Genomic DNA, 225,694 nt, shown 5'->3' with positions numbered 1-225,694 from the left:
GACCGCGTCCATCACGTCGATGGATTCTGTCTTGGTCAGCTCCCACGGCCGCGCCTGGAAAGCGAAGGGCTTGGAGGTCAGAGCCCCGACCGGGCAGAGATCGATGACATTGCCCTGCAGCTCTGAAGTCATCGCGCTTTCGAGATAGGTGGTGATCTCGGCATCCTCGCCACGCCCGATCAGGCCAAGCTCCGAAATGCCGGCGACTTCGGTGGTGAAGCGGACGCAGCGCGTGCAGTGGATGCAGCGGTTCATCACCGTCTTGACCAGCGGGCCAATATATTTGTCTTCGACGGCGCGCTTGTTCTCGTGATAGCGCGAGGAATCGACGCCGAAGGCCATCGCCTGGTCCTGCAGGTCGCATTCGCCGCCCTGGTCGCAGATCGGGCAATCCAGCGGATGGTTGATCAGCAGGAACTCCATCACGCCTTCCCGGGCCTTCTTGACCATCGGCGTGTTGGTGAAAATTTCCGGCGGCTCGCCATTGGGACCGGGGCGCAGGTCGCGCACGCCCATGGCGCAGGAGGCCTGCGGCTTGGGCGGCCCGCCCTTCACCTCAATCAGGCACATGCGGCAATTGCCGGCGATCGACAGCCGCTCATGGAAGCAGAAACGCGGCACTTCCGCGCCCGCGTCTTCCGCCGCCTGCAGCAGCGTGTAGTGGTCGGGTACAGTGATCTCTTTCCCGTCGACCTTGAGCTTTGCCATTCGCTTCAAACCCCTGCGGATTTCCCGCAATCTCATTTCCCGGGCGCGACAAAGGCAGCACCCGGCATTTCATTCACTTCTTCGCTGCCAGCACCGCCGCCTGGGCAGTCCAGTCGTCCCGGCCGATACGGCCTTTGAACGACAGATAGTCGTCGACCCAGGCGATCTCCTCCGGCGACCAGGCGGCGATCTGGGCGTATGTCCAGATACCGAGCCCGTTCAGCACCTTTTCCAGCTTCGGGCCGATGCCCGAGATCGCCTTGAGGTCGGAAGGTTTCGCCGGTCTGTCCATGGCCTTGGGCTGCCTGAAATCCTCGGGCAGCAGCACATCGGCGGCCTCGCTCGTTGTCGGAGCGACCTCCACCGCCGGCGCCGTGATGGCGGCTTCCTTGGCGGCGATGTCGGTGACTTCCTGCGCGAAGGACTGCGCCTCGGCAATCATGGTCTTCGCCGTCGCCCGCGCCTTGGTGGACGACGAGTTCGCGTCCTCGAACTGCTCGACGCGTGCCTCGAAATCCTCGATCAGCGGCTGCATCAGGCGCTGCGACGCCTCGGCGGCTCCCGAAAGCGCACCCAGCCAGACGCCGAACGCATGGTTGGCGAGCCCGATGCCAAGCGCCGACATCGCCGCCGCACCCGCGACAGGGTGCACGAAAAGGTTGACGGCGCTGGCCATCTCCTTCGGTATCATCCTGGTCAGGTTCTGGTTCATCTTCTCGATCTGGTCCAAATTGGGCATCATTGGGTAGGGTGTCGAATACGGCGCCATAGAGTTCTCCTGGTCGTTCTTCGTTCGCCCCGCCCCGCTAGTCTCGCTTCGGACTTTCGCCCGCAGTCACAAATTCATCTACTCCGCCGCCACCATCACCGGCTCGGCCCGGTGCGCGTTGCGCGAAAACTCGTCGATGCGGCGCTCCACCTCGCCGCGGAAATGCCGCATCAGGCCCTGGATCGGCCACGCCGCCGCGTCGCCCAGCGCGCAGATCGTGTGGCCTTCGACCTGCTTGGTGACGTCGAGCAGCATGTCGATCTCGCGCTTCTGCGCCTCGCCGCGCACCAGCCGCTCCATCACCCGCCACATCCAGCCGGTGCCCTCGCGGCACGGCGTGCACTGGCCGCAGCTCTCATGCTTGTAGAAGTAGGACAACCGGGCAATCGCCTTCACGACATCGGTCGACTTGTCCATGACGATGACGGCCGCGGTGCCGAGGCCGGACTTCAAGTCGCGCAAAGCGTCGAAATCCATCGGCGTGTCGATGATCTGCTCGGCGGGCACCAGCGGCACCGAGGCGCCGCCGGGAATGACTGCGAGCAGATTGTCCCAGCCGCCGCGAATGCCACCGCAATGCGTTTCGATCAGCTCGCGGAACGGGATCGACATCGCCTCTTCGACGGTGCACGGATTGTTGACGTGGCCGGAGATGCAGAACAGCTTGGTACCGACATTGTTGGGCCGGCCGAAGGACGAGAACCAGGCGGCACCGCGACGCAGGATAGTCGGCGCCACCGCGATCGACTCGACATTGTTGACCGTTGTCGGACAACCGTACAAGCCGACATTGGCCGGGAATGGCGGCTTCAGCCTGGGCTGGCCCTTCTTGCCTTCGAGGCTTTCAAGCAGCGCGGTTTCTTCGCCGCAGATATAGGCACCGGCACCGTGATGCATGTAGACGTCGAAGTCGTAGCCGGACGTGTTGTTCTTGCCGATCAGCTTGGCCTCATAGGCCTCTTCGATGGCCCGCTGCAGCGCCTCGCGCTCGCGGATGAACTCGCCGCGCACATAAATATAGGCCGCAATCGCGCCCATGGCGAAGCCGGCGAGCAGCGCGCCCTCGACCAGCGTGTGCGGATCGTTGCGCAGGATGTCGCGGTCCTTGCAGGTGCCGGGTTCGGATTCGTCGGCATTGATGACCAGGTAGCTCGGCCGGCCATCGCTCTGCTTGGGCATGAACGACCATTTGAGGCCCGTCGGGAAGCCGGCGCCGCCGCGGCCGCGCAGGCCCGATGCCTTCATCTCGTTGACGATCCAGTCGCGCCCCTTGGCGACGAGGCCGGGCGTGTTGTCCCAGGCGCCGCGCGCCATCGCGCCGGCCAGCGACTTGTCGAAGAGGCCGTAGATGTTGGTGAAGATGCGGTCTTTGTCCTGAAGCATTTTTCGTCTCTCAGACCGGCTTCTTGCCGAAAACGCGGATGTATTCGGCGACGCCGCCCTTGGCGAGCGCCTTGGCCTGCTTGACCCAGTCGTCGCGGTCGATGCGGCCGTGGAAGGAGAGATAGCCGTCCACCCAATCGCGCTCGGCCTTCTTCCAGGAAGCAACCTGCGCGAAGGTGAAAATACCAAGCGTATGCAGGACGCTTTCGATCTTCGGTCCGACGCCGGAGATCAGCTTGAGATCGTCGACCGCGGCCGGTCTGTCGATACCGGCCGGACGGTTCTTGTCCTCCAGCGACGGCTTTGCCGGCTTGGCCGCCGGCGCCTTGGCTTCCGGCGCCTTGAAGGCAGCGGCCGGTTCGGCCTTGGCCGTCGGCCCATTGCGCTGCTTGGCGACCTTCTCGACTTCCGGCGCTGCCGTGTTGGCGTTGGCGGCCGAATGCAGCGGCGCCGAAACGCTCGCCGCCTTCTCCGCCGCCGGTGCCACCTTGGTCGCCGAAGGCGTCTTCAAGGCCGGGCTGGTTTCGGGCGCGTCGGTCTTCGGCTTGCCGGCATTGGACGGCGCCACTGGGGCGGCAGCGGGCGCTTGCGCTGCAGGAGCAGCCGGTGCGGCTGCGGCCGGAGTGGCTGCAGCGGCCGGCGCCGCATTCTGGGCGGCCTTGGTCGCCGCCTTGGCTTCCTTGTCGCGGGTCGACTTGAGGATCGCCTTTTCGCTCTTCAGCGTCGTCAGGCCGGAGGCTGGTTCCGAGCCGGTGCGGCCATTCTGTGGCCCCGGCGCCACCGAGGCGCCCTTGCCCGCGTCATAGAGATCGATGATTTCGGCCAGCCGTTCCGGCGTCAGATCCTCGAACGTATCCTTGAACACCATGACCATCGGTGCGTTGACGCAGGCGCCGAGACACTCGACCTCTTCCCACGACAAGGTGCCCTTGTCGTTGGTGTGGAACTGGTCGTGGTGGATTTTCGAACGGCAGACATCCATCAGCGCTTCCGAGCCGCGCAGCATGCAGGGCGTGGTGCCGCAGACCTGGATGTGCGCGCGGGTACCAACCGGGTTCAGCTGATACTGTGTGTAGAAGGTCGCGACCTCGAGCCCACGGATACGCGGCATGCCAAGCATGTCCGAAATCGCCTCGATCGCCGCCTTGGTGACCCAGCCTTCCTGCTCCTGCGCGATCATCAGCAACGGAATGATCGCCGACTGCTCACGGCCCTTCGGGTATTTCTTGATCCATTGCTTCGCCGCCGCCGCGTTCGCCCGGTTGAAGGCAAAGGAGGCTGGCTGGACGCTTGCTTCTGCGAGACGGCGGACTGACATTTAGCGATCGACCTCACCAAACACGATGTCGAGGGAGCCGAGAACGGCGGTGACGTCGGCCAGCATGTGGCCGCGGCAGAGGAAATCCATGGCTTGCAGATGCGCGAAGCCGGGCGCGCGCAGCTTGCAGCGGTACGGCTTGTTGGAGCCGTCGGAGACCAGATAGACACCGAATTCGCCCTTCGGCGCCTCGACGGCCGCATAGACCTCGCCGGCCGGCACGCGATAGCCCTCGGTGTAGAGCTTGAAGTGGTGGATCAGCGCTTCCATCGAGCGCTTCATCGCCTGGCGCTTGGGCGGCACCACCTTGCCATCGAGATTCGACACCGGGCCGGTGCTTTCCTTGCCGAGCAGAAGATCGACACACTGGCGCATGATCCGAGCCGACTGGCGCATCTCTTCCATGCGCACGAGATAACGGTCGTAGCAGTCGCCGTTCTTGCCGATCGGAATGTCGAAATCCATTTCCGAATAGCATTCATAGGGCTGCGACTTGCGCAGATCCCAGGGCGCGCCCGAACCGCGCACCATGACGCCGGAAAAGCCCCAGGCCCAGGCATCGGCCAGAGAAACAATGCCGATATCGACATTGCGCTGCTTGAAGATACGGTTGCCGGTCAGAAGACGATCGAGATCATCGATCGACTTCAGGAACGGGTCGATCCACTTGCCGATGTCCTCGACCAGCTGGCGCGGCAGGTCCTGGTGCACACCGCCGGGACGGAAATAGGCGGCATGCATGCGCGAACCGGAAGCCCGCTCATAGAACACCATCAGCTTTTCGCGTTCGACGAAACCCCATAGCGGCGGCGTCAGCGCGCCGACGTCCATCGCCTGCGTCGTCACATTGAGGATGTGCGACATGATGCGGCCGATTTCGCAATAGAGCACGCGGATCAACTGGCCGCGCCTCGGCACCTCGATGCCGAGCAGGCGCTCGGCGGCGAGCGCGAAGGCGTGCTCCTGGTTCATCGGCGCGCAATAGTCGAGCCGGTCGAGATAAGGCACAGCCTGAAGATAGGTTTTTGCCTCGATCAGCTTCTCGGTGCCGCGGTGCAAAAGTCCGATATGCGGATCGACGCGATCGACGACTTCGCCGTCCAGCTCCAGCACAAGGCGCAAAACGCCATGCGCCGCAGGGTGCTGCGGCCCGAAATTGATGTTGAAATTGCGGACGGAGGTTTCAGCCATTCTGGCGCCTCAATTCGTCTTGGCTTTTTCGTCCCCGGGCAGCACGTAATCCGTGCCTTCCCAAGGGGAAAGAAAATCAAAATTGCGGAATTCCTGCTTGAGCTCGACCGGCTCGTAGATGACGCGCTTAGCTTCGTCGTCGTAGCGCACTTCGACGAAGCCGGTCAGTGGGAAATCCTTGCGCAGCGGATGGCCTTCGAAGCCGTAATCGGTCAGCAGGCGGCGCAGATCGGGATGGCCCGAAAACAGCACGCCATAAAGATCATAGGTCTCGCGCTCGAACCAGTCGGCACCGGGGAAAACACCGGTGATCGACGGCACCATTGTCTCCTCATCGGCCAGAACCTTGACACGGATGCGGACATTCTGTTTCGGCGAAAGCAGGTGGTAGACGACGTCGAAGCGCTTGGCGCGCGACGGATAGTCGGCGCCGCAGACATCGATGATCGAGATGAACTGGCAACGCGCATCGTCGCGCAGGAAAGTCACCACTTCGATGAGATCGCCCGGCTCGACATGGATGGTCAGCTCGCCATAGGCGATCGCCGCGTCATTGACGCGGCCGATCAGCTTTTCGCCGAGATAGGTCGACAGTTCGCTAAGGGATGCGGCCATGGATTTACCGTTCGATCGTGCCGGTGCGGCGGATTTTCTTCTGCAAGAGAAGAATGCCGTAGAGCAGGGCTTCGGCGCTCGGCGGGCAGCCGGGCACATAGATGTCGACCGGCACGATGCGGTCGCAGCCGCGCACCACCGAATAGGAATAGTGGTAGTAGCCGCCGCCATTGGCGCAGGAGCCCATCGAGATGACGTAGCGCGGCTCCGGCATCTGGTCGTAGACCTTGCGCAGTGCCGGCGCCATCTTGTTGGTCAGCGTGCCGGCGACGATCATGATGTCGGACTGGCGCGGCGACGCGCGCGGCGCAACACCGAACCGCTCCGAATCGTAGCGCGGCATCGAGGTGTGGATCATCTCGACCGCGCAGCAGGCCAGACCGAAGGTCATGAACATCAAGGAGCCGCTGCGTGCCCAGGTGATCAGTGCCTCGGTCGAGGTGACCAGAAACCCCTTGTCGGCAAGCTCATTGTTGATTTCGAGGAAGAAGGGATCGTCCTCCCCCACCGGCCGGCCGGTGTTGGGATCGATGATGCCCTTCGGCTTCGGCGCGACGAGGGTGCCTGAACTGTCGTTCAATCCCATTCCAGCGCTCCTTTTTTCCATTCATAGGCAAAGCCGATGGTCAGCACTGCCAAAAACACCATCATCGACCAGAAGCCGAGCATGCCGATCTTCGAGAAGGATACGGCCCAGGGAAACAGGAAGGCCACTTCCAGGTCGAAGATGATGAACAGGATCGACACCAGGTAGAAACGGATGTCGAATTTCATGCGGGCGTCGTCGAACGAGTTGAAACCGCACTCGTAGGCGGAAAGCTTTTCGGGATCGGGATTGCGGTAGGCCACCAGGAACGGTGCGGCCAGCAGCGCCAGGCCGACGACCAGTGCCACGCCGATGAACAGGACGATGGGCAGGTACGAACTGAGGAGTGCGTTCATGCTCGGCTTTCCGTTGGAGCCAATCCACTTTGATTACAGCACCGGACCTTAATGCGGAAGCGTGACAGTTTAACCGCTGAACCGTTTTAAGGAGCCTATGCTGCAACGCGGCGAGGGTTAGCGCAGCACTTCCAGCGAAGCAAGTCAAACCTTGTTCAAAACACCGGCCTGGACGGCATGTCGCGCTAAACTGGTCCGATCAGCTCCTGTTTGATTTCCTTCATTTTGTACTCCACTTTTGTCTCCTGACAGGGTTACCGCCAAAACCCTGCTAGCATGGGCTGGAATCACCCGTCTGTATGACGGCAAACGAGCCATAAGAGTCGCATCCGAATGAAGGAAAAGATCTCGCTTGCCATGGCCCGGCGCATCGCGCTCGCCGCTCAGGGATTTCTCGCTCCCCGCCCAAATGGTACGCCCGATCGCCGCCACTTCGCCCGTGTCCTCTCCCGCACCGGCCTGCTGCAGATCGATTCCGTCAGCGCGGTGGTGCGCGCGCATTATATGCCGCTCTATTCGCGCCTCGGCCCCTACCCTCTCGCCCTGCTCGACAATGCCGCCGTGACACGCAAGCGCACGGTGTTCGAATACTGGGCGCACGAGGCCTCCTTCCTGCCGGTCGAGACCTACCCGCTGATGCGCTGGCGCATGCAGCGCGCCGAGCAAGGCGACGAGATGTATCTGGGGCTGGCCAAATGGGGCCGCGAGCACGCCGCCTATATAGAAGAGATCTACCGCGAGGTCGTCGCGCGCGGCCCGATCGCTGCTTCGGCGCTCGAGGGCCAGAAGGGTTCGGGTGGTTGGTGGGGCTGGAGCCATGCCAAGCACGCCTTCGAATGGCTGTTCTGGGCCGGGCGCATCACCACGGCGCACCGCCGCGGCTTCGAGCGCTTCTACGACCTGCCGGAGCGCGTGCTGCCGCAAGCGATCCTCGACCTGCCGGTACCGGCCCCCGAGGACGCGCATCGCGAATTGCTGCGCATTTCGGCCCGCGCCCACGGCGTCGCGACATCAGGCGATTTGCGCGACTATTTCCGCCTGTCGCCGGCCGACATGAAGGGCCGGCTGGAGGAACTGGTCGAGACCGGCGAACTGGTGCCGGTGCGCGTCGAAGGCTGGGACAAGCCGGCTTACCTTCACAGGGACGCCCGTTTGCCCCGAAAAATCGAGGCCCGCGCCTTGCTGGCGCCGTTCGATCCGGTCGTCTTCGAACGATCGCGCTCGGAGCGGCTGTTCGATTTCCACTACCGCATCGAGATCTACACACCGGCCGAAAAGCGGCAATACGGCTATTACGTCCTGCCCTTCCTGCTCGGCGACAGGATCGTCGCACGCGTCGACCTCAAGGCCGACCGCCCGGCGAGCGTCCTGCGCGTGCACGCGGCCTACCCCGAGCCCGGCGCGCCGCCTGAAACCGCGGCGCAACTCTTCGAGGAATTGAAGCAGATGCAGGGCTGGCTCGGCCTTGAACGGATGGAAGTGACCCCCGCCGGCGATCTGGGCCCGGCGCTGGCCGACATGGCGGTGTCGTAGCCGCGCGTTGACACCGCCGCCTGCAAAAGCCTAAATCCGCTCCAGACGGTCCCTTGCCCGCAACGGCAAGGGCTAAGAGGGAATGCGGTGCGGGACAAAACCCCAAATCCGCGGCTGTCCCCGCAACTGTAAGCGAAGAGCCAAGGCCGAAAGCCACTGGGAGGTTCCCGGGAAGGCGGCACCCAAGGCGATGACTCGCGAGCCAGGAGACCTGCCGTCTGCGACAAGATAATCCGATCGCCCGGCGGGTTTCCGGGCAAGGAGCCCGGTTTTTGGACCACTACAGCAGTTTTTCGGCTGGCACAGCGGATATTCCGTCCGCCGATGGCGATGCTTTGGCCGGCGTCACCGTCATTGTCTGCGCCTCCTGCCGCGATGAAACCGGCTCGGATGCCCATCCGCGTGCCGGCGAACTTTTGGCCGAAGATACGCGCCAAGCCGCAGCGGCCGACACGATCCGCGTTCGCACGGTCGAATGCCTCGGCAATTGCAAGCGCCGTCTCAGTGCGGCCATCCTGCGCGATGGCTGCTGGAGCTATGTGTTTGGCGACCTGACCCTGACCAGTGGCGCCGACCTCGTCACTGGCGCAAAGCTCTTCGCCACTTCGACGGACGGCCTCATCCCATGGCGCGGCCGGCCTGATTCCCTCAAGCGCGGCCTCGTGGCGCGTATTCCACCTCTCGACATGCTGAAGGACCAACCATGAGCGCTTCCGTCTCCCGTGTACCCTGCACCGTCGTCACCGGCTTTCTCGGCGCCGGCAAGACGACGCTGGTTCGCCACCTCCTGGAAAACGCCGGCGGCAAGCGCATTGCCATTATCGTCAACGAGTTCGGCGACATCGGCATCGACGGGGAGATTTTGAAAGGCTGCGGCATCGACACCTGCCCCGAGGAAAACATCGTCGAACTGGCCAATGGCTGCATCTGCTGTACCGTCGCCGACGATTTCGTGCCGGCGCTCGACAAGATCCTGTCGCTGACGCCGAAGGTCGACCATATCCTGATCGAAACCTCGGGCCTGGCCCTGCCCAAGCCGCTGGTCCAGGCTTTTCAGTGGCCGACGGTGAAGAGCCGCGTGACCGTCGACGGCGTGATCGCCGTGGTCGACGGCCCGGCGCTGGCCGAAGGCCGCGTCGCCAACGACATCGACGCCTTGCAGGCGCAGAGGACTGCCGACGACTCACTCGACCATGACGACCCGGTCGAGGAGGTGTTCGAGGACCAGATCGCCTGTGCCGACCTGATCATCCTGTCGAAGAGCGACCTGATGGATGCCGCCGGTTCGGCCCGCGCCAACGCCATCATCAATGAACATTCCGCCCGCGCGGTAAAAATCGTGCCGACGTCGCATGGCAAGGTCGATTCCTCGGTGCTGCTCGGCCTCGGGCTCGCCGTCGAGGACGATATCGAAAACCGCAAGTCCCATCATGACGGCGCCTTCGACCACGAGCATGACGACTTCGACACCTTCATCGTCGACATTGCCTCGGTCGCCAATCCCGACGAGCTGGCAAAGCGTGTCGCCACCGCCGCCGAACAGGAAAACGTGCTGCGCGTGAAAGGCTTCGTCGAGGTCGGCGGCAAGCCGATGCGGCTTTTGCTGCAGGCCGTCGGCCCGCGCGTCAATCATTACTACGACCGCGCCTGGACGGCTGAGGACGACCGCCGCTCACGCCTCGTCGTCATCGGCCTCAAGGGGCTGAACCGCCCGGCAATCGAGCGTATACTCGCCGGCTGATTTCAGACACGGGCCGCGATGCACATCCTAACCACGACCTCCGCCTCGCTCGACGATCTCGCCGAGCCGGTCGATCTGCGGCAGACGCCGGCGGATATCGTGGCCCTGTCCTTCACCGACAGCGACCTCGCCGGCCTTGCAGCCGCGTGGAAGGCGGATGCCGGCCGCCTGCCCTCGATGCGGCTGGCGGCGCTACGCGACCTGCGCCACCCCATGTCCGTCGACCTTTGGGTCGACAGCGTCGCCCGCCACGCCAAAATCATCCTGGTGCGCATCCTCGGCGGCTACGACTGGTGGCGCTACGGCTGCGACCAGCTTGCCGCGACGGCCCGCGAACGCGGCATCAAACTGGCGCTGCTTCCGGGTGAAAGCCACGACGAGGATCTGCGCTTGATCGAAGCCTCGACACTGCCGCGTGAGGAATTGGATAGCCTGCTCGGCTATTTCCGTGAGGGCGGCCCGGCCAATATGAGCGCGCTGGTGCGCAGGCTGGGAAGGTTGGCGGGGGCGGAGGCAGCTGTCACCGAGCCGGTCAGCGTGCCGAAAGCGGGCTACTACGAGCCGAACCGCGGCGGCGTCCACCTCCCCCTAGTGGGGAGGGCCCGGCCGCAGGCCGGGGGTGGGGTCCTCTCCGAAACGCGCCGACTCAAAGAAACGTCGCGCCCGGTCGCACCACCCGGCCCTGCGGGCCACCCTCCCCTCGAGGTGGAGGGAAAGGTCGTGCCGATCCTGTTCTACCGCTCGATGCTGCTCGCCGCAGATGTCGCGCCCATCGACGCCCTTTTTGAAGCGCTGCGCCAACGCGGCATGCTCCCGGTCCCCATCTTCGTCTCCAGCCTGAAAGACCAGACATCCCTGGCCTTCGTGGAAACAGCCCTCGCCTCCCTGAACCCCGCTGCCATCATCACCGCGACCGCCTTCGCCTCCGGTGCCGAACCCGGTGTCGAAACCCTGTTCGACCGCGCCGGCGTGCCCGTCTTCCAGGTCATCGTCGCCACCACCCGCCTCGACGTCTGGAAAAACAACCAGCGCGGCCTGGCGCCCGCCGACCTTGCCATGCATGTCGTGCTGCCCGAACTCGACGGCCGCATCCTCGCCGGCGCGATTTCCTTCAAGGGCGAGAGCGAAGTTGATCCGGCGCTCGGCCATCGCGCCTTCGCCAACCGGCCGGAACCGGATCGCGTGGCGCAGGTGGCGGACCGTGTGGCGGCCTTCATCAAACTGCAGGGGACGCCCCGCGCCGAGCGCAAGCTGGCCATCCTGATCCCGGATTACCCAAGCGCGCCGGGCAGGACTGGCTATGCGGTCGGCCTCGACGTGCCGTCGAGTGTGCTGGCCATGCTGTATGGCCTCAGCGAACAGGGCTATGTCGTTGAAGGGATTCCGCAAACGCCGCGTGAATTGCTGGATTTGCTGGAGCGGGGCGATGGTGGGCTGGGGCTGGACGACTATCTCGGGCTCTCGAAAGGGTTGCCGGCCGAGGCAATTGCCGCAGTAGAAGCGGCATGGGGCAAGGCAGAAGAGACAGGTTTGCGAGAGGCCCCCCTCTCTGTCCTGCGGGACATCTCCCCCTCAAGGGGGGAGATCACGCCGTCATTACCGCCCTCGCCAATAGCGACCGTTGCAAAGGGAGATCCGGCGCCCGACCTGCCAATCTCCCCCCTTGAGGGGGAGATGTCCCGCAGGACAGAGGGGGGTGCTCAAGCGCCAATCTCCGCAAGCTTCCCCTTCCGCGCCGCCACCTTCGGCAACATCACCGTGGCGCTCGCCCCCGATCGCGGCCGCTCAGCCGACCGCCGCGCCGATTACCACGACCCGACCCTACCGCCGCGCCACGCGTTGCTCGCCTTCGGCCTGTGGCTGCGCAAATCGCTCGGTGTCCACGCGCTGATCCATGTCGGCGCCCACGGCACGCTGGAATGGCTGCCCGGCAAGACGGTCGCGCTGTCGCAAACCTGCTTTCCCGAGATCGTCACCGGCGCATTACCCGTGATCTATCCCTTTATCGTCTCGAATCCCGGCGAGGCGGCGCAGGCCAAGCGGCGCATTGCCGCCGTCACCCTCGGACATCTGCCACCGCCGCTGACCGGCGCCGGTTTGGACGAAAACCAGCACAAACTCGAGCGCCTGGTCGACGAATACGCCCAGGCCGACGGGCTCGACCGCCGCCGCCGCGACCGCCTGGCCAAGCTGATCGTCGACACAGCGCAAATGACCGGCCTCGCCTCCGAAGCCGGCGTCGCCGGGACCGATGCCCCCGACGAGGCGTTGCGCCGGATCGATGCCTGGCTCTGCGACCTCAAGGATTTCGCCATCAAGGACGGGCTGCATATCTATGGCCGCGCGCCCGACGATGAGCCTGACGCCATGCGCCGACAGAGTGCCGAGGCTGAAAAGGCGGCGCTGGTCGCCGCGCTCGATGGCCGTCACGTCAAGGCCGGCCCGGCCGGCGCGCCCGCGCGTGGACGTTCCGACGTGCTGCCGACCGGCCGCAATTTGTTCACGTCAGACCCGCGCACCATGCCGACGCCCACCGCCTATGATCTCGGCAGGGCGGCTGCGGAAGAAGTCGTGCGCGGCTATATGCAGTCGCATGGCGACTGGCCGCGCTCGCTGGTCATCGATCTCTGGGGCTCGGCCTCGCTGCGCACAGGCGGCGAGGAGATCGCGCAAGGCTTGGCGCTGATGGGCTGCCGGCCGCAATGGGATCACGCCACCGGCCGCATCACCGGCATCGAAGTGCTGCCGCCGGCCACGCTCGGTCGCCCACGCGTCGACGTCACCTGGCGCATCTCAGGCCTGTTCCGCGACATGTTCCCGACCCAGATCGCACTGATCGACGCCGCCGCCAACGCCGTTGCCGCGCGCGACGAGGACGATTCGGAAAACCCGCTCGCGGCCAGGACCCGCGCCGACGGCAAGATCAGCCCGCGCATCTTCGGCACCTCGCCCGGCACTTACGGTGCCGGCGTCGAGGATATTTTGTCCCGAGGCGACTGGGCAGCGCGCGAAGAGATTGGCCGCGCCTATCTCGATGCCACCTCGCATGCCTATGGCGGCGAAGGCGGCGAAGGCATCTCGACACCCGGCGCCTTCGAGGGCCGCATCGCCGAAGCCGATCTTCTCGTCCACACCGGCGACGACCCCGGTCGCGACATTCTCGAAGGCTCCGCCGATGTCGCCTTTATCGGCGGTTTTTCGGCAGCGCTGGCAGCTCTCGGCAGGAATGCCGACGTCATCGTGCTGGACACGACGGACCCGCAAAAGCCGAAGCCGCGCTCGGTCAGCGAGGCCGTGTCACGCGTCGTGCGTGCCCGCGCCGTCAATCCGCGCTTCATATCGGGCCAGATGCGCCACGGCCCGCGCGGCGCATCGGAATTCGCAGAGACGGTCGACCGGCTGGTCGGTTTCGCCGAAACCACCCATGCCATATCGGGTGCGCTGATCGAGGCCGTGCACGACGCCTATGTCGGCGATCCCCTGGTCCGCGCGTTCATCCTGCGTGAAAACCCGGCCGCCGCGAAAGTCATTGCCGAGCGTTTTCTCTCGGCGCGCCGGCGTGGCCTCTGGCATCCCTTGCGCAATTCCATCGACGATGATCTCGCCGCGCTGATTGCCGAGGCCGAGGCGCTCGGGGTGGCGGCATGAACGCCTTCTCGCGTCGCGGTGCCTGCCCGGCTTTGTCGGCGCCGATGCAGACCGGCGATGGGCTGTTGGTGCGGCTCAATCCTGTTGCCGGAGGCCCCTCTTCTGGAGGCTTATCGCCGAAACTGTTGATTGGGCTGGCCGAATCCGCCTTGCGGCATGGCAACGGCATCATGGAAGTCACCGCGCGCGGTAGTTTGCAGATACGCGGTCTGACAACGGAAAGTGCTGCGCTGCTGGCGGCGGAGGTGGATGCACTTGGCATTGCGGTGCGCACCGGCGTGCCGGTCGAGACCGGACCGCTGGCGGGCATCGATCCGCAAGAGATCGCCGATCCCCGGCTGCTGGCGGAGCGGATCAGGGTGGCGATCGAGGACGCAGGGCTGACGCCAAGGCTTGGACCGAAGGTTTCGGTTGTCGTGGATGGTGGCGGGCAACTGACGATGGATGCGGTGACGGCCGATGTGCGGCTGACGGCGGTGCAGAGCAACGAAGGCGTTCTATGGACTGTATCTGTCGCTGTGGACGGCCAAAGCGCGAAACTGCTTGCGACGGTTGATGACAATGCAGCGCGCGACATCACTGTCGCTGCTCTCCGAATGGTTGCCGAGAAGGGCCGCGACGCCCATGCGCGTGATTTGTCGGAACGGCAATTGGCGTCTCTCGCCGGTTGGCTATACCTGACAAGTTTGCGCGAGGCGCCCTCCTCCGGCAGGACAGAGGGGGGCGCCCCGCGCAAACCTATCGGCCTTTTCCCCTTAGCCGGCGACACTTTCGCCCTCGGCATCGGTCTCCCCTACGGCAGCATGCCAGCCGACAAAATTATCGCCCTCGCCCAAAGCGCCCTCGCCTTCGGCACCACCGAAATCCGCCTCGCCCCAGGCCGCGCTCTGCTCTTCCTTGGCCAACCGGCAACCGCCAACGAGCCCCTCCAACAAACCGCCGCCACCCTCGGCTTCGTCACCTCTCCCACCGACCCGCGCACGCGCATCGCCGCGTGCCCCGGCACGCCGGCCTGCGCTTCCGGCCGCATCGCCACGCGCGACATCGCCGAAACGATTGCCGCTGAAAATGCCGACATCCTCGACTTCACCTTGCACATTTCCGGCTGTGCTAAGGGCTGCGCCCATCCCGGCCCGGCGGCACTCACAATCGTCGGCGGCGAAAATGGAGCCGGACTTGTCGTGAACGCGACGGCAAAGGCCCTTCCTGCCGGCTACAGGCCGGGCTATGACGCCGCGCGCGGCTTCAGTCGCGTTGCTGCCGTGATCCGCAGCGCACGATTTGAAGGCGAAACCGCCGCCGCTTGCCTGACAAGGCTCGGGCCGGCAGCAATCGCCGAGGCTTACCGACAGGCCCAAAGTGAAAAACGGAAATGAGCATGGCCGCCTACGACTACATTCACAACGGCACGGCGATCTACGAGCGCTCCTTCGCCATCATCCGCGCCGAGGCCGACCTCTCGCGTTTTTCCGAAGCCGAGGCTGATGTCGCCATCCGCATGATCCATGCCTGCGGCCAGGTCGAAGCGTCGAGCCATTTTGTTTTTTCACCTGATTTCGTTGCTGCCGCCCGCGCCGCTCTGGCGGCCGGCGCGCCGATCTTCTGTGACGCGGAGATGGTCTCGCATGGCGTCACCCGCGCCAGGCTGCCCGCCGGCAACGAGGTGATCTGCACGCTGCGCGACCCGCGCACGCATGACATCGCCAAGGCGATCGGCAACACCCGCTCGGCCGCCGCGATCGACCTGTGGGGCGAGCGCATGGCCGGTTCGGTGGTCGCCATCGGCAATGCACCGACCGCACTGTTCTATCTCCTGGAAAAGCTGCGCGATGGTGCGCCGAAGCCGGCGGCCATCATCGGCATGCCGGTCGGCTTCGTCGGTGCCGCCGAATCGAAGGACCAGCTGGCCGAGAATTCCTATGGCGTTCCCTATGCCATCGTACGCGGCCGGCTTGGCGGCAGCGCCATGACCGCCGCCGCGCTCAATTCCCTGGCGAGGCCCGGCCTGTGAACGCGCTTCCCAAAGGAAGGCTTGTCGGCGTCGGCACCGGTCCCGGCGACCCCGAACTGTTGACGCTCAAGGCCGCGCGGGCCTTGGCCGAAGCCGATGTCGTCGCCTATTTCGCCAAGCGCGGCAACAACAGCAATGCCCGCGCCATCGTCGAAGCGCGCTTCCGGCCGGACATGCTGGAACTGCCACTGCTCTATCCTGTGACCACCGAAATCGACAAGGGCCACGACGACTACCGCTCGCAGATCACAGGCTTCTATGAAGAGTCGGCCGAGAAGGTCGCCGAACATCTCGAAGCCGGCAGGATGGTAGCGGTTCTGTCCGAAGGCGACCCGCTTTTCTACGGCTCCTACATGCATCTGCATGTGCGCCTCGCTCATCGTTTCCCCACGGAAGTCATTCCCGGTGTCACCGCAATGTCCGGCTGCTGGTCGCAGACCGGTTTACCGATCGTCCAGGGTGACGACGTGCTGACGGTTTTGCCCGGCACGATGAGCGAGTTCGAACTGACGCGTCGCCTCGCCGACACCGATGCCGCCGTCATCATGAAGGTCGGCCGCAACCTGCCGAAGATCAGGCGGGCGCTGGAAGCGACCGGCAAGCTGACGCGCGCCATCTATGTTGAGCGCGGCACCATGGCCGGCAGCGTGTCGATGAAGCTTGCCGACAAACAGGACGACAAGGCGCCCTACTTCGCCATTGTGCTGGTCGCCGGCTGGTCCGGCCGGCCCGGCGTGCTGGGGGCGCAGGCATGAGCGGCCGTATCACCGTCATCGGCCTCGGGCCTGGCAATGCCGATCAGGTCACGCCGGAGGCCAGCCGCGCCGTCGCGGAAGCGAAATTCTTCTATGGCTACAAACCCTATCTCGACCGGCTGGAGCTGCGCCCGGACCAGACCCGCGTCGCCTCAGACAATCGCGAGGAGCTCGCCCGCTCCAAGGATGCCTTGATCAAGGCGGCCGAGGGCCATGACGTCGCCGTGGTTTCGGGTGGCGATCCCGGCGTCTTCGCCATGGCCGCCGCCGTCTGCGAGGCGATCGAGGCTGGTCCCGCCGAATGGCGTGCGGTCGATATCGCCGTTGTGCCGGGCATCACCGCCATGCTCGCGGTTGCCGCCCGCATCGGCGCGCCGCTCGGCCACGATTTCTGCGCCATCTCCCTGTCCGACAATCTGAAGCCATGGGACCTGATCGAACTGCGCCTCTTGGCTGCGGCCGGCGCCGGCTTCGTCATCGCGCTCTACAACCCGATCAGCAAGGCCCGCCCCTGGCAGCTAGGCCGCGCCTTCGAGTGCCTGACCGCAATCCTGCCCGGCACCACGCCGGTCATCTTCGGCCGCGCCGCCGGCCGGCCGGACGAACGCATCGAGGTGTTCCTGCTGGCCGACGTCGACGCGCAAAAGGCCGACATGGCGACCTGCATCATCATCGGCTCGCCGGAAACCCGGATCATCAAGCGTGGCGATAGACCGGCGCTGGTCTACACGCCGCGTTCGGCAGCGGGCTCGACAAAATGATCGACCCCAAGTTGATCAATAAGCGCGGCCAGCGCTTCGACGGTTTCAGCCGAAGGCACGTCCGGCAAGGCCGGCCTGCGCACCATGACCACCTCGATGCCCAGCGCCCGCGCCGCGGCAATCTTGCCATAGGTAGCGGCGCCGCCGCTGTTCTTCGACACGACGACATCGATGCGATGGTTTTCGAGCAAGACGCGTTCGTCCGTCTCAAGGAACGGCCCGCGCGCCAGCAGATAGTCAGCGTCGGCAACGGCCAGCTTCGGCTCGACCGCATCGACGCTGCGGATGAGATAGTGGTGCTGGGGTGCGGCCTCGAACGCGGCGACCTCTTGCCTACCGAACGCCAGGAAAACGCGGCGCGGCTTGGCGCCAAGCGCTTGCACGGCCTCGCCGACCGCATCAACCTGAGTCCAGCGGTCGCCTTCGACAGGCTCCCAGCCGGGACGCCGCAATGCGAAAATCGGCGCGCCGGCCATGCGTGCCGCTTGCGCTGCATTGGCCGAGATCCGCGCCGCATAGGGATGCGTGGCATCGATCAGCAGGTCGATCCGCATGTCATTGAGATAGGCCGCCAGCCCGCCAGCACCACCAAAACCGCCGACCCTTGTCGGCACGTTCTGGGCGATCGGGTTTTCGGTGCGGCCGGCCAGCGACAGACTAACCGAGCAATCGGTACGCGCGGCCAACCTTCCGGCCAGTTGCCGGGCTTCCGTGGTGCCGCCGAGGATCAGAATGCGGTGGGTCATCATGCCTGCTGAGGGTCCGCGCGGTGCCGAGCTCAACTCACGATGGCTCACAATCGTCGGCATCGGCGAGGACGGTTTAGCGGGTCTCGGTGACGAGGCCAAGCAGCGGATCGCCGAAGCAGAGTTCATCTTTGGCGGCAAGCGGCATCTGGCGCTGGTCGCATCCTTCGCCAACGGCAAGCCCTGCCCCTGGCCGGTCCCTTTCGATGCGGGAATGAGCGACGTGTTGGCGCTTGCCGGCAGCAAAGTCTGCGTGCTCGCCTCCGGCGATCCCTTCTTCCACGGGGTCGGCGCGACCCTCGCCCGCAAAGTGAAGCCACAGGCGATGCATGTCATCCCTGCGCCGTCAGCCATTTCGCTGGCGGCCGCCCGCCTGGGCTGGGCGCTGCAGGACATCGAGACGATCTCGCTGCATGGCCGTCCGCTCGACCTGATCCGTCCGCTGCTGCAGCCGAATGCGCGCATCCTGGCATTGACGTCGGATGCCGAAGCGCCAGCGGCAATTGCCCGTCTGCTCACCGAACTCGATTTCGGCGCCTCACGGCTGACGGTCCTGGAGGCTCTTGGCGGGCCAAAGGAAGCGCAGCGCACCGTCCGCGCTGATGCCTTCGATCTGGAAAACATCAATCCGCTCAACGTGCTGGCGATCGAGATTGATTCGAACCCTCAGGCGCGCGTGCTGCCGCTCACGGTAGGCCTTGCCGATCATCTGTTCGATCATGATGGCCAGATCACCAAGCGCGAAATCCGCGCCATCACCCTGTCGGCGCTGGCGCCGAGGCGCGGCGAATTGCTGTGGGATATCGGCGCCGGCTCCGGCTCCATCGGCATCGAATGGATGCTGGCCCACCCCCTGATGCGCACTATTGCCATCGAAGCCGACCCGATCCGCGCCGCCCGCATTGGTCGCAACGCCGCTGCCTGTGGCGTTCCCGGCCTTGTCGTGGTGGAAGGCAGCGCGCCCAAGGCACTTGCCGGGCTGGACACGCCGGACGCGATCTTCATCGGCGGCGGCGGCAGCGACACCGGCGTGTTGAAGGCCGCCATCAAGGCGCTGCGCTCAGGCGGCCGCCTGGTTGCCAATGCGGTGACGCTGGAGATGGAGGCCCTGCTTCTCGCGCAGCACACGAAACTCGGTGGCGATCTCACCCGGATCAACATCTCCCGCGCGTCTCCGGTCGGCTCGATGCAGGCATGGCGGCCGGCCATGCCGGTCACGCAGTGGAGCTGGGTGAAGCCATGATGGTCGCGGGCATCGGCAGCCGAAAAGGCGTGAGCGTTGAAGAGGTGCTTGCAGCGATTGAATCCGCTCTCGCAGCACACGGGCTGGCGATGACGGCTCTTTCGGCCCTGGCAACCGCCGCGCTCAAGAAGGATGAAGATGCGATCGCTGCCGCTGGCCGCACGCTCAACCTTCCGGTCATCATCGTCGATGACGCAGCACTTCAAGCCGCCTCGCCGGGCACGCTCAGCAGTTCCAGCCTCTCGCAAGAACTCGCCGGCACGCCCTCGGTTTCCGAGGCATCCGCCCTTGCGGTCGCCAGCAAAGGCGCCAGGCTGCTCGGTCCCCGCATTGTGCTCGGCCCGGTCACCTGTGCCATCGCCATCAGCGGAGATGCTGAATGACCGTCCATTTCATCGGCGCCGGTCCGGGCGCCGCCGACCTCATCACGCTGCGCGGTGCCAGGCTTCTGGCAAGCTGTCCGGTCTGCCTCCACGCCGGCTCGATCGTCGCGCCTGAATTGCTGCAGCATTGCGCGCCAGGGACGAAACTGATCGACACCGCACCGATGTCGCTCGACGAGATCGAGGCCGCCTACCTCGACGCCCACAAATCAGGCCATGACGTCGCCCGCCTGCATTCCGGCGACCTGTCGGTGTGGAGCGCCGTTGCCGAGCAGATCCGCCGGCTGGAAAAGCACGGCATCCCTTACACTCTGACGCCGGGCGTGCCCTCCTTCGCTGCTGCCGCTGCCGCACTGCGCCGCGAACTGACCATTCCCGAAGTCGCGCAAAGCCTGGTGCTGACCCGCGTCTCCGGACGTGCGTCAAAGATGCCGCCCGGCGAAACGCTGGCCGGCTTCGGCCGCACCGGCGCCACGCTGGCCATTCATCTGGCCATCCACGCCATCGACCGCGTCGTCGCTGAACTGACACCGCACTATGGCGGCGATTGCCCGGTGGCGATCGTCTTCCGCGCTTCCTGGCCGGACGAGCGCGTGCTGACCGGCACGCTGGCGACCATCGAGGCACAGCTCGCCGCCGATCCGATGGAGCGCACGGCGATCATCTTCGTCGGCCGCTCGCTGGCGGCGGAAGGCTTTGGCGAGAGTTCATTGTACGACGCCCACTACCAGCGGCGTTTTCGCGGACGGGACGGATTGTGAGCGGCAGCACCAAAACCAACGGCGAGAACGCCACGCTCGAACAGGCTCTGTCGCGGCTGAACTTCAAGCCGCGCCGGCTTGAGCCGGGCCATGTCTGGCTGGCTGGGGCCGGCCCCGGCGACCCCGGCTGCCTGACGCTGGAAGTGCTGGCGGCGTTGGCCGAGGCAGATGCGCTGGTCTACGACGCGCTGGTTTCGCCCGATGTCGTCGCGGTTGCGGAAAATGCCGAGCTGTTCTTCGCCGGCAAACGCGGCGGAAAACCGTCGATGAAGCAGGACGACATCACCGCATTGCTGGTCAGATTGGCGCGTGAAGGCCGCCGCGTCGTCAGGCTGAAGGGCGGCGACCCCTATATTTTCGGCCGAGGCGGCGAAGAGGCGCTGGCGCTCGCGCGGGAAGATATCCCCTTCCTGGTCTTGCCCGGCCTGACCTCGGGCCTCAGCGCGCTGGCCGCGACCGGCATTCCGGCCACCATGCGCGGCATCAACAAGGCGGTGATCCTGGCGACCGGCCATGCCGCCGGCACCGATGACGACCTCGACTGGGCGGCGATCGCCCGCACCGGCCAGCCAGTCGTCGTCTATATGGGCATGGCCAATCTGCCGCTGATCGCAGCCGCATTGCTCGACGGCGGGCTGGCGCCATCGACGCCGGCGGCGGTGATCGTCGCCGCGACGACGCCGCAGGAGCGAACCGTCGTTGCGACGCTCGCCACCATTGCCGAGGAAGCAGCCGCCGCAGGCCTTGCCTCGCCGGCGCTGATCGTGGTCGGCGGCATCGTCGCCATGCGCGCGGCACTGGCGGCGCAGGCATGACCGCCCGCGCCATCATCATCGGCGCGCCGCGCTCCGGCTCGGGCAAGACCAGCGTCACCATCGGCATTTTGCGCGCGCTCACCCGGCGCGGGCTTAAAGTGCGTGGCGCCAAATCCGGCCCCGACTATATCGATCCCGGTTTTCATACTGCCGCCACCGGGCTTTCCGGCGTCAATCTCGACAGCTGGGCGATGCCTCCGTCGCTGCTCAATGCGCTGGCCGCGCAACAGGCCGACGACACCGATTTCGTCATCCTTGAGAGCGCGATGGGCCTGTTCGACGGCATTCCGGCCGCGCCGGGCCGCACCGGCTCTGCCGCCGACCTCGCCCGGCTCTACGGCCTGCCGGTGCTGCTGGTGCTCGACGTGTCCGGACAATCGACCACGGCTGCGGCCGTCGCCAAGGGGTTTGCCACCTACGATCCGGATGTCCGTATGGCCGGCGTCGTGCTCAACCGGCTGGGCAGCGAGCGCCACCGCCGGCTGTCCGGCGACGCCATCGAGGCGATCGGCCTGCCCGTCGTGGGCGCCATTTTACGCGATCCCACGCTCAATCTGCCCGAACGCCATCTCGGCCTCGTCCAGGCCGGCGAGTATGATGATCTGATGGCGCATCTCGACCGGCTGGCTGATATGGCGGAGAAGTCGCTCGATCTCGACGCGATCATGGCGCTGGCAACGCCCCTCGCCCCGGCGCCCGGCGGTTTCGCCGGCGCGCTGCAGCCGCCAGGCCAACGCATCGCGCTGGCCGAAGATGCCGCCTTCACCTTCCTCTACCCGCATGTCGCCGCCTACTGGCGCAAGGCCGGCGCGGAAATCGTTCCGTTCTCGCCGCTTGCCGATGAAGCGCCTGACGACAGCTGCGATGTCTGCTGGCTGCCCGGCGGCTATCCCGAGCTTCATACCGGCAAGCTCGCAGCGGCGGAGACGTTCAAAACCGGCATGGCAAGATTTGCCGCGACGAAGCCCATTCACGGCGAGTGCGGCGGCTTCATGGTGCTCGGCGAAGCGCTGGAGGATGCATCGGGTGAGACGCATCGCATGCTCGGCCTGCTCGGCCATTCCACCAGCTTCGCCAAGCGCAAGATGAACCTCGGCTACCGCGAGGCACGGCTGCGCGCCGACTGCCCGCTGGGGGCGCAAGGCGCGCTGATCCGCGGCCACGAATTTCACTATGCGCAGATGACCGCCACCGGCAATGATGAGCCTTTGGCCGACCTCGCCGATGGCCAGGGCAATCCGATCGGCGCCTCCGGCTACCGGCGCGGCCATGTCAGCGGCACCTTCTTCCACGCCATTGCGAGGGGCTGAACAAGATGCCGAAAAATGGCGACCGGTTTTCGGAAAAGATCAGGCTCATGGTCCGGAACATCATCGTTTCGCCACGACAGATTCTCGACGACATCGCGCTCTGCCTGGTGTTCTTCACCAGACTGCCGCTCCCCGTCTTCGATTTTCGCGGCCGCAGCCTTGCCGCCGCGATCTGGGCCGCCCCCATCGCCGGCCTTGTCGTTGGCCTGATCGGCGCGATCGTCTTTGCCACGGCGGAACGGTTTGGCCTTGCCATGGGTCCGGCGGCAGCCCTTGCCCTTGTCGCAACGGTGGTCACCACTGGCTGCCTGCATGAGGACGGGCTTTCCGATGTCGCCGACGGCTTTGGCGGCGGCAAATCGCGCGGCCGCAAACTGGAGATCATGCGCGACAGCCGCATCGGCGCTTATGGCGCCATGGCGCTGGCCCTGTCGCTGCTCATCCGCTGGAGCGCGCTGTCGCAATTGGTCGACCCGACGCAGGCTCTCTTTGCCCTTGTTGCCGCCCATGCGGCCTCGCGTGGTCTGCTGGGCGCCTTCATGCATCTCTTGCCGCCAGCGCGCGATGACGGCCTCTCGGCCGGCGCCGGCACCGTCTCGCTCGAAATAGCCATCGTCGGCGCCGTGCTCGGCGCGATTCCGCTCCTCCTGCTTGGGATCGGCGGCGCCATCGCCGCGCTCATCCTGCTTGGCCTGCTGTTTGCCGCCTTTCACGCCCTTTGCCTCAACCAGATCGGTGGCCAGACCGGCGACACGATCGGCGCCTTGCAGCAGGTGAGCGAAATCGCGGTGCTGCTCGTCGCTTCCGTCGCCCTCTCTTGATTCCCTTTGGCCTGATTCCCTTTCGGAGACTTTGCCCCCATGCCCTTCAAATCCCTCGATGAACTGCGCGCCGCCTGCCTTGATCTGCCAGCCGGCAGCGATACAGCCGCAAAGGCGGTTGCCAACCGCCAGGACACGCTGACCAAGCCGCAAGGCAGCCTCGGTCGGCTGGAGAGCATCGCCGCATGGCTGGCGCGCTGGCAGGGCCGCGACATGCCGAGACTCGACCGGGTGAAAATCTTCGTCTTCGCGGGCAACCACGGCGTCACCGCGCAAGGCGTGTCGGCCTTCCCCTCTGAAGTCACCGTGCAGATGGTGGCGAATTTCGCCGGTGGCGGTGCTGCCATCAACCAGCTCGCCCGCATCGCCGGCGCCGAACTCGACGTCATCCCGCTCGACCTCGACCACCCCACCGGTGACTTCACGCAAGTACCGGCGATGGATAAAACGGCGTTTCTCGCGGCTGTCTCAGCCGGCTATGACGCGGTAACGAAAGACCTCGACCTCGTCTGCTTCGGCGAGATGGGCATCGGCAACACCACGCCGGCCGCCGCCATCTCGGCGGCGCTGTTCGGCGGCGGCGCGGAAAAATGGACCGGTCGCGGCACCGGCGTCGATGATGCCGGCCTGAAGCGCAAGGTGGTCGCCATCGAAGCCGGCCTCAAGCGCCACGCCGCAGCCCTCGCCGATCCGCTGGGCATTGCCGCAGCACTCGGCGGCCGCGAACTCGCCGCCATCTTCGGTGCCACGCTCGCCGCTCGGCACCTCGGCATACCCGTGCTGCTCGACGGCTTCGTCTGCACCGCCGCCGCAGCGCCGCTGGCCAAGCTGCATCCAACCGGCCTCGCCCACACCATCGCGGCCCATGTCTCGGCCGAATCGGGTCATCGCGGTCTGCTCGAAGCGCTCAGCCTGCCGCCGCTGCTCGATCTCGGCATGCGGCTCGGCGAAGGCTCCGGCGCTTGCCTCGCCGTCAACATCGTCCGCTCGGCGCTGGAGTGCCACGCAAGGATGGCGAGCTTTGCCGAGGCGGGTGTGTCGGAGAAGTAGGGCTACCGAACATTGGACCTTGGACCTAACGGCTGAAGTCCAATTACCGTCAATTCCTCGACAAATGCGGCAATATGAGAAAGTTCCACCCCGCCTATTCCGCAGCCTATCTCATCATAGGAGCCGGCGTCGCTATATTACATGGCGGATACGCCAGCTTCGGCCTGATCGAGGCCGCGGTTCTGGTCCCGTTCCTGATCGCCGCCTGGTGGGTCATAAGCGACTTTTCAGGCTGCAGACATGGCATCGATTCCGGTAGCCGCCGACGTGGCGGCATTGGTTCCCGCTTCGGCGCGTTTCTAAGCCGGCTTTTTCGCGACAGACGCGGCCCCTGAAGGATGACACGGTACGACCGAGTTCAGTCCCGCAAGGATGACGCAAGAGCGAGACACGGCAAACGCGTCTCGCTTTCAGGATCTTTCCACCAAGTCTTTTGAAGAATTTGGTGGGTGCGCACAGGATTGAACTGTGGACCCGCTGATTAAGAGTCAGCTGCTCTACCAACTGAGCTACGCACCCACTCGGCCGGCAAAAACCGGCGTTGGCGGGCATATAGCCGCCACCATCGGTCATGTCTAGCCCTGCCGGAATCATTTCCCGACAAATCGCTGAAGTGCCGCAGGTCTCAGACGAACAGCTTGCCTTCCGCAACCTTCACCGCATGGCCGCCAATGCGCGCCGAGGCCAGTTTTCCGCCCTGCACGGTCAGTTCCAGGCGGATGCGCGACGGCCGGCCCATCTCCAGCCCCTGCTCGATCCACAGCTGTGAAATGCCGTCGGTCGGGCCATCGAAATGCATGATGGCGCCGGCAAAGGCCGCCGCCGCCGAACCGGTTGCCGGATCTTCATAGGAAGGCGTGCCGGGCACGATCATGCGCACATGGAAGGCGCTTTCGTGGTTCACCGTCTCGCGGCAATAGACATAGGGGCTGGCGAAGGCCCACTCGCTCTTGCGCGGCGCCAGTTCCGACCACGCCTGGTTGTCGAGCCGGATGCGGCCCGCCGCTTCGAGATTGGCCACCGGAATGGTGACATAGGGCACGCCCGCCGACCAGAAGGCGACGCGGTGATTCTCGAAGCCGATCTCATGCGGCGCCAGGCCAAGGGCGGCACCGATCGCCTGCGGATCGGCCTCAAGCTCCAGCGGCTCCGGCAGTTTCGCCAGGTCGAACTCGGCGAAGGTGGCGCCGTCGTGCGTGCTGACGGCGCAGCGCACCGGGCCGATATTCTCTTCCAGCACGAAGATGCCGGCCCCACCCTCGCCGGAGAGTTCCGCCAGCGCGATTGCAGAACCCACCGTCGGATGGCCGGCGAACGGCATTTCATAGTCGGGCGTAAAGATGCGGATGCGGTTCTTGTGCTTGGGATTGTCCGGCGGCAGCACAAAGACCGATTCGGACAGATTGAATTCGCGCGCAATGGCCTGCATCGCGGCCGTGTCCAGACCTTTGCAATCCAACACCACCGCCAGCGGGTTGCCGGCCAGTCGCTCGGTCGTAAACACATCGTAAAGCAAGTAATTCCGGGTTTGCATTCCTGCCTCATTCCCAACATGGGCGAAATTTAATTTGATATTTGAACCAGTAAGCCTGATCTGTGCACAGATAGGGACATTACGCATCATAGGGGTCCGACGTGGACCAGATTGTCAATCTGCCAAAGACGGAATCGGATTCCGCCATCGAGACGGCGCTTGGGCTCGATAAAAACGGGCGCAGCAAGTCGCGCCGGCGTGGCTGGGTCTATGCGTTGCTGACCCTGCTCGTGCTTGCCGCCGGTCTTGGCCTCTACCAATGGTATGCGGGCACGCCGGCCAAGATCGATTACACCACCGTGCCGGCCGCCAAGGCCGACCTCACCGTCCAGGTGTCGGCGACGGGCACGCTGCAGCCGCTCACCCAGGTCGATATTTCCAGCGAACTGTCCGGCATCATCCGCTCGGTCTCCGCCGAGGAGAACCAGCAGGTCAAGAAGGGCGACGTGCTGGCGACGCTCGATACGGTGAAACTCGAGGTCCAGATCGAACGCGCCGAGGCATCCGCCAAGGGCGCCGCTGCCAATGTCGAAGACGCCACGGTGACGCTCGCCGAGAACGAAAGCGCGCTGGTGCGCGCGGCGGCCTTGACCAAGCGCGGCATGGCGACCGACCAGTCGCTCGAGGCGGCAACCGCGACGCGCGACCGCGCCAAGGCGGCGCTCGACAGTGCGCGAGCCAATCTCGCCATCGCCCAGGCCGACCTCAAGGCGCAGCAGACCGACCTTGCCAAGAGCACGATCTACGCGCCCATCGATGGCATCGTGCTGACGCGTTCGGTCGACCCTGGTCAGACGGTCGCCTCCTCGCTGCAGGCGCCGGTGCTGTTCATCATCGCCGCTGATCTCAGGAACATGGAGCTGGTGGCGGCGGTCGACGAAGCCGACATCGGCGCCGTCAAGACTGGCCAGCATGCCCGCTTCACCGTCGATGCCTTCCCGGAGCGGCCGTTCGATGCCGAGATCCGCGACATCTCCTACGCCTCGGTCACGACCGACGGCGTCGTCACCTACAATGCTCGGCTCGAGGTCGACAACAACGAGCTGTTGCTGCGCCCCGGCATGACCGCCACCGTTTCTGTCGTCACGAGGGAAGCCAAGGGCGTGCTCACCGTGCCCGCCACCGCCTTCCGCTACCGCCCGGTGCAACAGGCGGCCCGTGCGTGGAGCTTCAGCGACCTGTTCACCGGCCGCATGGGTCGTCCCGGCGGCAATCGCCAGCGCCAGGCCGCGACTGCCCCCACCGATGGCTCGCGCACGCTCTATGTGCTGGAGAATGGCCGGCCGCATGCGGTCAACGTCAAGATCGGCTCGACCGATGGCGAACTGACCGAGATCATATCCGGCCTCGAGGAAGGCGCCCAGGTCATCACCGCCTCGCAGCAGCGGAGTTGATTCCGTGGCCGTGGGTGCGCCCCTCATCACCTTCGACAAGGTCTGGAAGAGCTATGGTCAGGGCGAGGCCCGGATCCACGCGCTGGCCGGCGTCGACCTTGCCATAAGGCGTGGCGAATTCGTCGCCATCATGGGTCCGTCCGGTTCCGGCAAGTCGACAGCCATGAACATCATCGGCTGCCTCGACACGCCGACCGCCGGAACGTATTCCTTCATGGGCATCGATGCCGGCCGGCTCGACCGCAACCGCCGCGCAATGCTGCGCAACCTCTATGTCGGCTTCGTCTTCCAGGGTTATAATCTCCTGGCGCGCACCACCGCCGCCGAAAATGTCGAACTGCCGCTGATCTATCGCGGCGTCGCCGCCCGCGAGCGCCGCGACCTTGCGATGCAGGCGCTGGCCCAGGTCGGCCTTGTCGGCCGCGAGCACCACACGCCGGCCGAGTTGTCCGGCGGCCAGCAGCAACGCGTGGCGATCGCGCGCGCCATCGTCACAAGGCCGACGTTGCTCGTCGCCGACGAGCCGACCGGCAATCTCGACACCGCCCGCACGCATGAAATCATGGAACTGCTGACGAAGCTGAACGAGGAGCTTGGCCTGACCATCACCATGGTCACCCACGAGGCCGATGTCGCCGAATATGCCAGGCGCACCATCCGCTTCGTCGACGGCCGCGTTGCCTCGGATACCGCGACGCTGGAAGTGGCTCAGCCATGATCCCGAAAGGTGGAATCCGGTTTTCGGAGAAGATCACGGCCAAACACAGAGATAGAGCCCCATCCTGGTTCTATCGGGATGGAAGGCTCTGACCATGATCTGGGAAACCGTCCGCCTCTCGCTGCGCTCGATCCGCCGCAACGTGCTGCGCTCGTTCCTGACGCTGCTCGGCATCGTCATCGGCGTTGCCGCCGTCATTGCCATGCTCACTATCGGCTCCGGTACGACAGAAAAGGTCAAGGCCGACATTTCCAAGCTCGGCAGCAACCTGCTGGTCGTCCGTTCCGGCCGCCCGGCCGGCCCCGGCGGTCCTGGCGGGCTCGACCAGGTGGTGCGGCCGCTGGCCGAAAAGGACCTCGAAGCACTGGTCGCGCATCTGACCGGCGCGCGCGCCATTTCGCCGGCTTCGCAGAAGCAAGTGCGCGTCATCTTCGGCACCGAGAGCCTGACCTCGGGTGTCACCGGCACCGACAGCGCCTATCTCGACGCACGCGACTGGAAGCTGCTGTCCGGCCGGCCATTCAGCGATTCCGAAACCCGCTCGGGCACCGGCGTCTGCCTGATCGGCGAGACGGTGCGCCAGCAATTCTTCGGCGCCGGCGATCCCGAAGGCGAGATCATCCGCGTCAACCGCACCTCCTGCAAGATCATAGGCCTGCTCGAGCCCAAGGGCTATACCGGCTTCGGCCAGGACCAGGACAATGTCGTCTTGATGCCGCTGCATGCCTATCAGCGCCGCATCGCCGGCAACCGCGACATCGACAACATCTACATCGCCGCCGACGACCGCACGCCGACCAGCGAATTGCAGCCACGCGTCGAGGATATATTGCGCGATGCACGCCGCATCACGCCGGACCGCGAGAGCGATTTCGGCATCCGCGACATGACCCAGATCGCCGACGCCATGGCCAGCGCCACCACCACCATGACCGGCATGCTGGGTGCCGTCGCCGGCGTCAGCCTGCTGGTCGGCGGCATCGGCATCATGAACATCATGCTGGTCTCGGTCACCGAACGCACCCGAGAGATCGGCATCAGGCTCGCCATCGGCGCCCATGAAAAGCACATCCTCATCCAGTTCCTGGTCGAGGCGACGGTGCTGTCGCTGCTCGGCGGCATCATCGGCATCCTGATCGGGCTGGCGCTGGCCGGCCTCGCTTCGGTGACGCTGACGATACCCTTTGCGCCCAGTCCGGCCGTCATTCTGCTCGCGGTCGGCTTTTCCGCCTTGATCGGCATGGTGTTCGGCTTCTTCCCCGCCCTGCGCGGCGCCAGGCTCGACCCGATCGACGCGCTGCGGCACGAGTAGCAAGCGGTCAGGATTCTTGCGGCGGCGCGATCTTGCGCGGCGAAATGAGGAAGAACGGCCAGCCCAGATTCACGGCAAGGCCCGCGAGCAGGATCAGCACCAGCCCGGCGCCTTGCATGGCTGTCAGTGAGCGACCGAAGACGAGGAAATCGGACAACAGGGCAGCAACCGGATTGAGGAAAGATCCCGCCGCGATGACTGTGATCGGCAGCTTGGGATAGGACGAATAGAGCAGGATATAGACGATGCCGGTATGGATGACGCCAAGGCCGACAAGCCAGCCCCACATGCCATTGTCGCCGCCCTGAAGTGCGGCCAGATCGACGAACGGCGCGAAAACGATGACGCCGATCAGGCAATGAAGTGCGCTCAGAACGCTCGGCTTCACCGATTTGACGGCTCGCGTGGTCAAGGTGGTGGCGGCATAAAATAGCGACGCGACAAGCGCCAGGCCGACGCCGATAAGCCAGTCATGATCCGCCCGCATGACGCCGAGTTTCGGTATGATCGTCAGAACGAGGCCGAGAAAGGCGACGCAGATCCACCCCAGTTTGTGCCGCGACAACCCTTCTTTGAGCAAAACCGCGCCTGCCAGCACGATCCAGAACGGTTGCAGATGATAGATGATCGTCGCAAACCCGATCGACGTCAGTTTGAAGGCTTGGAACAAGGCCACCCAGTTCAGCACGAGGCAAATGCCGCTCACGAGCACGAGTGGCCACAGTGCCCTGTCGGTGATGAAGAGGCTCTTCCATCCCTCTCGCAGGGCGCTCCATCCAACAAGGGCTGTCGCGCCGAAGACACAGCGAAAAAAGATGACGTTGAGTGTCGGTTGACCGGACTCGATGGAAAACAGACCCGCCGTGCCTGAAATGGCCATCCCGGCGGAAAGCATGATCGTGGCTCGCGCCAGCGCCGGTTTGACTTGGTGGGTTCAACCGGTCATCGCAACACCTTCTGTAGCCTATCGGCCGGCGTTTCGAAGTCCAGGGTTTTTCGGGGTCGCTGATTGAGCCGCAGGGCGACGGCGTTGAGTTGGGCCTGCGAGACATGGGAGAGGTTGGTTTCTCTCGGGAAGTACTGCCTGAGCAGGCCGTTGGTATTTTCGTTGCTGCCGCGCTGCCAGGGACTTCGCGGATCGCAGAAGTAGACCTGTAGATCGGTTGCAACGGTGAAGCTCTTGTGCCGAGCCATCTCCTTGCCCTGGTCCCACGTTAGCGAGCGCCGCAACTCTTCGGGCAATGTGCCGATCGTCTGGGCGAGGGCCGCCACGACGGTGGCCGAGTCCCTCCTCGCCACCTTTACAAGCATCGTGAACCGGCTGTGTCGCTCGACGAGGGTGGCGATGTGCGTGTCGTTCGCCCCGGTGAGCAGATCACCCTCCCAATGGCCTGGGATGGCGCGATCCTCAGCCTCGGCGGGGCGCTCGCGGATGGAGATCATATCGAGTATTTGTCCTTGCCCCGTCCGGCTCTGTGCGCCTTTGGCGAGCCGCATCTGTCGTTTGGTACGCAGGTGCGCTGTTAGTTCCTTCTTGAGCACACCTCGCGACTGGATGAATAGACTGCGATAGATCGCTTCATGAGATATCCGCATGCTTGGATCGCCTGGGTACTCTCGCCTCAGCCAGCCCGCTATCTGCTCCGGGGACCATTGCAGCGCTAGCTTTTGCGCCACCCGCCACCGTAGCCGCCCAGAGCATGCCAGGCGACACCGCTTCGGGCGCAGCGCTCGCTCCCAAGCATACTTGTCGGCCCGGGTTGCACGATACGCTTGTGCACCGCCATTGCGCGAGATCTCGCGACATATTGTCGATGGGGATCGCCCGAGACTTCGTGCAATAGCGCGGATCGCAAGACCCGCCGCGATCCCGCGAGAGATCTCTTCGCGCTCCGCCAGCCCGAGCGCCAAGGCCGCTCTACGCCTAGCTGACGGAGCAATGCCGCCGTGTAAGGATACGATCCGTTGAACGCCGGTCTTGTTCCGGCGGTCCAGTGCCCGCGAGATCGACGAAATGCTCTGACCTTGCTTCCATCGCTCCCAAAGCTCGACCTTCTGCGCTGACGTAAACCAGATCCGTGACGTCACCATGCAACACCTCTTCATCCTCTCAGATTAAAGCGTGTTGCGACGACCGGTTGAACCCACCCTTCCATTTTGTACATTCGCTTTTGCGGGCTCCATCCGGACCAATCCCGCTCATGCACATCAATTTCCGGGACTGCCAGATTCAGGAAGAGCCACTTGCAAAATGCCACTCGACCAGCGACCTGATACGCGCGATGAGGGCCGGATCAGTTCCGGCATGACCGAAGCAAGGACAATGAGATGAGCCGTAAAGCCCGTGTATTGATCCTGATGGTGATCATCGAAGCCTTCCTGGCGGGCATCTGGTGGTATCTCGCCCGTTACGGCGTGGCCAATCCCGACCACGTCACACCAGATTTCCAGGCCGTTGTCGGTCAGACGATGGGGATGGCCATGGGTGGGTTGCTGGGCATCGGCTTTATCTTGTTCTTCGTCGCCGCCCGCAATGATCGCAAGGCGCCGCAGGACGGGACGCGTCGCTAACCCTTGCCCGCGAAATGCCATTCGACCAGTGGCTTCATGTGCGGCGACAGCCCCTCAGGCAGGTCGGCGGCATGACGGATGATCACCGGCCCTTCGATCTCCGGATCGGTCTCAGTGGCGACGAAGGCTGAGATCCGGCGCGCGACCTCATCGGCCGGCCCATCGACATGATAGCGACGGAAGATGACCGTGCCGCTTGCGGTCGACAAAGCGTGCCAGCGCACGCCGCGCCTGGCCGCCGACAGGTCGAGCCCGGTTTCCTCGCGCACCTCGCGGATCATGTTGAAATCGACATCGACCAGACCATCGCGGAAATCGATCGGCTCGAAGGAGCCGGCGGCGAAGTAGACGCTGCCGGCTCCCACCGTGTGCGGCCCCATGCGGATCGCCACCAGCGCATTGTCGCCGGCGACCAGCATGGCGTGGCCATAGGCATGCTCGGCGCCGGAGTTCTCGCGCCGCTTCCGCCAGAGCATGAAGGTGGAATAGTTGACCGCATGGCAGCGGCCGACAAGGCGATTGTCGCGCCAGGCGAGCTGCGAGAGCAGCACCACGGTGCCATCGAACAGCGCCGGATTGGCGGCTATCTCACGCTGCCAGTTCTCGGTGATCGCCTGCTCGTTGTCGCGAGCGAAGGGATGCGGGCCGGGATCGAGCCGGACGTCGATGGCATCGACCGGCAGAATGACATTGCGCGGCAGGTTGAAGCTCATGCGGTTCAAGCCATATCGAGCGTGATCGCCACCGGGCAATGGTCCGACGCTTTCGGCCGATCCCAGCCGGCGCGCGGAAAGCGCTCGACTTCCTGGCCGGCCGGAAAGATCGTGCGCCAGGGCTGGCCGTTGCGGATGATGTCGGGAACGGCGGTGGCGTTCTTTGCCGCCAGCCCCTTGGAGAGCAGGATATAGTCGAGCTGGCAGAGATGCCGCTCGTCCGGCCCGCGCGTGTGATAGAAGGTCCAGCGGTTCATTTCCGGCCGTCGCTCGACAACGTTCTCGCAGAAGCCGCCGGCCGTCAGCACATTGATGCAGGACTGGTTCTCGTCGACCATCTCGAAACGGTAGCCGTCGACATCGTCGCCGGCGATCTTCACGCGCTGGCGGTAGTCGTTCATGTCGCCGCAGATCGCCCAGCGCTTGTCGGCGGCATGATCCCCGCCGAAGCGCTCCTCGATGATGCGGCGCACCGCTAGCGCCTCGGCGACGCGCACCGGCATCGTCGCCTCGCGTCCATCGAGCCCGTTGCGCGGCGAGCCCATCGACTTGAAATGCACGAGATAAAGCGTCAGCGGCACGCCGCCGACGGTGATGTCGACCTCCAGGCAATCGCGGCGGAAGATGCGTTCATTGGCCTGGTTGCCAAGTGCCAAGAGTTCCGGCGTGTGCAGCCCGAACTGTTCGTAGGTGACGTAGGCGTGGCTGGTCATGCGCACGAATTCGATCGGCTGGCCCTGCGCGGTCTCGTTGCGCATCATCACGGCGACATCGATGCCGCGCGAATCATTGCCCGACGTGGTGTATTTCTGCCGGTAGCCCTGCCCCACCATCTTGAACAGATAGCCATATTCGAAGGCCTTCAACGCCTCGATATTGTCGACCTCCTGCATGCAGATGATGTCGGCACGGGTGGCGGCGATCGCCAGCGCCGTCAGTTGGCGCGTGTCGTCGGACTGGGCGATGGCGCGGGCCTGCTCCAGCATCTTGTACTCGGCCTCGCTCTGGATATCGAACAGCGCCAGCGTCCGATCTTCGTTGAGCTGGTTGCGATAGCCGGAAAAATCGAACCTGTTCATCAGGTTCTCGACATTGAAGGTGGCAAGGCGCAGCGACATGTCCTGACCTTTGCCTGCAAGTGCTGGAGAAGACAAGATCGCAGAACCACAAGCAGGGATCGATTGGTCCTGGCGGCATTCGCGCCATGGTTGACGGAACCTTTCCGTTCATCCGCCGTTCAGATGCAAAGATCCACAGTGACCCCATTCCAGGGTAGGCGTGGGGCCTGTATCTCTTGGAGAGTGCAATGATTTCGCTCTTTTCTTCCACCGTAAAATCCGGGCTGATTGCGCTCGGCATTGTCTCCGGCATTGCGGCACCGTCGGCCGCCGGACCGATCCTGCAGCCGGATCTGTCGATTCCCGCCAGCACCGCGGCACCTACGGTCACGCCGGTTCGTGATGGCTGGGCGGGCGGCAACGACGACTGGAGATGGCGCCGCCATGACTGGCGTCGCAACTGGAGCCGCGGCAATTGGAACGGCGGCAATTGGAACGGCGGAGGTGACGATTGGCGCTGGCGCCAAGGTCGCCGTCACTATCACGGTGGCTATGACGATGGCGCTGCCGCGGTTTTGGGCCTTGGTCTGGGGCTCGGGCTTGGCAGCATGTACAACAACTACGATTACTATGCGCCACCGCCGCGCCGCTACTATCGCGCCGGGCGACTTTCCAACGCCCATGTCCGGTGGTGCTACAACAGGTACCGGTCGTATCGCGCTTACGACAACACGTTCCAGCCCTATAACGGCCCGCGCCAGCAGTGCTGGTCGCCTTATAGCTGAGTTGACCCACGAATAGCCAACGGCGCCGCGCATCGCGGCGCCGTTTCGTGCGCTGGCACCGAGCCTCCACGGCTCAACGGAACCGCGAGCACAGTGACGCGCAGCGCTCCGGCGCGATCGGTCGGCTACTGGCCTGGATCTTTGGCTTAATCCTCCTGCGCCCTCGCGGACAGCTGCTTCAACACGCCAAGGAAGTCGTTGAACCGCTGCTCACCGATCTCCTGCGCCCATTCCGCATGCAACCGCCGCAGGCAGGTGAAAATCGTCTCGACAAGCTGCCACCCGCGCGCGCTCAGGTAGATGAGGCGCCGGTCGCTGCCCTCGGGAGAGCGCCTCTCGATATAGCCGAGCTCCTCGAGCTGGATGAGCAGGTAGTTGACCGCCTGCCTCGACATTCGCTTCTGGCGAGCCAGTTCCGACGGCCTTACGCCATCTGGAAGGGGATACGAGAACACGGCGAAGTGAGCGTCCTGGAAGTCGGTGAAGCCGGCGTCATGAATGGCCCTGTGCATCTGGTTGCGAACGTGTTGCCAGGTGATGCGCAGGAGAGCCCCGAAGAACGGCGGGCCAAGCTCTCTTTCGGGCTCCGGCGGTTCTGTCGTCTGACCGGCCGTTGACATTGTTGTAAAGTCCTTTTACAAATTTCGTAAAGCCACTTTACAACAAGGAACATGTCGATGGAAGCGAGTACACAGAGCGTCCTGAGGATCGGTGAGCTGGAGTTGCGCTTCCTGGTCTCAGACAAGGGTGCAACCGTGTTTGAATTCGTTGTCCCATCCCGCGCCCGCGTACCCGCGCCACACTACCATCAGGAGGCGGACGAAACGCTGTATGGGCTGGAAGGCATTTTGACGATCACCGTTAATGACCGAAAGCAGGAACTCGGCGTGGGAGATGCCGTCTTCATTCCGCGCGGAAGTGTCCACCACCACGAGAATCTGCACGACGGCGTCTCGCGGACTTTGGCCGTTCTGACGCCGGGGTCCATCGGGCGCCGCTACTTCGATGAGATTGCCGAGGTCATCAATGTCCCCGGCAAGCCCGACCTGGCCAAGGCGAACGAGGTCATGCTGCGCCACGGGCTCGTGCCCGCGTAGGTCCCCAGCCGAGGGGCGGCACCCAGCAGTGCGGGTGTATCGTTACGACTGGCTCACTGCGACCATTCGCAGTGAGCCTGATTGAGGTACGACTGAGTATGAACCCTTAGTTCTTGGCCTTGTCGACCAGCTTGTTCTTCGAAATCCACGGCATCATCGCGCGCAGCTTGGCGCCGACTTCCTCGATCTGGTGGCTGTCGTTCATGCGGCGGATGCCCTTGAAGCGCGACAGGCCGGAGCGGTATTCCTGCATCCATTCCGAGGTGAATTTTCCGGTCTGGATGTCCTTCAGCACGCGCTTCATCTCGGCCTTGGTCTCGGCGGTGATGATGCGCGGGCCCGAGACATACTCGCCCCATTCGGCGGTGTTCGAGATCGAGTAGTTCATGTTGGCGATGCCGCCTTCATAGATCAGGTCGACGATCAGCTTGACCTCGTGCAGGCACTCGAAATAGGCCATCTCGGGCGCGTAGCCGGCTTCCACCAGCGTCTCGAAGCCAGCGCGGATCAGTTCGACCAGGCCGCCGCAGAGCACGACTTGCTCGCCGAACAGATCGGTCTCGCATTCCTCGCGGAAATTGGTCTCGATGATGCCCGAACGGCCGCCGCCGACGCCGCAGGCGTAGGACAGCGCGAGATCAAGCGCATTGCCCGAAGCGTCCTGGTTGACGGCGACCAGGCACGGCACGCCGCCGCCCTTCTGGTATTCGCCGCGCACGGTGTGACCCGGGCCCTTCGGCGCGATCATGACGACATCGACGGTCGACTTCGGCTCGATCAGGCCGAAATGCACGTTGAGGCCGTGCGCGAAGGCGATCGCCGCACCGTCGCGGATGTTCGGCGCGATTTCGTTCTTGTAGATGTCGGCCTGCAGTTCGTCGGGCGTCGCCATCATCACCAGGTCGGCCCATTTGGCGGCGTCGGCCACGCTCATCACCTTGAGCCCGTCGGCCTCGACCTTCTTGGCGGTCGCCGAGCCGGCCTTGAGGCCGATGGCGATCTCCTTGGCGCCGGAATCCTTGAGGTTGAGCGCATGCGCCCTGCCCTGGCTGCCATAGCCGATGATGGCGACCTTCTTGCCCTTGATCAGGTTAAGATCGGCATCACGATCGTAATAGACGCGCATTTTGTCTTCCTTCCCGTTTCTTGAGATCAGAGGCCTTGCGGCCTGGTTTTTGCTCCGAAAAGAGCGAGAAACTGCTGCGTCGCGCGGACGGCATCGCCGCCGATCGTCGCCTCAGTCAATTCCAGCCGGTCGCCGAGCAGCAGACGGATCTGCACGTCGCGGGCGACCAACCCGAAAAAGCTACGGAACGCCGTCTCGGCATCCGCGAAATCCAAAAGCCCTGCCTGCCGGCCTGCCTCCAGCACCGGCTTCAGCCGCTTGGCCAACGCGAAGCGACCATTTTCCAACACGACGGCGCCAAGGTTATCCTTACCCGAGCCGGCATGGCTGACCGCCACCCGGTTGAGCGCGATCGAAGTATCGCTGGAAATCACCTTCAGCCAGTCAGAAGCGAAGCGCTCGAGGCTTGCCGCCAGCGAGGCAAGGTCAAGGCCCTTGCCGTCGACGGGCGCCACCCGCACCTTGGAAGCCTGCCACTGCACGGTTGCCGTCAACAGCCCGTCGCGGTCGCCGAACCATTTGTAGAGCGTTTCCTTGGAGCAACTGGCCCGTCTGGCCACGGCGGTCATGGTCAGTTGATCGCCCTCCTCGACCAGCAGCCGCAATGCTGCATCCAGAACGGCCTTCTGCCGCTCCGTCAGCGCTTGGCTGCTATCGATGTCGGCGTTTGCCAGCAACACGCTCTGTTCCCGTTCGATGGCCAACACCGTGGATCATCCCACAGCCGTACCGTACGTTACGGTTCGGCATATTGCGCAATCCGGTGATCGGCGCAAGAGGGAAAAGTAGAAATATTCGCCTGCAAATCGCGACGGTGCGCAATAGCAGCTCAGGCCAGCCTCAATCTCCGGCAGGCGGATGGCGCAGCCGGCCAAGCAGTGCCGACATCGTGTTCAGCTCGTCCGGCGTAAGCCTGGCGCCAACCAGTTCGGCGATCGACCTGCCATAGACGGCCCACATCCGCCGGCGCGTCTCTCGCCCCTTGGCCGTGATGCGGATGGTCTGGCCGCGGCCGTCGTCGACCACCGTCAGCTTCTCCACCAGCCCGTCGACCTCGAGCCGGGCCAGAAGCCGCGAGATGTTGTATTGCGCAAACAGAGTGCGCTCGATCAATTGAAACGGCCGCAAGCCACCCTCACCCGCCTCGGCGAGCTCGTGCAGCACATCGTACCAGGCAAGCGGCGGCAGGCCGCCCTGCTTCAACGCGTCTTCAGCACTCTCCACCAGCTGGCGCGAAACGCGCATCAGGCGAGCCCAGGCCTGGATGGCTTCCGGCGAAGGCGTGGCTTTCTCGGTCATGACCGTACCATAAGAGATAGATGCAATTGCATCAAGCTTGACGATCAATGCATCTGCATCTACATAGATGCAATTGCATTAATACCGAAAGGCAAATCATGTCCGACAAACTCGTTCTCGTCAGCCATCCTCTCTGCCCCTATGTCCAGCGCGCGGCGATCTCGCTGACCGAAAAGGGCGTGCCGTTCGAACGCGTCGACATCGACCTCGCCGACAAGCCGGACTGGTTCAAGGCGATCTCGCCGCTCGGCAAGGTGCCGCTGCTGCGCGTGCAGCGAAATGGCGAGGAAACGACAATCTTCGAATCCGCGGTCATCCTCGAATTCCTCGAGGAGACCCAGGCCAATCCTCTGCACCCCGCCGACCCCTATGCCCGCGCCCGCCAGCGCGCCTGGATCGAGTTCGGCTCGGCCAGCCTGAACGCCATCGGCCGGCTCTATTCGGCACCGACCGAGGCCGGCTTCCTCGCCGAGTCCCGCGCCCTGTCGGGAATGTTTGATCGCCTTGAGGCCGAACTGGCTGATGGCACCGGCCCATGGTTCGCCGGCGACCGCTTCTCGCTCGTCGATGCGGTCTACGGCCCAGTTTTCCGATATCTCGACGCTTTCGACCGGATCGGCGATTTCGGCATCCTGGATGGCAAGCCGCACGTCCAGGCCTGGCGGCAGGCGCTGCGTGATCGGCCGTCGATCAGGCACGCCGTGGCGCCGGACTATCCGCAGCGCCTGCACGCCTTCCTGCAGGCAAAGGGGTCTTTTCTGTCGAGCCTCATCCGCCCAAACGATCAAGCCGGGCCATTTGCGTTGGCGCGATCGGCTTGAAAGCTCAGCTCACACGCAAGCAGTCGCTTTGACCGGTCTCAGTTCTCGAACATGACAAAGGCAGCCCAGACCCGCGGGTCCTGGGCGCCCAATATCTTGCCGTCACGAGCATCGCGGCGGGTCTGGCGCAGCGCTTCCGGATAGGTCTGTCCAGCGGCAAGATGGTTGTAGAACCCGACCATGAAGGCGGCGGTCCCGGCGTCGTCCACCGGCCACAGCGTCAGCAGCGCGCGTTTGGCGCCGGCAATGTCGATGGCCGTCGGCAGGCCACGTAAGCCGCCGACGAACGTCTCCTGGCCACGTGCCGTCTCGCAGGCGGACAGGACAAGCAGGTCCAGGCCCGACAGATTCCAATTCATCAATTCCATGCCATAGAGCCGGCCGTCATCATCGTCACGTTTCATCGACTGCCGGTCTCCCGATTGCGACAGCACGACCTGGCTCTGCCAAAGCGCATTCACGGCGCCCACACCGCCCTCTTTCTCATCGCGGTAGGCGCCATGGGTGGCCAGATGCGCAATCGTCGCCTGCTCCATATCCTCGCGCAACGTCCGTTCGCTGGCCGCCGGTCCGGTAAGCATTTCGACCGAATAGTCATCGTCACGCAGAATCGAGGCGATCGTATCGACCTCCTTGCGGGTCCCTGGCAGCGGCTCCGCTCCCTTCTCCGACCCTCGCGCATAGTCCAACCCGCCGGCCAGCAAAGCTTTACCGGTCTTGGGAAAACCCTGATCGACGCCGGCATTCAACAGCGCTTCCGGCCTCGTCAGCATGCGCACGACGAAGCGGTCGTCGAGCCACGCGCCCTCACCGTCCTGCAGCAAGGGGAACGGCACTGAAAACAGCTTTCCGTCCGGCACCACGAAAAGCGTGTCGGCGCCGCCAAGCGATTGCTCCAACGGTGCGATCAGACCGGCATAAAGGCCGGTGAATGTGGCGTTCAGATCGATCAATGTCACGGCGCCGCGCTCCTGCGCGGAACGCGTCGACCGCAGATTTGCCATGCGTGTTTCGCGAGCGGCCGGGATGATCCGGCGCGGATCGCCGAGATCGTAGAGGCTAGGCTGCTGGTCCTTGCGCGTGACGATGGCATAGAGGCGCTCATCTTCCAGCGGATAAGCACTCTCCCGATCCGCCCGCCACTTGCGGGTGATGAAGTAGTCGATCAACACCTCGTTTGGCTTCAGCAGTGTATCGGCCGACGGCAGCGGCTTGTCCACCACGCTCTGGCTGAAACTGTATTTGGCCATGACTCTGGCGGTGGCCTTTTGGTATGCAGCCTCGACCTGTTCCGGCTGCACCGCACCTGGATCGTCGGAACTGTCACCGCTGGACGCCGCCTCCTGATAGGCCAGCGACAGCCGGATCCCGGTCTGGATCAAATACCGTGTCTCCGCATCGTTCGGATCGATCAAGCGAGACAGTCTTCGCAACAGATCGCGTTTTTCATTTTCAAGCGTCGGCCAGCGGCGCACGGCTTCGGCAAATGCCGGCACCACCGATGCATTGTCTTTTGCCAGGCGCGCATAGTCGTACAGCATGTCGTCAGCCAGGGCTCGGCTGGCCTCGGCGACGACTGGGTTGCCAGCGGTGCTTACCTGAAACCAATTCCAACGCAGCATGTCATCGTCGAGTGCCGCGAAATCGGCGGCCGCCGCCTCCGGATTCGTCTTCGCCTTGAGATTGGCCAAACCCTGCCGCGCGGCAAAGGTCAGCGGGTGCACCACCCCGTATGTCGCTTCGGCGATGCTTTGGGCTCGCTCAAGTTGGCTCATACTGTTTTCCGGGTCGCCCACTGCGATGAAATGCGCGGCGAGCAGGTGAGCGATGTTGATTGCCAGTATTTCGGGATAGTTCGGGTCGGTGGTCAGTTGTTGCAGCCGTGCCAGCGTCGGCTGGTCGAACGGCTGCGCACCAGAGAGCACCCTGGTGTAGAGCAGCCATGCGTCGGCCTGTTCGACCAGATTGCCTTCCTGCTTGAGAACGACGGCAATGTCCCGGTCCTGCTGGAAGTGACGCAACGCCTCGTCGTACTTGCCAAGGTTCAGATAGTCCTGCGCCGTGTTGTTGGCGCTGACCAAAACGTTGAAATGATTTGGACCGTAGTAGCCGATCCGCTTCTCCAGCACGGCCAGATCGTACTGCAAGGCACGTGTCGGAGCCCCCATCTGACGCAGCATGTCGGCCAGATTGTTCTGCAGCTTCCAGATGAAACGATCATCGGTACCGGTCACCTGCTCGGCCAGCTTCAGATTGCGTTGTTCGATATTGATGGCTGAAGCGATTTGACCGAATGCGGCAACCCCGGTCGCCAACACATCATTGGCATAAAGGAGTTCCTGGGATTCCTTGCCATGGTAATGGGCGTATAGATTGGTCGCTGTCGCGCACATGGAAACAAGGCCCTTATAGTCCTTCTCGGCCTGCTTCAGCATCGCGTAATTGAGATAAAAGTCGCCGCGCTTCTCGACATCCTGCTGCATCGCCCGGGTTTTCAGCCCTTCGGCAAAAATCTCCTCGGCATGGTCGAGGATCTGGTTGTTCAGGAACGTCGCGCCTGCGTTCGAATAGCTCTCCACGGTGAATTCGTAGAGGTCGCTTCTGGCGGCATCGAGTAGCGTTGCGCGCAATTGCGCGTAGCCTTCATCGAAGCGTCCCGCGTCCATCATCAGCTTGTAGGCCGCGTCGATGCGGGCTTTCAGCGCCTCCTGACTGTCAGCCGCCCCCTGCTGGCTGGCCTGGGCTGGCGTCTGGGCTTGGGCCTGAGGGAGAGGCAATGCCACGACCAGCATCAACAGGAACGATGCAACGATGCGCATCAGATGTTGCGATTTTCGCGCTCTGAACATGGCGTGCATGCGGATCGGCCCAGACGAACACTCTATGACGCGGTCGTATCATGAACCCGATTTTGTCCGAAATCCCACCGCGCTTCCCTAAGCCCTGCCCGCCTGAACGGATCGATCACCGTGCCGGCGACCATCGAGGCCAGAAGCTGCGGCGCCGGTGGGATCTTTGCGATGGTCGCCACCAGCCTGTCGCGGATGAAGGGCAGCGCCGTGGAATCCGACTGGTAGAACGGCGTGAACGCCAGCGACAGCGCCTGAAAGACACGCACATGCCAGCGCCGCGCCTTGGCGTAGGTTTCAAGCGCTGCCTCGACGCTCTGCGTGCGCGCCAGCGCATGGCTGAGCGCCGCCGCGTCGAGCAGCGCCATATTGGCCCCTTGCCCAAGCTGTGGGCTGGTCGAATGCGCGGCATCGCCGATGACGGCCAAGCTGCGACCGACGGGAAGCTTCATCGTGTGATGGCCGTAGCGGGCCAGCGAGAGCTGATCGAAACCGTCGATCTGGCTGGTATACGCCTCGCTCTGCGGCCACAGCCGCACCACCCGTTCCTTCCAGGCATCGATGCCGACAGCGCGCACCGCATCGGCATCGGCCGGCTTCAGGCTCCAGAAGAAGGCCGCCATCCTCTCGGCGCCCGGTTCCGGCCGGCCGATCGGCAGCACGCCGATCATCACGCAGGCCTTGTCGTAGCGCTGTAGAAGCGCGTGTTCGTCAAAGCCCTCGCCGCGCCAGTCGAGCGAGGCCCAGAACGCGCCATAGGTGAGTGGCCGTGGTGCACCTGCATTGCCCACGCTCTGCCGCAGTTTCGAGCGCGAACCACTGGCGTCGACAATCAAGTCGAATGGCCCTGCCCGTCGCCCATTGCCACAGATCAGCGTCGCCCGTTCGCCGGCCTCCATGGTCTCGATCTCGACGCCCGTCTCGATGGCGATGGCCTCACGTCGGGCGGCGCGAAACAGCACGCCGAACAGGGCCGCGCGGTGCACCGCCAGGCCGAAACGGTGGCCGCGCTGGGCGTCGTAGCGGACGTCGAGCACGGTGCGGCCGGTCGAGGCGTCGGCGCCATGCAGCCGGTCGATGCGGGCGCCGAGCGCCAGTATGTCATCGAGCAGGCCGAGATCGGCCAGAACCGTCAAGCCGGTCGGCTGCAGGATCAGCCCGGAGCCGACCGGCTTCGGCTCCTCGAAGCGCTCGACGAGGGTGACCCTATGCCCGGCACGCTTGAGATAGAGCGCCATGGCCAGCCCCGCCGGGCCAGCGCCTGCAATTGCGATGTCGTAGGAAATGCCGATGCCCCCAAGCCGAACTGGCCGGGACAATCCTTCAGGCGCCTGATGAAATCAAGTCGCGGCGCGAACGCTGCCCGGCTGTTCAAACCTGTGTTGCGTCGAAGCCGGCACGCGCCGCGCGCACCGCATCGTGGTTGAGCTCGGCCCACTGGATCAGCTGGTGCAAGGCGCCGAACATCGAGCGCCCGAGATCGGTCAGGCTGTATTCGACACTCGGCGGCTTGGTCGGGAACACTTCGCGACGCACATAACCGTCGCGTTGCAGTTCGTGCAGCGTCTGGGTGAGCATGCGCTGCGAGATATCAGGAACGAGCCGCCGCAGTTCGCCAAAGCGATAGGGCTTCTCCGCGAGCGCCATCACCAGCAGCGGACTCCATTTGCCGTTGACGCCCTGCATGACGTCGCGAACCGGACAGTCGGCGAAGTTGGCGCCGGCCGTCATGGCTTTATAGATCTCGATCTTCGATTTCAGATTGACGATCTTGCCGTCCATGGCTGGTTCCCTGTGTGTGCCTACCTCCCGAAAAACTGCCTTCTTTACGGCACCGGGTCAATTCCTATTTTAGTGCTGGTCTCTTTTTGAGACCATTATGAGCACCCGCCACGCTGGCGCAAATCAGGACCTCCCCATGACCGAAACCCTCCTTGTCACCGGCGCTTCCGGCCAGCTTGGCCGCGCCGTCATCCGCCATCTGCTGGACGCTCAGAAAGTCGCGCCGGCAAGCATCATCGCCACCACGCGCGGCCCCGAAAACCTCGCCGACCTGGCGGCACTTGGCGTCACCGTCAGGGCGGCCGACTTCAACGATCCGGCTTCGCTGGAGAAGGCATTTGCCGGCGCCGACCGCGTGCTGATCGTCTCGACCGGCGATCTCGACCTCAAGAGCGACCGTCGCCTGAAGCAGCATCAGACCGCGGTGGCGGCGGCCAAGGCAGCCGGCGTTTCGCATCTGCTTTATACGTCGATGCCCAATCCTGAACCTGTTTCGCCGGTGCTGTTCGCCGGCGACCATTACGGCACCGAGCAGGCGATCAAGGCGAGCGGCATCCCCTACACCATCTTCCGCAATGGGTGGTATCAGGAGAACCTGTTCCTGGCGCTGCCGCACGCCATTGCATCCGGCAAGTGGTACTCCTCGGCCGGCAATGGCCGCATCGCCCACGGCGCCCGTGACGACATGGCCGCTGCGATCGCGGCAGGCCTCGCATCCGGCACAAAGGAGAGCAATATTTACACGCTGACCGGCCCGCACGCCTATACGACGAGCGAGATTGCCGCTCTGGTGACGGAAGTCACCGGCAAGCCGCTGGAAGTCATCCAGCTGCCGGATGAGGCGCTGACCGAAGGCGTCAAGGCAGCGGGCCTTCCTGAGGACTTCGCCCGTATCATTGTTTCCTTCGACGCCAACACGCGGTCCGGCCGCATCGCCATGGTGACGGACGCGGTCGAAACGCTTTCCGGCAGGAAGCCCCAGACGCTGAAGCAGTTTCTTGAGGCCAACAAAGCCGCTCTGGCCGGCTGAAAACTTCGCGGCGGCTGGTCTTCCTGCCGCCGCGCTACTTCTTGAGCAGGCCGAGCCGGATCAGGCTCTCGCCGGTAGCGGCCAGCGCATCCTCGCGCGAGCGCGGCGCCCAGCCGAGCAGGCGCACCGCCTTGGCGTTGGTGGCATTCTTGACCTTGCCCAATTCCGTCACCAGCTGCGCGGCTTCCGCGTTGAACAGCCCGACGATCCGCACCAGCCAATCGGGAAGCTCCCGCGTCTTGACGCGTGCCGCCGCATCGCCGAGCCGCGCCTTCAAGGTCTGCGCGATCTCCCGCACGGTCATGAAATCACCTGATACAGCCAGGAAGCGCTCGCCCTTCGCCGCCGGATTGGTCATGGCGCGCACATGCAGGTCAGCCACGTCGCGCGCATCGACAACGCCGAAGGACAGGCGCGGCAGGCCCGGCATGGCACCGTTCATCATGCGCTGGACGAATTCGGTGGAGGTCGAATGGTCCGACCCGAGCACCGGCCCGAAAATGCCGACCGGATTGACGACCGCAAGCTCTAGCTTGCCGCCCTCAGTGGCGATGAAATCCCAGGCCGCGCGCTCGGCAAGCGTCTTCGACTTCACATAGGCGCTGACCTTGGCCATCGGATCGGTCCAGCTCTCTTCGGTGAATGGCCCGGGCGGCATCTTGCCGTAGCCGATCGCTGCGAAGGACGAGGTCAGCACGACACGTTTCACACCGGCGTCCCGCGCCGCCCGCAGCACCCGCAATGCGCCTTCACGAGCCGGAATGATCAGGTCATCCTCGTGCTTCGGCACGCCGGGCGGAAATGGCGAGGCGACATGGAGCACATAGTCACAGCCGGCGACCGCTTGCGGCCAGCCTGCGTCGCTCATGAGGTCGGCGATGGCAAAGGAGAGCCTGTCACCCGGCTCAACGCCGCCGGCCTTCAGCATAGCGAGCACATCGGCTTGCCGCTTGGCGGAGCGCACGGTCGTGCGCACGCGGTAGCCCGCCTTCAAGAGTGCGATAATGCAGTGGGCGCCGAGGAAGCCCGATCCGCCGGTGACAAGCACCAATTCGCCGCTCATGTCCGCCTCCTGTCAGGCCGAGGCGATCAAGCCGATCAGATCGCCACCTGAGTGCCGATTTCTACCACACGCCCGGTCGGGATCTGGAAATATTCGGTTGCATCGGCGGCCGTGCGTGCCAGGCCGATGAACAGCTTGTCCTGCCACACCGGCATGCCGGAATTGGGCGATGCCTTGAGCGAGCGCCGCGACAGGAAGAACGACGTCGTCATGATGTCGAACTTCCAGCCCTGCTTGCGGCAGATCGCCAAAGCGCGCGGAATGTTGGGCTGTTCCATGTAGCCGAAGGTCAAAGTCACCCGCATGAACAGCTCGTTGACCGTCTCCATCTTGACCCGCTCGCTGTCCGGCACCACCGGCTGCGGCGCGGTCACCACCGAAAGGATTACGTTCTGCTCATGCAGCACCTTGTAGTGCTTGAGGCTGTGCATCAGAGCGGTTGGCGCGCTGAGCGGATCGCTGGTCAGGAACACCGCGGTGCCGGACACCAGCTGCGGCTTCTTCTTCAAGAGATTGGCGGCGAGGAAATCGAGCGGGATCTCGTTGCGGCGGGTCTTGTCGAACAGATAGCGGCTGCCGCGCACCCAGGTCCACATGCCCAGAACGATGGTGAAGGCCACCGCAAGCGAAGCCCAGCCACCTTCGAACACTTTGACGATGTTGGAGGCAAAGAAGCCGACGTCGATGAAGGCAAACAGTGCGGTCAGTGGGATCGCCACCCCCAGCTTCCATTTCCAGATGCGGGTCATCACGACATAGAGCAGCACCGTCGTCACCAACATGTTGCCGGTCACCGAGATGCCGTAAGCGGAGGCGAGCTTGCTGGACTCGCCGAAGCCGACCACCAGCATCATCACCACCAGCGCCAGCAACAGGTTGACACGCGGCATGTAGATCTGTCCGGACTGTCTTTCCGACGTGTGCAGGATTTCCAACCGCGGCAGCATGTTGAGCTGCACCGCCTGCCTGGTCAGCGAGAAGGCACCCGAAATCACCGCCTGGCTGGCAATGACCGTCGCGGCGGTAGCCAGCACGACCATGGGAATCAGAGCCCAACCCTCGTTCATTTCGAAGAACGGATGGCCGACGATGCCGTTCTTGGCCAGCACGAAGGCGCCCTGCCCGGCATAGTTGAGCAGCAGACAGGGAAATACGATCGCCAGCCAGGCCAGCACGATCGGCTTGCGGCCGAAATGGCCGAGATCGGCATAGAGCGCTTCCGCACCGGTCACGGCGAGAAAGACTGCGCCGACCGTGACGAAGGCTACGTCCGGCGAATGGATCAGGAAGGCGACGATATAGTGCGGGCTGATCGCGAGCAGGATTTCCGGATCGTTGATGATATGTTTCAGGCCGGAAAGACCGATCGCCAGGAACCAGACCGCGGTTACCGGGCCGAACACCAGCCCCACCCCGCCCGTGCCGAAACGTTGCACCGCGAAAACCATGGCGAGGATGACCAGGGTCAGCGGCACCACGTAAGGCTGGAAAGCAGGCGTAACGACATTCATGCCCTCGACCGCCGAAAGCACTGAAATCGCCGGTGTAATGACCGCATCGCCGAAAAACAGCGAGGCGCCGACGATACCGATGCCCAAAATCACCGCTGAACGCTTCGGGAAACTGCCGCGTGCCAGCGCCATCAGCGACAGCACGCCGCCCTCGCCGCGGTTGTCGGCGCGAAGCACGAACATGATGTATTTTATCGTAACGGTGATCGTCAGCGACCAGATGATCAACGACAGCACGCCGAGGATATCGCCGCGATCCGCGACGGTGCCGTGGGACGACGCCACCAGCGCCTCGCGAAAGGCATAGATCGGGCTAGTGCCGATATCTCCATAGACAACGCCGAGCGCGCCCAGCATCAGCACCTTGGTGCTATGCTGTTCAATCTCCGGATGGCTCGACAGTTCGACGGGTTCTGCCTCACTACCAGCATTGGCAAGGGCCATGGACGACACTCCGATAAGCGCGCGGTGCTCTACGCTTGCTGCAATGCAATATCAAGTGCCGTCGCGTGATGGCTCCCATGCCGGCAACGCTAGGCTCCTTGGGAAATGGCCTGTAAATCCAATGGTTGCGGGCTGAATTCGCGGCTGCAGGGGCATGGCGGGCGCTCAATAATACCTGCCTTATCTGCTTTAAATAGCGACTTGTGTACCGATTTCCACAACACGTCCGGTCGGGATCTGGAAATATTCGGTCGCATCGGCCGCGGTGCGCGCCAGGCCGATGAACAGCCGATCCTGCCACACCGGCATGCCGGAATTCGGCGAGGCCTTGAGCGAGCGCCGCGACAGGAAGAACGACGTCGTCATGATGTCGAACTTCCAGCCCTGCTTGCGGCAGATCGCCAAAGCGCGCGGAATGTTGGGCTGTTCCATGTAGCCGAAGGTCAGTGTCACCCGCATGAACAGCTCGTTGACCGTCTCCATCTTGACCCGCTCGCTGTCGGGCACCACCGGCTGCGGCGCCGTCACCACCGAAAGGATGACGTTCTGCTCATGCAGCACCTTGTAGTGCTTCAGGCTGTGCATCAGCGCTGTCGGCGCGCTGAGTGGATCGCTGGTCAGGAACACCGCTGTGCCAGATACCAGGTGCGGCTTCTTCTTCAGGAGATTGGCGGCGAGGAAATCGAGCGGAATCTCGTTGCGGCGGGTCTTGTCGAAGAGATAGCGGGTGCCGCGTATCCAGGTCCCCATGATCAGCCCCATCAGGCAGGCAACCGTGATCGACACCCAGCCGCCTTCGAAGATCTTCACGATGTTTGCCAGGAAGAAGCCGCTGTCGATGATACCGAACAGCAAGGTCAGCGGCAGGGCGACCGCCAGTGTCCATTTCCAGAGCTTGCGCATGACAACGAACAGCAGGATCGTCGTCATCAGCATTTCGCCGGTCACCGAGATGCCGTAGGCGGAAGCCAGCGAACTCGAGCTGCCGAAACCGACGACCAGCAGCATCACCCCCAGGGCGACGAGCAGGTTGACGCGGGGCATGTAGATCTGGCCGTGTTGCATTTCGGACGTATGCTGCACCTCGATGCGTGGCAGAAGGTTGAGCTGCACCGCCTGGCGGGTCAACGAAAAAGCACCTGATATGACTGCCTGGCTGGCGATGACGGTCGCGGCCGTCGCCAGTCCCACCATCGGCATCAGCGCCCAGTCAGGCAGCATCTGGAAGAATGGATTGGTCGGCCGCCCGCCATTGGCCAGCACAAAGGCACCTTGCCCGAAATAGTTGAGCAGCAGGCAAGGGAAAACCATGGAAAACCACGCCAGCACGATGGGCTTGCGTCCAAAATGGCCGAGATCGACATAGAGCGCCTCGGCCCCGGTTACCGCCAGGAACACCGCACCGACAGTGACAAAGGCGGCCGTGGGCGTGCTGACGAGATAGGCGACCGCGTAATACGGATTGATGGCCAGCAGGATCGATGGATCGTCCATCAGGTGATAGAGCCCCGCGACGCCGATAGCCAGGAACCACAGCGCGGTCACCGGGCCGAACACCGCCGCCACCTTCCCCGTGCCGAAGCGTTGCACCGAGAACAGGATGGCCAGGATGACCAGCGTAATCGGCACGACGTAAGCGTCCAGTGTCGGGGTCACCACCCTGAGGCCCTCGACCGCCGACAGCACGGAGATGGCCGGGGTTATGATCGAATCGCCGAAAAACAGTGCCGCGCCGCAAAGGCCGATCGCCAGGATGAGTCGCGCGCCTTTGGGATAGGCGCTGCGCGCCAGCGACATCAGGGACAACGTACCGCCTTCGCCCTTGTTGTCGGCCCGAAGCACGAAGGCGACATATTTTATGGTCACGATGATCGTCAGCGCCCAGACGATCAGCGACAGCACGCCAAGCACATGAACGCGCGCATCGATACCGGGCGAAGCGTGAAGCGCCTCACGGAAGGCATAGATCGGGCTGGTGCCGATATCGCCATAGACAACGCCGAGCGCACCCAGCATCAGCACCTTGGTGCTGTGCTGCTCCGCCCCGGAATGGCTTGATTGCTCGACGGTTTCGGCCTCGCTACCACGACTGGCAAGGTCCATGGACCACCCCCCGACAAGCGCGCGGTGCTTCACGCATGCTGCGATGCGATCTCAATTGCACGCTATGGCTGCCATACCTGCAAGGCGAAGCTCTGCCCCTACCAGCCGCAGGCTCTGAGAAACCGTCCCACCGTTCCGGCCATGCCATACTCCAACGCGTCGGCTGTCAACCCATGTCCGATCGACACTTCGGCCAATGCCGCGATGCGCTTCGCCAAGGCAGGCAGATTGTCCACCGTCAGATCGTGCCCGGCATTGACCTGGAGGCCGGCCGCGAACGCCGCGTCGGCTGTTTTCCCCAGTCTTTCCAGCTCCTTGGCCGCCTTTTCGGAATCGGAATGATAGCTGCCATAGGGACCGGTATAGAGTTCAATCCGGTCGGCGCCGGTATCGCGCGCGGCGGCCATGCCGGCAGGATCGGCGTCTGAAAACAGCGAGACCCTGAAACCACCTTTCTTCAAGCGCCTGACGATCGGCGTCAGGAACGCCGCATCGGTGACGAAGTTCCAGCCATGGTCGGAGGTTGCCTGTGCCGGATCATCGGGAACCAGCGTCACCTGTTCGGGCTGGTGCTTTTCCACAAGCGCCAGGAAATCCTCGCTCGGGTAGCCCTCGATGTTGAATTCAGCCTTCGGGAACTCGTCGTCGATCAGCGCCCTGATCTCGGGTACGTCGGAATGCCGTGTGTGACGTTCGTCGGGACGCGGGTGGACGGTCAGCCCATGCGCTCCGGCGGCAAGGGCAAGCCGGCCGACACCGATCACGCTCGGCCATGGCAGGTCACGGCGGTTGCGCAGCATGGCGATGGCGTTGAGGTTGACGGAAAGCTTTGCAGGCATGGGCTGGCGTCCGTGAAATCAGGCGGTTAGGGCACGCCACTGTTCGGCCGCGGCGCGCTTGAGACCGGGCATCTATAGCGCCTTTGGCGGGAACAGATAGGGGTTTCGGGTGTTCCAGAAGACCAACACTGTTCCGCAAAAGGAGGCACCAACCGTGAATTTCCTGCAATCCGTGCCGGCGATCCGTCGCATAGACACCGGTCGCGACGACCTGTTCGCCATCGATGTGGTCGGTCATGTCTCGGCGGCCGATGCAGAAAACCTGTTCGGCCTGCTGGAAGCGGCCTACGCGCTCCATCAGCGAATCGACGTGGCCGTGCGCATGGTCGATCACGATGGCGTCGACTGGACCGACATCTCCGACGAAACCCTCAAAGAGGGCGCCGTCCACGCATTGGAACATATAGGCCGTTGCGCGGCGATCGGGACGCCGGACTGGACGCCGGACGCACGGCACGCTTTGCCCAAGTCCTCGCCCATCGAATTCCGCCATTTCAAGGCCGAGGACGAAGCCGAGGCTTGGGAATGGTTCGGCGTCCAGCCGCTCAGCGCGCCATGACGACTCTGGCCGCCATGCCTTATCTGACGATCGTCAACCGCTCGGCGGCCCGCGTGATCGCGGTATAGAGCCAGCGCTGGCGGGTTTCCTTGAAGGCCCAGCTTTCGTCGAACAGCACGATTTCGTTCCACTGCGAACCCTGCGCCTTGTGCACGGTCAGCGCATAGCCATAGTCGAAATCATCAAAACGCTTCTTCTGCTGCCAGGGGATGTCGGCGTCCGGATCCTCGAACGCCGCCTTGAGTAGCTTGATCTTGGCGACGCCGCGATCCGGATCGTCCTCTTCCGGCGACACCAGCAGGTTGATGCCCGGCTTTACCGTCTCTCGCGACGAGGTCATCACCCTCCACAGCGAGCCGTTGAGCAGTCCCTTGGCTGGATCGTTGCGCAGGCAGACAAGCTTATCGCCGGCTTGCGGATAGTCGGCGTTGAAGCCTTTGAGCTCGCGCAGGCGCTGGTTGTAGCGGCGGCGCGTGCGGTTGGTGCCGACCAGCACCTGGTCCGCCTTGAGCACCAGTTCCTGGGTGACATCTTCCTTGCCGATCACCTGCGCCGTGCCATAGTCGCCGCGCATGAATTCGCGGCCTTCGCGCACATCGAGCGCCAGCCGCAGGATCGGATTGTCACGTGCCTGCCGGTGGATTTCGGTGAGCAGGAAATCCGGTTCGTGATCGGTAAAGAAGCCGCCGCCTGAAATCGGCGGCAATTGGCCGGGGTCGCCGAGCACCAGGATCGGCGTGCCGAAACTCATCAGGTCGCTGCCAAGCTGCTCGTCGACCATCGAGCATTCGTCGATGACCACCAGCTTGGCGCGCGAAATCGGACTCTGCCGGTTGAGCGAAAAGGTCGGCGACATCGAAGTCTTGCCGGTCACCTCGTTCTCCACCGATTCCTCGCCCTTCGGCCTATAGATCAGCGAATGGATGGTGCGCGCGTTAACCGCCCCCTTGGAGCGCAGCACTTGTGCTGCCTTGCCGGTGAAGGCGGCGAACTGCACCTGGCCGTCGACATGGTCGGCGAAATAGCGCGCCAACGTCGTCTTGCCGGTGCCGGCATAGCCGAACAACCGGAAAAGCTGCGGCTGGCCGGCCTGCAGCCAGCGGGCGACCGCTTGCAGCGCCTCGTCCTGTTGGGGAGAGAATTCCATCAGTGCGACAGACCGGATTCGCAAGCGAAAGACAAGACAGTCGCCTGTCGACTGCCGTCAGTGACGCACCGAGCGCCGCCGACGGTTCAGGCTATCAGGCGCATACAAGAACGTAAAGAGAACAAACGCAGGCACCTGGTTGATCGCTCCTGTCAGCCGAGCGCGATCAGGGCTGTGCCGGCGAAGGCGAGCACCGCCCCGGCCCAGGCCGGCGCCGGCGGCCTGTAGCCGCTGCGCAGCCACACCATCGGCAACACCAGCACTGGCGAGAGCGACGACAATGTCGAGACGATGCCGACCTTTCCGCCGGCCAGCGCGGCCATGATGAGCGACATGCCCATGCCGGTGCCGATCAGTGCGCCGCAAATGCCGATGCCGAGCGTTCGCGCCGACGGCCGGGGTCGCTTGGCAACGCTGCGCAGGGGGACCAGCACCAGCAGCAGGAACAACACGGCCGACACCCCCGTCCGGATCGCCATCGCCGTGAACGGATTGACGCCCGATGCCATGACCGGGCGCGCCACCAGGGCGCCAGCCGCCTGCCCTAGCGCCGCGACCAGTCCAAAGGCAAGACCGACAGGCAAGGTCATCTGCTTTGCCGGCAGCACCGCCGTCTCGATCGGTGGTGTCGGGAAAATGCCTTCCGGCTGAACCTTGGCTGGGCGCCCGAACAGGATGGCCAGCACAATGCCGGCGATAACCAGCGCCACGCCAGCCAGTTTGACGGGACCGACCGTCTCGCCCAGGAAAAAATAGCCCATGACCAGGGCAAAGGGCGAGGTCAGCGAGAACACCAGCAACGCCAGGCGCGGCCCGAGTGCGAATATCGACGAGATGTAGGCCGATGAGGCAATGAAGATCCCGAACACGCCGGAAGCGGCAAGGTAGCCCATCTGCCATGCCTGCAGCCCGGCCCAGCCGCCCAGCACTGTTGCCGCGATTGTAGTGGCGACAGTCACCGCAAGCGTCTGCAAGCGGGTCAGGGTCAAGGCGTCGATGCGGCCGACCAGTTCACCAGCCAGCATGCCGCTCGTTGCGATGCAGAGCGCCGCGCCGATCGAGAGAATTTCCGACAGGTACATTCAGTCTCTCTTGGGTGGAGGGGCGGCTTTTCGGGCGAGATGGTTGCCATCGTTCAGGCGGGCGTGAGGATTTGAACGGTCCGAAAAATGTCAGCCTGATCAGGCGGATTGGAACTCAGGATCGTTTTCCAGCAGGATTGGCTTGCCATGCGGCGTGGCATGCGCGGCGCGTTCCCAGGCTTCAGTCATCGCATCGACATCGGGCCTGGCGGCCAACCCCTTTGAGGCAAGCAGCCCTTCCAGCGCCGCCAGCCAATGCTCGTAATAGTCATGGCCGTCGGCTGCCGCACCCGGCTTCTTCACCTCTGCCGACAAGGCCTCCGCCCATTCGCCCCACGAGAACAGGCCCTTGTCGTGCAGCGCCACGGTCATGGCGAATGCTTCGGCCTGCCAAGGCTCGGCGAAGACAGGCGCATCCGGGCCCGCGGGCAAATCGGCGGCGGTCGCTTTCGCTTCAGGCCGGCTCAAGATAGCTCTCCCAGGCATCGATCGAAACGGTCAGCGTCGGATCGGCGCCCTCGCCCCAGATCTTCGTACCGTCGAAAACCACCGTATAGACCCATTGCGGGTTTTCGCCTTGGCCATGCGCATTGGTGTCGGGAAAGACGAAACCGTCGCGCACCGCCTCGATCGTGCCCCGCTTGTCGCGCGCGTAGCGCGGCAGCCTGGTGTGGCCGGTCGGATTGAAGTTTTTGGTTCGCACGGAATCGCCGGCCTTGAACCGCGCCGGCTCCGCCATCGGCCGGTCGCAAGGGCCGCCCTTGGCCAGCACGGCAGGCACATTTTCCGCATTGAGCACCCGTTTCGGGGTCGCCGCAGCATCGATCGCCTCGCCCGCCTCGAGATCGCGTTCGCTGACGAAACCATGGCGCTTGAGCAGAGTCTCCAGCGCCTTGATCCATATCTGGTAGTAGCTGGAGCCATAGTAATCGGCAGGGTGCAGCGATTCCCGCGCATGCCGGCTCTCATCGATGGTCCAGGCGCCCATCGCGCTGGCGCAGAGCGTCACACCGAGCGCCCGCCGCTCCCATGGGGCGTGGAAATAGGGCTCGTCCTTTTCGGGCGCGACCAGGCCGAATCCCATCTGTCCGCCAAGATCCTGCGGCCCGTTCATGCCGGCTCCCCCTTCATTCCGGTGCCTGGGCCAGCGCGGTGCCGATCATGGCATCTCTGCTCACCAGTTCGGCCAGCCGCTCCTCGCTCCAGCCTTCGGTGCTGTCCGGCCGCATCGGCACCACGAGATAACGCAGTTCCGCCGTCGAATCCCAGACGCGTATCTTGGTGGCGGCCGGCAGCGTCAGCCCGAATTCTTCGAGCACGCCGCGCGGATCGATCACCGCGCGCGACCGATAGGGCGGCGCCTTGTACCAGACCGGCGGCAGGCCGAGCACCGACCACGGATAGCAGGAGCACAGCGTGCAGACGACGAGGTTGTGCGTATCCCCCGTATTGAACACCGCCTGCATGTGCTCGCCCTGCCGGCCGGTGTAGGAGAGCGATTCGATCGCTGCCGTAGCGTCGCGCTTGAGCCAGTCCGCATAGGCAGGATCGCTCCAGGCCTTGGCCACCACCATGGCGCCGTTGCGCGGGCCGATCTTGGTCTCGTAGGTGTCGACGATGACGTCGATCGCCGCCGGATCGATCAGCCCCTTGCGGGTCAGGATGGTCTCCAGCGCGCGCACGCGCGCCGCAAAAGGATCGAGCTCGTTGTCGTGGTCATGATCATGGGACATGGCCACAAATTACGGCTCTGCTCTGCCGGCCGCAAGCACGACAGCTTGGGCCAGCTTCTATCCTCGCCGTGTCAGCCTGTCATTCAGCTGCGGTCTTTTGCGCGTCTGCCGGGATGTCGTCATTGGTGCCGAACAGCGAAGGCTGGTCGCCACTCTCCTTGACCACCTGCGGTTTGGCCTTGCCCCTCGACCACAGTCCGACCAGCCAGCCCGAGAAATTCTCCATGTAGACGTAGATCACCGGTGTCACGAACAGCGTCAGCGCCTGCGAAGCCAGCAGGCCGCCGACGACGGCAACGCCCAGCGGCTGGCGCAGTTCGGCGCTGGCGCCGGTGCCGAGCGCGATCGGGAATGTACCCATCAGCGCGGCCAGCGTCGTCATCATGATCGGCCTGAAGCGCATCAGGCAGGCCTTGTGGATGGAGTCCTTGGCGGACATGCCTTCTCGTCGCAATTCGAGCGCGACGTCGACCATCATGATGCCGTTCTTCTTGACGATGCCGATCAGCATCAGAATGCCGATCACTGCGATGACGGACAGGTCCATGCCGGCGAAGCGCAAGGCAACGACCGCGCCCAGCACCGCCGACGGCAGCCCGGTGAGAATGGTGAGCGGGTGGATGAAGCTCTCGTACAGAATGCCGAGCACGATATAGATGGTCAGGATCGCGCCACCGACCAGCAAGCCCTGGTTCGCCAGCGAATCCTGGAAGGTCTTGGCCGTGCCGGCAAAGCTGGTCGAGATCGCCGTCGGCATGCCGATCTGCTCTTTGAGCGCGTTGATGCGCGTGACGCTGTCGCCGAGCGCGACGCCCTGCGGCAGATTGTAGGAGATGGTCACGGCCGGAAGCTGGCCGAGCTGGTTAACCGTCAAGGCGCCGGCCGTGCGATCGACCCGGGCGAAGGCACCGAGCGGAACCAGAGAGCCGCTCGCCGTCCTCATCTGGATGGCGAGCATCCGCTCGGGCGACCACTCGATCTTGGGATCGAGCTCGGTGATGACTTCGTAGCTGTCGGCCGAACCGAAGATCGTCGAGACCTGGTCGGTGCCGAACCCGCCATAGAGGGCTGAGCGCAGCGTGCCGGTATCGATGCCGATCTGGGCGGCCTTGTCACGATCAATGATCAGCGATGCCTGCAGGGCATTGTTCTGCAGGTCGCTGGTGACGTCGGTGAAGGTCGTATGGTCGGCCGCCATCGCGTCATTCAGTTTCTGCGCCCATTGGTCGGTCAGGCCGGTATCGAGGCCCTGCACCACGAGCTGGTAGGCGCTGGCCGACGATCGCGAGCCGAGCCGCAGATTCTGCACCGGCTGCATGTAGGTCTCGATGCCCGCCACGCCAGCCAATTGCTTGCGCAGATCCGCCTGCACCTTCTCGATGTCGGGTCGCTGGCTCTTGTCCTTCAACTGCACATAGAGCTGGCCCTGGTTCAATGCATTGTTGCCGCTGCCTGCCGACCAGGCCACATGCGCAACATAGGGCGAATGGGAAAAGACGCTTGCGACCTGCCCCTGCAGCTTGGCCATGGCGTCAAAGGAAATGTCCTGGCGCGCGATGGTCGTCACCGAGATCTGGCTGAGATCCTCCTGCGGAAAGAAGCCCTTCGGCGAGATTTCGATCAGCCACACCGATGCTGCCGCGGTGCCGACAAAGACGAGGAACACCAGGAAGGTATGCCGCAGGCAGAATGTCAGAACCCGGTCGTAGCTGCGTGTAACGAAATCCTGTTTGTGACCAGGGCCATGCTTGTCGCGATCGGCCTTGGTCACCGACAGCAGCCGCGAACACAGCATCGGCGTCAGCGTCAGCGAGACGAACATCGAGGCGAGGATGGCGACCGTCACCACGACGGCGAACTCGTTGAAGATGCGCCCGATGACACCACCCATCAAAAGCACGGGGATGAACACGGCCACCAGCGAAATCGAGATCGAGATGATGGTGAAGCCGATTTCGCGCGCGCCCTTCAGCGATGCATCGAAGGCCGACAACCCATCTTCCTCCATGTGGCGGAAGATGTTTTCCAGCATGACGATGGCATCGTCGACGACGAGGCCCACGGCGAGCGTCAGGCCCATCAGCGATATGTTGTCGATGGAAAAGCCGAACAGGAACATCGCACCGAGCGTGGCAATCAGCGAGATTGGCACCGCCACGGCCGGGATGATGGTCGCCGTCACCCGGCGCAGGAACACGAAGATCACCATCACCACCAGCGCGATGGTCAACAGCAGTGTGAACTGCACATCGTTGACGGCCTGGCGGATGGAGGTCGAACGGTCGTTGAGCAGCTTGATCTGGGCGTCTCCCGGCATCTGGTCCTGGAAGGACGGCAGCATCGCCTTGACCTTGTCGACGACGTCGACGGTGTTGGCGTCGGGCTGGCGCTGCACCGCCATGATGATCGCGCGCGTGCCGTCATACCAGCTCGCCGTTGTCGTGGTCTGCACCGAATCGACAACGCGGGTCACCTCGCCCAACCGCACCGGATGGCCGTTCTTGGTGGCGATGATGAGGTTTGAGAAGCCGGCGGCGTTGGTCAGCTGGGTGTTGGCGGTGATGGTCAGCTGCTGCTTGTTGTTTTGAAGAACACCGAGTGGCGTATTGCTGTTGGCCGATGAGACCGCCGCCTGCAACTGATCGATCGAGATGCCGCGCGCGGCAAGCGCCGTCGGATCGATCTGGATGCGCACGGCATATTTCTGCTGACCGAAGATCGAGACCTGCGCCACGCCATCGATGGTCGACAACGACGGCGAGATGACGTTTTCGGCGAAAGCATCGAGATCGGTAAGCGGAACTGTATCGCTGACCAGCGACATCAACAGGATCGGCGCGTCGGCGGGATTGACCTTGCGGTAGCTCGGCGGTGACGTCATCTGCGGCGGCAGCGATTTCTGCGTGCGCGCGATCGCCGCCTGCACATCCGCGGCCGCGGCGTCGATGTCGCGGTTGAGCACAAACTGGATGGCGATGGAGGTCTGGCCGAGAGAATTGGTGGTCGAGATCGAATCGATGCCGGCGATGGTCGCGAACTGCTTGATCAGCGGCGTCGCCACCGATGTCGCCATGGTTTCCGGCGAGGCGCCCGGCAGCGAAGCCGACACGTTGACCACCGGGAATTCGGCGCTGGGCAGTGCCGCCACGGGCAGGAATTTGTAGGCGAACAACCCACCCAGCACGAGGGCGAACGACATCAGAAGGGTCGCGACGGGCCTGCGGATGCAGAATTCGGAGATCATTGGGCCGCCTCGCCCGTGTTGGTCGCCTGAGCCACCTTGGGTGTAGCCGCGGCGCCCTCATGTACGGCGGCGCCGTTCTTCAGCCTCGTCTGGCCTTCCGTGACCACTTTCTCACCCGCCTTCACACCCTGGCTGATGGCACTGTTTTGGCCTTCGGTCAGCGCCACCTGCACGGGCCGTAGCTCGACCGTGTTGTCCGACTTCACCACATAGACGAAAGGCCCTTTCTGGCTGGGCTGCACCGCGACGGTGGGGACGGAAGTCATCTGCGGCATGACGCCGGCGTCGAGCACGACATTCACATACTGGCCGGGCCACAACGAAAGATCGGCATTCGGAATGCTTGCCCGCGTCGCGATCGTACCGGACGCGGTGTCGACACTGGAATCGACGAAATCGAGCGCGCCCTTGCCGATCGCCGTCGGGTCGCCATCCTTGGTCAGGGTCACGGCCCCCTGCTGCGGGTTTGCGAGCGCCTTATGCAACAGCGCCAGATTGCTTTCCGGCAGATTGAAGTTGACCTGCAACGGATCCATCTGGGTGATCGTCACCAGCGGGGTTGCCGTGCTGCTGTTGCCATTGCTGACGGTGACGAGATCGCCGACAGCGACATTGACGGCGCCCAGCCTGCCGGCGATCGGCGCCGTTATGGTGGCAAAACTGAGCTGGACATTGTCGGCGTCGATCGTCGCCTTGTCGGCATCGACGGTCGCGGCTGCCGCCTTCTGCGCGGCTACGGCCTGGTCGTAGGTCTGCTGGGTGCCGGCCTGCTTGGCGACAAGGTCCTTGGCGCGCTGGAGATCGGAATTCGAACTGGCAAGCATCGCCTGGTCCTTGGCGAGCGTCGCCTGGTCCTTGGCGAGTTGCGCCTTCTGCGAGCGGTCGTCGAGCGAGAACAGCACATCACCGGCCTTCACCATCTGGCCGTCCTTGACGTCGATCGACACGATCTGGCTTGAGGCCCGCGCGTTGATGTTTACCACTGCCGGAGAGGATACGAAGCCGATGGCGTAGCGCCGGATCGGGAAGTCGGCCGTCGTTGCCGTCGCGGAGACGATTGAGGCCGAACGGGCGCCATTGCCACCCCCTTGCTTGCCCCCCGTTGCCGGCTTGTCGGTTGCCGGCTTGTCCGTTGCCGCGACCTGCTTCGCGCCGATCATCTGCTGAACCTTGCCCAGCGTATCAGGAGACAGATAAAGCCAGGCCGCGCCCGCGCAGGCGACCGCTAGCAATGAAAGAATGGCTTTTCCACGTATCGTCAAGGTGCCTCTCCGTCCGACACGCCGTTGCCAGGTGGTCGTATTCTAGCGCAACTCACAGCTCATTGCCGCGATTTCGCCGAATAGATAGGACACGCGTTTGTCGGAAAAGGGCCAAAACACGGCATTACGAAGATTTAATGTGCACTGCACAATGGATAGGCAGCCGGCTATGGTCGTGGGCCGAAGCCTGTCGCGGGTCCCAAAAACTGGGCTTTAAGCCTTGCCCAGATGCTTCGGCCAGAATTCCTGATGGACTTCGGCGGCTTCGTCTTCAAGATTCGGGCCAATTACAGTGACGATGCGCGCGCCGGTTTGCAGCACCGCCCGGCTCGGCACGTTCAACCCGATCCCAGCGATCTCGCCAAGCCGCGCTTCGGAGCACGCAAACACCATACGCCCGATGCCCGACCAGTAAATCGCCCCGGAGCACATCGCGCATGGCTCCGTGCTGGTATAGAGCGTGCAGTCAGCGAGAAAAGCATTGTCGTAGTGTTGTGCCGCCAGTTTAACCAGGTTCATTTCGGCGTGGTTGGTCATATCGTGACCGGTGAAGACGCTGTTTTCGGCGCGCAGGATGACTTCGCCGTCCTTCACCAGCACCGATCCAAATGGTTCGTCGCCGCGTTCCATCGCGGATTTCGAGAGCGCAATCGCCTCACGTAAAAACGGCTCGTGGCTTTCCATAAGAGACTCCTCCCAAAGAAGCTAAGCGGGATGATCTTGTCTTGAAGCAGACGGATTTCCAAGGGGCTGCAAATCAGATTCAAGTCTGTGATCTGCTTCTGGCTCTAATCAATGAGACCTGAGCCTAGCGCAGCATCGGCCACAGCGTTGCGGCCAGCAGCACGCCCATGGCGATGGTGAACCATTTCAGCCGTACCGGATCCGAGAGGAATCCACGCAGCGCCGTGCCGAATCCCGCCCATATCGAGACACTCGGCAGGTTGACGACGGCGAAGGCGACCGAGATCAGCGCCACAGAGATGAAGGGGTGATCGGGGTTCGTGTAGACAGCCATGGCGGTAATCGCCATCACCCAGGCCTTGGGATTGACCCACTGAAACGCCGCCGCGTCGATGAAGCGCATCGGCCGCGCTTCCGCCTCACCCTTGCCGCTCAATGAGCGCGACATGGCGATCTTCCAGGCGAGATAGAGCAGATAGGCGGCGCCGGCGATCTTGAGGGCGTTGTGCAGCGCCGGAAACGCCGTCAGCACGGCGCCAAGCCCGAAGCCGACGGCGAGCAACAGGACGAGAAAGCCGATGCTGATGCCCAGCATGTGCGGTATCGTCCTGGCGATGCCGAAATTGACGCCGGAGGCCAGCAGCATGAGGTTGTTCGGCCCCGGCGTGATCGAGGTCACGAAGGCATAGACGAGCAGTGCGAGGAATGCGTCGAGTGACATCGGGTCCACAAGGTCAGTAATGCTGACTTAAATCGACCGGGCGCCGGACGCAAATTCAATCCTTTGGTCCAGCGGCCGCCTCGCGACTTCAGCCGCGATGCCGTCATCTGCCGTGAGACGGCGCCGGCAACCGGTTGTGGGCGGCGGGCATGGTCTGCTCCTTGCCGCGCAGGCGGCGCAACCCCTTCCGCTTGGGGGTGTTCTCCGGAAGTTTTACGCCGTGGGCGAGACCGAGGCCGGCAAGAACCCGGATGAAGATCCAGCCAAGGTCGATCTGTCCCTGTTCGAGGCCGAGCCGCGCGGATTCGGGAAATGCGTGATGATTGCCGTGAAAGCTCTCGCCGAAGGTCACCAATCCGAAACGCGGCAGATTGTAACCCTGCACCGCCACGCCATCGACGCACCATCCCTGGTCGCCGCCCCGATGCGCGAAATGCCCGACCAGCCAATGTCCGGTGAGGGACATGGAAACGCGCACGGCAATGCCCCAGACCACCCAGCTCCAGCCACCAACCAGCAGGAATAAGATGGCCCATGGCAGCTGCTGCAGCATCCATGTGCGCTCGAGGAATTTGTAGAACCGGTCATTCCTGATCGACCGCTCGATGACGAAATCAGGCGGATTGCGCAAGGCAACCGCGCAATGCATCTGCCAGAAGGCATCGGTGAAGAAAGGCCGGCGGTGGGCATGCAGGTCGTGGCAGTCCGTCTGTCGCTGCGCCCAATCGCGGATATCGTGCGCATAGATCATGCCGAACGGGCCGGCCATGCCGACCAGCACGCCGAGATAGACCAGCGCATGTTCGATCCAGATATGAACCTTGAACGAGCGATGGATGAGCAGGCGATGCATGCCGACGGAATGCCCGGCGCAGATCGTCACCGCTGTCATCACCACGAACAGCGCAAAGGCGCTCCAGTTGAAGGTGAGTCGTCCGAACACGATGGCGATAACCGTCATTGCGCCGACCCAGAACGACTTGGCCGGCATCCAGACGACCCTGCCATCGCGCGCGTCGCTGTCTTCTCGTGAAATCATTCTGCCCGTGGATATGGTCTTCATCGGGAACCCCTCCTCGCATGAACATTTTCCGAACCACAGCCTTGCCTTTTGACGCCTCGCGCCGTATTTAGGCAATAAGCTAATCATCTATTATGCCAGATTAGGTATTTAGGCAATAGTCTAAATAATGGCCGGAAAATGCCGACGGGCGTCTCGATGACGCCTGCGATTACGAGGTACGAAGTGGTCGAGAAAACAGAGCAGGCATCGGAGGCTGAAGCCGGCATCGGCGCCAGCGGCGCGATCCAGCGCGTCTTCGAGGCGCTGTCCTCCGCCCCCCGGCGCAGGATCCTGGCCTATCTTGCGCACTCGTCGCTAACGGCAGGCGAGATCGCAGCGCGCTTCGACATGTCGAAGCCGTCGATCTCGCAGCATCTGAACATTCTGGAGACGGCCGGCCTCATCGCCAGGGAGCGGCAGGGACAGTTCATCCACTACTCGCTGGTCGAGAACAATCTGGTGAACACGCTGAACGGCTTCGTTCAGGATGTCTGCCCCGTATCGCGTCCGCTAAAAAGGGAAAGCAAGGAGCTGGCCACCGGCAAGCTCGACGCCAAGCCGACAAACTCCGGCAACTGATATTCGCAGGCGTTTGACCGGATAAATTCGGGCGATCAGTCTCGGCGACGGCGATACTTCAGCGCCCAAAGAAACCAACCCAAGAGGGGAATGGATAGGGCGTAGATCAAGACCCACTTCCTGAATGTGTCTGGATCATCTGCATAGGCGACCCATTCAACGGTTCGTCCGACCAGGACTGTTATCGTCGCCCAGGCATGGGCAAGCACCCAAATCGAGAATGCGATCATGGCGTACATCATCACATGTATCGCCAGTTCTTGTCGCGGGGTCATGCGCCACCAAGTCTCAAATCGCCTTTCGAATCTCCTAGCCCGACCGTGATTGCGGAACTTTAAATTCGCATAAATTCCTACATCGCCTGCGGGCCGCGGTTCAAAGCCGCCACGCCGGTGCGGCAGATTTCGACCAGGCCGAGCGGCTTCATGATGGCGATGAACTGGTCGATCTTGGTGCCCTTGCCGGTGATCTCGAAGATGAAATGCTTGGTGTTGGCGTCGATGACGCTGGCGCGGAACGCGTCCGCCAGCCGCAACGCCTCGACGCGGGCTTCGCCGGTGCCGGCAACCTTGACCAGCGCCAGTTCCCGCTCCAGCGGCCGCTCCTGGCCGGATTCATGCGAGCGCACGGTCAAGTCGACCACGCGGTGCACCGGCACGATGCGCTCGAGCTGATGCTTTATCTGCTCCAGCACATGCGGCGTGCCGCGCGTCACGATGGTGATGCGCGACAGATGCTTTTCATGCTCGGTCTCGGAAACGGTAAGGCTCTCGATGTTGTAGCCGCGCCCTGAAAACAGGCCGATGACCCGGGCGAGCACGCCCGGCTCGTTGTCGACCAGCACGGAGAGCGTGTGGTTCTCCGGCTTCTCGGTTTCCTTGGCGATGAAATAGGCCGAACCGGTCGGTTGTAGCTGTGCGTTCATGACATGAATCTCGATTTCAAACTCTTGATCTAACTCTCTGTTCCCGCACGGCTTCTCGCGACAGCCCTGCCTCGGCTTGCCGGCTACACCAGTTCCCTGCCCTTGGCGTCGATGGCATTCGCCACCGCCTCGTCAGTTGCCTCGTCCGGCAACAGCATCTCGTTATGCGCCTTGCCCGACGGGATCATCGGGAAGCAATTGGCGAGGTTCGCCACGCGGCAATCGAACAGCACCGGCTTCTTGACCGAGATCATCTCCTTGATGGCGTCGTCCAGCTCGTCCGGCTTCTCGCAGCGTATGCCATGGCCACCATAGGCCTCGGCCAGCTTGACGAAGTCCGGCATCGCTTCGGTGTAGGAATGCGACAACCGGTTGCCGTGCAGCAGTTGCTGCCACTGCCGCACCATGCCCATATACTGGTTGTTGAGGATGAAGATCTTGATCGGCGCATTGTGCTGCACCGCGGCACTCATCTCCTGCATCGTCATCTGCACCGAGGCATCGCCGGCGATGTCGATGACCAGCGCGTCGGGATGCGCGATCTGCACGCCGAGTGCCGCCGGCAGGCCGTAGCCCATCGTGCCCAGCCCGCCCGATGTCATCCACCGGTTCGGCTTCTCGAAATGATAGTGCTGCGCCGCCCACATCTGGTGCTGGCCGACCTCGGTGGTGATGTAGGTGTCCATGCCCTTGGTCAGTTCGTAGAGCCGCTGGATGGCGTATTGCGGCATGATCACGTCGTGGTTCATCTTGTAGGCGAGTGAATCGCGACCGCGCCACTTGGCGATCTGCTCCCACCAGGGGTAGAGCGCCTTCTTGTCGGCCTTGGCGCTTGCCCGCCACAGCCGCACCATATCCTCCAGCACCCGGCCGACATCGCCGATGATCGGCACTTCGGTGTGCACGTTCTTGTTGATCGACGACGGATCGATATCGATGTGGATCTTGCGCGAGTTAGGCGAGAACGCCGTCAGTCGGCCAGTGATGCGGTCGTCGAAGCGTGCGCCGATGCAGATCATCACGTCGCAATCATGCATGGCCATGTTGGCTTCGTAGGTGCCGTGCATGCCCAGCATGCCCATCCAATTCTTGCCCGATGCCGGATAGGCGCCGAGGCCCATCAGCGTCGAGGTGATCGGGAAACCGGTGAGATCGACCAGTTCGCGCAGCAGATGGCTCGCTTCCGGACCTGAATTGATGACGCCGCCGCCCGAATAGATGATCGGCTTCTTGGCGCCGGCCATCAGCTCGACCGCTACCTTGATCTTCTCCAGGTCGCCCTGGACCTTGGGCTGATAGCTGGTGCGCGGCGCGATCTGCGGCGGGACATAAAATCCCTTGGCGAACTGCACATCCTTCGGAATGTCGACCACCACCGGACCGGGACGGCCGGTCGTGGCGACATGGAAGGCTTCGTGGATGGTCGCGGCGAGCTCGTTGACGTCCTTCACCAGCCAGTTGTGCTTGGTGCAGGGCCGCGTAATACCGACCGTGTCGCATTCCTGGAAGGCGTCGGAGCCAATCAGAGAGGTCGGCACCTGCCCGGTCAGGCAGACCAGCGGGATCGAATCCATCAGCGCGTCCTGCAGCGGCGTCACAGCATTGGTGGCGCCGGGGCCGGAGGTCACCAGCATGACGCCGGCCTTGCCGGTCGAGCGCGCATAGCCCTCGGCCGCGTGGCCCGCGCCCTGCTCGTGGCGCACCAGAATGTGCTCGACCTCGTCCTGCTGGAATATCTCGTCATAGATCGGAAGGACGGCGCCGCCCGGATAGCCGAAGACATGCTTGACGCCATTGTCCTTCAGCGCCTGCACCACCATTTCGGCGCCCGTCATTTCGCGCCGCTCACTCTGTCCGTTGCTCATCGGTCTGGTCCCGTACTGTCGCCATCTGGGCGTTGCCATTTGGGTGTTGTTGGTCGTTTAGTCGTGTTTCAGGCAATAAAAAAGGCCCCCGAGGGAGCCTGTGTGTTGCGCATGGGAGGTTTTCGCCCGGCGGTTACACCGCCTTGCCCACGCGCCTTCCTACGAGAATGAGTGCCTTTTTCATGGTCGCGGACACTAAGGGCGGGCAAGGCAGCCTGTCAACGGCAAAAATCGCGGCGGCGATGAAGGTGTTTCCCAATTCGACAGATGGCCGTCACGATTTCGCGACCGACGCCACATCCTGCCGACATCACGCAAACCGCAACGTCCCATCCATCGCCCTCAACACGGCGCTCCCAGGTCAGTACGGCAGCAGCGTTTTCCGGATAAGTCCTTGAAGCCACGCGAAACTATGGTGGGGCGTGACGAAGGCCGTGCTCTCTGCCGATACTTGATCGTCCGGCTCGGGAGGAGCCACCATGACGGCCTGGATTTCACGGAGGAAGACTTATGCTCGACAAGGCCCCAAACAAGAAACTGTCCGACCTGCTCGACCAATTCGGCGCCGCGCTCGCCGCCAATGACATCGAGAAGGCCGTCGGTTGTTTTCAAGACGACTGCTACTGGCGCGACCTTGTCACCTTCACCTGGAACATCAAGACCATGGAGGGCAAGGACCAGGTCCGCGACATGCTGAAAAGCCAGTTGTCGAAGACAAAGCCGTCGCATTGGACGCTCGCCAAGGGCGAGGACGCGACCGAGAGCGGCGGGCTGATCGAGGGCTGGATCAGTTTCGAGACCGAATTGGCGCGCGGCTTTGGCCATGTCAGGCTGAAGGACGGCAAGATATGGACGCTGCTGACCACCATGGCCGAATTGAAAGGCCACGAAGAGAAGGCCGGCTTCGCGCGGCCCATGGGCGCCAAGCATGGCTCGGGCAAGAACCGCCCGACATGGAAGGAAGAACGCGAGAAGGAGGCCGCCGAACTCGGCTTCAAGACGCAGCCCGACACGCTCATCATCGGCGGCGGCCAGGGTGGGATCGCGCTCGGCGCAAGGCTGCGGCAGCTCGGTGTGCCGACCATCATCGTCGAGAAGAACGAGCGGGCCGGCGACAGCTGGCGCAAACGCTACAAGTCGCTCTGCCTGCACGATCCGGTCTGGTACGACCATCTGCCCTATATCGATTTCCCGAAGAACTGGCCGGTCTTCTCGCCCAAGGACAAGATCGGCGACTGGCTGGAAATGTACACCAAGGTGATGGAGCTGAACTACTGGTCCTCGACCGAGGCCAAGAGCGCTTCCTATGACGACAAGAAGAAGGAGTGGACGGTCGTCGTCCGCCGCGACGGCAAGGACATCACCCTGAAGCCCAAGCAATTGGTGCTGGCGACCGGACAGTCCGGCAAGGCCAATCTGCCGAAATTCAAGGGCATGGAAAACTTCAAGGGTGACCAGCATCACTCATCGAAGCACCCCGGCCCCGACGCCTATGCCGGCAAAAAGGCCGTCGTCATCGGCTCCAACAATTCCGCCCACGACATCGCCGCCGCACTTTGGGAAGCCGGTGCCGACGTCACCATGGTGCAGCGCTCGAGCACCCATATTTCCAGATCCGACACGTTGATGGAGATCGGGCTGGGCTCGCTCTACTCGGAGCAGGCAGTGCAGAACGGCATAACCACGGCCAAGGCCGATCTGATTTTTGCTTCGCTGCCCTACAAGATCCTGCACGAGTTCCAGATCCCGGCCTATGCCGAGATGAAGAAACGCGACTCGGCATTCTACAAGGGACTGGAGAAGGCCGGTTTCATGCTCGACTGGGGCGACGACGAGTCCGGCCTGTTCATGAAGTACCTCAGGCGCGGCTCCGGCTACTATATCGATGTCGGCGCCTCTCAGCTGATCATCGATGGTTCGATCAAGCTGAAGAGCGGCGTCGACGTCGAAGAGATCAAGCAGCATTCGGTTCTGCTCAGCGACGGATCGGAACTGCCCGCGGACCTCATCGTCTACGCCACCGGCTATGGCTCGATGAACGGCTGGGCCGCAGATCTGATCTCTCGCGAAACCGCCGACAAGGTCGGTAAATGCTGGGGCCTCGGCTCTAACACCACCAAGGATCCCGGCCCCTGGGAAGGCGAGCTGCGCAACATGTGGAAGCCGACGCAGCAGGAAGCGCTGTGGTTCCATGGCGGCAATCTGCACCAGTCACGCCACTATTCGCAGTTCCTGGCGCTGCAATTGAAGGCAAGGCAGGCAGGCCTGCCGACGCCGGTCTACGCGCTGCAGAAGGTGCACCACAAGGGATAGCCAACCCGAACAAGGAACCACTGTGGTGCGGCGAATGCCGCACCACAGCTACACCGTCGTCAATTGCTCAAGCACGAGGCTCGACCGGTTCGGACTTACCGGCGGCCACGTCGAAACGCCCCGTATCGCCAAGAGGAGCGCGCGGCGGCCTCTCAGGAGCGTCTGCCGCACGTTCCCGACAATTGTTTGGCCTGCGCGACCTCACAGTACCTTCACCATCGAAACAGAAACACATGGCTGTCCCCTCCCGGTGATGAACCCGTTGTCAGATACGGTTGGCGAAATCGCGCACGACCCGCTGCAGCAACGGCACGTAGTCGCGAAACGTCCGCGTCTTCATGTTGGCGATCTTGCCGGCCTCGTCCCATCTGCGGACCCGCACCGCCTCCTCGTGGAACGGGTTCTTGCGGAACTCGGCCACCTCCTCGGCGTTCATCGGCCCGCCCTGCAGCGACAGCGTGTGGACAGAGGCCTGCGACAGCCTGCCGAAATAGGTCGGGTCGGTGGCGCAGAGGTAGCGTTTTGCCGAAACATGCAACCGGACGCATTCGACAATGACAGGCGGGAAGAACGGCGCCAGCACCTCGCCGCCGGCCTCGTCATGATGCTTGTCCTCGACATCCTCGGGCGAATAAGTGCCGAACTCGCTGGTGTAGTGGCCGATGTCATGCAGCAGGGCCGCCGCCACCAGCGCCTCCGGCGCGCCGTCCTGCTCGGCAAACCAGGCGCCCTGCAGCATGTGCTCCGACATGGTGACAGGTTCGCCGAGATAGGATTCGGCACCCCGGCGTTCAAAGATGTCGGCGATGAATTCGACGATGGTGTCCGCGTTCAGATCCTGGCTGTTCATTCCGCGGCCTCCTTGAACTGATGTTCGATCGCGGAAAGCGTCGACAACAAGCCGTCCTTGTCGGCGTAGCAGCCTTGCAGCCACCGCTTGCCGGAACCGGAAAACGCCTTGCGGGCATGCATGACGCGGGTGTTGTCGACGATGAACGCCTGGCCGGCTTCGAGCTTGAAGGTCACCTCGAAGGACGGATCCTCGATCAGTTCGGCGAACCGGCGATAGGCGGCGTAGTAGGCGGCCATCTCGGCGAAGGGCACATCGACCGTCGGCGCCAGCGAGCGGTTGTTGAAGCGAATGTAGATGAGTTCGCCATCGGGCCCAAGCTCGATCATCGGCCGCTTGGCCTGCAGCCGCACCCCCGACGAGCCGGCATATTCGAAACGAGCCGGGTATGAACTCAACAGCCGGAAACCTTCCGGGTTTTCGGCCTGCAAGGCTGCCGCGACGGCAAACCCGTCAACGACGCTGGATTCGCCACCTTCCACCGTGTTCTCGATGCAGGACAGGATCTGGAGCGTCGGCACCGGATCGCGATAGGGATTGTCGGTGTGCGCCTGAAGACCAAGATTGGTGTAGGCGAGATTGGTCGGATTGACCTCGGCGCGGACTTCGAACCAGCGGCCGTAATTGGTTTCCCTGATGTAGCCGAACAGGTCGGACACTTTGCAAAGCGCCCCGGATTCTGTCGGCAGGTCGTCCATCACGGCGAAGCCATAGGTTTTCACCGCCGACAGCCATTGCCGCAAGACGGTGCGGTCACGGTTGGCCGCGACATAGCCGGCGCGTGGCACCGAATCCTGCATGGTGGCCTTGGTCCATCGAACGGTGTCCTTGGAGGTCCATCCAGCCTGGCGAGCGGTGTCGCGGTCATAGGCGTTGGTGCTCAGCCATGGCGAGGGAAAGCTGACCGTCTTTCCTTCCGGTACAAAGGTCAGCTCAAGCGCATCGCCCTTGATCGAAACGGTGCTGATCCTCGTATCGGCCGGAATGTCGAGGATGGTGATGAGCCGCTGGCCGTTGCCGGCGCTGCGTGTCTTGTCGTCCAGCGCGTTGTCGCGCAGCCACATGGCATGAAAGCGGGTGCGCGACCCGTCCTGCCAGCCAAGTTCGATTGTTCTGCCTTCGTCTCCAACCAGCGCGTGGGTAAGCATGTAAATCCGTCCTGTCCGTTTTATCCCCACAGCTCCGTCTGCGGGCTCCGATTGCATGTTGGGCCGACTACAGGCATAACTCAAATTATCATTTTGTGGCCAATGACCATAGATACCTAATGGCTCGAAGAACCATCCCTGCTCTGCCTCCGCTCGACTGGCTGCGCAGTTTCGAGGCGGCGGCGCGACTGTCGAATTTCACCGCGGCGGCAGCCGAACTCGGCCTGACACAGGCCGCCGTCAGCCAGCATATCCGGCTGCTCGAGGACCGGCTGAAGACGCGCCTGTTCTCGCGATTGGCGCGTGGCGTCGCGCTGTCGCCGGAGGGTGCCGCCTACCTGCCCCACATCCAGTCGGCCTTCGCCACCATCGGCAGCAGCACGACGGAGTTGTTCGAGCCGCGCGCGGTCCAGACCGTCTCGATCCGCGTGCCGATCTCCTTCGCCCTGCTGGTCCTGGTCCCGGCGCTGCCTGATCTCGCCGAGGCACTGCCGCGCATCCAGCTCGATCTGGTGACGATCCATCGCCCGGCCGATTACGACCTGCCGGGCTCGGCGCTCGACATCCGTTTCGGCAACGGATCCTTCCCCGGACGCGAGGCCGACAGGCTGACCGCCGAGCGGCTTGTGCCGGTGGCAAGCCCGGCCCTGGCCGCGGCCACCGATTGGACAGCCCTGCCGCTGCTTCTGGTCGCCGGTGCGCGCGAGATGTGGGCGGAATGGTTCGCGGCGGCCGGATTGGCCGGCCACCCCCAGCGGTCGCATCGCTTCGACAGTTTCGTCGCGGCGATGGAAGCCGCGAGCGCCGGGGCCGGCGTGCTCCTGGGGTCGCGCCCGCTTGTCGACACGGCGCTCAAGAGCAAGATCCTGGTGCCGCTTTCCGATTTCGAGCTCTCGAGCACATCAGGCCATTTCCTGACCAGGGCGTCGACCGCGCGCCTGACCAATGCCGAGCAGAATTTCCGCCAGTGGCTGCTGAGGCGCCTCTCCAGTGAGGCCTCGACCTGACCGGCACGGGCTATCGCGACGTGGCGCCGATACGCTTCCAGTAGATCAGCGTGCCGGTCAGTCCGCCATGCGGCTTCAGCGCATAGTCCGGAATTTCGCCGGCCAGGGTAAAACCGAGTTTTTCGTAGAGGCCTGAAGCGCCCTCTTCCGTCGCCGTATCCAGGACTAGCAGCGTGCGCCGCTTCTCGACGGCGAGACGCTCGGCGCCCCGCATCAGGCGCGTTCCGACGCCCCTGCCCCGATGTTCGACTGATGTCATCAGCTTGGCGATCTCGGCCCGGTGCGGCTGGTTGGGTGGGAAGTCGAGCAGCAGCGTGACGGTGCCGATCAAAACCTTGCCGTCCCAGGCGCCGAGCACCACGCGTTCCCCTCTGGCCGCCGCGTCCAGCGACCTCTCCCAGAATGCGCCTGCCGCTTCCGTCGCCAGCGGATGCATGAAACTGACCGCCCCCCCGGCGGCAACCGTTTCGACCAGCAGATCAGCCAGCATTGCCAGCGTTTCCGCACTGGCGCTCAGGGCTCGGATTTCGATGGAATTCATGCCTGTCCCTCTGGAGACGATCAATGGGCGTCAGTAGAGATTGCGCACGCGCCGCCGCTTGCGCGCTGCCTTGATGGCGCTGATGCGCTCGGTGTCTTCTTCCCTGAGGTGCCGCCCGCGCTCCAGAATCTCGAGCGTGTATTCCTCATAGGTCAGGCCCAGCCGCTCGGCCTTGTCCATGCGCATCAACATGACCTCCCGGCTCGGCGCCTTCCATGCCTTGGCGTGCGCGGCCTGCCAGGCCAGGAAGATGTAAGGGTCGCCCTTGCCCCAGGGTGGTCCCTTGTACTCGTCAAGAGGCGGACCCCCATTGTGGGAGCGCTTTGGCCGTCTCGCCACGATCTCAGCCCCTGACCAGCGCGACGAGATAGTCGGCGCCCGCCTCCGGAGCGTAAAATGTGCAGTCCGACGGCGCGCCGAGCGCCAGGCAGTCGCCAGGCCCCAAACTGTGCACCGCATCGCCCTCGGTGAAGTCGAGCCGTCCGGAAATCAGCCAGATCTGCTGCTTGATGAAGGCGTAGGAGGCCGCCGGCAGGCTGACCCTGGCGCCCGCCGGCAGGTGCACCTTGATCAGCTCGAGCGGCATGTCGCTGGCCGGAGACAAATGCCGCCTGACATAGCCTGTATCGGGATCGCGCCACACCGGCTGGTCGGCCTCGCGCAGCAGCCCGCCGCCTTGCAATTCCGCCCGAGCGATGAGGGTCGACAGCGTCATGCCGAAGGCCGCCGCGATGCGGACAAGAAGAGCGGCCGTTGGGCTGGTCATGCCGCGCTCGATCGTGCTCAGCATCGCCTTGGAAACGCCGGACCGCTCGGCGAGTTCGGCCAGCGACCAATCCCGAATGCCCCTTTCGGCGTGGATCCGCCTACCGATGGTCGAGGAAATATCGTTCGCTATATCATCCATTCGTCCATTATAGCGAAAGACGGGCGTTGGAGAAGAGCCCTTTTGCTACAATTTTCGCCAGGAACTTAATCTTCTCTGCACCATCCGACCTCATCCGACCTTAACCCCATTCCGGTAGGGTTCGATCTCCAGGGAAATGGGGATTGGCCTGTCCATGTATGTCGAACGCGAAGCTTCCGTCGGAGAACCGACATCGCAGGAGCGCCGCGACGCGGAGCAAAACGACCGGCGCATCCTGGGCAATGTCGTGCAATGCGACGGCGCGCGCGCCACAATCAGCGCCTATGCCGACGATGTCGACGGCGCGGTCACCGGCCTGTGGACGGTCGGCAAGATGATCTCGATCAATCTGGGCACGACGCGAACCGTCGGACTGGTCTATGCCATCGGCAAGTCGGATCGCGCTTGGAGCAATGAGGGCCAGAACGCCATCGAGGTCAGCATCGAACTGATCGGTGAAGTGCGCGACGCTGCCGAGCCGGGCGCCAGGCCGATCTTCGACCGCGGCATCACCACCTATCCTCATATCGGCGCTATCGCGCACCGTATCCGCACCCGCGATCTGCAGGCGGTCTATGATCTCGCCGGCCGCCATTCCATTACCATCGGCTCGCTGGCGCAGGACGAGACGATCGCCGCCAACATCGCCATCGACGACACGCTGGCGCGCCATTTCGCCGTTGTCGGCACCACCGGCGTCGGCAAATCCACCGCCGTTTCGCTGCTGCTGCGCAAATCGATTGAGGCACGCCCCGATTTGCGCATCCTGATCCTCGACCCACACAATGAATTTGCCAACTCGTTGCCTGAATATTGCGTCAAGGTCGATTCCAAGACGCTCGACCTGCCGTTCTGGATGTTCAAGCTTGAGGAATTCGCCGAGGTGCTGTTTCGCGGTCGTGAGACCGACGCGGAAGAGATCGACGCTCTGCGCGATCTCATTCCGCTTGCCAAGAACCTCTACCGCAACCCGAATTCAGGTGCTTATCTCAGGCGCGGCAATGATGCGCTGACCGCCGATACGCCTGTACCTTACCGCATCGCCGACCTGCTCAAGCAGATCGACGAGCGCATGGGCATGCTCGAAAGCAAGAACGAGCGTCCGACGCTCAAATCGCTGAAGACGCGCATCGAATCGGCGGCCGCCGATCCGCGCTATCGTTTCATGTTCAGTTCGCGCCTAATCGAGGACACCATCCACGAAACGATCGGCAACATCTTTCGCGTGCCGCATCATGGCCGGCCGGTGACCTGCTTCGAGATGGCCGGCATGCCCTCCGAAGTGGTCAATTCCGTCTGTTCGGTGCTCGCGCGCCTGGCCTTCGACCTCGCTCTGTGGAGCGAGGGCAAGCTGCAACTCCTGCTGCTGTGCGAGGAAGCGCATCGCTACATGCCGGCCGATCCGCGCCTCGGCTTCGCACCGACAAGGCATGCGCTGTCGCGCATCGCCAAGGAAGGCCGCAAATATGGCTGCTATCTCGGCGTCGTCACCCAGCGTCCAGGCGAGCTTGACCCGACCATCCTGTCGCAATGCTCGACCTTCTTTGCCATGCGCCTCGCCAACGAGCAGGATCAGGCGATCATCCGTTCGGCCATCGCCGACTCGTCCGCCTCGACGCTTGCCTTCCTGTCATCGATGGGCCAACGCGAAGCCATTGCCTTCGGCGAAGGTGTCGCGACCACCATGCGGCTGAAGTTTGAAAAACTGCCCAGCCATCTGCTTCCCGGCACGTCCAAGCGCGAAGAGACCGCGGCACCAAAGGCCGGCGACGATGTCGATCTGGTAGCGATCGTCGAGCGGCTGCGCAACGTGCCGAAACCGACGCCGCAGGCGATGGCCTTCGCCGAAGTGGTCGACTCCAGCCGGCAGGCCGGCGACCCCGACTACCGAAAGCCGGCAACCGGCCGCGTGCAGTCGGACGACGACTTCGACATGCGCTACGGCCTGAAGCCCGCCACCTTTGGCCTGCGCCCCCAGAACGACTGAGCCTCCAAACGCTCTGATTACCGACTGGGAAGCCGAACCAGGCTTCCGAGGGCTGCACATCGTCGAACCGGCTTGGGTAAATCCCGAAAGGGAATTCGTCAGGCTGAGTAGGCTGGTGCCGTTTTCGAGAACCGGAGCGGAGCGGACATTCAGTCCGTGAGCACCGGAATCGCAGAAAACGGCGGCAGACGGCCAGCCTCACGAATTCAATGATGGGATTCTAGGCGCAGACGCGGTTGCGGCCTTGCCTCTTCGCCTCATAGAGCTGGCGGTCGGCGCGGCGATAGAATTCCTCGGCCGTTTCCTTGCGGTCCCAGACGGCAAGGCCGACGCTGGTGGTGATCTTGAGCCGCACATTGCCCGAAAGGATCGACATGTTGGCGATCGCCTTGCGGATGCGTTCGGCGAACTTGGCCAGCAGTTCCGCCTCCATATTGGGCGTGACGACGGCAAACTCCTCGCCGCCCAGCCGCGCCACCACGTCGTGGAAGCGTGTCATGTCCTTGAGGCAGTTGGCGACGGCCTTGAGCACCTCGTCGCCGACATCATGCCCATGGGTGTCGTTGACCTGCTTGAAATGATCGAGATCGAGGATCATCAACCCGACAGGCTTTTCGATGCGCCGGAACTCCTCAAGATATTCCTTGAGCGCATCGTCGAAATAGCGCCGGTTCTGCATGCCGGTCAGACCGTCGGTCAGCGCGGCGTGCTCAAGCGTTTCGGAGCGGGCGCTGAGCGAAACCGTCATGGCGCGCAGCTTGCCTTCTTCCGTCGCCTGTCTGCGGATCAGCGGGTAGATGAAGAAGATGCCGAAAAACAGCGCGGTCGCAAGCAACACGCCCGTCGCGAACAACAGCTTGTTGAGGTAGATGACCTTGTCCAGGCCCGACTGCGTATGGAGCTCCATGGCGAAGGATCGCAACAGTCCATAGGCGTGCAGCGTCACCAGGCCCGCGGCGAGGATCACGAAAATAAAGACGAAAAATGCGGATTCCGCCTTATGGAAACGCATCTGCTCCCCAATAAAAAGTGCCCATCGACCTTATGGCACGGACCGCCTTACGGAGCGTTAATCCCGACAACTTCGACGGGAACCCTTCCCTCAAGGTCAACTTTTTAAGTTGCATTAGCAACAAGTGTTTGGATCGTGGTTTCGAGATCGTCACCAGGGCGCAATCTCCGCCATTCCGGCCCCAGCTGATGGCGAAACCAGGTCGCCTGCCGCTTGGCATATTGCCGGGTTGCGATCTTGGCGCGCTCGATCGCCTCCGGAAAACTCAACTCGCCGGCCATCGCCGCCTGCAGGTCGCGAACGCCGATCGCCTTCATCGCCGGCAGGTCCGTATCGAGGCCAAGAGCTGTGAGTTGCCTGACTTCCTCCAGCGCGCCCTTGTCGATCATCTGGTCGAAGCGCCTTTCGATGCGGTCAACCAGCGCTGCCCTGTCCGGCTCGATGACCAGGAAACGCGCCGTCTGCCTGTCGATGAGCGGCCGGCCGCGCTCTGCCTGCCAATCCAGGATCGATCGGCCGGAGGCGTCGAGCACCTCCAGCGCCCGCACGACGCGCTGGCTGTCGGTTGGCTTGAGCTGCATGGCGGCTCTCGAATCCTCGCGCAGCAGCAGGCTGTGCAGCTTGACCGCGCCTTGCTCCTTCAACTCGTAGCGCCAGCGGTCGCGGATCCGCGACGGAATGTCGGGCATTTCCGAAATACCCTCCGCCAGCGCGCGAAAGTAGAGCCCGGTGCCGCCGACGAAGACTGGCCGCCGCGACAGCATTCCATCGTCGATGAGTTTCATCACATCCCGCAGCCACCCACCCGTCGAATAGGCGGTACCGGGCTGGACGTGGCCGTAGAGAAAATGCGGCACGCGGACGAGGTCAGCCGCCTCCGGCCTGGCTGTCAGCACGTCGAGCACCGAATAGCCTTGCATGGAATCAGTGTTGACGATGACGCCGCCCGTGCGCTCGGCCAGGTCGAGCGCCAATGCCGACTTGCCGCTGGCGGTCGGCCCGGCTATCAGGATCGCGTTCTTCACGCGGCCTTCGCCCGCATCCGCGCCGGAATTCTCGATGCCGCTCATTGCCACGCTTGTTTCCCGTCCCGCCGACCGCGCTCTGTCGCTGTCGCTTGCGAATATGGCCTCACGGTCGGTGGGCGCAAGCGCTGTCGTCTGGCTGGCCGAAGGCATTGCCTGCGATCTTGCCTTGCCGCAAGAGGCTGACGCGGCCGATATCACCGATGCGCTACGCGCCGCATTGGCTCGGGAACCGGTCGATGTGATCGTCCAGCAGGCCGAAACGCGGCGCAAGAAAATCCTCATCGCCGACATGGATTCAACCATGATCGACCAGGAATGCATCGATGAACTGGCCGACGAGATCGGCGTCAAGGATCGCGTCGCCACTATTACCGCGCGGTCGATGAATGGTGAGATCGCCTTCGAGCCGGCCCTGCGTGAGCGCGTCGCGCTGCTGAAGGGCCTCGATGCCGCCGTCGTCGACCGCATCGTCGCCAATCGGCTGACACTGGCCTCCGGCGGCCGCGCGCTGATCCAGACCATGCGCGCCAACGGCGCCTGGACGGCGCTGGTCTCGGGCGGCTTCGAAGTGTTCACGACCCGCATCGCGGCCATGCTCGGCTTTCAGGAAAACCGCGCCAACCGCTTGCTCGAACAGGACGGACACTTCACCGGACTGGTCGGCGAACCGATCCTCGGCCGAGCCGCCAAGGCCGAAGCGCTGCTTGAAATTTCGGCGCGCCTTGGATTGACGCCGGCGGACGCCATCGCCGTCGGCGATGGCGCCAACGATCTCGACATGATCCGCCTCGCCGGCACCGGCGTCGCCGTTCACGCCAAACCGACGGTCGCGGCCCAAGCGAAAGTTCGCATCGACCATGGCGACCTCACCGCACTGCTCTACCTGCAGGGCTATCGCCAGGAAGAATTCGCCGAATGATACCCATGCGTACCGAGCGCCTGATCCTGCGCAACTGGGAGGATCGCGACCGCGAACTCTTCCATCGCATCAATTCCGATGAACGGGTTATGGAGTTCTTCCCGTTTCGCCGCGACCGCGCCCAGGCGGACGCCAAGATGGACGAATTTCGGGTCGACATCGAACGAGATGGCTACGGTTTCGCCGCGGCCGAGATCATTGCATCAGGCCAATGCGTCGGCTTTGTCGGCATCACCGCAACCGATGATCTGCCGTTCCTGCCGGCTGGCGCCATCGAGATCGGCTGGCGGCTGGCCCCTGAATTCTGGGGCAAGGGATATGTCACTGAGGCCGCCGAGGCATGGCTGGCCTACGGCTTCGACACGCTTGGGCTTGGCGAGATCGTCTGCCTGGCGGTCGCGAGCAACCGCCGCTCCACCGCCGTCATGGAACGCCTCGGCATGACCACCGATCCGTCGGCCAATTTCGATCATCCAGACATTCCCGATAGCCACCCCGCCCTCAAGCGGCATGTGTTCTACAGGCTCGCGGCAACGGATTGGCGCGCAAGAAAAAGGGCGGCTCGCTAGCCACCCTTCATTTGATATCAGTAGGTTGCCGGACCTCAATCCATCCGGATCGTCACGAAACGCAACTCACCGGTCTTCGACGCCAGCATCAAGAGCGCATTCTTGCGGCCCTGTTCCTTCAGTGCGCCGATCCGGTCCATGACGTCCTTGGGCGTGGCGACCGATTCCTGCGCGATCTCGGTGATCACTTCGCCGGGCTGGATGCCGCGCTCGGCGGCGGCCGAATCCTTTGCCACATCGGTGATGACAACGCCGGAGACATCGGCGGCGATACTGAACTTCTTGCGCGTCTCGTCATTGAGCTCGCCGACGGTCATGCCAAGCACCGAGGCGGTCGAAACGGCCGGCGCCTTGTCGCCCTTTTGCTGATCGGTATTGCCATTCTCACCACTGGCAAGCTTCTCGCCATCCTCGAGCCGGCCGAGCGTCACCTTCACAGTCTGCTCGACACCCTTGCGCACGATCAGCACATCGACAGCCTTGCCCACCGGGCTTTCGGCGACGACGCGCGGCAGGTCGCGCATTTCATGGATGTCCTTGCCGTCGAACTTGATGATGACGTCGCCGGCCTGGATGGTGCCGTTGTCGACAGGTCCGCCCTTGATGACGCCGGCGACCAGCGCCCCCTTGGCGGTCGCCATGCCGAGGCTCTCGGCGATGTCGTCCGTCACCGGCTGGATGCGCACGCCGAGCCAGCCGCGCCGTGTCTCGCCATATTGGCGCAACTGGTCGACGACGCCCGAGGCGAGCTGCGAGGGGATGGAGAAACCGATGCCGATCGAACCGCCGGACGGCGAAATGATAGCCGTGTTCATGCCGATGACCTCGCCGGCGCTGTTGAACAGCGGGCCGCCCGAATTGCCGCGATTTATCGCCGCGTCGGTCTGGATGAAATCGTCATAGGGGCCGGAATTGATGTCGCGGTTGCGGGCCGAAACGATGCCGACCGTGACCGTGCCGCCGAGGCCGAACGGATTGCCGACCGCCATCACCCAGTCACCGACGCGCATCTTGGTGGAATCGCCGAACTTCACCGCGGTCAGCTTGTGGCCCTTGGGATCGACCTTGAGCACCGCGACATCGGTCTTGGTGTCGGTGCCGACCAGCGTCGCCTTCAAGGTGATGCCATCTGAGAAATTGACCTCGATGTCGTCGGCGTCCGCAATCACGTGGTTGTTGGTGACGACGATGCCTTGCTCGGCGTCGATGACGAAGCCGGAGCCCAGCGACTGTACCTTCTGCGAGCCGGCGTCCTTGTCGCCACCTTTGTTTTTGAAGAAATCGTCGAAGAAGTCCTGGAACGGCGAGCCTTCGGGAAGCTGCGGCATCGGCACCGCGCCCGGCCCTTCCGTGCCCTTCACCGTCTGCGAGGTCGAGATGTTGACCACCGCGCCGAGCACGCCTTGCGCCAGGTCGGCCACCGAAGCAGGTCCGTCTGCGGCGAAGGTCGGCGTCACGAAGGACGGGACGGCGACGGTGCCGACAAGAAGAGCTGCCGTGCCGGCGATGAACGTCCGCCGTGCCGCGCGCAAAAGGAGTGTGGATGTCATCGAGAAGCCTCCCGGTCTTTCTGAAAGAGAAAGCGCAACGGCGAAAACACCGTGTTGCGCCATGTTGGCAAAAAATACGGCACGTTTGCGGCTACGACTACCGGCAGAGGATAAATCCTCGATTATGCCGAAGACGAAAACCTGACATTCTCATCCGCCCCGGACCAGCCAGACGATGCCGACACCGATGGCGATCGCGGCAGCCCGGCGATCCGCAATATATTCTCCGGCATTGACAGCACCTCGCCCGCGAGCTTCCTCGCGAAACCGGGAAAGCCGCCATAGACCAGGCCCTCTATCACGAGGACCAGGCCTATCGCCGCGAAGAAGTCCCGCACCGGCTATTGCTGGCCGGTGCTGGGTTGTGTCGTCGGCGCGGCGGGAGCCGTCGGCGCCGGTGTGGCGGGAGCCGTCGGCTTCGCCGGCCCTTCCTTGCCGTCCGGATCACGGAAGAAGCGGAAGAACTCCGAATTCGGCGACAGCACCATGGTCGTCCCGGTGTTGTCCAGCGCCGTGCCATAGGCGTTCATCGACCGGTAGAAATCGAAGAAGGCCGGGTCACGCTTGTAGGCGTCCGCGAAGGTCGCGCTGCGCTGGGCTTCGCCCTCGCCGCGCAGGATTTCGGACTCCTTCTGCGCTTCGGCAACGATCTCGACCACTTCGCGATCGGCGCGTGCCGTGATGCGCTGTGCCGCTTCGTTGCCGCGTGCCCGTAGTCGAGCGGCCTCGGCCAGGCGTTCCGCCTTCATGCGGTCGTAGGTTTGCTGTGAAACCTCGGCCGTGAGGTCGGTGCGACGGATGCGGACATCCTCGATCTGCAGGCCAAGCGAGGTGGCGTCGGGCCTAAGCTGATCGCGCACTTCGCGCATCATCACCGCGCGCTCTTCCGAGAGCGCCGCCTCGAAGTCGCGCAGACCGTAGACGCGACGCAAGGCTGCGTCGAGACGGGTCCGCAGGCGCGCTTCGGCCAGTTCGATCTGACCGGACACGGCGGCACGGAATACGCGTGGATCCGAGATGCGATAGGCGATGAAGGCATCGACCTCATAGAACTTGCCGCCCGACACCTGGACGCGGATGTTGTCGAGGTCGAAGCGCAGCACCCTGTTTTCGATCAGCTGCACCGTATCGGCGTCGAAGAACGAGAACGGCGCCTTGAAATAGATGCCGGGCTCGCTCTTGACGTCGACGATCTCGCCAAACCTCAGCACCAGCGCCTGCTGGCGGGCATTGACCACGAAGACAGAGGAATAGATCAGGAACAATACGACCGCGGCGATGACGACGAAGATGGGAAGACGGTTGGCCATCACTGGGTACCTCCCGTGTTCGCGGCAGGCGCGGCCGGAGCCGGCGGTTTCGGCTGCAATGCCGGCAACGGCAGATAGGGTACGACACCTTGTCCGTTGCCTTGCTCGACGATGACCTTGCTCGAGTCCTTCAGAACCTTCTCCATGGTTTCCAGATAAAGGCGTTTGCGGGTGACGTCCGGCGCCTTGGCATACTCGTCATAGACCGAGATGAAGCGCTGCGCCTCACCTTCGGCTTCCTGCACCACACGGTTCTTGTAGGCGGCCGCGTCTTCGCGGATCTGTGCCGCCTCGCCGCGCGCCTGGCCGAGCTTCTGGTTGGAATACTGGTTGGCCTGCTCGACGAATTTGTCCTCGTCCTGCTCGGCACGCTGCACCTCGTCGAACGCATCGGCCACTTCGCGTGGCGGCGCTGCATCCTCAATGGAGACGGCGTTGACGTTGAGGCCGGCCTTGTAGCCGTCCAGCGTCGTCTGGATGATTTCGCGCACCGAGGCCGCTATGCCCTGGCGGTCATCACGGAAAATATCCTGCGCCGGCCGGCGGCCGACGGCTTCGCGCATGGCGCTTTCGGCAACCTGCCGCAGCATGCCGTCCGGGTCGGAGACGTCGAACAGATAGGCGCGGGGATCGGAGACCTGATAGGCCACCGAAAACTGCACGTTGACGATGTTCTGGTCGCCCGACAGCATCAGGCCGTTGCCGCTGGTGTTGCCGCCGCCAATGTCGACGAGCTGCTCGGAAATCTTGGCCGTTTCGACGGTTTCAAGCGGCCACCAATGGAAATGCAGGCCGGGCTGGGAAAGCTCGGGCTTCGGCTTGCCGAAGCGCAGTTCGACCGCGACCTCGTCAGGCTGCACCGTATAGACCGCCTGGAACGCCCACAGGACGACCAGCACCGCGGCGATCAGCCCGAACACCGCCGGACTGGCGCCGCCGCCGCCAGGCAGCGCGCGCCGCAGCCGGTCCTGGCCGCGGCGGATGATGTCCTCGAGATCGGGAGGCGAGCCCTGTGGTCCGCTCGGCCCCTTTGGTCCCTGCCCCCAGGGCCCCTGATTGTTGCCGCCGCCGCCGCCCCATGGGCCGCCGCCACCGCCGCTCTTGTCGTTCCAGGGCATGAATGTCCTTTCGCTTGGAATTCCCTCAAGCGCCGATGTTACGGCGCAAAATCCAGTGTTGTTCTTCTATAGGGATGTGGCAGCACGCTTTCAACGCGATGCCCCACCGACATCATCCGTTTTGGGTCGGTCGCGACCCTTTGTCGTCTTTCAATACCTTTTTTGTCTTTCAATGTATCTCGCGGCGGCGCTCGTAAACCGAATAGCGCGTTGCGTGGCTGTCCTTTTCCCCAGCCGGCACCTCCTGCGAACTGACGATACGCCATGTCTGAGGGTCGATCGGCGGGAAATGCGCATCGCCATCGACGGCGGCAAGCACATGGGTAACGTGCAGCCGGTCGGCCAGCGGCAGCGCCTGCGCATAGATTTCGCCACCGCCGATGACGCAGACCTCGTCCACGCCAGCCATGCAGCGTCCGCGCACCGTTGCCAGTTGGATCGCGGCCTCCAGCGTATGCGCCACCTCGACGCCCTCGGCGCGCCAGGCCTTGTCGCGGGTGACGACGAGATTCAGCCGGCCCGGCAGTGGGCGGCCAATCCCTTCATAGGTCTTGCGGCCCATGATGATGGGCTTGCCCATCGTGTCGGCCTTGAAACGCTTGAGGTCAGTGGAGAGCCGCCAGGGCAACCCGCCATCCCGCCCGATCACACCGTTATCGGCGATGGCGACATAGATAGCGACATGCATCAGTTCGCATCCCCGCCATTGCTGTCTGACGGTTCGAGCAGCAGGATGTCGATATCATGCTCGGGATAGAAATCTTTCGCGGTCATCTCGAAACTCGTCGGCCCGACCTTTTTGACATTGTCGCCGCAGAACGAGACCATGGCTTTGGGATTGCCCTTGTCGATGGTCAGCTTGAACTTGCCGATGGTTCCCGCGGCCCAGTTGCCGCCGGTGGTCAGTATATAGGCGATGCGGTTTTCGTAGAATTTCGGATAGCCGTCGGGATTGTCCTTCGCCGCCTTGCGCACCGCGTTCTCGAATGTGTCGTCCATGCAGTAGCGGGTCTTGTATGTGGCATACTGCCCCTGGAACTGGCCGTCATAGAAGAAGCTGACCGAGGACGTGCCGCCGACACTCGGCTTGTAGCGGTGCGAAACATGGACGTCCTTGTTGGCCGGAAAGGTCGAGCGCCACCAATAGGTCGAGCGCAATTGCCACCATGGCGCGTAGGTGGATTTCATGCCGCTGCCGTCATCGGCGGTGTCTTCGATGATGATGCCGCGGTTGACCCAGTCGTCGGCCACCGCCTTTGGCAGCTTCGCCAGCGCCGCCTTGGCCGCGTCGCCGAACGGGTTGAACGGCACATTCTGCGCCTTGAGGTCGGCGCTGATGTCGATGCCGAGCGCGAACACCTTCTGCTCAAGCTGCGGCTTTGCCGGCACACCGTCGATCGTCACCTCGAAACCCAAAAAATTGTCGCTCTGGTTTTCAGGGATCGCCGGCATTTCTTCCGGATCGCCCGAAATGTCGGGCATCGGGAAGGCGACGATCGCGCTGACATCCTTGTCGGTGTTGTTGTGGAAGACGTAGTCGACCGTAACTTTTTCGGGCGAAATGAAGAGATCCTCACTCTGCATCGCCACGGCATCGTTACGCGACAGAATGAGGCCGCCCGTGCCGAGTTCGGCAGTCGAGTCATTGGCCAGTGCCGGCGCGGCCGAAAGCGCCAACGCCACAGTCAGAACATATCGCAACATCGAAGCCCCCTCGGCTGGAATGCCTGGACGACCCTAGCCGTTTCAATGTGGCGTTTCAAAGCCCTTCCGTTTGCACTGGCGTGCCACAGGGTCTGGACACGCCAGCGGTCTGGACACGCAAGCGGTCTGGACACGCCAGCGGTCTGGACTAACAGGTTCCGATCGGGCAGGAGTTCGCCCCATGCGCAAGCTTCTCGTCATCGGCATCGGCGCCGGCAATCCCGACCACTTGACGGTTCAGGCCATATCAGGCCTGAACCGTGCCGACGTGTTGTTCATCCCCGACAAGGGCGCCAAGAAGAACGACCTTGCCGAATTGCGGCGTGAAATCTGCGACCGCTTCGTCACCAACCCGAAATCACGCCGCGTCGAATTCGACGTGCCGGTGCGCGCCGAGCCGGCGCCGTCCTACCGTTCGACCGTCGACGACTGGCACGAAACCATCGCCGCCATCTACGAGAGCCTGATCCGCGACGAGATTGCCGACAATGGCTGCGGCGCCTTCCTGATCTGGGGTGACCCCTCGCTCTACGACAGCGCGCTGCGTATTCTCGAGCGGGTGCGCGTGCGAGACAATGTCGCCTTCGAGCTGGAGGTCATCCCCGGCATATCAGCCATCCAGGCGCTTGCCGCCAGCCACAAAACGGCACTGAACCGCATCGGCGATTCCATCCTGGTCACCACTGGCCGCAGGCTGACCGAAGAGGGCCTGGCCAACAATGTCGGCAGCACAGTCGTCATGCTGGACGGCAAATGCGCCTTCAACACGCTGGCCGACCAGGATGTCACCATCCATTGGGGCGCCTATCTCGGCACACCGGACGAAATTCTTATCTCGGGCCGCCTCGGCGATGTTGGCGCGGAGATTGAGAGAACCCGTGAAGAAGCCCGCCGAAAGAAGGGCTGGATCATGGACACCTATCTGCTGCGCAAGCCCGGCGAGCCTGAGGATATCTAGCCAGTGCCCTGCAGCCACCGGGGCCGGCAGGTGGCAAGCCAGTTGTCGACCTCGCATGGGTAACAAGTGCGACGAGACGGATTGACTGCTCGCAAGCGCTAGAAAAAACAGCGTTTTATGTTAATTTGATGATCAAGTTCCGCCTCGTGGAACCCCATTCACCTGGCGTATATCACAGATATTGACGTTAAATTCACAGAATTGTATGATCACTTGACCGGTTCGAATCCCGCCGCTGTTTTCACCGGCGACCGCAATCGGCAACGGCGAATCCCGGCGAGGATGATTTCCATGATGTTCAGCGCCACCCTTTTTCGGGACCAATTCGCAACGCGTACCGGCTCACGCTGAACGGGATCATCATGTCCAGCCTGCTTGGGATCGACAACGGCCTGACGGTGACGAAGGCAGTGATCTTCGATGCCGATGGCTCGCAATTAGCGGTGGCCAGGCGCCGCGTGCCGCAATCGATGCCGCATCCCCGCTGGGTCGAACGCGACATGCTGCGCCTCTGGCAGGCGACCGCCGAGGCGATCAGGGATGCCATCGCGCTGAGCGGCCGGCCGGCTCTCGACATTAAGGCCGTTGCGGCAACCGCGCATGGTGACGGGCTGTATCTGGTCGACAGGGACCGCCGGCCGCTCGGCCCCGGCATCTTGTCGCTCGACAGCCGCGCGGGCGAGATCGTCGACGAATGGGCAAAAGGTTCGGTTTTTGCCGAGGCTCTCGCCCAGACCGGACAGGTTCCGCACGCATCGGCGCCATCGGCGATCCTGGCCTGGCTGAAAAGGCACGACCCAGAACGTTTCGGCCAGATCGGCCACATCGTCGGCTGCAAGGACTGGCTGCGCTTTTGCCTGACGGGCACTGTTGGCACCGACCTGACCGAGGCGAGCACCTCATTCACCGATGTACACACGCAAGCCTACGCGCCGGAGGCGATGCGCATCTTTGGCTTGGACGGGCTGTTTGCGGCTTTGCCCCCGGTTGCGCATTCGGCCGACATTGTCGGCTACACCACCGCCGAAGCGGCAGCACTGACCGGGCTTGCGGAAGGCACCCCGGTTGCCTGCGGCCTGCATGACGTCACCGCCTCGGCGCTTGGCATCGGCGGCCACGAGGACGGCGTGGTCAGCATCGTCGCCGGCACCTACTCGATCAACGAAGTGGTCTCCACCGAGCCGCGTACCGACCCGCGCTGGTTCTGCCGCAACGCCATCGACCCGGGGCGCTGGAACAACATGTCGATCTCGCCGGCCTCGACGGCGAATTATGACTGGTTCCTCGACACGCTCTGCCGCGCCGAGCAGGATGAGATGAAAAGAACGGGCGGCTCGATCCACGAGATGCTGGCGGCCGAAATCGACGCGGCGCTGAAGAAGCCTTCGACGCTGCTCTTCCATCCCTATCTGTTCGGCTCGCCCTACGGCAATGCCGCCAGCGCCAGCTTCGTCGGCTTGCGCGGCTGGCATGGCCGCGGCGACATGCTGAAAGCGGTGCTGGAAGGCATCGCCTTCAACCACCGCACCCATGTCGAAGCCCTGCGCGACGGCTTTGCCGTCCGCGAGGTGCGGCTGACCGGAGGCGGCTCGCGCAATCCGGCCTTCGCGCAGATGTTTGCCGACGTGCTCAACGTGCCGGTCATTGTCACGTCGACCGACGAGGCGGCCGCCTATGGCGCCGCCCTGTGCGCTGGTGCGGCAGTCGGCCTGTTTGCCTCGCCGCAACAAGGGGCGCGCGCCACCTGCACGGTGAACCGCGAATACCGCCCGGACCCGGAAGGCAGCGCCGTCTTTGACGAGCGCTATGCCATCTTTAGCCGCGTTGCCGAGCAGCTCAGGCCGAAATGGGTGGAAATCGAAAGCCTTGCAGGGCAAGAAATGGGGGGCACAGCATGATCAAGGCCGACGAACGGCGCGAAGAAATCGCCGAATACGTGATAAAGCTTGGCCAGGTGCGCATCGACGATCTGGTCGAGCATTTCGGCGTGTCGCGCATGACGATCCATCGCCACATCGATCAGCTGGCGCATCAAGGCGTGCTGCGCAAGCTGCATGGCGCCGTCACCGTGCAGCCATCCGGCCTCTACGAAAGCGCTTTCCGCTACCGGGTAACGGTTGGGCGAGCGGAAAAAGACGCGCTGGCTCGCGCCGCCATGGATTATGTGGAGCCGGGCCAGGCGATCATCCTGGATGATTCGACCACGGCCAATGCCGTTGCGCCGCTGCTGCTCGAGGTCACGCCACTGACCGTCATCACCAACAGTGTGTCGACGGCATCCTTACTGACCAATGTCGACGACATCGACTTCATCTGCCTCGGCGGCCAGTACCATCGCACCTACAACGCCTATATCGGCATCGTCTGTGAGAACGCGATCTCGCGGCTGCGCGCCAATCTCTTGATTTGCTCGGCATCCGCGATCAGCGGCACCACGGCCTTCATCCAGGATCAGCATGTGGTGCGGGTCAAGCAGGCGATGATGGCGGCGGCGATCAAGCGCATCCTTCTGGTCGACCATTCCAAGTTCGACAAAGTGGCCCTGCACGTGCTCGACGACCTGATCAGCTTCGAGGCGGTCCTGGTCACCGACGGCATCAGCGACAAGCATGCGCAAACGCTGGAGCAGGCCGGGGTTCAGCTGCGCGTCGTCAACACGGCGAGGCCATGACACCGACAGCCGAAAGCCATCACGGCTCCGAGCAAATGACCGCCCTCCCCGGCGATGTCGACGTCGTCATCTTCGGCGCCGGCATCAACGGAGCCGGCCTGTTTCGCGACCTCTGCGCGCAGGGCGTCAGCTGCTGCATCGTCGACAAGGCGGATTTCGGCTCCGGCACCAGTGCGGCACCGTCCCGCCTGATCCATGGCGGGCTGAAATATCTGGAGACCGGCGAATTCGGGCTGGTGGCGCAGTCGACGCTGGAGCGCAACCTGCTGCTGAAAAACGCACCGCACTATGTCTCACCGCTGCCCACAGTTATCCCGATCTTCTCCTGGGGCAAGGGCATGTGGGCGGCGCTGCGCACACTGCTGGGCTCGACCAGCGCACCGCGCAGCCGTGGCGCGATCCTCATCAAGATCGGCCTGATGATCTATGATTTCTACGGCTCGCGGCACCGGGTGATGCCGCGCCACCGGCTCGTCGGGCGCCGTCAGGCGCTCCGCGACATGCCGGCGCTGACCGGTTCGATCGTCGCCACCGGCACCTATTACGACGCCAAGATCACACATCCCGAACGGCTGGTGCTCGAGTTGATCGCCGATGGGCTGGAGGCCAATCCCAACTCCAGCGCGGCCAACTACACCGCGCTGGTGTCTTCCGCGAACGGCGTGCTGGCCTTCCGGCGGGAGAATGGCGGCGGCGCGTTCTCGCTGCGGCCGAAGCTGGTCGTCAACGCCGCCGGCCCATGGATCGACCAAGTCAACGCAGCACTCGGCGCCCCGTCGAAGATGATCGGCGGCACCAAGGGTTCGCACATCCTGCTGAAGCACGACGCGCTGGTGCAAAGCTTGGCCGGGCGCATGCTGTATTTCGAAGCCGATGATGGCCGCATCTGCCTTGTCTACGACTATCTCGGCAAGGCGCTCGTCGGCTCGACGGATCTTGCGGCCGACAATCCGGATACGGTCCGCTGCGAGCCGGCGGAAATCGACTATCTGCTGGAGAGCGTGCGCACGCTGTTGCCGGGCATGCGTTTCGAACGCGAGCAGATCGTCTATGCCTATAGCGGCATCAGGCCCCTGCCCGCATCCGACGCCGCAATTCCCGGCCTGATCAGCCGCGACCATTCGGCGCCGGTGGCGGAGCCCGAGCCATCGCGCCCATTCCCGATCATCTCGCTGATCGGCGGCAAATGGACGACCTTTCGCGGTTTTGCCGAGGAAGTCGCCGAGACCGTGCTTGATCGTCTCGGCCGCGCCCGCAAGGTGACGACACGCTCGATGCCGATCGGCGGCGGCAGGGATTTTCCGACCGACACAGCGGCGCGGTCAAGCTGGCTGGTCAACACCGCATCGGCTTCAGGCATCGACGAGACCCGCCTCGACCTGCTGCTGTCGCGCTATGGCACCAAGGCGTCGCGGATAGCCCGCCATCAGAGCGCATCGAGCAATGAGGACCGCCTGCCGGACTCGAGCGACTACAGCGTGTCGGAGATCGACTACATCGCTCGCAACGAATTCGTCGAACATCTGGCCGATATCGTCATGCGGCGCACCACCCTGGCCATCAGCGGTTCCCTGACGACAGGCGACTTGCAGCAGGTCGCCATCGTTGCCGGCCGGGCGCTCGGCTGGAACCCGCAAAGAACCGGCGAGGAAATCGATGCGGTTGTCACACAGCTCAACGGCACCAATTTGATGGGGCTGCAAGCGGAATTCCACCCGCCAATCGCAAGCGATCGCGCCAAACTGGCTTGAGCGCGGCACAGCTTCCTTGCCGGCTTGAAAGCGAGCGTATCACAGCGCTTGTGAGATATTGTTGATTTGGAAAAATTCAACAAAATCAGTCGCATTACTCAACGAATGCCAGCCGCACGGTCATATGAATGTTACATTATCGGCAAAGTATCACAGTTATTGACGGTAATTTCACATCGATGTATGGTCGATTGCGCTGGAGGAGCATGCTGCGGGAGGGGTTGATGCAGGCGGACCGACCGCACAGCGGCTTATGCGGTGCTTCGCGCCGACGAAACGAAATGCCAACCCTGATCGCCGCCACTACACAGGTCGTCACAGCATGAGTTCGCAGCCAGCAACCACCACGATGAACCGGCGAGGATCGCCAGGCGTCCGCTGGGTGATCGTCGCCGTCGCGATCCTGTTGCTGCTGGGCGCGATGATCCTCGACACCAAGATCGTCACGATCGGCTCGGCCGAAGACACCCGCAAGGCGGTGTTTTCGCCGGAAGCGTTCGGCAAGGCTGAATTTCCGAACGTGCAATCGGCCGTGGAACAGCGGGCCGTCGATGCTCCCACGCTGGCGGCGGCGATCGCCAAGGACAAGGCGGCCGCGGAAAAGCAATATGGCGTGCCGGCCAATGTCGGCACCGAATTCTCGGTCAAGTTCACCGGCGTCGTTGGAGAGGGAAAGTCGGGCATCTTCACCGTCAAGGTCGCTGACGTCCCCGACAATCTGGTCGTTCGGGTCCAGACCGGCCCGGCTATCAACGGCACCGATCTGCGCGACGCCACCGGCGCGATCACCTTCGGCCAGTTCACCAACCAGATCGAATATCAGAACGCTGGCTCCGCCCTGAACAACGAGATGAAAAAGCAGGTGCTATCGGCGATCGACAACACCCAGATCACCGGAAAGACCATCTCGGTCGTCGGCGTATTCAAGCTGATCAATCCCAAAGGCTGGCTGGTCGCGCCGGTGAAGCTGAGCGTCCAATGAATGCAGCGCCCGAATTCGAGCCCGCGCCGGGCGACACCGTGCTCGCGGCCCGCCACATCGTAAAGACCTATGGCGGCACGCATGCCCTGAAAGGGGTCAATTTCGACATCCACCGCGGCAAGGTCACGACGCTGTTTGGCGAGAACGGTGCTGGCAAGTCGACATTGATGAAGATCCTGTCCGGCGTGACGACGCCGACATCGGGAAGCATCGAGCTCGACGGCCAGTCCGTCACCTTCTCCTCGGCCTCCGACGCCCGCGACCGCGGCATCTCGATCATCCATCAGGAACTCAGCCTCGCGCCCAATCTGAGCGTGCGCGACAACATCTTCATGGGCCGGGAAATACGCGGTGCGACCGGCGTCGATTTCGCCGAGGAGGCCCGCCAGACCAGGCTGCTGATGGCCGAACTCGAGGAAGACATCGATCCGCTGACGCAGGTCCAGGATCTGCGCCTGGGGCAGCAGCAGATCGTCGAGATCGCGCGCGCACTTTCGGTCGATTCGCGTATCTTGATCATGGATGAGCCCACTTCGGCGCTGAGCGCCACCGAGGTGGAGGTGCTGTTCAGGGTGATCCGCGACCTGACGGCCCGCGGCGTCTCGATCGTCTACATCTCGCACCACCTCGAGGAGGCGTTGCAGATCACCGACTACGCCGTGGTGCTGAGGGACGGCGCGATCACCGCGACGGCCAACGCCAGGCACATCAACCTCGAATGGATCGTCCGCAACATGGTGGGCGAGAACTTCGACCTCGGCTCGCGGCCCACCGGATACGCCTTCGGCGCGGTCGCCTTGTCTGTCGAGGACGTCAGCGTCGCCGATACCTCGAGTTCGGAACGTTCTGTGGTCGACAGGCTGTCGCTCGATGTGCGCAGTGGCGAGATCGTTTGCATCTACGGGCTGATGGGCGCCGGACGCACCGAACTGCTGGAATGCATCGCCGGGCGCCTGCAGCCATCGGGCGGACGCATCTTGCTCGAAGGCAACGACATCTCTCGCCTCGGCATCGCCGAGCGCATCGCGCGGGGGCTCGTCCTGGTTCCCGAGGACCGCCAGCGAGACGGCCTGGTGCAGACGATGTCTGTCGGCGCCAACCTGTCGCTCGCCAGCATCGGCTCTTTCGTCAGGGGAATGCTGCTGTCGCGATCGCAGGAGCGGTCGCTGGTCGAAGCCTCCATCCGCGACGTACACGTCAAGACCGCGGGCGGCAGCGCGCCCATCGGCTCGCTATCCGGCGGCAACCAGCAAAAGGTCGTCATCGGCAAAATGCTGACTACCAATCCCAAAGTCATGCTGCTGGACGAGCCGAGCCGCGGCATCGACATCGGCGCCAAGGCGGAAGTGTTCCGGCTGCTCAGCGAACGGGCGGCCCGGGGGCTCGCCGTCGTCTTCTCGACCTCGGAAGTCGCCGAATGCCTGAGCATCGCACACCGGATCATCGTCATGCATCGCGGCAGGATCTCGGCCGAGTTCGGTGCCGATGCCACGAAGGAGGAGATCATGGCCGCCTCAGGCGAAGCCGTGGTCTCCGACCATGAGGAACACAGGAGCCACCACCGTGACCGACGCTAGCCCCGATCGCAGCCGCTCCCGTCCAAGGGTTTCGCCAAGGGTTTCGACCGACGGCTTCAGCCTAGCCAAGCTTTTGCTGGAGGGTCGCGCGTTCTTAGCGCTGATCGCGATCATCATCGTCTTCTCGCTTCTGTCTCCCTATTACTTCTCGGTCGGCAATTTCCTGACCATGGCCTCGCATGTCGCCATCTTCGGCATCCTGGCGGTCGGCATGCTGCTGGTCATCCTCAATGGCGGCATCGACCTGTCGGTCGGCTCGACGCTGGGCTTCTCCGGCGTGATCGCCGGCTTCCTGATGCAGGGCGTGCAGCTGACCTCATTCGGCGTCATCCTCTACCCGCCGGTCTGGGTCGTCGCCGTGCTGGTATGCGTGCTCGGCGCGCTGGTCGGCCTGGTCAACGGCGTCCTCATCGCCTGGCTGAAGGTGCCTGCCTTCGTCGCCACGCTTGGCATGCTCTACGTCGTACGCGGCGCCGCCCTGCTGATGACCAACGGCCTGACCTACAACGATCTGGGCGGCAAGCCGGAGCTCGGCAACACCGGCTTCGAATGGCTGGGCTTCAACCGCCTGCTCGATATCCCGATCGGCGTGCTGGTCATGGCGGTGATCGCCATCATCGGCAGCATCATCCTCAACCGCACCGCCTTCGGCCGCTGGCTCTATGCTTCCGGCGGCAACGAGCGCGCCGCCGAACTCTCCGGCGTGCCGGTCAAGCAGGTGCAGGTCTCGGTCTATATGCTCTCGGGCATCTGTGCCGCGGTGGCCGGTCTCATCCTCTCATCCGAGCTGACCTCGGCGGGTCCGACCGCCGGCACCTCATACGAGCTGACCGCAATTGCCGCAGTCGTCATCGGCGGCGCGGCGCTCACCGGTGGCCGGGGCAACATCCGCGGCACGCTGGTCGGTGCCTTCGTCATCGGCTTCCTGTCCGATGGTCTGGTGATCATCGGTGTCTCCGCATATTGGCAAACAGTGTTCACCGGCGCGGTCATCGTGTTGGCGGTGCTGCTCAACGCCATCCAGTATCGCCGCCGCGTCAAGCTTCCGAGCCCGGCCGGCGGCCCCCCGACTTCTCCACAAAAGGACAGGGCCACAACGGCCGATCCCGCCCTCGAGAAGACTGCCGGTTGACCGGCGCGATTGCTAACCAAAGGAGGAACTCTATGTATCGCAGTGCCAGAATTCTGATGCTTTCGGCCTTCGCCCTGGCCGCACCGATCGTCGCGACAAGCACGGCGTCGGCCGGCGGCCTGATCTCGATCATCGTCATCGATCCCGCCAACCCCTACTGGCTCACCGAAGGCAATGTCGCCAAGGCCGAAGCCGAGAAGCTCGGCTACACAGCGACCGTCGGGGCCTCCAAGGCCGACACAAACACCGAGAGCAAGCTGATCGACACGGCGATCACCAACAAGTCCGTGGCCATCATCCTTGACCCGGCCGATGCCAGTGGCTCGATCGGCGCGGTGAAGAAGGCAATCGCCGCCAACATCCCTGTCTTCCTCGTCAATGCCGAGATCAACCAGGAGGGCCTCGCCAAGGCGCAGCTTGTCTCGAACAACGCGCAGGGCGCAGCACTTGGCGGCCAGCAATGGGTGACGGCCATCGGCGAGAAGGGCAATTATGTCGAACTGCTCGGCGCCCCCTCCGACAACAACGCCGCGACACGGTCGAACGGCTACGAGACAGTGATCAGCCAGTATCCTGACCTCAAGAAGGTCGGCTCGGAAGTCGCCAACTGGGACCGCACACAAGGCCATGACAAGATGCAGAGCCTGCTCCAGGCTCATCCCGACATCATCGGCGTGACCAGCGGCAATGACGAAATGGCACTCGGCGCGATTGCGGCGCTGAAAGAAGCCGGAAAACTGTCGAGCATCAAGGTCGGCGGCTTTGACGGTTCTCCAGATGCCGTCGCCGCCATCAAGGCCGGCGACCTGCAATACACGGTGCTTCAGCCGGTGGCCGTCTACTCGGCGAAAGCCGTGCAGCAGGCGGACTCCTTCATCAAGACCGGCAACACCGGCGCCGCGACCGAGAAGCAGCTGTTCGACTGCCTCCTGATCACCAAGGACAATGTCGGAAAGTACACGGCTCCGTTCACGCTCTCGGAATGATGCCGAACGAGGGGTGACCTTCTGGTCGCCCCTCTCCCATTCCCGCAAATCACTCAGCCCGCGTCGATCTCTGCCTGCAGCGCATCCATATGCGCCGCCGCAGCAGCTGCCGCCGCCCGCTCGATGGCGCGGAAACGGCTGACCACCGCCAGGCCGATGGCCGTCAATTGCGCGCCGCCGCCCTTGCGGCCTCCGGTCTGCGCCGCGACCAGCGGCTTGCCGAACACCCGGTTCATGTCTTCGACCAGGTCCCAGGCATGCTTGTAGGACATCTCCATGCCGCGCGCGGCGGCTGAGATGGAACCGAAGGTGGCGATGTGCTCCAGAAGCTCGATCTTGCCCGGACCGATCCGCCCGTCTGGATCGAGATTTATCCGCAAGCTCAGAGACGGCATTTTTGCTTCTCCGCAGTCATGTCCGCCTCCATGTTAAAGCTTCTTGCGCGATATTCCAAAACGATATAGCGACCTTCATCCATCCGCCTCAATGGGCAAACCGGCGCCGGTGTTCGCCCGGTCGAAGCTCACTGTCTTGACCACCGCGAAAACCTTGCCGCCGAGCCGCAGCTTCAGCCCCTGTCGCGACTGTTCGGTGATGCGGGCCAACACGGTTGCGCCATTGCAGTCGATGCCGACCTCGACCGCCGGCCCCTGGCCCGGGCTGATCGCGACGATCGTGCCTGGCAGGATGTTGAGCGCGCTGAGGCCTGTCGGTTTCTCCGTGGCGATCATCACATCGCGCGCCCGGATGCGGACACGCACGCGAGCACCGGTCTCTATTGCAAGGCGCGGTACGCGGATCTCGCCGGCGGCCGAGCCGAGCACGGTCATGCCGAACTCCTCGTCATGACGCAGCACCTTGGTGTCGAGCACCGCCCCGCCCTCGCCGCGCTCTTCGGCCGGCAACAGGTCGAGCCTTTGCATGACGGCCTCGGTCGGACCGCCGGCGACGACCTTACCTTGCGCCAGCATCACCACGTCGCTGGCCAGCCGCGCCACCTCGGCGACCGAATGGCTGACATAGACGATCGGGATCTTCGTCTCGTCGCGCAGCCGCTCGATATAGGGCAGGATCTCGGCCTTGCGCGCCTCGTCCAGCGACGCCAATGGCTCGTCCATCAGCAGCAGTTTCGGGCTGGCCAGCAGCGCCCGGCCGATTGCCACGCGCTGCTTTTCGCCGCCAGACAGCTTTGCCGGCCGCCGCCCGAGCAGCGGGCCGATGCCGAGCAGCTCGACAACCGAATCCATCTCTGCGTAGCGCTCCGCCGCTGGCGTGAACCAGCGGCCATAGCGCAGATTGCTGGCCACGCTCATATGCGGAAACAGGCGCGCATCCTGGAACACCATGCCGATACGGCGTTTGTGCTTGGGCACGAAAATGCCGGCGCTTGTGTCGACCAGCACGCGGCCGTCGACCTCGATGCGGCCCTTGTCGGGCCGGATCAGACCGGCAATCATGTTGATGAGCGTCGTCTTGCCCGAACCAGACGACCCGAACAGCGCCGTCAGCCTTCCGGCGCTCTCGAAGCGCGCCTCGATGGCGAAATCGCCGAGCCGATGGCTGATGTCGACGAGGACGCTCATTCAATGTCCATCCGCCGGCCGACCCGCCGCGCCAGCACTTCCGAGGCAACCAGTGCGGCCATCGAGACAACGATCGAGATCAGCGTCAGCCGCAACGCGCCCTCATCGCCGCCCGGCACCTGCGTAAAAGTGTAGATCGCCGACGGCAGTGTCTGCGTCTCGTTGGGGATGTTGGAGACGAAGGTTATCGTCGCGCCGAATTCGCCCATCGCCTTGGCGAAGGCCAGGATGGCGCCGGCGATCAGCCCCGGCAGGATCAGCGGCAGCGTGATGGTGCCAAACACCCACAGAGGATTGGCGCCGAGCGTGCCCGCCGCCGCCTCCATTTTGCGGTCGACCGCTTCGATCGACAGCCGGATCGCCCGCACCATCAGCGGAAAACCCATGATGCCGCAGGCAAGTGCTGCACCGGTCCAGCGGAACGAGAAGACAATGCCGAAATGCTCGGCCAGGAAGGCGCCGGCCGGGCCGCGTTTGCCGAAGGTCAGCAGCAGCAAATAACCGGTCACCACAGGCGGCAGGATCAGCGGCAGGTGCACCACGCCGTTGAGCAGCGTCTTGCCCCAGAATTTTCCGCGCGCAAGCAGCAGCGCGATCAGGATGCCGGGTGGCAGGCTGAAAAGCATCGCCACCGTCGCCACCTTGATCGACAGCTGGACCGCATTCCATTCGTCGGGAGTGAGGTCCAGCAGCCAGGTCATATTGCGATATCAGGCCCTTTTCAGTTGCTCGGCGTGAGCACGGTGAAACCCTGGTCCTTGAAGAGCGCGCCGGCCTTGGCGGACTGCAGGCATTTCAGGAAGGCAGTCGTATCCTTGTCCTTTGAATCGGCGGTCTGGGCAACCGGATAGATGATCGGCGGGTGCGAATCTTCCGGGAAGGTGCCGACCACCTTGACGCCCTTTTCGGCGTGCGCGTCGGTGGCATAGACGATGCCGACAGCGGCCTCACCTGTTGAAACCAGCTTGAGCGCCGCGCGCACGTTTTCGGCCTGCGCCACCTTGCCCTCGACCGAGGACCAGACGCCGAGCGATTCCAGTGCCGCCTTGCCGTACTTGCCGGCCGGCACCGCCTTGAAGTCACCCATGGCGAGCTTGCCATCGCCGACCAGCTTGGCGAGGTCAAAACCCTTTTCGATCTTGGTTTCAACCGTCGAATCCTTCGGCGCCACCAGCACGATCTCGTTGCCGAGCAGTTTCACCTCGGTGTCGGGCTTGGTCAGCTTCTTGTCGGAGAGATATTTCATCCAGTCGAGGTCGGCCGAGATGAAGACGTCGGCCGGCGCCCCGCCCTCGATCTGCTTGGCCAGTGCGGAACTCGCGGCATAGGAGACGGTCGCGGCCTCGCCGACATCGGCCTCGCAGGCCTTGTTCACCGCATCGAGCGCGCCCTTGAGGCTGGCCGCTGCAAACACCACGACCTTGTCTTCCGCATGTGCTGCCGGCACCGCCGCCATCAACGCCGCCGCAAAACCGCCAAGGGCGATCGCCCTCAATCCAAAACCTTTGCGCGTCACGAAAATTCTCCCTGGGTTTGAAATCCGACCGGCTCGAAGCCTGCCGACCGATATATCCGTATGAACATAACAAGGAAAGACTTTTTGCCCGACGCGAGCGTTGTGTCTGGATGTCATCGCGGCCTACGATGAACCAGGCTGGCTACAGCGAAAGATAAAGGGAGACGTCCAATGAAGATCAGCGCCCGCAACATCCTGAAAGGCACGATCGTCGAAATCGTCAAGGGAGCCACCACCTCGCATGTCAGGATCGACATTGGTGGCGTCGTCGTCACCGCCTCGATCACCAACGAGGCCGTCGCTGATCTCAAGCTTGAAAAGGGCAAGCAAGCCTATGCCGTGATCAAGGCTTCGGACGTGATGGTCGGCATCGACTGAAGTTTGCTGCTCAGACCGCGATCGGCGCCTTGATGCTCGCATCGGCGACGTAGTTTTCCAGCCGGAAGTCCTCGAAGCGGAAGGCAAACAGGTTCTTCACCTCCGGATTGATCCACATCGTCGGCAGTGCCCTTGGGGTGCGACGCAATTGTTCGCGCGCCTGTTCAAAATGGTTTGAGTAGAGATGCGCGTCGCCAAGCGTGTGGATGAAATCGCCCGGCTTCAGCCCGGTCACCTGCGCCACCATCAGCGTCAGCAGCGCATAGGACGCGATGTTGAACGGCACGCCGAGGAAGATGTCGGCCGAACGCTGGTAGAGCTGGCAGGACAGCCGGCCCTCGGAGACGTAGAACTGGAACAGGCAGTGGCAAGGCGGCAGCGCCATGGCTTCCACCTCGGCCGGATTCCAGGCTGAAACGATCAGCCGCCTCGATTGAGGATTGCGGCGTATCTCTTTGAGAAGATTCGCGATCTGGTCGATCGAGCCGCCATGCCCATCCGGCCAGGAACGCCATTGCTTGCCATAGACTGGGCCGAGGTCGCCATTCTCGTCGGCCCACTCGTCCCAGATCGTAACGCCATGGTCGGTGAGGTACTTAATGTTGGTGTCGCCGGCGAGGAACCACAGGAGTTCATGGATGATCGACTTCAGATGCAGCTTCTTGGTGGTGGTGACCGGAAAGCCGCGCGCCAGATCGAAACGCATCTGGTAGCCGAAGACGGAGCGCGTGCCGGTGCCGGTGCGGTCGCCGCGATCGGCGCCGTTGTCCAGCACATGCTGCAAGAGGTCGAGATACTGGCGCATCGGTTCCGGCTCGATTCGAGATTTCACCAATCATAGCGCATGTGCGCGCTGACGCCACACCTGTCGGAAGTCTTCCCCACCGACATGGAGAGTGGGGGCCTTTTCAGAATTCGCTCTGGCGAGTCGAATAGGGTGATTTTCGAGAACCGGAGCGGAGCGTACTTAAAGTACGTGAGCACCGGAAGCGCAGAAACCCGCCTTAGTCGGCCGTCAGAGTAGAATTATCAAAAGGTCTCAGAGGGAACCGAGCTTGCCCAGATCCTTGGCCACCAGATAATAGAAGGTCACGCGGCCCTTGCTGTGATCCGCGTGCATCGCCTTGCAGGTCTTTTCGATCGCCGCGTCGGCTTTCGCCCCGTCGCCGACGCCGAGCTTCTTGGCCACCCAGCTCTCCTTGACGCGCTCAAGCTCCTTCGGGTCGGTGCAGGACACCAGCGAGGAATCGCGGTTCCTGAGCGCAATGCCCAGATGCTTGACGATCTTTTCGACCACGTCGGCGCTGGCGCCCGCGTCGTATTTCTTCACGTCTGCAAGATAGTCGGCCATCAAAATTCCCCTCGTCGGCGCCACGGATCCGATCGATGAGGGCTGTGGCGCGCTTCGCAATCTATGCGATAGGTCGGTAACTCCTCACCGCTGGCAAAGCTTGAGTTGAGACCGCGCCCAAGTCAACCCTCGGCGTCGCATTTGACACAGGGACAAAGCACCATTGCGGCCTTTCATTTCTCACGCCGGCCCCCTATATTCGTTTCGTCGGCTCGACCGACTATGGCGATAAATGGGCGATGTAATAAGCCGTTCGGACCCGGGGGCGGTACCCGGCGCCTCCACCAAAAGCCGCTGTTGACGACAGAGCGGTTTTTGCTGGGGGCGAAATAGGATCGACGAAGGTGTAAAGATCGTACTTTTGCCCGGCATGGTACCACCGTCATCGGGCTAAACCTGTAGTTGCAAACGACAACTATGCGGAAGCACGTCTCGCTGCTTAATGCAGTGCGAAAGCTTCAAATCAAGTCCTAGGGGTTCGCACTTCTAGGCGGGGTTCGGAGGTACCTGGCAACAGAAACCTCCACTTCTCCCCCCTTCAATCTGCATCATGCGCAACAGCAGGTTGCCGCTGACCAGACTACGCATGGTCTCCTTGGCTCATCGAGGCGCGGCTGCGCTTCGTGCTGGCCGAGGCAGGATTGAGATGACAAAGGCCGGGACGAACCCGGCCTACTTCTGTGTGTTTCGTCGTGCCTATTCGGCCGGCGCCTCGACCGATTCGCGCGAGCGGCCCAGCGTGACCTTGGCCAGCGTAAAGGAAATCACCGCGCAGAGCGTGATGCCGGCAACCATCGGCAACGGCGTGCCATCGAAGAACACGCCGGCAACGCCCATAGCGAGCGCGCCGATGGCGAAGTGCAGCGTGCCCATCAGCGCCGACGCCGTCCCGGCGATCTCGCCATGCTCTTCCATGGCCAGCACCGAGGTGGTCGGGATGACCAGGCCGAGGAAGCCATAGCCGACGAACAGCAACGCCGCCATCACGTCAAGCCGGTCGACGCCCGTCGCCATGATCGCCAACAGCACGACCATCGTCGAGGCATAGCCGGTCACCGCGACGCGCACCACGCGGCGCAGCCCGAAGCGCTCGGCCAGCAGCCCGGTCATCTGCGACATGCCGATGAAGGCCACCGCGTTGATCGAGAAGAACACGCTGTAGACCGAAGGCGACAGCCCGTAATGATCGATCAGGATGAAGGACGAGCTCGACAGGTAGACGAAGAAGCTCGCAATGCCGAAGCCGGCGATCGCCACCAGGCCGAGGAAATTGCGGTCACCCATCAACAAGCGGTAGCCGGCAAGCGCGGTGCCGAAGGAGGAACCGACGCGTTCTTCCGCCGGCCGCGTCTCCTTGAGCGAGGTCGCAAGCAGGATGGTGGCAAGGGCTGCCGCACCGGTCACCGTCCAGAACACGGCGCGCCAGCCGAAATTCTCGATGATCTGGCTGCCGGTCAGCGGCGCCAGGATCGGCGACACCGAAAACACCAGCATCAGGAGCGACATCAGCTTGGCCGCCTCATTGCCGGTGTGCAGGTCGCGCACGATGGCGCGCGGCACAGCCATGCCAGCACTGGCGCCAAGGCCCTGCACGAAGCGGAAGGCGATCAGCCACTCGATGGTCGGCGCCATTGCCGAACCGATGCCGCCGACCATGAACAGCGCAAGGCCGCCATAGAGCGGCAGCTTGCGGCCGACCATGTCGGAGATCGGCCCGACGACGATCTGGCCGAAACCCATCGACAGGAAGAAGATCAGCAGGCTCATCTGCACGGCGGCCGTGCCTGCGTGCAGGTCCGCGCCGATCGACGGCAGAGCGGGAAGGTACATGTCGATCGCGAACGGGCCGATGGCGGACAACAGACCGAGCACGACCGCGATGCGGAGGAATTTTGGACTCATGATAGTGGCTTCTTTCGAAATCTGGTTGCCGCCGCCAGGCGACGTCTAACCCTAGGACGTTCCATCCCGCGAGCTTCCGACACTCCAGGAGCAAATCCGTCTCCCGGGTGCGAAACCCCTTTATCGTATGTCCACAAATTTAGACACTCTTGTCCAAATCGTCAATCACCTCTATATAGATTTCATGAGAACGGGCTTTTCTCCTGACATTTTCCCGCCACGCGGCCATGAGGCCAAGCGCCTGTCGATCGTCGACGCCGCGGCCGGCGTTTTCTGCCGGGAGGGTTTCGCCGGCGCCAATATCGACCTGATCGCGGCGGAGGCCGGTGTTTCGCGCCAGACCGTCTACAACCACCATGGCGACAAGGAAAAGCTCTTCATGGCCGTGGTGCGCGACCTCACCGAGCGCTGCAACACCGGCATTTTCGCCACCATTGCCACCTTCCCCGACCAGCCAAGCGATCTCGAAGCCGATCTGATCGGCTTTGCCGTGCGCCTGAACCAGAACTGCATCTGCAACCGCGACGGAAAATTCCTGCGCAAGTTGATCCAGACGGAGGGCGAGCGCTATCCCGAATTGTTCGCCGAATGGCGCGAACAAGGTCCCGGCAGGACATGGCCGGCAATCGCCGCCCGCTTCGCCCGGCTCGCCTATGGCGGCCACCTCACCATCGACGACCCCGACGTCGCGGCGCGTCAGTTTCTCGGCCTGGTCAATGCCGAACTGCAGACCACCTTCATGCTCGGCGGCACGCCGCGCGAGGACGAGGTGATGCAATCGGCAACGAACGGCGTGCGCACTTTCCTGCGCGCCTTCGGCAAGCGCCCTTCCCCCAGCGTCAAAAAACACACTGCGCTGGCTAACGCATAACATTTGCGCTTGCCGCCAAGCCGCCTTGCCGATCAAATCGGTGGCAATAGTCCTCGCTTCGACGCGGCGGTGGGCTATATCAGGTTTACGCCGCGCTCAAGCTTGATTACAGCTATGCGGACGATTCAACGGAACCCGACCACCACATGGCCGACGACCACATCCGCTACGACATTCTGGCCCAGGAGGCGTTGCGCGGCGTCATGCGCAAGGTCCTGGCCGAGGTCGCACGCACCGGCCTCCCCGGCAACCATCACTTCTTCATCACCTTCCTGACCGGCGCGCCGGGCGTGCGCGTGTCGTCGCGGCTGCGCGAACGCTATCCCGAGCAGATGACCATCGTCATCCAGTTCCAGTATTGGGACCTCAAGGTGACCGACACCGGCTTCGAGGTTGGCCTTTCCTTCTCCGACGTGCCGGAGAAACTGGAAATCCCGTTCTCGGCCGTGCGCGGCTTCTATGATCCTTCGGTCAATTTCGAGCTTGAGTTCGACGTCAAGACCGACGCTCAGCCCGAGGAGGAACCGGCCCAGCCGGCGCCCGAGCCGCTGACCATCGTCTCCGAGAAGAAGCCGAAGGCCGAGAAGAAGGCCGCCGCCGAAGCGGAGAAAAAGCCCGCCGCGGCCGAAGCCGGCACCAAGGGCGCCGAAGTGGTTTCGCTCGACGCCTTCCGCAAGAAATAGGTTCGGCGGTCCGCGCCGTGGCCGACATCGTCAACCTCCGCCAGGCCCGCAAGCAGAAGGCGCGGGACGAGAAGCTGCGCGTCGCTGAGCAGAACCGGGCCCTGCACGGCCGCTCCAAGGCGGAAAAGCATCGCGACCGCCTGATCGCCGACAAAGCTGAGACATTTGTCGCCGGCCATCGCCTCGACCCGTCCGGCAAGGACGAGCAGTGAGTCTCCGGCCGTGAGCGCCGTCGAAAAGCGCTCGGTGACCATTCGCGGCCATCGCACCAGCTATTCCCTCGAAAAGCCCTTCTACGACGACCTCATCGCAATCGCGGCGGCGAGAAAGCTGACGCTCGCCGCCCTCGTGGCCGAAGTCGACGAGACGCGGCCCCGCGACACCAACCTGTCCTCGGCGCTGCGGCTGCATGTGCTGGAGTGGGCGAAGCGGGCCGAACGCCTAGATTAGACGCCCTCGACCGCATCCGTCTTTTTCCCACGCCTGGCGCCGAAGCCAAGCAAGGTCGAGCGGTCGCGCTCCTCGGCTTGCTTCCGCGACCGCACGCGCATCAGATCCTTCCAGCCGACATAGCCGACCAGTTGCAGGTTTTCGCGGGTGACGACCGGCAGATGCGAGACATTGGCCGTCAGCAATTTGTCGGAGAGGCCTTCGAGATATTCGTCGGGAAAGGCGAGCGTCACCTTGCTTCCGGCAAGCAGTTCGCCGAGCGTCGTCGTCCTGTGCTTGCCGGCGCGGCGCCAGCGCAGGATCGCCGGCGGATCGATGAGGCCGAGCACCTGCCTGTTCTCGTCGAGCACCGGAAAGCTCGGGTGCCGGGTTTCCGGCGCGGTCAGGAAGGCCGCCGCGCCGTGCAGCGTCATCGTCGCCGGCACGCTCTCGACCTGCGACGTCATCACCTCGCGCACCCTCGTCAGCGCGAACGGATCGACGCGATATTCGCGCACCAGGTGATGCCCTCGCCTGGCAACCTTTTCTGTCAAGATCGAGCGCTTCATCAAAAGCACGGTCACCGCATGCGCCGTGGCGCAAGCTGCGATCAGCGGCACGAGCACATGCGTGCTTCCGGTCAGTTCCACGGCGAAGAACGTCGCCGTCAGCGGCGCCCGCATCGTGCCGCCCATGGTCGCCGACATGGCCAGCAGTGCCCAGAAACCGGGATCCGCTGTCGGCAGGAATCCGCCGAGCAACGCGCCCATCGCTCCACCCATGATCAGCAGCGGCGCCAACACGCCGCCGGAAGTCCCCGAACCGAGCGCCACCGACCAGATGATGGCCTTGACCACCAGTAGCATCAGCGCCGCAGTGGCAAGCGTGCGACCGTCCAGCATGTCGGCGATGTTGTCATAGCCGACGCCGAGCGCCCGCGGCTCGATCAGTCCACCGATGCCGACCACCAGGCCGCCGATCATCGGCCACCACATCCAGTGGATGGGCAATTTCTGGAAGGCGTCCTCGCAGGCATAGACCATCTGGGTGAGCAGCCCCGACAGCAGGCCGGCGCAGATACCGACCAGAACCCAGCCGCCAAGCCCGACGAACGACACCGCCATGCCGCCCTGAAACGGGAAGATCGGCCCGGGCAGATGCAGTACGGTGCGCTCGACCTCGGCAATGATCGCGGCAACCGCCACGGGAATGAAGGAGCGCGGCGTCCATTCGAACAGAAGTAGCTCCACCGCCAGCATGATGGCGGCGATCGGCGTGCCAAAGACGGTGGTCATGCCGGCCGCAGCACCCGCCACCAGCAGCGTCTTGCGTTCGTTGTCGCTGACCGGCAGCATCTGTGCGATCAGCGAGCCTATCGCGCCGCCGGTCATGATGATCGGCCCTTCGGCGCCGAACGGCCCGCCGGAGCCGATCGAGATCGCCGACGACAGCGGCTTCAGGATCGCCACCTTGGCGCCGAGTTTTGAACGCCCGAGCAGGATTGCCTCGATCGCTTCGGGAATGCCGTGGCCGCGGATCTTCTCGCTGCCATACCTAGCCATCAGCCCGATGATCAGTGCGCCGATCACCGGCACCACCACCGCGGCATAACCGAGTGGCGTATCCTGCAGCTTCAGATCGGCGAGCGAGAACTGGCCGAAATACGCGATGTTGGTGGCAAGCCGGATCAGTTTCAAAAGCACGATGCCGGCGAACAGCGCCGCTGTGGCGACCACCACGGCTATCGTGGCAATGGTCAGCACGCGCGCATCGGTGGTGAAATCCCTGAGATGGCCGTTTTCTGAATGATGGGGCTTCATGGCTGGCTTTCTGGCGGCGGCCGGATCTCGGATTTGCGGCACGGCAAAGACGCCGGCGGCTTTGACGGCTCGCTATGTATCGTAACACGATACAAATTCAAGCTGGTTTTGCATCAAAACCGTTTGAGCCTTTTGCCGGAATGGAACAAATGTCTGGAATGACGCAGCCGCCGAAATCACGCCCCGCCATCAAACAGGCCGATTACGAGCGGCTGTCCGAGTTCCGCTACCTGATCCGCCGCTTTCTCGAATTCAGCCAGATCCAGGCGGAAGACGCCGGCCTCACACCGCGCCAGCATCAGGCGCTGCTCGCGATCAAGGGTTTCCCGGGCGGCGGACCAGTGGCGATCGGCGACCTGGCGGAGCGCCTGCGCATCCGCCACCACAGCGCGGTCGAACTGGTCAACCGGCTCGGCGAGGCGGGACTGGTCGTGCGGGATCAGGACAAGGACGACCATCGCCGCGTGCTACTGCGGCTGACCGAGCGCGCCGACGATTGTCTGGCCGAGCTGTCGGCAACGCATCTCGACGAGCTCTCGCGCATAGAACCGATGCTGAGGCGCTTGCTCGATCAGGGCCGCGAGTGACGCCCAGGCATCTGCGCTTGTTTTTTCGGCGCCCGAATCCTTTGGCCTCTCCGCAACGTCCAAACGATCAGAAGCCAGCAAAGCGAGGCAATCAACGCGGAAGGCAACAGCCCTCGGGTGAGTGCCCTACTGCAACGACTTCATCAGATTGTCGATCGTGAACGGATTGGCCTTCGGCTTGGCCGGCGGATTGTCGCTGGCTTCCGGGAGCGGCACGCGCTCGACCTTCGACTTGGCGGCCTTGCGTTCAGCCTCTAGTCGCGCTTTTTCCTGCGAAGCGATACGCTTCGCCTCCTCGGCGCTCTTCCGCTGTTCTTCATCGGCCTGCGCCTTGGCTGCCTCGTCGGCCGCCTGCTGCTCTGCCCCGGCCTTTGCATCAGCATCAGCCTTGGCCTTCGCGTCGGCATCCGCCTTGGCTTTGGCCTCCGCGTCAGCCTGAGCCTTGGCGTCGGCTTCAGCCTTTGCCTGGGCGTCAGCCTCCGCTTTCGCCTTGGCGTCCGCCTCCGCCTTCAGCCGCGCCGCCTCTTCCTGTTGACGCAGTTCCTCGGCGGCCTTGTCGCGTGCATCCTGCAGCGCTGCGTAATAGTGCACCTCACGCCGCAGCCGCTGCTTCTCCAGCAATGCCGCCTGCATCGCCTCGACGCGCTGCTGTTCCTTTTCCAGCGCGCGCTGGGTCAGGAACTGCGCCAAAGGCTCGCTATCGAACTGACGCTTCACGGCACCAAATGGCCCTTCGGCGGTGAAATTGACGGTCGGCTCGGAGCCGACAAGCGCCTCGTCGCCGGGCCGATAGGTGATCGCGCCCTTCGCGGAAACCGTGCTGGCGTTGAGATCAGCCGTGATATCGGCGGACAAGGTCGCCGCCGGGTTTTCGAGGCTGATCGGCGGCGCCCTGAGCGTGCCGCCGGCAATGGTGAAAGCGATGTCGGCATTCCCGGCGGCAAAGCTGCCATCGGCGGCAATGTCAGGCGCAAAGCCGGCGGTCTTGGCCGCGTCGATGTCGCGCCCGATCGCATCCGCCTTGGCCAGCAAAGTGCTGAACGCATCGGGGTTGACACCGGCGACCTGCAGCCCTTTCAGCGTCGCGGTGCCCGAGCCGGACAGTGCCGCGATCATCCCATCGACCGACTTGCCGCTGGTCGACAGCGTCGTCGAAAAATCGCCGATGCCGCCAATGCCGGCATCCGGCAACACGTTTGCCAGATCGGCACCCGCCAGTTTCATCTGGCCGGTGAAAAGCCCGGTGCCGTCATTGTTCTTCAACTCGAATAGGCCGGTCAGTGCGCCACCAAGGAATTTTGCCTTGATATCCGAAACGCGGATACCCTCCTGGTCGAGCTTCAGCGCAAAGGACGCATCATAGGCGGTGGCGAACCGGCCGGCGGCCAGTGCCGCCGTCGTCAGGTCGAGGTCAGCGGTGAACGGCAGGCTGGATTTCTGGCTGAAGGGAGCGGCCGGCCAAGCGCCGCCCTTGTCGCTCGCGCCCTTGTCGGCCGCATTTTTGTCAGCCGCATCTTTGTCAGCCCCATTTTTGTCGGCCCCATTTTTGTCGGCCCCATTTTTGTCGGCCCCATTTTTGTCGGCAAGAAAAGCGGAATCGCCGAACAGCGCCACCGCCATTGGATCGAGGTCGAGTTCGTCGAGAGCCAGCGCACCGGCCAGATGCGGCACGCCGTCCTTGATATCGACGTTGACGTCACCGGACACGGCCGCCTCGTTGATGGCGCCGCTGACATTGTCCAGCACCAGCAGCCCGTTGCCATAGTCGCCTTGCGCCGAGAGCGAGGTCGACATGCCCGCCCCCATGCCCGGCAGGCCGATGCCTGACGTCATCAGCCATGGCTCGATATCGGCGGCATCGATGTTGATCTTGCCCTTGGCGGTAGGGCCTTGCGGCGTATCGGCGATCGTGCCTTCGAAGCCGGCCTTGAAGTCATTGCCGGCGAGGCTGAAACTTGTCGTCAGGCCACCGCCAAATGTGCCCTTGGCCGAAATATCAGTCGTTGCCTCGCCCAGCATGCCAAGCGGCAGCGCCGGCAGGCCGTAAAGCGCGAGTAGCGCCGTGGCATCGGGGTTTTTGGCGTTGAAGGTCAGTGTGACCGGCGCGTCGAGAAGCTTGTCCGGCGCTCCCTTCCCCGACAGCGAGGCGGAAAAGGCTGAGCCGCCGGCCTTGCCTTGCCCGCTCACCGCCAGGCCTGTTGTACCGTCACCATTGTCGGCGGCGCTCACCACAATGTCGACGCGTGCGTCCTGGAACAGGTCGGGATAGGCCGCTGCTCGGCTCGCCAGCCCTTTCAGCACGCCATTGTCTGGATAATGCTGTGCGGCAACGTCGATCAGCGGCTTCAGGTCGACGGCGACAATTGATGCATCGAGCTTGCCGGTGGGGCTCGCCGGAAAATCCTTGATCCGGCCCGTGGCGCTGATCGAGGCGCCGGCCAGCCCGCCAACCGAGAGCCGGTCGACTTCAAGCAAGCCGTCGCGCAGCCTCAGCGCCGTGTCGACCGTATCGGCTGTGAGCCCGCCGGCACTGACCGGCCCGGCCTTGATCTGGAAATCGAGGTCGCTGTTGGCAAAACGGTTGGCGCCCTTGTCGCTGACGAAGATCGACGCGAAGGCCGCCAGCCCGTCGACATCGAGTTCGCCGCCCTCGAGCCGCATCAGCACCGAGGGCTTTGCATCGCCAGGTTGGCTGGAATCGATACGGCCGGAAAACTTCGCCTTGCCCAGGATCAATTCGAGATCACTGAAGGCCTGGTGGTTTTCCGAAAGGTCGACCTTGGCTTTGAAGCCGGCAGCGGGCAGACGGCGGATCGCTTCGTCGACATCCTTCGACAGCCACGCTGCAAAACCCGAAGGTTGCGCCACGGCCAACAGCAACGAGCCGGTAAAGCCGAAATGGCTCTGCACGTTGAGCACCAGCATGCCGCTTGCTTCCAGCGTGGTGCGGCCTGGCAGTGTCGCGGCGAGCGATTTCACCGACCAGCCACCGTCGACCGGCTCGGCCGAGAGATGCACGTCACGCACCGTGGTATCGCCGGCCACCACTGCCGGCAGCTTGACCTCGACAGTGCCGGGAATGGTCGGCTTCGGCAGATCGAGCAACGCCTGCTCCAGCCCCGCAATACGCTGATCCAGTGTCAGGCCGGCGCCGGCCGGCGCACCCACCGCCTCGTCCAACTGCACCTGCGCGCCATTGGCTTCGATGGCGAAGTTCGGCTTCAGCCCGAGATCGACAGAGGCCTTGCCGTCGGCGGTGTAGGGATTGTCCAGCGGCCCGGTCTCGAAACGGAATTCATCGACACCAAGCTTCTGGTGGTCGAGCGAGAACTTGCCGTTCAACCGGAAGCCCGGATCGGGCTTGCCGGTGCTGACCTTCACCGTCTCGCCATCGGTGCCGCGCAGCTCGGCGCTGTTCTTGTCGGCGCCGGAGATCTTGAACTGGCCGGAATAGATGGCGGCACCGTTGACGATGCCGGCATTGCCGTCGGTCTCGATGACCAGCGGATAGGCATCGGGATCTGCCTTCAGCCGGAGCCGCATCTGGCCGTTGCCTTCGGCCTTGCCGGTCGACGCCGCGACCGTGGTGCGCAACCCATCCAGCCGCAACGTGCCGTCCATGCGCCAAGGGCCGGCCAGGGATTTGGCCGAAATGGTCGAGTTGATCTCGGAAAAGATATGGCTGCGCCCGCCGGCGGCATGGCGCAGTTCGATCTGCCCTTCCGTCACCGTCAGCTTCTCGATGGAGATCTGGTTGAGGTCGAAGGGCGAGGATGGCCGCATCGCCCAGTCGACGGTTCCGTCATTGGCAATGTCGATCGTCGCCTTCGGCCGCACCAGCCGCATGTCGAAGATCAGCACTTCGCCGCGCAGGAAGGGCGCTAGTTCGGCATCCATCGAAAACGTCTCGACGGTCATCGCTGGCTGGCCGTTGGGACCACCAGCGACGGCGACATTGGAGAACGTCACCGAAGGGAACGGCAGCAGCCTTGCCGTGGCATCGCCCTGCACGGTCACCTTGCGACCGAGGATGGCGCTCGCCTCGCGCTCGAATTCGGCGCGGTAGCCGGTCCAGTCGACAAAATACGGCACCACCAGCGCCGCGCACAGCACCAGCACAAACAGGCCACCAAAGATCACGAACAGGCGTGCGAGCATAAGCTCCGAACAGGTTGATTGAAATCTGCCGCACTCTACCCGCATCCGCGTGTCGATAAAGAGGCAATTCATCGCGTATTGCGTCATCCCGGGCGATCTGAAACAAATTCGGGAAAAGCGGAGATTTTCGGATGTCGGGCAAGAACTGGGACCGCGTGCCGATCGACGCGCAGAGCGTGGATGCGCCGCTTTCGCAGTCGGCGATTTTCCTTGTAGTCTCCGTCGGCGGCGACCAAACGGCTCTGGCCAAGGTCTGCTCCGTGCTCGGCGAACTTGACGATCTGGTCAAGAATGTCGGCTTCCGTGACCTTGGCGGCCGCCTGTCCTGCATTGCCGGCATCGGCCGCGATCTCTGGGACCGGCTCAGCCCCGGCCGGCGGCCGCTGGAGTTGAAAGCGTTCGCACCGATCAAGGGAGCGGTCCATTCGGCGCCGTCGACAGCGGGCGACCTTCTCTTCCACATCCGCGCCGAACGGCCCGACTTGTGTTTCGAGTTCGAGCGTATCCTGCTTGACCGGCTCGGTCCTGATGTGACCGTCGTCGACGAAGTGACCGGCTTTCGCTATTTCGACGCCCGCGACCTGCTCGGTTTTGTCGACGGCACCGCCAACCCGACCGGCCTCGACCTGCCCGCCTCGGCGCTGGTCGGCGACGAGGATGCCGACTTTGCCGGCGGCTCCTATGTGGTCGTCCAGAAATATCTGCACGACATGCAGGCCTGGGCGCGCATTCCGACGCCCGAGCAGGAGGCGATCATCGGCCGCACCAAGATCGACAACATCGAGATCGACGATGACGACGCGCCGCGCAAATCGCACAAATCGCTGGCCACGATCGAGGATGCCGACGGCAACGAATACGACATTTTGCGCGACAACATGCCGTTCGGCAGGCCTGGGCAGAACGAGTTCGGAACCTACTTCATCGGCTATTCAAGGTATCTCTGGGTCACCGAAAAGATGCTGCAGCGCATGTATATCGGGGACCCGCCAGGCGCCTACGACCGGCTGCTCGATGTCTCGACGCCGCAGACCGGCACGACATTCTTCGCGCCGACCCGCCCTATGCTGCAGGCCCTTGTCGAGGGCGCGCAGGAGAAGCCAGCCACACGGTAGCCGCCGCGTTGTACCCCACAACGGCATGCTGAGGTTTCAGCACGCCGTTGCTCCGCGTGAGTTCAGCGTGCGTCGCGCTTGGCTTGCGCCACCTTGCCCGCCTTGCGCTGCCGGCCGAGTTCCGCCGGCCGGACCAGCTTCGGCGCCCGCTCGTTGGCCTCGGCCCGCATGCCCTTGTGAGCCGTCCGCGAATTGTGCGCGGGACCGTCCGCCGGCGCATTTTGCTTCATGGCCAGTGCCTTGCGCGCATTCCCGACCAGCGAAATGCGAGCCGCCAGCTGGCGCCGCCGCTCGGCCTCGCCATTCAGCCGTCGCATCGCCATGGCCAGTGTCGCGAGCTTGACCTGCGAACCGCCATCGGCCTTCGAGGGCGCGGCGCCCTTGGGCGCGCTCTTGCCGCGTATTTCACGCCGGCGCCGGTGCGCTTCACTCTGCGCCTTGTCGCGCCGCTCGCGCAGCAGCTTGAGCAGACCGGAAAGGTCGGCGTCGGAAAGGTCCTGCACCGCGGGATGGTGCGATTTCTCCACCAATTCCTTCTCATCGGCGCTCAGCGCGCGGGCTTCTTCCTTGCGTGAAATGGCCATGACAGTCCTCCTCAGCCGGCACGCCTGTCTTTTCAGGCTTGCCGTCGCAGGAGCCTCGACCCGAATGGTGGCGCGGTCAAGACGCGCCTTTTCTTGCTCCCGATGCCTTCGAAGGCTGACACCATGCCGATCAGCACGCGGATCGGCCGCGCAGATACGCACAGACCAGTTCGATGAGTTCGGCCCGCAATGCCGGTGAATCGAGTTCGCCATGTCGTGCCGCGCTGTGCACGACCCCTTCGACGGCGCCCGAAAGCACACGTCCGGCAATGTCATCACGCCCGGGGTCGGTCTTGCCCGCGGCCGATACAATCACACTCCGGTAGCGGCGCAGATATTCCGCCTCGAACTGATCCTGCGTCGAGCGGGCGGCAAGCGGCACCTCGTCGAGCAGGACCCGATGCAGATCCTGATCGACATTATGGGCGGCGACGACACCATCGATCAGCCTTGCTGCCCGGTGTTCGAGCGTGATTGCCGCGTCGCTCTTATCGGGCCCGGAAATCGCCGCCAGCACCGCGTCGAGATGGCGTTTGCGGATCTCTTCCGCCAGCGCCAGCTTGTTGGGAAAATACTGGTAGATCGAGCCGACGCTGACACCACCCACCGACGCCGTTTCATTGGTGGTGAAATCCGCCCAGCCGCGCCGCGCCAGAACGCGAGCCGCCGCCTCCACAATCGTGTCCACGGTCGCACGCGAACGCTGCTGCCGTGGCGCTTTGCGCACGTTTGCCTGCTCTGAGGGAACGCGAGTAGCCATATCAGGGCTTCCCAATCAAAATGTGACTGTCAGCTCACATTTACCCAAGCCCGCAACCCAAGCCAATGAGAGACCCATTATGAGCAGCAAGACACTGCTTCTGTCCCTGTTCCGCTACAAAAGCTGGGCCGATGGTGAATTGCTCGCTTTGCTGGCCGAGATCGAGGATGAGCTACCCAACGAGCAGCTTGGCGCGATCCTCGAAACCATCAATCACGCCCATGTCGTCGACCGGATCTTTGCCTCGAACGTCGAGAAGAAGAAGCATGCCTATCGGGACACCGGCACGAGCAGCACGCCGACACTCGTCGAACTGTCCAAGGCAATCGCCGAAACGGATCGGTGGTACCTGCGCTATGTCGAAGAGTTGAAGCCCGAAGAGCTGGCCGCGACGATCCCCTTCACCTTTACGAGTGGCAGTCCCGGGCAAATGTCGCGCGAGGAGATGTTGGCTCACGTCATCACCCATGGCGGCTATCATCGCGGCGAGATCGGCCGCATCGTCACCCAATTGTCGAAGCCCACGTCTCCCGACACGTTCACCGGCTATCTCCACCAGGCCGAGCCGGCGCGTCGCGCGTGACGGGCCTTCTGGACTTTCTCATCATCTGCCCTGCCCGCTTCGAAAGTTCAGGCGCGCTGTTCGACAGTCTTCATGAGCACCGTCAAGACAGCCCCTTCGCCAAGGCTGGTGGAGAAACTCTCGGCAATGAACTCCAGCGTCGAATCATGAAACGTCAGGATGAAATGCCGATAGTCTGAAAACAGTTCAGGCATATGGGACGAATGAACCCGATTTGCCTTTTCAAAGGACGCGATCCACGACGAGTTGCGGACTTCGAATGCCCCGTAAGGCCGCAAGCCGAGTGCATAGAGACGATGGCCACTGATGGCTTCATCATTCGGCGGGCCGAATTGAAATGCCAGATAAGGGTCTGCCGTCAGGATGGCGATGGGCTGGTTGCCTGTTGTCGGTGAAACCGAGCGCGGATTCGTACCATCGAAGGACGGATCCGAAGCATTGGCGATGTAGGCGACCAGCAACTTGCCTTCATCCGCAAACACATGAGGCAGTGCCGCGCCAGCGGACGACGGCGGCACCTCGATCGATACCAGTGCCTCGGCAACCGACATCTAATGGCCCACGGCCGGCAATATCTTGCCGGGATTCATGATGTTTTGCGGGTCGAGCGCCTGCTTGATGGTGCGCATGATGTCGACGCCGTGGCCGAGTTCGCGGCGCAGGAAGCCGATCTTGCCTTGGCCGATGCCGTGCTCGCCGGTGCAGGTGCCGTCCATGGCGATCGCCCGCAAGTTGAGCCGTGCGACGAATTTCTCCGATAGCGCGATCTCGTTCGGATCATTCACATCCATCAGCACCAGCACATGGAAATTGCCGTCGCCGGCATGGCCGACTATCGGCGCGATCAAGCCCATCTCGGCGATGTCGGCTTCGGTTTCCATGACGCATTCGGCAAACCGCGAGATCGGCACGCAGACATCGGTCGACAGGCCCTTGGCGCCCGGCCGCAGAGTCAGCGACGACCAATAGGCGTCGTGCCTAGCCTTCCAAAGTTTGGTGCGCTCCTCGGCGACGCTGGTCCACAGGAACGGCCCGCCGCCGTTTTCCTCGGCGATCATGCCAAAAGTCTCGGCCTGCTCGGCCACGCCGGCATCGCTGCCGTGGAACTCGACGAACAGGCACGGGCTCTCGGGATAGTCGAGCTTGGAATAAGTCTTCATCGCCCGCATCTGCAGCGCATTGACCAGTTCGATGCGCGCAACCGGGATGCCCATCTGGATCGTCGCGATGACAGCGTTACACGCCGCCTCGACACTCGGGAACGGACAGACGCCGCCGGAAATCGCCTGCGGGATGCCTTGCAGCCTCAATGTCAGCGAGGTGATGATGCCGAGCGTGCCTTCCGAGCCGACCAGCAGCCGCGTCAGATCATAGCCCGCCGAACTCTTTTTCGCCCGCTTACCGGTCGTCACCGTCTCGCCATCGGCCATCACGGCGGTCAGCGACAGCACGTTCTCGCGCATCGTGCCGTAGCGCACGGCGTTCGTGCCGGAGGCTCGCGTCGCCGCCATGCCGCCGAGCGAGGCATTGGCGCCTGGATCGATCGGGAAGAACAGGCCGGTGTCGCGCAGATGCCGGTTCAGATCCTCGCGCGTCACGCCTGGCTCGACCGTGCAGTCGAGATCCTGCGGATTGACCGCAAGAATGCGGTTCATGCGCGAGGTGTCGACCGAGATGCCGCCGCCCGGTGCGTTGGTGTGGCCCTCCAGCGACGAGCCGACACCAAACGCGATCACCGGCACGCGATGCGCCGCACAGGCGCGCACGATCTCTTGCACCTCGGCCGTCGTCTCCGGGAAAGCCACGCCATCGGGCGCCTGTGCCGGAATGTAGGTGGTGGTATGCGCGTGCTGCGCGCGGATGGCCTGGCCGGTCTGAAAACGCTCGCCGAGCTGTTGCTTGAGGATGCCGAGCACCGCGGCGATGCCTTCCTCGTTGCGTTCGACCGGATTGAGGTCGCTCAGAGCCATGAATTCCTCCGCGAATGGACCAGCGCCCACACTTGTTATGGGGTTATGGATGCCTAAAGCAATTCCAGGAAAAGTGCGAAGCGGTTTTCCGTCCGGAATTGCGTCAGACCAAAAAGCCTTACCCACCACGCTCTGTCCAGCGCCAGAACAAGGAAGTTTCGATGCCCATCCCCGCCCCCTTCGTCTCCAAGCTCATGGACATCGAGAAGGACTGGATCGACTACAACGGCCATCTCAATATGGCCTATTACAACGTGCTGTTCGACCGCTGTTCGGACGAGGCCTTCGAGGCGATGGGCATGGGGCTGGACTATGTGAAAGAGCGGCGCCTCACCATCTACACCGCCGAAGTCCACGTCTGCTACGTGCAGGAGCTGCATCTGGACCACAAGGTCACGGTCTCCTTCCAGCTCATCGACCATGACGCGAAGCGGCTCAGGGCCTACCAGGAAATCCGCCATGTCGATGGCTGGCTCGCCGCCACCTCCGAGACGCTGTCGCTGCATGTCGACATGTCGGGGCCGAAAGTCGCGCCCTTCCCAGCCGATGTTCTGGCCAAGGTCGAAGCCATGCGCGCCGCGCATTCGGCGCTGCCGATGCCCGAGCGTGCCGGCCGCTCGATCGGCATCAAACGCAAATAGGGCGGACCTCAAAGCCACACCGGCAATCCAAAATCGCATAACCCTCAAATCGGCTGGCACCGGTGCTTGAAGCGCCCTCGCAGCCGCGTTAACCTTACCGAGGTTTTAACGGGAACAAGCCAATTGAGCCGTTGAACGACTCAGCAGAGCGGCCGAAAAGGTCCGCACTGGGTTGTTTTACGGGCGGCGGGGCGAAGCCGGTTCGAGGGACGTGCATGAAAACCGACATCAAGGTCGAGGTGGACAGGCTGGCCGCTGATCCGCGCATCACTGACTATGATTTCTGGCGTTCGCTCAAGAACGTCGACAACGAGATCTTTCACATCGCCAACAACAACGAGCCGATCCCGTTCGACATGATCCGCTGGCGCAGCATCTTGAAGCGCGCCCGCCTGAAGCGCGGGCACGCCTGACTCCGTCGAGTCGGCTTGGAAATACATCCGGCAACCAATCTGATCAAAGCGTTCGCTTGATCGCGCCAGCGGCTGGAGCGCCGCCACTGGCGCCGACTGGATGACGGCAGTTTTGGCCATCGCATAGGGATGATGCGGTCGATCACCCGCTCCAGTTTCGCGCTGATGCTGTCGCTGCTGCCAACGCTGATCGGCGTCATCGTGCTGCACCAGATTCCAAGTCTCGGCGATTGCCTGGGGATAGCATTGGTGGTCGCCGGCGTTGCCTTCCACAAGCCTGCATCGACAAGTTAGACGCCAGGAAAACCTTTATTATCAATTGGTTGCAGAAGTGCCGAGTCGGTTCCCGATCCCGCCAAACTGCGACAACACGTCCAGGATTGAACCAATTCCGCACTTGAGCCGTTGTCTCCCACGAAAACGGCTTGGAGTGACACAATGGACTGGAAACGGACCAGGGAGCCTGCCGACGCCTGGCACATGACGGACGACCTTCATGTCGAGCATGGCAAGGGCGACCCGTTCGCGGCGGCCATCCGCGCCACCCGCATGTCGATGATCATCACCGATCCCCGGCGGCCTGATAATCCGATCGTCTTTGCCAATGACGCGTTCCTGCGGCTGTCCGGCTACGGCCGCGACGAGGTCATTGGCAAGAACTGCCGCTTCCTGCAGGGGCCGAAGACCGACAAGGCCGCCATTGCGGAGATACGTACGGCGATCGAGGACAAAACCGACATCAGCGTCGACATCCTGAACTATCGCAAGGACGGTTCGACCTTCTGGAATGCGCTCTACATCAGCCCCGTCTCCAACGACAAAGGCGAAGTGCAGTTCTTTTTCGCGTCGCAGCTCGATGTCTCCGACCGCAAGCACTCGGAGCATCGCATCACCGCCGACAAGGACCGTTTCGAGAAAGCGGTGAAGGAGCGCACGGCGGAACTAGAAGCAGCCCTTGAGGCGCAGACCACCTTGCTGCATGAGGTCGATCATCGGGTGAAGAACAATCTGCAGATGATCTCCTCGCTGATCATCATGCAGAGCCGCACCATAAAGGACGAGGCAACCAAACGGTCTCTGAAGACCATGCTGGAGCGCATCGAGGCGCTGAGCACCGTGCATCGCCGGCTCTACCAGTCGAAGGACGTCAGCCGGTTCGACGTCGCGGACTTCGCCAAGGACCTGGTGACCGATCTGCTGACGGCGTCGGGGCGCACCGGGATCAAGTCGAAACTCGAGCTCGAACCCGTTGTGATTTCAGCCGAAAAGGCGACGCCTGTCGCGCTGATGGTCAATGAACTGGTCACCAATGCCTTGAAACACGCTTTCAAGGAAGGACCGGACGGGACCACGGCCGGCCGCATCGGCATCAAGATGAGCCAGCCCGACGGCCACTTCAACATCGAGGTGTCGGACGACGGTGTCGGCATGGCCGATTCAAGTGGCGATGCGTCTTTCGGCATGCGGCTGATCAAGTCGCTCGCCCGCCAGTTGCAAGCCGATATCGAATGGCGCGACGCCGGCCCCGGAACCAAGGTCGTGATCTCGATGCCGAACGAACCGCAGCAAAAAGGGAATGTGTCATGATTGAACCGCTCAAGGTCCTGATCGTCGAGGACGAAGCGCTGCTGGCCATGGAACTGGAAAGCCTTGTCGAAGAGGCCGGCCATAAGGTCGTCGGCTGGGCGACATCCTCGTCGGAGGCAAAGAGCATGGTTGAGTCCACGGATGCCGACATCGCCTTTGTCGACATCCACCTCACCGACGGCCCGACTGGTGTCGAGGTGGCCGAATATATCGGCCAGAAGAAGAACTCGATGGTGGTGTTCATGACCGCCAACCCGAAGCGCATTCCCGATCATTTCGCCGGTGCGATCGGTGTCATCGCCAAACCCTATACGATGAACGGGCTGACGTCGGCTTTGCGGTACCTGCAGGAGGGCGTGCGCCGCCCGCCGCCCGTTTCCACACGGCCGGCCGGCTTCACCCTGTCGCCGGCCTTCGAAGCGGTCTGGGCGCCGTCAGTCGCCTGACCGGCTATTTCAGCTTCTCCTTCAGGAAAGCGATCGTCCTGCCCCAGGCGAGATCGGCCGCCTTCTTGTCGTAGCGCGCCGCCGACGTGTCGTTGTTGAAGGCATGATTGGCGCCTTCATAGACATAGACCGTGTATTCGACATGCGCGGCATCGAGTTCTTTCTTGAAGGCGTCAATGCCGGCATTGGTGCGATCGTCGAGCCCGGCATAGTGCAGCAGCAGCGCGGCCTTGATCTTCGACGCGTCGGCGGCCTTTGGCTGCATGCCGTAATAGGCGACGCTGGCAGTGAGATCAGGCGCGTTGACGGCCAGCATGTTGGCCGTGCCGCCGCCCCAGCAGAAGCCGATGGCGCCGACCTTGCCGTTGCCGTCCTTGTCGGCCTTCAGGAAGGCGACGGTGGCAACGGCGTTGGCAACGGTCTGCGCCGGGTCGAGTTTGGTGAACATGTCGCGCGCCTTGTCCTCGTCTTCGGGCGTGCCATCGAGCGGCGACAGGAAATCCGGCGCCAGCGCCACGAACCCCTCCAGCGCCACGCGCCGGGCGACGTCACGGATATGCGGGTTGAGCCCTCTGTTTTCATGGATGACGATGACGGTACCGAACTTGCCGGCCTGGTTTGCCGGTTTCACCAGATAGCCCTTCATCTCGCCGCCGCTGCCCGGATAGGTGATGTCCTCGCCTTTCACGCGGGAATCGTTTTCGGCGACGATCGCCGCCTGGGCGGAATTCGCCGCCAGCATTGGTGCAATCACCGCCGCTGCCGCACCCGATCCGGCAAGCCTGGTCAATTGCTCCATGAAGCGGCGGCGGTCGAGCGTCAGATGCGTGTACTCATCATAGGCATCGATCATCGCCTGGGTGATTGCAGGCTTGGTGGATTTGGTCACGGGCGCGCTCCTCGACTTTGGTGTCCTTGCCGTTTGCAAGATAGGGGCGAGCCTCGCATCGTCCAGTCACGGGACGGTGACGCTCCCTAGCGAGGGGCGGCAGTCATCGCCACAATTTGGCCTCATCACATTCCTGTCATCGGCGACAAATCTTGATGGCGCTGCCACAATAGTAGGGGAAACTGACTATCCGGCCGCCCATGGTGCGGCCACGGTCCTGAAAAGCCGACCTGAAAGGAAAACGCCGATGACCATGCCCCCGCCGATCCTGGCAACCGCCTTCATGCTTGCCGCAGCCGCCCTTCTGGCGATGCGCGCGACTGTTGTCGCCGCGACCGGCAAGTCCATGGTCAAGGTCCGCGGCCGCCAGCGCCATGCGGCAAACACGAAAACCCAAGGTTGAGGTGAGATCATGGACGTACAGGATATTGTGAACACTGTCTCGCAGAAGGCCGGCCTTGATCAGGCAACGACCGAAAAAGTCGTCGGCACCATTTTCTCGGTGCTCGAGCACGAGGCGGAAGGCACCACCGCCTCATCCTTCTTCGCCAAGATCCCGGGCGCCGATGCTTTGGCGCAGAAATATGACGTCATGGCCGCCACTCCTGCCGGCAGCGGTGGCGGCTTCCTGTCCTCGCTGCAAGGCGCGCTTGGCGGCGTTCTCGGCGAAAAGGCCGGCGCCCTGGTCAACGGCCTCGCCGCGCTCAAGGCATCCGGGCTCGACATTGCGCAGATCCAGAAGGCCGGCGAGGCGCTGGTCCAGCAGGCTGAAGCCGCCGCCGGTCCCGATTTGACCAATCAGGTACTGGGCTCTGTGCCCAGCCTGAAGAGCCATCTGGGCCTCGGCTGACGCCAAGACCACTTTCTGCGGGCGCGCGCCCTACTTCGGCAACGCGTAGGCCATCACATAATCGCCCGGCTTGGTGCCGACCGAGCCGTGCCCCCCGGCGACGATGACCACGAACTGGCGTCCGTCGGCGACCGTATAGGTCATCGGCGTCGATTGTCCGCCGGCCGGCAAACGGGCCTGCCAGAGCTGCTTGCCTGACGTCAGGTCATAGGCACGCAGATAATCGTCGACCGCGGCACCCAGGAAGGCGACGCCGCCGGCGGTGATCATCGGCCCACCGATACCGGGCACCCCGACCTTCAGCGGCAGCGGCAAGGGCGTCATGTCGTAGATCGTGCCGTTGCGGTGCTTGTAGGCGATCGCGCCGGTCCTGAGATCGACCCCGGCCACATAACCCCAGGGCGGCGCCTGGCAAGGAATCCCGAGCGGCGACAGGAACGGTCCCATCACCACCGCATAGGGCGCGCCCTCATTGCGGTTCAGCCCCTGCTCGCTGCCGCGCCCTCCATCCGGTGGCGGCACCTGGTCGCGCGGGATGAGTTGCGACTTGAACGCCAGATAGGTCGGCATGCCGAACATCACCTGCCGAACCGGATCGACCGCGACGCCGCCCCAGTTGAAGGTGCCGAAATTGCCGGGATAGATCAGCGAGCCTTGTAACGAAGGCGGCGTATAGCGGCCTTCGTAACGCAGGCCCTGAAATTCGATACGGCAGGCCAGTTGGTCGAACATGGTGATGCCCCACATATCGGCGCCGGTGAGCGGCTTCGGATTGAAGGACAGTTCCGAAGACGGCTGCGTCGGCGAGCCCTTGTCTCCCTCGATGGCGCCGCCGGGCGCCGGCACTTCCTTGACCGCAATCACCGGCTCGCCGGTGCGCCGGTCAAGCACATAGAGGTCGCCCTGCTTGGTCGGCCCGACCAGCGCCGGCACGATCGAGCCGTCGGCCTTGGTGATGTCGACCAGGCTCGGTTGCGCCGGCACGTCCATGTCCCAGAGGTCATGGTGCACAGTCTGCCGCACCCATTTCAACTGCCCGGTGTTGAGGTCGAGCGCGGTGATCGAGGAGGAAAACTTCTCGACATTGGCGCTGCGTCCGGCGCCGAGCTGGTCCGGCGTCTGGTTGCCGAGCGGCACGTAGAGCAGGCCGAGCTTCTCGTCGGCACTCGGCGTCGACCACATGTTGGGCGAGTTGGCGGTGTAGGTCTGGCCAGCCGGCAGCGGCGTCGTCTGGTCCGGATTGCCGGAATCCCAGTTCCAGATCAGCTTGCCGGTGCTCGCATCATAGGCGCGGATGACGCCGGACGGCTCCTGCGTCGAATAATTGTCGTTGACCGCGCCGCCGACGATGATCTTGCCTCCTGATATCAGCGGCGCCGAGGTCGAGTAATAATAGCCCGACTTCGGGTAAGGCATGCCGGTCAACAAATTGAGCGTGCCGGCCTCGGCGAAGGCGGGACAGACCTGCCCGCTGGCGGCATCGAGCGCGATCAGCCGCGCGTCAGAGGTCGGCAGGTAGACACGGCTTCCGCAGGGTTGGCCGGCAGCGATCGCGGCATCGGCATAATAGGCCACGCCACGGCAGGTCTGGTGCTGGCGGTCCTTGTCGAGCTTGATCTTGGGGTCGTAGCGCCACTTTTCCTTGCCGGTCGCGGCGTCGACCGCGATGGCGAAATTGTGGGGTGTGCAGATGTACAGCGTGTCGCCAACTTTAAGCGGCGTCACCTGATAGGTGGTCTCGGTGATGTCATCCGGCCCCTTCACGTCGCCGGTACGGTAGGTCCAGGCCGGCTGCAGATTGGCGACATTGTCCGGCGTGATCTGGTCGAGCGGCGAATAGCGCTGGCCGAACTGCGTGCGGCCATAGAAGTGCCATTCGCCCGCCGGCACATCATTGCCGAGATTGGCGTTGGGGATCACCTTGTCGGTGTCGAGCGCGCCGCCAATGTCCTTCGGGTCCGTGGTCATCGAATAGCCGGCCACCGCCAGCGACGCCAGCACCGCCAGGATCAGCGGTGCGCGCCCGTCAGGACCGGCGAGACCGCGCCTTGCCCACGGCGTCAAAAGCCACAGCGCCACCAGCACGATGATGCCACCCCGCGGGCCGAGTTCCCACCAGTCGAAGCCGGTTTCCCAGACCGCCCAGGCCAGTGTGCCGAGCACGATCGCCGCGTAGAGCCATAGCGCCGTGGTGCGGCGCCGATAGAGCAACCAGGCGGCGATCAGGAACGCCAGGCCGACGACGATGTAATACCAGCTGCCACCCAACGAGGCCAACCGGAGACCGCCCGCGCCAAGCGCCAGGCCGATGAGCAAAAGGATGAGGGAGGTGATGGTGACAGCCAAGATGATACTCCTTCGACTGTTGCGCGCTCGCGCGGCCATGGGCAACCCGGCGCACCGTTCCTGCCCTCGCCACAGCTTTCTCTCAGCCGCCTCTCCTGTCAAGTTGGCGCACACGCTGAGGTGGCAGTTCATCTTGCCTACGGTCGGGTTTTCCAGCAGTCTCTGTTGATCGTCCCTCCCGTGGAGCAAGCAAAAAATGCCGTCATTCTTTCCGCCACTGACGCGCATGGCGCTTGTGCTCTGCTGCCTCGTCGCGCTTATCGCCGGGACCGTGGCCGCGCCGGCGCAGACAATCAGCGACATCAACAAGGCGAACGGCTTTCACGAGATGCTGATGGGCATTGGCCCGGGTTTCACCGCCGCCGTGAAATCAGCGCCGGGAACGCCAGTGCAAAAAGTCCAGGACGCCCTTGCCGCCGCCATGGCAGGTGCCTTTGACCCCAACAAGATGGAGACTTCTATCGAAGCGCGAATGGATGGCAAGCTGTCCGCCAAGGACCTGTCCGACCTCGCTGCTTTCTATGCTTCGCCCTTGGGCAAACAGGTCACCGCGCTGGAGATCCAGGCTTCCGCACCGGAAGCAAAGGAGGCCAAGAAGATCGATGGCGCCAAGATCCTCGGCGAGCTTCCATCCAGGGATCCGGCCCGGCTCGCATTGTACAGGAAGATGATGGACGATATCAGCGCCGTCGACACTGGCGAAGCCGTCGCCTTGAATATGGGCTATGCGATGCTCACCGAAATGCTGGGCGCGGCCGGAAAGCCCCTCCCCGACGACCAGGTCATGGCCCTGCTGCGCAAGCAAACCGAAGGGCTTCGCCGTGACATCGACAACGATGCCATGGAATCTTCAGCCTATGTCTACCGGGATATGTCCATGGCCGACCTGAAGCTTTATGAGGCCTTCCTGGCCTCACCCGCCGGCGCCCGCTATTACGACCAGATGCAGGTCGCCCTCGGCGCAGTGATGACGGACGAGGCGCGCTCGTTCGGCCATCGGTTCTTCGTCGCCCTAGGTTACCGTAAGGCCTGAACCGCTGTATCGGGCACTTTACCGGGAACAAAACGTAGACAGTTCTGGTCTTTCCCCACCGAATCACTACATTCGGGGGAGATGTCCGGCTTTTCGGAAGACATGCCCTTTTTCGATGAACCCAATGCGCGGCCCACGGCCCCCTCGGGCATTGCCGCGCGCGCCATGGCTGCCCGCAGCGGCCAGAACAATGCGCCCGACTATCTCAAGGGGTTGAACCCGGAGCAGCGGCTGGCGGTGGAAACCACCGAAGGCCCGGTTCTGGTGCTGGCCGGCGCCGGCACCGGCAAGACCCGCGTCTTGACCACCCGCATCGCCCACATCCTTGCCACCGGCAAGGCCTTCCCGTCGCAGATCCTCGCCGTCACCTTCACCAACAAGGCGGCGCGCGAGATGAAGCAGCGCATCGGCATCCTGATCGGTGAAGGCAATGTCGAAGGCATGCCCTGGCTCGGCACCTTCCACTCGATCGGCGTGAAGCTTTTGCGCCGCCATGCCGAACTCGCCGGCCTGCGCTCCGACTTCACCATTCTCGACACCGACGATGTCGTCAGGTTGATCAAGCAGTTGATCCAGGCCGAAGGCCTGGACGACAAGCGCTGGCCGGCCAAGCAGTTCGCCCAGATGATCGACGGCTGGAAGAACAAGGGCCAAGGTCCGGCGGATATCGCCGAGGGCGACGCGCGCGCCTTCGCCAACGGCAGGGGCCGCGAACTCTACAAGGCCTATCAGGAGCGGTTGAAGACACTCAACGCCTGCGATTTCGGTGACCTGCTCTGCCACCCGATCCGCATCTTCCGTGCCAATCCGGATGTGCTGAAGGACTACCACAGGCGCTTCAAATACATCCTCGTCGACGAATACCAGGACACCAACACCGCCCAGTACATGTGGCTACGCCTTTTGGCGCAACGGCCGGGCGGGCCGCAACCACCACGAAGTGGCTCTCCGGGTGGTCGCGTTCCAAGTTTTTCCGGAGTTACGGATAGAACGGAGGCGGGTAATTATAGCCCGGCAACTCCGAAGGATGAATCGGCAGTTCCGGCCGAAGGCCGCAAGCCCGACCGGGCGTCCGAGCCGTTGCGAGGCCCGCGCGGAGGGCCCGCGCCGGCAGGCGCGGAACAGCCCGTGAGCGATAACAAAGTTAATATCTGCTGCGTCGGCGACGACGACCAATCCATCTATGGCTGGCGCGGTGCCGAGGTCGACAACATCCTGCGCTTCGACAAGGATTTTCCCGGCGCCACCATCATAAGGCTGGAGCGCAACTACCGCTCCACCGCCCACATCCTTGGCGCCGCTTCCCACCTCATCGCCCACAATGAGGGTCGTTTCGGCAAGACGCTGTTCACTGACCGCAACGAGCCGGAGGACGGCAAGGTCAACGTCCACGCCTCCTGGGATTCGGAGGAGGAAGCCCGCGCCATCGGCGAGACCATCGAGGCCTATCAGCGCGAGAAGCATAACCTCAACGATATGGCGATCCTTGTCCGCGCGTCCTTCCAGATGCGCGCCTTCGAGGACCGCTTCATCACGCTCGGCCTCAACTACCGCGTCATCGGCGGCCCGCGCTTCTACGAGCGCATGGAAATCCGCGACGCGCTGGCCTTCTTCCGCGTCGTCGCCAACAGCGGCGACGACCTCGCCTTCGAGCGCATCGTCAACGTGCCCAAGCGTGGACTGGGCGAAGCCACCATCCGCCAGATCCACGACACGGCGCGCGCGCTGCGCATCCCGATGCTGGAGGCGGCCGCCAACCTCGCCGAAAGCGACGAGTTGAAACCGAAACCGCGCGCTGCGCTGCGCGAAGTGGCCGCCAATTTCGAACGCTGGCAGAAGGCGCTGGAAACCAAGCCGCACACCGAGCTCGCCGAGACCATTCTCGAGGAGAGTGGCTACACCGACATGTGGAAGAACGACCGCTCGGCCGAAGCGCCGGGGCGGCTGGAAAACCTCAAGGAACTGATCCGCTCGATGGAGGAGTACGAGTCGCTGCGCTCCTTCCTCGAACATGTGGCGCTGGTCATGGATGCCGAGCAGAATGCCGGGCAAGATGCCGTATCGATCATGACGCTGCATTCGGCCAAAGGCCTCGAATTCGAGACGGTTTTTCTCCCGGGCTGGGAGGAAGGCCTGTTTCCGCACCAGCGCGCGCTCGACGAAGGCGGCCGCTCCGGGCTGGAGGAAGAGCGCCGGCTCGCCTATGTCGGCCTGACGCGGGCCAAGAAGAACCTGCATATCTGGTTCGTCTCCAACCGCCTCATCCATGGGCTGTGGCAATCGACCATCCCGTCGCGTTTTCTCGAGGAACTGCCGGACTCCCATGTCGAGATCGCCGAAAGCGGCAATTCCTATGGCGGCTACGGCAATTCATATGGCGGCGGCTCGTTCGCGTCCGGTCGTGGCGGCGGACGGCAGAACCCGTACGGCGCCTCGCGCTTCGACAATGTCGGTGCCAACAGCGAAAGATCCGGCGCCTTCTCCAACACCTATTCGACGCCGGGCTGGCAGCGCGCGCAGGCCAACCGCACCGAAGCGACCGACCGCAACTGGGGCACGCGCTCCGGCCACCAGGTCGAGCGCATCGGCTATGGCGAGACCGACAGCGGCTATGGCGCCGGCCGCACCTCGGTCAAGGGCCGCACCATCGACGGCGAACTGGTCGCCAAATCCGTCTCCGACACGCCGTCCGCCTTCAGCGTCGGCGACCGCGTCTTCCACCAGAAATTCGGCAACGGCAACATCTCGGCCATCGAAGGCAACAAGCTGACCATCGACTTCGACAAGGCCGGCCAGAAGCGCGTGCTGGACGGGTTTGTCGCGGCGGTGTGAGCCGCGCTCGACCCGCACTTCACCCCCTCACCGATACCTTGCCTGGTTCCATTTATGCCCCAGCAGCGACAGGATGATGATCAGGCCGTTGAAGAACTGCACGTAGAAGCCGCTCAGGCCCGCCGCGACGACGCCGGTCTGGATGAAGGACACGGTGACGGCGCCGATCGCGCCGCCGGCGACCGTGCCGATGCCGCCCCAGGTCGGGGTGCCGCCGACGAACACCGAGGCCAGCACCGGCAGGAGATAGCCGTCGCCCGCCGTCGGCCACCAGGTGAAGTTGATCATCACCGAAAACGTTCCGGCGATCGCGGCCCCGATGCCGACGAAGACGAACACTTTCACCCGCACGCGCTTGACGTCGATGCCCATCTGCTGGGCGCTGTCGGGATTGTCACCGACCACCTTCACCTGCGCGCCGAAGCGGTGCCTGTTGTAGAGCATCGCCGACAGCACGACGAAGGCGATGGCCCAGAAGATCTGCACCGGGATCCCAAAAACCTGGCTGGAGAAGATCTTGTAGGCTGGCGTGTCGGCGAGGCCTGTCAGGGCCATCGACTTGCCTTCGTTGATGATCTGGATCAGGCCGCGCAGCAAAAAGTTCATGCCGAGCGTGGCGATCAGCGACGACAGGCCGCCATAGACGACCAGCGATCCGACGAGGAAGCCGAGCAGCATGCCGGTGACAAGTGCCGCCGCAATGCCGAGGAACGGATCGTAGCCGGCCTGCACCACCAGGGCGAAGACCCAGGAGGCAAACCCCATCGTCGCTGGAAAAGACAGGTCGATCTCGCCGCAGGTGACGACGAAGACCAGCGGCACGACGACGAACAGCGCTACGGGAAGCGTCGTCAGCACGGAACTGTAGAGATACCAGGTGGTGAACACGGTCGGATTGGCGATCATGAACACCGCCATCATGACGATGAACACGGCGAGCGTGCCGAGCGAGGCGCGGTTGTCGAGAACGAAGCCGCGCAGCCAGTGATCGGATGGGTGTTGCCACTCTTTGCGGGCCGACCCGCCATGCGCGCCGAGAGGCGTTTCGAGATCGGGTTCCATGGTCTTGCTCATCGCGCTAGCTGCTCCGTTTCGCCGGCCTCGTGCAGTCCAGGCAATCCGCCGGGATGCGCGACGTCTTCCATGAAATTGATCAGCTCTTCCGCCGACTTGACCTGGCTGCGGTCGGCGGTCAGCGCCACCTTTCCGCGGTCGAGCACCACAAAGCGGTCTGCAATGTCGAAGACATGATGGATGTTGTGGCCGATGAACAGGATCGAGCGGCCGCCGGCCCGCACCTGGCGCACGAAATGGAAGACCTTGGCGGTCTCGGTCAGCGATAGCGCCGTCGTCGGCTCGTCGAGGATGATCAGCTCGGCCTGCTTGTAGATGGCGCGCGCAATCGCCACGCCCTGGCGTTCGCCGCCGGAGAGCTGGCCGACGATCGAATGCGGCGTGAACACTTTCGAGGTGAAGCCGATCTCGCGCATCAGCCGGCTTGCCTCTTCGATCTCCTTGTTGACCTTCAGCCAGCCCATGAAGCCGGTCAGCTCGCGGCCCATGAAGATGTTGCGCACGATGGTCTGCTGCACGGCCAACGCGCGGTCCTGGAACACCGTCTCGATGCCGGCGTCGCGCGAGCGCGCCGCGCTCCAGCCGCTCACCGGCTTGTCACGCACGAGGATCTCGCCGCTGGTCGGCCTGACGACGCCGGACAGGATCTTGATCAGCGTCGACTTGCCGGCGCCATTGTCGCCGATCAGGCCGACAACCTCGCCGCGGTCGACGCTGAGATTGACGCCGCCCAGCGCATAGACCTGACCATAGGACTTTTTGATATCGCGCAGTTCGATGATGCGTTCGGCCATCGGATCCTCGCTTTTCATTGTCGCTTGCCGCCTTCTTAACCGGCGGTCCTGCCGGCCGGGTCAACCCGGCCGGCAGCCTTGGGAGGTCAGCGCAGCGCCTGCTTGGCGAGCTCTGAGACGATCTCATAGTTCTGCGGCGTGACGAAGCCCGCACCCGTGTCGACATTCATCGGCGCCAGCCCCAGCACCACTTGCTGGCAGAGGCTGAGGATCGGCAGATAGCCCTGCAGGAATGGCTGCTGGTCGGCGGTCAGCTGCACCCAGCCGCCCTTGAAGCCCTCGACGATCTGCGGGCTGGTGTCGAAGCCGAAATTGAAGATGTCGCCGGGCTTCCTGCCCGCGGCCTGCATGTAGGTCGGCACGTTGCCGAGCATCTGCCCGCCGGGATAACCGACCGCCTTGACGTTGGGATTGTTGAGCAGTGCTGCGGTGATCACCGGGATAGCCAGATTCGGATCGGCTGCCCACTCGGGTACAGAATTGATTTGAACGACATCGACGCCGGCCTCTTTCAATGCGGCGACCGTCCCGCGCTCGCGCGCGCCCCGGCTCTCATTATCGAACGGGCCGATCATGATCGCCTTGTCGCCGGATTTCAGCCCGGCCAGCTTGAACGCCTCGGCGCCGAGCGCGCGGCCCTGCTGCTCCTGCTGCGCGCCGACATAGCCGCCGCCGAACGCTGCCGTCACCTTCGGCACCGGCACGTTCTGGTACATCATCTTGATGCCGTCCTTATGCGCCTGCTCGGCCAGCGGCATGATCGCGTCGTCGCCGGGATGGCCCATCATGGCGATGCCGCCGGGCTTGACCGCGACCGCCTCACGCAATTGCTGCACCATCTTTTCGACGTCCCAGCCGGAGAAGATGTAGTCGACCTTCGGCCCGAGATCGGCCGCCGCCTGCTTGGCGCCATTGTAGACGATGGTGCCGAAAGCGTCGCCCTCGGCGCCGCCAACGAAGAACCTGATATGGACATCCTTGCACCACTGCGCGTCGAGCGCCTGTGCCGGCAAGGTCGAGATGGCGGCGCACAGCGCCGTGGCGGCGGCCACGACGGTCGTGCGCAGAAGTGTCGTTCTGATCGCGATGCTCATGCACTTGTCCTCCCATTGTTCCCTCGTCAGCCGAGGGGCTTTTGACGATTGCTACGGCAGTACGACTTATCGGCCGGCTCCTCCCGCCGCCCAATTCTCACATCAAATTTGTTCTTACGTCGGGTTTGGCAGGTAGCTCGCACCTCCCCGGCATTGCTTGAGGTAGTCCAGCGCCCGCGCCTGGCCTGTGATTTCGAGATCGCCGCGATAGACCGGGTCGTGCCAGCCCTCGATGTCGATGGCACCCTTGTAGCCGGCGAGCCGCAATTCACTGATCACCCGCGTCCAGTCGCTGTCGCCGAAGCCCGGCGTGCGCATCTGCACGAAGGGCAGCCGGCCGAACACGCCGTGTTCGCGGATGACATCCCAGCGCACCGTGGCGTCCTTGCCGTGGACATGGAAGATGCGCGGCGCCCATTTGCGGATCTGCGGCATCGGGTCGATCAGATAGACGAGCTGGTGACAGGGCTCCCATTCGAGTCCCAGATTGTCGTCGGGCAATTCGTTGAACATCAGCTCCCAGGCGTCCGGATTGTGGGCGATGTTCCAGTCGCCGGTGGCCCAGTTGCCGTCCATGGCACAATTTTCGAAGGCGATGCGCACCCCCTTGTCGGCGGCGCGTTTGGCCAGCGGACCCCACACTTCGCGGAAGCGCGGCAGGCTGTCGGGCAACTTCTTGCCGCGCAGGCGCCCGGTGAAGCCGCTGACCATCGAAGTGCCGAACAGATGCGCGTTGTCGATGACCGTTTCCCAAGCCGCAAGCACACCTCGATCGACCTCGCCACCTTCCAGCGGATTGCCGAACACGCCTAGGGAAGACACGATGACATCGGCATCACCGATCGCCTCGCGGATCTGGCCGGCCAGCCGTGGCAAATCCTTGCCACCCAGCGTCTGCCAGAAGAAGGGCTGAATGCTCTCGAAGCCGAGCGGCAAGATCTGTTTGATGTAGGCGGCCGGGTCGTCGAGATTGGCCCGCACCATGGTGCCGATCCTGATGTCGAGGAGCGGGTTTGGCATCATTTTTCTTCCTGTGCAGTGATCGCCACGCGGCGTCCGGTCTCGGCGCTCTCGATGGCGCCGAAAACCATGGCCAGGCTCTTGATGTTGTCGGCGCCGTGCGTCTCCGGCTTGGTGCCGGTCTCGATGGCGTGCATGAAATCCCGGATGATGCCGAGATGGCCACCGATGCGGTCGACCGGATCGAGGGGTGGCACGTCGATCGGCTGGGTCTTGTCGATCAGGCCATCGCGGCCCGACGCCATCACTTCCGCCTTTAGGCCGTCATGGCCGTCCCAGATGAGGCTGCCGCGCTCGGCGACAATGCGCCAGCTGCCTTCCCAGCTCGTGCGAAAACCGTCGGCGCACCAGGAGCCGGCATAGGTGAAGGTCTTGCCGCCGCCGAGATCGAAGATGGCGCTCGCTGACGATCCCTGCCGGTACCAGGAATTGGGCGGCTCCCATTCCTGACAACAGACGCTCGTCGGCTCGCCGCCGACCATGTAGCGGGCGGCGTCGAAGGTATGGATCGCCATGTCGAGCAGCAGCACATGCGCCATCTCCTCGCGAAAGCCGCCGAAATGCGGCGCGATGAAGAAGTCGGCATGGATGCTGGTCGCAGCCCCAATGCCGCCGGAGTCGAGAAAGCGGCGGATGCGCCTGACATTGGCAACGTAGCGGCGGTTCTGCACGACGGCATGGACACGCCCTGCCCGGCGCGCTGCCTCGACAATGGCGCGGGCATTCTCAGGACTGTCGGCCAGCGGCTTCTCCGTCAAGAGATGGCAATTGTGGGCAAAGGCCGAAAGCGCGACCTCGCGGCGGGCGGCGGGGACAACGACATCGAACACCGCATCGGGCCTGGTCTGGTCGAGCACCGCGTCGAGGCTGGTGCCGATGACGGCGCCGGTGAGGTTGTACTCGTCCGCCCTCGCCTTCGCCCGCTCGGCGTCGAGGTCGACGAGGCCGACAATGGCGAGGCCGTCGATCTGCCTTACGGCATCGAGCCACTGCCTGCTCATCGCTCCGCAGCCGACGAGGACGACATTCATCATCCGGCATTCCTCCCGTCCGGTCCCTCCAGACCGAATGTCACGGCATTCACGGCATCACCGTAAACGTTTTTCCGTAAACGTTTACGAGAACACACCCGATGGCGTAGAATGTCAATCGGCTGCCTGCGAAAATCATACCGAAGCCTTGGCCTGAGCGGCAGCCGGTGCTAGCCAAGGCTCGGGGGAGAACTGTCCTTGGCGTCCAGCATCCACGACCTTGCGCGTCACCTGAACATTTCGATCGGCACCGTGTCGCGGGCGCTGAACGGCCGCGCTGACGTCAATGCCGATACCCGCCAGCGCGTGCTCGACGCCGCCAAGAAGCTGAACTATTCACCCAACCAGTCCGGCCGGAGTCTCAGGCAAGGCGCCACCCATTCGATCGCCTTCATGCTGCAGCCGCATCCGGGCGACCAGCAATATGGCGAGCCCTTCTTCATCCCTTTCCTGATCGGGCTGCAGGGCCGGCTCGCCGAAAGCGGCTTCGACCTGTCCGTGGTGATGGGCGCGCCGGGCGACTATCAGCAGGAGCGCCTGCGCCGCGTGGTCGAAACCCGCAGGGCCGACGCGGTGGTGCTGGCCTGGACGCGGCGCGAGGACGAACGCATCGACTACCTGCTCGAGGCCGGCTTCCCCTTCGCCACGCTCGGCCGCAGCCGATCCGGCGGCAAGGCGTACTCCTCGCTCGACCTCGATTTTGAAAAGGCCGGGAGCGACGCGGTCGACCGGCTGGTGGCGCGCGGCCATCGTCGCATCGCTGCCATCCGCCCTTCCCTCAATCTCAATTTCGGCTATCTGTTCCTGGACGGCTATCGCAAAGCCCTGAAGCGGCACGGCATCGAGGTCGATCCGGCGCTGATCGCCGACGGCTTCATCAACGAGGCCGGCGGCTACCAGGTGACGCCGCGCGTGATGCTGGCCAAGAACCGGCCGACGGCAATCATCTTCAACAATGACGCCATGGCGCTCGGCGGCTGCAAGGCGCTGGCCGAGATGGGCATCCGGCCCGGCCACGATATCGCTGTGACCGTCATCGTCGACACGCCGCTCTGCCGCTATTTTTCGCCGGCGCTGACCGCTTTCCGCCCGGCGCTGGAGCCGATGGGCAGACGGCTCGCCGAAATGCTGCTGGCCTCGCTACCGGCCTTTGCCGGCCCCGAAGGCCCGCGCATAATCCGCGAAGTCTGGCCGCTGGAGCTGATCGCGCGCGACAGCGATTGATGGAGCCGGTTAGGGCTATCAATCCACCTTCTTCTCGCCCCGCTCGCCGGCCTTGACGATGTCGCCCGTCGTGAACAGGATTTCCTTCAGTTCCGCGCGCCAGTCCTTCTTCTGGCGCAGCAGGAATTCCAGGTCCATGCCGAAATGCTTGAACTCCTCGCCCTGCGCGTTCTTCATGATGGCGCGCGCTTGCGGGTCCTTCTCCACCGAGACGCGCTGTTCGTACCAGCCGATCGCTTCCGCCTCCTCGATCAGCGAGGTGATCATGCGGGCAAAGGTCCGCACCTTCTGCGACAGTTCTTCAGGCGGTTCGTGATACTGGTCGAAACCCATGTCGTCCTCCGGTGGTTCATTCCCATGAATGCCTGGGGCTGCCGCCGGTTCCGCCTCATCTTTGCAATTCCGCCAACGCCCTTTCCAGCGGCGCCGGCGAAATCTGGATCGGGCCGGAGAACGGCACATCCATATCGAGGATCAGATAGAGCGCCCCGGCGATCAGCGCGGCGGAAATCACCAAGGTCGCGAGCGTGATCGCATTCTTCGGCGCCCTGAATCCGAAACTGGCAAAGATCAGTGCCAGCCAGGTAACCAGCATCGCGATCAGCGGCCAGGGGATGGCGCCCTCCGACTGCTCGACCAGGATCCAGCGCAGTTCCAGCACTTTCTGCAGCCGCTGGCGTCCGTCCTGCAGGAGGGAACCACGTACAGCGTCGGGCGGCGTCAGCGCATTCAGCCGTGAGCCGATCTCCGTCAGCAGATGTTCGGACAGCTGGTTGGCGGCGATGGTCGTTTCGCTGTTCTGTGACGAGGTGGTCACCACCCTCTGGACATAGGCGACCAGCGGCTGCCGCACCGTGTCGGTTTCCGGGCCGTATTGGCGCAATGTCCTGTCGAGAAGGATCAGCTCCGTTGCATAGGCGTGCACATTGTGATCGATCGATTCGAAGGTGTTCTTGGCCGAATTGATCATCAGGCCGAGCATCAGCGAGGTCATGACTCCGAACAGATTGGCCGCGAGCCGAACCACGGTGTTCGTGTCGTCATCACGATGTCTGGCCGGCAATCTCGGCCAGATCGCCATGCTGGCGAACGCCGACGCCGCCAGGCACAGGAAGATCACCATTGCGATGAAAGCTTCGAGCATCGCTCATCTCTGCACGGGACGCGCCAATTGCCAATGGCAGGGCGACCTGTCTAAGGCGAAAGTTCGAGCATACTCGCGGCTGTAGCGATATGGCAGCGCCTTGCCGGGCTGAAAGACGGCGCGGTAATGTCCTTTTGTCCGTCGTGGCAGTTTGATCCGTAGGAGGCCGGCATTTCTGGAAGATCATCCTTGCCGCGCCTTGGGCCGCTCCTCGGGCGCCGGCCGCTGCTGCCGACCTTGCTCGTCCTGCTGGCGGCGGCGATCTTCCTTGCCGACACGATCACCAATCTCGAGATCGCGGTCGCGGTCTTCTATGTCGCCATCGTGCTGATCGCGGTCCGCTATCTCGATCGCCGCGGCGTGGCGATGGTGGCGGCGGCCTGCATGGCGCTCACCGTGCTGAGTTTTTTCCTCACGCGGGCAGGTTCTATCCCGGCGGGCGTGGTCAACTCTGCCATCAGCCTGGTGGCAATCGCCGTGACGGCTTATCTGGCGCTGCGCACCGCCGCTGCCGAGGCCGCCGCCCGCGAGGCGCAGGCGCAGCTCGCCCACATCACGCGGGTGACGATGCTAGGCGAATTGACGGCCTCGATCGCCCACGAGCTCAACCAGCCGCTGGCGGCAATCGTGCTGAACGGCAATGCCGCCCAGCGCTGGCTGGCGGGCGGCAATCCGGATGAGGCCGGCAAGGCGGCCGGGCGCATCGTCAGGGACGCCGAACGCGCCAGCGAGCTGATCAAGCGCCTTCGCGGCCTCACCCGCAAGGCGGCCGGCAAGGCGGTCTGGCTCGACGTCAACCAGACCATCGCGGAGACGTTGCCCCTGGTCCAGAACGAGGCCGGCCGAATCCGTGTCTCCTTGCGGACCGAACTGGCCAGCGGCCTTCCCCGGATCCAGGTCGACCCGGTGCAGATCCAGCAGGTCATTCTCAACCTGATCCTCAATGCCCTGGAAGCGGTGAAGGATGAGAGCGTGCGTGACGTGACGGTGCAGACCAGCCTTGGCAAACCGGGTGAAGTCGTGATTGCCGTCCGCGATTCCGGCCGTGGCCTGGACGGCGTGCAACTGGATCAGCTTTTCGATGCCTTCTACACCACCAAGCCGGACGGCATGGGCATGGGGCTTGCCATCAGCCGCTCGATCGTCGAGAGCCATGGTGGACGCATCTGGGCGGAAGCGTCAGTGCCGCGCGGCGCCGCTTTCCGCTTCTCGCTGCCAGCGGGCAGGACAGGGCCGCGCGGACCAGACCGGTGAAACCAATGAACGAACCAAGACAGATCGTTTTCGTCATCGACGACGACCCCGCCATGCGCGAAGCGCTCGACAGCCTGTTGCGCTCGGTGGGGCTGGAGGTGCGCTGTTTCGGTTCGGTCGCCGAATTCCTTGGCACACCGAGGCCCGATATCCCCTCTTGCCTGGTGCTGGACGTGCGCCTGCCCGGCAAGAGCGGCATTGATTTCCAGAAGGAACTCGCTCATTCCGAGACACCGCTGCCGGTCATCATCATGACCGGCCATGGCGACATTGCCATGTCGGTGCAGGCGATGAAGACCGGCGCCGTCGACTTCCTGCCGAAGCCGTTCCGCGAACAGGACCTGCTCGATGCCATCGCCGCCGCCCTGGACAAGGACCGGCTGCGGCGGACGCACTCGGCCGAAATCGATACCTTGCGCGAACGCCTCGCAACGCTGAGTGACGGCGAACGCAGCGTCGTGGCACTGGTGGTACAGGGACGCCTCAACAAGCAGATCGCCGGCGACCTCGGCATCAGCGAGATAACCGTCAAGGTCCGCCGGGCGCGGGCCATGCGCAAGATGCAAGCGGGATCACTGGCCGAGTTGATAAAGATGTTCGGTCGGCTGGAATCTTAGCCGGCGAAGGCCAGCAATGCCTGCTCCCAAAGGTGTTGCTCGTGCACCTCTCTCCGGATGATCCAGGGAGCCATACCTCAGCGGTATGCCTGGGTATCAGGCCATATACTTAAGATTCCGGCGCCTGCGTTGACACCGTCTAAGTCGCGGGCGTAAGGCGGCGTGGCTTCGGATGACCGAAGCATCAACTCGAGATCGAACAGGTTATGGACAGCTATCCCCGTCGCTGTCCGGATCAAGCCCCAGGCACGGTCCGGACACTGGCCCCGTCAACAACTATCGTCTCCGGCATGTGGCGCCGGTCGGGCCTCGGCAGGGCATAACCCGCCTTCGGCTCGCCTTGCCGTCCGCACCGGACCGCAAGAGGTGAGCCATGAACACCAACGTCATCCCCTTCCGCATGCGTGCTCTCACGCGCTCCGCTTCAGCTGCACGGCCGTCCGTTGCCAACACGCGCGGCCTGGCGGGCAAAGCCGGTTTCACCATGCCGCCGACCCGGCTCGTCTGCGTCTGGCGACACGGGTCGGTGAACGGCCGCCTGGAGTGCCGCTGGACGCGGGAGCCCGTTTCCGAAGAGGGCGTCAGTCGTCGAACGGCCCTCCTCCAAAGCGCTGCCTGAGCCCCTCTTCGACGCAGCCCAAACTTCCGCACTGACGGCCGGGCATTGGCGCCCGGCGCGACCGCCTCCCGGTCGTGCCCTTTCGCATGCCCGCAATCACCCTCTCCCAAGCCACACCGCAATCGGCCCATCAGTCGGAGGCCCGCAATGATCTTCCTGCCCCACAACCGCAATTCCCTCGGCGAGGCCGCGGCGCTCGCCCGCGGACGCATCGCCCCCAACATCTACGACACCATCGCCTTTGCCATGCTGGTGGCCTTGCTGGTGCTTCTGGCGCATGGCGCCGCCGGCATGCGCGCGCCGACGACACTGCTCATCACCTCGCCAGTCACGCTCGATCTCGCCAATCTGCCGGACTATGCGCTGCGCACCACGCTGCGCATGTTCGCGGCCATCATCGCATCGCTGATCTTCACCTTCACGGTGGCGACGCTGGCCGCCAAAAGCCGCCGTGCCGAGATGATCATCATCCCGGCACTCGACATTCTGCAGTCGGTGCCAGTGCTGGGCTTCCTGACCTTCACGGTCACTTTCTTCATGGGCCTGTTTCCCGGCAGCCAGCTCGGCGCCGAGTGTGCTGCGATCTTCGCCATCTTCACCAGCCAGGCCTGGAACATGGCGTTCTCGTTCTACCAGTCGCTGCGCACCGTGCCGCACGACCTCGACGAAGTCAGCCGCGGCTTCGGCCTGTCAACCTGGCAAAGGTTCTGGCGGCTGGACGCGCCGTTCGCGGCCCCCGGCCTGGTCTGGAACACCATGATGTCGATGTCCGGCGGCTGGTTCTTCGTCGTCGCCTCCGAGGCCATCACCGTCGGCAACACCACCGTGCAACTGCCCGGCATCGGCTCCTGGCTGGCGCTGGCCATCGACAAGCAGGATTTCAAGGCCGTCGCCTGGGCCGTGCTGGCGATGGGCGTGCTCATCCTGCTCTATGACCAGCTGCTGTTCCGGCCTGTTGTCGCCTGGGCCGACAAGTTCCGTTTCGAACAGACCGCCGGTCAGGAACAGCCTCGCTCCTGGGTCTACGACGTCCTGCGCCGCGCCCGGTTACTTCAAACCGTGGGGCTGCCGCTTGCCTGGCTGTGGCAGCGCGCCATGCTGCTTCGCCTGGGCAAGCGGGCCATGCCGCCGGCATCCACCGTCGCTTCGCGCCGGATGTCGCGGGCGCTTGACGTCGCCTGGCTGGGCCTGGTGCTGCTTGTCGCCCTGCGGGGTGTCGTCGAGACGCTGCTCTATCTCAGGCAGACGCTTGGCTGGAACGATGTCGTCGAAGCATTCAGCGGCGGCCTTCTCACTTTGCTGCGCGTGATCGTGTTGATCGCGGTCGCCAGCGTGATCTGGGTACCGATCGGCGTCTGGATCGGCTTGCGGCCCGCGGTCGCCGAGCGGGTTCAACCGCTGGCGCAGTTCCTCGCCGCCTTCCCCGCCAACGTGCTGTTTCCGTTCGCGGCAATCGCCATCGTCGCCACCGGCGCCAGCCCGAGCCTCTGGCTGTCACCGCTGATGGTGCTGGGCACGCAATGGTACATCCTGTTCAACGTCATCGCCGGCGCCAGCGCCTTCCCGTCCGATCTCAAGGAGGCAGCCAAGGTCTTTAAGATGCGGTCCTGGTCGTGGTGGAAGAACGTCATGCTGCCGGGGATCTTCCCCTATTACATCACCGGCGCGCTGACTGCTTCCGGTGGTTCGTGGAACGCCTCGATCGTCGCCGAACTGGCAAGCTGGGGCAACACCAAGCTGGAGGCCTTCGGGCTCGGCTCCTACATCGCCAAGGCGACGGAAGCCGGCGATTTCCCGCGCGTCATCCTCGGCATCGCCGTGATGTCGCTCTTCGTCACCCTCTTCAACCGCACCCTTTGGCGCCCGCTCTATGTCTTCGCCGAACGCCGCATGCGGCTCGACTGACCCCCGTCCTTTCAGGAAACTAATCATGAACCAAGCTGTCATCACCAAGAACCGCCCTCTCGTCGAAGTCCATGGCGTCTGCCAGACCTATGACAAGGGAAGCGCGGGCAAGCTCATCGTCCTCGACCAGGTCGGGCTGACGCTGGGCTCCGGCGAGATCGTCGGCCTGCTAGGCCGCTCCGGCTCCGGCAAATCCACGCTCCTGCGCTCGATCGCCGGTCTGATCCGGCCGAGCGAGGGCGCCATCACCTTCGAGGGCAAGGCCGTATCCGGTACGCCGGACGGCATTGCCATGGTCTTCCAGAGTTTCGCGCTGTTTCCCTGGCTGACCGTGCTGCAGAATGTCGAGCTCGGGCTCGAGGCGCAGGGCGTCTCCCCCGCCGAGCGCCGCAAGCGCGCGCTGTCGGCCATCGACCTCATCGGTCTCGACGGGTTCGAGAACGCCTATCCGAAGGAACTCTCGGGCGGCATGCGCCAGCGCGTCGGGCTCGCCCGCGCCCTGGTGGTGCACCCGAAAGTGCTGTTGATGGATGAGCCGTTCTCGGCGCTCGACGTGCTGACGGCCGAGACGCTGCGCACCGACCTGCTCGACCTCTGGTTGGAAGGCCGCATGCCGATCGAGTCGATCCTGATGGTGACGCACAACATCGAGGAAGCGGTGCTGATGTGCGACCGCGTGCTGATCTTCTCGTCGAACCCCGGCCGCGTCGTCGCCGAACTCAAGATCGAGCTACCGCAGCCGCGCAACCGACTGGACCCGGCCTTCCGTGCCCTGGTCGAGGACATCTATGCCCGCATGACCGCCAGGAAGGAGCCGGGCACCCCTGCCCGCGACGGCGTTTTCCCGGGTTCGGGCATCGCTATGGTGCTGCCGCGCGTCTCGACCAACCTGCTCGCCGGCCTGATCGAGGCCGTCGCCGCACCGCCTTACAACGGACATGCCGACCTGCCGCCGCTGGCCGCCAGCCTTCAGCTCGAGATCGACGATCTGTTCCCGATCGCCGAAACGCTGCAATTGCTGCGCTTTGCCGAATTGGCCGAGGGCGATATCCAGCTGACCCCGGCGGGAAAGCGCTTCGCCGAGAGCGAGGTCGACGCGCGCAAGCAATTGTTCGCGCAGCAGCTCGCGACCTATGTGCCGCTGGCCGGCCATATCCGCCGCGTGCTCGACGAACGCGCCAATCACAAGGCGCCTGCCCGCCGCTTCCGTGACGAGCTGGAGGATCACATGTCCGAGGGCTACGCCGACCAGACGGTGCGGGCCGTCATCAGCTGGGCCCGCTACGCCGAATATTTTGCCTATGACGAGGAGAGCGACCTCTTCACGCTCGACAACCCGACATAGTCCCTTTGCCCGTCACGACACCGGCGCCGCTCCGCCCTCCTCAGTACGCCGGGCGATGAATTCGTCGAGCACGCCGGCGGTCGCGGCAGCGCTCGCTGGCGGCTCGAAATCGGCAACGGCGCGCCGCCAGACGCCAGTGGCGCGCTCGCTCGCCGTCTTCGATCCGCTTTGCGTCCAGTTGCCGAAGTTCGACCAGTCGGCCACCAGCGGTTCGTAGAAGGCGGTGCGGTAGCGTGCCATGGTGTGGCCGGCCGAGAAGAAATGGCCGCCCGGCTGCACTTCGGCGATCGCCTCGAAGCCGATTGAATCATCGTCGCCGGGCGTCGCGGCGCAGAGTTCCGCCACCGTCTGCAGCGCCTCGATATCAGTGATCATCTTCTCGAAGGAGACGCTCAAGCCGCCCTCCAGCCAGCCGGCGGCGTGGATGCACATCGTCGCCCCGGCCAGCACCGAGCCCCACAGCGCGAACTGCGTTTCGTGCGCCGCCTGCGCGTCCGAGATGTTGGCGGCGCTGCCGCCGCCGGACCGCCAGGGCAGTCCGGTGAAGCGCGCCAGTTGGCCGGCGCCCAGCGTCGCCTTCACATGCTCCGGCGTGCCGAAGGCCGGCGCGCCGGATTTCATGTCGACATTGGAGGAGAAGGAGCCGTAGACGACTGGTGCGCCGGGCCGCACGAGCTGCGCCAGCGTCAGGCCCGCCAGCGCCTCGGCATGCTGCAGCGCCAACGCGCCGGCCACCGTGATCGGCGCCATCGCCCCCGCCAGACAGAACGGCGTGATGACCGAAACTTGGCCGGCCCGCGCGAAATCGATGATGCCTTGCGCCATCGGAATGTCGAGCTGGCGCGGCGAGTTGGTGTTGATGACGGTGTAGCAATGCGCGTTCGCCAGGAATTCGTCCTGCGACAGGCCGCGCGCCAGCCTGATCATCTCGAACCCGTCCTCGACCTGCGGCGTGCCGCGCGCGAAGACGAAGGGAAACTTGTCGGACAGCGTCAGCTGCGCGCGGTTGACGGCATAGTGGCGAAAGCGGTTGTCGACATCCTGCGGCTCGATGCAAGGGCCAAGCATATGCAGCACGTCGAAATGCTGCACCAGCCGTAGCAGATCCTCGAAATCGGCCAGCGTGCCCGGCCGCCGGCCGCGTTCGAGATCGGTGACGTTCGGCGCGCCGCAACCGGCGAGGAAGGTCATCGACCCGAGTTCCAGCATCAGGTCGCGGGAGCGGTCGCCGGCTTGGGCATGGATCGACTTCGGCGCCGAGGCCAACGCCGCCACCACCATGTCGCGGCCGATGCGCACCATGTCGGTGTCCGGGTCGACCAGCGCGCCGGCGCTGGCGAAAATCTCTCGCGCCTGCGGCAGCAGCACCTTGATGCCGAGTTCCTCCAGCACGCGCAGCGCCGTGTCGTGGATCGCGGCGACCTGATCGTCAGAAAAGATCGGCTGCGGCAGGAACGGGTTCTTCAGCGACCGGTAATTGGGCCGGCGGCTGCTTTCGCTGCCGGCCTCGCCCGTACGTCCACGCCGGCGTTCACGCCGGCTGTCCCGTGCCGCGTCATCGACCATCGAAAATCCTCCTCATTGCCGCATCGCCTTACCCGAGGGATCGTAGGGCGAGGCTGCGATGATCCGTGCCGGCCGCTCGACGCCGACAATGTGGACCGAAAGTGCCGTCCCCTCCTCGGCAAAATCGTCGTCCACCAACGCCAGCGCGACGCTCTTGCCGATCGTGTAGCCAAAGCCGCCCGAAGTGACGAAGCCGACACGCCGGCCGTCGCGCCAGACCGGCTCGAAGCCGCTGGCGTCGGCATCGACAGCATCTATCTCCAGCGTCACGATCCGTTGCGAGGTACCCGCCTTGCGTTCCCTCAGCGCCGCCCTGCGGCCGATGAAATCGCCCTTGTCGAAGGCAATGAAGCGGTCGAGGCCGGCCTGGCCTGGCGTGTAGCCCTGCGTGAATTCGCGTGACCAGATGCCGAAGCTTTTCTCCAACCTGAGCGCATTGAGCGCGTAGTAGCCGATCTCGGCGAGGCCAAGATCCTCGCCGGCGGCAAGCAGCGTGTCGCGCAGCGTGGCATGCATGGCCACCGGGCAACTGATCTCGAACCCGAGCTCGCCAGCGATCGACAGCCGCGTGACCCGCGCCTGCACCATGCCGATGTCAAACACGCCGCAAGCCATGAACGGCAGTGCCGTGGCGGAGACGTCCTGATGTGTCGTGCGCTCCAGGATTTTCCGCGCATTCGGCCCGGTCAGCAGGAAGCCGCTCATTGCATCGGAGAGATCGGCGACTGAAACACCTTCCGCCGCGTGGCTCTCGAACCAGCGCATGTGGAACTCCCTGAGATAATAGGAGCCCATCAGCCAAGTGTCACTGCTGCCCCAGTTGATCACGGTGAGGTCGCCCTTCAGCCGCCCATCTGGCCCGAGCATCGGCGCCAGCCGCGCCTGCCCGGCTTTCGGCAGCTTGCAGGCAAGCAGCCGATCGAGCCATGCCTGGGCGTTTGGCCCCGACACTGCATAGCGCGAATACGCCGAGATATCGATGAGACCGGCGGCCCGCCGGACCTGCAACGCCTCGTCGCCGACGATGTCGAAGGCGTTGGAGCGCTTGAGCGTCGTGTTCTCGCGAAAACCCATCGGCGCAAAATAGGCCGGGATTTCCAGCCCCCACGACGCTGTCCATTCGCAACCCGCGGCACTCATGCCGTCATAGGCGCCCGGGCGTTTCAAAGGCCTGCCGGCGGACAGCCGCTCATTGGGAAAGGTCATGACGAAGCGGCGCGAGTAGAATTGCCGCGTCGTCTGCTTGAGGTATTCGCGGTTGGCGGCGAAGGCGCCGTAACGCGCAATGTCCATGCCGAAAATGTCGGCCTGCGGTTCGCCGTAAATCATCCATTCGGCCAGCGATTTTCCAACGCCGCCGCCCTGGCTGAAGCCGACCATGACGCCACAGGCGACCCAGTAGTTTTTCAGGCCGCGCACCGGTCCGACGATCGGGTTGCCGTCGGGGGTAAAGGTGAAGGCGCCGTTGACCCATTTGCGGATGCCGGCCGTCGCCAGGCACGGAAAGCGCTCATGCGCCTTGGCAAGTTCCGGGCTAATGCGGTCGATGTCTTCCGGGATCAGCTCGATGCCGTAGTCCCATGGCGCGCCATCCATGTTCCAGTGCTTCGGATTCTGCTCGTAGACGCCGAGCAGCACACCCTTGCGCTCTTGGCGCAAGTAGGAGAAGCCGTCGAGGTCGACGGCGAGGCCGATCTCGCGGTCCAGGGCCGCGATCTCCGGAATGTCCTCGGTGATGAAATAATGGTGCTCCATCGGCGTCACCGGCAGGTCGACGCCGGCCATGCGGCCGAGCTGCTTTGCCCATAGCCCGCCGGCGTTGATGACATGCTCGGCAACGATGGCGCCCTGCTCGGTGACGACGTCCCAATGGCCGTCTGCGCGTGCCTTGAGCTCGACCACCCGGTTGCGCAGGATGATCTCGGCACCGCGCTTCTTCGCGGCGCCGGCATAGGCGTGCGTGGTGCCGTAGGGGTCGAGATGGCCTTCGTTCGAATCATGCAGGCCGCCCAGCACACCCGTGACATCGACGATCGGGCAGATCGCCTTGATCTCGTCCGGTGTCACCAGCCGGGCGGTTTCGATGCCGACCGACTGGAACACCGCCCAGGCCGATTTCAGCCACTCCCAGCGCTGCGGATCGCTGGCGATGTTGACGCCGCCGGTCATGTGCAGGCCGATGTCCTGGCCGGACTCGGACTCGATCTCACGGTAGAGCTTGATGGTGTAATCCTGCAGCGCCGCGACGTTGGGATCGGCATTGAGGGCATGGAATCCGGCCGCCGCGTGCCAGGTCGAACCGGCGGTCAATTCGGCGCGCTCGATCAGCGCCACGTCAGACCAGCCGAACCGCGTCAGATGGTAGAGCACCGAGGCGCCGACCACCCCACCCCCGATGACGACTGCGCGGTAGTGCGACTTCACGGCTTCCCTCCCGGTCTGTCAGAAGCAAGTATCCTATACGCACTGTACATATGTGTCTAGTGCCGCGCTTGCACACCCGAACGGATGCGCGGGGATGATCAAATATTGGCCTGAGCACGTGTCTTTCTCGCCCGGTGAACAGGCCGGCTGACCTGCATGCCGCACTGTCACGCAAGCATCATGTTCGCGCCTTAGACCCCTTTTCAGGAAGCGGCGCGCGGCGTCATCGATGTGCCGCCTCTTTCAGCTTTTCGTCCTTAAGCCGCTCCGGCACATCCGTCACAAGAGGATATCCATGAAACAGCTTTACCGAACCGCCTCGCTCGGCATCGCGCTGGTCCTGTTCACCGCCTTGACGCCGGCGCTCGCCGACAGCACCGCGACCGTCCTCGTCAACAAGGGTCTGGTCGGCGTCGGCCGCATCCCGGCTGCTCAGCGCGACAAGTTTGGCGAAACTTTCGGCTCGGGTTCCGGCATGGCGATCGATACATCAAGCTGGACCCATGATGCCGGTACCTACAAGGGATCGCTCTGGCTGCTGCCGGATCGCGGCTACAATGTCGCCGGCACCACCGACTACCGGGCGCGCGTCAACACCATCGGCATCGAGTTTACCCCGGCGGCGCCAGGCGCCGCTGGCCAGGAACAGACTGAGGTCAAGGCGACGCTTGCCGACACCTTGCTGCTCACGGACGACAAGGGCGCCGACACCACCGGCCTCGATCCGCTGTCGGATGTGCGCGCAGCAAGCGGCGACATGCCGATGCTGCCGGTCGCCACCAACGGCAAGCTCGCCCTCGACAATGAAGCGATCGTGCGGCTGCCGGACGCCTCGATGTTCATCTCCGACGAATATGGCCCCAACATCTACCACTTCTCCGCCGAGGGCCGCCTGCTGTCGGCGACGCAGCCGCCGGCGGCCCTGGTGCCGATGCGCAAGGGGAAACCGAATTTCTCATCGGACAACCCCGGTCCAGGTGCGGCCGAACCCGACCCGAAGGATCCCGATACCGGGCGCCAGAACAACCAGGGCCTCGAAGGCATGGCGATGACGCCGGACGGCAAGTTCCTCATCGCCGTGCTGCAGTCGGCGACCAGGCAGGATGGTGGCGATTCCGCTTCGACCCGGCAGAACACAAGAGCGCTGGTCTACGACCGCTCCGACCTCGCCCATCTCAAGCTGGCGCATGAATATGTCGTGCCGCTGCCGGTGTTCAAGGATGCCAAGGGCAAGACCAAGATCGCGGCACAGAGCGAGATCGTGGCGCTGTCGGACACGTCATTCCTGATGCTGGCGCGCGACAGCGGCAACGGCCAGGGTCTCAAGGGCGACACCTCGCTGCTGCGCCAGATATTCGCCGTCGACGTTTCGGCCGCGACCGACATCGCCGGCGGCGCCTTCGATGCCGCCGACAAGCCGATCGCCCCTAAGGGCTTGCTCGATCCGTCGGTGACGCCGGCCAGGCTGACCCCGTTCATCGACATCAACGACAATGCGCAGCTCAATCGCTTCGGCCTGCACAATGGCGCGCCGAACGATCACAACAATCTCTCCGAGAAGTGGGAAGCGATGTCGCTGGCGAGCGTGCTGGACCCGAAGCTGCCCGACGACTACTTCCTGTTCGTCGCCAATGACAACGACTTCCTCGCCCAGGATGGCTTCCAGGTCGGCGCCCCCTACAAGGCCGATGACGGCGCCAATGTCGACACCATGTTCCTGGTCTATCAGGTCACGCTTCCCGGCCTCGCCAAGAAGTAGTCACCCCTATTCAGGCGGGCGCGACGCGTCCGCCTGCGCGGGCCGTGAAAGCTACTTCAAGAACTCCGCATCCTTCGGCACGCCGGCATCGATCGGCTCTGCCGTCCTGCTCGACACGGCCATGATCTTGCCGGCAGCCGAAAGGTTGGGACGCACAAAGACCTGGGCGGGACCGTTGACGCGGCTATAGAGGTCGATGATGTCCTGGTTCATGAAGCGCACGCAGCCCGACGATGCGTTCTTGCCGATGGAATCCCACTCCGGCGTGCCGTGCAGCCGGTACATCGTGTCCTTGCCGTCGCGGAACAGATAGAGCGCGCGGGCGCCGAGCGGGCTCTGCGGGCCGGGCGGCATGCCGTCCTTGAATTTCGCCAGTTCCGGCCGGCGCTTGATCATTTCCGGCGGCGGTGTCCACACCGGCCACTTCTTCCTCGCCTGGATAACCGCGCTGCCGGTCCATCCAAACCCGGCCTTGCCGAGGCTGACGCCGTAGCGGATAGCCTTGCCGCCGTCGCGCACCAGATAGAGGAAGTGCTCGGAGACATCGACGACGATTGTGCCGGGTTTTTCACCGGTCGGGTCGGCCACGATCTGGCGCACGAACTTCGGATCGAGCTTGGCCACCGGGATGGCCGGCAATTGAAAGCCCTCATCGGTGCGCGCGGTATACATTGTTGCGGTATCACCGAGCGCAGGCTCGGGCGGCGCCGCTGCGACTGGCGGCGGCGTCACCATCTCCGTGGTGGTACACGCAGAAAGAGCCACGGCGGCTGCGCCCAAGGCGGACGCACCGAGAAACGCACGCCGGCTCAGGCGCTCGGAAAACAGCGAAATATCGGACATAATCCCCCCGGCTTATCCATCAGATCTAGTAGGAATGCGGCCCCACGCGGTGACGATCAATAGCCCATTCCGGGAGCTTTGAGAACATGATTAGATCAAGAGACACCAGGCGGAATTTTCCGACGCCGCATCGACCTGTCTCGTTGAATCGGCAATCATCACGGACCGGACTCAAGACAGGCCTTCAGCCATGAACGAACAAATGCCCACGCGCCGGCGCACCGGCGACCTGACCAGCGGCCCGATCCCGCGCACGCTGCTGCTGTTTGCCTTGCCGGTGCTCGGCTCCAACGTGCTGCAGTCGCTCAACGCGTCGATCAATGCCGTCTGGGTCGGCCGCTTCCTCGGCGAATCGGCACTGACCGCCACCTCCAACGCCAACCTCGTCGTGTTCCTGATCCTGGGCACGGTGTTCGGCATCGGCATGGCCGCGACCATCCTGGTGGCGCAGTCGGTCGGCGCCCGTGACCTGCCCGAGGCCCGCCGCATCGTCGGCACCAGCGCCACCTTCTTCTTCCTCGTCTCCATTGTTTTCGCCGTCTGCGGCTGGATCTGGGTCGACGCCATCCTCAACTCGCTTGGCACACCGGCAGACGCCTTGCCGCTGGCGCGTTCCTATCTGCGCATCATCTTCGTCGCCGTGCCGATGATGAACCTTCTGTCCTTCGTCATGACAGTGCTGCGCGGTGCCGGCGATTCACGCACACCCTTCATTTTCATGGCGCTGGCGGTCGTCCTCGATATCGTCCTCAACCCGCTGCTGATCCGCGGCATCGGAACCTTCCCGGAACTCGGAATTGCGGGCTCCGCCACCTCGACGCTGATCGGCCAGACGGTGAGCGTGATTGCCATCCTTGTCGTGCTCTATGCGCGCAAACATCCGCTACGGCTGGCCGGCGCCAACCTCGCCCTGCTGCGGCCCGATCCGGCTTTGCTGCGCTTAATCGTCTTCAAGGGCGTGCCGATGGGGCTGCAGATGATCGTCATCTCGGCGGCGGCCCTGACGGTGATGGGCATCGTCAATTCCTACGGTTCGCAGGTCGCCGCCGCCTACGGCATCGCCGCACAGTTGTGGACCTACATCCAGATGCCGGCGCTGGCGATCGGTGCGGCGGTCTCCTCCATGGCGGCGCAGAATGTCGGCGCCGGCCGCTGGGACCGGATCGGCCGCATCGCCGCCTCCGGCGTTGGCTTCAACCTTGTCCTGACCGGCGCCCTGGTCGCCCTGCTGTGGCTCTTCGACCGCTCGATCCTCAGCCTGTTCCTGAGCAGCGACAGCGCGGCGATCGACATCGCAGCCCACATCAACTCCGCGGCGTCCTGGTCGTTCATCCTGTTCGGCATCACCATCGTGCTGTTTGCCACCGTGCGCGCCACCGGCGCGGTGATGCCGCCGCTGATCATCCTGGTGATCTCGGTACTCATCGTGCGCACCGGCTTTGCCTATTTCATGCGCGGCGTTATCGGCGAGGAAGCGCTGTGGTGGAGTTTCCCGGCTGGCTCGATCACTTCGCTGATCCTGGCCGCGGCCTATTACCGCTTCGGTGGCTGGCGCACCTTGCACATGATCGAGAACAGGCCGGCCGCCGGCGAACCGCCCGATACCGGACTTGGCGTGCCGCGTGGGCGCGCCAACATGGCGCCTGAAACGCCGAGCGGTTGAAAGCCGGCGGCGAGGCCTTTCCCGATACCGTTAAGCTCATCTAGACTGGCAGCCTGACGGTAGGGGGCTCCATGGGCAAAGGCAGGGTCGAGGCATTCACCGACGGCGTGGCGGCCATCATCATCACCATCATGGTGCTGGACCTGAAGGTGCCGGAGGGCGAGGATTTTTCGACACTGCTGCCGCAGTGGCCGATCTTCCTGTGCTACGTGCTGTCGTTCATCAATGTCGGCATCTACTGGAACAACCTGCACAACATGTTCCACACCGTGCAGCACGTCGACGGTCGCGTGCTGTGGGCGAACCTGCATCTGTTGTTCTGGCTGTCCTTGATGCCGGTGACGACTGCATTCATGGGCGAGAACCATTTCGCCACGGTTCCGGTCGCCGTCTACGGTTTCGACCTCGCAATGTGTGCAACCGCCTACGCCATCCTGGTCCTGGCGCTGCACCGGCTGCATGGTCAGGACACCGCCTTTGCCAAGGCGGTCGGCACCGACCGCAAGGGAAGGCTTTCGCTCGCCGTCTACATCGCGGCCGTTGCGCTGACTTTCGTCGACCGATGGATCGGTGTAGCGCTCTATGTTGCAGTTGCCTAGGTGTGGCTTGTGCCGGACACGCGCTTTTCGCGCGTTCTCGAAAAATAACTCTAAAAGCAGCTATTTACGCATCGCCTTCAGCTTTTCCGCCACCGACGCGGCAAGGTCGGCATAGCGCTCCTCCAGCCGTTCGGCTGCCTTGATGATCGAAAAATCATGGCCGAATTTCTCCAGCGCCATACGCAGTTTCTCGACGAATTCGGCCTGTTTTTCCAGTGCGGCGAACAGTGTCTTGACCTGGGCTTCGCTGATATCGGGGTTGGCCAGCATCTGCGGCACCTCGCGCCCCATCTGGTCGCCGGTGGCGGTCTGCTCCTTCAGAATTGCAACCCAGTCCGTCAATCGAAGATCTCCATTTTACCCAGGCAAAAGTCTCCTTTTGCCGAGGCAAAAATCTCCAATGCCCAACCAACATGCGCAGCCTCGACCGGGCTGGTCAACCAGAACACGTGCTGACGCAGGCTTGCACAAGCCTGTTCCGGCGTTAAGTTCGGCGCCATCGAGAAAAGGATCCCGTTGCTCATGATCACCGACGCCGAAATCCAGACCGCCCTGCCCGCGCTTGTTCAGGGCAACACCGCCGTCATCACCGGCGCCGCCAGCGGCATCGGTCTGGCAGCCGCCAAGCGGCTTGCGCTGTTGGGCATGAAGATCGTGCTCGCCGATATTGGCGGCACCCGCCTTGACGATGCCTCCCGCGCCGTGTCGGCCATTGCCGGCGACGACGCCGTGCTTGCCGTTGCGTCGGACGTGTCGAAGGCCGACGAGGTGGATCGTCTCGCCGACCGGGCATTCGGCGCCTTCGGCGAGGTCTCGCTGCTGATGAACAATGCCGGCGTCGGCGACAATCCCGGAAAGCCGTGGGAAAACCGCGATGCCTGGAAACGGCTGCTCGACATCAATTTCTGGGGCGTCGTGCATGGCGTCGAGGCCTTCGCGCCGCGCATGCTGGCGTCGGCCAGGCCGGGCCTGATCATCAACACCGGCTCCAAGCAAGGCATCACCACGCCGCCCGGCAACCTGGCATACAATGTCTCCAAGGCCGGCGTGAAGACATTCACCGAGGGTCTGGCGCATGCACTTCGCAACGAGCCGGGCGCCCGGCTCTCGGCACATCTGTTGATCCCCGGCTTCACCTATACCGGCCTCACCGAAGGTGCGACCGAAAAGCCGGCTGGCGCCTGGACCGGCGAGCAGGTCGTTGATTTCATGCTGGAATCCCTGGTTGGGGGCGACTTCTATATCCTATGCCCGGACAATGATGTGGCACGGCCGCTGGACGAGAAACGCATGGCCTGGGCGATCGGCGACATCATCGAAAACCGCCCTGCTCTGTCGCGCTGGCACCCCGATTACAAGGAGCCTTTCGCGGCCTTCGTGAAGCAATGAGCATCACCTCGAAAGCAGGTCTTCGGGCCTGCCTCGAGGACAGGAACCGGTTTCGGATCAGGTCACGCTTAAACAAGAACAGGCGGGACCCTGAGGTTGATTTCTCGTTCAATCTTAGGCGCTTACGCCGCGTTCTTTTTTGAGGGACGCTTTTGCGCCACGACTTTTTTTGCGGCCATGGTGGCGATCTTCTCATCATGCCGCTGGTCATGCCGCTTCGCCGCCCGCTCGCACTTGTCGCGGATTTCCTCGACCTCGGATTCGGTCAGGTGCTCGATGCCGATGAAATGGTTATGGCCCTCGCTGACCCGGATCAACTCATCGAGCTTGGCCTGGATCGCGGCGCCGTCGCGGTTCTGGGTGTTCTGGATCAGGAACACCATCAGGAAGGTGATGATGGTCGTGCCGGTGTTGATCACCAATTGCCAGGTGTCGGAGAAACCGAAGAACGGCCCGCTCACCGCCCAGACGATGACGATCAGACAACAACCGGCAAATGTAAGCGGCAAGCCGGTTATGTGGGCGACCCAGTTTGCGATCCTGGTGAAGAGCTTTTCCATCTATCGAGATCCCTCAGTGACTGTCGCGAGGAGAAACATCCGGCGACCGTGTCAGGTTCCCGCCCGCGACAAATACGTCAGGCACAATTGAATGCACGCAAAGCGAGCATTCGTCGAAAAACACACCTTATCGGTTTAGTGTCATGGTAACCGTGCAGGCAAGAGAGCCTGTTCCTTCCGCTTCACAGCGGCTTACCTCCAGCCCCTTCCGCTGCGCCACCCCCGCATGGCGGAAGGGGTTTCAGTCCGGAGAGCGCGGAGCATGGTTTCCCGAAAGCGCCGACCGGTCCAAGACAGCACACTTTTCCCGGAATTGCTCTAAGCGGCGTCTTTTTCCCACCGATCGAGCAAGACCTCGATCGGCATGGACTGGATATCGGGAACCGCCCTGGCGAGTTTGTCGACCGGCCAGTCCCACCAGGCGAGCGCTTCGATCCGCGCCGCTATGTCAGGGGCAAAGCGCGGCCTGAGCGGCTTTGCCGGCACGCCGGCGACGATCATGTAGGACGGCACGTCCTGCGTCACCACCGCGTTGGCGCCGATGACGGCACCATTGCCGATGGTGATGCCAGGCATGATCACCGCGCCGTGGCCGACCCAGACGTCATGGCCGATGCTCACGGCATTCGACTGCCGCCGCTCGCGGAACGCCGCATCGACACCCAGCCAGCGGAAATACTCGTTCGGCCGATAGCTGACCTTGTGCTGCGTCAACCGTTCGATCGGATGCTCCAGCGCATTGATGCGGCTGTTGGCGGCGATCGAGCAGAATTTGCCGATGGTTGTGTAGATGGCTTCCGAATGGCGCTCGAAATAGGAGAAATCGCCGACGCTCACCTCGCGCAGCACCACCCGCTCGCCGATCGAAGCGTAGCGGCCGAGCTTGCACGCCTTCAACTCCGCGGTCGGATGGATGCGCGGCTCTGGATCTTTCAGGACGAGGTTTTCGGAACGGTCCATCCGGGGGCTTTACGTCAGAGCAATTGCTCCTGCAAGGCAGGAGCAATTGTCCGTGGGGCCAATCAGACGCCCACCCGCCTATTTCGGCTTGCCCTTGCTCCATACCACGTTCTGGCCGTAGAGCGGCACTGTCGTGACCGACATTTTCGCCGAGCCGTTCTGCACCTGGCGCGAATGCGAGAGGTAGATCAGCGTCTCGTTGGTCTTGTCGTAAATGCGGTTCACCACCTGCTTCTTCCAGATCAGGCTGATGCCTTGCTTGAAAACTTCCTCGCCGCCCTCGCTCATGTCGATGTCGCCGATGGTGATCGGGCCGGTCTGACGGCAGGAGATCGAGGAATCGCTGGGATCCTCGAACCAGTTGCCCTTGTGCAGGCGATCGATGATGCTGCGGTCGAAATAGGAGACATGGCAGGTCACGCCCTCGACCTTCGGGTCCTTGATCGCTTCGACGATGATGTCGTTGCCGATCCAGTCGACGCCGACCTTGCCGACTTCCTCGGCGACGGCACTGCCGGCGCCCAGCACGACGCACGCTGCCACGGCGCCGCCGATCAGTTTTCGCCCAATCAGTCCTCGCAAGGAAGCCTCCAACGGTTCGAGTTGCCGGTCACAGGTGGGGCGAGCAGCCCAGCTTTGCAAGCTATGGTTGGCTGAAAGCCAGCATCCGCCGCAGGACATCGCTCTTGAGCACAAAATGCTGAATGAGTGCCCCGGCCGTGTGCAACAGCACGATGTAGAGCAGGATGTCCTTGCCCAGCACGTGCACCAGCCCTGCTCCTGGCACGCCGAGGAACCAGGCGGCGGCGCCCGAAAGGGGCACGATGAAGATCAGCGCGTAGATGACAAGATGAGTCGCCTTGGCGAGCAGCCTTAGCGCCGGATGCTCCATCCCCGATACCGGCGGGACGCCTCGCGTCGCCCTGAGCCAAAGCCGCCATGAAGCCAGCACCAGCACCGTGAGGCCAAGCACGACATGCATATAGGCCAGTGGCACGTCACCGGGCGACGCCTCCTGTCCCCGGCGAAAGGCACGCCACACGTGTTTCATGCCGTCATGTGCAAGAAACTGGATCACAATCAGCACGGCAATGCCCCAATGCAACCAGATCTGGGTTCTCGAATAGGAAGCAACAGGCGTGTCCGGTATCATGCTGTTCCACCACAAGAGCGCTGGCCGTCACGATAGGCCGGGATTCGATCCGGTCAAATGAAGCTTTGGTCACATCGCTCTCTGAGCCTGCGACGAAGGCGGTTGCGGCAACGCGACATCTTTGCGCGTCCGAGATCAAGTGGTTAAGAGTGTTCGCCGAACGGCGCTGATCCGGCGCCCGGTGAAAATCACGACGGACACCCAACTGATGATGCGTTCTATCCTGGTCGGCATTCTCGTCCTGATGGCGGCCGGCATTGGCTGGCTGACCTTTGACTGGTATCGCGGCCATTATGGCGGCGAGCCGTTCGGCGCCCCCTTCACCTTGGTCGACCAGAAAGGCGCGCCAATCACCGAAGCCGCCTTCCGTGGGCAGCCCAGTGTCGTCTTCTTCGGCTTCACCCATTGCCCGGAGGTCTGCCCGACCACGCTGTTCGAACTCTCCGGTTGGCTGAAGACGCTCGGCGACGACGGCAAGACCTTGCATGCCTATTTCGTCTCGGTCGACCCGGAACGTGACACACCGGCGGTGATGAACGCCTATGTCAGCAACTTCTCCGACCGCATCACTGGTATTACCGGCGACCCGGACAAGGTCCATGCCATGGCCAAATCATTCGGCATCTACTGGAAGAAGGTCGACACCGGCGACGGCGACTACACGATGGACCACACAGCCTCTGTGCTGCTGCTCAACGCCAAGGGCGACTTTGCCGGCACGATCGCCTATGGCGAAAGCGCCAGCACCGCCGTGGAGAAGCTGAAGCGCCTCGCGGCCAAGGGCTAGAGCTTGATCCCGAAAAGTGGAACCCGGTTTTCTCAAGACAAACGGTTCCGTTTGTCCAGAGATCAAGCTCAAAGAAGAAACTCTCAATGACACAGACACGGCTCCATTTCACCACCGGAAAGATCGAGGCGGAGCGCGTCTTCGCGGCGCTCGAAATGGCTTTCGAGGATGAAGGCCTGCCGATCGCCGTGATCGAGGTCGACGAAGACCAGGATATCCACGAAGTCTCGCTCTATACCGATGGCGACGTCGATGCTGTAGAGGCGCGGATGAACGACGTTCTCGCCGGCCTCGCTCTGTCGAAGCCGATCGGGCGCGAGGCGCTGCCCGACATCGACTGGGTGGCCAGCTCTCTGGAAGGCCTGAAGCCGGTGCGCGCCGGCCGTTTCTTTGTCCATGGTGGGCATGATCGCACAAAGCGCCACAGCGGCGAACTCGCCATCGAGATCGAAGCCGGGCTCGCCTTCGGCACCGGCCATCACGGCACCACCGCCGGCTGCCTCGAAATGCTGGAGAAGGTCGTGCGTCGAGAGCATCCGCGCAATGCGCTCGACCTTGGCACCGGCAGCGCCGTGCTGGCGATTGCAGTTGCCAAGCTGGCGCATATTCCGGTGCTCGCCACCGACATCGACCCGGTGGCGGTGAAGGTCGCCGCCGCCAATGCGCGGCTCAACCACGTCAAGGGCTTGATCGAAACAGTGACCGCGCCGGGCTTCCACCACCCGATTTTCGGCAAGCGTGCGCCCTTCGATCTCATCGTCGCCAACATATTGGCGCGGCCGCTGATGCGGCTGGCACCGCAAATGGCCGGGCACATCACACTTGGCGGCTCGATCGTGCTGTCAGGCATCCTCGAGCGCCAGCGCGATGCCGTCATCTCGGCCTATGTCGGCCAGAATTTTCGGCACGTGCGCACCTTGCATCGCGAAGGCTGGGTGACGATCCACCTCAGGCATTGAGGCGGACCGAGCCTTCGCGCCGCGGCTGGACCACCCCCATTTTGTTGTCATCCAAGCGAGGCTGTAGCAGGTTGCGCCAACTGGAAATCGATTCCGCTTTCCGGACCCATAGGCTACGGTCACGCGACATCAGGAGGCCCATCATGTTCCAGACCTTCGATTCCGCGAGCGACCCTTCCGTCGGCAAGCCGCGCGTGGCGCTGCTGCGCCAATGGCTGGCCGCGAATGGCCTCGACGGCTTCATCGTTCCGCGCGCCGACGAGCATCAGGGGGAATATGTCGCCGATCGTTCGGCACGGCTGAAATGGCTGACCGGCTTCAGCGGCTCGGCCGGCGTCGCCATCGTGCTGCGCGACCGCGCCTTCGTCTTCGTCGACGGACGCTACACGCTGCAGGTGCGAAACGAGGTCGATCTCGACATTTTTTCGATCGAAAGCCTGGTCGACAACCCGCCCGCCATCTGGCTCAAGGACAATATCGGCAAGGGCGCGCGGCTGGGCTTCGATCCATGGCTGCACACGATCAGCGAGGTCAAGGCGTTGCAGGCCTCGGCCGACAAGACCGGCGCGGTGCTGGTGCCGCTCGACAGGAACCCGGTCGACATCATCTGGAAGGATCAGCCCGCCGCACCGGTGGCCCCGGTCGAACTGCATCCGATCGGCTTTGCCGGCGAACTCGCCAAGGACAAGCTGGCGCGGCTGGCAACAGTGATCGGCAAGGACGGCGCTACCCATGCGGTGCTGACCGACCCCTCCTCCATCGCCTGGGCCTTCAACATCCGTGGCGGCGACGTGCCGCACACGCCGCTGGCGCTCGGCTTCGCCATCCTCGCCGCCGATGGATCGCATCAGCTGTTCATGGACAAGCGCAAATTCCCGCGCCAGGTCGCGGCCTATCTCACCCAGCTCGCCGATTTGCATGAGCCAGGCGAATTCGAAGCGGCGATCGCAGCGCTTGCCAAGGGCGGCGCGAAGATCGCGCTCGACCCGGTGCTGGCCGCCGACCGGCTGCGCATGCTGGTCGAGGACACTGGCGGCACGGTGATTGCCGCGCCAGATCCTGCCCGCATCCCGCGCGCCACCAAGAACCAGGCCGAGATCAACGGCTCGCGCGCCGCGCATCGCCGCGACGGTGCGGCGGTGGCGAAGCTTTTGTGCTGGCTGGAGCGGCAAAAACCCGGCTCGCTCGACGAGATCGCGGTCGTCACCAGGCTGGAAGAGAGCCGCCGGCAGACCGGCAAGGAAACGCAGATGCCGCTGCGCGACGTCTCCTTCGACACCATTTCCGGCGCCGGCCCGAACGGCGCCATCATGCACTACCGCGTGTCACGCGCCACCAGCCGCAAGCTGCAGGCCGGCGAGCTGTTCCTGCTCGATTCCGGCGCGCAATATCAGGATGGCACCACCGACATCACCCGCACCGTGCCGATCGGCCAGCCGACCGAGGAGATGCGCGAACGCTTCACGCTGGTGCTGAAAGGCATGATCGGCATTTCGACGCTGCGCTTCCCCGCCGGCACGCGCGGCTCGGAGATCGACGCCGTCGCCCGCATGGCGCTGTGGAAGCATGGCTGCGACTTCGCCCATGGCACCGGCCATGGCGTCGGCTCGTATCTCGCCGTGCATGAAGGCCCGCAACGCATTGCCCGCACCGGCACCGAAAAGCTGCTCGAAGGCATGATGCTGTCGAACGAACCCGGCTACTACAAGGAAGGCGCCTACGGCATCCGCATCGAAAACCTGATCCTGGTGACGCCGGCCGAACAGATCGAGGGCGGCGACATTGCCATGCACGGCTTCGAGACGCTGACGCTCGCGCCGATCGACAAGCGGTTGGTGCGGTCAGACCTTTTGACGCGCGAGGAACTGCATTGGCTCGACGCCTACCATGGCTGGGTGCTGGCCGAGATCGGACCGATGCTCGACGGCGAAACGCTGGCCTGGCTGGAAAAGGCAACAGCGCCGCTGCCGCACGACGCGAAGATTTAAGGTGAGCTTCTTTCTCCCCGTTTACGGGGAGAAATGCCCGGCAGGGCAATGAGGGGCAGCGCTAACGTTCGAATACGATCGCGCCGGCAGGCCTATCCCACAAATTGCCGCGCCACGATCAGCACCGCCGCCCCCGCCAAAAACATCGACATCAGCCCGCCGCGCAGCGAAACCACGGCGGTGACGGCCAATGCCGCCCATTCGGCAATTCCGGCATTCAACAGCTCCGGCGCCACCAGCGTCGTCAGCACCGCCGCAGGCACGGCATTGAGGCCGGCCTCGACGCGCGGATGGATGTTGTCGAAGCGGGAGATGACCAGATGCCCGCCGATGCGCGTCAGATAGGTGGCGATCGCACCGGCGATGATGATCCAGAAAGTCGTGCTCATGGCCTTGTCCCCACGCCGCTATGGTGCGGTGGCAGGATGACGGCGAGCAGCACGCCGGCAATGGCGCCGATCGAGACGTGCCAGGGTGAGCCGACCGTCTTGTAGGCGATGATCGAGGCGCAAGCACTGGTGACCACCACCGGCAGCCACAGCGGCCGCTTGCGGAAGCCCATCACCAGGCCAAGAAAATAGATCGGCAGCAGGAAATCGATGCCCAGCGCATGAGTGTCGGGGATCAGCTTGCCGAACACCGCGCCGAGCGCGCTTTCCACCACCCAGAACACATAGACCGGCAGGCCAAGCCCCAGATACCAGGCGAAGCCGACAGTCTGGCCGGATTGCGCCCTCGCCTCGGCTACCGCGAACTGCGGATCGGTGAGGATGAAATAGCCGAGTGCCTGCTGGATCACAGGCCAGTGCGCGATGCGCCGGCCGATGCCGGCGGAGTAGAGCACATGACGGAAATTAACGGCGAAGATCGACAGCACGATCAGCCACGGCGCGACATGCTGGCCGAACAGCTGGATGCCAACCATCTGGCTGGCGCCGCCGAACACCAGCGCGCTCATCAGGAACGCTTCGAGGACCGAGAAGCCTTGATCGACGGCAAGCGCCCCGAACAGCACCGCGAACGGCGCCGAGGCCACCACAACAGGCATGGAGAGCCGCACGCCTTGCCAGAAGTCGCTTTTGCCGCCGCTCTCAGAGATCACGTCTGCCGCCATCGATCGCTCCAGGGTCGAAACCGTTGATCTAGGTAGTGCAGCAGGCCTTGTCACACGAATTCGCTTGAGCCAAACGATCAGCGGAAATGATCGTCGCCGGGCTGGAGATGGAACTTAGTCCTTCGCGATTCTACCCTCGATCGCCCTGCCCCAGTCGAGCAGCGGCTTGGCGCGCAAGGTGAAATCGACAAGTTCCTCGACCAGCTCCGGCGCATGAATATCAGCCGGATCGATCGCATGCCGAACGGCAAAATGCCGGTTGCGGATCGCAGCCAGGAGGTCCGTCTCCGTGACGTGCTCGAAACCCCGGGGCGTGCGTTTCATGGCGTCTTCGGCATCCAGCTCGAGGTTGTTCTTCTTCAACGCCTTCACCATGGCGCGAAACCGCTCTGGCCACGTCTCGATGGAGCGCCGCATCGCCAGCAGCAGTGCGGAATCCGGCTGCCACCAGGCGACGCCGGCAAAGCATCCTTCGAGCCCGATATGAACGTAGAACACGCCCTGCACGGCCTTGCTGCCATCCGGCGACAGGATCGCCGAGACATGCCGGTTGTAGGGCCGCTTGTCCTTGGCGAATCGCACGTCGCGATTGATGCGGAACAATGACTTCTTGCGGTCGCCGCGCAAGCCAAGCCCGGCATCCGCGAAACGCTGCGCCAGCGTGTCGACCAGATCGCCAAGGGGATCGCGCAATTCCTGTTCGAACAGGTCGCGGTTCTCCAAAAACCACTCTCGGCTCTGGTGGAAATCCAGTGCCGTCAGGAACGGAATGGCTTTTGGGCCGAAGCCTTTGAACGCCGTCACGACTTGCCGACCCGTTGCAGCCATGTGTCCTCGTCGATGACTTCGACGCCGAGTTCACTGGCAAGCTTGAGCTTGGAGCCGGCACCAGGTCCGGCCACCAGCAGGTCGGTCTTGGCCGAAACCGAACCGGCCACCCTGGCGCCGAGACGCTCGGCCATCGCCTTGGCTTCGGAGCGCGTCATCTTCTCCAGCGAGCCGGTGAACACAATCGTCTTGCCGGCGACCTCGCTGTCAGCTGAGACGGTGACGATATAAGGCTTCGGCTTGACCTCTCCGAGCAGCTTGTCGAGCACGTCGTCATTGCGCTCATTGCCGAAGAAATCGCGCAGCGCATCGATCACCGTATCGCCGATGCCATTGACCGATGGGAACACGGTGTGCGGATCCTCCGCCGCCGCAGTCTCCCTGCCGACGCGGATCAGCTCCTCGATGGTGGAAAAGGTCTTGGCAAGCACGGCCGCCGTCGTCTCGCCGATATGGCGGATGCCGAGCGCGAAAATAAACCGGTCAAGTTCCGGCGCGCGGCGCGAATCGATCGCCGCAAACAGCTTGTCGAGACCCTCATAGTTGCGGTCCTCGACGCTGCGCACATTCTTGCGGGTCTTGCCGGATGCCGCCTCACGCTGCCTGGCCTGCTCCTCGCGCCGCTCGGCAAGCGCCTTGGTGACGGCGGGACGGCGATCCCTGAGGGTGAAGATATCGGCGGCCGTCTTGATCAGCCCGGCATTGAAGAACGTGTCGATGTTTTCGGCGCCCAGGCCCTCGATATCGAGCGCACCGCGCGACACGAAATGGCGCAACCTTTCCACGGCTTGCGCGGCGCAGATCAGCTCGCCGGTGCAGCGCCGGCGGGAATCCTCCTTGCCGGTCTTCTCGTTGATCTCGCGCGTCGCCGGCGAACCGCAAACCGGACAGGTATGCGGGAATTCGTAAGGCACGGCATCGGCCGGACGCTTGTCGACGACGACGCTGACGATCTGCGGGATGACATCCCCTGCCCGCTGGATCACCACCGTGTCGCCGATGCGCACGTCGATGCCGTCGCGGATCGGCAGGCCGTTGCTGTCAAAGCCCTTGATGTAGTCCTCATTGTGCAGCGTGACGTTCTCGACCACGACGCCCCCCACGGTGACGGGCGCAAGCCTTGCGACCGGCGCCAGCGTGCCGGTGCGGCCGACCTGGATGTCGATTTTCTGCACGGTCGTCATTGCCTGTTCGGCCGGGAATTTGTGCGCAACGGCCCAGCGCGGCTCGCCGGTGACGAAACCCCAGCGGCGCTGCAGCTCCAGCTGGTCGACCTTGTAGACGACGCCGTCTATGTCATAGCCAAGCGAAGAGCGCTGCTCCTCGATCAGATGGTAGTGCGCGACCAGTTCCTCGGCCGACTTCGCCCGCACCATCAAAGGGCTGATCTTGAAGCCCCAGTCGGCGAATTTTTGCACCGATTCGTACTGCGTCGACGCCGGATCTGCCGTCGTGAAGCCCCAGGCATAGGCGAAGAATTTGAGGTTGCGGCTGGCGGTGACGGAGGCATCCTTCTGGCGCAGCGATCCGGCCGCCGTGTTGCGCGGATTGACGTAATCCTGACCGCCGGCCGCGGCCGAGCGCTGCTTCAACGCCTCGAACTCCGCATAGGTCATGTAGACCTCGCCACGTATCTCGATCGTGTCGGGCCAGCCCGAGCCTTTCAGCTTCGCGGGGATGTCGGCGATGGTTCTGAGATTGGCGGTGATGTCTTCGCCAACGGCGCCGTCGCCGCGCGTCGCACCCTGCACGAACACGCCCTTCTCATAGCGCAGCGATGCCGACAGCCCATCGATCTTCGGCTCGGCCGTGAAGGCGATGTCGAGATCCTTGTCGCGGTCGAAGAAGCGCCGGCCGCGCTCGATGAAATCGGTGACATCCTCGTCCGTATAGGCCTTGGCGAGGCTGAGCATCGGCACGGCATGGCGCACCTTGGCAAAACCTTCCGCCGGCGCAGCACCCACCCTGCGCGACGGCGAATCCTCGCGCACCAGGCCGGGAAAGCGCTCTTCGATGGCAAGGTTGCGCCGCCGCAGCGCATCATACTCCGCGTCCGTGATCGTAGGCGCGTCCTCGGTATGGTAGCGCACATCGTGCCCGGCGATCTCTTCGGCCAGCCGCTGGAGTTCGGCTTCGGCCTCGCTTTCGCTGAGCGAATCGACAGGTTTTTCGGCCATGCTTTTCTCCCCCGAACGGTGGCGCGTCACAATAGATCAGGATTTTGGGAAAATCATTCCTGAACAGCAGGATGGAGCCATATCCTGACTCGCTCCGATATCCTAAATCGGCCATGACACCGGATATTCTATGCCGCGTTTGTATTCTCACGCAGCAGCCGCTCTGCGGCGGCGCGCGCCTCGTCGGTGATGGTGGCGCCAGCCAGCATGCGGGCAATCTCTTCCTGCCGCGCCGGTCGGTCCATCTCGGCAATGCCGGTCGCCACGCGGTCGGTGCTGCCCGATTTGGAGATCAGGAAATGCGTCGCCGCGCGCGCCGCCACCTGCGGCGCATGGGTGACCGACAGCACCTGCACGCGCTTGGACAGCCGCGCCAGCCTCTGGCCGATGGCATCCGCCACGGCGCCACCCACGCCAGTGTCGATTTCGTCGAAGACCAGCGTCGGCGCCGAGCCGCGATCGGCCAGCGCCACCTTCAGCGCCAGCAGGAAGCGTGACAGCTCGCCGCCGGACGCCACCTTCATCATCGGCCCGGGCCGCGTGCCGGGATTGGTGCGCACCCAGAACTCGATCTGGTCGATGCCCTCCTCCATGCGGGTCTCGGCCTCGCTCTTCATCTCGACGATGAAGGCGGCGCGTTCGAGCTTCAGCGCCGGCAATTCGGCCATGACGGCTTTGGTCAGGCCGACCGCCGCCGCATGGCGAAGCGAGGAAAGCTGCGCGGCGCCGATGTCATAGGCCTCGCGCGCGGCTGTGGCCTGCTTTTCCAGCCCATGCAGGCGCTCCTCGCCGGCGTCGAGATCGGCCAGATCGGCAACCATCGTGTCGCGCAGTTGCGCCAGATCATCGACGGCAACGCTATGCTTGCGTGACGCCGCGCGCAGCGAAAACAGCCGCTCCTCCGCCTTCTCCAGCCGCTGCGGATCATATTCGGTGGCGCGCAGTGCCGCCTCGACACCGGATTGCGCCGCGTCGAGCGACAGCATCGCCTCGTCCAGTGACTTGACCACATCCTCGAGCAGGCCTGGCGCCTCCGTCGCCTTGCGCTGCAACCGTCGCAGCAGACTGGCCAGTTGCGGCAAGGGAGAGGACGGCCCGGACAGCACATCCTGCGCATCATGGATTTCGGAAGCGATCTTTTCGGCGCGCATCATGTGGGCGCGCAGTTCGGCCAGTTCCGTTTCCTCGCCGGGCTGCGGATCGAGCTTGGTCAGTTCCGCGACCGCGGCGCGCAGATAGTCGGCTTCGCGCGCGGCGGCCGCTACCTTGGCGCGATGGCGGGTAAGCTCCTGCTCGCAGCCGCGCCAGTGCCGCCAGGCCTCGCCGGTCGAGCGAACGGCGCCGAGATGGCCACCAAAAGCGTCGAGCACGTCGCGGTGGGCGCCGGGATCGACCAAAGCGCGCTCATCGTGCTGGCCGTGGATTTCGACCAGCGCACGGCCGACATCGCGCATCAGGGTGACGCTGGACGGCTGGTCGTTGACGAAGACGCGGGTGCGGCCGTCCGCCGTCTGCACGCGGCGCAGGATGATATCGCCGTCATCCTCGATGGCATTTTCGACAAGCAGCGCGCGCACCGGATGGTTGCGCGGCACATCGAACACGGCAATGACCTGGCCCTGTGCCGCGCCATGGCGCACCAAAGAGGCATCGCCGCGCGCGCCGAGCGCCAGCGACAAGGCATCGAGCAGGATGGATTTGCCGGCGCCGGTTTCGCCGGTCAACACGGAAAGGCCGGGCTGGAAGTCGATATCCAGCTTCTCGATCAGGACGATATCGCGGATCGACAGTCTGGAAAGCATCAGAACCCGGACCTCAAGCAATTCCAGGAAAAGTGCGTAACGGTTTTCCCACAGGAATTGCGTAGAACAAAAAAGCCAGAGCAATTCCAGGAAAAGTGTGAATGGTTTTCCGTCCGGAATTGCGTCAACAAGAGATAGAACGGTTCAGCGCTTCAATCAAACCACTGAACCGCTGTGGAGCGGCACGCGACCAATCGGAGTCGCAGCGCCGCACTATCTTTTTGTTTCAGCGTCGGATCAATCCGAAAAAAGCGCGTCGCTGCGACGCGCCTTGGGGGTCACGCACCGGTGATCAGCTTGCCAGCCTTGGATATCCACGATCCGGCATTTTCGCGCGGCGCCAGCCCGTTGCTCTGCAGCAGCTTGTAGGAATCCTTGTACCATTGGCTGTCGGGATAGTTGGTGCCGAGCACCGCGGCGGCCGTCTGGGCCTCCGAGGTCAGCCCCAGCGCGTAATAGCTTTCGGTGAGCCGGGCTAGAGCTTCCTCGACATGGCGCGTGTTGGAATAGTTCTCCACCACGTTGCGGAACCGCTTGACGGCGGCGATGTACTCGCGGCGCTCCAGATAATAGCGGCCGATCTGCATTTCCTTGCCGGCGAGCTGGTCGTTGGCGAAGCGGATCTTCTCCTTGGCGTCGTCGACATATTCCGACGTCGGCCAGCGCGTCACCAGATCCTGCATCGTCTGCACGGTTTGGCGTGCTTCCTTCTGATCCTGAGTCACATCCTTGATCTGGCGATAGTAGCTCAGGCCGATGATGTACTGCGCATAGGCGGCGTCATCCGTCGACGGGTAAAGCGCCAGATAGCGCTTGGCCGACGAGATCGCATCGTCGTAGCTGCCTTTTCGATAGTCGGCGAACGCGCCCATCACCATCGATTTACGGGCCCATTCCGAATAGGGATGCTGGCGATCGACGGCATCGAACTTCTTGCTCGCCTCGTCCAGGCGGCCGGCATTCAGGTTGGCGAGGCCCTCATTGTAGAGAACGTCGGCCGGCTCGGTCTGGTCGACATAGGTCGACAGGTTGATGTCTTTCTCCGGCGACGACATGCAAGCCGACAGAAAGAGCGATGGAACAACCAGCGAAAGCGCCAGGATAACAGACCGCTGGGGCGCCTTCGATTGACCGGCTCGCGTGAAGAACATGATTGGATTGCGCCCTTTCGGCGTTATTTCAATGCCTCTTGCATGCAGTTGTCCCAAAACTGGTCCCCATTCTTGAGCGACATGCACTAGTCGACGGCAGCAGCCATAAACCATAACCGCCTTGCCCGGCAACGCTATGTCTAGCCAATCGCACATTTTTGTGGCGGTCGGACAGAGCCGGAGAATCCATACAATTTCGCTGGATGGTGATGCATTGATGCCACACCTGCCATCCCGCATGGAATCCGAAAAACGTTAAGGAATCAGATCATCCAGGGCGCGTAGAGCGGCGCATTGACGGCGCTCATCTCTGCTGCGCGGCCACGCTCGCGGCGTGTCGTCTCGACGATCTCGAAGGCCGTGCGGTCCGAAAGCAGGCGCCGCAGCGCCGCGGCGTTCATCCTGTGGCCACCGCGATAGGAGCGGAAGCAGCCGATGAAGCGGGCTCCGGCCAGCGCCAGATCGCCCATGGCGTCCAGCGTCTTGTGGCGCACGAATTCGTTGGGATAACGCAGGCCGCCCATGTTGATGACGCGGTTGTCGTCACCGATCACAAGCGAATTTTCCAGCGAGGATCCCAGCGCATAGCCGGCGGCCCAGAGCCGCTCGACATCCTTCATGAAACCGAAGGTGCGCGCCCGCGCGATGTCGCGGCGGAAAATATCGGCATTGAGGTCGGACGCAAACAGCTGACGGCCGATTGCCGGGCTTTCGAAATCGATCTCGACCTCGAAACGGGTGCCGTCATAAGGCCTGAACTCCGCCCACGAGGCGCCATTCTCGATACGGACCGGCTTGATGACCCTGATATAGCGGCGCTTGACCGACAGCGTCTCGATGCCCGCCTGATCAATGGCCTCCACGAATGCCACGGCGCTGCCATCGAAGATCGGAACTTCGGAACCGTCGATCTCGATAAGGACATTGTCGATGCCGAGCCCGAACAGCGCGGCCATGATGTGCTCGACCGTGGCGATGTGCTCGCCCGCGGGATCGCCAAGCATGGTGCACAGATCGGTGGCACCGACCTCGGCAACCAAGGCGCGGAACTCGCGGCCCTGCTCTGCTCCGTTGAAAAGCTGAAACACTATGCCGGTATCGGCATCCGCCGGCAGGAAACTGATGGAAACTTCTTTGCCGCTGTGAACGCCGGTGCCCGTAAGCGACGCGCGCGCCTTCACTGTCGTCTGATAGTCGTGCAAGACAATCCCCATAAGCCCGATATGCCTAGGTCCGCTTCTCCAGCCCGAGGGCGCGGCTCTTGTTAAATCGGCAGGCAGGGTCACTTCCCCCGAAATCCCGGCACACCGACTATGGTAGGCAGCGAAGATAGTGTCCCGGCAGGGAGACTCCAAATCACGGTTTCTTACCCTCTGTAACCGTGAGCCGGAGCGAGCTCGATATTATAAGCCTTTGATTTTGCACCATTTAAAACGTTAACAGGCAAGCAATTCCTTGCCTGCCTGTTAACAAATACTACAGTCCGTTAACCGCTCAGTTGGCCTGGCGGCGCAGGAACGCCGGAATCTCCAGCTGATCGTCGTCGTGAGTCGCCCGGGTCTGCGGCGTCAGGCGGCCCTGGTCATCCAGCTGGCCGCGGCGCGGCGCGTAGAGCTGGGCGTCCTGGCTGGCGAGACGGCGCACTTCGGGGGCGGCCTGGCGCAGCTTGGGCTCGCGCGGCTGCGCCGGCTGCAACCGTGCAGGCTCCTCCTCGCGGCGGGTCAAGCCGTTGGTCAGGCGCTTCAAAAGGCCCATCGGTCCGCTGTTGTTCTCATGGTCGACCGGACGGCTCTTGGCATCCACCTCGGCCTTCACAACCGGCGGAAAGTCCTCAACACGCGGCATGCGCTGCGGCGCCATCGCCACCGGCTGCTGGACCTCACGCACCATTTCGCGCGGCTGCGGGGCCGGCTGCATCATCTGCTGGACGACCGGCTGCGGCATTGGCTGCGGCTGTGCCGGCGGCGCCTGGAAGATCTTGCTCTGCGGGCGAAAATCGTCCGCATGGGCGATCGGAGCCGGACGAGCCTGCGCCATGGCCGCGGCGTTTGCCTCCGCGAGCTGAATGGCCTCGGCGACCGGGTCGGCGGCGCGCGGCTCATAGACAGGCTGCTGGACCGGTGCCGGGCGGCTTTCCGCGGCCACGGCCGGCCGGCCGGCCGGCTTCGGCGGAGCGGTACGGATCGAGATCGGTGCCGCGGCGATTTCAGCCGCCGACTTGTCGATGCCGGTCGCAACGACCGAGACGCGGATGACGCCTTCGAGCTCCTCATCGAAGGTGGCGCCCAGGATGATGTTGGCGTCCTGGTCGACTTCCTCGCGGATGCGGGTCGCCGCTTCGTCGACTTCGAACAGGGTCAGGTCGCGGCCGCCGGTGATCGAGATCAGCAGGCCCTTGGCGCCCTTCATCGAGGTCTCGTCGAGCAGCGGGTTGGCGATCGCAGCCTCGGCGGCGGCCATTGCACGGCCTTCGCCCGAAGCTTCGCCGGTGCCCATCATCGCCTTGCCCATCTCGCGCATCACCGAACGCACGTCGGCGAAGTCGAGGTTGATCAGGCCTTCCTTGACCATCAGGTCGGTGATGCATGCAACACCGGAATAGAGCACCTGGTCAGCCATGGCGAAGGCATCGGCGAAGGTGGTCTTGTCATTGGCCAGACGGAACAGGTTCTGGTTGGGGATGACGATCAGGGTATCGACGCATTTCTGCAGTTCCTCGATGCCCATGTCGGCCGTCTTCATGCGGCGCTGGCCCTCGAAGTGGAACGGCTTGGTGACGACGCCGACGGTTAGGATGCCCTTTTCGCGCGCAGCGCGGGCAACGACCGGAGCAGCACCCGTGCCGGTGCCGCCGCCCATACCTGCGGTGACGAAGCACATATGGGTGTTGGTGAGATGGTCGAGGATCTCGTCGATGCACTCCTCAGCCGCAGCGCGGCCGACCTCCGGCTGCGATCCCGCACCGAGGCCCTCGGTGACATGCGCGCCGAGCTGGATCAGCCGGGCGGCCTTCGACATGGTCAGCGCCTGCGCGTCGGTGTTGGCCACCACGAACTCGACACCGCGCAGACCGGCGGTGATCATGTTGTTCACGGCATTGCCGCCGCCGCCGCCGACACCGAACACGGTGATGCGCGGCTTAAGCTCGGTGATGTCCGGCTTCTGCAGATTGATGGTCATTGTCTCCGTCCTTTGCCTTTCACGCCGCTTCGCCGCCGCGGCCGCCTATGGGGCTGTCCCCGTCAATTAGAAACTGTCTCTCAACCACTGACTCATGCGATGCAGTTTTCCACCCGTTCCGGTCATCCTGAGACCGGAGATGCCTTTCGCCGGATGGCTCTCGAAACTCGCCATCTGCGGATAGATCAGAAGCCCGACGGCGGCCGAGAAGGCCGGTCCCTTCGCTGCTTCGGGCAGACCGGCCACGCCGAGCGGGCGACCGATGCGCACATTGCGGCCCAGGATGCGGCGTGCCGCTTCCGGCAGGCCGGCCAGCTGGCTGGCGCCGCCGGTCAGCACGACGCGCTTGCCGACCGCATTGCCGTAGCCGGACTTGTTCAGCCGGTCGCGCAGGAGTTCGAGTGTTTCGTCGATGCGGGCACGCACGATGCGCGTCATCACCGAACGCGGGATCTGCAGCGGTACGTCGCCATCGTCGCCGATCGGCTGGATCGAGACCAGGTCACGGTCGTCGGCACTGCCCGGCAACGCCGAGCCATGCATCACCTTGAGCCGCTCGGCGGCGTCGAGCGACGTCGAAAGCCCCTTGGCCATATCGAGCGTGACATGGTTGCCGCCGATGGCGATCGCATCGCCATGAACGAACTTGCCTTCCGAAAACACCGAGATGGTCGTCGTGCCGCCGCCCATGTCGATGCAGGCAGCACCCAGCTCCAGCTCGTCATCGACAAGCGCCGCCAAGCCGCTGGCATAGGGCGTCGCCACCATGCGCTCGACCGAGAGATGCGAGCGGTTGATGGAGAGTTCCAGGTTGCGCATCGGCGCTGCGTCACCGGTCAGCACATGCATGTCGACGCCAAGTGCGTCGCCGACCATACCGCGCGGATCGCGCACACCGCGTTCAGCATCGAGCGAGAAGCCGACGGGCAGCGAATGGATCACCTCGCGCTCGGCCTTGAGCGCCTGCTTGGCGCCGGCGCCGAGCACGCGCTTGATGTCGGCCTCGTCGGCCTCGTGACCGCCAAGATTGATGGTCGCCGAGAAGCTTTCGCTCTTCAGCCGGCCGGCGGTCATGTTGACGATGAGCGAATCGACCGTCAGCCCCGCCATGCGCTCGGCGGCGTCGACGGATAGCCGGATGGCGTGTTCAGCGCGATCGAGATCGACGACCACGCCCGACTTCACGCCTTGCGACTTCTGATGGCCGATACCGATCACCTGGATCCGGTGCGAACGACCGCGCAAGAGCTTGCCGTCATCGTTCGGCTTGAGCTTGGCCACCATGCAGCAGACCTTGTTCGAGCCGACATCCAGCACCGTCAGAGTGCCGGACCGGCGCGACGAGGCATCGCCTGAACCGCCAAGCCAGCTCATATCTTGGTCTCCGACTTGCGCTTGAGGGTCTTCGGCTTCTCGTTGAGCGCGGCCTCGCGCTGCGTCGCCGCTTCGGGCGTCAATTCCACGACCAGCCGGTCTGTCAGGCGCATGTCGACAGCAGCGATGTCGCGCGACAAAAGCCCTTTGTCCTTGTCCATCTTGACCAGCTCGGCGAGCGCCTGATCCTCATCGTCCTCAGGCAGCTTGACGGTGATGCCGTTGTCCAGCTTCAGGTCCCAGCGCCGATCGCCAACGCGGATATAGCCTTTCACCCGGCTCGCGAGGTCGGGATATTTTTCGATCTTGGCCAGGAAGTCAGGCGCCTTGGCCGGCGCGCCGTCGCCGATCAGCAGCGGCAACAGCACCTGCTTGCCGCCCGAGAACGGCGCGATGACGGCGCCATCCTTTTCGATGACCGAGAGATCATTGCCCTGCTGCCAGAGCGCGAAGGCATCGCGCTCCTCGACGCGCACTTCCAACGTATGCGGATAGACCTTGCGCACCGCCGCGACCTCGATCCACGGCAGGCCGGAAATGCGCTCACGCGCTGCCTCGGCGTCGAAGCCGATCAGCGAGGTCCAGCCGTCGAGTTCGAGCCTGTCGAGAATGTCGATCTCCGAGGTCTGGCGGTTGCCGACCACCTTGACCTGATCGACGGCAAAGCCGGTGCGGGCGGTGATGCTCTGGATGATGCCGTCGGCATGGCCGCCGAGATAGGCGCCATAGGCGCCGCTCGAAGCGAGCAGCACGGCCGACATGATCGCGACGGAGAAGCGCGGCGCCTCGAAGTCGCCATCACCCAGGCGCGCCAGGATGCGCACCGGGCGGCGAAGCACGCGCGGCAGCACGAAATGGTCAAACGACAATGACAGGCCGAACAGCGACGGCACGGCCGCGCCCTTCCCCTTGCCCTGTCCCCATTTCAACGCAGACACGAAGCGTCCTCCACCATCCAACTCAACAATTCACCAAACGAATGCCCGGCCTGGGCAGCGATTTCAGGCACCAAAGACGTCGGCGTCATGCCCGGCTGAGTGTTGACCTCGAGCCATACAACCTCGCCATTTTCGGAGTGACGATCGTCATAACGGAAGTCCGACCGGGAAACGCCCCGACAGCCGACAGCTTGGTGAGCCTTGAGCGCCAGTGTCTGTATTTTTTGGTAAATATTCGGTGAAACTTTTGCGGGGCATTCGTGTTTTGATCCGCCCGCGACATATTTTGAATCGTAATCGTAGAAGGAATGGCCCGTCGGGATGATCTCACAGACGCCGAGCGCCACATCGCCCATAACGGCGCAGGTCAGCTCGCGCCCGTGGATGTAGCGCTCGACCATGACGGTATCGCCATATTTCCACTCGGACGACCCGACGACCTGGGGCGGATGCGACTGCCCCTCCGACACGATGACGACACCAAAGCTCGACCCCTCATTGACCGGCTTGATCACATAGGGCGGCTTCATCGGATGCTTGTTCTGGATGGCGAAGCGATTGGTGACTTTCGATTCGGCGACGGGAACACCGACCGATTTGACGATCTTCTTCGCCTGCTCCTTGTTCATGGCGAGCGCCGAGGCGAGCACACCGGAATGGGTGTATGGAATGCCGAGATATTCGAGGATACCCTGGATAGTGCCGTCCTCGCCAAATGGGCCGTGCAGCGCATTGAAGGCAACATCAGGCTTGAGCTCGGCAAGCACGGAGCCGACATCGCGCCCGACATCGACGCGCGTGACCTGATAGCCTTCCTGCTCGAGCGCATCGGCGCAAGCCTTTCCAGAAGACAGGGACACGGGCCGCTCGGACGAAAAACCTCCCAGCAGGACGGCCACATGCTTGCTTTTCATTCCCCGTCATCCCCTCTCACGGCGGACCAAAAACCAAGATTTCCGCAACATTGAGTCCGAGTCTCCCGGCAGGCTGCCCCCACCAGACGGAAAACGCGGATAACGCGTCGAACGACTCAAATCAGGAAACGCTTTGGAGCAGAGAATCAGAGAGTTGATTCACTGGCAAGTGCTTATGATTCCGAGAGATTCACTTTGTGAGAAAATGGCTGCGAAAACCGCCTCGCTGAGTCTTTGCAGCAACGGTTTCGCGCGCTTTGGCAGCGTGCTGAAGTTCATGCATCACATGAACTTCAACCAGGATCAGAGCAACTGCCCCAGAAACTCCTGCACGGCATGTCCGGGCCGGAAATTGCCGATGCGCTTAATCTCCCAGTGCAGCCGGATACCCGAATGCTCGAGCACGCGGGCGCGCACCGTCTCGCCGAGATATTCGAGGTCGTAACCGGTCGCCGTGCCGGTGTTGATCATGAAGTTGCAGTGCATTGGCGACATCTGCGCGCCACCGATCATCAGGCCACGGCAGCCCGCCTTGTCGATCTCCTTCCAGGCCGACGTGCCTTCGGGATTCTTGAAGGTCGACCCACCGGTCTTCTCGCGGATCGGCTGCACGGTCTCACGGTGGTTTTGCACCGCGTCCATCGCCGCCTTGATCGTGGCCTTGTCCTCGGCAAAGCCTTCAAACACTGCCGAGGTGAAGATCAGGCCCGACGGTGCGGCCGAATGACGATAGGCGTAGCCCATCTCGGCATTGCTCAGCGTCTGGACATTGCCCTTGCGGTCGAGCGCCCGCACCTCGACGACGCGCTCGCGTGTCTCGACGCCATTCGCGCCGGCATTCATCCTCAATGCCCCGCCAATGGCGCCCGGAATGCCGTGGTAGAAATGGAAGCCGCCAATGCCCGCTTCAAGCGCCAGGGCCGCCACGCGCTTGTCGGGCGTCGCAGCGCCGGCCTCGATCCTGATCGGCGAAACGATTTCGGCCTCGCCAAAACCCTTGGCCGAAAGCCGGATGACAAAACCCGGAATGCCGCCGTCGCGAACCAGAAGGTTGGAGCCGACGCCAACGATCGTCAGGGGGATCTCTTCGGGAACCGCGCGCAGGAAGGCAGCAAGGTCCTCCTCGTCCGCCGGCTGGAACAGCGCCTCGGCCAGACCACCGGCGCGGAACCAGGTGATCTTGTCCATCTCGGCATTCGGCGTCAGCCGGCCGCGCAGGCCGGCAAGCCGATCGCCGAGTTTGTCGATCAGGGCCTGGCCGTGCATCATGAGGCGGCAAGCTCCTTGGGCAGAGCATAGGCCCATTGGGTGATGTTGCCGGCGCCGAGGAAGACGACGAAGTCGCCGGGCTTGGCCAGATCGCGAATGATCGGTGCGATTGCGGCCGGTCCTTCGATGTAGCGCGCATCGCGATGGCCAGCGGCACGGATGCGCGACACCAATTCGTCCGACGTGACGCCGTCGATCGGGTCTTCGCCGGCAGCGTAGACTGGCGCCACCATCACCGTATCGGCGTCGTTGAAGCAGGCCGAGAACTCGTTGAACAAATCGTGCAGCCGGGTGAAGCGGTGCGGCTGGGCAATGGCGATGACGCGGCCCTTGGTGGCGCTGCGCGCCGCCTTCAGCACCGCCGAGATCTCGACCGGATGGTGGCCGTAATCGTCGAACACGTCGACGCCGTTCCACGAACCGGTCTGGGTGAAACGGCGCTTGACGCCGGCGAAGGACGACAGGCCCTTCTTGATCGCCTCGGCGGACAGGCCGAGCTCGTGCGCGACGGCGATCGCCGCCGTTGCATTGGAGACATTGTGGCGGCCGGGCATCGGCAGGCGCAAATCCGCTATCGTCTTCTGGGCGCCGGTCTTGCGGTCGCGGATCACCACGTCGAACTCGGATGTCGCACCCGCCATGCGGTGGTTGGTAAAGCGCACATCGGCCTGCGCGTTCTCGCCATAAGTGATGACACGGCGGTCCTCGATGCGGCCGACCAGCGCCTGCACCTCGGGGTGATCGGTGCACATCACGCCAAAGCCGTAGAAGGGCACATTCTCGACGAACTGGCGGAACGCCTCGCGCACCTTGTCGAAGCTGCCATAGTGGTCGAGATGCTCGGGATCGATGTTGGTGACCACGGCGATCTCGGCCGGCAGCTTCAGGAAAGTGCCGTCGCTCTCGTCGGCCTCGACCACCATCCATTCGCCGTCGCCCATGCGGGCATTGGTGCCATAGGCGTTGATGATGCCGCCATTGATGACGGTCGGGTCGAGCCCGCCGGCTTCGAGCAGCGTCGCCACCATCGAGGTCGTCGTCGTCTTGCCATGCGTGCCGCCGATCGCCACCGCCTGGCGGAAGCGCATCAATTCGGCCAGCATCTCGGCGCGGCGCACGATCGGCAGCAGCTTTTCGCGCGCGGCCTTCAACTCCGGATTGGTCTTCTTGATCGCCGTTGAGACGACCACCACCTCGGCATCGCCGAGATTCTCGGCCTTGTGGCCGACGAAGCATTCGATGCCCTTGTCGCGCAGCCGCTGCACATTGGCGCTGTCGGCCTGGTCGGACCCTTGCACCTTGTAGCCGAGATTGTGCAGCACCTCGGCGATGCCGCTCATGCCGATGCCGCCAATGCCGATGAAATGCACAAGGCCGATGGTCTGCGGCATCTTCATGGGTGCGTCCCCTTCCTGAAATCCGTAACGGTTTTTCTGGACGCAATAGCCTCTGTGAGATCGGCGAGCAACCGTGCCGCGTCCGGCCTGCCGGCCGACTTCGCGCCCGCGGCCATCGCCGCCAGCCGCTCGGGATTGTCCATCAGCCCGCCAATGAGGGTTGCAATCCGTTCAGGCGACAGCGTCGATTGCGGGTGCACCTCGCCGCCGCCGGCAGCGGCAAGCGCCGCAGCGTTCGCCGCCTGGTCGTGGTCAAGCGCATAGGGATAGGGCACCAGCAGCGCGGGCCGGCCGATGACAGCGATCTCCGACACGGTCGAGGCGCCGGAGCGCGAGATCACCAGATGCGCCGCGGCGATGCGTGCCGCCATGTCGGTGAAGAAGGGCGAGACCTCGACGGCGACGCCAAGGGTCGCATAGGCCGCCTTCACCCGCGCCACGTCATCCGCGCGGGCCTGCTGCGTGATCAGCAAGCGCTTGCGCTGGGCATCCGAAAGCAGCGCGATGGCGCCCGGCATGGCATCGGAAAAGAACTGCGCGCCCTGACTGCCGCCGAACACCAGCAGGCGGAACGGCTCCTCCCCGGTCGACGCGGCGTAAGGCGTCTTGGCCGCCTCCAGCACCGCCGGCCTGACGGGATTGCCTGTCGTCACCGTCTTTTCACCGATGGCACTCGTATCCTGCGGCAGGAAGCCGCCGGCAATGGCATCCACGCGGCCGGCCAGCGCCCGGTTGGCGCGCCCCATCACCGCATTCTGCTCATGGATCAGCGTCGGCACCTTGCGCCGCGTCGCCGCATAGAGCGGCGGCAGCGTCGGGTAGCCGCCAAAGCCGACCACCGCATCCGGCTTGATCCTGCCAATGATGGCGGAGGCCTCGCGCACACCGCGCCAGATTTTCCAGAAGGCGCCAAGCACGGCGATGGGATTTTTCGAACCCATCGTCGCTGACTGGATCGGATGGATGGCCGCAGCCGGGAAGTGGCCGGCAAACCGCTCTGCGCGGTCGTCGGTGGCCAGTTGCACCGACCAGCCGCGCTCGATCAGCTCATGCGCCAGCGCTTCGGCCGGAAACAGATGTCCGCCGGTTCCGCCCGCTGCGAGAAGGATGACACCCCTCGCCATGTCACTCCGCCGGCTGGGCGCGCTGCGGAAGCGCAAAACCCATCTGCTTGCGCTTCTCCGGCCGCTTGCGTGTCAGCGCCAGCACCATGCCCATCGAAATGGCGATGGCGATCTGCGAGGAGCCGCCATAGGAGATGAAGGGCAGCGTCATGCCCTTGGCCGGCACCAGTTGCAGGTTGACGCACATGTTGATGACGGCCTGCAGGCCGAACACGGTGACGAGGCCGCCGACCGCATAGCGGGTGAAATCGTCATGTTCCTTGAGCGCCGTGTTGAGGCCGCGCAGCACGATGAAGGCGAAGATCGACATGATGAAGAAGCACATGATCAGCCCGAATTCCTCGCCCGCGACCGAGAAGACGAAGTCGGCATGGCTGTCGGGGATGACCCGCTTGACAGTGCCTTCGCCCGGCCCGACGCCGAACCAGCCACCATTGATCAGCGCGTCGCGTCCCATGTCGACCTGGAACGTGTCGCCTTCGCCGGTGAGGAATTTGTCGATGCGCAAGGCAACGTGCGGAAACACCGTATAGGCGGCAAAGACGCCGCCCACGCCGGCGGCACCCAGCACGATGATCCACAGCCAGGGCAGCCCGGCCATGAAGAACATGATGCCCCAGGTGCCGGTCGTCAGCATGGTCTGGCCGAGGTCCGGCTGCGCCACCAGCAGCGACACGACCAGCACCAGCAACAGCATGGCGAACAGATTGCCGGGAATGTCGGGCTGGCGCTTGTGCTCGGCGAACAGCCAGGCGCACATGATGACGAAGGCCGGCTTCAGGAATTCCGACGGCTGGATCGACAGGCCGGCGAGCGAGACCCAGCGCCGCGCGCCCTTCACCTCGACGCCGATGTAGAGCACCGCCACCATCAGCACCAGCATCAGGCACAGCATGATCAGCGACATGCGCCGGATCTGCCTGGAATCGAGGAAGGAGACGGCCAGCATCACGCCGAGCGCCGGCACCGTGAAGATGATCTGCCTTGTCGCGAAGTGGAAACTGTCGAGGCCGATGCGCTCGGCCACCGCCGGGCTGGCGGCGAAGGAAAGTACGATGCCGAGCCCCATCAGCGACAGGAACGCCGCCAGGAACCAGCGATCGATCGTCCACCACCAGGTTGCGACAGGACTTTTATCGAGACGGCTCTGCATTATCGTGCCCCTCCGATGGGTTTGACGCCATCTATAACGCTCGCAGCTTGCCTGAAGGCTTCGCCGCGAACTTCGAAATTCTTGAACTGATCGAAACTGGCGCAGGCCGGCGACAGCAGCACCACCACCTCGCCGCTGTCGTCCTTGGCCGCATCATGCGCGGCATGCTCGACCGCCGCGGCCAGCGTGCCCGATATCTCGTAGGGCACCGCCTCGCCCAGCGTCGCCGAAAAGGCGGGTGCGGCCTCGCCGATCAGATAGGCCTTGGCGATGCGCGGGAAGAAGCCGCGCAGCGGCTCGATGCCGCCTTCCTTGGGCAGGCCGCCGGCGATCCAGTAGATGCGCGGAAAGCTCGACAGGGCTGGTGCCGCCGCATCGGCATTGGTCGCCTTGGAATCGTTGACGAACAGCACATGGTCCTTGCGGCCGACCTGCTCCATGCGGTGGGCGAGACCCGGAAAACTTTCCAGTCCGGACTGGATTTCACCGAGGTCGAGCCCGACTTTCAGGCAGGCGGCGACCGCGGCAAGCGCGTTCTGCGCGTTGTGCTGGCCGCGCAGCGAGCCGATGCCTTCGAGGAAGGCGACCTTGCTGTAGCGGCCGTGCACGGCTTCCATCAGATTGGTTCCGTCGGCGAAATAGCCGTCGGTCAGCGGCAGGCGCTTGGAAATGCGGATAACCTGGCGCCCTGCCCGCTCCAGCCGTTCGGCGATCTGCGCACACCAGGAATCGTCGATGCCGATGATCGCCGTCTCGCTGCCCGCCACCAGCCGCTCCTTGATCGAAGCGTAGTGCTGCATGGTGCCGTGGCGATCGAGATGATCCGGCGTCAGATTCAGCAGGATGCCGGCCGTCGGGTTGATCGAGGGCGCCAGGTCGATCTGGTAGGACGAGCATTCGACGACGTAGTGCCGGTCAGGCTGCGGCGGATCGAGCGTCATCACCGCGCGGCCGATATTGCCGCCCATCTGGGTGTCGCGGCCGGAAGCCTTGAGGATATGCGCCGTCAGCGCCGTCGTCGTCGACTTGCCGTTGGTGCCGGTGATGGCGATGAAAGGCGCCGTCGGCGCCTGCAAAATCCGCTCGCGGCAGAAGAGTTCGATGTCGCCAATCACCTCGACACCGGCGCCCTTCGCCAGTTCCACCGTCCAATGCGGCTTGGGATGCGTCAGCGGCACGCCGGGCGACAGCACGAAAGCCGAGAATTTCGCCCAGTCGGGGCCGCGCAGATCGGCGGTGGCGATGCCGGTGGCGGCCGCCTTGGCGACGCTGTCGGGATTATCGTCCCAGGCCAACACGTCCGCCCCACCCTCGATCAATGCCCGCGCGGTCGCGATCCCCGAGCCACCGAGCCCGAAGAGCGAAACGTGCTTGCCTGCGAAGGATGCGGCGGGGATCAAGGAGGTTTCCTATCTGAGCTTCAGGGTGGAGAGGCCGACCAGCGCCAGGATGACGGCGATGATCCAGAAACGGATCACCACTTGGCTTTCGGTCCAGCCGAGCTTTTCGAAATGATGGTGGATCGGCGCCATCAGGAACACGCGCTTGCCGGTCATCTTGAAGTAGCCGACCTGGATGATGACCGAGAGGATCTCGACCACGAACAGGCCGCCGACGATGACCAGCACGATCTCATGCTTGGTGGCGACCGCCACCGTGCCGATCAGGCCGCCCATGGCCAGCGAACCGGTGTCGCCCATGAAGATGGCCGCCGGCGGCGCGTTGAACCAGAGGAAACCGAGGCCGGCGCCGATGACCGAGCCGAGCACGACAGCCAGTTCACCGGTGCCGGGAACGAAATGGATCTGCAGATATTCGGCGAACACCGCGTTGCCGGAGAGATAGGCGATGACGCCGAAGGAGGCCGCGGCGATCATGATCGGTACGATCGCCAGGCCGTCGAGGCCATCGGTCAGGTTCACCGCATTGCCGGCGCCAACAATGACGAAGCAGGAGAACGGAATGAAGAACCAGCCGAGATTGATCAGGAATTCCTTGGCGAAGGGGAAGGTCAGCGACGATGAGAATGGCGCCTGGCCGTTGTGCATGATCACCCAGGCGGCGATGCCGGCAATAATGAATTCGAGCCCGAGCCGTGCCTTGCCGGAAAAGCCGAGATGCGACTGCTTGGTCACCTTCAGATAGTCGTCATAGAAGCCGATCGAGCCGAAGCCCAGCGTCACCAGAAGCACCACCCAGACATAGATGCTCGACAGGTTCGCCCATAAAAGCGATGAGCCGATGATGCCGGACAGGATCATCAGCCCGCCCATGGTCGGCGTGCCGGCCTTCTTGAAATGCGTCTGCGGTCCGTCGGCGCGGATCGGCTGGCCCTTGCCTTGCCGCAGCCTGAGCGAATTGATGATGGTCGGCCCGAAGATGAAGACGATCAGCGCCGAGGTGATCAGCGCTCCGCCGGTGCGGAACGTGATGTAGCGGAAGACGTTGAAGACCGAGATCTTGTCCGCGAAATCGACCAGCAGTGTGAACATGCGCTTTCGTTCCCCGACCCTACGACTGACTGTTGGCTGTTGATTGAGCCGGGAATTTGCCCAGCAGCGCATCGACCAGTTTTGCAAAACCGATGCCCTTAGACGATTTGATCATCACCACGTCGCCCGGCTTCAGCGCAGCAAGCAGCACCGGCTTCAGCTCCTCGACGCCGGCGCGGTATTCCGTCTTGATATCGCCCGGCAGCGCTTCGGCCAGCGCCCGCATTTCGGGGCCGCCGAGAAAGACGGTCTGCGTGCCGGTGCCGACGATGAGGTCAGCAAGCGCGGCATGCAGCTTGGCCGAGTGATCGCCGAGTTCGAGCATGTCGCCGAGCACGGCAATACGGCGGCCCTCGCCCGTCACCGGCGTCGCGTTCAGCAGCGCGATGGCGGCCGCCATCGAGGCCGGATTGGCGTTGTAGCTTTCGTCGATCAGCGTGATCGGACCGCTGGGGTGGCTCGAAGTACCGGGATGCCGCAGCGCATGGCGTTTTCCACGGCCGCGCCCGGCCGAGAGATCGGCCAGCGCGAGCGCTACCTTGCCGAGATCGGCGCCGACCAGCTGCGCCGCACCCAGCACCGCCAGCACGTTCTGCACCATGTGCCGGCCGGGCGCACCGATGCGGGCGATCATGTCATGGCCGCCTATCCTGGCGGCGATATCGGAATGATCGGCGTGAAGCTCGCATTTGGTGAGCTTGAAGGCCGAGCGCGCATTCTCGCCGAAACCGTAGACATGCTCGACGCCGGCGGAATGCGCCATCTTGTCGAGAAGCTTGAAACGCGCGTCGTCGCGGTTGAGGACGGCGGCACCCTCGGGCTCCAGCCCTTCGAAAATCTCGGCCTTGGCCTTGGCGATCTCGTCGAGGTTGCGGAAAAAGCCGAGATGCGCGGCCGCGATGATGGTGATGATGGCGACATGCGGCCGCACCATCTTCACCAGCGGCCGGATCTCGTCGGGATGGTTCATGCCGATCTCGAACACGGCATAGTCGCAATCTTCCGGCATGCGCGCCAGGGTCAGCGGCACGCCCCAATGGTTGTTGAAGGACTGCGCCGAGGCATGCACCTTGCCGACGGCCGACAGCACATGGCGCAGCGCTTCCTTGGTGGTGGTCTTGCCGGCCGAACCGGTGACCGCGATGATCTTGCCCTGCGAACGCGCGCGCGCGGCGACACCGAGCTTTTCCAGTGCGGCCAGCACGTCCTCGACGACGATTATCGGCGCCGTCAGCCGACCAAGCGACGGCAGCTTACCTTCCGCCACCACCAGCACGCCGGCGCCGGCCTTGATGGCCGCGGTGGCGAAGTCATGACCGTCCATGACCTCGCCCTTGATGGCGAAGAACGCATCACCAGGCTGCAGGCTGCGGCTGTCGATCGAAATCCCCGATATGCCCTCGGGCATGGGACCAAGCGGCCGCCCATCCATGGCGGCAACCAGGGCCTCGGAGGTCCACAGCAAACTCATGCGGCACGCTCCCGTAGCGCGGCGCGGACTTCTTCGTGGTCGGAAAAATGCAAAGTCTCGGAGCCGATCGTCTGGCCTTCCTCGTGGCCCTTACCGGCCACGATCAGCGTGTCGCCGGCATGAAGCATGGCGACAGCCTCATGGATCGCCTTGCACCGGTCGCCGATCTCGATGGCGCCAGGTGCGGCGGCCAAAATGGCGGCGCGGATGGTCTCGGGCACTTCGGAGCGCGGATTGTCGTCGGTGACGATGACGACATCGGCAAGCCGGGTCGCGATCTCGCCCATGATCGGCCTTTTTCCCCGGTCGCGGTCGCCGCCGCAGCCGAATACGACCATGACCCGGCCGGTGGTGAACGGCCTCACCGAGGCCAGCACGTTTTCCAGCGCATCGGGCTTGTGGGCGTAGTCGACATAGACCGGCGCGCCGCTGGCGGTGGTGCCGACGAGGTCGAGCCGGCCTGGCGCACCCTTCAGTTTTTCCAGGGACATCAAGGCCTTGGCGACAGGTGTTCCCGTGGAAATAGCAAGGCCCGCCGAGACCAGCGCATTCGAAATCTGGAAATCGCCGGCCAGCGGCAGGTCGATTTCGTACAGCACGCCCTCGGCCTCGACTTCGGCGCGCTGGCGATGGCGCTCGTGCTCAACCCGCTTCAGCGTGAGGAAATCGCCATGGCGGCCAACCGTCAGCACCTTGAGCCCGGCTGCCTTCGCCGCCTGGATCGTCGGCGCCGACCACGGATCGTCGGCGAAGATGACGGCCGGCGCGCCTTTCGGCAGCAGCGTGTCGAACAGGCGCAGCTTGGCACGATGATAATCCTCGACCGTCGGATGATAATCCATATGGTCGCGGCCAAGATTGGTGAAACCGCCGGCGGCCAGCTTCACGCCGTCAAGCCGGCGCTGGTCGAGCCCATGGCTGGAAGCTTCCATCGAGGCATGCGTGACGCCGGCATCGGCCAATTCCCGCAGCAATTGGTGCAAGGCGACCGGATCAGGCGTGGTCAGCGAGCCATACTCGTTGCGGCCGGGCGCCACCACACCGGTGGTGCCGATCGAAGCCGCGGCATAGCCCGCCTGCTCCCAGATCTGCCTGGTGAAAGCGGCGACGGATGTCTTGCCGCTGGTGCCGGTGACCGCGACCATGGTCTGCGGCTGCTTGCCGAAAAAGCGGGAAGCACTCAGCGCCAGCGCCAGGCGCGGATCATCGACCGCCAGCGACGGAACCGGCAGTTCGGCGACGGAACTGCCCTTGCTCGTCACGATCGCCAGCGCGCCACGCCTGGCCGCATCGGCAGCGTAGGCCGCACCGTCCGCCTTGGTGCCGGCGAGCGCAAAAAAGACCACGCCCGGTTTTACCTGGCGGGAATCGGACGAAATCCCGGTAACCTCCAGATCGGCGGAAGCTGTTCCTTCGACTGGCAGGATACCGGCTAGATCTCTGAGCTTCATCGAGTCCCGTTCACCGCAACAAAATAGCGCGCAGTTGCCGGCGCGCCCCAAGAATCACTGATAGGAAACCAGCGTTGCACCATTTTCATGGCTGAAATCTGGCTTCACGCCAAGCATGGCCGCGGAACGCCTGATGATATTGCCCGCCATGACCCCCGCATTGTTGGCGGCAACGTCTGTCATCCCGGGCTTTTCCGGGTGCGGAGCGTCGGCAATCGTAAACACCAGATATTGCGGGTCATCCATCGGGAAGGCGGCGACGAAGGTATTGAAATTCAACTCTTTCGAGTAGCGACCGTTGATGACCTTCTCGGCCGTTCCGGTCTTGCCGCCAACGCGGTAGCCGGGGACTCTGGCGTTCCTGGCCGAGCCCTTCTCGGCGTTGAGCGAATAGAGGTAGCGCATGCCCTCGACCGTCTTTTCGCTCACCACCTTCTTGGCGGCGGCCATCGCTTCCTCTTGCGTACGCACCAGGAAGGTCGGGTTCATCAGAAAACCGCCATTCATCAGCGCGGCGCAGCCGACAGCCGCTTGCAGCGGCGTCGTCGACACGCCGTGACCGAAGGCGATGGTGAATGAATTGACCTGTTTCCAGACCTTCGGTTCGGTCGGGCGGGCGACCTCAGGCAGCTCGGTCTGCATCCTTTCCAGGATGCCAAGGCGATGCAGGAATTCCCGGTGCCCCTCGATGCCGACCAGTTCGGCTTCCCTGGCCGACCCGATGTTGGACGAATAGAGGAACACTTCCGGCAGCGACAGCACACGGTTCTTGCCGTGAAAATCGTGGATGGCCTGATGGCCGACCCGGATCGGATGTGAAGCGTCGAAACGGCTATTCATCGTCGCCTTGCCGGAATCGAGCGCCATGGCCGAGGTGAAGCTCTTGAAGGTCGAGCCCATCTCATAGAGGCCCGCCGACATCCGGTTCAGCCGGTCCTTTTCCTGTGCATTGTAAGGATTGTTCGGATCAAAATCCGGCACCGAGGCCATGGCCACCACTTCGCCGGTCTTGACGTTGAGCACGACGGCGCCGGCGCCGATGGCGCGATAGCGCTCCAGGCCGGCGGCGATCTCATCGCGCACCACATGCTGGATGCGCAGATCGATTGAAAGCTTCACCGGCTTGAGATCCTTGGCCACCGCCAGACCGGACGCCTGCAGGTCGCTCAGGCCCTGCTCATCGATATATTTCTCCATGCCGGAGATGCCCTGGTTGTCGATGTTGGTCAGGCCGACAATGTAGGACGAGGTTTCGCCGCTCGGATAGAACCGGCGCTTCTCGGTGCGAAAGCCGAAGCCGGGAATGCCGAGCTGCATGATGTCGGCCTGCTGCTTGGGCGTCAGCTGCCGCTGCAGCCAGACGAAGCCGGCGCCGCTCTTGAGCTTGTGGTAGGTCTGCTCGTAATCGATCTCGGGCAGCACGGTCGACAGCTTCTCGATCGCCTCGTCGGCATCGACGATGCGGCGCGGCTCGGCGAACAGCGACGCTGTCTTGATGTCCGTCGCCAGCACTTCGCCATTGCGGTCGACAATGTCGGGCCGCGAGGCTGTGATCCGGCTCTGCGGGCCGCCGGACAGGTCAGGCGTCTGGAAGCCGAGATAGACCAGCCGCCCCGAAATGGTCGAGAAGATGCCGAAGAACACCGCCATCGTCATGACGATGCGCGCCTTGCCCTTGCCGCCGGTCGCCTTACGGGCGCCTTCGATGACGATCGATCTGTCCTCAGCCGTCCTGGCGCGGCGCTTCAGCAGTTTGCCGATCATTGGGCGATGTCTCCGGTCACGACGGGATCCTTGTCGCCAGACGGCGCCTTGCCGGAATTGTCAGCCATGCTGTCCTGGCGTCCTTTCAGGATGTCCTGAATGTCGAGCGCCTTGGCCGGCAGGTCGCCCAAGCCAACGATCTGGCGTGCGCTGACCGGCTCGAGTGCGAGCTGCGACTTGTAGAGTTCGGCGAGCTTCTGCAGCCGCGACGGCTGGGTAAGCAGGCTCCAGTCGGCCTTGAGCAGGTCGATCGTCTCCTCCTCATAGCGTATCTGGGTATGGATCTTCTGCACCGCTGCCAGCTGATCCTCGGCCTCGCGCTTGGTCTTGTAGGTCAGGGCCGCCGCCGAAACCATGACGGCGATCAGGACAATGTCGCTGGTACGGAACACGTGCTTACCTCTCCCCCGGCAGGTTGATGCCGGGAAGCTTTGGAAGGCCGAAAATCGAAAAATCGCCGCCGCGCGCCGGCGTATCGGTGCGGATTGCGGCGCGCAGCCTGGCGGAGCGGGCGCGCGGATTGGCCGCGACCTCGGCATCATCAGCCGTCACGCCGCCGCCGGCCTTGCGGAAGGTGGCGGTGCGCGCATGTGCCTCGGGCAGGTGACGTGAACCGGTGGCGACGTCGGCCCGGTCGGCGATGAAGCGCTTGACGATGCGGTCTTCCAGCGAATGGAACGTCACCACGGCGAGCCGCCCGCCCGGCTTCAGCGCGCGCTCGGCCGCAAACAAGGCCTTGGCCAGTTCGCCAAGCTCGTCATTGACGAAAATGCGCAGCGCCTGGAAGACGCGGGTTGCCGGATGGATCTTGTCCTTCGGCGCGCGGCCGATATGCGTCTCGATGGCATCGGCCAATTCCAGCGTACGCTCGAACGGCTTCTTTTCGCGGCGCGCCTCGATCATGCGTGCGATGCGCCCGGCGTGACGCTCCTCGCCGAGGAAGCCGAAGATGCGGGCAAGGTCGCCAGGCTTGAAACTGTTGACGACATCGGCGGCACTCAGGCCCGCCTGCGCCATGCGCATGTCGAGCGGCCCGTCGAAACGAAAGGAAAAGCCACGCTCGGCCTGGTCGAGTTGCATGGAGGAGACGCCGATGTCGAGCACGACGCCGTCGGCGCTCTCGACATGCTCGTCCAGCGTCGAGAACGGCGCCTGCACCAGCTTCAGCCTGCCGCCCGATTGCGCCTCGATATCGCGACCGGCCGCGATGGCGTCGGGGTCGCGGTCGATCGCGACGACGGAAGCCCCGGTCGCCAGAATGGCTTTTGTGTAGCCGCCGGCGCCGAACGTGCCGTCGATGATGATGTCGCCCTGCGCTGGCGCCAGTGCCTCGAGCACTTCGCCAAGGAGGACCGGAATGTGGCGGACCGATCCGCCAACGGCGTGGATATCATCGCCGTGGCCCGCCATCATTCCGGTCGCTCCCCAGGCTTCGTCCCCTGCCGAAGCTGCAAAAGCCTGGCCCGCGCCTGCGCCCCATAGGCCGCAAGCCGTCCCGGCTCCCATATCTGAAAGAAATTGCCGCGCCCGACAAAGGCCACCTCCGCCGAGATGCCCGTGTGCTCGCGAATGAAATCGGTCATCGTGATGCGGCCGTCCTGATCGAGTTTCAGGAAGGTTCCATCGCCATGGCAGAAGAACGACATGTCGTCCGCCGTCTGCAGGAAGGGATCTTCCTGTGCGATGCGCTGCTCGTAGCGATCGAGCAGGTCGAGCCCGCCGACATCCATCGCCGGCAGGTCCAGGCAGCGCAATGCGTAGAGTTCCGAATAGCCGCGCTTCTGTACGACGGCGCGGAAATGCGCCGGAACGGAAACCCGCCCCTTCGCATCGATCCTGCTCACCGTGTTCGACAGAAACCGGTCCATTAAATGCTACAGCCGCTTGCGCCGCCGCACCCCTCTTCATCGTCTCGTACGCGCCACTGCTGCGCGTTCCCTGCCCCGCACCCATCCCGTCCACATGGCCAAGAAACGGCAAACGCGCAGCCGCCGCGGCTGCCCGATTGGCGTACGCTTTACCCTGACACGGAACGAAAGCTTGAGTGTTCGAATGGGATATCATGGGGTACTATGGGCGTCAACGGGAATAGGCTTCACAAACACGCGCATCGCGACCAATCCGAGCAGCCGTTACGGCACGTCCCGTCTTTATGGATCATTAAGCCTAACGAAGCGTTTAGAGCGCTTTGGCCCAACCGGAGGCGGCTTGCCGCGCACGGCCGCCGCGCATAGCGTCAGCCGTCTCTTCCGCTTAGCAACAAGGTTTGAAATCCATGTCCGAAACAGCCAGGTCACGCGCCGCGTCCCTCGCCCATCTGCGCCGCGACAACCTTGCCAAAGGCGACCCCATTCCGTTGCCGCTGACCATGGCCGCCATCTTCCACAACCCGGGAGATGGGACCGGCTACAGTCAGTATGGCCGTTACAGCAACGCGACCTGGGATGCAGTCGAGCACATGCTGGCGCATCTGGAAGACGCGCCATGTGTCGGCTTCCCCTCTGGAATGGCGGCAATCTCGGCAGTGTTTTTCGGGCTGCTGAAATCCGGCGACCGCATCCTTTTGCCTTCGGACGGCTATCACGCCACAAGGGCGCTGGCCGAGCGCTTCCTGAAACCGTTCGGCATCGACTTCGATCTGCGACCGACATCGACTTTCCTCGACGACGGCTTCGAGGGCTATCGCCTCGCCTACGTCGAAACCCCTTCAAATCCGAGATTGGACATCTGCGACATCACCGCCGTCGCCGAGGCCGCTCACCGGGCCGGCGCGATTGTCGTCGTCGACAACACGACGATGACGCCTTTCGGCCAGCGGCCGCTCGACCACGGCGCCGATATCGTCGTTGCAGCCGACACCAAGGCGCCCAATGGCCATTCCGACGTGCTGTTCGGCCACGTCGCCAGCCGCGATGAAGCGATCATCTCGGCCGTGAGAGGCTGGCGCGAGACCGCCGGCGGCATTCCGGGGCCGTTCGAAGCCTGGCTGGTGCATCGCGGCCTGGAAACGCTCGACGTGCGCTTTGACCGCATGTGTTCCTCGGCGGAAGTGATCGCGCGACGACTGCAAGGCCACAAAGCGGTCAGCGGCCTGCGCTTCCCGGGCCTCGAAAGCGATCCCTCGCACAACCTCGCCCGCGCCCAGATGGAACGCTTCGGCTTCCTCATCTCATTCGAACTCGCCTCGGAGGACAAGGCCGAGGATTTCATCAACAATTGCCAACCGATCGAGGCCGCGACCTCCTTCGGCGGCGTCCACACGTCGGCCGAGCGGCGTTCGAAGCGAGGCGACGCGGTGCCGCCCGGCTTTGTACGACTCTCGATAGGCTGTGAACCGGTGGAAGAGCTTTGGAAGGCGATCGAAACATCGTTGGACAAGATCAGCGGCTAACCGCACCAGCTTCACGTGACGGTCGAGCTTGGTTCCTATCGGCGAGCAGCTGAAAAGATTTGAATCGACAGGCGCGCCCGAGGGCGCAACCCGCTGATCTCAAAGGATTTCTCTTCGGGGAGAAACTGCCAGCTGGCCTGTAAGCCGGGTTCTGTATGGCCCTCGCCCCTTGCGGGACGAGAACGTGGCGGCCATTCATCTTGGGCGCATGTTGCCATGCGCCTCACGCAACCTACCCGGACGGTGAGCCGGAAACAGCCCTCGAGGGTTTTCCCCTCGCACCGCCCCTATTCGGTTTTGCTCCCGGTGGGGTTTACCGTGCCGCTCCTGTTGCCAGTCGCGCGGTGGGCTCTTACCCCACCCTTTCACCCTTGCCCCGACAAAGTCGTGGCGGTTTGCTTTCTGTGGCACTTTCCCTGGGGTCGCCCCCGCCGGCCATTAACCGGCACCGTGTCTCCATGGAGCCCGGACTTTCCTCACTCGCGGCCTTTCGGCGTTTGCGAGTGCGGCCGCCCAGCCAGCTGGCAAGGCGTATAAAGGGGTTCAGCCGGGAAAACGCAAATGAAAAAGCCGGCTTGTCCGCCGGCTCTCGCAACTTGCAATCAAAGCGCCGCCATCTGAACCTTGACCTTGCTGCAATAGGCGGCCGAGATTGGGTTCATCCGCGTCGCGGCATGGCCGGCATTGTATTTCAGGATCGTGCCACAGGTGGTGCCGCCGCCAAGGTTTTGCGCCAAGGCCAGATACTTCATGCCGTACTTGATGTTGGTGTCGGGATCGAACAGCCCCTTGGCCGAGCCGTTGTAACCCATCATGCGCGCCGTCGCCGGCTTGATCTGCATCAGGCCGATCTCGCCGGCGCTGCCGACCATGTTCGGTCGATAGTTGCTCTCGATCGTAATGACGGCATGAGCCAGCGATACTGGAACGCCATAGCTCGCCGCATAGCGGGCGACGATCGCGGAATACTGGCCGCTGCTGGCCACCGCTGCCGTCGACGCAGCCACGTTCCTAAGGCCGATCGATGCCGTGGTCGTCATGTCGATGGTTTTGCGGCCAAGCTTGGCCTTGGCGATGGATTTCTTGGCCTTGGTCCAGCTGGCCTTTTTCGCCTTTGCGGAAGCCTGCTTCGCCCTTGCCTTCACACTCCTGCTGCGCTTGGCCGAAATGACCTTGCCCTTGGCGGTCCCCGCGACGAGCCCCTGATCGGCCCGTGGGCTTACCGGCGCGGCGTCGGCCGCGTTGAAGGCAAAAGTCATTACGCCGGCAGCAAGAGCTGCCGTTGCAACGGTCAATTTCTGCATGTGATCCTGTTCTGTCTGGACGACGCGAAGATGTTCGCGCGGCGCTGCTTGATTAGTATCGGAACATCCGGGGGGTTAGACATCCGACAAACTGTACGAATTCCCCTTTGAAGCCTCAATTGGCGCCAATGAAGGCGGGGCAAGTCACTTTGAGTGACAGTTTGTAACCTGACGGGGGGAAGATTAGTTGGGCAGCGCTTTGACCCGGGTCAGCTTCTCATGGAAGCAAGCAATTCTTGCAGCGTGCGCATCGTCGAGTCGTCGGCCAGCCCGTCGACCAGCCGGGGCCGGAAATGCCGTTGGAAGGCCTCGACGACGATCCGCGTCTGATGGTCGAAAATGCCCGATATCTCAACACCATAGCCATAGAGCGCCAGCGTCGATTGCAGTGCCTCGACATCGGCACCGCTGTCTCCGGGCTTCAGCGCGGTCCCCCGCCTGATGGGGGCAGCTGGTACGAGATGGCCGACACCGGCCTTGAACAGGGCAGCCCATGGGAATTTCTCGCCGGGATCGATCTTGCGTCCCGGAGCCACGTCGGAATGCGCCAGCACGCGCCTGGCAGGGATCGCATGCCGACCGGCAATCCCCTTGCACAGGCCGATCACCGCATCGATCTGGCGCCGGGGGAACCCGGGATAGCCCAACGAATGGCCCGGATTGACGATCTCGATGCCGACCGAGCAGGAATTGATGTCGGTGCGTCCGAACCAGGAACTCTTGCCGGCGTGCCAGGCGCGCTCACTTTCCCTGACCATCTGCACGATGTGGCCATTCTCATGGACGAGATAATGCGCCGAAACCTCGCTCGCAGGATCGCACAGCCAGGCTTCAGCTCCCGCCCCCGTCGCCATGCCGGTATAGTGCAGCACGATCATATCGGGTCCCGGCGCGTCGCGCCGCGGCCCGAAATTCGGCGATACCCTGACCTCGGCGCTCGGCTCGTCGGGCAGGAAGCCGCTCATGCGTGCCGCAGGCCCCGCTCGATCATCTCATAGGCGGCGTTGATCGCCGCGACCCTTGTGGTTGCGATCTTGATGAATTCCTGCGGCAGGCCGCGTCCGATCAGCCGGTCCGGATGGTTGTCCGACACCAGCTTGCGATACCGCTTCTTGACCTCTTCGAACGGCTTGCCGCGCTCGATGCCAAGCACGACATAGGGGTCGCCGGCGCCAAGATTGACGTGCCGCGCCATGATCGCTTCGTAGTGCACCTCGTCGATGCGGAAAATTTCGGCGATACGGTGCAGGAAGATGCCCTCGCCCTCATGCACCACCCCGTCGGCCTTGGCGATGTGGAACAAGCCGTCCAGTATATCTTCCAGCATCACGCAGTTCGAATGGCCGGAGCCGCACATCTGCGCCATGCGCTCGGCATAGATCTCAAACCCGGCCACATCTTGCTGGGCAAGTTCGAACAACCGCGCCACGTTGCGCGTCTCCTTCGGCGGCACCTCGAATATTTCCTGGAACGCGCGCACCTCGTCCTGGGTGACGATGCCGTCGGCCTTGGCCATCTTGGCCGAAAGCGCGATCATCGCCACCGAGAAGGCGACGCGGCGGCGCAGGTCGGCATCGCCGGAGAATACTGTTCGCACAGCCTCGACGACGTCGGCAACGCCCGTCGTCGCTGAAGATGATACCCGAGTGATAAACTCGCCGAGGCGATCCCAAATCGACATGGACCGCTTCATAGAGCCAACCGGTCCCCGCTATCAAGCCAATAACGGCCCGTCCGGGCCTGCGACCGAGAGGCGCCTTGGCGGTCCCGATGGCTCCTTTGCAAGAAAAGGCCGGCGAGGCGCCGGCCCTTCCTCCCAAGACACTCTCACTGCTTTACGAACTACTGCGCAGGCGCGGGAGCAGGCGTTGCCGGAGCCGGCTCGGCAGGCTTGGTCGACTTGTCGACCGGGGCCGCAGGCTTCATCGGCTGCTCCGCGGCCGGCGGATTGGTGCTCTGCGTGGTGGTGGTGTCAGTGCCTTTGCCGCTGTCGCTGCACGCTGCGACGCCCAGCAGGGCAATCGCGGACAGGGACGCCAGAATGAGCTTTTTCATAATATTTCTCCTTCAATACACGCTCAAATTGCAGTGAGCGCTCGGAGAGACAATGCGCCACGCGGCCATGAGTTTCGTAACGTTGCGTTTCCGCATGTAACATCAACGGGATGCGTTGCTGCTGGCGCGTCGGCCCATTAACAACGAAAGCTGAAAACGAAAAATGCCGGAGACTACAGCCATGGCCGCGAAATGGGATTTCTGGATCGATCGCGGCGGCACCTTCACCGACGTCATCGGCCGTGACCCGCAAGGGGAACTGCATCCGCGCAAGCTGTTGTCGGAGAACCCCGAGGCCTATGCCGATGCCGCCATCCAGGGCATCCGCGACCTGCTCGGCCTTGAACCTGGCGCCGCGATACCCTCCGGCCTGATCGGCGACATCAAGATGGGCACGACGGTTGCCACCAATGCGCTTCTGGAACGCAAGGGCGACCGTGTGCTCCTGCTCATCACCAAGGGCTTTCGCGATGCGCTCCGGATCGCCTACCAGGCGCGGCCCGACATTTTCGCCAAGGAGATCATCCTTCCCGAGCAGCTCTATGAGCGCGTCATCGAAATCAACGAGCGCGTGCTCGCGGATGGCTGTGTCGAACGGCTGCTCGACATCGCCACTTGCCGGCCGGCGATCGAGCAGGCCAAGGCCGACGGCATCGATGCCGTCGCCATCGTCTTCATGCATGCCTGGAAATACCCCGATCACGAGAAGGCGGTGGCAAAGGTCTGCCGCAAGATCGGTTTCGCCCAAGTCTCGGTCAGCCATGAGGTCTCGCCGCTGATCAAGCTGGTCGGCCGCGGCGACACCACCGTGGTTGACGCTTATCTCTCGCCCATCCTGTCGCGCTATGTGCAGAGAGTGGCGGGAGAGCTGGGCGTACTCTCCCCCCTCGAGGGGGAGATGGCCGCAAAGCGGCCAGAGGGGGTTCTCTCAGAAGGCACCGCTAAAACGCGGAGCCCGGTCGATCCGACCCCACCCGGCGGCTTTGCCGCCACCCTCCCCTCGAGGAGGAGGGAAAGCCCTCGCCTCATGTTCATGATGTCCTCTGGCGGCCTCACCGCCGCCGACATGTTCCAGGGCAAGGACGCGCTGCTGTCGGGTCCGGCCGGCGGTGTCGTCGGCATGGTCGAGACGGCGAAGCTCGCCGGCTTCGACAAGGTCATCGGCTTCGACATGGGCGGCACCTCCACCGACGTCGCCCACTATGATGGCGAGTATGAGCGTGCCTTCGACACCGAAGTCGCCGGCGTTCGCGTCCGCGCCCCGATGATGCGCATCCACACCGTCGCCGCCGGCGGCGGCTCGGTCCTGCACTACGAGGCGGGCCGTTTTCGCGCCGGACCGGACTCTGCGGGTGCCAATCCCGGCCCCGCCGCCTACCGGCGCGGCGGGCCGCTGGCGGTCACCGACGCCAACGTCATGCTGGGCAAATTGCAGCCGGATTTCTTCCCGGCCATTTTCGGCCCCGGCCAGAACGAACCGCTCGATGTCGGCACCGTGCGTAAGAAATTCAGCGCTCTGGCCGCCGAGATCGGCGATGGCCGCTCGCCGGAAGCGGTTGCAGAAGGCTTCGTCACCATCGCCGTCGAGAACATGGCCAATGCCATCAAGAAGATTTCCGTGCAGCGCGGCTACGACGTCACCGAATATCTGCTCAACTGCTTCGGCGGCGCCGGTGGCCAGCATGCCTGCCTGGTCGCGGATGCGCTCGGCATGGAGGCGGTGCTGATCCATCCCTTCTCCGGCCTGCTTTCGGCCTATGGCATCGGTCTGGCCTCGGTCTTTGCCTCACGCCAACAGGCGCTGCTCAGGCCGCTTGCCGAAGAGTCGAGAACCGAGATCGACGCCCTCATTGCCGTCTTGAGAAAAGCCGTCATTGCCGAACTCGCGGCGCAAGGCATCGCCGAGGACGCGGTTGCCACCAAGCCGATGCTGCACATTCGCTATGATGGCACCGACACGACACTGCCGATGAATTTCGAGACTGACTCGATTTCCCAGGCGAAGCGCGATTTCGAAATCGCCCACAAAGCGCAATTCGGCTTCGTCTACGACGACAAGCCGATGATCGTCGAGACGGTCGGCGTCGAGGGCAGTGAGATCGGCGAAAGCAGCGCCGAAGCCTATGCGCCCGCCGGCCCTGCAAGGGTTGAAGCCGGCGCTTCCGGAACGCGACGAATCTACACCGAAGGCCGGTGGCATGAAGCCGGCATCCATCGTCGCGAGAACCTGCGCCCATCCAATCTGGTGGCTGGCCCTGCGCTGATCATCGAGCCCAACCAGACCATCGTCGTCGAGCCGGGCTGGCGAGCCGAAATCACCAATCTCAACCACGTCGTGATCCGCCGCTCGGCAAGGAAAGTGCGCGCCGCTGCGCTCGGCACATCAGCCGATCCGGTCATGCTGGAGGTCTTCAACAATCTGTTCATGTCGATCGCCGAGCAGATGGGCGTGACGCTGCAGAACACCGCCTACTCCGTCAACATCAAGGAAAGGCTGGATTTTTCCTGCGCCGTCTTCGACCACACCGGCGCACTGGTCGCCAACGCGCCGCACATGCCGGTGCACCTCGGCTCCATGGATCGCTCGGTCGAAACCATCATCCGGCTGAACTCCGGCGACATCCATCCCGGCGACGTCTTTGCCTTGAACGCACCCTATAATGGCGGCACGCATCTGCCTGATATCACCGTGGTGACGCCCGTCTTCGACGATGCTCAAAAGAACATCCTGTTCTGGGCGGCCTCGCGCGGCCACCACGCCGATATTGGCGGCACCGCCCCTGGCTCGATGACGCCGCTCGCCACCACGGTCGACGAGGAAGGCGTGCTGTTCGACAATTTCCGCATCGTCGACCGCCGTAAATTCCGCGAAAAAGAGCTGCATACGCTGCTCACCGACCACAGCTATCCGGCCCGCAACCCGCATCAGAACATTGCCGACCTCAAGGCGCAGATCGCCGCCAACGAGAAAGGTGTCGCCGAGCTGCGCAAGATGGTCGCGCATTTCGGCCTCGATGTCGTCGAGGCCTATATGGGCCATGTCCAGGACAATGCGGCCGAAAGCGTGCGCCGCGTGCTCGAGCGGCTGCCGGACAGCTCGCATTACGAATACCCGACCGATACCGGCCAGGTGATCAAGGTGAAGATCACTGTCGATCGGCAAAAGCGCGAAGCGACGGTCGACTTCACCGGCACGTCGCCTGTCATGAAGAACAACTTCAATGCGCCGGAGCCCGTTGCCCGCGCCGCCGTCCTCTATGCCTTCCGCGTTATGGTCGAGGACATGATCCCGATGAATGCCGGCTGCCTCAGGCCGATCAACATCATTATTCCCGACGGCTGCATGCTGAAGCCCGCCTACCCTGCCGCCGTCGTTGCCGGCAATGTCGAGACCTCGCAGCACGTCACCAATGCGCTGTTCGGCGCCATGGGCGCCATGGCCAATGCGCAGGGAACGATGAACAACCTGACTTTCGGCAACAAGCAGTATCAATATTACGAAACCATCTGCTCCGGCTCGCCGGCCGGCCGGATGAATTCCGGTCGCGGCTTTGCCGGCACCTCCGGCGTCCACACCCACATGACCAATTCGCGCCTCACCGATCCGGAAGTGCTGGAACTGCGCTTTCCCGTGGTGCTGGAGGATTTCCACATCCGCGAAGGATCGGGAGGCAAGGGAAAATGGAGCGCCGGCGATGGCACCAAACGCACCATCCGCTTTCTCGAAAAGATGGAGTGCGCGATCCTGTCCTCGCACCGCAACCGCCCGCCGCAGGGACTGGACGGTGGCGGCGACGGCGAGGTCGGCTCGACCAAGGTTCGTCGCAAGGACGGGGCGGTCGAGGTACTGAAGGCCTGCGACCAGACCGTGCTCGATGCAGGGGAGGCTGTCATCCTGACGACACCGACGCCGGGTGGATTTGGCAAGCTGTAAGGGTGCAAGATCGGTTGGCATCTGCCGGCTGAAACTGGGAAAAGGTGAGAATCGGCGGAAACACGCTCTGAATCCGCAGGAAGATGCAGGATCGGTCCAAAAATCGGCCGCGAATTTGGAACCAAAAACGCTGTGGCACCGACCATGGCACAGCAAAGAAATAAGAGCCGCCGCCAGCCAGCCTAGCTCTTACTGTCAGGGTAATAGCTGTTGTCCAACCATGTATGTGGTCACCATGGCCGCCCCATCAGTCGTGAGGTGGCCGTAATCCCACGATGTGAGTCTGCTACGATCTGCCGGGACATGCGTCAAACAGCCGGCATCGTTGCAAAAGAGAGCAGCCAACGAAACATAAGAGGCCCCAGCCGCTTTGGCGATGTCAGCCATCTCGGCGCTATTTTCAAAGATGTCTGTCTTGAACCCATGGCTCAGTCGGTCGGGCAACGCTTTGCCGGAATCTCGCCACGACAAATATACCAGTTTAGGCAAGGCATCGGACCATACGGGCGCGGGCCCTACGACCACTATCTTCGCGGGCAAAGATGCTTTTATCCCAGCAATTGTTTCCGCGAGATCATGTTCGAGGGCGGCACCATTTCCCCAATTCCCGTACAAACCCCACACTGCAAACAATATGACTGTATCGGGGTTACTGCGTCGGATTTCGTCGAGAACAGAACGGTTACTTTCTCCGCATGGTCCACTTAGGTTAAGCAGAGGTGGACAACTGTCTTTGGTAAATTGTGCGATATCGATGTCACGCGGTAGCGCGGCTCTCATACCAGCATAAAGCCGAGCGGCATGGGAGTCGCCCCACACAAGCAACCGTCTCTGTCCGCCGACCGACGGTTTGAGGGCGCACTTCGGGGCAAAAGCCGTGAATGGATCGTCGTTTCTTATCCAGCACTCCATGGCACGCCCATCTTTGGCATGCTCATAGTGGCCGTAGGCGAGAATATCGCGAATTTCTAGTGGAAATCTCAGAGGAAACCCCTGCGTAGACGCGCCGGCAAGCCCCAATGCCCCTAAGAGCGCGGTGGCGCCCACCAGAGGTCCAAGGCTCCATCGCTTCCACGTTCCAAACCTAATGGGTCTTTCGACAAGCCAATACGTCGCCGCCGCCAGACCAAAACTTGCCCCCAAGCAGGCAAATGTTTGCGGGGTTGAAAGCGGGCCGCCATCGTATGCTCTTGCGAAGACGAGGAGCGGCCAGTGCCAAAGATACAGGGGATAGCTGATCAATCCGATAGCGACCAGCAGCCTGCTCCCAAGCATATGGTTCACCAATCCGGACGAAGCCCAGATCAGCGCTGCTACGCCCAGAGCAGCAACTATGTTCGGCAGGAAGGACTTCGGGCCTAGAAAAAACGCCGCTGCCGATATCGCCAGGATCGCGACGACGCCGAAAAAATCTGTTCGATAAGATGCCGCGTCACGGCCATGCCCCCTGAAACTTAGGGTCGCGACAATTCCCCTAGCGAAAGCTCCCAAGCTCTTGACCACGGCGCATAGAAGGCGACAGTCGGGTCTCGGAAGGACAACCAAATGCCGACCGCGAAAGACACCACCGTAACTAGGATGAGAGGCACCAAAACAGGCCGTTTGAGCCAGACCAACGCGCCCAAAAACAGCGGTCAGACAACGTAGAATTGCTCTTCAACCCCTAGAGACCAAAGATGTAGCAGCGGCTTTGTTTCGGATGCCGCATCGAAATATCCAACTTCGCGCCAGAACTGAAAATTTGGAACGAAGAGCGACGAGGCTAAAATCGACTTGCTTAATCTGGTCATCTCCTCAAGGTCGAATAGTATCCACCCCAGAGCAAAAACACACGCCAGCACCAAGACAAGCGCCGGGAATATGCGGCGGACGCGGTTCGCGTAGAAACGCTTGTATGTGAACGTGTCCCTGACGACGATCGAAGTGATAAGGTAACCAGAGATCACGAAAAATATATCAACGCCGATAAATCCGCCCGGAACAAGAGCCGGGAAAGCGTGAAACGCCAAGACCAAGATGACAGCGATGGAACGCAACCCATCTATGTCGCGTCTATAGCCGTCAGGGGATGGCATCTTCACCGGTCCCCACACTTTCGGGGCCTCGATATTGCTGTCTGCCTGAACGTCGGAGCGCTTCATGGAATCGCCGTCGTGCAACAACTCGACTGTGAGATTCCCCATTGGCCCGCTCCCTGTAGCCGACCATAACCAGTCGCCATCTGAGAGGAAAACACACCGCGACCACATCCCGTGAAAAGGGAGGTGCTGCTCGGACATCTTCGACTGAAATATCCGGGAGGGAAAATCAGTGCCAAATGATTTTGCGCGCTACAGCAAGCCGGCTGCTGTCATCCATCTGTCATCGCCGAGCGCTACCCGCTTGCGACAAAGCAAATGGGGAATCACTTTGTCATGACAGACGTATCCTCGGATCTGGTTTTTCGCCGCGGCAAGGAAGTTGGAAAAGCCGTCTACCAGAACCGCGCGCTTTCGAAAGCCGGCATCTCCGAGCGGCTGTTCGCCTTCCTGTTTTCCGGGCTGGTCTACCCACAGATCTGGGAGGACCCCGATGTCGACATGGAGGCGATGCAGCTTGGCCAGGGTCACCGCGTCGTCACCATCGCCTCCGGCGGCTGCAACATCCTGGCTTACCTGACCCGCTCGCCGGCACAAGTCGACGCCGTCGACCTCAACGCCGCACACATCGCGCTGAACCGCATGAAGCTCGAGGCGGTGCGCCGCCTGCCGTCGCAGGGCGACCTGTTCCGCTTCTTCGGCGCCGCCGACACCAGTCACAATTCGGAAGCCTATGACCGGTTCATCGCGCCGCATCTCGATCCGGTCAGCCGCCATTATTGGGAACACCGCAGTTGGCGCGGCCGCCGGCGCATCGGTGTCTTCGACCGCAATTTCTACCAGACCGGCCTGCTCGGCCTGTTCATCGCCATGGGCCATCGCACGGCGAAGTTCTTCGGCGTCAACCCGGCGCGCATGATGGAGGCCAAAAACATCGGCGAACAGCGCCGCTTCTTCAACGAGGAACTGGCGCCGGTCTTCGACAACCCGCTGCTGAAATGGGCTACGTCGCGCAAGGCCTCCCTGTTCGGCCTCGGCATTCCGCCGGCGCAGTACGATTCGCTGATCACATCAGGCGACGGCACCATGGCCAGCGTGCTGAAGGCCCGGCTGGAAAAGCTCGCCTGCGATTTTCCCTTGCAAAACAATTACTTCGCCTGGCAAGCCTTTGCCCGCCGCTATCCCGAACCCGGCGAGGCCGCCCTGCCCGCCTATCTGGAAAAGCGGAACTACGACACTATCCGCGGCAATATCGACCGCGTCGCCATCCACCATGCCAATCTGATCGAGTTCCTCGCCGGCAAGGATGCCGGCACCGTCGATCGCTTCATCCTGCTCGATGCCCAGGACTGGATGACCGACGACCAGCTCAATGCGCTGTGGTCGGAAATCAGCCGCACCGCTTCGGCCGGCGCCCGCGTCATCTTCCGCACCGCCGCCGAGCCCAGCCTGCTGCCGGGCCGTGTCTCGACCTCGCTGCTTGACCAGTGGGACTATCAGGACGAGGCGTCGCGCGAATTCTCGGCCCGTGACCGCTCGGCCATCTATGGCGGCTTCCACCTCTATGTGAAGCGCCCCGCATGAGCACGACGGAGTTGCCGGCCAGCCACGCCGAACTGATGGACGGCGTCTACCGCTGGCAGCGCCACATCTACGACCTGACCCGCAAATACTATCTGCTCGGCCGCGACCGGCTCATCGATGGGCTGGAGGTGCCGGCCGGCGGCACCGTTCTGGAACTCGGCTGCGGCACCGGCCGCAACATCATCCTCGCCGCACGCCGCTATCCCGATGCCCGCTTCTTCGGCCTCGATATTTCGGCCGAGATGCTGGAGACGGCCAGCAAGGCGATCGACCGCGAAGGCCTGTCCAGATACGTCACGCTGGCAAGGGGCGACGCCACCGATTTCGACGCCGCCGCGCTTTATGGCATCGAGCGGTTCGACCGCGTCTTCGTCTCCTATTCGCTGTCGATGATCCCCGGTTGGGAAAAGACGGTGTCGGCGGCGTTGGCCGCGCTGTCCCCCAGCGGCTCGCTGCACATCGTCGATTTCGGCCAGCAGGAAGGCCTGCCCAACTGGTTCCGCACTCTGCTGCGCGGCTGGCTCAGAAAATTCCACGTCTTGCCGCGTGAATCGCTGCGCGAAGTTCTGGAATCAGAATCACGGCGAACCGGCGCAACCTTCCGTTTCCGCACGCTTTATCGCGGCTATGCTTGGCTGGCGGTGATTGGAAAGTCCATCAATGCGTCGTGAGTTGCGTCAGTCGCACCTCGACGAGGTCTAGAAGACCCCGCATCAACTCTTCGCAGTCTTTAAGTCCTTCCCGCTTCCATTGAATGTTTCGCGCATAGCTTGCCGCAGCATCCCGAAATTCGCTTAACTCATATCGGGTCAAGGCGCCCAGATCGGCATGATTATAACCGTGATCGAAGCTCTCCTTGAGTGTGTTTAGGTAAGGTCTCTCACCAATCGTACCGATCGCGTACTCGATGATCGAATAGATTATTCGCCTACCGCCGCCCCATACCGGCAGATCATCGCCGACACTTAAAACGCCCACCTTCGTCTCTCCTCGGCAAGCTAATGCAGCGCCTTCACCAGCGCCCCCACCATCGTCTGCGGGCGATAACCGAGCTTGGCCGGGGTTAGCCCCAGCCGCACAATCACCAATTGCTCCGACGGAATGATGGCGACGGTCTGACCGTCATGTCCTTCCATCCAGTAGGTGTCCTTGGGCAGGCCGGCGGCAACGCCGGCGCCAGGATTTTCCTCATCGCCTGGCGCTTCGATCCACAACTGGCCCTTGCCATAGACTTTCGAGGCCGGCGCCGGCTCGCGCATCCAGTCGACGAAACCGGCAGGCAGGACCTGGTTGCCGTTCCACACTCCGCCTTGCAGCAGGAACTGGCCGAAGCGAGCCCAGTCATGCGCGGTGGCGTAGAGATAGGACGAGCCGACGAACGTGCCCTGCTCGTCTGTCTCGAGCACCGCGCTGTGCATGCCGAGCGGTTCGAACAGCGCACTGCGTGGCCATGTCAGCGCCTTGGCCTTGTCGCCGATCGCGTCCTGCCAGAGGCGCGACAGCATCACCGCCGTGCCGCTCGAATAGGAAAACACCTTGCCGACCTCGCCGGTCAGCGGCTTTGATTCGGCAAAACCCGCCATGTCTGGCTCGAGATAGAGCATGCGCGTGACATCGGCGACGTCGCCATAGTCCTCGTTGAACTCCAGCCCGCTCGACATCGCCATCATGTCGGCAAGGCTGATGGCGGCACGCCCGTCCGCCTTCCAGGGAGCGAACAGGCCCTTGTTGTCGACGGCCATCTTGCCGTCCTTGACCAGCGTGCCGATGATGGCGGCGTTCACCGTCTTGGTCATCGACCAGCCGAGCAGCGGCGTCTTGGCCGAAAAGCCGTCGCCGTAACGTTCGGCGACGACCCGGCCGTTCTTGACCACCACCACGGCACGCATGCCGGCGCCAGTCAGCGCCGCATCGTCCAGCAGCTTTGCAATTACCGGATCCTGCGAGGCGTCGACCCGCTCGCCCTCGGGCCACAGCGTGTCCTGGCTGGTTGCCGCGGGTTCGGCATGGATCGCCGTTCGTCGCGCCTTGCCGACATCGCCGTCGGGAACCGAGGCGCAGCCCAGCCCGTCGCGGGAAACCGCTTCGCTCTTGCCGAGGAAGCCCAGCAGGCCCGCCGAAACCGTCCCCCTGTTCTTGTCGACCGAGACCCGCATCAGCCGCAGCAGCGGGTGTCCGGGCGCCTGCACGTCGACGGCAAGCACCTCATTGGGGTCGCGCCCCGCGATGAAGACGCTCGAGCAGATGATCTTGGCCGAATAGCCGGAACCGACGCGGATCAATTCCGGCGGCGCGATGTAAAGCCAGGCAAACAGCGCGGCGACCGCCAGCACGATCAGGCCAAGCAGCCATTTGACGATCTTGACGACGATCCGCATCTGCTTCCTCCTGGGCTTTCGCCCGACCCTTATGTCATCGAATTGCCGCCATTGCTTCCGCAAATCAGGGCTCCTGTCGAGCGCATCAACGGATTATCAACCATGATCGGCCATCACAGGATATGCTGAGCGATGCGTGGGGCGATCGTTCGGAGGGGCCAGACCGGCCATCAGTTCACAGACCCATCAGCGACCGGCTGATTCCGGCTTGGAAGTTGTGATGCGCCGTCTTGCGGCTCTTTTCATGATGGCGCTGCTTGGCGCCTGCTCGACCGTGGACGATCTGTCGCCACTGTCGCCGTCCGCTTCCAGCAGCCCGACGGTCGCAGTGCGCGCGCCGCGCTTCGAGGATTCCAAACCGCATGAATGGGACAGCGGCGCGCCGTGGAACTATGCCGTCCACGGCACCGACGTCTCCAAGTACCAGACCTCGGTCGACTGGCCGACCGCCAAGGCCAGCGGCATCTCCTTCGCCTTCATCAAGGCGACCGAGGGCGGCGACCGCTTCGATGAATATTTCAACGAGCATTGGGCGCGCACGAAAGCCAACGGTGTTCCGCGGGCGGCCTATCATTTCTTCTATTTCTGCACCCCGGCCGCCCAGCAGGCGCGCTGGTTCATCCAGAATGTTCCCGTCGACCGCTCCGCCATGCCGCCGGTCCTCGACATGGAATGGAACCCGAACTCGCCGACCTGCAGGCTGCGTCCCGACGCCGCCACGGTGCGCGCGGAGATGACCACCTTCCTCGAGATCGTCGAGCGCCACTACGGCAAGAAGCCGATCATCTACACCTCGGTCGATTTCTTCGACGACAATGAGCTGGCGACCTTCCGCGGCTATCCCTACTGGCTGCGCTCCGTCGCCGGCCATCCGCGCGAGAAGTATGGCAGCCACCCCTTCACCTTCTGGCAGTACACCGGAACCGGTATTGTCCCCGGCATGACCGGCAAGTCCGACATCAACGTCTTCAACGGCAGCGAAGCTGCCTGGAATAAGTGGCTGCGGCAGAACACCCGTTGACGTCATGTTCAACGGCAGCAAATCCTTGGACCAAGTTGTTCCAGCAGAGCTCCCGTTGAACCGGGTTCAACGGCAGCGAACCGCCTTCAACGAGGCGCTGCGGCAGAAGAACCGTTGACACCGGGCCTGCCGCCTGCTTTTCGACACAGCCAGCGGTAAAAAGTGCAACCGCCGGTAATTCAGGGCGTTGGGTTTCCAGCCAAGCACGACAATGCCCTCTTCGTTTCGAAAGGAAGCTGATGCGACTGCGTTCCCAAGCCCTCGCGGCGCTATTCCTGTGCGCCGCGGCCTTGCCGGCGATGGCGCAGCAATGCGGCGGAGATTTCGAATCCTGGAAACAGGGCGTGGCGGCGGAAGCCAAGGCGGCCGGCGTCGGCGCCGTCGGACTCGACGCGCTGGAGGATGCCAAGATCGACGAGAGGGCGCTGGCGCGCGACCGCGCCCAGGGCGTCTTCACCCAGACCTTTGTCGAATTTTCCAACCGCATGATCTCGGCCTACCGGCTGAAGCAAGGTGCGGCGAACATGAAGAAATACGCCGATATCTTCGCCCGCGCCGACCAGCAGTTCGGCGTTCAGGCGCCGGTCATCACCGCCTTCTGGGCGCTGGAGACCGATTTCGGCGCCGTGCAGGGCGATTTCCACACGCTGAGCGCATTGGTGACGCTTTCGCATGATTGCCGGCGTCCGCAGTTGTTCCGACAGCAGCTGGTGCCGCTTCTGGAGCTGATCGATCGCGGCGTGCTGCCGGCCGATGTCACTGGTGCCTGGGCGGGCGAGATCGGCCAGACGCAGATCCTGCCTTCCGATTATCTGACACATGGCGTCGACGGTGACGGCGACGGCAAGATCGACCTGCGCAAAAGCGTGCCGGACGTGATCATGACCACCGCCAACAAGGTGCTGTCGCGGGGCTGGAAGCGCGACGAGCCCTGGATCCAGGAAGTGCGGGTGCCCGACGAGATGCCTTGGGACCAGACCGGGCGCACCAACAAATTGCCGCTGACGCAGTGGGCGCAGTGGGGCGTCACCAATCCCGACGGCTCGCCGCTGGTCGACAAGGGTCTCAAGGCCGGCCTGGCTCTGCCCATGGGCCGCAAGGGTCCGGCCTTCCTCACCTACGACAATTTCGACGTCTATCTCGAATGGAACCAGTCCTTCACCTACGCGCTGACCGCGGCCAACCTCGCCGCACGGCTCGCCGGCGCGCCGCCGCTTGATCCGCGCAACCCCGAGCCGGGCCTCAACAACGAGCAGATGAAGGCGCTGCAGACCAAGCTCGAAGCCCGGGGCTACGACGTCGGCACGGTCGACGGCATTCTCGGCACCAACACCCGCGAAGCCATCCGCAAGGAACAGATGCGGCTGGGATTGCCCGTGGACGGCTGGCCGACGCCGGAGCTGTTGGGGAAATTGTAGGGGAATGGGGCAGTAGGGCAGTGGGAAAAACCAGCCCGAAAGCAGTGACTGCTGCCCCCCTATTCCCTTACTGCCTTACTGCCTTACTGCCTTACTGCCTTACTGCCTTACTGCCTTATTTCCCTAATCCGCCATCGTCTCCAAACTCGCAAACCCCTGCGGCGCATCGCCCTCGTCGAACGGCGTCGTCACCTCGACGAATGTGTCGGGGTAAAAGCCGTTGAAGCGCGTCCTCAGCGACAGCGAATAGGCGCCGATATGGCCGATCTCGATCCAGTCGCCGGTGTCCACCGTTTCCGGCAGCCAGAATGGCCTGGACAGGATGTCGACGGAATCGCAGGTCGCACCGCAGACCTTGAACGGCACGATGTTCTTCTCGTCGCCATTGCGGGTCCGGATCGCCGGGTCGGGAATGAAGCGGGCCGGCAGCGTGATCTTGCCGGTCCACGAATCCGACAATGACGCCCAGATGCCGTCATTGATGTAGAGGCGCTTGCCCTTGCGCAGCAGTACGCGCACGATCAGCGACAGGCAGCGCGCCACGATCACCCTGCCCGGCTCGGACACCAAGGGGATCTGGTCGAACTGATATTCTTTCAGGTCGCCGGACAGCCGCGACATGATCTGGCCGAGCGACGGCATCTCGATCTGCTTGCGGTTGGGATCATGGCCGTATTCGGCCGGAAAACCGCCGCCGACATCGAGCCCGGCAATGTCGAAGGTCAACCGGTTGCGCACCCAGTCGGCCGAGGCCAGCGCCCGCTCATAGGTGTCGGGATCCTCGATCTGGCTGCCGACATGGAAGCAAAGCCCCACCTTGTAGCCGGTGCGGTTCAGCCGCTCGGCGAGTTCCACGGCATAGGCTGGCCCGGCGCCGAACTTCTTCGACAGCTCGTAGGCGGCGTGACCCTTGGTCTGCACCCGCACAAACACGCTGATCGTGCCCGGGTCGATGTCGAGCGCCCGCACCACCCGGGTCACCTTGGTGATCTCATCCTCATGGTCGAGTGAGATGACGCGGATGCCGTATTTCTCCAGCGCCAGCTTGATATCCGACTGCGCCTTGACCGGGTGCATGTAGAGCATCTCGGCATCGGGCGAGACGGCGCGCACGGCGGCGAATTCGCCGGGCGAAGCGACGTCGAAGGCGGTGACGCCGGCCTCGACAAGCGCCTTCAGCACGATCTGCTCGCCATTGGTCTTGACCGCATAGGCGGTCTTGCCGGGGAACATGCCCATGAACTGCCTGGCATCCGCCATCAGCACCTGCGGTCGGAAGCAATAGATTGGATCGTCCGGGCGAAGCGCCAGTGCCGCCTCGCGGGCATTCTCGAATCGCTGCATGGACGAATCCTCGACTTCGGCTGCGCACAATTAATCCATGCTAGCGGCTAATGAAAACAATTCTGTGTCTCGCGGCACTGACGCAGCGGCGCTAGCTCTGTGGCAGCAGTGTTTGCCAGCGATCAGGTTTCGGGTGGCCCTTGTTGGCAAACCCGATATGCCTTTCACCTGACTGGCATTCAGTCCGTCTGGGGAGGACGATACTCATGGCAGTCGCCGCCACATCAACACCACGCGGACCGATGACGCTGGCCGATTGGGGGCAATTGCTGCTGCTCGGCGCCATCTGGGGCGGTTCGTTCTTCTTCGCCCGCATTGCGGTGGCCGAGCTTCACCCGCTGGTTCTGGTGCTGTTTCGCGTCGTCATCGCGGCAATCGCGCTGCAGCTCTATCTGGCCATTCGCGGCCCATCCTTCCGCCTCGCCTTTCCGCACGCCGGGCTGTTCTTCCTGCTGGCCTTCACCAACAATGTCGTGCCCTTCTCGCTGATCTTCGCCGGCCAGACCGAGCTTGGCGCCGGTGTCGCCTCGGTGCTCAACGCGACGACACCGTTCTGGACGCTGATCCTCGCCAATGCGCTGACATCGGATGAGAAGCTGTCCTGGAACAAGCTCGCCGGCATCGCGCTCGGCGTCGCCGGCACGGCCGTCATGATCGGTCCCGGCCTGCTCGCCGGGCTAGGCGGCCCGGCCTGGGCGAAATTCGCGCTGATCGGCGCGTCCTTGTCCTATGGCGTCGCGCTGATGGTCGCCCGCCGCTTCAAGGGCGTGCCCTCGCCAATCATCGCCACCGGGCAGCTGACTGCTTCGACCATCATCATGATCCCGGTCGTGCTGCTGGCGCACGGCCCCGCCGGCCTGTTCTCGGCCTCGCCCCCGGTCTGGGCGGCAGTCCTGGCACTAGCGCTGTTGTCCACCGCCTTTGCCTATATCCTCTATTTCAACCTCGTCGCCTCGGCCGGCGCCACCAACGCCTCGCTGGTGACGCTCATCGTCCCGGCCAGCGCCATGCTGCTCGGTTTCCTGTTCCTCGGCGAGCGGCTGGAACTGTTCGAGATCGGCGGCGTGGTGCTGATCGCGCTCGGGCTCGTCACCATCGACGGGCGATTGTCCGGCAGACGGTGAGCGCCTTAACTGAGTTCTCCGTATTGGCGCGAAAGTCGAGGTCGACTTTCGCGGTGGTAGCGCTGCCATGACACAGGATCGACACGTCGCCGCCACAATTTATTCACAGGTCTGGAGCGGGTTTTTGCCGAAGAGTTTCAACGGCTAACGGCCAAACCGAGGTCGCAAATCCAGCATTTACGTCGCAATGCAGCACATTTTCCGCTTGCCTGTGGCACAAATGAACCTAGACTCCTAGGCATAGCTCTTTAAGAGGAGGCTATGTCATGGGACTTACGAGGCCGATCAACGCATTGATGATTTGTGCTGCGTTTGCTTTCATCGGCGCCCTCATTATGGGCGTCCTTCCCTGAACCCGCCAAGACGGGGAAGCCAGCACCAAGTAGTCTAACCAATTCGAAAGGCCGGGTTTTTACCCGGCCTTTTGCTACTCAGTCCGCCCTATGCCGCGGCCGATCCGGCCACCTCCGCCTCGTGCGAGCGGATGCCGATCATGTGGCAGATGGCAAAGACGAGGTCGGCGCGGTTCATCGTGTAGAAGTGGAAATCGCCCACCCCGCGCTCGACCAGGTCGAGCACCTGTTCGGCAGCGACGGCCGATGCCACCAGCGCATGCGTCTGCGGGTCGTTCTGCAGGCCGTCGAAGCGCTCGGCCAGCCACGCCGGCACCAGTGCACCGCAGCGCGCCGAGAAATTGGCGACCTGGGTGAAATTGTGCACCGGCAGGATGCCGGGCACGATCGGGATGTAGATGCCGGCACGGCGCGCGCGCTCGACATAACGCTCGTAGAGATCATTGTCGAAGAAGAACTGGGTGATCGCCCGCGTCGCGCCATTGTCGACCTTGCGCTTCAGCATGTCGATGTCGGTGGCGAAGTCAGGACTTTCGGGATGCTTCTCCGGATAGGCCGAGACCGAAATGTCGAAATCGCCGGCGTCCTTCAGCGCGCCAACCAGCTCGGCGCCGTTGGCGTAACCGTCCGCATGTGGGCGATACGCGGTACCAACGCCTGCGGCCGGATCGCCGCGCAGTGCGACGAAGCGCTTCACGCCCATGTCGGCGAATTCCTGGATCACCGCATCGACCTGATGGCGGGCAGCGTCGACGCAGGTCATGTGCGCGGCCGGCGTCAGGCTGGTCTCCTTCAGGATGCGGCTGATGGTACGCGCCGTGCGCTCACGCGTCGAACCGCCGGCGCCATAGGTGACCGAGACGAATTTCGGCTTCAGCGGCTCCAGCCGCGTGACCGTGTCCCACAGCCGCGCCTCCATCTCGTCGTTCTTGGGTGGGAAGAACTCGAAGGAGACCTTGACCTTGTCGCCAATGTCGGGGCGGCGGGAAAAGCGGAACTGGTTCATCAGGCGATTTCCCCTATCGAGTTCACTTTGGTCTGCTCATTGGCGGGATCGGCGATCAACAGGCGCCGGTCGCGGCCGAGCCAGAGTTTTACCGTAAGCCTGGCCTCGTTACCGCCGCGCGGCTCGAATTCCTGGGCATCTTCGAGATCGAGGCCGGCCTCGGCAAACCACTCGCCGATCTGCCGGTCGGAAAAGCCGAGGCGCATATGAGCATGTTCGTCGCGCAGGAATTCCAGCGTGTGCGGCGCGAAATCGACGATGACCAGCCGGCCTGCCGGGCGCAGAAGCCGTGCCGCCTCGTGGATGGCGCGGGCCGGATCGTCGAGATAGTGCAGCACCTGGTGGATGGTGACCAGATCGAAGGCATCGCGCTCGACCGGCGGCGAGAAGATATCGCCTTGCCGCACCTGCGCGTTCGAAACGCCGGCCTTGTCGAGATTGGCGCGCGCCACGGTCAGCATTTCGCGCGACATGTCGATGCCAACGCCGCGCCGATAGAGCGGCGAGAAGATTTCCAGGAGCCGCCCCGTGCCGGTGCCGAGATCCAGCATCGACTGGAACGGCCGCTTGCCGACCAGTTTCAGCATCGCCGCCTCGACGGCGCGATCCGGCACGTGCAGCGAGCGGATATGATCCCAGCTTGCGGCATTCACGGAGAAATACTCGGTGGCGCGGTCCTGCCGCTTGCGCTTGACCGAGGCCAGGCGCTCGAGATCGCGCTCGACCTGTGGATCGGCGCCGCGAATGCTGGAGACCAGCCCCATGACGAAGTCACGCGCGGAATCGGTATCCGACAGGCGGAAGAAGGCCCATGACCCTTCCTGGTAGCGGCCGATCAGCCCGGCCTCGAGCAGCAGCTTCAGGTGGCGCGAGACCCGCGGCTGCGACTGGCCGAGAATTTCGGTAAGATCGGAAACGGTGAGGTCGCCGCGCGACAACAGTGCCAATATGCGCAAGCGGCTGGATTCGGCCGCCGCCTTTAAGGTGTCCACCATGGTGTCGAGTGAGACATGCATCAGGGAATTCTCGTTTCAGCGCAATTCACTTTGAAAAAGATATAAACATATGTTTATGTCGATTCTCAAAACCTTGCAAGCGCTATGTCGCTTCCGGACAAGAAAATGCCGCATGCGTGATTTTCCAGTGTGTGCCGCCCAAAAATGTGGTGCGGTTCCAACACAGAGATGGGCAGAATGAGCGGGCCACGCGAAATGTTCGAGGCACGCGAAGGCGAGCCGAGGCTGGACCAGGATCCGGCAAAGATGCCGGCGGACGCCGGCGTCGTCTTCATCGGCCGCATCGCCTCGCCTTGGCTGACGCGGGAGAGCTGCCCGAAGAACATGCGTACGGCCCGCGAGACCGGCCAGCCGGCGGTGCTGACCATCGACGCGCCCTACCGGGATGGCTTGCGTGGACTGGAGCGCGCCAGCCATGTCATCATCCTGTCCTGGCTGCATCACGCGCCGCGGAATCTGATTGTGCAGAAACCCCGCCATGCAGCTGAAGCGAAAGGTGTATTCGGCCTGCGTTCCCCTGCCCGGCCGAACCCCGTCGGCCTGCATGTCGCCAGGCTTGTCGGGTTGGACATCGGCACCGGACGCATCGATCTCGACGCCATCGACGTGCTCGACGGCACGCCGGTCATCGACATCAAGCCTTACTTCGCTTCGACCGACGCCATTGCCGAGGCGACCATCGAAGGACGTGATGAACGATGACAGCGCCGACCGGCCGCCGCCGCGCCATCGCCAAGGCGCTGACAGCCCTTCTGCCGCTGGCGCCTTACGCCGACATGGAAAAGATCCGCACTGACGCCGGCTCGATGCATATGAAAACCTTGCCGCCGACGATCGCGGTGTGGCTGGCGACGATCGCCCATATCCGCCACATGCACACAGACTACGAAAAGCTGCTGGCCGACGGTTATGACCGCGACTCGGCGCGTTTCTTCGTCATCGAGCAGACCAACGTCGTGCTCACCCGCTGGCGCGCGACACGCCTGCTCGACGCCGACGACGAAGAGGAATGAGACGCTACTGCCGCGTCAGCACGGCGATGGCGTTATAAGGCTGGCCGTCGGCTTGCCCGACCCAGGTCCAGGACAGGTTTCCCTTGAAGAACCGGACGGTGACATCGCCGCCATCGATGCACTTGTCCTTGCCGTAGGTGATGCTCTCGTGAAATTGTGCCGACGTCTCATCCCTCGACGTCTGCGATAGCGACCCGCCGCAGCCGAGTGACGGATAGTCGATCGATGCGCCGTCATCCCGGATCGTCATGGCGATCGCCCAGTCGGCGCCGGCGTCACCCGCCGGGCTCTGGTGGCCGCTGCCGACCCAGATGCCGGTAAATGTCCGCGCGGGCACGTTCACCGCGCAAGGCACGTTCTGGAAGATTGGCGTCAGTTCGCTGCCGGTCTTCTCGCAGCGATAGGTCTGGCCGTTTTGGCAGAGTTCGTCGCCTTCTTTCGTGCATTGCGCGCTGGCTTCGCCCGCGGCGGCGAAAATCATCATGGCCGCAGTGACAGCCCAAAACCTGCCCATATCCCCCTCCCATTCTGCCCCATTGGATTATAATGCAACTCCAATCCAATGTATCGGCTACATCGTCAGGGAGGACGAACAGCGTCGGACGGTTGGCTCTATACCTTCTGTCCGGGGTCGATAGGCTGATGACCCGCCCTGCGCGCGAGGAGGCCCCGATGGACCAGACGACGGCAACACAGGCTTCAAAGCCGCCGCCTGTGGTCAGCGACCGCCATATCGACCCGCATGCCTATCCCGACGGCATCGCTTTCCTCGATGGCCAGTACCTGCCGATGTCGCAAGCCAAGATTTCGGTGCTGGATTGGGGTTTTCTGCATTCCGACGCCACCTACGATACGGTGCATGTCTGGAACGGCCGCTTCTTCCGCCTCGATCTGCATCTCGACCGCTTCTTCGGCGGGCTGGAAAAGCTGCGCATGACAATTCCTTTCGACAGAGATGGCATAACTGAGATCCTGCACAATTGCGCAGCACTTTCGGGTCATCGTGCTGCCTATGTCGAAATGCTGTGCACGCGCGGCGCTTCGCCGACCTTCAGCCGCGACCCACGCCAGGCGATCAACCGCTTCATGGCCTTCGCCGTGCCGTTCGGCTCGGTCGCCAATGCCGAGCAGCTGCAGCGCGGCCTGCGTGTCGCCATCAGCGACAAGGTGCGCATCCCGCCCGCCTCGATCGATCCGGCCATCAAGAACTACCACTGGCTCGATCTGGTGCGCGGCCTCTATGACGCCTATGACCGCGGCGCCGAGACCGCGCTCATTCTCGACTTCAACGGCAATGTCGCCGAGGGCCCGGGCTTCAACGCCTTCTGCGTCAAGGACGGCAGACTGTCGACCCCGGCCATCGGCGTGCTGCCCGGCATTACCCGTCGCACCGTCTTCGATCTCTGCGCCGAGGAAGGTCTTGTCGCCGCCGCCGCCGACGTCAGCGTCGCCGCGCTCAAGGCGGCCGACGAGGTCTTCATCACCTCGACCGCCGGCGGCATCATGCCGGTGACGCAGATCGACGGCGCGGCGATCGCCGATCGCAAGGTCGGGCCGATCACCAGCCGGCTGATGGCGCTCTACTGGCAAAAGCACGACGACCCGGCGTGGTCGTCTCAGGTGAACTACCCCTGACCTAAGGGCGTCTTGTTCAAAAAAGATTTCCCCGCGCCGCTGGAAAATCACGCGACAGGCCGTATATGCGTGAAAGCGGAGAAGCCTCCGTTTTCATCCAAAATTGCGCCCGCAGGGGCAAGGATTCCACATCATGACAAACAAGGTTTGGTTCATCACCGGATCGTCGAAGGGTTTTGGCCGCGTCTGGGCCGAGGCCGCGTTGGCGCGTGGCGACCGCGTTGCCGCGACCGCCCGTGACGCCGGCACGCTCGCCGATCTGGTCGCGAAATATGGCGACAACATCGCCGCGATAAAGCTCGACGTCACCGACAAGAAAGCCGTCGATGCTGCTGTCGCCGAGGCGCACAAGCACTTCGGCCGGCTCGACGTCGTCATCAACAATGCCGGCTATGGCCATTTCGGCGCCATCGAGGAAGTCAGCGAGCAGGAAGCCCGCGACCAGATCGAAACCAATGTGTTCGGCGCGCTCTGGGTGACGCAGGCCGTGCTGCCGATCATGCGGGCGCAGCGCTCCGGCCACATCATCCAGATCTCGTCGATCGGCGGCGTCAACGCCTTTGCCTCGCTCGGCCTCTACCATGCCTCGAAATGGGCGCTGGAAGCCTTCAGCCAGTCGCTCAGCATCGAGGTCGCCGAATTCGGCATCCATGTCACGCTGGTCGAGCCGGGCGGCTTCTCCACCGACTGGTCCGGCGCCTCCGCCAAGGTCTCCAAACCGATCGAGGCCTATGCGCCTGCCCGCGCCAAGATGGCCGAGCGCCGCGCCAATTCAGTCGCCGGCGATCCCGAGGCCACCGGTCCGGCGATGCTGGCCATCGTCGACGCCGCCGAGCCGCCGCTGCGCGTGTTCTTCGGCGACGGCGGCCTGCCGATGATCCGCCAGGAATACGCCAACCGCCTCGCCACCTGGGACAAGTGGGACCACGTTTCGGTCATGGCGCAAGGCGCGAAGAAAAACCGCAAGGACTGAGGCCTAGCGCTTCTGCTACGCCGCTCAGTGGGCGGCGTAGCCCTGCCCTCAGGCCACGATGAGAACGCTCGGCTACGCCTGATAAATCCACTGCTCCGGCACCCGCGCCGAAATCTCTTCGCCGGCTCTGACCGTTCCCGGCTTCTCGACCCAGGCGACGAGACCACGCAGCCGTTTGGCCACTTTGGGAAAGAGCAGCGCACCGGCTTCAATGTCGGCCATTCCAGAATTCTCGGCGATCGATCTTCCGGCGAGACGGCATGGTCCGTTCTGTGCGTCGACCTTGAGGGTCGCGCCGCCCTTGAAGAACAGCAGCGTACCGGAAGGCAGCATCGACAGATGCGGCACGCCTTCGATCACCAGATTGGCGCCGATCCATTCCGGCTTGATCTCTGCCAAGCCCATCCGCTCGGCGACAATGGCCAGTTCATCCGCAGCGACGATCGACAGCTGCCGCTCGTTGCGCATTTCGGTGCCGCGCGGATACCAGGGTTCGCGCCCGCCCGAGCGTCGCGTCGGTCCGGCATGGAAATCGCCTGAGATGCCGTCGAAGCCCAGCCGAAATTCCTCCACCGCACGCGTCTGGAAATGATCCGCCGGCGCGACATAGAGCGCTGCCGCGCGGGCGGTAAGTTTCTTTGCCGCGATGATTTCGAGCGGCTTGTCGGCCTCGGGAAAGAGATCCAGCATGGCGTTCCGTCCTTGAATCAAGCTCTCCGTTTTTGCTCTTCGTCCGGCAAGGCCGCAAGGGCGGTTTGGGCCAAAAGGCGCAACTCATCGACCGATGCGCCGTCGCGCGCCTGGATCGACATGCCGTTCATGACGCCGGCCAGGTATTTGGCGAAGCCTTCGACGGAGAGGTTTTCCGGCAGGTCACCCGCCGCCCTGCCCCTGGCCAACCGCTCGGCAATCGCCGCTTCACTTGCCTTGCGATAGGCCTTGAGTTCATCCGCAATGGCTTGCGCCTGCGGCGAGGCCGCCAGCGCACCGCTGACGAACAGGCAGCCGCCGGGCTTGCCGGGTCTGGAATAGGCCTCCGCCGCGCCTATCAGCAACCGCCGGATCGCCTCCCGGGTCGGCACCGGCGCACTCAGTGCGTCCAGCGCAAAGCCAATCTCCGTCTCGTGGTAGCGTGTCAGCGCCTTGCGAAACAAAGTCTCCTTGTCGGTGAAGGCATTGTAGATCTGCGGCGGTGTCAGCCCCATCGCCTCGCGTAGCATGGCAAGCGACGTCGCCTCATAGCCATGCTCCCAGAACAGATGCATCGCCGCATCCAGTGCCCGGTCGGGGTCGAAGGCTCGCGGCCGGCCGCCGCGCGGCTTTTCCAAATTATCCATAATGATCGCTACGAAACCTGTTGACTTGCACGTTTCACATAACGTAACAATTGATACGAAACATGGCAAGCCGGAAGCTTCCGACAAGGCCGTGCAGCCCGAGGATAAGGAGAGCCCAAATGCCAATCACCGTGACCGCACCGGAAGGCGTACTGACAGAGGCCGGAGAGCGCGAGGTCTTGCCGCGCCTCAGTGCCGCCCTCATCGAAGCATCCGGCGCCACCGGCAATTCCTTCTTCACCGCCATTGTCGGCGGCACGGTCCACGTCCTGCCGGCGCACCACATCTATGCCGGCGGCGCCAACCGGCCTGTGGTCATGATCGAGTTGAAATTGCCCAATATCGGTCTTGGCTCGGTCGAAGCCCGCAAGGCCTTCATCGACGCCGCTTCCGGGATCGTCGCAGAACTCTGCGTGCCCGAGCACAGGCCCGAAAACACCTGGATCAACATCGTCAACGCGCCCGACGGCGGCTGGGGCATCGGTGACAGGCAATATACCGGAGACGCGCTCGTCGCAGCCGCCACCGCCGCCGCGTACTGACCAGATAGGGAAAGACAGGATGCGCCTCTCCCCTTCGCTGTTCTTCACCACCAATTGCGAGCCGGCACTGGCCTTCTACGAACAGTGCGGTCTTGGCCTGAAAACAATCCTGCTGCGCTGGGGCGACAACGACATGCCGGTGCGAACCGAAGCCATGCGCGGAAAGATCCTGCATGCGCGCTTCGAAGGTCCCGGCGTTCTGTTCCATGCCTCCGACAATGACGATGCGGAGCCGATGAAAGGCTCCGCCATGATGCTGGAGTTCGACGATCTGGCCGCCATGCGCGAGCTTTTCTCCCGCATGGCCACAGGCGGCCGGATCACGGTGCCCCTGGCGCGGCAATATTGGGGAACCAGCTTCGGAATGCTGGTCGATGCGTTCGGCGTGCAGTGGATGTTCACCTGCTCGAGTGATTGAGCAGGGACCACGATCTTCTTACCGGAACAGCAGCCGGTTCCGGATTCCGCCGCATTGCTGCCGCGCTGCACCCGCTTCATGGTGATGGCCAGACAGTCGGCGGAGGTTCTCATGCGGCCGGTGACGGCAATCACGCTGCTTTGGTTGATCTGGGCGGTGAGCTGGGCCACCGCTGCGCTATGGGCAGACCCCGCGCAGAAGCGCGTCGGATTCAAAGCGCAGGCCCGCTATCGGATTCTGTGGCTGGCCGGTGCGGTGCTCCTGTTCATTCCCACGCACGGCTATGAGGGTCGGCTCAGGCTTTGGATGCCTGATCTCGCAGAGGCCTGGATCTGCGTCCCGCTGATTGCCGTCGGCATCGCCTTCGCTTGGTGGGCGCGGCTGCATCTCGGCAGGCTCTGGTCGGGCACGGTCACCGCCAAGGCCGCTCACCATGTCGTCGACACCGGCCCTTACGGCCTCGTCCGCCACCCGATCTACACCGGACTGCTGCTCGCCATCCTCGCCACCATGGCGGCCAAGGGTACGGTCTGGGGCATTGCAGGCACCGCCCTGCTCATCATCGGCATCGTCGTCAAGGCAAGGCTCGAGGAAAGCTTCCTGCGTGGCGAACTCGGCAGCGCCTATGACGATTATGCCCGGCGGGTGCCGATGCTGGTCCCCTTCACACCGGCCTGACAGACACGATGCGGCGAACGCCAGCTCAGCTCGATTTCCCCGCGGCGCTGCTTTGCCAAAAATGGTCGACAGCACCGTCGATCTGAACCCAACCATGTTTCGACTGCTCGAAAATCGACCTGACGGGAGGCGGGTATTTCGGGTCAGCCAACGCACCGACGGCAACCCCGATCATTGACGGCAACCGGTCGGCTCTCCAATAGACCGTCGAGCCGCAGTTGGGACAAAAGTAGCTGTGCACCTCGCCGCCGCTTGCCGCGTCGCGGGTGAACTCTTTCGAGGTTCCGGAGATGACGACGGCGTCGACCGGATAAAAGGCGCCGACGCCAAATAGGGCGCCGGTTCTGCGCTGGCAGTCGAGACAATGGCAGGCGACAACCAGTCTTGATGGTCCTGGAAGCGTCAGCGTGAGAGCGCCGCAACTGCATCTGGCATCGACCATTGGATACTCTCCTTTCTGAGACGAGATCGCATTGGTGCAAGCCCCCAACACAGGCTGTGTTGAGGGTCTGTTCAGGCTGAACGGGAATGGAAGACAGGCGCGAAACGGCCGGACTGGGTGGATTTCGAAAGTCCGAATGGCCCTGTCAGGCCAGCATCTCGATATCAATATGCCTAGAGCATTCTGATAAGCGCGCCGCCTATCGAATACCCCGCGCCAAAGGCGCAGATCAAGCCGAAATCACCGGGTTTCATGTCGGCATGGTTCTCCGACAGCGCCACGATGGCGCCGGCACCCGCCGTGTTGCCCAGCCGCTCCAGCACCATCGGCGCACGATCGTGATCGACATCGTGGCCGAACGACAGTTTCAGGATCATCGCATTCATGCGCGCATTGGCCTGATGCAGCCAGAAGCGCCGGACGGCCTGCGGCGTCAACCCGTGCTCGGCCAGGAACTCGACGATGAATTTTTGGCCGGCGACGGTGACTTCCTTGAACACCTTGTTGCCGACCTGTTTGATCAGATTGCCTTCCAGGTTGATCATGTAGGGATCATCCTGGGCGGTCCGGGTGTGATAGCCGAGATTGGTGCGGATGTTGTTCGACATCTGCGTCCACAGGCGCGTGTCCAACACCTCGAAACGCCCCGGCCGTTTGTCGCCCTGGGCAAGTCCCTCCACCACCATCGACACCGAGGCGTCGCCGAAGATGAAATGCGTCTGCCGGTCGCGGAAATTGAGGTGGCCGGTGATGATCTCCGGCGTGGTCACCAGAATGCGCTTGTGCGCGCCCGAGCGCACCAGATTGACCGCCAGATGCAGCGCCGCCGCCGCCGAAGAACAGCCAAGCCCCATGTCGAAGCCGGCTCCGGTGGTGCCCAACGCCTCCTGCATTTCGATGGCGATCGCCGGATAGGGACGCTGGTGGTGCGAGGCCGAGCAGATGATCAGGTCGATCTGGGGCGGTTCAAGTCCGGCATGATCGAGTGCCTTCCTGGCCGAGGCGATGCCGAACTCCGCTTCCAGCGACAGCGTATCGTCGGGTCGCGCCGGAATGCGCGGCGTCATCCGCGTCGGATCGAGAATGCCTTCGCGCTCGATCACATGACGGGATTTCACACCCGAAGCATGAACGATGAAGTCGCTGTCGGACTTCTGCAGCAAGGGCTCGCCGGTGCCCTGGCGCCGCGCGTTCTCCGTGTCGACCCAGCTGTTGAAGCTCTCGACCAGCTCTTCGTTCGTGATGACAGCTTCAGGAATTTCAGCGCCGATGCCGCTGATGATGACGCGATGCATGTTTCAGTCTGTCCCATCCGCGGGCGTTGCGGCTTCATGTGGGCGCCGAAACGCTTCGGCGCAACACTTTTCTCATCAGGCCGTTTACGCCGGCTTAAACCAAAGCTTAGGCCGGCTTAAATCCGATCTCACCAGGCACACAGCTTGGTGTTGGTCTGCGGGTTGTTCCAGCAGGCGCCGTCGTCGCGGCTGCGCACAAACTGTCCCGGCAACGGCACGTTGCGGCGGCCGAGATTGACATAACCATAGGCAAAGCCCGGTCCGTCGATCTCCAGCACATAGGTCGGATAGCCCGGCGCCGAGATACGGAAACTGCCCGCATCATCGATCGCGCGGTAGCTGCACGCGAAATAACCGTCATCGCTGGTGAAGCAGCGCGCCCGCTTGGCCTCGGCCGAAACCGAGAATGCCAGAAGGGCCGCCGCGCACACGCCGCCCCCATAAAGCAATCTTTTCAAAGTCATCATCCACCCCCTGCCATTCGGCCACCATGGCCCCACGCGATGAGTTGGCCATGGCCGCGAAACCGGGTCAAGCTGCCGCAATCGAGCTTGGGCGAAGTGGATAATTCTTTCCTAGGGTGTGTTGAGATTCAGGTCAGGCCGCGCCGAAAATGGTGGCTTCCGAGAACCGGAGCGGAGCGTACTTTTCGTACGTGAGCACCGGAAGCGCAGGGAGCCGCCATTTGCAGGCCGGCATCACCTGAATATCAACATATCCTAGCCGGCCCGCTTGGCGACAATGAATATCCGCGGGAAACGCAGCAGCACCTTGCCGTTCGCGGTCTTCGGATAGGCCTTGGCGATCTTGGCCGTGTAGCTGCCGAGGAACAGCTTGCGCTCGTCCGCTTCCAGCGGATCGAGGAAAGGCTTCAGCCCCGTCGACTTCACCCATTCGACGATCGCTTCGGCGTCGGCAAGCGGATGATTGTAGATGGTGTGCCAGATGTCGAGCCGGTCCGAGAGCGGCGACAACAAGTCATAATAGAACGAGACCGGCGGTAGCGGCGCGCGGGCCGCGCCTTTGATCTTTGCCGCGAACGGCACCTCGGCTGCGGTTTCCCGCATCAGCCGGTGCGAATCCTCGGCCATATTGTCAGGCATCTGGATGGCAAGTGCGCCACCAGGGGCGAGAAAGCCCATCAGCCGCTGAAACACGGCCGGATGTTCAGGCAGCCACTGGAACACCGCATTGGCGAAGATCACATTGACCGGCTCTGCCGGCTGCCATGTCGAGGCATCAGCGAGATCGAAGGTCACGTTGGGCAGGCGCGTCCTCGCCTTCTCGATCATGTCGGGAGAGGTGTCGAAGCCGCTCACCGCGGCATCCGGCCAGCGCTCGACCAGAAGCTCGGTCGAATTGCCCGGCCCGCAGCCGATGTCGACGACCCGGCGCGGAAAATCGACCGGCACCTGGGCGACGAGATCACGCGCGGGCCGCGTGCGCTCGTCCTCGAATTTCAGATATTGGGCGGCCGACCAATCAGCCATTTGAGCTCCTCATATCACCTTGAGAATTCGCCGCCCCGGTTTGTCCCTTACCGCGTCAGCCTCTTGTAGGTCATGCGGTGCGGGTTGACGGCTTCGGGTCCGAGCCGGCGGATCTTGTCCTGCTCATAATCCTCGAAATTGCCCTCGAACCATTCGACATGGCTGTCGCCCTCGAAGGCGAGAATGTGCGTCGCCAGGCGATCGAGGAACATGCGATCGTGCGAGATGATGACAGCGCAGCCGCCGAAATTTTCCAGCGCGTCTTCGAGTGCCGCCAGTGTTTCGGTGTCGAGATCGTTGGTCGGTTCGTCGAGCAGCAGCACATTGCCACCGGTCTTCAGCATCTTGGCCAGGTGCACGCGGTTACGCTGGCCACCGGAGAGATTGCCGACCTTCTGCTGCTGGTCGCCGCCGCGGAAGTTGAACGATGCGCAATAGGCACGCGTGTTGGCCTCGAACTTGCCGAGCTTGACCACTTCGGCGCCGCCCGAAATTTCTTCCCAGACGGTCTTCGACGGATCGAGCGCGTCGCGGCTCTGGTCGACATAACCGAGCTTGACTGTTTCGCCGACGCGGATCGTGCCGGCATCGGGCTTTTCCTGGCCGGTGATCATGCGAAACAGCGTCGTCTTGCCGGCGCCGTTCGGACCGATGACGCCGACAATACCGCCCGGCGGCAGCTTGAATTCCAGTCCATCGATCAGCAGCGTATCGCCAAAGCCCTTCGACAAGCCGTCGACCTCGATCACCACATTGCCGAGCCGCTCACCGTGCGGGATGACGATCTGGGTGTCGCTCGGGCGCCGCTTGTCGGCGGCATCCAGCAGGTCCTGGAAGGCCTGGATACGCGCCTTGGACTTGGTCTGGCGGGCCTTCGGGCTCGACTGGATCCACTCGCGCTCGCGGCCGATGGCGCGCTGGCGGGCATCGTCCTCGCGGCCTTCCTGCTTGAGGCGCTTGGCCTTGGCTTCGAGATATTTGGTGTAGTTGCCCTCATAGGGAATGCCGCGGCCGCGATCGAGTTCGAGGATCCAGCCGGTGACATTGTCGAGGAAGTAGCGATCGTGGGTGATGATCATCACGGCGCCCGGATAGGCGCGCAGATGTTTTTCCAGCCAAGCCGTGGTTTCGGCGTCGAGATGGTTGGTCGGTTCGTCCAGCAGCAGAAGGTCGGGCTGGCGCAGCAGAAGCTGGCAGAGCGCGACACGGCGGCGCTCACCGCCCGAAAGCTTGGTGACTTCCGAATCCTTGGGCGGGCAGCCCAAGGCTTCCATCGCCATCTCGACCTGCTGTTCCAGATCCCACAGGTTCAGCCGGTCCATCTCGTCCTGGAGCTTGGCCGACTCGTCGGCCGTCTCGTCGGAGTAGTTCATCATCAATTCGTTGTAGCGTTCGATGATGGCGGTCTTGGCGGCGACGCCTTCCATGATGTTCTCGAACACAGTCTTGTTCGCGTCGAGCGCCGGCTCCTGCGCCAGGTAGCCGACGGTGGCGCCTTCGGCGAGCCACGCCTCGCCGCTCCACTCCTTGTCGAGGCCGGCCATGATCTTGAGGATCGTCGACTTGCCGGCGCCGTTGGGGCCGAGAATGCCGATCTTGGCATCGGGGTAGAAGGACAGATGAACGTTCTCGAGCACCTTCTTGGTGCCATAGGCCTTGTTGAGGCCGGCCATGTGATAGATGAACTGGCGTGCCACGCGCGCTTTTCCCTGAAAAATGACTGGATTTGTCGGATTGAATGGAGGTTGGCCGCTATGTAGGCGATGCTGGGCCGAACGGCAATCGCTTTTGCCAGATCAAGCCTTCCACACGGACAAGTGTGTGCCGGCCGTTAAGTTTTCCACCAGTTGCTGGCGTGCGGAAATCTCCGGTTAACCCTTCCGCGTCAAAACAGGATCGGGGTGGAATCGCTGGATTATCGCGATTTCGAGCGAGAGATCGGATCGACGGCAGTGCTGAACAGTTTCCTGCTCCTTGCCGAAGCGGTCGTCTACTTCAGCATCATGGTGACGCTTTTCCGCTTCAGGAAGCGCATTGGCCTCGGCGTCTTCGTCTGCGCGCTCGGCGTCATGCATTTCCTGGAAACCTATCTCGCCAGCGTCTTTTACGTCGCTCTGCCGTTCGGCTTGGTCTCGCCTGGCTCGGCGGTGCTGTTTTCAGGCAAGTTGGTGATGTTGCTCCTGCTCTACATCAAGGAGGACGCCGCCACCGTGCGCCAGCCGATCTACGGCCTGCTGCTCGGGAATGCACTGATGATCGGGCTGGTGCTGCTCTTGCGCCTGCACGCTATCGCACCGCTGCCCGACGGCCGGCTGCCCGACATCGGCTTCATCGACGAGATGGGCTGGCTGATGGTGTGGGGCACGACGCTGCTGTTCATCGATGCCATTCTGATCATCCTGCTCTATGAAAAGCTTGGGCGGTATCTGCGCCAGGCGCAGTTCGCGCGCATCCTGATTTGCGTCGCCTGCGTACTGACCTTCGACCAGGCGGGCTTCTTCACCGCCCTGCATTTCGTCGCCGGCGCGCCGATCGCGGTCTTCTTCGGCGGCTGGTTCGCCAAGATGGCGGCGGCGCTGACCTTCAGCGCCATGCTTGTCGCCTACCTCAGATGGTTCGAGGCCCGCGACATTCCACTGCCCCGTGGGCTGACCGACATCTTCGAAACCCTGACCTATCGCGAACGCTATGAGGCGCTGGTTGAACATGTCGGCCGCGACGGCCTGACAGGCCTGCTGCATCGCGGACGCTTCGACGCCGACGGTGAGGCAGCCGTCGAGGTCAGCCTGCGCACCGCCAGGCCGCTCAGCCTGCTGATCATCGATGTCGATCATTTCAAGTCGATCAACGACCGCTTCGGCCATGCCGAGGGCGACAAGGTGCTGAAAGCGGTCGCAAGCCTGCTTCGCGAAGTGGCCAGCGCCGAGGACCAGGTGTTCCGGATCGGCGGCGAGGAATTCGCCATCCTGAGTTCGCGTCCGCATCCAGTCGCCAGGCTGTTTGGCGAAAGCATCCGCTACGCGGTCAAGGCATCGACCGTGACCAGCCGCTGCGAGCTGACCGTCAGCGCCGGTGTTTCAACCGTCAGCGAAACGACACGCTGCCTTGCCGACCTGTTCGCGCTCGCCGACCAGCGCCTCTACAAGGCGAAGTCGACAGGACGCGACCGCGTTGTCGGCGAGCCGGGCGGCCACGAGCCCGACACCGCCATTGCCTGGACCAAGTCGGCGCAGATCTAGTTCTGTCGACTACGACTTTCTCTGTCGCGCAATGCCTGTAAACGTCGAGACCGCCATCAGCACGATCGCCAGCCATTTCAGCGCCGTGATGATCGGCCCAGCCTGGATGTCATAGGCGATGAACAAAAGAATGCCCGGCACCAGCAGGCCGCACATGATCAGCATGATGCGGTTGATTTGCCAGGACACTTTTGACGCCAGCGCCTCATCGCCGGCAGCGGGCACCAGCGCCGCGCGCAAAGTCTTGCCGCCCACCAGCATGGCCGAGAGGCGCATCGAGATCGGCAGGCCGAGCCCGATGATGAGGAAGGCGCAGGCGGCCAGCAGCATCGAGAACTTCAGCGCGCTGGTTTCCGCCGGTATCGGAAACAGCAATGTCGCCAGCGGCAGGAAGACGCCGAAAATGCCGAGCGCGGCGATGGCTATGAAGATCGCAGCGTTGACCATCGTGAACAACTGATAAGTGCCGGCGCCGATCGGCCCGGACAGCGCGCGCATGCGCGCCCACTCGGCATCGTTATAGGAAAAGCCCGGCCATTCCATTCGGGCATTGTTGATCGAAACCATGCCCTTGGCCCAGAAAGCCAGCCGCGCCAGCGCACTGCCTGTCACATCCCCCATCGCATCCCCCGTTGAATGATGTCGCCCCACCATAACACCGCGCCTTGGCGCAACGACAGCCCGTTACCGGACTACACTACACTTACTGGAACCCGATCGCGTCAACGGTGCCTGTTGGGCAGCCGGCCTTGTTGGTCGCCACCGAGGCCAGCAGCAGGTCCTTGAGCGAAGAGTTCGGGCCGATCGGACCGGCAAGGCCGAGCGTCAGTTCGCCGATCAACCGCCGGCCGCTTGAAGGATCGATGACGCAAGAAACGCGCACGCGGTCCCCTGCCCCAGCGCCGAAAGCCTGGTCGAAGGCGCCGCGGATCTGGTCCGCCGTCAGCTTGCCGCCAATGGTCTTGGCGAAGAGATCGCGCACTGGCGAGGCGTTGACCTGTCGCATCAGGGCGAGCGCATCGGAAAAATACTCCTGCTGGCTCTTGCCGTAGCAGGTGCCATGCTTGATCCATTCATGCCGTTCCAGCTGCGAGGCCGTGCCCGGCATCACCTGGTCGAGCTCCTTGCGGATGCCGGCATCGAGATTGACGGACGGAAGATCCTTCCAGTGAGCCGGATTGTCATTGGCCTTGTCGTTGGCCGCCACCTGGCAATAGAAATTGCCGTTCGGCTGCGGCCACAGGCCGTGCAAGGTGAAGTTGGTGGCATCGAACTCGTTCGGGTTCTGCGCCTTGCATTCGGCCTTGCTCGACTTGGTCTCGCAGAAGGCCGGCTGCCAGCTCAGGGCGAAGACATATTCGGGTTTTCCCGATGGGGCGGGCTTGCCTTGTCCGCCAGGTGCCGCCGGCACCGTCGCGGCACTGCTGCCCGACAGATGGCCGCACGTGACCTTCACCCAGCGGCGCTCCGGATCGGCGCCCGGCACCAGGATCAGATAGTGCGTCGGCGCATCCTTGTTGCCGGCAAGCAACTGGTAGCTCTGCCCGGCATCGGTCGAGACATTGCCGGGGTTCTTGCCGTTCTTGATCGCCTGCGTTGCCGGACAGGCAGCGTCGGCAACGAAGGTGCCGCTCATCTTGACCTCGGCATGCGCAGCATTGGCCAGCGACATCGCCAGCATGGCCAATCCAAAAACGACACCAATGCGCATGAGAAATCCCCGGCTGAACAAAGTGGGCGACAGACTGTATCTGTCTCCATGTCAGAATTGCGATATTTTGCGGGTCAAACGCAAGAAACATCGTCGCGCAAAAGCAGTTGCTGTGGATTGACGCCAAACCGGCACCGGCGCAAACAAAGCCAACAACGATAAAATGAGGGAGAGACCAGGCGGCCATGCCTTTTGATCAACAACGCATGGTCCGCTCACCGACCGGTGCCGACCTCAACCTTTTCGTCAGGCAGGCTGACGGCAAGCCACGCGCCGTCGTCCAGATCAATCACGGCCTGGCCGAGCATGCCGCGCGCTATGCCCGCTTTGCCGATTTTCTCTCTGCGCGCGGCTTCCACACCTATGTCCACGACCATCGCGGCCACGGCGCCACCAGGGCTCCCGACGCACCGCTCGGCAGATTTGCCGACAAGGATGGTCCTGCCAAGGTGATCGCCGATATCGACGCCATCCATGATCTCATCGCCCGCGAATGCCCTGACCTGCCGGTCATCCTCTTCGGTCACTCGATGGGCGCGTCGGTGGCGCTGAACTATCTTTTGGGCCATTCGCCCCGCATCCATGCCGCCGCGATCTGGAACGGCAATTTCTCGCAAGGCCTGCTTGGACAGGTGGCGCTCGGCGTTCTCGCCTGGGAACGCATGCGGCTGGGCTCCGACGTCCCGTCACGCCTGCTACCGAAGCTCACCTTCCAGGCCTGGGGCAAGGCGGTGCCCAACCACCGCACGCTGTTCGACTGGCTGTCGCGCGACGAGGCCGAGGTGGCGAAATACATCGCCGATCCGCTATGCGGCTGGGATGCCTCTGTCTCGATGTGGCGCGACGTGGTCTCGATGGCGCTGAACGGCGGCAAGGATGCCGGTTTTGCCGGCGTCCGGCGCGACATTCCCGTCGCGATTATCGGCGGTGAAAAGGACCCTGCATCGGACTACGGCAAGGGCATCACCCATCTCGCCAACCGCATGCGCAAGATGGGCTTTTCGAATCTGGTTTCAAAGGTTTACGCCGACACCCGCCACGAAAGCCTGAACGAGCTGAACCGCGACATCATCATGGACGATTTCGCCGCCTGGGCCGACGGCATTCTGAAATAACGACCCCTATCCATCGGTGGGTTCAACCGGTCGTCGCAACACGCTTTAATCTGAGAGGATGAAGAGGTGTTGCATGGTGACGTCACGGATCTGGTTTACGTCAGCGCAGAAGGTCGAGCTTTGGGAGCGATGGAAGCAAGGTCAGAGCATTTCGTCGATCTCGCGGGCACTGGACCGCCGGAACAAGACCGGCGTTCAACGGATCGTATCCTTACACGGCGGCATTGCTCCGTCAGCTAGGCGTAGAGCGGCCTTGGCGCTCGGGCTGGCGGAGCGCGAAGAGATCTCTCGCGGGATCGCGGCGGGTCTTGCGATCCGCGCTATTGCACGAAGTCTCGGGCGATCCCCATCGACAATATGTCGCGAGATCTCGCGCAATGGCGGTGCACAAGCGTATCGTGCAACCCGGGCCGACAAGTATGCTTGGGAGCGAGCGCTGCGCCCGAAGCGGTGTCGCCTGGCATGCTCTGGGCGGCTACGGTGGCGGGTGGCGCAAAAGCTAGCGCTGCAATGGTCCCCGGAGCAGATAGCGGGCTGGCTGAGGCGAGAGTACCCAGGCGATCCAAGCATGCGGATATCTCATGAAGCGATCTATCGCAGTCTATTCATCCAGTCGCGAGGTGTGCTCAAGAAGGAACTAACAGCGCACCTGCGTACCAAACGACAGATGCGGCTCGCCAAAGGCGCACAGAGCCGGACGGGGCAAGGACAAATACTCGATATGATCTCCATCCGCGAGCGCCCCGCCGAGGCTGAGGATCGCGCCATCCCAGGCCATTGGGAGGGTGATCTGCTCACCGGGGCGAACGACACGCACATCGCCACCCTCGTCGAGCGACACAGCCGGTTCACGATGCTTGTAAAGGTGGCGAGGAGGGACTCGGCCACCGTCGTGGCGGCCCTCGCCCAGACGATCGGCACATTGCCCGAAGAGTTGCGGCGCTCGCTAACGTGGGACCAGGGCAAGGAGATGGCTCGGCACAAGAGCTTCACCGTTGCAACCGATCTACAGGTCTACTTCTGCGATCCGCGAAGTCCCTGGCAGCGCGGCAGCAACGAAAATACCAACGGCCTGCTCAGGCAGTACTTCCCGAGAGAAACCAACCTCTCCCATGTCTCGCAGGCCCAACTCAACGCCGTCGCCCTGCGGCTCAATCAGCGACCCCGAAAAACCCTGGACTTCGAAACGCCGGCCGATAGGCTACAGAAGGTGTTGCGATGACCGGTTGAACCCACCATCGCAAACCGGCCCTTTGGCCCATCGCAAGGGCCGTGACAGCGGCACAAGGTGTTGATAGAGGCTGCGGTTCCGACCAATTCTGGTGATTTATGGCCGAACCTCCCCTGAAAGGCGTCCGCGTCGTCGAACTCGCCCGCATCCTGGCCGGGCCATGGGCCGGGCAATTGCTTGCCGATCTCGGCGCCGATGTCATCAAGGTCGAAAGCCCCGATGGCGGCGACGATACCCGCAAATGGGGACCGCCCTTCGTCATGAGCCATGACGGCGAGAATCTGTCGGCCGCCTATTACCATTCCTGCAATCGCGGCAAGCGCTCCATCGCCATCGACTTCTCGACGCCCGAGGGCGCCGAGACCATCCGCCGGTTGGTCGCGACGTCGGACGTGCTGATCGAGAATTTCAAGCTCGGTGGCCTGAAAAAGTACGGGCTCGACTATGACAGCCTGCGCAAGATCAACCCGCGCCTTGTCTACTGCTCGATCACCGGCTTTGGCCAGGACGGCCCCTACGCACCACGCGCCGGCTACGACTTCATCATCCAGGCCATGGCCGGCATGATGTCGATCACCGGCGAGGTCGGGCGCGAGCCGCAAAAGGCTGGCGTCGCCATCTCCGACATCTTCACCGGCCTCTATTCCGTCATCGCCATCCAGGCAGCCCTGCGCCATGCCGACCAGACCGGCGAAGGCCAGCATATCGACATGGCTCTGTTCGACACGCAGATCTCGGCGCTCGGCAACCAGAACCTCAACTATCTCGTCTCCGGCAAGTCGCCGGTGCAGATGGGCAATGCGCATATGAACATCGCGCCCTACGAGGTGGTGCCGGTTCGCGACGGTCACATCATCCTGGCGGTCGGCAATGACGGCCAGTTTGCCAAATTCTGCGCTGCCGTCGGGCTGGATGAGCTGTCGACCAATCCCGACTTTGCCACCAATCCGGCGCGGGTTGCCAACCGGGTCAAGCTGCGCGAGCGCATGATCGGGGCGCTGAAGACCTTTGATCGGGATCCGCTGCTGGCAAAGCTCGAAGCGGCAAGCGTGCCGGCGAGCCCGATCAACACGATCGGCCAGATGTTCGCCGACCCGCAGACGATCGCGCGCGGCATGCGGCTCGACCTCGACGATGGTCACGGCAATCTTCTGCCCTCGGTACGCGCGCCGATGGTGATGTCTGAAACACCGCTGGTCTATAAACGCCCCTCGCCGCGCTTGGGCGAGCACACTGACGAAATCCTTGCCGAACTGGAGAGATCAGCGAAATGAAGACCGGTGGACAACTGATCGTCGACGCGCTGGAAGCGAACGGCACCGACCGCATCTTTTGCGTGCCGGGCGAATCCTACCTTGCGGTGCTCGATGCGCTGCACGATTCCAAAATCCGCACCATCGTCTGCCGCCAGGAAGGCGGTGCGGCGATGATGGCGGACTGCCAGGGCCGGCTGACCGGCAAGCCCGGCATCTGCTTCGTCACCCGAGGCCCCGGCGCCACCAACGCCTCAGCGGGTATCCACATCGCCATGCAGGATTCGATACCCGTCATCCTGTTCATCGGCCAGGTCGCCAGCCACGCCAAGGAGCGCGAGGCTTTTCAGGAAGTCGATTACGTCAGGTTCTTCGGCGACATCGCCAAATGGGTGGTCGAGATCGACGATGCCTCGCGCATCCCCGAATTCGTCACCCGCGCCTTCGCCGTGGCGACATCGGGCCGCCCAGGGCCGGTTGTCATTTCGCTGCCGGAAGACATGCTGACAAGCATCGTCGAAGCGCCGGCCGCCTTGCCACACACGCCGGTCGAGACATATCCCGGCGAGGCCGAACTTGACGCGCTGGAAAAGATACTCAACGGCGCGAAACGCCCCTTTGTCATCCTCGGCGGCACGCGCTGGGACGAGCAAGCGGTGGCTCGGATACGCGCCATATCCGAAACGTGGTCGCTGCCGGTCGGTTGTTCCTTCCGCCGCCAGATGCTGTTCGACCATCTGCATCCGAACTATGCCGGCGATGTCGGCATCGGCATCAATCCGAAACTGGCCACCGCCATCAAGCAGGCCGACCTCGTCCTGCTCATCGGCGGCCGCATGGGCGAGATGCCTTCCTCGGACTACACGCTGCTGAAAAGCCCCTATCCCGACCAGACGCTGGTCCATGTCCATGCCGACGCCGGCGAACTCGGCCGCGTCTACCGGCCGGCGCTGGCGATCAACGCCTCGCCTTCCGCCTTCGTCGAAGCCTTTGCCAAGCGCAAGCCGGGCTCGGCGCCAAGTTGGGCGGACGAGACGACCAAACTGCACGCCGCCTATCTCGACTGGTCGACACCGCCGGCAAGCGGCCCTGGCTCGGTCCATATGGGCCCGATCATGAACTATCTGGAAAAGGTGCTGCCCGACGACGCCATCCTCACCAACGGCGCCGGCAACTACGCCACTTGGGTGCATCGCTTCCACCGCTCCCGCCGCTTCGGCACGCAGGTAGCGCCGACCTCCGGCTCGATGGGCTACGGCACACCGGCCGCGGTCGCCGCCAAGGCGCTTTACCCGGATCGCGAGGTCATCGCCTTTGCCGGCGACGGCTGCTTCCTGATGAACGGTCAGGAATTCGCCACCGCCGTGCAGTATGACCTGCCGATCATCGTCATCGTCGTCAACAACGGCATTTACGGCACCATCCGCATGCACCAGGAGCGCGAATATCCCGGCCGCGTCGTCGCCACAGATCTCAAAAACCCCGACTTCGCGTCGCTGGCCCGTGCCTATGGCGGCCATGGCGAGACGGTCGAGAAGACGGCCGACTTCGCGCCGGCCTTCGAGCGAGCCCGCGCCAGCGGCAAGCCGGCGATCGTCGAAATCAGGCTCGATCCTGAAGCGATCACGCCGACCCGGACGATGACGCAGATCCGCGACAAGGCCTGACGAAAAAGGGGCGGTTACCCGCCCCTTTTTCGGCACGGTTCGCGCTACTTCGCTGCCTCGATCTGCCCGCGAATCTCGCCGTCCTTGTTTGCGGCGGTGTGGACGTTGACATAATAGTTGCCAGCCGCCAGGTCGGCGGCCTGAGCGTCGGTCAGTTCGGCCGAACCCTTGATCGGGCTCTTGAGCTTGCCCTTGAACGGAATGACAGGGCCGGCGTTCGCGCCCATCGCCGCCGGGCCATGAATGTGCGCGGCCGTCGCCGGCCCGCTGAGGCCGGAATATTTGACGTTCCAGCTAAGCTTCTTCTTTGTTGTGTCGAAAGTGAACGTGGCCGTGCCTTTGCCCTTGGTGGTGACGGGCGGGTTCTGCTGGCCGCCATCCAGCGTTGCCTTGTATTTTATCACCTCGGCCATAGCCGGGGACGCGAACAGGAAAGCTGTCGAAATGGCCAGCGCCGAAAATACCGGCAGAAAAGGCAGAAAAGACTGTGTGCGCATGAAGAACCTCCGATTGGCTTGTCGCATGGGTCACGGTCCCCCGACGCGCGCATGCTTCAACGCAACGGCTGGGCGGCGCAATGTTTCCCCGCACACGTTTTTGTGACCGGCCTACCGAAAAAGGGGCGGTCGCCCGCCCCTTTTCAAACGCATGCCAGAAGCGCGGATCGCGCCGCTTACTTGATCGCCTTGTCGGTGATGGCGGTCGTGTAGGCGCCTTTCGGCTCCTTGGTGATGATCTTCTGGTCGAGCAGCGCCTTGGCGGTGCGCTCATAGGTCGCCGGATCGAGCTTGCCGTCGGCATTGTCGATCAGCTTGGCGACTTCGCTCATCATCCGCTTCTGGTGGTTCTCGTCCTGGCCGCCGCCATCCATGACGATGCCTGCGGCTTCGTCATTGTTGTCGATGGCGTATTTCCAGCCTTTCATCGAAGCGCGCACGAAACGCACCATCTTGTCCGCGAAGGCCGGGTCCTTGAGCTTGTCTTCCGACGCATAGAGGCCGTCTTCAAGCAGGTCGTTGCCCATCGCCGAGTAGTTGAAGACTGTGAGCTGTTCCGGCTTGTAGCCGGCGTCGATCAGCTGCCAGTACTCATTGTAGGTCATGACCGAGATGCAATCCGCCTGCTTCTGGATCAGCGGCTGCACGTCAAAGCTCTGCTTCAGGACGGTGACGCCGTCCGGGCCGCCATCGGTCTTCAGGCCAAGCTTGTTCATCCAGGCGTAGAACGGATATTCGTTGCCGAAGAACCAGACGCCGAGCGTGTGGCCCTTGAAGTCGGCTTCGGTCTTGATCGGGCCGTCCTTCGGGCAGACCAGTTCCATGCCGGCCTTCTTGAACGGCTGGGCGATGTTGACCAGCGGCACGCCCTTTTCGCGGGCGGCCAGCGCACCGCCCATCCAGTCGACGATGACATCAGCGCCGCCACCGGCGATCACCTGCTCCGGCGCGATATCGGGGCCGCCCGGCTTGATGTCGACGTCGAGGCCTTCGGCCTCATAGAAACCCTTGGCCTTGG

The 225,694-nt window shown here is 63.4% G+C and carries 213 protein-coding genes, 1 tRNA gene, 2 other RNA genes, 2 pseudogenes and 1 riboswitch (2 of these 219 only partly in view); of the genes and pseudogenes, 89 read left to right on the top strand and 129 right to left on the bottom strand.

Annotation, left to right across the window (positions count from 1 at the left end):
- The 8 genes from nuoG to HGP13_RS17485 form a co-directional block, all read right to left on the bottom strand.
- Positions 1-708, bottom strand: partial view of an NADH-quinone oxidoreductase subunit NuoG gene (gene nuoG / locus HGP13_RS17520; protein ID WP_172227646.1) — the 5' end (the start) only. 1,374 nt of this gene lie to the left of the window's left edge; the window shows 708 of its 2,082 coding nt (coding positions 1-708); its start codon is at positions 706-708; its stop codon lies beyond the left edge, outside the window.
- 73 nt (positions 709-781) lie between these two features.
- The gene (locus tag HGP13_RS17515) at positions 782-1,477 is read right to left on the bottom strand and encodes an NADH-ubiquinone dehydrogenase (protein WP_172227644.1); all 696 of its coding nucleotides are present in this window, start codon (positions 1,475-1,477) and stop codon (positions 782-784) included.
- 78 nt (positions 1,478-1,555) lie between these two features.
- A complete protein-coding gene (nuoF, locus tag HGP13_RS17510; protein WP_172227642.1) occupies positions 1,556-2,860 on the bottom strand; it encodes an NADH-quinone oxidoreductase subunit NuoF in 1,305 nt (434 codons plus the stop codon).
- Between the two features lie 10 nt (positions 2,861-2,870).
- The gene (locus HGP13_RS17505; RefSeq protein WP_172227640.1) at positions 2,871-4,178 is read right to left on the bottom strand and encodes an NADH-quinone oxidoreductase subunit E; all 1,308 of its coding nucleotides are present in this window, start codon (positions 4,176-4,178) and stop codon (positions 2,871-2,873) included.
- Entirely contained in the window at positions 4,179-5,369 is a 1,191-nt protein-coding gene (locus tag HGP13_RS17500) for an NADH-quinone oxidoreductase subunit D (RefSeq protein ID WP_095204095.1), read from the bottom strand.
- A 9-nt stretch (positions 5,370-5,378) separates the two neighbouring features.
- Positions 5,379-5,984, bottom strand: coding sequence for an NADH-quinone oxidoreductase subunit C (locus tag HGP13_RS17495; RefSeq protein WP_172227638.1), 606 nt, complete (start codon positions 5,982-5,984; stop codon positions 5,379-5,381).
- Positions 5,985-5,988: 4 nt separating this feature from the next.
- Positions 5,989-6,570 (bottom strand): NADH-quinone oxidoreductase subunit B, encoded by a 582-nt coding sequence (locus HGP13_RS17490; RefSeq protein ID WP_013531090.1) that lies wholly within the window; start codon positions 6,568-6,570, stop codon positions 5,989-5,991.
- The gene (locus tag HGP13_RS17485; RefSeq protein WP_010910112.1) at positions 6,561-6,926 is read right to left on the bottom strand and encodes an NADH-quinone oxidoreductase subunit A; all 366 of its coding nucleotides are present in this window, start codon (positions 6,924-6,926) and stop codon (positions 6,561-6,563) included. The genes HGP13_RS17490 and HGP13_RS17485 overlap by 10 nt, the downstream gene beginning before the upstream one ends.
- A 333-nt stretch (positions 6,927-7,259) precedes the next feature.
- On the opposite strand from HGP13_RS17485, the gene HGP13_RS17480 reads away from it, so the two are divergent.
- The 8 genes from HGP13_RS17480 to HGP13_RS17445 all read left to right on the top strand — a co-directional run bounded on the left by HGP13_RS17480 (position 7,260) and on the right by HGP13_RS17445 (position 17,375).
- Positions 7,260-8,459, top strand: coding sequence for a winged helix-turn-helix domain-containing protein (locus tag HGP13_RS17480; RefSeq protein WP_172227636.1), 1,200 nt, complete (start codon positions 7,260-7,262; stop codon positions 8,457-8,459).
- A gap of 29 nt (positions 8,460-8,488) precedes the next feature.
- Positions 8,489-8,693: riboswitch (cobalamin riboswitch) on the top strand.
- A gap of 38 nt (positions 8,694-8,731) precedes the next feature.
- On the top strand, positions 8,732-9,166 hold the full coding sequence (locus HGP13_RS17475) for a DUF1636 family protein (RefSeq protein ID WP_172227634.1): 435 nt from the start codon (positions 8,732-8,734) through the stop codon (positions 9,164-9,166).
- A complete protein-coding gene (gene cobW, locus HGP13_RS17470; RefSeq protein ID WP_172227632.1) occupies positions 9,163-10,200 on the top strand; it encodes a cobalamin biosynthesis protein CobW in 1,038 nt (345 codons plus the stop codon). The genes HGP13_RS17475 and cobW overlap by 4 nt, the downstream gene beginning before the upstream one ends.
- An 18-nt stretch (positions 10,201-10,218) precedes the next feature.
- A complete protein-coding gene (gene cobN / locus HGP13_RS17465) occupies positions 10,219-13,848 on the top strand; it encodes a cobaltochelatase subunit CobN (protein ID WP_172227630.1) in 3,630 nt (1,209 codons plus the stop codon).
- Complete coding sequence (cobG, locus tag HGP13_RS17460) at positions 13,845-15,224, top strand: precorrin-3B synthase (protein ID WP_172227628.1); 1,380 nt, start codon at positions 13,845-13,847, stop codon at positions 15,222-15,224. The genes cobN and cobG overlap by 4 nt, the downstream gene beginning before the upstream one ends.
- Positions 15,225-15,226: 2 nt before the next feature.
- Positions 15,227-15,859: a precorrin-8X methylmutase gene (locus HGP13_RS17455; protein ID WP_172227626.1), complete on the top strand. Its 633-nt coding sequence runs from the start codon at positions 15,227-15,229 to the stop codon at positions 15,857-15,859.
- A complete protein-coding gene (locus tag HGP13_RS17450; RefSeq protein WP_172227624.1) occupies positions 15,856-16,614 on the top strand; it encodes a precorrin-2 C(20)-methyltransferase in 759 nt (252 codons plus the stop codon). The genes HGP13_RS17455 and HGP13_RS17450 overlap by 4 nt, the downstream gene beginning before the upstream one ends.
- Complete coding sequence (locus tag HGP13_RS17445) at positions 16,611-17,375, top strand: precorrin-3B C(17)-methyltransferase (protein ID WP_172227622.1); 765 nt, start codon at positions 16,611-16,613, stop codon at positions 17,373-17,375. Before HGP13_RS17450 ends, HGP13_RS17445 begins: the two co-directional genes overlap by 4 nt.
- On the opposite strand, the gene HGP13_RS17440 is transcribed toward HGP13_RS17445, so the two are convergent.
- Positions 17,339-18,121, bottom strand: a complete 783-nt coding sequence (locus HGP13_RS17440; RefSeq protein WP_172227620.1) for a cobalt-precorrin-6A reductase — start codon at positions 18,119-18,121, stop codon at positions 17,339-17,341. The genes HGP13_RS17445 and HGP13_RS17440 overlap by 37 nt on opposite strands.
- Before the next feature lies 1 nt (position 18,122).
- Here HGP13_RS17440 and cbiE point away from each other — a divergent pair, with 1 nt between their 5' ends.
- From cbiE to HGP13_RS17400, 8 genes are all read left to right on the top strand, one after another.
- A complete protein-coding gene (gene cbiE, locus HGP13_RS17435) occupies positions 18,123-19,364 on the top strand; it encodes a precorrin-6y C5,15-methyltransferase (decarboxylating) subunit CbiE (RefSeq protein WP_172227618.1) in 1,242 nt (413 codons plus the stop codon).
- Positions 19,361-19,747 (top strand): cobalamin biosynthesis protein, encoded by a 387-nt coding sequence (locus tag HGP13_RS17430; protein WP_172227616.1) that lies wholly within the window; start codon positions 19,361-19,363, stop codon positions 19,745-19,747. The genes cbiE and HGP13_RS17430 overlap by 4 nt, the downstream gene beginning before the upstream one ends.
- Complete coding sequence (cobM, locus tag HGP13_RS17425; protein WP_172227614.1) at positions 19,744-20,508, top strand: precorrin-4 C(11)-methyltransferase; 765 nt, start codon at positions 19,744-19,746, stop codon at positions 20,506-20,508. The genes HGP13_RS17430 and cobM overlap by 4 nt, the downstream gene beginning before the upstream one ends.
- On the top strand, positions 20,505-21,323 hold the full coding sequence (cobA, locus tag HGP13_RS17420; protein WP_172227612.1) for a uroporphyrinogen-III C-methyltransferase: 819 nt from the start codon (positions 20,505-20,507) through the stop codon (positions 21,321-21,323). The genes cobM and cobA overlap by 4 nt, the downstream gene beginning before the upstream one ends.
- On the top strand, positions 21,320-22,633 hold the full coding sequence (locus tag HGP13_RS17415) for a cobyrinate a,c-diamide synthase (protein WP_172227610.1): 1,314 nt from the start codon (positions 21,320-21,322) through the stop codon (positions 22,631-22,633). Before cobA ends, HGP13_RS17415 begins: the two co-directional genes overlap by 4 nt.
- 5 nt (positions 22,634-22,638) lie before the next feature.
- Positions 22,639-23,454: an adenosylcobinamide-GDP ribazoletransferase gene (cobS, locus tag HGP13_RS17410; protein ID WP_246707416.1), complete on the top strand. Its 816-nt coding sequence runs from the start codon at positions 22,639-22,641 to the stop codon at positions 23,452-23,454.
- Between the two features lie 39 nt (positions 23,455-23,493).
- On the top strand, positions 23,494-24,504 hold the full coding sequence (gene cobT, locus HGP13_RS17405; RefSeq protein WP_172227608.1) for a nicotinate-nucleotide--dimethylbenzimidazole phosphoribosyltransferase: 1,011 nt from the start codon (positions 23,494-23,496) through the stop codon (positions 24,502-24,504).
- A gap of 74 nt (positions 24,505-24,578) precedes the next feature.
- A complete protein-coding gene (locus HGP13_RS17400; RefSeq protein ID WP_172227606.1) occupies positions 24,579-24,839 on the top strand; it encodes a hypothetical protein in 261 nt (86 codons plus the stop codon).
- 108 nt (positions 24,840-24,947) lie between these two features.
- Here the strand turns inward: HGP13_RS17400 and HGP13_RS17395 are convergent.
- A tRNA-Lys gene (locus tag HGP13_RS17395) sits at positions 24,948-25,023 on the bottom strand.
- 106 nt (positions 25,024-25,129) lie between these two features.
- Entirely contained in the window at positions 25,130-26,038 is a 909-nt protein-coding gene (locus HGP13_RS17390) for a PhzF family phenazine biosynthesis protein (RefSeq protein ID WP_172227604.1), read from the bottom strand.
- Between the two features lie 101 nt (positions 26,039-26,139).
- On the opposite strand from HGP13_RS17390, the gene HGP13_RS17385 reads away from it, so the two are divergent.
- The 3 genes from HGP13_RS17385 to HGP13_RS17375 all read left to right on the top strand — a co-directional run bounded on the left by HGP13_RS17385 (position 26,140) and on the right by HGP13_RS17375 (position 29,462).
- A complete protein-coding gene (locus HGP13_RS17385) occupies positions 26,140-27,432 on the top strand; it encodes an efflux RND transporter periplasmic adaptor subunit (protein WP_172227602.1) in 1,293 nt (430 codons plus the stop codon).
- Between the two features lie 4 nt (positions 27,433-27,436).
- Positions 27,437-28,150, top strand: coding sequence for an ABC transporter ATP-binding protein (locus tag HGP13_RS17380; protein ID WP_172227600.1), 714 nt, complete (start codon positions 27,437-27,439; stop codon positions 28,148-28,150).
- 94 nt (positions 28,151-28,244) lie between these two features.
- Positions 28,245-29,462 carry an ABC transporter permease gene (locus tag HGP13_RS17375; RefSeq protein WP_172227598.1) on the top strand — a complete coding sequence of 406 codons (1,218 nt, stop codon included), beginning with the start codon at positions 28,245-28,247 and terminating at the stop codon, positions 29,460-29,462.
- Positions 29,463-29,469: 7 nt separating this feature from the next.
- Here the strand turns inward: HGP13_RS17375 and HGP13_RS17370 are convergent, their stop codons facing one another.
- Both HGP13_RS17370 and HGP13_RS17365 read right to left on the bottom strand, forming a co-directional pair.
- A complete protein-coding gene (locus tag HGP13_RS17370; RefSeq protein ID WP_172227596.1) occupies positions 29,470-30,357 on the bottom strand; it encodes a DMT family transporter in 888 nt (295 codons plus the stop codon).
- Positions 30,358-30,404: 47 nt separating this feature from the next.
- On the bottom strand, positions 30,405-31,568 hold the full coding sequence (locus HGP13_RS17365; RefSeq protein ID WP_172227285.1) for an IS30 family transposase: 1,164 nt from the start codon (positions 31,566-31,568) through the stop codon (positions 30,405-30,407).
- Positions 31,569-31,790: 222 nt separating this feature from the next.
- Here HGP13_RS17365 and HGP13_RS17360 point away from each other — a divergent pair, with 222 nt between their 5' ends.
- Positions 31,791-32,033, top strand: coding sequence for a hypothetical protein (locus HGP13_RS17360; protein ID WP_172227594.1), 243 nt, complete (start codon positions 31,791-31,793; stop codon positions 32,031-32,033).
- Here the strand turns inward: HGP13_RS17360 and HGP13_RS17355 are convergent.
- On the bottom strand, positions 32,030-32,746 hold the full coding sequence (locus HGP13_RS17355; protein ID WP_172227592.1) for a hypothetical protein: 717 nt from the start codon (positions 32,744-32,746) through the stop codon (positions 32,030-32,032). The genes HGP13_RS17360 and HGP13_RS17355 overlap by 4 nt on opposite strands.
- 5 nt (positions 32,747-32,751) lie before the next feature.
- The gene (locus HGP13_RS17350; protein WP_172227590.1) at positions 32,752-33,864 is read right to left on the bottom strand and encodes an endonuclease/exonuclease/phosphatase family protein; all 1,113 of its coding nucleotides are present in this window, start codon (positions 33,862-33,864) and stop codon (positions 32,752-32,754) included.
- Positions 33,865-34,052: 188 nt separating this feature from the next.
- On the opposite strand from HGP13_RS17350, the gene HGP13_RS17345 reads away from it, so the two are divergent.
- On the top strand, positions 34,053-34,589 hold the full coding sequence (locus tag HGP13_RS17345) for a BA14K family protein (protein WP_172227588.1): 537 nt from the start codon (positions 34,053-34,055) through the stop codon (positions 34,587-34,589).
- A gap of 146 nt (positions 34,590-34,735) precedes the next feature.
- On the opposite strand, the gene HGP13_RS17340 is transcribed toward HGP13_RS17345, so the two are convergent.
- On the bottom strand, positions 34,736-35,209 hold the full coding sequence (locus tag HGP13_RS17340) for a MarR family transcriptional regulator (RefSeq protein WP_172227586.1): 474 nt from the start codon (positions 35,207-35,209) through the stop codon (positions 34,736-34,738).
- 57 nt (positions 35,210-35,266) lie between these two features.
- Between HGP13_RS17340 and HGP13_RS17335 the strand changes: the two genes are divergently transcribed.
- Complete coding sequence (locus HGP13_RS17335) at positions 35,267-35,686, top strand: cupin domain-containing protein (protein WP_172227584.1); 420 nt, start codon at positions 35,267-35,269, stop codon at positions 35,684-35,686.
- A 106-nt stretch (positions 35,687-35,792) separates the two neighbouring features.
- On the opposite strand, the gene ilvC is transcribed toward HGP13_RS17335, so the two are convergent.
- The 3 genes from ilvC to HGP13_RS17320 form a co-directional block, all read right to left on the bottom strand.
- On the bottom strand, positions 35,793-36,812 hold the full coding sequence (gene ilvC, locus HGP13_RS17330) for a ketol-acid reductoisomerase (protein WP_172227582.1): 1,020 nt from the start codon (positions 36,810-36,812) through the stop codon (positions 35,793-35,795).
- A 26-nt stretch (positions 36,813-36,838) separates the two neighbouring features.
- Positions 36,839-37,492 (bottom strand): TetR/AcrR family transcriptional regulator, encoded by a 654-nt coding sequence (locus HGP13_RS17325; protein WP_172234754.1) that lies wholly within the window; start codon positions 37,490-37,492, stop codon positions 36,839-36,841.
- 160 nt (positions 37,493-37,652) lie between these two features.
- Positions 37,653-38,111 (bottom strand): MarR family winged helix-turn-helix transcriptional regulator, encoded by a 459-nt coding sequence (locus tag HGP13_RS17320; RefSeq protein WP_172227580.1) that lies wholly within the window; start codon positions 38,109-38,111, stop codon positions 37,653-37,655.
- Positions 38,112-38,209: 98 nt separating this feature from the next.
- On the opposite strand from HGP13_RS17320, the gene HGP13_RS17315 reads away from it, so the two are divergent.
- A complete protein-coding gene (locus HGP13_RS17315) occupies positions 38,210-38,932 on the top strand; it encodes a glutathione S-transferase family protein (RefSeq protein ID WP_172227578.1) in 723 nt (240 codons plus the stop codon).
- A 38-nt stretch (positions 38,933-38,970) separates the two neighbouring features.
- Here the strand turns inward: HGP13_RS17315 and HGP13_RS17310 are convergent, their stop codons facing one another.
- From HGP13_RS17310 to HGP13_RS17300, 3 genes are all read right to left on the bottom strand, one after another.
- Positions 38,971-41,751 carry a CHAT domain-containing tetratricopeptide repeat protein gene (locus HGP13_RS17310; RefSeq protein WP_172227576.1) on the bottom strand — a complete coding sequence of 927 codons (2,781 nt, stop codon included), beginning with the start codon at positions 41,749-41,751 and terminating at the stop codon, positions 38,971-38,973.
- Between the two features lie 62 nt (positions 41,752-41,813).
- Entirely contained in the window at positions 41,814-43,100 is a 1,287-nt protein-coding gene (locus HGP13_RS17305) for an NAD(P)/FAD-dependent oxidoreductase (protein WP_172227574.1), read from the bottom strand.
- 52 nt (positions 43,101-43,152) lie between these two features.
- Positions 43,153-43,563 carry a helix-turn-helix domain-containing protein gene (locus tag HGP13_RS17300; protein ID WP_172227572.1) on the bottom strand — a complete coding sequence of 137 codons (411 nt, stop codon included), beginning with the start codon at positions 43,561-43,563 and terminating at the stop codon, positions 43,153-43,155.
- Positions 43,564-43,699: 136 nt separating this feature from the next.
- Here HGP13_RS17300 and HGP13_RS17295 point away from each other — a divergent pair, with 136 nt between their 5' ends.
- On the top strand, positions 43,700-44,593 hold the full coding sequence (locus tag HGP13_RS17295; protein WP_172227570.1) for an SDR family oxidoreductase: 894 nt from the start codon (positions 43,700-43,702) through the stop codon (positions 44,591-44,593).
- A gap of 34 nt (positions 44,594-44,627) precedes the next feature.
- Here the strand turns inward: HGP13_RS17295 and HGP13_RS17290 are convergent, their stop codons facing one another.
- From HGP13_RS17290 to HGP13_RS17275, 4 genes are all read right to left on the bottom strand, one after another.
- Positions 44,628-45,656 (bottom strand): aldehyde reductase, encoded by a 1,029-nt coding sequence (locus HGP13_RS17290; RefSeq protein WP_172227568.1) that lies wholly within the window; start codon positions 45,654-45,656, stop codon positions 44,628-44,630.
- A 35-nt stretch (positions 45,657-45,691) separates the two neighbouring features.
- On the bottom strand, positions 45,692-47,611 hold the full coding sequence (locus HGP13_RS17285) for a potassium transporter Kup (protein WP_172227566.1): 1,920 nt from the start codon (positions 47,609-47,611) through the stop codon (positions 45,692-45,694).
- A gap of 189 nt (positions 47,612-47,800) precedes the next feature.
- Positions 47,801-49,714, bottom strand: coding sequence for a potassium transporter Kup (locus tag HGP13_RS17280; protein ID WP_172227564.1), 1,914 nt, complete (start codon positions 49,712-49,714; stop codon positions 47,801-47,803).
- A gap of 98 nt (positions 49,715-49,812) precedes the next feature.
- Positions 49,813-50,553: a pyridoxine 5'-phosphate synthase gene (locus HGP13_RS17275; protein ID WP_172227562.1), complete on the bottom strand. Its 741-nt coding sequence runs from the start codon at positions 50,551-50,553 to the stop codon at positions 49,813-49,815.
- Between the two features lie 154 nt (positions 50,554-50,707).
- Between HGP13_RS17275 and HGP13_RS17270 the strand changes: the two genes are divergently transcribed.
- A complete protein-coding gene (locus HGP13_RS17270; protein WP_172227560.1) occupies positions 50,708-51,112 on the top strand; it encodes an STAS/SEC14 domain-containing protein in 405 nt (134 codons plus the stop codon).
- A gap of 19 nt (positions 51,113-51,131) precedes the next feature.
- Here HGP13_RS17270 and HGP13_RS17265 read toward each other — a convergent pair whose 3' ends face one another.
- The 10 genes from HGP13_RS17265 to HGP13_RS17220 form a co-directional block, all read right to left on the bottom strand.
- Complete coding sequence (locus tag HGP13_RS17265; protein WP_172227558.1) at positions 51,132-52,259, bottom strand: ATP-dependent RecD-like DNA helicase; 1,128 nt, start codon at positions 52,257-52,259, stop codon at positions 51,132-51,134.
- 152 nt (positions 52,260-52,411) lie between these two features.
- Positions 52,412-53,341 (bottom strand): DMT family transporter, encoded by a 930-nt coding sequence (locus HGP13_RS17260; RefSeq protein WP_172227556.1) that lies wholly within the window; start codon positions 53,339-53,341, stop codon positions 52,412-52,414.
- Between the two features lie 99 nt (positions 53,342-53,440).
- Positions 53,441-53,809 carry a nitrile hydratase accessory protein gene (locus HGP13_RS17255; RefSeq protein WP_172227554.1) on the bottom strand — a complete coding sequence of 123 codons (369 nt, stop codon included), beginning with the start codon at positions 53,807-53,809 and terminating at the stop codon, positions 53,441-53,443.
- Positions 53,796-54,455 (bottom strand): nitrile hydratase subunit beta, encoded by a 660-nt coding sequence (nthB, locus tag HGP13_RS17250; RefSeq protein ID WP_172227552.1) that lies wholly within the window; start codon positions 54,453-54,455, stop codon positions 53,796-53,798. The genes HGP13_RS17255 and nthB overlap by 14 nt, the downstream gene beginning before the upstream one ends.
- A 13-nt stretch (positions 54,456-54,468) precedes the next feature.
- Positions 54,469-55,074, bottom strand: coding sequence for a nitrile hydratase subunit alpha (nthA, locus tag HGP13_RS17245; RefSeq protein ID WP_172227550.1), 606 nt, complete (start codon positions 55,072-55,074; stop codon positions 54,469-54,471).
- A 79-nt stretch (positions 55,075-55,153) separates the two neighbouring features.
- The gene (locus tag HGP13_RS17240) at positions 55,154-58,318 is read right to left on the bottom strand and encodes an efflux RND transporter permease subunit (protein WP_172227548.1); all 3,165 of its coding nucleotides are present in this window, start codon (positions 58,316-58,318) and stop codon (positions 55,154-55,156) included.
- Positions 58,315-59,574 carry an efflux RND transporter periplasmic adaptor subunit gene (locus tag HGP13_RS17235; protein ID WP_172234753.1) on the bottom strand — a complete coding sequence of 420 codons (1,260 nt, stop codon included), beginning with the start codon at positions 59,572-59,574 and terminating at the stop codon, positions 58,315-58,317. The genes HGP13_RS17240 and HGP13_RS17235 overlap by 4 nt, the downstream gene beginning before the upstream one ends.
- Positions 59,575-59,793: 219 nt before the next feature.
- Positions 59,794-60,264 carry a nucleoside deaminase gene (locus HGP13_RS17230; protein WP_172227546.1) on the bottom strand — a complete coding sequence of 157 codons (471 nt, stop codon included), beginning with the start codon at positions 60,262-60,264 and terminating at the stop codon, positions 59,794-59,796.
- A gap of 124 nt (positions 60,265-60,388) precedes the next feature.
- Entirely contained in the window at positions 60,389-60,985 is a 597-nt protein-coding gene (locus tag HGP13_RS17225; RefSeq protein WP_172227544.1) for a LysE family translocator, read from the bottom strand.
- A gap of 103 nt (positions 60,986-61,088) precedes the next feature.
- On the bottom strand, positions 61,089-62,048 hold the full coding sequence (locus HGP13_RS17220) for an acyl-CoA desaturase (protein WP_172227542.1): 960 nt from the start codon (positions 62,046-62,048) through the stop codon (positions 61,089-61,091).
- Between the two features lie 183 nt (positions 62,049-62,231).
- Here HGP13_RS17220 and HGP13_RS17215 point away from each other — a divergent pair, with 183 nt between their 5' ends.
- Complete coding sequence (locus tag HGP13_RS17215) at positions 62,232-62,627, top strand: metalloregulator ArsR/SmtB family transcription factor (protein WP_246707415.1); 396 nt, start codon at positions 62,232-62,234, stop codon at positions 62,625-62,627.
- Between the two features lie 352 nt (positions 62,628-62,979).
- Here the strand turns inward: HGP13_RS17215 and ilvN are convergent, their stop codons facing one another.
- A complete protein-coding gene (gene ilvN, locus HGP13_RS17210; protein ID WP_172227540.1) occupies positions 62,980-63,552 on the bottom strand; it encodes an acetolactate synthase small subunit in 573 nt (190 codons plus the stop codon).
- Positions 63,553-63,635: 83 nt separating this feature from the next.
- Positions 63,636-65,417: an acetolactate synthase 3 large subunit gene (locus tag HGP13_RS17205; protein ID WP_172227538.1), complete on the bottom strand. Its 1,782-nt coding sequence runs from the start codon at positions 65,415-65,417 to the stop codon at positions 63,636-63,638.
- 510 nt (positions 65,418-65,927) lie between these two features.
- Between HGP13_RS17205 and HGP13_RS17200 the strand changes: the two genes are divergently transcribed.
- A complete protein-coding gene (locus HGP13_RS17200) occupies positions 65,928-67,730 on the top strand; it encodes an NAD(P)/FAD-dependent oxidoreductase (protein WP_172227536.1) in 1,803 nt (600 codons plus the stop codon).
- Between the two features lie 265 nt (positions 67,731-67,995).
- Here the strand turns inward: HGP13_RS17200 and HGP13_RS17195 are convergent, their stop codons facing one another.
- Positions 67,996-68,580 (bottom strand): HD domain-containing protein, encoded by a 585-nt coding sequence (locus tag HGP13_RS17195; RefSeq protein ID WP_172227534.1) that lies wholly within the window; start codon positions 68,578-68,580, stop codon positions 67,996-67,998.
- Positions 68,577-69,728, bottom strand: coding sequence for a gamma-butyrobetaine dioxygenase (locus tag HGP13_RS17190; protein WP_172227532.1), 1,152 nt, complete (start codon positions 69,726-69,728; stop codon positions 68,577-68,579). Before HGP13_RS17190 ends, HGP13_RS17195 begins: the two co-directional genes overlap by 4 nt.
- A gap of 119 nt (positions 69,729-69,847) precedes the next feature.
- On the opposite strand from HGP13_RS17190, the gene HGP13_RS17185 reads away from it, so the two are divergent.
- Positions 69,848-70,735, top strand: coding sequence for a LysR family transcriptional regulator (locus HGP13_RS17185; protein WP_172227530.1), 888 nt, complete (start codon positions 69,848-69,850; stop codon positions 70,733-70,735).
- Between the two features lie 10 nt (positions 70,736-70,745).
- Here HGP13_RS17185 and HGP13_RS17180 read toward each other — a convergent pair whose 3' ends face one another.
- Genes HGP13_RS17180 through HGP13_RS17170 form a run of 3 tightly spaced genes read right to left on the bottom strand, consistent with a single transcriptional unit; the run spans position 70,746 to position 72,183 of the window.
- Positions 70,746-71,276 (bottom strand): GNAT family N-acetyltransferase, encoded by a 531-nt coding sequence (locus HGP13_RS17180; protein WP_172227528.1) that lies wholly within the window; start codon positions 71,274-71,276, stop codon positions 70,746-70,748.
- A gap of 30 nt (positions 71,277-71,306) precedes the next feature.
- Positions 71,307-71,615 (bottom strand): hypothetical protein, encoded by a 309-nt coding sequence (locus tag HGP13_RS17175; protein WP_172227526.1) that lies wholly within the window; start codon positions 71,613-71,615, stop codon positions 71,307-71,309.
- Positions 71,616-71,619: 4 nt separating this feature from the next.
- Positions 71,620-72,183, bottom strand: coding sequence for an XRE family transcriptional regulator (locus HGP13_RS17170; protein ID WP_172227524.1), 564 nt, complete (start codon positions 72,181-72,183; stop codon positions 71,620-71,622).
- 154 nt (positions 72,184-72,337) lie between these two features.
- On the opposite strand from HGP13_RS17170, the gene HGP13_RS17165 reads away from it, so the two are divergent.
- The gene (locus tag HGP13_RS17165; RefSeq protein WP_172227522.1) at positions 72,338-74,170 is read left to right on the top strand and encodes an ATP-binding protein; all 1,833 of its coding nucleotides are present in this window, start codon (positions 72,338-72,340) and stop codon (positions 74,168-74,170) included.
- 220 nt (positions 74,171-74,390) lie between these two features.
- On the opposite strand, the gene HGP13_RS17160 is transcribed toward HGP13_RS17165, so the two are convergent.
- Positions 74,391-75,182 (bottom strand): GGDEF domain-containing protein, encoded by a 792-nt coding sequence (locus HGP13_RS17160; RefSeq protein WP_172227520.1) that lies wholly within the window; start codon positions 75,180-75,182, stop codon positions 74,391-74,393.
- Positions 75,183-75,286: 104 nt separating this feature from the next.
- Positions 75,287-76,252, bottom strand: a complete 966-nt coding sequence (gene miaA / locus HGP13_RS17155; RefSeq protein ID WP_172227518.1) for a tRNA (adenosine(37)-N6)-dimethylallyltransferase MiaA — start codon at positions 76,250-76,252, stop codon at positions 75,287-75,289.
- Here miaA and serB point away from each other — a divergent pair.
- Complete coding sequence (gene serB, locus HGP13_RS17150) at positions 76,242-77,129, top strand: phosphoserine phosphatase SerB (protein WP_172227516.1); 888 nt, start codon at positions 76,242-76,244, stop codon at positions 77,127-77,129. The genes miaA and serB overlap by 11 nt on opposite strands.
- Positions 77,126-77,698, top strand: a complete 573-nt coding sequence (locus HGP13_RS17145; RefSeq protein ID WP_172227514.1) for a GNAT family N-acetyltransferase — start codon at positions 77,126-77,128, stop codon at positions 77,696-77,698. The genes serB and HGP13_RS17145 overlap by 4 nt, the downstream gene beginning before the upstream one ends.
- Positions 77,699-77,733: 35 nt before the next feature.
- Here HGP13_RS17145 and HGP13_RS17140 read toward each other — a convergent pair whose 3' ends face one another.
- The 6 genes and pseudogenes from HGP13_RS17140 to HGP13_RS17115 form a co-directional block, all read right to left on the bottom strand.
- The gene (locus HGP13_RS17140; protein WP_172227512.1) at positions 77,734-79,248 is read right to left on the bottom strand and encodes a DegQ family serine endoprotease; all 1,515 of its coding nucleotides are present in this window, start codon (positions 79,246-79,248) and stop codon (positions 77,734-77,736) included.
- 150 nt (positions 79,249-79,398) lie between these two features.
- Positions 79,399-79,586, bottom strand: a pseudogene (locus HGP13_RS17135) (DUF2065 domain-containing protein).
- Positions 79,587-79,589: 3 nt separating this feature from the next.
- Entirely contained in the window at positions 79,590-80,558 is a 969-nt protein-coding gene (locus HGP13_RS17130; RefSeq protein WP_172227510.1) for a protease modulator HflC, read from the bottom strand.
- Positions 80,558-81,676, bottom strand: a complete 1,119-nt coding sequence (gene hflK, locus HGP13_RS17125; protein WP_172227508.1) for an FtsH protease activity modulator HflK — start codon at positions 81,674-81,676, stop codon at positions 80,558-80,560. The genes HGP13_RS17130 and hflK overlap by 1 nt, the downstream gene beginning before the upstream one ends.
- Before the next feature lie 169 nt (positions 81,677-81,845).
- A complete protein-coding gene (locus tag HGP13_RS17120; protein WP_172227506.1) occupies positions 81,846-82,364 on the bottom strand; it encodes a dihydrofolate reductase in 519 nt (172 codons plus the stop codon).
- Positions 82,364-83,380 carry a DUF4424 domain-containing protein gene (locus HGP13_RS17115; protein WP_172227504.1) on the bottom strand — a complete coding sequence of 339 codons (1,017 nt, stop codon included), beginning with the start codon at positions 83,378-83,380 and terminating at the stop codon, positions 82,364-82,366. The genes HGP13_RS17120 and HGP13_RS17115 overlap by 1 nt, the downstream gene beginning before the upstream one ends.
- A gap of 181 nt (positions 83,381-83,561) precedes the next feature.
- On the opposite strand from HGP13_RS17115, the gene cobF reads away from it, so the two are divergent.
- From cobF to HGP13_RS17075, 8 genes are all read left to right on the top strand, one after another.
- Positions 83,562-84,338: a precorrin-6A synthase (deacetylating) gene (gene cobF, locus HGP13_RS17110; RefSeq protein WP_172227502.1), complete on the top strand. Its 777-nt coding sequence runs from the start codon at positions 83,562-83,564 to the stop codon at positions 84,336-84,338.
- Positions 84,339-84,700: 362 nt separating this feature from the next.
- Positions 84,701-86,236 carry an FGGY-family carbohydrate kinase gene (locus HGP13_RS17105; RefSeq protein ID WP_172227500.1) on the top strand — a complete coding sequence of 512 codons (1,536 nt, stop codon included), beginning with the start codon at positions 84,701-84,703 and terminating at the stop codon, positions 86,234-86,236.
- Entirely contained in the window at positions 86,233-87,009 is a 777-nt protein-coding gene (locus HGP13_RS17100) for a DeoR/GlpR family DNA-binding transcription regulator (RefSeq protein ID WP_172227498.1), read from the top strand. Before HGP13_RS17105 ends, HGP13_RS17100 begins: the two co-directional genes overlap by 4 nt.
- The gene (locus HGP13_RS17095) at positions 87,006-88,760 is read left to right on the top strand and encodes a glycerol-3-phosphate dehydrogenase/oxidase (protein WP_172227496.1); all 1,755 of its coding nucleotides are present in this window, start codon (positions 87,006-87,008) and stop codon (positions 88,758-88,760) included. Before HGP13_RS17100 ends, HGP13_RS17095 begins: the two co-directional genes overlap by 4 nt.
- 322 nt (positions 88,761-89,082) lie before the next feature.
- Entirely contained in the window at positions 89,083-89,742 is a 660-nt protein-coding gene (locus tag HGP13_RS17090) for a DUF2291 domain-containing protein (RefSeq protein WP_172227494.1), read from the top strand.
- The gene (locus HGP13_RS17085) at positions 89,739-91,319 is read left to right on the top strand and encodes a sugar ABC transporter ATP-binding protein (RefSeq protein WP_172227492.1); all 1,581 of its coding nucleotides are present in this window, start codon (positions 89,739-89,741) and stop codon (positions 91,317-91,319) included. The genes HGP13_RS17090 and HGP13_RS17085 overlap by 4 nt, the downstream gene beginning before the upstream one ends.
- Positions 91,282-92,451 (top strand): ABC transporter permease, encoded by a 1,170-nt coding sequence (locus tag HGP13_RS17080; protein ID WP_172227490.1) that lies wholly within the window; start codon positions 91,282-91,284, stop codon positions 92,449-92,451. Before HGP13_RS17085 ends, HGP13_RS17080 begins: the two co-directional genes overlap by 38 nt.
- Positions 92,452-92,483: 32 nt before the next feature.
- Positions 92,484-93,437: a D-ribose ABC transporter substrate-binding protein gene (locus HGP13_RS17075; RefSeq protein WP_172227488.1), complete on the top strand. Its 954-nt coding sequence runs from the start codon at positions 92,484-92,486 to the stop codon at positions 93,435-93,437.
- 53 nt (positions 93,438-93,490) lie between these two features.
- Here HGP13_RS17075 and HGP13_RS17070 read toward each other — a convergent pair whose 3' ends face one another.
- The 4 genes from HGP13_RS17070 to modA form a co-directional block, all read right to left on the bottom strand.
- Entirely contained in the window at positions 93,491-93,832 is a 342-nt protein-coding gene (locus tag HGP13_RS17070) for a winged helix-turn-helix domain-containing protein (RefSeq protein WP_172227486.1), read from the bottom strand.
- A 75-nt stretch (positions 93,833-93,907) separates the two neighbouring features.
- Positions 93,908-95,020, bottom strand: a complete 1,113-nt coding sequence (gene modC / locus HGP13_RS17065; RefSeq protein WP_172227484.1) for a molybdenum ABC transporter ATP-binding protein — start codon at positions 95,018-95,020, stop codon at positions 93,908-93,910.
- Positions 95,017-95,721, bottom strand: a complete 705-nt coding sequence (gene modB, locus HGP13_RS17060) for a molybdate ABC transporter permease subunit (RefSeq protein WP_172227482.1) — start codon at positions 95,719-95,721, stop codon at positions 95,017-95,019. The genes modC and modB overlap by 4 nt, the downstream gene beginning before the upstream one ends.
- Positions 95,722-95,741: 20 nt before the next feature.
- Entirely contained in the window at positions 95,742-96,536 is a 795-nt protein-coding gene (gene modA / locus HGP13_RS17055; RefSeq protein WP_172227481.1) for a molybdate ABC transporter substrate-binding protein, read from the bottom strand.
- Positions 96,537-96,707: 171 nt separating this feature from the next.
- Here modA and HGP13_RS17050 point away from each other — a divergent pair, with 171 nt between their 5' ends.
- Positions 96,708-96,914: a molybdopterin-binding protein gene (locus tag HGP13_RS17050; RefSeq protein WP_172227480.1), complete on the top strand. Its 207-nt coding sequence runs from the start codon at positions 96,708-96,710 to the stop codon at positions 96,912-96,914.
- 10 nt (positions 96,915-96,924) lie between these two features.
- On the opposite strand, the gene HGP13_RS17045 is transcribed toward HGP13_RS17050, so the two are convergent.
- Together HGP13_RS17045 and HGP13_RS17040 are read right to left on the bottom strand one after the other, a co-directional pair.
- Positions 96,925-97,719, bottom strand: coding sequence for a thymidylate synthase (locus HGP13_RS17045; protein WP_172234751.1), 795 nt, complete (start codon positions 97,717-97,719; stop codon positions 96,925-96,927).
- Positions 97,720-97,953: 234 nt separating this feature from the next.
- Entirely contained in the window at positions 97,954-98,265 is a 312-nt protein-coding gene (locus tag HGP13_RS17040) for a DUF2853 family protein (RefSeq protein ID WP_172227479.1), read from the bottom strand.
- Between the two features lie 167 nt (positions 98,266-98,432).
- Here HGP13_RS17040 and ssrA point away from each other — a divergent pair.
- Positions 98,433-98,793: a transfer-messenger RNA gene (gene ssrA, locus HGP13_RS17035) on the top strand.
- 168 nt (positions 98,794-98,961) lie between these two features.
- Here ssrA and HGP13_RS17030 read toward each other — a convergent pair.
- Positions 98,962-100,167, bottom strand: coding sequence for a multidrug effflux MFS transporter (locus HGP13_RS17030; protein ID WP_172227478.1), 1,206 nt, complete (start codon positions 100,165-100,167; stop codon positions 98,962-98,964).
- Between the two features lie 184 nt (positions 100,168-100,351).
- On the opposite strand from HGP13_RS17030, the gene HGP13_RS17025 reads away from it, so the two are divergent.
- The 4 genes from HGP13_RS17025 to HGP13_RS17010 all read left to right on the top strand — a co-directional run bounded on the left by HGP13_RS17025 (position 100,352) and on the right by HGP13_RS17010 (position 102,171).
- The gene (locus HGP13_RS17025) at positions 100,352-101,038 is read left to right on the top strand and encodes a TetR/AcrR family transcriptional regulator (RefSeq protein WP_172227477.1); all 687 of its coding nucleotides are present in this window, start codon (positions 100,352-100,354) and stop codon (positions 101,036-101,038) included.
- A gap of 146 nt (positions 101,039-101,184) precedes the next feature.
- Positions 101,185-101,721 (top strand): SspB family protein, encoded by a 537-nt coding sequence (locus tag HGP13_RS17020; RefSeq protein ID WP_095202208.1) that lies wholly within the window; start codon positions 101,185-101,187, stop codon positions 101,719-101,721.
- Between the two features lie 17 nt (positions 101,722-101,738).
- Entirely contained in the window at positions 101,739-101,933 is a 195-nt protein-coding gene (locus HGP13_RS17015) for a DUF4169 family protein (RefSeq protein WP_172227476.1), read from the top strand.
- Positions 101,934-101,943: 10 nt separating this feature from the next.
- The gene (locus HGP13_RS17010) at positions 101,944-102,171 is read left to right on the top strand and encodes a ribbon-helix-helix domain-containing protein (RefSeq protein ID WP_172227474.1); all 228 of its coding nucleotides are present in this window, start codon (positions 101,944-101,946) and stop codon (positions 102,169-102,171) included.
- Here HGP13_RS17010 and HGP13_RS17005 read toward each other — a convergent pair.
- On the bottom strand, positions 102,168-103,970 hold the full coding sequence (locus HGP13_RS17005) for a chloride channel protein (protein ID WP_172227472.1): 1,803 nt from the start codon (positions 103,968-103,970) through the stop codon (positions 102,168-102,170). The two genes, HGP13_RS17010 and HGP13_RS17005, sit on opposite strands and share 4 nt — an antisense overlap.
- Positions 103,971-104,119: 149 nt before the next feature.
- Between HGP13_RS17005 and HGP13_RS17000 the strand changes: the two genes are divergently transcribed.
- Positions 104,120-104,557 carry a helix-turn-helix domain-containing protein gene (locus HGP13_RS17000; protein WP_246707414.1) on the top strand — a complete coding sequence of 146 codons (438 nt, stop codon included), beginning with the start codon at positions 104,120-104,122 and terminating at the stop codon, positions 104,555-104,557.
- Between the two features lie 126 nt (positions 104,558-104,683).
- Here the strand turns inward: HGP13_RS17000 and HGP13_RS16995 are convergent, their stop codons facing one another.
- Positions 104,684-108,715 carry an AsmA family protein gene (locus HGP13_RS16995; protein ID WP_172227468.1) on the bottom strand — a complete coding sequence of 1,344 codons (4,032 nt, stop codon included), beginning with the start codon at positions 108,713-108,715 and terminating at the stop codon, positions 104,684-104,686.
- 131 nt (positions 108,716-108,846) lie between these two features.
- On the opposite strand from HGP13_RS16995, the gene HGP13_RS16990 reads away from it, so the two are divergent.
- The gene (locus tag HGP13_RS16990) at positions 108,847-109,830 is read left to right on the top strand and encodes a Dyp-type peroxidase (RefSeq protein ID WP_172227466.1); all 984 of its coding nucleotides are present in this window, start codon (positions 108,847-108,849) and stop codon (positions 109,828-109,830) included.
- A gap of 62 nt (positions 109,831-109,892) precedes the next feature.
- On the opposite strand, the gene HGP13_RS16985 is transcribed toward HGP13_RS16990, so the two are convergent.
- Entirely contained in the window at positions 109,893-110,414 is a 522-nt protein-coding gene (locus HGP13_RS16985) for a hypothetical protein (protein WP_172227464.1), read from the bottom strand.
- A 130-nt stretch (positions 110,415-110,544) separates the two neighbouring features.
- Positions 110,545-111,174 (bottom strand): TetR/AcrR family transcriptional regulator, encoded by a 630-nt coding sequence (locus HGP13_RS16980; protein WP_172227462.1) that lies wholly within the window; start codon positions 111,172-111,174, stop codon positions 110,545-110,547.
- Between the two features lie 79 nt (positions 111,175-111,253).
- On the opposite strand from HGP13_RS16980, the gene HGP13_RS16975 reads away from it, so the two are divergent.
- Positions 111,254-111,757: a DinB family protein gene (locus HGP13_RS16975; protein WP_172227460.1), complete on the top strand. Its 504-nt coding sequence runs from the start codon at positions 111,254-111,256 to the stop codon at positions 111,755-111,757.
- A 47-nt stretch (positions 111,758-111,804) separates the two neighbouring features.
- On the opposite strand, the gene HGP13_RS16970 is transcribed toward HGP13_RS16975, so the two are convergent.
- Positions 111,805-112,308: a hypothetical protein gene (locus HGP13_RS16970; RefSeq protein ID WP_172227458.1), complete on the bottom strand. Its 504-nt coding sequence runs from the start codon at positions 112,306-112,308 to the stop codon at positions 111,805-111,807.
- Positions 112,309-113,727 carry an FAD-linked oxidase C-terminal domain-containing protein gene (locus HGP13_RS16965; protein WP_172227456.1) on the bottom strand — a complete coding sequence of 473 codons (1,419 nt, stop codon included), beginning with the start codon at positions 113,725-113,727 and terminating at the stop codon, positions 112,309-112,311. It lies immediately after the preceding gene.
- 161 nt (positions 113,728-113,888) lie between these two features.
- Between HGP13_RS16965 and HGP13_RS16960 the strand changes: the two genes are divergently transcribed.
- The 5 genes and pseudogenes from HGP13_RS16960 to HGP13_RS16940 all read left to right on the top strand — a co-directional run bounded on the left by HGP13_RS16960 (position 113,889) and on the right by HGP13_RS16940 (position 116,814).
- Complete coding sequence (locus HGP13_RS16960) at positions 113,889-114,368, top strand: thioesterase family protein (RefSeq protein WP_172227454.1); 480 nt, start codon at positions 113,889-113,891, stop codon at positions 114,366-114,368.
- Positions 114,369-114,583: 215 nt separating this feature from the next.
- The gene (locus HGP13_RS16955) at positions 114,584-114,781 is read left to right on the top strand and encodes a hypothetical protein (protein ID WP_013894716.1); all 198 of its coding nucleotides are present in this window, start codon (positions 114,584-114,586) and stop codon (positions 114,779-114,781) included.
- A 120-nt stretch (positions 114,782-114,901) separates the two neighbouring features.
- Positions 114,902-115,075: pseudogene (locus tag HGP13_RS16950) on the top strand (EamA family transporter); the annotation flags it as partial.
- 144 nt (positions 115,076-115,219) lie between these two features.
- Positions 115,220-116,368 (top strand): histidine kinase dimerization/phosphoacceptor domain -containing protein, encoded by a 1,149-nt coding sequence (locus tag HGP13_RS16945; protein ID WP_281410966.1) that lies wholly within the window; start codon positions 115,220-115,222, stop codon positions 116,366-116,368.
- On the top strand, positions 116,365-116,814 hold the full coding sequence (locus HGP13_RS16940) for a response regulator (RefSeq protein WP_172227452.1): 450 nt from the start codon (positions 116,365-116,367) through the stop codon (positions 116,812-116,814). The genes HGP13_RS16945 and HGP13_RS16940 overlap by 4 nt, the downstream gene beginning before the upstream one ends.
- Before the next feature lie 4 nt (positions 116,815-116,818).
- Here HGP13_RS16940 and HGP13_RS16935 read toward each other — a convergent pair whose 3' ends face one another.
- The gene (locus HGP13_RS16935; RefSeq protein WP_172234749.1) at positions 116,819-117,667 is read right to left on the bottom strand and encodes a dienelactone hydrolase family protein; all 849 of its coding nucleotides are present in this window, start codon (positions 117,665-117,667) and stop codon (positions 116,819-116,821) included.
- A gap of 283 nt (positions 117,668-117,950) precedes the next feature.
- Here HGP13_RS16935 and HGP13_RS16930 point away from each other — a divergent pair, with 283 nt between their 5' ends.
- Together HGP13_RS16930 and HGP13_RS16925 are read left to right on the top strand one after the other, a co-directional pair.
- Positions 117,951-118,106 (top strand): hypothetical protein, encoded by a 156-nt coding sequence (locus HGP13_RS16930; protein ID WP_172227450.1) that lies wholly within the window; start codon positions 117,951-117,953, stop codon positions 118,104-118,106.
- A 9-nt stretch (positions 118,107-118,115) separates the two neighbouring features.
- Complete coding sequence (locus tag HGP13_RS16925) at positions 118,116-118,553, top strand: hypothetical protein (protein ID WP_172227448.1); 438 nt, start codon at positions 118,116-118,118, stop codon at positions 118,551-118,553.
- Positions 118,554-118,583: 30 nt separating this feature from the next.
- Here HGP13_RS16925 and HGP13_RS16920 read toward each other — a convergent pair whose 3' ends face one another.
- The gene (locus tag HGP13_RS16920; RefSeq protein ID WP_172227446.1) at positions 118,584-120,899 is read right to left on the bottom strand and encodes a glucose/quinate/shikimate family membrane-bound PQQ-dependent dehydrogenase; all 2,316 of its coding nucleotides are present in this window, start codon (positions 120,897-120,899) and stop codon (positions 118,584-118,586) included.
- 196 nt (positions 120,900-121,095) lie between these two features.
- Here HGP13_RS16920 and HGP13_RS16915 point away from each other — a divergent pair, with 196 nt between their 5' ends.
- Both HGP13_RS16915 and HGP13_RS16910 read left to right on the top strand, forming a co-directional pair.
- A complete protein-coding gene (locus HGP13_RS16915; protein WP_172227444.1) occupies positions 121,096-121,932 on the top strand; it encodes a DUF2059 domain-containing protein in 837 nt (278 codons plus the stop codon).
- A gap of 81 nt (positions 121,933-122,013) precedes the next feature.
- Positions 122,014-124,764, top strand: coding sequence for a UvrD-helicase domain-containing protein (locus HGP13_RS16910; protein ID WP_172227442.1), 2,751 nt, complete (start codon positions 122,014-122,016; stop codon positions 124,762-124,764).
- A 27-nt stretch (positions 124,765-124,791) separates the two neighbouring features.
- Here HGP13_RS16910 and HGP13_RS16905 read toward each other — a convergent pair whose 3' ends face one another.
- The 5 genes from HGP13_RS16905 to HGP13_RS16885 form a co-directional block, all read right to left on the bottom strand.
- Positions 124,792-125,838: an ABC transporter permease gene (locus HGP13_RS16905; protein ID WP_172227440.1), complete on the bottom strand. Its 1,047-nt coding sequence runs from the start codon at positions 125,836-125,838 to the stop codon at positions 124,792-124,794.
- On the bottom strand, positions 125,835-126,632 hold the full coding sequence (locus HGP13_RS16900) for an ATP-binding cassette domain-containing protein (RefSeq protein ID WP_172234748.1): 798 nt from the start codon (positions 126,630-126,632) through the stop codon (positions 125,835-125,837). Before HGP13_RS16900 ends, HGP13_RS16905 begins: the two co-directional genes overlap by 4 nt.
- A gap of 86 nt (positions 126,633-126,718) precedes the next feature.
- Positions 126,719-127,726 carry a substrate-binding domain-containing protein gene (locus HGP13_RS16895; protein WP_172227438.1) on the bottom strand — a complete coding sequence of 336 codons (1,008 nt, stop codon included), beginning with the start codon at positions 127,724-127,726 and terminating at the stop codon, positions 126,719-126,721.
- 114 nt (positions 127,727-127,840) lie between these two features.
- Positions 127,841-128,746 (bottom strand): sugar phosphate isomerase/epimerase, encoded by a 906-nt coding sequence (locus tag HGP13_RS16890; RefSeq protein WP_172227436.1) that lies wholly within the window; start codon positions 128,744-128,746, stop codon positions 127,841-127,843.
- On the bottom strand, positions 128,746-129,780 hold the full coding sequence (locus HGP13_RS16885) for a Gfo/Idh/MocA family oxidoreductase (RefSeq protein WP_172227434.1): 1,035 nt from the start codon (positions 129,778-129,780) through the stop codon (positions 128,746-128,748). Before HGP13_RS16885 ends, HGP13_RS16890 begins: the two co-directional genes overlap by 1 nt.
- Positions 129,781-129,975: 195 nt before the next feature.
- Between HGP13_RS16885 and HGP13_RS16880 the strand changes: the two genes are divergently transcribed.
- The gene (locus HGP13_RS16880) at positions 129,976-131,001 is read left to right on the top strand and encodes a LacI family DNA-binding transcriptional regulator (protein ID WP_172227432.1); all 1,026 of its coding nucleotides are present in this window, start codon (positions 129,976-129,978) and stop codon (positions 130,999-131,001) included.
- 18 nt (positions 131,002-131,019) lie between these two features.
- Here HGP13_RS16880 and HGP13_RS16875 read toward each other — a convergent pair whose 3' ends face one another.
- Together HGP13_RS16875 and HGP13_RS16870 are read right to left on the bottom strand one after the other, a co-directional pair.
- A complete protein-coding gene (locus HGP13_RS16875; protein WP_172227430.1) occupies positions 131,020-131,334 on the bottom strand; it encodes a hypothetical protein in 315 nt (104 codons plus the stop codon).
- Positions 131,335-131,389: 55 nt separating this feature from the next.
- Complete coding sequence (locus HGP13_RS16870) at positions 131,390-132,145, bottom strand: DUF4239 domain-containing protein (protein WP_172227428.1); 756 nt, start codon at positions 132,143-132,145, stop codon at positions 131,390-131,392.
- Positions 132,146-132,334: 189 nt separating this feature from the next.
- Here HGP13_RS16870 and HGP13_RS16865 point away from each other — a divergent pair, with 189 nt between their 5' ends.
- From HGP13_RS16865 to HGP13_RS16845, 5 genes are all read left to right on the top strand, one after another.
- Positions 132,335-133,399, top strand: a complete 1,065-nt coding sequence (locus HGP13_RS16865) for an ATP-binding protein (RefSeq protein ID WP_210266365.1) — start codon at positions 132,335-132,337, stop codon at positions 133,397-133,399.
- Between the two features lie 5 nt (positions 133,400-133,404).
- Positions 133,405-134,016 carry a response regulator transcription factor gene (locus tag HGP13_RS16860; protein WP_172227426.1) on the top strand — a complete coding sequence of 204 codons (612 nt, stop codon included), beginning with the start codon at positions 133,405-133,407 and terminating at the stop codon, positions 134,014-134,016.
- A 373-nt stretch (positions 134,017-134,389) separates the two neighbouring features.
- Entirely contained in the window at positions 134,390-134,635 is a 246-nt protein-coding gene (locus tag HGP13_RS16855; RefSeq protein ID WP_172227424.1) for a hypothetical protein, read from the top strand.
- A 147-nt stretch (positions 134,636-134,782) separates the two neighbouring features.
- Positions 134,783-136,540 (top strand): ABC transporter permease subunit, encoded by a 1,758-nt coding sequence (locus HGP13_RS16850; RefSeq protein WP_172227422.1) that lies wholly within the window; start codon positions 134,783-134,785, stop codon positions 136,538-136,540.
- Positions 136,541-136,565: 25 nt separating this feature from the next.
- Positions 136,566-137,885, top strand: coding sequence for a nitrate/sulfonate/bicarbonate ABC transporter ATP-binding protein (locus HGP13_RS16845; protein WP_172227420.1), 1,320 nt, complete (start codon positions 136,566-136,568; stop codon positions 137,883-137,885).
- Between the two features lie 12 nt (positions 137,886-137,897).
- Here the strand turns inward: HGP13_RS16845 and HGP13_RS16840 are convergent, their stop codons facing one another.
- Positions 137,898-139,451, bottom strand: a complete 1,554-nt coding sequence (locus HGP13_RS16840) for a trimethylamine methyltransferase family protein (protein ID WP_172227418.1) — start codon at positions 139,449-139,451, stop codon at positions 137,898-137,900.
- A gap of 12 nt (positions 139,452-139,463) precedes the next feature.
- Positions 139,464-141,875 (bottom strand): FAD-dependent oxidoreductase, encoded by a 2,412-nt coding sequence (locus tag HGP13_RS16835; protein ID WP_172227416.1) that lies wholly within the window; start codon positions 141,873-141,875, stop codon positions 139,464-139,466.
- 295 nt (positions 141,876-142,170) lie between these two features.
- Here HGP13_RS16835 and HGP13_RS16830 point away from each other — a divergent pair, with 295 nt between their 5' ends.
- The gene (locus tag HGP13_RS16830) at positions 142,171-143,634 is read left to right on the top strand and encodes an esterase-like activity of phytase family protein (protein WP_172227414.1); all 1,464 of its coding nucleotides are present in this window, start codon (positions 142,171-142,173) and stop codon (positions 143,632-143,634) included.
- Between the two features lie 51 nt (positions 143,635-143,685).
- Here HGP13_RS16830 and HGP13_RS16825 read toward each other — a convergent pair whose 3' ends face one another.
- Positions 143,686-144,477: a L,D-transpeptidase gene (locus HGP13_RS16825; RefSeq protein WP_172227412.1), complete on the bottom strand. Its 792-nt coding sequence runs from the start codon at positions 144,475-144,477 to the stop codon at positions 143,686-143,688.
- A gap of 190 nt (positions 144,478-144,667) precedes the next feature.
- Between HGP13_RS16825 and HGP13_RS16820 the strand changes: the two genes are divergently transcribed.
- On the top strand, positions 144,668-146,140 hold the full coding sequence (locus tag HGP13_RS16820) for an MATE family efflux transporter (RefSeq protein ID WP_172227410.1): 1,473 nt from the start codon (positions 144,668-144,670) through the stop codon (positions 146,138-146,140).
- Positions 146,141-146,211: 71 nt separating this feature from the next.
- Positions 146,212-146,739, top strand: coding sequence for a TMEM175 family protein (locus HGP13_RS16815; RefSeq protein ID WP_172227408.1), 528 nt, complete (start codon positions 146,212-146,214; stop codon positions 146,737-146,739).
- 60 nt (positions 146,740-146,799) lie between these two features.
- Here the strand turns inward: HGP13_RS16815 and HGP13_RS16810 are convergent, their stop codons facing one another.
- Complete coding sequence (locus HGP13_RS16810; protein ID WP_172227406.1) at positions 146,800-147,081, bottom strand: hypothetical protein; 282 nt, start codon at positions 147,079-147,081, stop codon at positions 146,800-146,802.
- Positions 147,078-147,263 (bottom strand): hypothetical protein, encoded by a 186-nt coding sequence (locus HGP13_RS16805; protein WP_172227404.1) that lies wholly within the window; start codon positions 147,261-147,263, stop codon positions 147,078-147,080. Before HGP13_RS16805 ends, HGP13_RS16810 begins: the two co-directional genes overlap by 4 nt.
- Here HGP13_RS16805 and HGP13_RS16800 point away from each other — a divergent pair.
- The gene (locus HGP13_RS16800; RefSeq protein ID WP_172227401.1) at positions 147,262-148,128 is read left to right on the top strand and encodes an SDR family NAD(P)-dependent oxidoreductase; all 867 of its coding nucleotides are present in this window, start codon (positions 147,262-147,264) and stop codon (positions 148,126-148,128) included. The genes HGP13_RS16805 and HGP13_RS16800 overlap by 2 nt on opposite strands.
- Positions 148,129-148,250: 122 nt before the next feature.
- Here HGP13_RS16800 and HGP13_RS16795 read toward each other — a convergent pair whose 3' ends face one another.
- From HGP13_RS16795 to HGP13_RS16780, 4 genes are all read right to left on the bottom strand, one after another.
- Positions 148,251-148,688 carry a low affinity iron permease family protein gene (locus tag HGP13_RS16795; protein WP_172227399.1) on the bottom strand — a complete coding sequence of 146 codons (438 nt, stop codon included), beginning with the start codon at positions 148,686-148,688 and terminating at the stop codon, positions 148,251-148,253.
- 318 nt (positions 148,689-149,006) lie between these two features.
- On the bottom strand, positions 149,007-149,648 hold the full coding sequence (locus tag HGP13_RS16790; RefSeq protein WP_172227397.1) for a DapH/DapD/GlmU-related protein: 642 nt from the start codon (positions 149,646-149,648) through the stop codon (positions 149,007-149,009).
- Positions 149,649-149,726: 78 nt separating this feature from the next.
- Positions 149,727-150,230, bottom strand: coding sequence for a CreA family protein (locus tag HGP13_RS16785; protein WP_172227395.1), 504 nt, complete (start codon positions 150,228-150,230; stop codon positions 149,727-149,729).
- A 61-nt stretch (positions 150,231-150,291) separates the two neighbouring features.
- Positions 150,292-150,801, bottom strand: coding sequence for a cytochrome b/b6 domain-containing protein (locus tag HGP13_RS16780; protein ID WP_172227393.1), 510 nt, complete (start codon positions 150,799-150,801; stop codon positions 150,292-150,294).
- 208 nt (positions 150,802-151,009) lie between these two features.
- Here HGP13_RS16780 and HGP13_RS16775 point away from each other — a divergent pair, with 208 nt between their 5' ends.
- The 3 genes from HGP13_RS16775 (at position 151,010) to HGP13_RS16765 (ending at position 154,535) form a co-directional block, all read left to right on the top strand.
- Positions 151,010-151,588 (top strand): SCO family protein, encoded by a 579-nt coding sequence (locus HGP13_RS16775; RefSeq protein ID WP_027044777.1) that lies wholly within the window; start codon positions 151,010-151,012, stop codon positions 151,586-151,588.
- A gap of 86 nt (positions 151,589-151,674) precedes the next feature.
- Positions 151,675-152,547, top strand: a complete 873-nt coding sequence (locus tag HGP13_RS16770; RefSeq protein WP_172227391.1) for a 50S ribosomal protein L11 methyltransferase — start codon at positions 151,675-151,677, stop codon at positions 152,545-152,547.
- Positions 152,548-152,690: 143 nt separating this feature from the next.
- On the top strand, positions 152,691-154,535 hold the full coding sequence (locus HGP13_RS16765; RefSeq protein WP_172227389.1) for an aminopeptidase P family protein: 1,845 nt from the start codon (positions 152,691-152,693) through the stop codon (positions 154,533-154,535).
- 92 nt (positions 154,536-154,627) lie between these two features.
- Here HGP13_RS16765 and HGP13_RS16760 read toward each other — a convergent pair whose 3' ends face one another.
- The 23 genes from HGP13_RS16760 to mraZ form a co-directional block, all read right to left on the bottom strand.
- Complete coding sequence (locus HGP13_RS16760; protein ID WP_172227387.1) at positions 154,628-154,924, bottom strand: AzlD family protein; 297 nt, start codon at positions 154,922-154,924, stop codon at positions 154,628-154,630.
- On the bottom strand, positions 154,921-155,649 hold the full coding sequence (locus HGP13_RS16755) for an AzlC family ABC transporter permease (RefSeq protein WP_172227384.1): 729 nt from the start codon (positions 155,647-155,649) through the stop codon (positions 154,921-154,923). The genes HGP13_RS16760 and HGP13_RS16755 overlap by 4 nt, the downstream gene beginning before the upstream one ends.
- Before the next feature lie 114 nt (positions 155,650-155,763).
- Positions 155,764-156,477 (bottom strand): TIGR02453 family protein, encoded by a 714-nt coding sequence (locus HGP13_RS16750; protein ID WP_172227382.1) that lies wholly within the window; start codon positions 156,475-156,477, stop codon positions 155,764-155,766.
- Entirely contained in the window at positions 156,450-158,654 is a 2,205-nt protein-coding gene (gene ligA / locus HGP13_RS16745) for an NAD-dependent DNA ligase LigA (RefSeq protein WP_172227380.1), read from the bottom strand. The genes HGP13_RS16750 and ligA overlap by 28 nt, the downstream gene beginning before the upstream one ends.
- Before the next feature lie 128 nt (positions 158,655-158,782).
- Positions 158,783-160,456, bottom strand: a complete 1,674-nt coding sequence (gene recN / locus HGP13_RS16740) for a DNA repair protein RecN (protein WP_172227377.1) — start codon at positions 160,454-160,456, stop codon at positions 158,783-158,785.
- Between the two features lie 278 nt (positions 160,457-160,734).
- Positions 160,735-161,607: an outer membrane protein assembly factor BamD gene (locus tag HGP13_RS16735; protein ID WP_172227375.1), complete on the bottom strand. Its 873-nt coding sequence runs from the start codon at positions 161,605-161,607 to the stop codon at positions 160,735-160,737.
- Between the two features lie 263 nt (positions 161,608-161,870).
- A complete protein-coding gene (gene lpxC, locus HGP13_RS16730; protein WP_172227373.1) occupies positions 161,871-162,821 on the bottom strand; it encodes a UDP-3-O-acyl-N-acetylglucosamine deacetylase in 951 nt (316 codons plus the stop codon).
- A 280-nt stretch (positions 162,822-163,101) separates the two neighbouring features.
- Positions 163,102-164,787, bottom strand: coding sequence for a cell division protein FtsZ (gene ftsZ, locus HGP13_RS16725; protein WP_172227371.1), 1,686 nt, complete (start codon positions 164,785-164,787; stop codon positions 163,102-163,104).
- A gap of 66 nt (positions 164,788-164,853) precedes the next feature.
- Entirely contained in the window at positions 164,854-166,161 is a 1,308-nt protein-coding gene (gene ftsA, locus HGP13_RS16720) for a cell division protein FtsA (protein ID WP_064988167.1), read from the bottom strand.
- Positions 166,158-167,099: a cell division protein FtsQ/DivIB gene (locus HGP13_RS16715; RefSeq protein WP_172227369.1), complete on the bottom strand. Its 942-nt coding sequence runs from the start codon at positions 167,097-167,099 to the stop codon at positions 166,158-166,160. The genes ftsA and HGP13_RS16715 overlap by 4 nt, the downstream gene beginning before the upstream one ends.
- Positions 167,087-168,013 carry a D-alanine--D-alanine ligase gene (locus HGP13_RS16710; protein WP_172227367.1) on the bottom strand — a complete coding sequence of 309 codons (927 nt, stop codon included), beginning with the start codon at positions 168,011-168,013 and terminating at the stop codon, positions 167,087-167,089. The genes HGP13_RS16715 and HGP13_RS16710 overlap by 13 nt, the downstream gene beginning before the upstream one ends.
- A 303-nt stretch (positions 168,014-168,316) precedes the next feature.
- Complete coding sequence (gene murB, locus HGP13_RS16705; RefSeq protein WP_172227365.1) at positions 168,317-169,282, bottom strand: UDP-N-acetylmuramate dehydrogenase; 966 nt, start codon at positions 169,280-169,282, stop codon at positions 168,317-168,319.
- Positions 169,279-170,679 (bottom strand): UDP-N-acetylmuramate--L-alanine ligase, encoded by a 1,401-nt coding sequence (murC, locus tag HGP13_RS16700; protein WP_172227363.1) that lies wholly within the window; start codon positions 170,677-170,679, stop codon positions 169,279-169,281. The genes murB and murC overlap by 4 nt, the downstream gene beginning before the upstream one ends.
- Positions 170,676-171,803: an undecaprenyldiphospho-muramoylpentapeptide beta-N-acetylglucosaminyltransferase gene (murG, locus tag HGP13_RS16695; protein ID WP_172227361.1), complete on the bottom strand. Its 1,128-nt coding sequence runs from the start codon at positions 171,801-171,803 to the stop codon at positions 170,676-170,678. Before murG ends, murC begins: the two co-directional genes overlap by 4 nt.
- A gap of 1 nt (position 171,804) precedes the next feature.
- A complete protein-coding gene (ftsW, locus tag HGP13_RS16690) occupies positions 171,805-172,956 on the bottom strand; it encodes a putative lipid II flippase FtsW (protein ID WP_172227359.1) in 1,152 nt (383 codons plus the stop codon).
- Positions 172,956-174,356, bottom strand: coding sequence for a UDP-N-acetylmuramoyl-L-alanine--D-glutamate ligase (gene murD, locus HGP13_RS16685; RefSeq protein ID WP_172227357.1), 1,401 nt, complete (start codon positions 174,354-174,356; stop codon positions 172,956-172,958). The genes ftsW and murD overlap by 1 nt, the downstream gene beginning before the upstream one ends.
- Before the next feature lie 9 nt (positions 174,357-174,365).
- The gene (gene mraY, locus HGP13_RS16680; protein WP_172227355.1) at positions 174,366-175,448 is read right to left on the bottom strand and encodes a phospho-N-acetylmuramoyl-pentapeptide-transferase; all 1,083 of its coding nucleotides are present in this window, start codon (positions 175,446-175,448) and stop codon (positions 174,366-174,368) included.
- Positions 175,449-175,467: 19 nt separating this feature from the next.
- Positions 175,468-176,919: a UDP-N-acetylmuramoylalanyl-D-glutamyl-2,6-diaminopimelate--D-alanyl-D-alanine ligase gene (locus HGP13_RS16675; RefSeq protein WP_172227353.1), complete on the bottom strand. Its 1,452-nt coding sequence runs from the start codon at positions 176,917-176,919 to the stop codon at positions 175,468-175,470.
- Positions 176,916-178,370: a UDP-N-acetylmuramoyl-L-alanyl-D-glutamate--2,6-diaminopimelate ligase gene (locus HGP13_RS16670; protein WP_172227351.1), complete on the bottom strand. Its 1,455-nt coding sequence runs from the start codon at positions 178,368-178,370 to the stop codon at positions 176,916-176,918. Before HGP13_RS16670 ends, HGP13_RS16675 begins: the two co-directional genes overlap by 4 nt.
- A 54-nt stretch (positions 178,371-178,424) precedes the next feature.
- Complete coding sequence (locus HGP13_RS16665) at positions 178,425-180,134, bottom strand: penicillin-binding protein 2 (protein ID WP_172227349.1); 1,710 nt, start codon at positions 180,132-180,134, stop codon at positions 178,425-178,427.
- Positions 180,131-180,526, bottom strand: a complete 396-nt coding sequence (locus tag HGP13_RS16660; RefSeq protein WP_172227347.1) for a hypothetical protein — start codon at positions 180,524-180,526, stop codon at positions 180,131-180,133. The genes HGP13_RS16665 and HGP13_RS16660 overlap by 4 nt, the downstream gene beginning before the upstream one ends.
- A gap of 4 nt (positions 180,527-180,530) precedes the next feature.
- The gene (gene rsmH / locus HGP13_RS16655; RefSeq protein WP_172227344.1) at positions 180,531-181,547 is read right to left on the bottom strand and encodes a 16S rRNA (cytosine(1402)-N(4))-methyltransferase RsmH; all 1,017 of its coding nucleotides are present in this window, start codon (positions 181,545-181,547) and stop codon (positions 180,531-180,533) included.
- Positions 181,544-182,002 carry a division/cell wall cluster transcriptional repressor MraZ gene (mraZ, locus tag HGP13_RS16650; protein WP_056573299.1) on the bottom strand — a complete coding sequence of 153 codons (459 nt, stop codon included), beginning with the start codon at positions 182,000-182,002 and terminating at the stop codon, positions 181,544-181,546. The genes rsmH and mraZ overlap by 4 nt, the downstream gene beginning before the upstream one ends.
- A gap of 407 nt (positions 182,003-182,409) precedes the next feature.
- Between mraZ and HGP13_RS16645 the strand changes: the two genes are divergently transcribed.
- Positions 182,410-183,525, top strand: a complete 1,116-nt coding sequence (locus tag HGP13_RS16645) for a cystathionine gamma-lyase (RefSeq protein WP_172227342.1) — start codon at positions 182,410-182,412, stop codon at positions 183,523-183,525.
- A 124-nt stretch (positions 183,526-183,649) separates the two neighbouring features.
- Here the strand turns inward: HGP13_RS16645 and rnpB are convergent.
- The 5 genes from rnpB to HGP13_RS16620 form a co-directional block, all read right to left on the bottom strand.
- Positions 183,650-184,050, bottom strand: an RNA gene (rnpB, locus tag HGP13_RS16640) — RNase P RNA component class A.
- A 77-nt stretch (positions 184,051-184,127) separates the two neighbouring features.
- Positions 184,128-184,829 carry a transglycosylase SLT domain-containing protein gene (locus tag HGP13_RS16635; protein ID WP_172227341.1) on the bottom strand — a complete coding sequence of 234 codons (702 nt, stop codon included), beginning with the start codon at positions 184,827-184,829 and terminating at the stop codon, positions 184,128-184,130.
- 209 nt (positions 184,830-185,038) lie between these two features.
- The gene (locus tag HGP13_RS16630) at positions 185,039-185,794 is read right to left on the bottom strand and encodes an N-acetylmuramoyl-L-alanine amidase (RefSeq protein WP_172227340.1); all 756 of its coding nucleotides are present in this window, start codon (positions 185,792-185,794) and stop codon (positions 185,039-185,041) included.
- A complete protein-coding gene (locus tag HGP13_RS16625; protein ID WP_172227339.1) occupies positions 185,791-186,510 on the bottom strand; it encodes a DnaJ family molecular chaperone in 720 nt (239 codons plus the stop codon). The genes HGP13_RS16630 and HGP13_RS16625 overlap by 4 nt, the downstream gene beginning before the upstream one ends.
- A 161-nt stretch (positions 186,511-186,671) precedes the next feature.
- Entirely contained in the window at positions 186,672-186,884 is a 213-nt protein-coding gene (locus HGP13_RS16620) for a hypothetical protein (protein WP_172227338.1), read from the bottom strand.
- A 181-nt stretch (positions 186,885-187,065) separates the two neighbouring features.
- On the opposite strand from HGP13_RS16620, the gene HGP13_RS16615 reads away from it, so the two are divergent.
- Positions 187,066-190,818, top strand: coding sequence for a hydantoinase B/oxoprolinase family protein (locus tag HGP13_RS16615; RefSeq protein WP_172234746.1), 3,753 nt, complete (start codon positions 187,066-187,068; stop codon positions 190,816-190,818).
- A gap of 195 nt (positions 190,819-191,013) precedes the next feature.
- Here the strand turns inward: HGP13_RS16615 and HGP13_RS16610 are convergent, their stop codons facing one another.
- The gene (locus tag HGP13_RS16610) at positions 191,014-192,309 is read right to left on the bottom strand and encodes an acyltransferase family protein (protein WP_172227337.1); all 1,296 of its coding nucleotides are present in this window, start codon (positions 192,307-192,309) and stop codon (positions 191,014-191,016) included.
- A 143-nt stretch (positions 192,310-192,452) separates the two neighbouring features.
- Positions 192,453-193,001, bottom strand: a complete 549-nt coding sequence (locus HGP13_RS16605; RefSeq protein ID WP_172227336.1) for an acyltransferase — start codon at positions 192,999-193,001, stop codon at positions 192,453-192,455.
- 231 nt (positions 193,002-193,232) lie between these two features.
- On the opposite strand from HGP13_RS16605, the gene HGP13_RS16600 reads away from it, so the two are divergent.
- Positions 193,233-194,480, top strand: a complete 1,248-nt coding sequence (locus tag HGP13_RS16600; protein WP_246707413.1) for a DUF3419 family protein — start codon at positions 193,233-193,235, stop codon at positions 194,478-194,480.
- Positions 194,477-195,151 (top strand): class I SAM-dependent methyltransferase, encoded by a 675-nt coding sequence (locus tag HGP13_RS16595; protein WP_172227335.1) that lies wholly within the window; start codon positions 194,477-194,479, stop codon positions 195,149-195,151. Before HGP13_RS16600 ends, HGP13_RS16595 begins: the two co-directional genes overlap by 4 nt.
- Here HGP13_RS16595 and HGP13_RS16590 read toward each other — a convergent pair.
- Together HGP13_RS16590 and HGP13_RS16585 are read right to left on the bottom strand one after the other, a co-directional pair.
- Entirely contained in the window at positions 195,138-195,458 is a 321-nt protein-coding gene (locus tag HGP13_RS16590; RefSeq protein WP_172227333.1) for a hypothetical protein, read from the bottom strand. The genes HGP13_RS16595 and HGP13_RS16590 overlap by 14 nt on opposite strands.
- A 20-nt stretch (positions 195,459-195,478) precedes the next feature.
- On the bottom strand, positions 195,479-196,858 hold the full coding sequence (locus HGP13_RS16585; RefSeq protein WP_172227331.1) for a serine hydrolase: 1,380 nt from the start codon (positions 196,856-196,858) through the stop codon (positions 195,479-195,481).
- Positions 196,859-197,078: 220 nt separating this feature from the next.
- Here HGP13_RS16585 and HGP13_RS16580 point away from each other — a divergent pair, with 220 nt between their 5' ends.
- Together HGP13_RS16580 and HGP13_RS16575 are read left to right on the top strand one after the other, a co-directional pair.
- The gene (locus tag HGP13_RS16580; protein ID WP_172227329.1) at positions 197,079-197,879 is read left to right on the top strand and encodes a GH25 family lysozyme; all 801 of its coding nucleotides are present in this window, start codon (positions 197,079-197,081) and stop codon (positions 197,877-197,879) included.
- Between the two features lie 239 nt (positions 197,880-198,118).
- Positions 198,119-199,297: a lytic murein transglycosylase gene (locus HGP13_RS16575; protein WP_172227327.1), complete on the top strand. Its 1,179-nt coding sequence runs from the start codon at positions 198,119-198,121 to the stop codon at positions 199,295-199,297.
- A 123-nt stretch (positions 199,298-199,420) separates the two neighbouring features.
- Here HGP13_RS16575 and HGP13_RS16570 read toward each other — a convergent pair whose 3' ends face one another.
- A complete protein-coding gene (locus tag HGP13_RS16570; RefSeq protein WP_172227325.1) occupies positions 199,421-200,641 on the bottom strand; it encodes an alanine racemase in 1,221 nt (406 codons plus the stop codon).
- Between the two features lie 206 nt (positions 200,642-200,847).
- Here HGP13_RS16570 and HGP13_RS16565 point away from each other — a divergent pair, with 206 nt between their 5' ends.
- A complete protein-coding gene (locus tag HGP13_RS16565; protein WP_172227323.1) occupies positions 200,848-201,765 on the top strand; it encodes a DMT family transporter in 918 nt (305 codons plus the stop codon).
- A 441-nt stretch (positions 201,766-202,206) separates the two neighbouring features.
- On the opposite strand, the gene metF is transcribed toward HGP13_RS16565, so the two are convergent.
- Positions 202,207-203,124: a methylenetetrahydrofolate reductase [NAD(P)H] gene (gene metF / locus HGP13_RS16560; protein WP_172227321.1), complete on the bottom strand. Its 918-nt coding sequence runs from the start codon at positions 203,122-203,124 to the stop codon at positions 202,207-202,209.
- Complete coding sequence (locus tag HGP13_RS16555) at positions 203,124-204,140, bottom strand: metalloregulator ArsR/SmtB family transcription factor (RefSeq protein ID WP_172227319.1); 1,017 nt, start codon at positions 204,138-204,140, stop codon at positions 203,124-203,126. Before HGP13_RS16555 ends, metF begins: the two co-directional genes overlap by 1 nt.
- A 177-nt stretch (positions 204,141-204,317) precedes the next feature.
- Here HGP13_RS16555 and tsaA point away from each other — a divergent pair, with 177 nt between their 5' ends.
- Together tsaA and HGP13_RS16545 are read left to right on the top strand one after the other, a co-directional pair.
- Complete coding sequence (gene tsaA, locus HGP13_RS16550) at positions 204,318-204,842, top strand: tRNA (N6-threonylcarbamoyladenosine(37)-N6)-methyltransferase TrmO (RefSeq protein WP_172227317.1); 525 nt, start codon at positions 204,318-204,320, stop codon at positions 204,840-204,842.
- Entirely contained in the window at positions 204,839-205,153 is a 315-nt protein-coding gene (locus HGP13_RS16545) for a DUF2293 domain-containing protein (protein ID WP_172227315.1), read from the top strand. The genes tsaA and HGP13_RS16545 overlap by 4 nt, the downstream gene beginning before the upstream one ends.
- A 4-nt stretch (positions 205,154-205,157) precedes the next feature.
- Here the strand turns inward: HGP13_RS16545 and HGP13_RS16540 are convergent, their stop codons facing one another.
- The gene (locus tag HGP13_RS16540; RefSeq protein ID WP_172227313.1) at positions 205,158-205,667 is read right to left on the bottom strand and encodes a hypothetical protein; all 510 of its coding nucleotides are present in this window, start codon (positions 205,665-205,667) and stop codon (positions 205,158-205,160) included.
- A 158-nt stretch (positions 205,668-205,825) separates the two neighbouring features.
- Between HGP13_RS16540 and HGP13_RS16535 the strand changes: the two genes are divergently transcribed.
- Positions 205,826-206,788: a D-amino acid aminotransferase gene (locus HGP13_RS16535; RefSeq protein ID WP_172227311.1), complete on the top strand. Its 963-nt coding sequence runs from the start codon at positions 205,826-205,828 to the stop codon at positions 206,786-206,788.
- A 133-nt stretch (positions 206,789-206,921) separates the two neighbouring features.
- Positions 206,922-207,761 carry an SDR family oxidoreductase gene (locus HGP13_RS16530; RefSeq protein WP_172227309.1) on the top strand — a complete coding sequence of 280 codons (840 nt, stop codon included), beginning with the start codon at positions 206,922-206,924 and terminating at the stop codon, positions 207,759-207,761.
- 72 nt (positions 207,762-207,833) lie between these two features.
- On the opposite strand, the gene HGP13_RS16525 is transcribed toward HGP13_RS16530, so the two are convergent.
- Positions 207,834-208,451 carry an MOSC domain-containing protein gene (locus HGP13_RS16525; RefSeq protein ID WP_172227307.1) on the bottom strand — a complete coding sequence of 206 codons (618 nt, stop codon included), beginning with the start codon at positions 208,449-208,451 and terminating at the stop codon, positions 207,834-207,836.
- Positions 208,452-208,468: 17 nt separating this feature from the next.
- The gene (locus tag HGP13_RS16520) at positions 208,469-209,098 is read right to left on the bottom strand and encodes a TetR/AcrR family transcriptional regulator (RefSeq protein WP_172227305.1); all 630 of its coding nucleotides are present in this window, start codon (positions 209,096-209,098) and stop codon (positions 208,469-208,471) included.
- A 119-nt stretch (positions 209,099-209,217) separates the two neighbouring features.
- Between HGP13_RS16520 and HGP13_RS16515 the strand changes: the two genes are divergently transcribed.
- From HGP13_RS16515 to HGP13_RS16505, 3 genes are read left to right on the top strand one after another with little or no spacing between them, the layout of a single operon-like run.
- Positions 209,218-209,640, top strand: a complete 423-nt coding sequence (locus HGP13_RS16515) for a hypothetical protein (RefSeq protein ID WP_172227303.1) — start codon at positions 209,218-209,220, stop codon at positions 209,638-209,640.
- A 19-nt stretch (positions 209,641-209,659) separates the two neighbouring features.
- Complete coding sequence (locus tag HGP13_RS16510) at positions 209,660-210,058, top strand: glyoxalase/bleomycin resistance/extradiol dioxygenase family protein (protein ID WP_172227301.1); 399 nt, start codon at positions 209,660-209,662, stop codon at positions 210,056-210,058.
- 54 nt (positions 210,059-210,112) lie between these two features.
- Entirely contained in the window at positions 210,113-210,736 is a 624-nt protein-coding gene (locus HGP13_RS16505) for an isoprenylcysteine carboxylmethyltransferase family protein (protein ID WP_246707412.1), read from the top strand.
- A gap of 25 nt (positions 210,737-210,761) precedes the next feature.
- On the opposite strand, the gene HGP13_RS16500 is transcribed toward HGP13_RS16505, so the two are convergent.
- The 5 genes from HGP13_RS16500 to ettA form a co-directional block, all read right to left on the bottom strand.
- The gene (locus HGP13_RS16500) at positions 210,762-211,178 is read right to left on the bottom strand and encodes a GFA family protein (protein ID WP_172227299.1); all 417 of its coding nucleotides are present in this window, start codon (positions 211,176-211,178) and stop codon (positions 210,762-210,764) included.
- A gap of 173 nt (positions 211,179-211,351) precedes the next feature.
- On the bottom strand, positions 211,352-212,473 hold the full coding sequence (locus HGP13_RS16495; protein WP_172227297.1) for a beta-ketoacyl-ACP synthase III: 1,122 nt from the start codon (positions 212,471-212,473) through the stop codon (positions 211,352-211,354).
- A gap of 128 nt (positions 212,474-212,601) precedes the next feature.
- The gene (locus HGP13_RS16490) at positions 212,602-212,937 is read right to left on the bottom strand and encodes a hypothetical protein (protein ID WP_027045940.1); all 336 of its coding nucleotides are present in this window, start codon (positions 212,935-212,937) and stop codon (positions 212,602-212,604) included.
- Positions 212,938-213,192: 255 nt separating this feature from the next.
- Complete coding sequence (gene tam / locus HGP13_RS16485) at positions 213,193-213,963, bottom strand: trans-aconitate 2-methyltransferase (protein WP_172227295.1); 771 nt, start codon at positions 213,961-213,963, stop codon at positions 213,193-213,195.
- A gap of 47 nt (positions 213,964-214,010) precedes the next feature.
- The gene (ettA, locus tag HGP13_RS16480; protein ID WP_172227293.1) at positions 214,011-215,660 is read right to left on the bottom strand and encodes an energy-dependent translational throttle protein EttA; all 1,650 of its coding nucleotides are present in this window, start codon (positions 215,658-215,660) and stop codon (positions 214,011-214,013) included.
- Between the two features lie 255 nt (positions 215,661-215,915).
- On the opposite strand from ettA, the gene HGP13_RS16475 reads away from it, so the two are divergent.
- The gene (locus tag HGP13_RS16475; RefSeq protein WP_172234743.1) at positions 215,916-217,202 is read left to right on the top strand and encodes a GGDEF domain-containing protein; all 1,287 of its coding nucleotides are present in this window, start codon (positions 215,916-215,918) and stop codon (positions 217,200-217,202) included.
- 9 nt (positions 217,203-217,211) lie between these two features.
- Here HGP13_RS16475 and HGP13_RS16470 read toward each other — a convergent pair whose 3' ends face one another.
- Positions 217,212-217,823: a hypothetical protein gene (locus tag HGP13_RS16470; protein WP_172227291.1), complete on the bottom strand. Its 612-nt coding sequence runs from the start codon at positions 217,821-217,823 to the stop codon at positions 217,212-217,214.
- A gap of 82 nt (positions 217,824-217,905) precedes the next feature.
- Positions 217,906-218,913, bottom strand: coding sequence for a ribonuclease (locus tag HGP13_RS16465; protein ID WP_172227289.1), 1,008 nt, complete (start codon positions 218,911-218,913; stop codon positions 217,906-217,908).
- Positions 218,914-219,098: 185 nt separating this feature from the next.
- Here HGP13_RS16465 and HGP13_RS16460 point away from each other — a divergent pair, with 185 nt between their 5' ends.
- From HGP13_RS16460 to HGP13_RS16445, 4 genes are all read left to right on the top strand, one after another.
- Complete coding sequence (locus HGP13_RS16460; protein ID WP_172227287.1) at positions 219,099-220,028, top strand: alpha/beta hydrolase; 930 nt, start codon at positions 219,099-219,101, stop codon at positions 220,026-220,028.
- 58 nt (positions 220,029-220,086) lie between these two features.
- On the top strand, positions 220,087-221,250 hold the full coding sequence (locus HGP13_RS16455) for an IS30 family transposase (RefSeq protein ID WP_172227285.1): 1,164 nt from the start codon (positions 220,087-220,089) through the stop codon (positions 221,248-221,250).
- A 107-nt stretch (positions 221,251-221,357) separates the two neighbouring features.
- Entirely contained in the window at positions 221,358-222,533 is a 1,176-nt protein-coding gene (locus tag HGP13_RS16450) for a CaiB/BaiF CoA-transferase family protein (protein WP_172227283.1), read from the top strand.
- On the top strand, positions 222,530-224,179 hold the full coding sequence (locus HGP13_RS16445; RefSeq protein ID WP_172227281.1) for a thiamine pyrophosphate-binding protein: 1,650 nt from the start codon (positions 222,530-222,532) through the stop codon (positions 224,177-224,179). Before HGP13_RS16450 ends, HGP13_RS16445 begins: the two co-directional genes overlap by 4 nt.
- A 44-nt stretch (positions 224,180-224,223) precedes the next feature.
- Here the strand turns inward: HGP13_RS16445 and HGP13_RS16440 are convergent, their stop codons facing one another.
- Both HGP13_RS16440 and HGP13_RS16435 read right to left on the bottom strand, forming a co-directional pair.
- The gene (locus tag HGP13_RS16440) at positions 224,224-224,676 is read right to left on the bottom strand and encodes a CHRD domain-containing protein (protein ID WP_172227279.1); all 453 of its coding nucleotides are present in this window, start codon (positions 224,674-224,676) and stop codon (positions 224,224-224,226) included.
- Between the two features lie 176 nt (positions 224,677-224,852).
- Positions 224,853-225,694: the 3' portion of an ABC transporter substrate-binding protein gene (locus tag HGP13_RS16435; protein ID WP_172227277.1), read on the bottom strand. It continues 130 nt past the right edge of the window; 842 of the gene's 972 nt are visible here — the last part of the coding sequence; its start codon lies beyond the right edge, outside the window; the stop codon is at positions 224,853-224,855.

The sequence above is a fragment of the Mesorhizobium sp. NZP2077 genome, from assembly GCF_013170805.1.
Classification (GTDB): domain Bacteria; phylum Pseudomonadota; class Alphaproteobacteria; order Rhizobiales; family Rhizobiaceae; genus Mesorhizobium.
Note: the sequence above shows the minus strand (reverse complement) of the source record. Positions and strands in the feature narration are given on the sequence as shown.

Excerpts from the sequence above, each read along its gene's own strand:
- HGP13_RS17360 (WP_172227594.1), top strand. The coding sequence starts at position 31,791 with ATGAGCCGTAAAGCCCGTGTATTGATCCTGATGGTGATCATCGAAGCC.
- murC (WP_172227363.1), bottom strand. The coding sequence starts at position 170,679 with ATGAAGATGCCGCAGACCATCGGCCTTGTGCATTTCATCGGCATTGGC.
- HGP13_RS17320 (WP_172227580.1), bottom strand. The coding sequence starts at position 38,111 with ATGACCGAGAAAGCCACGCCTTCGCCGGAAGCCATCCAGGCCTGGGCT.
- cobT (WP_172227608.1), top strand. The coding sequence starts at position 23,494 with ATGCCCTTCAAATCCCTCGATGAACTGCGCGCCGCCTGCCTTGATCTG.
- HGP13_RS16850 (WP_172227422.1), top strand. The coding sequence starts at position 134,783 with ATGATCTTCCTGCCCCACAACCGCAATTCCCTCGGCGAGGCCGCGGCG.
- HGP13_RS17030 (WP_172227478.1), bottom strand. The coding sequence starts at position 100,167 with ATGAGTCCAAAATTCCTCCGCATCGCGGTCGTGCTCGGTCTGTTGTCC.
- HGP13_RS16595 (WP_172227335.1), top strand. The coding sequence starts at position 194,477 with ATGAGCACGACGGAGTTGCCGGCCAGCCACGCCGAACTGATGGACGGC.
- HGP13_RS16465 (WP_172227289.1), bottom strand. The coding sequence starts at position 218,913 with ATGCGCATTGGTGTCGTTTTTGGATTGGCCATGCTGGCGATGTCGCTG.
- HGP13_RS16845 (WP_172227420.1), top strand. The coding sequence starts at position 136,566 with ATGAACCAAGCTGTCATCACCAAGAACCGCCCTCTCGTCGAAGTCCAT.
- HGP13_RS17280 (WP_172227564.1), bottom strand. The coding sequence starts at position 49,714 with ATGGACCTTGCCAGTCGTGGTAGCGAGGCCGAAACCGTCGAGCAATCA.
- HGP13_RS17500 (WP_095204095.1), bottom strand. The coding sequence starts at position 5,369 with ATGGCTGAAACCTCCGTCCGCAATTTCAACATCAATTTCGGGCCGCAG.
- HGP13_RS17195 (WP_172227534.1), bottom strand. The coding sequence starts at position 68,580 with ATGAACAGCCAGGATCTGAACGCGGACACCATCGTCGAATTCATCGCC.
- HGP13_RS16540 (WP_172227313.1), bottom strand. The coding sequence starts at position 205,667 with ATGGGCAGGTTTTGGGCTGTCACTGCGGCCATGATGATTTTCGCCGCC.
- HGP13_RS17295 (WP_172227570.1), top strand. The coding sequence starts at position 43,700 with ATGACCGAAACCCTCCTTGTCACCGGCGCTTCCGGCCAGCTTGGCCGC.
- HGP13_RS16440 (WP_172227279.1), bottom strand. The coding sequence starts at position 224,676 with ATGCGCACACAGTCTTTTCTGCCTTTTCTGCCGGTATTTTCGGCGCTG.
- HGP13_RS16900 (WP_172234748.1), bottom strand. The coding sequence starts at position 126,632 with ATGGCCGAACGCATCATCGAACTGCGCGATATCAAAAAGTCCTATGGT.
- HGP13_RS17000 (WP_246707414.1), top strand. The coding sequence starts at position 104,120 with ATGTCTGGAATGACGCAGCCGCCGAAATCACGCCCCGCCATCAAACAG.
- HGP13_RS16580 (WP_172227329.1), top strand. The coding sequence starts at position 197,079 with ATGCGCCGTCTTGCGGCTCTTTTCATGATGGCGCTGCTTGGCGCCTGC.
- modC (WP_172227484.1), bottom strand. The coding sequence starts at position 95,020 with ATGAGCGTCCTCGTCGACATCAGCCATCGGCTCGGCGATTTCGCCATC.
- HGP13_RS16890 (WP_172227436.1), bottom strand. The coding sequence starts at position 128,746 with ATGCCAAACCCGCTCCTCGACATCAGGATCGGCACCATGGTGCGGGCC.
- HGP13_RS16935 (WP_172234749.1), bottom strand. The coding sequence starts at position 117,667 with ATGATCGATGCCTATGATGAGTACACGCATCTGACGCTCGACCGCCGC.
- HGP13_RS17080 (WP_172227490.1), top strand. The coding sequence starts at position 91,282 with ATGAGGAACACAGGAGCCACCACCGTGACCGACGCTAGCCCCGATCGC.
- HGP13_RS16670 (WP_172227351.1), bottom strand. The coding sequence starts at position 178,370 with ATGAAGCTCAGAGATCTAGCCGGTATCCTGCCAGTCGAAGGAACAGCT.
- HGP13_RS17350 (WP_172227590.1), bottom strand. The coding sequence starts at position 33,864 with ATGTCGCTGCGCCTTGCCACCTTCAATGTCGAGAACCTGATGAACAGG.
- HGP13_RS17100 (WP_172227498.1), top strand. The coding sequence starts at position 86,233 with ATGATCAAGGCCGACGAACGGCGCGAAGAAATCGCCGAATACGTGATA.
- HGP13_RS17040 (WP_172227479.1), bottom strand. The coding sequence starts at position 98,265 with ATGGCCGACTATCTTGCAGACGTGAAGAAATACGACGCGGGCGCCAGC.
- cobW (WP_172227632.1), top strand. The coding sequence starts at position 9,163 with ATGAGCGCTTCCGTCTCCCGTGTACCCTGCACCGTCGTCACCGGCTTT.
- HGP13_RS17090 (WP_172227494.1), top strand. The coding sequence starts at position 89,083 with ATGAGTTCGCAGCCAGCAACCACCACGATGAACCGGCGAGGATCGCCA.
- HGP13_RS16495 (WP_172227297.1), bottom strand. The coding sequence starts at position 212,473 with ATGCATCGCGTCATCATCAGCGGCATCGGCGCTGAAATTCCTGAAGCT.
- HGP13_RS16905 (WP_172227440.1), bottom strand. The coding sequence starts at position 125,838 with ATGAGCAAGACCATGGAACCCGATCTCGAAACGCCTCTCGGCGCGCAT.
- modB (WP_172227482.1), bottom strand. The coding sequence starts at position 95,721 with ATGACCTGGCTGCTGGACCTCACTCCCGACGAATGGAATGCGGTCCAG.
- HGP13_RS16545 (WP_172227315.1), top strand. The coding sequence starts at position 204,839 with ATGACAGCGCCGACCGGCCGCCGCCGCGCCATCGCCAAGGCGCTGACA.
- HGP13_RS17025 (WP_172227477.1), top strand. The coding sequence starts at position 100,352 with ATGAGAACGGGCTTTTCTCCTGACATTTTCCCGCCACGCGGCCATGAG.
- HGP13_RS17455 (WP_172227626.1), top strand. The coding sequence starts at position 15,227 with ATGGCCGCCTACGACTACATTCACAACGGCACGGCGATCTACGAGCGC.
- nuoF (WP_172227642.1), bottom strand. The coding sequence starts at position 2,860 with ATGCTTCAGGACAAAGACCGCATCTTCACCAACATCTACGGCCTCTTC.
- HGP13_RS16775 (WP_027044777.1), top strand. The coding sequence starts at position 151,010 with ATGATGCGTTCTATCCTGGTCGGCATTCTCGTCCTGATGGCGGCCGGC.
- HGP13_RS16630 (WP_172227340.1), bottom strand. The coding sequence starts at position 185,794 with ATGAGCGGCTTCCTGCCCGACGAGCCGAGCGCCGAGGTCAGGGTATCG.
- HGP13_RS17130 (WP_172227510.1), bottom strand. The coding sequence starts at position 80,558 with ATGGCCAACCGTCTTCCCATCTTCGTCGTCATCGCCGCGGTCGTATTG.
- HGP13_RS17375 (WP_172227598.1), top strand. The coding sequence starts at position 28,245 with ATGATCTGGGAAACCGTCCGCCTCTCGCTGCGCTCGATCCGCCGCAAC.
- HGP13_RS16635 (WP_172227341.1), bottom strand. The coding sequence starts at position 184,829 with ATGCAGAAATTGACCGTTGCAACGGCAGCTCTTGCTGCCGGCGTAATG.
- HGP13_RS17165 (WP_172227522.1), top strand. The coding sequence starts at position 72,338 with ATGTATGTCGAACGCGAAGCTTCCGTCGGAGAACCGACATCGCAGGAG.
- HGP13_RS17340 (WP_172227586.1), bottom strand. The coding sequence starts at position 35,209 with ATGTCAACGGCCGGTCAGACGACAGAACCGCCGGAGCCCGAAAGAGAG.
- HGP13_RS16840 (WP_172227418.1), bottom strand. The coding sequence starts at position 139,451 with ATGGTCGATGACGCGGCACGGGACAGCCGGCGTGAACGCCGGCGTGGA.
- HGP13_RS16625 (WP_172227339.1), bottom strand. The coding sequence starts at position 186,510 with ATGTCGATTTGGGATCGCCTCGGCGAGTTTATCACTCGGGTATCATCT.
- ligA (WP_172227380.1), bottom strand. The coding sequence starts at position 158,654 with ATGGCCGAAAAACCTGTCGATTCGCTCAGCGAAAGCGAGGCCGAAGCC.
- murG (WP_172227361.1), bottom strand. The coding sequence starts at position 171,803 with ATGGCGAGGGGTGTCATCCTTCTCGCAGCGGGCGGAACCGGCGGACAT.
- HGP13_RS17200 (WP_172227536.1), top strand. The coding sequence starts at position 65,928 with ATGCTCGACAAGGCCCCAAACAAGAAACTGTCCGACCTGCTCGACCAA.
- HGP13_RS16885 (WP_172227434.1), bottom strand. The coding sequence starts at position 129,780 with ATGATGAATGTCGTCCTCGTCGGCTGCGGAGCGATGAGCAGGCAGTGG.
- HGP13_RS16800 (WP_172227401.1), top strand. The coding sequence starts at position 147,262 with ATGATCACCGACGCCGAAATCCAGACCGCCCTGCCCGCGCTTGTTCAG.
- HGP13_RS16820 (WP_172227410.1), top strand. The coding sequence starts at position 144,668 with ATGAACGAACAAATGCCCACGCGCCGGCGCACCGGCGACCTGACCAGC.
- cbiE (WP_172227618.1), top strand. The coding sequence starts at position 18,123 with ATGCCTGCTGAGGGTCCGCGCGGTGCCGAGCTCAACTCACGATGGCTC.
- HGP13_RS17335 (WP_172227584.1), top strand. The coding sequence starts at position 35,267 with ATGGAAGCGAGTACACAGAGCGTCCTGAGGATCGGTGAGCTGGAGTTG.
- HGP13_RS17070 (WP_172227486.1), bottom strand. The coding sequence starts at position 93,832 with ATGCCGTCTCTGAGCTTGCGGATAAATCTCGATCCAGACGGGCGGATC.
- HGP13_RS17020 (WP_095202208.1), top strand. The coding sequence starts at position 101,185 with ATGGCCGACGACCACATCCGCTACGACATTCTGGCCCAGGAGGCGTTG.
- HGP13_RS16825 (WP_172227412.1), bottom strand. The coding sequence starts at position 144,477 with ATGTCCGATATTTCGCTGTTTTCCGAGCGCCTGAGCCGGCGTGCGTTT.
- HGP13_RS17225 (WP_172227544.1), bottom strand. The coding sequence starts at position 60,985 with ATGTCACTCGACGCATTCCTCGCACTGCTCGTCTATGCCTTCGTGACC.
- HGP13_RS16585 (WP_172227331.1), bottom strand. The coding sequence starts at position 196,858 with ATGCGGATCGTCGTCAAGATCGTCAAATGGCTGCTTGGCCTGATCGTG.
- HGP13_RS16930 (WP_172227450.1), top strand. The coding sequence starts at position 117,951 with ATGACCATGCCCCCGCCGATCCTGGCAACCGCCTTCATGCTTGCCGCA.
- HGP13_RS16575 (WP_172227327.1), top strand. The coding sequence starts at position 198,119 with ATGCGACTGCGTTCCCAAGCCCTCGCGGCGCTATTCCTGTGCGCCGCG.
- HGP13_RS17185 (WP_172227530.1), top strand. The coding sequence starts at position 69,848 with ATGGCTCGAAGAACCATCCCTGCTCTGCCTCCGCTCGACTGGCTGCGC.
- nthA (WP_172227550.1), bottom strand. The coding sequence starts at position 55,074 with ATGTCCCATGATCATGACCACGACAACGAGCTCGATCCTTTTGCGGCG.
- HGP13_RS16805 (WP_172227404.1), bottom strand. The coding sequence starts at position 147,263 with ATGAGCAACGGGATCCTTTTCTCGATGGCGCCGAACTTAACGCCGGAA.
- hflK (WP_172227508.1), bottom strand. The coding sequence starts at position 81,676 with ATGCCCTGGAACGACAAGAGCGGCGGTGGCGGCGGCCCATGGGGCGGC.
- mraZ (WP_056573299.1), bottom strand. The coding sequence starts at position 182,002 with ATGGACCGGTTTCTGTCGAACACGGTGAGCAGGATCGATGCGAAGGGG.
- HGP13_RS17480 (WP_172227636.1), top strand. The coding sequence starts at position 7,260 with ATGAAGGAAAAGATCTCGCTTGCCATGGCCCGGCGCATCGCGCTCGCC.
- HGP13_RS16620 (WP_172227338.1), bottom strand. The coding sequence starts at position 186,884 with ATGAAAAAGCTCATTCTGGCGTCCCTGTCCGCGATTGCCCTGCTGGGC.
- HGP13_RS16870 (WP_172227428.1), bottom strand. The coding sequence starts at position 132,145 with ATGCTCGAAGCTTTCATCGCAATGGTGATCTTCCTGTGCCTGGCGGCG.
- ilvN (WP_172227540.1), bottom strand. The coding sequence starts at position 63,552 with ATGAACGCACAGCTACAACCGACCGGTTCGGCCTATTTCATCGCCAAG.
- HGP13_RS16780 (WP_172227393.1), bottom strand. The coding sequence starts at position 150,801 with ATGATACCGGACACGCCTGTTGCTTCCTATTCGAGAACCCAGATCTGG.
- cobF (WP_172227502.1), top strand. The coding sequence starts at position 83,562 with ATGCGCAAGCTTCTCGTCATCGGCATCGGCGCCGGCAATCCCGACCAC.
- HGP13_RS16980 (WP_172227462.1), bottom strand. The coding sequence starts at position 111,174 with ATGGCTACTCGCGTTCCCTCAGAGCAGGCAAACGTGCGCAAAGCGCCA.
- HGP13_RS17390 (WP_172227604.1), bottom strand. The coding sequence starts at position 26,038 with ATGCAAACCCGGAATTACTTGCTTTACGATGTGTTTACGACCGAGCGA.
- HGP13_RS16910 (WP_172227442.1), top strand. The coding sequence starts at position 122,014 with ATGTCCGGCTTTTCGGAAGACATGCCCTTTTTCGATGAACCCAATGCG.
- HGP13_RS17205 (WP_172227538.1), bottom strand. The coding sequence starts at position 65,417 with ATGAGCAACGGACAGAGTGAGCGGCGCGAAATGACGGGCGCCGAAATG.
- HGP13_RS17285 (WP_172227566.1), bottom strand. The coding sequence starts at position 47,611 with ATGGCCCTTGCCAATGCTGGTAGTGAGGCAGAACCCGTCGAACTGTCG.
- HGP13_RS16555 (WP_172227319.1), bottom strand. The coding sequence starts at position 204,140 with ATGCATGTCTCACTCGACACCATGGTGGACACCTTAAAGGCGGCGGCC.
- HGP13_RS16570 (WP_172227325.1), bottom strand. The coding sequence starts at position 200,641 with ATGCAGCGATTCGAGAATGCCCGCGAGGCGGCACTGGCGCTTCGCCCG.
- HGP13_RS16450 (WP_172227283.1), top strand. The coding sequence starts at position 221,358 with ATGGCCGAACCTCCCCTGAAAGGCGTCCGCGTCGTCGAACTCGCCCGC.
- cobM (WP_172227614.1), top strand. The coding sequence starts at position 19,744 with ATGACCGTCCATTTCATCGGCGCCGGTCCGGGCGCCGCCGACCTCATC.
- HGP13_RS17170 (WP_172227524.1), bottom strand. The coding sequence starts at position 72,183 with ATGGATGATATAGCGAACGATATTTCCTCGACCATCGGTAGGCGGATC.
- HGP13_RS16615 (WP_172234746.1), top strand. The coding sequence starts at position 187,066 with ATGGCCGCGAAATGGGATTTCTGGATCGATCGCGGCGGCACCTTCACC.
- HGP13_RS17160 (WP_172227520.1), bottom strand. The coding sequence starts at position 75,182 with ATGCGTTTCCATAAGGCGGAATCCGCATTTTTCGTCTTTATTTTCGTG.
- HGP13_RS16470 (WP_172227291.1), bottom strand. The coding sequence starts at position 217,823 with ATGGGGGATGTGACAGGCAGTGCGCTGGCGCGGCTGGCTTTCTGGGCC.
- cobS (WP_246707416.1), top strand. The coding sequence starts at position 22,639 with ATGCCGAAAAATGGCGACCGGTTTTCGGAAAAGATCAGGCTCATGGTC.
- cobN (WP_172227630.1), top strand. The coding sequence starts at position 10,219 with ATGCACATCCTAACCACGACCTCCGCCTCGCTCGACGATCTCGCCGAG.
- murB (WP_172227365.1), bottom strand. The coding sequence starts at position 169,282 with ATGATGCACGGCCAGGCCCTGATCGACAAACTCGGCGATCGGCTTGCC.
- HGP13_RS16770 (WP_172227391.1), top strand. The coding sequence starts at position 151,675 with ATGACACAGACACGGCTCCATTTCACCACCGGAAAGATCGAGGCGGAG.
- HGP13_RS16490 (WP_027045940.1), bottom strand. The coding sequence starts at position 212,937 with ATGACTTTGAAAAGATTGCTTTATGGGGGCGGCGTGTGCGCGGCGGCC.
- HGP13_RS16455 (WP_172227285.1), top strand. The coding sequence starts at position 220,087 with ATGAAGAGGTGTTGCATGGTGACGTCACGGATCTGGTTTACGTCAGCG.
- HGP13_RS16965 (WP_172227456.1), bottom strand. The coding sequence starts at position 113,727 with ATGGCTCTGAGCGACCTCAATCCGGTCGAACGCAACGAGGAAGGCATC.
- HGP13_RS17085 (WP_172227492.1), top strand. The coding sequence starts at position 89,739 with ATGAATGCAGCGCCCGAATTCGAGCCCGCGCCGGGCGACACCGTGCTC.
- HGP13_RS17140 (WP_172227512.1), bottom strand. The coding sequence starts at position 79,248 with ATGACATCCACACTCCTTTTGCGCGCGGCACGGCGGACGTTCATCGCC.
- HGP13_RS16510 (WP_172227301.1), top strand. The coding sequence starts at position 209,660 with ATGCGCCTCTCCCCTTCGCTGTTCTTCACCACCAATTGCGAGCCGGCA.
- tam (WP_172227295.1), bottom strand. The coding sequence starts at position 213,963 with ATGGCTGATTGGTCGGCCGCCCAATATCTGAAATTCGAGGACGAGCGC.
- HGP13_RS17315 (WP_172227578.1), top strand. The coding sequence starts at position 38,210 with ATGTCCGACAAACTCGTTCTCGTCAGCCATCCTCTCTGCCCCTATGTC.
- HGP13_RS17265 (WP_172227558.1), bottom strand. The coding sequence starts at position 52,259 with ATGGAATTCTCTCCCCAACAGGACGAGGCGCTGCAAGCGGTCGCCCGC.
- HGP13_RS17440 (WP_172227620.1), bottom strand. The coding sequence starts at position 18,121 with ATGACCCACCGCATTCTGATCCTCGGCGGCACCACGGAAGCCCGGCAA.
- HGP13_RS17275 (WP_172227562.1), bottom strand. The coding sequence starts at position 50,553 with ATGCCTGCAAAGCTTTCCGTCAACCTCAACGCCATCGCCATGCTGCGC.
- HGP13_RS17045 (WP_172234751.1), bottom strand. The coding sequence starts at position 97,719 with ATGCGCCAGTATCTCGACCTCTTGCAGCATGTGCTGGACAACGGCGCC.
- HGP13_RS17495 (WP_172227638.1), bottom strand. The coding sequence starts at position 5,984 with ATGGCCGCATCCCTTAGCGAACTGTCGACCTATCTCGGCGAAAAGCTG.
- HGP13_RS16710 (WP_172227367.1), bottom strand. The coding sequence starts at position 168,013 with ATGAAAAGCAAGCATGTGGCCGTCCTGCTGGGAGGTTTTTCGTCCGAG.
- HGP13_RS16990 (WP_172227466.1), top strand. The coding sequence starts at position 108,847 with ATGTCGGGCAAGAACTGGGACCGCGTGCCGATCGACGCGCAGAGCGTG.
- HGP13_RS17400 (WP_172227606.1), top strand. The coding sequence starts at position 24,579 with ATGAGAAAGTTCCACCCCGCCTATTCCGCAGCCTATCTCATCATAGGA.
- HGP13_RS16530 (WP_172227309.1), top strand. The coding sequence starts at position 206,922 with ATGACAAACAAGGTTTGGTTCATCACCGGATCGTCGAAGGGTTTTGGC.
- HGP13_RS16860 (WP_172227426.1), top strand. The coding sequence starts at position 133,405 with ATGAACGAACCAAGACAGATCGTTTTCGTCATCGACGACGACCCCGCC.
- HGP13_RS17365 (WP_172227285.1), bottom strand. The coding sequence starts at position 31,568 with ATGAAGAGGTGTTGCATGGTGACGTCACGGATCTGGTTTACGTCAGCG.
- HGP13_RS16790 (WP_172227397.1), bottom strand. The coding sequence starts at position 149,648 with ATGGACCGTTCCGAAAACCTCGTCCTGAAAGATCCAGAGCCGCGCATC.
- HGP13_RS17490 (WP_013531090.1), bottom strand. The coding sequence starts at position 6,570 with ATGGGATTGAACGACAGTTCAGGCACCCTCGTCGCGCCGAAGCCGAAG.
- HGP13_RS16565 (WP_172227323.1), top strand. The coding sequence starts at position 200,848 with ATGGCAGTCGCCGCCACATCAACACCACGCGGACCGATGACGCTGGCC.
- HGP13_RS17355 (WP_172227592.1), bottom strand. The coding sequence starts at position 32,746 with ATGAGCTTCAACCTGCCGCGCAATGTCATTCTGCCGGTCGATGCCATC.
- ftsA (WP_064988167.1), bottom strand. The coding sequence starts at position 166,161 with ATGAGCTGGCTTGGCGGTTCAGGCGATGCCTCGTCGCGCCGGTCCGGC.
- HGP13_RS17485 (WP_010910112.1), bottom strand. The coding sequence starts at position 6,926 with ATGAACGCACTCCTCAGTTCGTACCTGCCCATCGTCCTGTTCATCGGC.
- metF (WP_172227321.1), bottom strand. The coding sequence starts at position 203,124 with ATGAACCAGTTCCGCTTTTCCCGCCGCCCCGACATTGGCGACAAGGTC.
- HGP13_RS16995 (WP_172227468.1), bottom strand. The coding sequence starts at position 108,715 with ATGCTCGCACGCCTGTTCGTGATCTTTGGTGGCCTGTTTGTGCTGGTG.
- HGP13_RS17120 (WP_172227506.1), bottom strand. The coding sequence starts at position 82,364 with ATGCATGTCGCTATCTATGTCGCCATCGCCGATAACGGTGTGATCGGG.
- nthB (WP_172227552.1), bottom strand. The coding sequence starts at position 54,455 with ATGAACGGGCCGCAGGATCTTGGCGGACAGATGGGATTCGGCCTGGTC.
- HGP13_RS16605 (WP_172227336.1), bottom strand. The coding sequence starts at position 193,001 with ATGGGGAATCTCACAGTCGAGTTGTTGCACGACGGCGATTCCATGAAG.
- HGP13_RS17220 (WP_172227542.1), bottom strand. The coding sequence starts at position 62,048 with ATGAAGACCATATCCACGGGCAGAATGATTTCACGAGAAGACAGCGAC.
- HGP13_RS17260 (WP_172227556.1), bottom strand. The coding sequence starts at position 53,341 with ATGTACCTGTCGGAAATTCTCTCGATCGGCGCGGCGCTCTGCATCGCA.
- HGP13_RS16525 (WP_172227307.1), bottom strand. The coding sequence starts at position 208,451 with ATGCTGGATCTCTTTCCCGAGGCCGACAAGCCGCTCGAAATCATCGCG.
- HGP13_RS17515 (WP_172227644.1), bottom strand. The coding sequence starts at position 1,477 with ATGGCGCCGTATTCGACACCCTACCCAATGATGCCCAATTTGGACCAG.
- HGP13_RS17050 (WP_172227480.1), top strand. The coding sequence starts at position 96,708 with ATGAAGATCAGCGCCCGCAACATCCTGAAAGGCACGATCGTCGAAATC.
- HGP13_RS16600 (WP_246707413.1), top strand. The coding sequence starts at position 193,233 with ATGACAGACGTATCCTCGGATCTGGTTTTTCGCCGCGGCAAGGAAGTT.
- HGP13_RS16915 (WP_172227444.1), top strand. The coding sequence starts at position 121,096 with ATGCCGTCATTCTTTCCGCCACTGACGCGCATGGCGCTTGTGCTCTGC.
- HGP13_RS16535 (WP_172227311.1), top strand. The coding sequence starts at position 205,826 with ATGGACCAGACGACGGCAACACAGGCTTCAAAGCCGCCGCCTGTGGTC.
- HGP13_RS16460 (WP_172227287.1), top strand. The coding sequence starts at position 219,099 with ATGCCTTTTGATCAACAACGCATGGTCCGCTCACCGACCGGTGCCGAC.
- HGP13_RS16735 (WP_172227375.1), bottom strand. The coding sequence starts at position 161,607 with ATGTTCTTCACGCGAGCCGGTCAATCGAAGGCGCCCCAGCGGTCTGTT.
- HGP13_RS17105 (WP_172227500.1), top strand. The coding sequence starts at position 84,701 with ATGTCCAGCCTGCTTGGGATCGACAACGGCCTGACGGTGACGAAGGCA.
- HGP13_RS16795 (WP_172227399.1), bottom strand. The coding sequence starts at position 148,688 with ATGGAAAAGCTCTTCACCAGGATCGCAAACTGGGTCGCCCACATAACC.
- HGP13_RS16665 (WP_172227349.1), bottom strand. The coding sequence starts at position 180,134 with ATGATCGGCAAACTGCTGAAGCGCCGCGCCAGGACGGCTGAGGACAGA.
- rsmH (WP_172227344.1), bottom strand. The coding sequence starts at position 181,547 with ATGATGGCGGGCCACGGCGATGATATCCACGCCGTTGGCGGATCGGTC.
- HGP13_RS16675 (WP_172227353.1), bottom strand. The coding sequence starts at position 176,919 with ATGAGTTTGCTGTGGACCTCCGAGGCCCTGGTTGCCGCCATGGATGGG.
- HGP13_RS17115 (WP_172227504.1), bottom strand. The coding sequence starts at position 83,380 with ATGTTGCGATATGTTCTGACTGTGGCGTTGGCGCTTTCGGCCGCGCCG.
- HGP13_RS16970 (WP_172227458.1), bottom strand. The coding sequence starts at position 112,308 with ATGTCGGTTGCCGAGGCACTGGTATCGATCGAGGTGCCGCCGTCGTCC.
- HGP13_RS17370 (WP_172227596.1), bottom strand. The coding sequence starts at position 30,357 with ATGCTTTCCGCCGGGATGGCCATTTCAGGCACGGCGGGTCTGTTTTCC.
- HGP13_RS16955 (WP_013894716.1), top strand. The coding sequence starts at position 114,584 with ATGAAAACCGACATCAAGGTCGAGGTGGACAGGCTGGCCGCTGATCCG.
- HGP13_RS16500 (WP_172227299.1), bottom strand. The coding sequence starts at position 211,178 with ATGGTCGATGCCAGATGCAGTTGCGGCGCTCTCACGCTGACGCTTCCA.
- miaA (WP_172227518.1), bottom strand. The coding sequence starts at position 76,252 with ATGAGCGGCATCGAGAATTCCGGCGCGGATGCGGGCGAAGGCCGCGTG.
- HGP13_RS16985 (WP_172227464.1), bottom strand. The coding sequence starts at position 110,414 with ATGGCCATTTCACGCAAGGAAGAAGCCCGCGCGCTGAGCGCCGATGAG.
- ftsZ (WP_172227371.1), bottom strand. The coding sequence starts at position 164,787 with ATGACCATCAATCTGCAGAAGCCGGACATCACCGAGCTTAAGCCGCGC.
- HGP13_RS17075 (WP_172227488.1), top strand. The coding sequence starts at position 92,484 with ATGTATCGCAGTGCCAGAATTCTGATGCTTTCGGCCTTCGCCCTGGCC.
- HGP13_RS17505 (WP_172227640.1), bottom strand. The coding sequence starts at position 4,178 with ATGTCAGTCCGCCGTCTCGCAGAAGCAAGCGTCCAGCCAGCCTCCTTT.
- HGP13_RS16945 (WP_281410966.1), top strand. The coding sequence starts at position 115,220 with ATGGACTGGAAACGGACCAGGGAGCCTGCCGACGCCTGGCACATGACG.
- HGP13_RS17005 (WP_172227472.1), bottom strand. The coding sequence starts at position 103,970 with ATGAAGCCCCATCATTCAGAAAACGGCCATCTCAGGGATTTCACCACC.
- HGP13_RS16855 (WP_172227424.1), top strand. The coding sequence starts at position 134,390 with ATGAACACCAACGTCATCCCCTTCCGCATGCGTGCTCTCACGCGCTCC.
- HGP13_RS16940 (WP_172227452.1), top strand. The coding sequence starts at position 116,365 with ATGATTGAACCGCTCAAGGTCCTGATCGTCGAGGACGAAGCGCTGCTG.
- HGP13_RS17300 (WP_172227572.1), bottom strand. The coding sequence starts at position 43,563 with ATGGACGGCAAGATCGTCAATCTGAAATCGAAGATCGAGATCTATAAA.
- HGP13_RS17145 (WP_172227514.1), top strand. The coding sequence starts at position 77,126 with ATGATACCCATGCGTACCGAGCGCCTGATCCTGCGCAACTGGGAGGAT.
- HGP13_RS16750 (WP_172227382.1), bottom strand. The coding sequence starts at position 156,477 with ATGGCTGCAACGGGTCGGCAAGTCGTGACGGCGTTCAAAGGCTTCGGC.
- HGP13_RS16895 (WP_172227438.1), bottom strand. The coding sequence starts at position 127,726 with ATGAGCATCGCGATCAGAACGACACTTCTGCGCACGACCGTCGTGGCC.
- HGP13_RS17180 (WP_172227528.1), bottom strand. The coding sequence starts at position 71,276 with ATGAATTCCATCGAAATCCGAGCCCTGAGCGCCAGTGCGGAAACGCTG.
- HGP13_RS16520 (WP_172227305.1), bottom strand. The coding sequence starts at position 209,098 with ATGGATAATTTGGAAAAGCCGCGCGGCGGCCGGCCGCGAGCCTTCGAC.
- HGP13_RS17430 (WP_172227616.1), top strand. The coding sequence starts at position 19,361 with ATGATGGTCGCGGGCATCGGCAGCCGAAAAGGCGTGAGCGTTGAAGAG.
- serB (WP_172227516.1), top strand. The coding sequence starts at position 76,242 with ATGCCGCTCATTGCCACGCTTGTTTCCCGTCCCGCCGACCGCGCTCTG.
- HGP13_RS17240 (WP_172227548.1), bottom strand. The coding sequence starts at position 58,318 with ATGATCTCCGAATTCTGCATCCGCAGGCCCGTCGCGACCCTTCTGATG.
- tsaA (WP_172227317.1), top strand. The coding sequence starts at position 204,318 with ATGAGCGGGCCACGCGAAATGTTCGAGGCACGCGAAGGCGAGCCGAGG.
- HGP13_RS17310 (WP_172227576.1), bottom strand. The coding sequence starts at position 41,751 with ATGCGCATCGTTGCATCGTTCCTGTTGATGCTGGTCGTGGCATTGCCT.
- HGP13_RS16515 (WP_172227303.1), top strand. The coding sequence starts at position 209,218 with ATGCCAATCACCGTGACCGCACCGGAAGGCGTACTGACAGAGGCCGGA.
- HGP13_RS16960 (WP_172227454.1), top strand. The coding sequence starts at position 113,889 with ATGCCCATCCCCGCCCCCTTCGTCTCCAAGCTCATGGACATCGAGAAG.
- HGP13_RS16445 (WP_172227281.1), top strand. The coding sequence starts at position 222,530 with ATGAAGACCGGTGGACAACTGATCGTCGACGCGCTGGAAGCGAACGGC.
- mraY (WP_172227355.1), bottom strand. The coding sequence starts at position 175,448 with ATGTTCACACTGCTGGTCGATTTCGCGGACAAGATCTCGGTCTTCAAC.
- ilvC (WP_172227582.1), bottom strand. The coding sequence starts at position 36,812 with ATGCGCGTCTATTACGATCGTGATGCCGATCTTAACCTGATCAAGGGC.
- recN (WP_172227377.1), bottom strand. The coding sequence starts at position 160,456 with ATGCTTTCCAGACTGTCGATCCGCGATATCGTCCTGATCGAGAAGCTG.
- HGP13_RS16765 (WP_172227389.1), top strand. The coding sequence starts at position 152,691 with ATGTTCCAGACCTTCGATTCCGCGAGCGACCCTTCCGTCGGCAAGCCG.
- HGP13_RS16830 (WP_172227414.1), top strand. The coding sequence starts at position 142,171 with ATGAAACAGCTTTACCGAACCGCCTCGCTCGGCATCGCGCTGGTCCTG.
- HGP13_RS16755 (WP_172227384.1), bottom strand. The coding sequence starts at position 155,649 with ATGGCGGCAGACGTGATCTCTGAGAGCGGCGGCAAAAGCGACTTCTGG.
- HGP13_RS16925 (WP_172227448.1), top strand. The coding sequence starts at position 118,116 with ATGGACGTACAGGATATTGTGAACACTGTCTCGCAGAAGGCCGGCCTT.
- HGP13_RS16760 (WP_172227387.1), bottom strand. The coding sequence starts at position 154,924 with ATGAGCACGACTTTCTGGATCATCATCGCCGGTGCGATCGCCACCTAT.
- lpxC (WP_172227373.1), bottom strand. The coding sequence starts at position 162,821 with ATGGGGATTGTCTTGCACGACTATCAGACGACAGTGAAGGCGCGCGCG.
- HGP13_RS17095 (WP_172227496.1), top strand. The coding sequence starts at position 87,006 with ATGACACCGACAGCCGAAAGCCATCACGGCTCCGAGCAAATGACCGCC.
- ftsW (WP_172227359.1), bottom strand. The coding sequence starts at position 172,956 with ATGCAGAGCCGTCTCGATAAAAGTCCTGTCGCAACCTGGTGGTGGACG.
- HGP13_RS17230 (WP_172227546.1), bottom strand. The coding sequence starts at position 60,264 with ATGGAAAGCCACGAGCCGTTTTTACGTGAGGCGATTGCGCTCTCGAAA.
- HGP13_RS16975 (WP_172227460.1), top strand. The coding sequence starts at position 111,254 with ATGAGCAGCAAGACACTGCTTCTGTCCCTGTTCCGCTACAAAAGCTGG.
- HGP13_RS16875 (WP_172227430.1), bottom strand. The coding sequence starts at position 131,334 with ATGGGTTTCGACCAGTATCACGAACCGCCTGAAGAACTGTCGCAGAAG.
- HGP13_RS17445 (WP_172227622.1), top strand. The coding sequence starts at position 16,611 with ATGAGCGGCCGTATCACCGTCATCGGCCTCGGGCCTGGCAATGCCGAT.
- HGP13_RS17415 (WP_172227610.1), top strand. The coding sequence starts at position 21,320 with ATGACCGCCCGCGCCATCATCATCGGCGCGCCGCGCTCCGGCTCGGGC.
- HGP13_RS17190 (WP_172227532.1), bottom strand. The coding sequence starts at position 69,728 with ATGCTTACCCACGCGCTGGTTGGAGACGAAGGCAGAACAATCGAACTT.
- cobG (WP_172227628.1), top strand. The coding sequence starts at position 13,845 with ATGAACGCCTTCTCGCGTCGCGGTGCCTGCCCGGCTTTGTCGGCGCCG.
- HGP13_RS16815 (WP_172227408.1), top strand. The coding sequence starts at position 146,212 with ATGGGCAAAGGCAGGGTCGAGGCATTCACCGACGGCGTGGCGGCCATC.
- HGP13_RS17290 (WP_172227568.1), bottom strand. The coding sequence starts at position 45,656 with ATGAGCGGCGAATTGGTGCTTGTCACCGGCGGATCGGGCTTCCTCGGC.
- HGP13_RS16645 (WP_172227342.1), top strand. The coding sequence starts at position 182,410 with ATGTCCGAAACAGCCAGGTCACGCGCCGCGTCCCTCGCCCATCTGCGC.
- HGP13_RS17345 (WP_172227588.1), top strand. The coding sequence starts at position 34,053 with ATGATTTCGCTCTTTTCTTCCACCGTAAAATCCGGGCTGATTGCGCTC.